This window comes from Nocardioides seonyuensis (genome assembly GCF_004683965.1).
Lineage (GTDB): Bacteria > Actinomycetota > Actinomycetes > Propionibacteriales > Nocardioidaceae > Nocardioides > Nocardioides seonyuensis.
The window spans coordinates 3616649-3841373 of the sequence record NZ_CP038436.1 but is presented as its reverse complement, the minus strand read 5'-3'; the positions used below and the strand labels follow the sequence as shown (position 1 = coordinate 3841373).

228 protein-coding genes, 1 tRNA gene and 1 pseudogene (2 of these 230 cut by a window edge) are annotated in these 224725 nt (G+C 70.0%); 150 read left to right on the top strand and 80 right to left on the bottom strand.

All coding sequences use genetic code 11. The annotated features are described in order from the left end of the window. The 5 genes in view from EXE58_RS18650 to EXE58_RS18630 are tightly spaced (at most 53 nt apart) and all read right to left on the bottom strand, a layout consistent with a single transcriptional unit that may run on beyond the window. Positions 1-42, bottom strand: partial view of a branched-chain amino acid ABC transporter permease gene (locus tag EXE58_RS18650; protein WP_135269230.1) — the beginning only. It extends 984 nt beyond the left edge of the window; the window shows 42 of its 1026 coding nt (coding positions 1-42); its start codon is at positions 40-42; its stop codon lies beyond the left edge, outside the window. Then, a complete protein-coding gene (locus tag EXE58_RS18645) occupies positions 39-899 on the bottom strand; it encodes a branched-chain amino acid ABC transporter permease (protein ID WP_135269229.1) in 861 nt (286 codons plus the stop codon). The genes EXE58_RS18650 and EXE58_RS18645 overlap by 4 nt, the downstream gene beginning before the upstream one ends. Before the next feature lie 6 nt (positions 900-905). Then, on the bottom strand, positions 906-2093 hold the full coding sequence (locus EXE58_RS18640) for an ABC transporter substrate-binding protein (RefSeq protein WP_135269228.1): 1188 nt from the start codon (positions 2091-2093) through the stop codon (positions 906-908). 53 nt (positions 2094-2146) lie between these two features. Continuing rightward, complete coding sequence (locus EXE58_RS18635) at positions 2147-3004, bottom strand: MaoC/PaaZ C-terminal domain-containing protein (protein ID WP_135269227.1); 858 nt, start codon at positions 3002-3004, stop codon at positions 2147-2149. Positions 3005-3007: 3 nt separating this feature from the next. Continuing rightward, on the bottom strand, positions 3008-4192 hold the full coding sequence (locus EXE58_RS18630; protein ID WP_135269226.1) for a CaiB/BaiF CoA transferase family protein: 1185 nt from the start codon (positions 4190-4192) through the stop codon (positions 3008-3010). A 118-nt stretch (positions 4193-4310) separates the two neighbouring features. Here EXE58_RS18630 and EXE58_RS18625 point away from each other — a divergent pair, with 118 nt between their 5' ends. Further along, positions 4311-5567 carry a PucR family transcriptional regulator gene (locus EXE58_RS18625; RefSeq protein ID WP_135269225.1) on the top strand — a complete coding sequence of 419 codons (1257 nt, stop codon included), beginning with the start codon at positions 4311-4313 and terminating at the stop codon, positions 5565-5567. Here EXE58_RS18625 and EXE58_RS18620 read toward each other — a convergent pair whose 3' ends face one another. Beyond that, positions 5568-6734 carry a serine hydrolase domain-containing protein gene (locus EXE58_RS18620; protein WP_135269224.1) on the bottom strand — a complete coding sequence of 389 codons (1167 nt, stop codon included), beginning with the start codon at positions 6732-6734 and terminating at the stop codon, positions 5568-5570. A gap of 37 nt (positions 6735-6771) precedes the next feature. On the opposite strand from EXE58_RS18620, the gene EXE58_RS18615 reads away from it, so the two are divergent. After that, the gene (locus EXE58_RS18615) at positions 6772-8556 is read left to right on the top strand and encodes an ABC transporter ATP-binding protein (protein ID WP_244242317.1); all 1785 of its coding nucleotides are present in this window, start codon (positions 6772-6774) and stop codon (positions 8554-8556) included. Positions 8557-8559: 3 nt separating this feature from the next. On the opposite strand, the gene EXE58_RS18610 is transcribed toward EXE58_RS18615, so the two are convergent. Continuing rightward, on the bottom strand, positions 8560-9132 hold the full coding sequence (locus tag EXE58_RS18610) for a 1-acyl-sn-glycerol-3-phosphate acyltransferase (RefSeq protein ID WP_135269222.1): 573 nt from the start codon (positions 9130-9132) through the stop codon (positions 8560-8562). Between the two features lie 71 nt (positions 9133-9203). Between EXE58_RS18610 and EXE58_RS18605 the strand changes: the two genes are divergently transcribed. The 7 genes from EXE58_RS18605 to EXE58_RS18575 all read left to right on the top strand — a co-directional run bounded on the left by EXE58_RS18605 (position 9204) and on the right by EXE58_RS18575 (position 16367). Next, positions 9204-9998 carry an inositol monophosphatase family protein gene (locus EXE58_RS18605; protein WP_135269221.1) on the top strand — a complete coding sequence of 265 codons (795 nt, stop codon included), beginning with the start codon at positions 9204-9206 and terminating at the stop codon, positions 9996-9998. Between the two features lie 105 nt (positions 9999-10103). Beyond that, positions 10104-12110, top strand: a complete 2007-nt coding sequence (thrS, locus tag EXE58_RS18600) for a threonine--tRNA ligase (protein ID WP_135269220.1) — start codon at positions 10104-10106, stop codon at positions 12108-12110. Between the two features lie 85 nt (positions 12111-12195). Then, entirely contained in the window at positions 12196-13170 is a 975-nt protein-coding gene (locus EXE58_RS18595) for an AurF N-oxygenase family protein (RefSeq protein WP_135269219.1), read from the top strand. 3 nt (positions 13171-13173) lie between these two features. Then, positions 13174-14772 (top strand): FAD-dependent oxidoreductase, encoded by a 1599-nt coding sequence (locus EXE58_RS18590; protein ID WP_135269218.1) that lies wholly within the window; start codon positions 13174-13176, stop codon positions 14770-14772. A gap of 18 nt (positions 14773-14790) precedes the next feature. Beyond that, the gene (locus EXE58_RS18585; protein WP_135269708.1) at positions 14791-15480 is read left to right on the top strand and encodes a TetR/AcrR family transcriptional regulator; all 690 of its coding nucleotides are present in this window, start codon (positions 14791-14793) and stop codon (positions 15478-15480) included. A gap of 10 nt (positions 15481-15490) precedes the next feature. Continuing rightward, entirely contained in the window at positions 15491-16003 is a 513-nt protein-coding gene (locus EXE58_RS18580) for an HIT family protein (protein WP_135269217.1), read from the top strand. A 1-nt stretch (position 16004) separates the two neighbouring features. Beyond that, a complete protein-coding gene (locus tag EXE58_RS18575) occupies positions 16005-16367 on the top strand; it encodes a DUF2568 domain-containing protein (RefSeq protein WP_135269216.1) in 363 nt (120 codons plus the stop codon). Here the strand turns inward: EXE58_RS18575 and EXE58_RS18570 are convergent. Both EXE58_RS18570 and EXE58_RS20365 read right to left on the bottom strand, forming a co-directional pair. Next, the gene (locus EXE58_RS18570; RefSeq protein ID WP_135269215.1) at positions 16345-17460 is read right to left on the bottom strand and encodes a N(5)-(carboxyethyl)ornithine synthase; all 1116 of its coding nucleotides are present in this window, start codon (positions 17458-17460) and stop codon (positions 16345-16347) included. The two genes, EXE58_RS18575 and EXE58_RS18570, sit on opposite strands and share 23 nt — an antisense overlap. Then, a complete protein-coding gene (locus EXE58_RS20365; RefSeq protein WP_279638253.1) occupies positions 17457-17591 on the bottom strand; it encodes a hypothetical protein in 135 nt (44 codons plus the stop codon). The genes EXE58_RS18570 and EXE58_RS20365 overlap by 4 nt, the downstream gene beginning before the upstream one ends. Positions 17592-17695: 104 nt before the next feature. Between EXE58_RS20365 and EXE58_RS18565 the strand changes: the two genes are divergently transcribed. The 3 genes from EXE58_RS18565 to pdxS all read left to right on the top strand — a co-directional run bounded on the left by EXE58_RS18565 (position 17696) and on the right by pdxS (position 20072). After that, positions 17696-18460, top strand: a complete 765-nt coding sequence (locus tag EXE58_RS18565) for an inositol monophosphatase family protein (RefSeq protein WP_135269214.1) — start codon at positions 17696-17698, stop codon at positions 18458-18460. Between the two features lie 95 nt (positions 18461-18555). After that, the gene (gene pgsA / locus EXE58_RS18560) at positions 18556-19176 is read left to right on the top strand and encodes a phosphatidylinositol phosphate synthase (RefSeq protein WP_135269213.1); all 621 of its coding nucleotides are present in this window, start codon (positions 18556-18558) and stop codon (positions 19174-19176) included. Continuing rightward, positions 19173-20072 (top strand): pyridoxal 5'-phosphate synthase lyase subunit PdxS, encoded by a 900-nt coding sequence (gene pdxS / locus EXE58_RS18555; RefSeq protein WP_135269212.1) that lies wholly within the window; start codon positions 19173-19175, stop codon positions 20070-20072. Before pgsA ends, pdxS begins: the two co-directional genes overlap by 4 nt. 1 nt (position 20073) lies before the next feature. Here pdxS and EXE58_RS18550 read toward each other — a convergent pair whose 3' ends face one another. Next, positions 20074-21090: a nitronate monooxygenase gene (locus EXE58_RS18550; RefSeq protein ID WP_135269211.1), complete on the bottom strand. Its 1017-nt coding sequence runs from the start codon at positions 21088-21090 to the stop codon at positions 20074-20076. A 67-nt stretch (positions 21091-21157) separates the two neighbouring features. On the opposite strand from EXE58_RS18550, the gene pdxT reads away from it, so the two are divergent. The 8 genes from pdxT (at position 21158) to EXE58_RS18510 (ending at position 28175) form a co-directional block, all read left to right on the top strand. Next, positions 21158-21763, top strand: a complete 606-nt coding sequence (gene pdxT, locus EXE58_RS18545) for a pyridoxal 5'-phosphate synthase glutaminase subunit PdxT (protein WP_135269210.1) — start codon at positions 21158-21160, stop codon at positions 21761-21763. Between the two features lie 48 nt (positions 21764-21811). Beyond that, positions 21812-22585: a YebC/PmpR family DNA-binding transcriptional regulator gene (locus tag EXE58_RS18540; RefSeq protein ID WP_135269209.1), complete on the top strand. Its 774-nt coding sequence runs from the start codon at positions 21812-21814 to the stop codon at positions 22583-22585. A gap of 129 nt (positions 22586-22714) precedes the next feature. After that, positions 22715-23266, top strand: a complete 552-nt coding sequence (ruvC, locus tag EXE58_RS18535; protein WP_135269707.1) for a crossover junction endodeoxyribonuclease RuvC — start codon at positions 22715-22717, stop codon at positions 23264-23266. Further along, positions 23263-23865, top strand: coding sequence for a Holliday junction branch migration protein RuvA (gene ruvA / locus EXE58_RS18530; protein WP_135269208.1), 603 nt, complete (start codon positions 23263-23265; stop codon positions 23863-23865). The genes ruvC and ruvA overlap by 4 nt, the downstream gene beginning before the upstream one ends. A gap of 75 nt (positions 23866-23940) precedes the next feature. Then, a complete protein-coding gene (gene ruvB, locus EXE58_RS18525; RefSeq protein ID WP_244242554.1) occupies positions 23941-24975 on the top strand; it encodes a Holliday junction branch migration DNA helicase RuvB in 1035 nt (344 codons plus the stop codon). A gap of 16 nt (positions 24976-24991) precedes the next feature. Further along, positions 24992-25306 (top strand): preprotein translocase subunit YajC, encoded by a 315-nt coding sequence (yajC, locus tag EXE58_RS18520; RefSeq protein WP_135269207.1) that lies wholly within the window; start codon positions 24992-24994, stop codon positions 25304-25306. Then, a complete protein-coding gene (locus EXE58_RS18515) occupies positions 25303-25851 on the top strand; it encodes an adenine phosphoribosyltransferase (protein WP_135269206.1) in 549 nt (182 codons plus the stop codon). Before yajC ends, EXE58_RS18515 begins: the two co-directional genes overlap by 4 nt. A gap of 92 nt (positions 25852-25943) precedes the next feature. Next, a complete protein-coding gene (locus EXE58_RS18510; protein WP_135269705.1) occupies positions 25944-28175 on the top strand; it encodes a RelA/SpoT family protein in 2232 nt (743 codons plus the stop codon). A gap of 26 nt (positions 28176-28201) precedes the next feature. Here the strand turns inward: EXE58_RS18510 and EXE58_RS18505 are convergent, their stop codons facing one another. Beyond that, positions 28202-29482 carry a DUF349 domain-containing protein gene (locus EXE58_RS18505; RefSeq protein WP_135269205.1) on the bottom strand — a complete coding sequence of 427 codons (1281 nt, stop codon included), beginning with the start codon at positions 29480-29482 and terminating at the stop codon, positions 28202-28204. 83 nt (positions 29483-29565) lie between these two features. On the opposite strand from EXE58_RS18505, the gene EXE58_RS18500 reads away from it, so the two are divergent. The 21 genes from EXE58_RS18500 to EXE58_RS18400 all read left to right on the top strand — a co-directional run bounded on the left by EXE58_RS18500 (position 29566) and on the right by EXE58_RS18400 (position 52962). Beyond that, complete coding sequence (locus EXE58_RS18500; RefSeq protein ID WP_135269204.1) at positions 29566-30246, top strand: MBL fold metallo-hydrolase; 681 nt, start codon at positions 29566-29568, stop codon at positions 30244-30246. Between the two features lies 1 nt (position 30247). Further along, positions 30248-31609 (top strand): histidine--tRNA ligase, encoded by a 1362-nt coding sequence (hisS, locus tag EXE58_RS18495; RefSeq protein WP_135269203.1) that lies wholly within the window; start codon positions 30248-30250, stop codon positions 31607-31609. Continuing rightward, the gene (gene aspS, locus EXE58_RS18490) at positions 31606-33399 is read left to right on the top strand and encodes an aspartate--tRNA ligase (protein WP_135269202.1); all 1794 of its coding nucleotides are present in this window, start codon (positions 31606-31608) and stop codon (positions 33397-33399) included. Before hisS ends, aspS begins: the two co-directional genes overlap by 4 nt. A 155-nt stretch (positions 33400-33554) precedes the next feature. Beyond that, positions 33555-34559 carry an ABC transporter permease gene (locus EXE58_RS18485; protein ID WP_135269201.1) on the top strand — a complete coding sequence of 335 codons (1005 nt, stop codon included), beginning with the start codon at positions 33555-33557 and terminating at the stop codon, positions 34557-34559. Between the two features lie 97 nt (positions 34560-34656). After that, a complete protein-coding gene (locus tag EXE58_RS18480; RefSeq protein ID WP_135269200.1) occupies positions 34657-36411 on the top strand; it encodes an ABC transporter substrate-binding protein in 1755 nt (584 codons plus the stop codon). Between the two features lie 160 nt (positions 36412-36571). Continuing rightward, positions 36572-37588, top strand: a complete 1017-nt coding sequence (locus EXE58_RS18475; RefSeq protein ID WP_135269199.1) for an ABC transporter permease — start codon at positions 36572-36574, stop codon at positions 37586-37588. 15 nt (positions 37589-37603) lie between these two features. After that, the gene (locus tag EXE58_RS18470) at positions 37604-38623 is read left to right on the top strand and encodes an ABC transporter ATP-binding protein (RefSeq protein ID WP_135269198.1); all 1020 of its coding nucleotides are present in this window, start codon (positions 37604-37606) and stop codon (positions 38621-38623) included. Further along, positions 38620-39816 (top strand): ABC transporter ATP-binding protein, encoded by a 1197-nt coding sequence (locus EXE58_RS18465; protein ID WP_135269197.1) that lies wholly within the window; start codon positions 38620-38622, stop codon positions 39814-39816. Before EXE58_RS18470 ends, EXE58_RS18465 begins: the two co-directional genes overlap by 4 nt. An 8-nt stretch (positions 39817-39824) precedes the next feature. Next, on the top strand, positions 39825-41612 hold the full coding sequence (locus EXE58_RS18460; RefSeq protein ID WP_135269196.1) for an ABC transporter substrate-binding protein: 1788 nt from the start codon (positions 39825-39827) through the stop codon (positions 41610-41612). A gap of 48 nt (positions 41613-41660) precedes the next feature. Continuing rightward, the gene (locus EXE58_RS18455) at positions 41661-43025 is read left to right on the top strand and encodes a replication-associated recombination protein A (protein ID WP_167289000.1); all 1365 of its coding nucleotides are present in this window, start codon (positions 41661-41663) and stop codon (positions 43023-43025) included. 10 nt (positions 43026-43035) lie between these two features. After that, on the top strand, positions 43036-43548 hold the full coding sequence (locus EXE58_RS18450; RefSeq protein WP_135269195.1) for a hypothetical protein: 513 nt from the start codon (positions 43036-43038) through the stop codon (positions 43546-43548). Further along, positions 43548-43856 carry a DUF6167 family protein gene (locus EXE58_RS18445; protein ID WP_135269194.1) on the top strand — a complete coding sequence of 103 codons (309 nt, stop codon included), beginning with the start codon at positions 43548-43550 and terminating at the stop codon, positions 43854-43856. The genes EXE58_RS18450 and EXE58_RS18445 overlap by 1 nt, the downstream gene beginning before the upstream one ends. Beyond that, positions 43843-46527 (top strand): alanine--tRNA ligase, encoded by a 2685-nt coding sequence (gene alaS, locus EXE58_RS18440; protein WP_135269193.1) that lies wholly within the window; start codon positions 43843-43845, stop codon positions 46525-46527. The genes EXE58_RS18445 and alaS overlap by 14 nt, the downstream gene beginning before the upstream one ends. Before the next feature lie 2 nt (positions 46528-46529). Beyond that, positions 46530-46994, top strand: coding sequence for a Holliday junction resolvase RuvX (ruvX, locus tag EXE58_RS18435; protein WP_135269192.1), 465 nt, complete (start codon positions 46530-46532; stop codon positions 46992-46994). After that, entirely contained in the window at positions 46987-48135 is a 1149-nt protein-coding gene (mltG, locus tag EXE58_RS18430) for an endolytic transglycosylase MltG (protein ID WP_135269191.1), read from the top strand. The genes ruvX and mltG overlap by 8 nt, the downstream gene beginning before the upstream one ends. A gap of 4 nt (positions 48136-48139) precedes the next feature. Beyond that, entirely contained in the window at positions 48140-48991 is an 852-nt protein-coding gene (locus tag EXE58_RS18425; protein ID WP_135269190.1) for a shikimate dehydrogenase, read from the top strand. Next, on the top strand, positions 48988-49746 hold the full coding sequence (locus EXE58_RS18420) for a prepilin peptidase (RefSeq protein ID WP_135269189.1): 759 nt from the start codon (positions 48988-48990) through the stop codon (positions 49744-49746). The genes EXE58_RS18425 and EXE58_RS18420 overlap by 4 nt, the downstream gene beginning before the upstream one ends. A gap of 12 nt (positions 49747-49758) precedes the next feature. Continuing rightward, on the top strand, positions 49759-50937 hold the full coding sequence (gene aroC, locus EXE58_RS18415) for a chorismate synthase (protein ID WP_135269188.1): 1179 nt from the start codon (positions 49759-49761) through the stop codon (positions 50935-50937). Beyond that, positions 50934-51437, top strand: coding sequence for a shikimate kinase (locus tag EXE58_RS18410; RefSeq protein ID WP_244242315.1), 504 nt, complete (start codon positions 50934-50936; stop codon positions 51435-51437). The genes aroC and EXE58_RS18410 overlap by 4 nt, the downstream gene beginning before the upstream one ends. Then, complete coding sequence (aroB, locus tag EXE58_RS18405; RefSeq protein ID WP_135269187.1) at positions 51434-52531, top strand: 3-dehydroquinate synthase; 1098 nt, start codon at positions 51434-51436, stop codon at positions 52529-52531. Before EXE58_RS18410 ends, aroB begins: the two co-directional genes overlap by 4 nt. Then, entirely contained in the window at positions 52528-52962 is a 435-nt protein-coding gene (locus EXE58_RS18400; RefSeq protein WP_135269186.1) for a type II 3-dehydroquinate dehydratase, read from the top strand. The genes aroB and EXE58_RS18400 overlap by 4 nt, the downstream gene beginning before the upstream one ends. Here the strand turns inward: EXE58_RS18400 and EXE58_RS18395 are convergent. The 7 genes from EXE58_RS18395 to EXE58_RS18365 all read right to left on the bottom strand — a co-directional run bounded on the left by EXE58_RS18395 (position 52926) and on the right by EXE58_RS18365 (position 59403). Next, complete coding sequence (locus EXE58_RS18395; RefSeq protein ID WP_135269702.1) at positions 52926-53708, bottom strand: helix-turn-helix domain-containing protein; 783 nt, start codon at positions 53706-53708, stop codon at positions 52926-52928. The two genes, EXE58_RS18400 and EXE58_RS18395, sit on opposite strands and share 37 nt — an antisense overlap. 13 nt (positions 53709-53721) lie before the next feature. Next, a complete protein-coding gene (locus EXE58_RS18390; protein ID WP_208544074.1) occupies positions 53722-54147 on the bottom strand; it encodes a hypothetical protein in 426 nt (141 codons plus the stop codon). A gap of 85 nt (positions 54148-54232) precedes the next feature. Beyond that, positions 54233-55450, bottom strand: coding sequence for a hypothetical protein (locus tag EXE58_RS18385; RefSeq protein WP_135269185.1), 1218 nt, complete (start codon positions 55448-55450; stop codon positions 54233-54235). Further along, the gene (locus EXE58_RS18380; RefSeq protein ID WP_341869519.1) at positions 55447-56028 is read right to left on the bottom strand and encodes a SigE family RNA polymerase sigma factor; all 582 of its coding nucleotides are present in this window, start codon (positions 56026-56028) and stop codon (positions 55447-55449) included. Before EXE58_RS18380 ends, EXE58_RS18385 begins: the two co-directional genes overlap by 4 nt. Before the next feature lie 58 nt (positions 56029-56086). After that, positions 56087-57070 carry an NAD-dependent epimerase/dehydratase family protein gene (locus EXE58_RS18375; RefSeq protein WP_135269184.1) on the bottom strand — a complete coding sequence of 328 codons (984 nt, stop codon included), beginning with the start codon at positions 57068-57070 and terminating at the stop codon, positions 56087-56089. 95 nt (positions 57071-57165) lie between these two features. Continuing rightward, positions 57166-58686 (bottom strand): hypothetical protein, encoded by a 1521-nt coding sequence (locus EXE58_RS18370; protein ID WP_135269183.1) that lies wholly within the window; start codon positions 58684-58686, stop codon positions 57166-57168. Positions 58687-58749: 63 nt separating this feature from the next. Next, entirely contained in the window at positions 58750-59403 is a 654-nt protein-coding gene (locus EXE58_RS18365) for an NAD(P)H-binding protein (protein WP_135269182.1), read from the bottom strand. Positions 59404-59535: 132 nt separating this feature from the next. On the opposite strand from EXE58_RS18365, the gene efp reads away from it, so the two are divergent. From efp to EXE58_RS18350, 3 genes are read left to right on the top strand one after another with little or no spacing between them, the layout of a single operon-like run. Next, the gene (gene efp / locus EXE58_RS18360; RefSeq protein WP_135269181.1) at positions 59536-60099 is read left to right on the top strand and encodes an elongation factor P; all 564 of its coding nucleotides are present in this window, start codon (positions 59536-59538) and stop codon (positions 60097-60099) included. A 10-nt stretch (positions 60100-60109) separates the two neighbouring features. Next, on the top strand, positions 60110-60520 hold the full coding sequence (nusB, locus tag EXE58_RS18355) for a transcription antitermination factor NusB (protein ID WP_135269180.1): 411 nt from the start codon (positions 60110-60112) through the stop codon (positions 60518-60520). Positions 60521-60550: 30 nt separating this feature from the next. Then, positions 60551-61360 carry a DUF1206 domain-containing protein gene (locus EXE58_RS18350; RefSeq protein ID WP_135269179.1) on the top strand — a complete coding sequence of 270 codons (810 nt, stop codon included), beginning with the start codon at positions 60551-60553 and terminating at the stop codon, positions 61358-61360. Between the two features lie 4 nt (positions 61361-61364). Here EXE58_RS18350 and EXE58_RS18345 read toward each other — a convergent pair whose 3' ends face one another. From EXE58_RS18345 to EXE58_RS18335, 3 genes are all read right to left on the bottom strand, one after another. Continuing rightward, positions 61365-62099, bottom strand: coding sequence for a TetR/AcrR family transcriptional regulator (locus EXE58_RS18345; protein WP_135269178.1), 735 nt, complete (start codon positions 62097-62099; stop codon positions 61365-61367). A 124-nt stretch (positions 62100-62223) separates the two neighbouring features. Beyond that, a complete protein-coding gene (locus EXE58_RS18340; protein ID WP_135269177.1) occupies positions 62224-63765 on the bottom strand; it encodes an ATP-dependent DNA ligase in 1542 nt (513 codons plus the stop codon). Then, the gene (locus tag EXE58_RS18335; protein ID WP_135269176.1) at positions 63762-64067 is read right to left on the bottom strand and encodes a DUF1905 domain-containing protein; all 306 of its coding nucleotides are present in this window, start codon (positions 64065-64067) and stop codon (positions 63762-63764) included. The genes EXE58_RS18340 and EXE58_RS18335 overlap by 4 nt, the downstream gene beginning before the upstream one ends. Positions 64068-64112: 45 nt before the next feature. Here EXE58_RS18335 and EXE58_RS18330 point away from each other — a divergent pair, with 45 nt between their 5' ends. Further along, the gene (locus EXE58_RS18330) at positions 64113-64727 is read left to right on the top strand and encodes an FMN-binding negative transcriptional regulator (RefSeq protein ID WP_135269175.1); all 615 of its coding nucleotides are present in this window, start codon (positions 64113-64115) and stop codon (positions 64725-64727) included. A gap of 10 nt (positions 64728-64737) precedes the next feature. On the opposite strand, the gene kynA is transcribed toward EXE58_RS18330, so the two are convergent. Continuing rightward, complete coding sequence (gene kynA, locus EXE58_RS18325; protein WP_135269174.1) at positions 64738-65592, bottom strand: tryptophan 2,3-dioxygenase; 855 nt, start codon at positions 65590-65592, stop codon at positions 64738-64740. 40 nt (positions 65593-65632) lie between these two features. Between kynA and EXE58_RS18320 the strand changes: the two genes are divergently transcribed. Beyond that, on the top strand, positions 65633-66556 hold the full coding sequence (locus EXE58_RS18320) for a DNA-3-methyladenine glycosylase family protein (protein ID WP_244242314.1): 924 nt from the start codon (positions 65633-65635) through the stop codon (positions 66554-66556). Between the two features lie 25 nt (positions 66557-66581). On the opposite strand, the gene EXE58_RS18315 is transcribed toward EXE58_RS18320, so the two are convergent. After that, complete coding sequence (locus EXE58_RS18315; protein WP_135269698.1) at positions 66582-67745, bottom strand: phospholipase D-like domain-containing protein; 1164 nt, start codon at positions 67743-67745, stop codon at positions 66582-66584. A gap of 149 nt (positions 67746-67894) precedes the next feature. Between EXE58_RS18315 and uvrB the strand changes: the two genes are divergently transcribed. Next, the gene (gene uvrB / locus EXE58_RS18310) at positions 67895-70021 is read left to right on the top strand and encodes an excinuclease ABC subunit UvrB (RefSeq protein WP_135269173.1); all 2127 of its coding nucleotides are present in this window, start codon (positions 67895-67897) and stop codon (positions 70019-70021) included. Positions 70022-70063: 42 nt separating this feature from the next. Here uvrB and EXE58_RS18305 read toward each other — a convergent pair whose 3' ends face one another. Together EXE58_RS18305 and EXE58_RS18300 are read right to left on the bottom strand one after the other, a co-directional pair. Next, positions 70064-70549 carry a hypothetical protein gene (locus EXE58_RS18305; RefSeq protein ID WP_135269172.1) on the bottom strand — a complete coding sequence of 162 codons (486 nt, stop codon included), beginning with the start codon at positions 70547-70549 and terminating at the stop codon, positions 70064-70066. 126 nt (positions 70550-70675) lie between these two features. Further along, positions 70676-71341: a potassium channel family protein gene (locus EXE58_RS18300; protein WP_135269171.1), complete on the bottom strand. Its 666-nt coding sequence runs from the start codon at positions 71339-71341 to the stop codon at positions 70676-70678. Positions 71342-71413: 72 nt separating this feature from the next. On the opposite strand from EXE58_RS18300, the gene EXE58_RS18295 reads away from it, so the two are divergent. From EXE58_RS18295 to EXE58_RS18280, 4 genes are all read left to right on the top strand, one after another. Further along, a complete protein-coding gene (locus EXE58_RS18295) occupies positions 71414-72385 on the top strand; it encodes an NAD(P)/FAD-dependent oxidoreductase (RefSeq protein ID WP_135269170.1) in 972 nt (323 codons plus the stop codon). A 139-nt stretch (positions 72386-72524) separates the two neighbouring features. Continuing rightward, positions 72525-73802, top strand: a complete 1278-nt coding sequence (locus tag EXE58_RS18290) for a glycosyltransferase family 4 protein (protein WP_135269169.1) — start codon at positions 72525-72527, stop codon at positions 73800-73802. Then, positions 73789-74550, top strand: a complete 762-nt coding sequence (locus tag EXE58_RS18285; RefSeq protein ID WP_135269168.1) for a class I SAM-dependent methyltransferase — start codon at positions 73789-73791, stop codon at positions 74548-74550. The genes EXE58_RS18290 and EXE58_RS18285 overlap by 14 nt, the downstream gene beginning before the upstream one ends. Beyond that, the gene (locus tag EXE58_RS18280; protein WP_135269167.1) at positions 74540-75661 is read left to right on the top strand and encodes a prenyltransferase; all 1122 of its coding nucleotides are present in this window, start codon (positions 74540-74542) and stop codon (positions 75659-75661) included. Before EXE58_RS18285 ends, EXE58_RS18280 begins: the two co-directional genes overlap by 11 nt. Here the strand turns inward: EXE58_RS18280 and EXE58_RS18275 are convergent. The 3 genes from EXE58_RS18275 to EXE58_RS18265 are packed head-to-tail and all read right to left on the bottom strand — an operon-like array spanning position 75620 to position 78291. After that, a complete protein-coding gene (locus tag EXE58_RS18275; RefSeq protein WP_135269697.1) occupies positions 75620-76267 on the bottom strand; it encodes a class I SAM-dependent methyltransferase in 648 nt (215 codons plus the stop codon). The genes EXE58_RS18280 and EXE58_RS18275 overlap by 42 nt on opposite strands. A 5-nt stretch (positions 76268-76272) precedes the next feature. Further along, a complete protein-coding gene (locus EXE58_RS18270) occupies positions 76273-77514 on the bottom strand; it encodes an alpha/beta hydrolase (RefSeq protein WP_135269166.1) in 1242 nt (413 codons plus the stop codon). 24 nt (positions 77515-77538) lie between these two features. Next, positions 77539-78291 carry a dienelactone hydrolase family protein gene (locus EXE58_RS18265; RefSeq protein ID WP_135269165.1) on the bottom strand — a complete coding sequence of 251 codons (753 nt, stop codon included), beginning with the start codon at positions 78289-78291 and terminating at the stop codon, positions 77539-77541. 50 nt (positions 78292-78341) lie between these two features. On the opposite strand from EXE58_RS18265, the gene EXE58_RS18260 reads away from it, so the two are divergent. Beyond that, a complete protein-coding gene (locus EXE58_RS18260) occupies positions 78342-78977 on the top strand; it encodes a hypothetical protein (RefSeq protein ID WP_135269164.1) in 636 nt (211 codons plus the stop codon). Here the strand turns inward: EXE58_RS18260 and EXE58_RS18255 are convergent. Next, entirely contained in the window at positions 78971-79621 is a 651-nt protein-coding gene (locus tag EXE58_RS18255; protein ID WP_135269163.1) for a sulfotransferase family 2 domain-containing protein, read from the bottom strand. The genes EXE58_RS18260 and EXE58_RS18255 overlap by 7 nt on opposite strands. Before the next feature lie 41 nt (positions 79622-79662). On the opposite strand from EXE58_RS18255, the gene EXE58_RS18250 reads away from it, so the two are divergent. Continuing rightward, positions 79663-80223: a PspA/IM30 family protein gene (locus EXE58_RS18250; RefSeq protein ID WP_135269162.1), complete on the top strand. Its 561-nt coding sequence runs from the start codon at positions 79663-79665 to the stop codon at positions 80221-80223. Between the two features lie 162 nt (positions 80224-80385). Beyond that, positions 80386-80943 carry a hypothetical protein gene (locus EXE58_RS18245; protein ID WP_135269161.1) on the top strand — a complete coding sequence of 186 codons (558 nt, stop codon included), beginning with the start codon at positions 80386-80388 and terminating at the stop codon, positions 80941-80943. A gap of 60 nt (positions 80944-81003) precedes the next feature. Here the strand turns inward: EXE58_RS18245 and EXE58_RS18240 are convergent, their stop codons facing one another. From EXE58_RS18240 to EXE58_RS18225, 4 genes are all read right to left on the bottom strand, one after another. Then, positions 81004-82362, bottom strand: a complete 1359-nt coding sequence (locus EXE58_RS18240) for an HNH endonuclease signature motif containing protein (RefSeq protein ID WP_135269160.1) — start codon at positions 82360-82362, stop codon at positions 81004-81006. A 169-nt stretch (positions 82363-82531) separates the two neighbouring features. Further along, positions 82532-83203, bottom strand: coding sequence for a thioredoxin (gene trxA / locus EXE58_RS20415; RefSeq protein WP_135269159.1), 672 nt, complete (start codon positions 83201-83203; stop codon positions 82532-82534). A gap of 25 nt (positions 83204-83228) precedes the next feature. Then, positions 83229-83900, bottom strand: a complete 672-nt coding sequence (locus EXE58_RS18230) for an MBL fold metallo-hydrolase (RefSeq protein ID WP_135269158.1) — start codon at positions 83898-83900, stop codon at positions 83229-83231. Continuing rightward, positions 83894-84616, bottom strand: coding sequence for a maleylpyruvate isomerase family mycothiol-dependent enzyme (locus EXE58_RS18225; protein ID WP_135269157.1), 723 nt, complete (start codon positions 84614-84616; stop codon positions 83894-83896). The genes EXE58_RS18230 and EXE58_RS18225 overlap by 7 nt, the downstream gene beginning before the upstream one ends. Positions 84617-84800: 184 nt before the next feature. On the opposite strand from EXE58_RS18225, the gene uvrA reads away from it, so the two are divergent. The 11 genes and pseudogenes from uvrA to EXE58_RS18170 all read left to right on the top strand — a co-directional run bounded on the left by uvrA (position 84801) and on the right by EXE58_RS18170 (position 96971). After that, a complete protein-coding gene (gene uvrA / locus EXE58_RS18220) occupies positions 84801-87800 on the top strand; it encodes an excinuclease ABC subunit UvrA (RefSeq protein ID WP_135269156.1) in 3000 nt (999 codons plus the stop codon). Between the two features lie 10 nt (positions 87801-87810). Then, positions 87811-88275, top strand: coding sequence for a Rieske (2Fe-2S) protein (locus EXE58_RS18215; RefSeq protein WP_135269155.1), 465 nt, complete (start codon positions 87811-87813; stop codon positions 88273-88275). Between the two features lie 44 nt (positions 88276-88319). Beyond that, positions 88320-90331 (top strand): annotated as a pseudogene (gene uvrC, locus EXE58_RS18210) (excinuclease ABC subunit UvrC). Next, positions 90331-91218, top strand: coding sequence for an RNase adapter RapZ (rapZ, locus tag EXE58_RS18205; protein WP_208544309.1), 888 nt, complete (start codon positions 90331-90333; stop codon positions 91216-91218). Before uvrC ends, rapZ begins: the two are co-directional and overlap by 1 nt. Before the next feature lies 1 nt (position 91219). After that, entirely contained in the window at positions 91220-92188 is a 969-nt protein-coding gene (locus tag EXE58_RS18200) for a gluconeogenesis factor YvcK family protein (protein ID WP_135269153.1), read from the top strand. A gap of 22 nt (positions 92189-92210) precedes the next feature. Then, on the top strand, positions 92211-93197 hold the full coding sequence (gene whiA, locus EXE58_RS18195; protein ID WP_135269152.1) for a DNA-binding protein WhiA: 987 nt from the start codon (positions 92211-92213) through the stop codon (positions 93195-93197). 56 nt (positions 93198-93253) lie between these two features. Continuing rightward, entirely contained in the window at positions 93254-94249 is a 996-nt protein-coding gene (gap, locus tag EXE58_RS18190; protein WP_135269151.1) for a type I glyceraldehyde-3-phosphate dehydrogenase, read from the top strand. Positions 94250-94254: 5 nt separating this feature from the next. Then, a complete protein-coding gene (locus EXE58_RS18185; protein ID WP_135269150.1) occupies positions 94255-95457 on the top strand; it encodes a phosphoglycerate kinase in 1203 nt (400 codons plus the stop codon). A 1-nt stretch (position 95458) separates the two neighbouring features. After that, positions 95459-96277, top strand: a complete 819-nt coding sequence (gene tpiA, locus EXE58_RS18180; protein WP_244242312.1) for a triose-phosphate isomerase — start codon at positions 95459-95461, stop codon at positions 96275-96277. A gap of 43 nt (positions 96278-96320) precedes the next feature. Further along, a complete protein-coding gene (gene secG, locus EXE58_RS18175; protein WP_135269149.1) occupies positions 96321-96557 on the top strand; it encodes a preprotein translocase subunit SecG in 237 nt (78 codons plus the stop codon). Between the two features lie 54 nt (positions 96558-96611). Then, positions 96612-96971, top strand: a complete 360-nt coding sequence (locus EXE58_RS18170; RefSeq protein ID WP_135269148.1) for an RNA polymerase-binding protein RbpA — start codon at positions 96612-96614, stop codon at positions 96969-96971. Positions 96972-96974: 3 nt separating this feature from the next. Here the strand turns inward: EXE58_RS18170 and EXE58_RS18165 are convergent, their stop codons facing one another. The 7 genes from EXE58_RS18165 to tkt form a co-directional block, all read right to left on the bottom strand. After that, complete coding sequence (locus EXE58_RS18165) at positions 96975-98477, bottom strand: glycoside hydrolase family 16 protein (protein WP_135269147.1); 1503 nt, start codon at positions 98475-98477, stop codon at positions 96975-96977. Positions 98478-98604: 127 nt separating this feature from the next. Continuing rightward, positions 98605-99348 carry a 6-phosphogluconolactonase gene (gene pgl / locus EXE58_RS18160; protein ID WP_135269146.1) on the bottom strand — a complete coding sequence of 248 codons (744 nt, stop codon included), beginning with the start codon at positions 99346-99348 and terminating at the stop codon, positions 98605-98607. Beyond that, positions 99345-100277: a glucose-6-phosphate dehydrogenase assembly protein OpcA gene (locus EXE58_RS18155; RefSeq protein ID WP_244242311.1), complete on the bottom strand. Its 933-nt coding sequence runs from the start codon at positions 100275-100277 to the stop codon at positions 99345-99347. The genes pgl and EXE58_RS18155 overlap by 4 nt, the downstream gene beginning before the upstream one ends. Continuing rightward, the gene (gene zwf / locus EXE58_RS18150; protein ID WP_135269145.1) at positions 100274-101800 is read right to left on the bottom strand and encodes a glucose-6-phosphate dehydrogenase; all 1527 of its coding nucleotides are present in this window, start codon (positions 101798-101800) and stop codon (positions 100274-100276) included. The genes EXE58_RS18155 and zwf overlap by 4 nt, the downstream gene beginning before the upstream one ends. Next, positions 101797-103455, bottom strand: a complete 1659-nt coding sequence (gene pgi, locus EXE58_RS18145) for a glucose-6-phosphate isomerase (protein ID WP_135269144.1) — start codon at positions 103453-103455, stop codon at positions 101797-101799. Before pgi ends, zwf begins: the two co-directional genes overlap by 4 nt. After that, positions 103452-104567: a transaldolase gene (tal, locus tag EXE58_RS18140; protein ID WP_135269143.1), complete on the bottom strand. Its 1116-nt coding sequence runs from the start codon at positions 104565-104567 to the stop codon at positions 103452-103454. Before tal ends, pgi begins: the two co-directional genes overlap by 4 nt. A gap of 68 nt (positions 104568-104635) precedes the next feature. Then, complete coding sequence (tkt, locus tag EXE58_RS18135; protein ID WP_244242552.1) at positions 104636-106663, bottom strand: transketolase; 2028 nt, start codon at positions 106661-106663, stop codon at positions 104636-104638. Between the two features lie 258 nt (positions 106664-106921). Here tkt and EXE58_RS18130 point away from each other — a divergent pair, with 258 nt between their 5' ends. Further along, complete coding sequence (locus EXE58_RS18130) at positions 106922-107899, top strand: heme o synthase (protein WP_135269141.1); 978 nt, start codon at positions 106922-106924, stop codon at positions 107897-107899. Here EXE58_RS18130 and EXE58_RS18125 read toward each other — a convergent pair. Genes EXE58_RS18125 through EXE58_RS18105 form a run of 5 tightly spaced genes read right to left on the bottom strand, consistent with a single transcriptional unit; the run spans position 107855 to position 111852 of the window. Continuing rightward, positions 107855-108421: a hypothetical protein gene (locus EXE58_RS18125; RefSeq protein ID WP_135269140.1), complete on the bottom strand. Its 567-nt coding sequence runs from the start codon at positions 108419-108421 to the stop codon at positions 107855-107857. The two genes, EXE58_RS18130 and EXE58_RS18125, sit on opposite strands and share 45 nt — an antisense overlap. A 20-nt stretch (positions 108422-108441) precedes the next feature. Next, on the bottom strand, positions 108442-109386 hold the full coding sequence (locus tag EXE58_RS18120) for a COX15/CtaA family protein (RefSeq protein WP_244242310.1): 945 nt from the start codon (positions 109384-109386) through the stop codon (positions 108442-108444). Continuing rightward, positions 109377-110174 (bottom strand): ABC transporter permease, encoded by a 798-nt coding sequence (locus EXE58_RS18115; protein WP_244242309.1) that lies wholly within the window; start codon positions 110172-110174, stop codon positions 109377-109379. The genes EXE58_RS18120 and EXE58_RS18115 overlap by 10 nt, the downstream gene beginning before the upstream one ends. Continuing rightward, on the bottom strand, positions 110171-111106 hold the full coding sequence (locus EXE58_RS18110) for an ABC transporter ATP-binding protein (RefSeq protein WP_244242308.1): 936 nt from the start codon (positions 111104-111106) through the stop codon (positions 110171-110173). Before EXE58_RS18110 ends, EXE58_RS18115 begins: the two co-directional genes overlap by 4 nt. 56 nt (positions 111107-111162) lie before the next feature. Continuing rightward, positions 111163-111852, bottom strand: a complete 690-nt coding sequence (locus EXE58_RS18105) for a hypothetical protein (RefSeq protein ID WP_135269138.1) — start codon at positions 111850-111852, stop codon at positions 111163-111165. 134 nt (positions 111853-111986) lie between these two features. Here EXE58_RS18105 and EXE58_RS18100 point away from each other — a divergent pair, with 134 nt between their 5' ends. From EXE58_RS18100 to EXE58_RS18060, 9 genes are all read left to right on the top strand, one after another. After that, positions 111987-112805 carry a DUF1707 SHOCT-like domain-containing protein gene (locus EXE58_RS18100; protein WP_135269137.1) on the top strand — a complete coding sequence of 273 codons (819 nt, stop codon included), beginning with the start codon at positions 111987-111989 and terminating at the stop codon, positions 112803-112805. Positions 112806-112876: 71 nt separating this feature from the next. Next, on the top strand, positions 112877-113548 hold the full coding sequence (locus EXE58_RS18095; protein WP_135269136.1) for a helix-turn-helix transcriptional regulator: 672 nt from the start codon (positions 112877-112879) through the stop codon (positions 113546-113548). Next, the gene (gene sufB / locus EXE58_RS18090) at positions 113545-114975 is read left to right on the top strand and encodes a Fe-S cluster assembly protein SufB (protein ID WP_135269135.1); all 1431 of its coding nucleotides are present in this window, start codon (positions 113545-113547) and stop codon (positions 114973-114975) included. Before EXE58_RS18095 ends, sufB begins: the two co-directional genes overlap by 4 nt. Before the next feature lie 110 nt (positions 114976-115085). Beyond that, positions 115086-116282, top strand: coding sequence for a Fe-S cluster assembly protein SufD (gene sufD, locus EXE58_RS18085; RefSeq protein WP_135269134.1), 1197 nt, complete (start codon positions 115086-115088; stop codon positions 116280-116282). Next, a complete protein-coding gene (locus EXE58_RS18080; protein ID WP_135269133.1) occupies positions 116279-116614 on the top strand; it encodes a non-heme iron oxygenase ferredoxin subunit in 336 nt (111 codons plus the stop codon). Before sufD ends, EXE58_RS18080 begins: the two co-directional genes overlap by 4 nt. After that, the gene (gene sufC / locus EXE58_RS18075) at positions 116611-117372 is read left to right on the top strand and encodes a Fe-S cluster assembly ATPase SufC (protein ID WP_135269132.1); all 762 of its coding nucleotides are present in this window, start codon (positions 116611-116613) and stop codon (positions 117370-117372) included. The genes EXE58_RS18080 and sufC overlap by 4 nt, the downstream gene beginning before the upstream one ends. Further along, complete coding sequence (locus EXE58_RS18070) at positions 117372-118613, top strand: cysteine desulfurase (protein ID WP_135269131.1); 1242 nt, start codon at positions 117372-117374, stop codon at positions 118611-118613. The genes sufC and EXE58_RS18070 overlap by 1 nt, the downstream gene beginning before the upstream one ends. A gap of 4 nt (positions 118614-118617) precedes the next feature. Beyond that, complete coding sequence (gene sufU / locus EXE58_RS18065) at positions 118618-119064, top strand: Fe-S cluster assembly sulfur transfer protein SufU (protein ID WP_135269130.1); 447 nt, start codon at positions 118618-118620, stop codon at positions 119062-119064. Next, positions 119061-119462, top strand: a complete 402-nt coding sequence (locus tag EXE58_RS18060) for a metal-sulfur cluster assembly factor (RefSeq protein ID WP_135269129.1) — start codon at positions 119061-119063, stop codon at positions 119460-119462. The genes sufU and EXE58_RS18060 overlap by 4 nt, the downstream gene beginning before the upstream one ends. A 17-nt stretch (positions 119463-119479) precedes the next feature. Here EXE58_RS18060 and EXE58_RS18055 read toward each other — a convergent pair whose 3' ends face one another. Further along, positions 119480-120784 (bottom strand): circularly permuted type 2 ATP-grasp protein, encoded by a 1305-nt coding sequence (locus tag EXE58_RS18055; protein ID WP_135269128.1) that lies wholly within the window; start codon positions 120782-120784, stop codon positions 119480-119482. 83 nt (positions 120785-120867) lie between these two features. Between EXE58_RS18055 and EXE58_RS18050 the strand changes: the two genes are divergently transcribed. From EXE58_RS18050 to EXE58_RS18035, 4 genes are read left to right on the top strand one after another with little or no spacing between them, the layout of a single operon-like run. Further along, complete coding sequence (locus EXE58_RS18050) at positions 120868-121236, top strand: ASCH domain-containing protein (RefSeq protein ID WP_135269127.1); 369 nt, start codon at positions 120868-120870, stop codon at positions 121234-121236. Between the two features lie 27 nt (positions 121237-121263). Then, on the top strand, positions 121264-121809 hold the full coding sequence (locus EXE58_RS18045) for an NYN domain-containing protein (protein WP_244242307.1): 546 nt from the start codon (positions 121264-121266) through the stop codon (positions 121807-121809). A gap of 3 nt (positions 121810-121812) precedes the next feature. Then, positions 121813-122424: an acVLRF1 family peptidyl-tRNA hydrolase gene (locus EXE58_RS18040; protein ID WP_135269126.1), complete on the top strand. Its 612-nt coding sequence runs from the start codon at positions 121813-121815 to the stop codon at positions 122422-122424. 10 nt (positions 122425-122434) lie between these two features. Next, a complete protein-coding gene (locus tag EXE58_RS18035; RefSeq protein WP_135269125.1) occupies positions 122435-123337 on the top strand; it encodes an aminoglycoside phosphotransferase family protein in 903 nt (300 codons plus the stop codon). On the opposite strand, the gene ypfJ is transcribed toward EXE58_RS18035, so the two are convergent. Further along, positions 123334-124281 (bottom strand): KPN_02809 family neutral zinc metallopeptidase, encoded by a 948-nt coding sequence (gene ypfJ, locus EXE58_RS18030; protein ID WP_135269124.1) that lies wholly within the window; start codon positions 124279-124281, stop codon positions 123334-123336. The two genes, EXE58_RS18035 and ypfJ, sit on opposite strands and share 4 nt — an antisense overlap. Before the next feature lie 113 nt (positions 124282-124394). Here ypfJ and EXE58_RS18025 point away from each other — a divergent pair, with 113 nt between their 5' ends. The 4 genes from EXE58_RS18025 (at position 124395) to EXE58_RS18010 (ending at position 129552) form a co-directional block, all read left to right on the top strand. After that, positions 124395-125993 (top strand): ABC-F family ATP-binding cassette domain-containing protein, encoded by a 1599-nt coding sequence (locus EXE58_RS18025; protein WP_135269123.1) that lies wholly within the window; start codon positions 124395-124397, stop codon positions 125991-125993. 22 nt (positions 125994-126015) lie between these two features. Beyond that, positions 126016-126795, top strand: coding sequence for an enoyl-CoA hydratase/isomerase family protein (locus EXE58_RS18020; protein WP_208544073.1), 780 nt, complete (start codon positions 126016-126018; stop codon positions 126793-126795). Between the two features lie 85 nt (positions 126796-126880). Next, positions 126881-128797, top strand: coding sequence for an ABC transporter ATP-binding protein (locus tag EXE58_RS18015; protein WP_135269691.1), 1917 nt, complete (start codon positions 126881-126883; stop codon positions 128795-128797). Continuing rightward, positions 128782-129552 (top strand): SDR family oxidoreductase, encoded by a 771-nt coding sequence (locus tag EXE58_RS18010; protein WP_135269121.1) that lies wholly within the window; start codon positions 128782-128784, stop codon positions 129550-129552. The genes EXE58_RS18015 and EXE58_RS18010 overlap by 16 nt, the downstream gene beginning before the upstream one ends. Here the strand turns inward: EXE58_RS18010 and EXE58_RS18005 are convergent. Next, entirely contained in the window at positions 129496-130308 is an 813-nt protein-coding gene (locus EXE58_RS18005; protein WP_135269120.1) for an SURF1 family cytochrome oxidase biogenesis protein, read from the bottom strand. The two genes, EXE58_RS18010 and EXE58_RS18005, sit on opposite strands and share 57 nt — an antisense overlap. Positions 130309-130363: 55 nt before the next feature. On the opposite strand from EXE58_RS18005, the gene moaA reads away from it, so the two are divergent. After that, entirely contained in the window at positions 130364-131371 is a 1008-nt protein-coding gene (moaA, locus tag EXE58_RS18000; protein ID WP_135269119.1) for a GTP 3',8-cyclase MoaA, read from the top strand. 31 nt (positions 131372-131402) lie between these two features. Here the strand turns inward: moaA and EXE58_RS17995 are convergent, their stop codons facing one another. Next, entirely contained in the window at positions 131403-131603 is a 201-nt protein-coding gene (locus tag EXE58_RS17995) for an acetone carboxylase (protein ID WP_425271663.1), read from the bottom strand. Between the two features lie 193 nt (positions 131604-131796). Further along, entirely contained in the window at positions 131797-132117 is a 321-nt protein-coding gene (locus tag EXE58_RS17990; RefSeq protein WP_135269118.1) for a DUF3099 domain-containing protein, read from the bottom strand. Between the two features lie 80 nt (positions 132118-132197). Between EXE58_RS17990 and EXE58_RS17985 the strand changes: the two genes are divergently transcribed. The 5 genes from EXE58_RS17985 (at position 132198) to EXE58_RS17965 (ending at position 135303) form a co-directional block, all read left to right on the top strand. Continuing rightward, complete coding sequence (locus EXE58_RS17985) at positions 132198-132410, top strand: dodecin (RefSeq protein ID WP_135269117.1); 213 nt, start codon at positions 132198-132200, stop codon at positions 132408-132410. A 42-nt stretch (positions 132411-132452) separates the two neighbouring features. Next, on the top strand, positions 132453-133166 hold the full coding sequence (locus tag EXE58_RS17980; RefSeq protein WP_135269116.1) for a beta-ketoacyl-ACP reductase: 714 nt from the start codon (positions 132453-132455) through the stop codon (positions 133164-133166). A gap of 2 nt (positions 133167-133168) precedes the next feature. Beyond that, complete coding sequence (gene fabI, locus EXE58_RS17975) at positions 133169-133939, top strand: enoyl-ACP reductase FabI (RefSeq protein WP_135269115.1); 771 nt, start codon at positions 133169-133171, stop codon at positions 133937-133939. Positions 133940-134002: 63 nt separating this feature from the next. Then, positions 134003-134533 carry a SixA phosphatase family protein gene (locus tag EXE58_RS17970; RefSeq protein WP_135269114.1) on the top strand — a complete coding sequence of 177 codons (531 nt, stop codon included), beginning with the start codon at positions 134003-134005 and terminating at the stop codon, positions 134531-134533. Then, positions 134473-135303, top strand: a complete 831-nt coding sequence (locus tag EXE58_RS17965; RefSeq protein ID WP_244242306.1) for a putative protein N(5)-glutamine methyltransferase — start codon at positions 134473-134475, stop codon at positions 135301-135303. The genes EXE58_RS17970 and EXE58_RS17965 overlap by 61 nt, the downstream gene beginning before the upstream one ends. A gap of 1 nt (position 135304) precedes the next feature. Here EXE58_RS17965 and EXE58_RS17960 read toward each other — a convergent pair whose 3' ends face one another. Next, positions 135305-136366, bottom strand: coding sequence for a phosphotransferase family protein (locus tag EXE58_RS17960; RefSeq protein ID WP_135269113.1), 1062 nt, complete (start codon positions 136364-136366; stop codon positions 135305-135307). 26 nt (positions 136367-136392) lie between these two features. Here EXE58_RS17960 and EXE58_RS17955 point away from each other — a divergent pair, with 26 nt between their 5' ends. After that, the gene (locus EXE58_RS17955; RefSeq protein WP_244242305.1) at positions 136393-137010 is read left to right on the top strand and encodes an HD domain-containing protein; all 618 of its coding nucleotides are present in this window, start codon (positions 136393-136395) and stop codon (positions 137008-137010) included. On the opposite strand, the gene EXE58_RS17950 is transcribed toward EXE58_RS17955, so the two are convergent. The 4 genes from EXE58_RS17950 to serB form a co-directional block, all read right to left on the bottom strand. Beyond that, positions 136967-137233 carry a DUF4031 domain-containing protein gene (locus tag EXE58_RS17950; protein ID WP_135269112.1) on the bottom strand — a complete coding sequence of 89 codons (267 nt, stop codon included), beginning with the start codon at positions 137231-137233 and terminating at the stop codon, positions 136967-136969. The genes EXE58_RS17955 and EXE58_RS17950 overlap by 44 nt on opposite strands. A 242-nt stretch (positions 137234-137475) precedes the next feature. Continuing rightward, the gene (locus EXE58_RS17945; protein WP_135269111.1) at positions 137476-138954 is read right to left on the bottom strand and encodes an HNH endonuclease signature motif containing protein; all 1479 of its coding nucleotides are present in this window, start codon (positions 138952-138954) and stop codon (positions 137476-137478) included. Positions 138955-139129: 175 nt separating this feature from the next. Continuing rightward, entirely contained in the window at positions 139130-139702 is a 573-nt protein-coding gene (locus tag EXE58_RS17940) for a putative immunity protein (RefSeq protein WP_135269110.1), read from the bottom strand. 69 nt (positions 139703-139771) lie between these two features. Continuing rightward, positions 139772-140983, bottom strand: coding sequence for a phosphoserine phosphatase SerB (gene serB / locus EXE58_RS17935; RefSeq protein ID WP_135269109.1), 1212 nt, complete (start codon positions 140981-140983; stop codon positions 139772-139774). A gap of 102 nt (positions 140984-141085) precedes the next feature. On the opposite strand from serB, the gene EXE58_RS17930 reads away from it, so the two are divergent. After that, a complete protein-coding gene (locus EXE58_RS17930) occupies positions 141086-141646 on the top strand; it encodes a protein-L-isoaspartate O-methyltransferase family protein (protein ID WP_135269108.1) in 561 nt (186 codons plus the stop codon). 1 nt (position 141647) lies between these two features. On the opposite strand, the gene EXE58_RS17925 is transcribed toward EXE58_RS17930, so the two are convergent. Continuing rightward, complete coding sequence (locus EXE58_RS17925) at positions 141648-142361, bottom strand: hypothetical protein (protein ID WP_135269107.1); 714 nt, start codon at positions 142359-142361, stop codon at positions 141648-141650. Between the two features lie 46 nt (positions 142362-142407). Between EXE58_RS17925 and EXE58_RS17920 the strand changes: the two genes are divergently transcribed. From EXE58_RS17920 to EXE58_RS17905, 4 genes are all read left to right on the top strand, one after another. Next, positions 142408-143208, top strand: coding sequence for an ABC transporter ATP-binding protein (locus EXE58_RS17920; protein ID WP_135269106.1), 801 nt, complete (start codon positions 142408-142410; stop codon positions 143206-143208). A 44-nt stretch (positions 143209-143252) separates the two neighbouring features. Continuing rightward, positions 143253-143714: an NfeD family protein gene (locus tag EXE58_RS17915; protein ID WP_135269105.1), complete on the top strand. Its 462-nt coding sequence runs from the start codon at positions 143253-143255 to the stop codon at positions 143712-143714. Positions 143715-143778: 64 nt separating this feature from the next. After that, positions 143779-144915, top strand: a complete 1137-nt coding sequence (locus tag EXE58_RS17910; protein WP_135269104.1) for an SPFH domain-containing protein — start codon at positions 143779-143781, stop codon at positions 144913-144915. After that, entirely contained in the window at positions 144912-145679 is a 768-nt protein-coding gene (locus tag EXE58_RS17905; RefSeq protein WP_135269103.1) for a sulfite exporter TauE/SafE family protein, read from the top strand. The genes EXE58_RS17910 and EXE58_RS17905 overlap by 4 nt, the downstream gene beginning before the upstream one ends. On the opposite strand, the gene EXE58_RS17900 is transcribed toward EXE58_RS17905, so the two are convergent. Further along, complete coding sequence (locus tag EXE58_RS17900) at positions 145623-146669, bottom strand: alpha/beta hydrolase (RefSeq protein ID WP_135269102.1); 1047 nt, start codon at positions 146667-146669, stop codon at positions 145623-145625. The genes EXE58_RS17905 and EXE58_RS17900 overlap by 57 nt on opposite strands. 112 nt (positions 146670-146781) lie before the next feature. Here EXE58_RS17900 and EXE58_RS17895 point away from each other — a divergent pair, with 112 nt between their 5' ends. After that, the gene (locus EXE58_RS17895; protein WP_135269101.1) at positions 146782-147888 is read left to right on the top strand and encodes a PP2C family protein-serine/threonine phosphatase; all 1107 of its coding nucleotides are present in this window, start codon (positions 146782-146784) and stop codon (positions 147886-147888) included. Between the two features lie 41 nt (positions 147889-147929). Here EXE58_RS17895 and EXE58_RS17890 read toward each other — a convergent pair whose 3' ends face one another. Then, complete coding sequence (locus EXE58_RS17890) at positions 147930-148433, bottom strand: CAP domain-containing protein (RefSeq protein WP_135269100.1); 504 nt, start codon at positions 148431-148433, stop codon at positions 147930-147932. 274 nt (positions 148434-148707) lie between these two features. Between EXE58_RS17890 and cobA the strand changes: the two genes are divergently transcribed. After that, positions 148708-149970, top strand: a complete 1263-nt coding sequence (cobA, locus tag EXE58_RS17885; RefSeq protein WP_135269099.1) for a uroporphyrinogen-III C-methyltransferase — start codon at positions 148708-148710, stop codon at positions 149968-149970. Further along, positions 149963-150766, top strand: a complete 804-nt coding sequence (locus EXE58_RS17880; protein ID WP_135269098.1) for a TrmH family RNA methyltransferase — start codon at positions 149963-149965, stop codon at positions 150764-150766. The genes cobA and EXE58_RS17880 overlap by 8 nt, the downstream gene beginning before the upstream one ends. Positions 150767-150772: 6 nt before the next feature. Here EXE58_RS17880 and def read toward each other — a convergent pair whose 3' ends face one another. After that, positions 150773-151378 (bottom strand): peptide deformylase, encoded by a 606-nt coding sequence (def, locus tag EXE58_RS17875; RefSeq protein ID WP_135269097.1) that lies wholly within the window; start codon positions 151376-151378, stop codon positions 150773-150775. A 72-nt stretch (positions 151379-151450) separates the two neighbouring features. Here def and EXE58_RS17870 point away from each other — a divergent pair, with 72 nt between their 5' ends. Together EXE58_RS17870 and EXE58_RS17865 are read left to right on the top strand one after the other, a co-directional pair. After that, positions 151451-152815, top strand: a complete 1365-nt coding sequence (locus EXE58_RS17870; protein ID WP_135269096.1) for an acyl-CoA dehydrogenase family protein — start codon at positions 151451-151453, stop codon at positions 152813-152815. 51 nt (positions 152816-152866) lie between these two features. After that, complete coding sequence (locus EXE58_RS17865) at positions 152867-154078, top strand: acyl-CoA dehydrogenase family protein (protein ID WP_135269095.1); 1212 nt, start codon at positions 152867-152869, stop codon at positions 154076-154078. Between the two features lie 67 nt (positions 154079-154145). On the opposite strand, the gene EXE58_RS17860 is transcribed toward EXE58_RS17865, so the two are convergent. Beyond that, on the bottom strand, positions 154146-154436 hold the full coding sequence (locus tag EXE58_RS17860) for a YiaA/YiaB family inner membrane protein (RefSeq protein WP_135269094.1): 291 nt from the start codon (positions 154434-154436) through the stop codon (positions 154146-154148). Positions 154437-154533: 97 nt separating this feature from the next. Between EXE58_RS17860 and EXE58_RS17855 the strand changes: the two genes are divergently transcribed. From EXE58_RS17855 to EXE58_RS17835, 5 genes are all read left to right on the top strand, one after another. After that, positions 154534-155958, top strand: a complete 1425-nt coding sequence (locus tag EXE58_RS17855) for a pyridoxal phosphate-dependent decarboxylase family protein (protein ID WP_208544072.1) — start codon at positions 154534-154536, stop codon at positions 155956-155958. Between the two features lie 9 nt (positions 155959-155967). Further along, entirely contained in the window at positions 155968-156585 is a 618-nt protein-coding gene (locus EXE58_RS17850) for a hypothetical protein (protein WP_135269093.1), read from the top strand. 263 nt (positions 156586-156848) lie between these two features. Beyond that, positions 156849-158285 (top strand): GuaB1 family IMP dehydrogenase-related protein, encoded by a 1437-nt coding sequence (locus EXE58_RS17845; protein WP_135269092.1) that lies wholly within the window; start codon positions 156849-156851, stop codon positions 158283-158285. Between the two features lie 5 nt (positions 158286-158290). Next, the gene (locus EXE58_RS17840; RefSeq protein WP_135269091.1) at positions 158291-158956 is read left to right on the top strand and encodes a sulfotransferase; all 666 of its coding nucleotides are present in this window, start codon (positions 158291-158293) and stop codon (positions 158954-158956) included. Beyond that, the gene (locus EXE58_RS17835) at positions 158953-159510 is read left to right on the top strand and encodes a nucleosidase (RefSeq protein WP_135269090.1); all 558 of its coding nucleotides are present in this window, start codon (positions 158953-158955) and stop codon (positions 159508-159510) included. The genes EXE58_RS17840 and EXE58_RS17835 overlap by 4 nt, the downstream gene beginning before the upstream one ends. Here EXE58_RS17835 and EXE58_RS17830 read toward each other — a convergent pair. The 3 genes from EXE58_RS17830 to EXE58_RS17820 form a co-directional block, all read right to left on the bottom strand. Further along, positions 159507-160088, bottom strand: a complete 582-nt coding sequence (locus EXE58_RS17830; protein WP_135269089.1) for a LysR substrate-binding domain-containing protein — start codon at positions 160086-160088, stop codon at positions 159507-159509. The two genes, EXE58_RS17835 and EXE58_RS17830, sit on opposite strands and share 4 nt — an antisense overlap. A gap of 10 nt (positions 160089-160098) precedes the next feature. Continuing rightward, positions 160099-161826, bottom strand: coding sequence for a BCCT family transporter (locus EXE58_RS17825; RefSeq protein ID WP_208544070.1), 1728 nt, complete (start codon positions 161824-161826; stop codon positions 160099-160101). A 96-nt stretch (positions 161827-161922) separates the two neighbouring features. Further along, positions 161923-162423, bottom strand: coding sequence for a flavodoxin family protein (locus tag EXE58_RS17820; RefSeq protein ID WP_135269087.1), 501 nt, complete (start codon positions 162421-162423; stop codon positions 161923-161925). A gap of 93 nt (positions 162424-162516) precedes the next feature. Between EXE58_RS17820 and EXE58_RS17815 the strand changes: the two genes are divergently transcribed. Continuing rightward, entirely contained in the window at positions 162517-163203 is a 687-nt protein-coding gene (locus EXE58_RS17815; protein WP_244242304.1) for a hypothetical protein, read from the top strand. Here the strand turns inward: EXE58_RS17815 and EXE58_RS17810 are convergent. From EXE58_RS17810 to EXE58_RS17800, 3 genes are all read right to left on the bottom strand, one after another. Further along, complete coding sequence (locus EXE58_RS17810) at positions 163189-163995, bottom strand: CPBP family intramembrane glutamic endopeptidase (RefSeq protein WP_135269085.1); 807 nt, start codon at positions 163993-163995, stop codon at positions 163189-163191. The two genes, EXE58_RS17815 and EXE58_RS17810, sit on opposite strands and share 15 nt — an antisense overlap. After that, positions 163992-165338, bottom strand: coding sequence for a hypothetical protein (locus EXE58_RS19805; RefSeq protein WP_208544069.1), 1347 nt, complete (start codon positions 165336-165338; stop codon positions 163992-163994). Before EXE58_RS19805 ends, EXE58_RS17810 begins: the two co-directional genes overlap by 4 nt. Positions 165339-165476: 138 nt before the next feature. Then, positions 165477-165565, bottom strand: a tRNA-Leu gene (locus EXE58_RS17800). 80 nt (positions 165566-165645) lie between these two features. On the opposite strand from EXE58_RS17800, the gene EXE58_RS20520 reads away from it, so the two are divergent. Both EXE58_RS20520 and EXE58_RS20515 read left to right on the top strand, forming a co-directional pair. Continuing rightward, positions 165646-166305: a M20/M25/M40 family metallo-hydrolase gene (locus EXE58_RS20520; protein ID WP_425271662.1), complete on the top strand. Its 660-nt coding sequence runs from the start codon at positions 165646-165648 to the stop codon at positions 166303-166305. Beyond that, on the top strand, positions 166233-166964 hold the full coding sequence (locus EXE58_RS20515; protein ID WP_425271680.1) for a M20/M25/M40 family metallo-hydrolase: 732 nt from the start codon (positions 166233-166235) through the stop codon (positions 166962-166964). Before EXE58_RS20520 ends, EXE58_RS20515 begins: the two co-directional genes overlap by 73 nt. 1 nt (position 166965) lies before the next feature. On the opposite strand, the gene EXE58_RS17790 is transcribed toward EXE58_RS20515, so the two are convergent. Together EXE58_RS17790 and EXE58_RS17785 are read right to left on the bottom strand one after the other, a co-directional pair. Next, positions 166966-167193, bottom strand: a complete 228-nt coding sequence (locus EXE58_RS17790; protein WP_425271661.1) for a DUF5703 family protein — start codon at positions 167191-167193, stop codon at positions 166966-166968. A gap of 3 nt (positions 167194-167196) precedes the next feature. Beyond that, positions 167197-168144, bottom strand: coding sequence for an aldo/keto reductase (locus EXE58_RS17785; protein WP_135269084.1), 948 nt, complete (start codon positions 168142-168144; stop codon positions 167197-167199). A gap of 62 nt (positions 168145-168206) precedes the next feature. Between EXE58_RS17785 and EXE58_RS17780 the strand changes: the two genes are divergently transcribed. Continuing rightward, positions 168207-169031 (top strand): undecaprenyl-diphosphate phosphatase, encoded by an 825-nt coding sequence (locus tag EXE58_RS17780; RefSeq protein WP_244242303.1) that lies wholly within the window; start codon positions 168207-168209, stop codon positions 169029-169031. 4 nt (positions 169032-169035) lie between these two features. Here the strand turns inward: EXE58_RS17780 and EXE58_RS17775 are convergent, their stop codons facing one another. After that, positions 169036-170013: a magnesium and cobalt transport protein CorA gene (locus EXE58_RS17775; RefSeq protein WP_135269083.1), complete on the bottom strand. Its 978-nt coding sequence runs from the start codon at positions 170011-170013 to the stop codon at positions 169036-169038. A gap of 32 nt (positions 170014-170045) precedes the next feature. Here EXE58_RS17775 and EXE58_RS17770 point away from each other — a divergent pair, with 32 nt between their 5' ends. The 4 genes from EXE58_RS17770 to mshC are packed head-to-tail and all read left to right on the top strand — an operon-like array spanning position 170046 to position 173346. Continuing rightward, a complete protein-coding gene (locus EXE58_RS17770; RefSeq protein ID WP_135269082.1) occupies positions 170046-170741 on the top strand; it encodes an MSMEG_4193 family putative phosphomutase in 696 nt (231 codons plus the stop codon). A 10-nt stretch (positions 170742-170751) separates the two neighbouring features. Next, entirely contained in the window at positions 170752-171336 is a 585-nt protein-coding gene (locus tag EXE58_RS17765) for a DUF3090 family protein (protein WP_135269081.1), read from the top strand. Between the two features lie 37 nt (positions 171337-171373). After that, the gene (locus tag EXE58_RS17760) at positions 171374-172090 is read left to right on the top strand and encodes an SCO1664 family protein (RefSeq protein WP_244242302.1); all 717 of its coding nucleotides are present in this window, start codon (positions 171374-171376) and stop codon (positions 172088-172090) included. A 17-nt stretch (positions 172091-172107) separates the two neighbouring features. Then, a complete protein-coding gene (gene mshC, locus EXE58_RS17755) occupies positions 172108-173346 on the top strand; it encodes a cysteine--1-D-myo-inosityl 2-amino-2-deoxy-alpha-D-glucopyranoside ligase (protein WP_135269079.1) in 1239 nt (412 codons plus the stop codon). A gap of 48 nt (positions 173347-173394) precedes the next feature. Here mshC and EXE58_RS17750 read toward each other — a convergent pair whose 3' ends face one another. After that, the gene (locus EXE58_RS17750) at positions 173395-174240 is read right to left on the bottom strand and encodes a PAC2 family protein (protein WP_135269078.1); all 846 of its coding nucleotides are present in this window, start codon (positions 174238-174240) and stop codon (positions 173395-173397) included. Between the two features lie 182 nt (positions 174241-174422). Between EXE58_RS17750 and metH the strand changes: the two genes are divergently transcribed. From metH to EXE58_RS17735, 3 genes are read left to right on the top strand one after another with little or no spacing between them, the layout of a single operon-like run. After that, complete coding sequence (gene metH / locus EXE58_RS17745) at positions 174423-178088, top strand: methionine synthase (RefSeq protein ID WP_135269077.1); 3666 nt, start codon at positions 174423-174425, stop codon at positions 178086-178088. 48 nt (positions 178089-178136) lie between these two features. Beyond that, positions 178137-179639, top strand: coding sequence for a hypothetical protein (locus tag EXE58_RS17740; RefSeq protein WP_135269076.1), 1503 nt, complete (start codon positions 178137-178139; stop codon positions 179637-179639). Positions 179640-179671: 32 nt separating this feature from the next. Then, positions 179672-180394: an HAD family hydrolase gene (locus EXE58_RS17735; RefSeq protein WP_244242301.1), complete on the top strand. Its 723-nt coding sequence runs from the start codon at positions 179672-179674 to the stop codon at positions 180392-180394. Here the strand turns inward: EXE58_RS17735 and EXE58_RS19600 are convergent. Then, positions 180353-182401, bottom strand: a complete 2049-nt coding sequence (locus EXE58_RS19600; RefSeq protein ID WP_167288998.1) for a PD-(D/E)XK nuclease family protein — start codon at positions 182399-182401, stop codon at positions 180353-180355. The two genes, EXE58_RS17735 and EXE58_RS19600, sit on opposite strands and share 42 nt — an antisense overlap. Before the next feature lie 61 nt (positions 182402-182462). On the opposite strand from EXE58_RS19600, the gene EXE58_RS17720 reads away from it, so the two are divergent. The 5 genes from EXE58_RS17720 to EXE58_RS17700 all read left to right on the top strand — a co-directional run bounded on the left by EXE58_RS17720 (position 182463) and on the right by EXE58_RS17700 (position 187120). Continuing rightward, the gene (locus EXE58_RS17720) at positions 182463-183620 is read left to right on the top strand and encodes a site-2 protease family protein (protein ID WP_244242300.1); all 1158 of its coding nucleotides are present in this window, start codon (positions 182463-182465) and stop codon (positions 183618-183620) included. 31 nt (positions 183621-183651) lie between these two features. Beyond that, complete coding sequence (locus EXE58_RS17715; protein WP_135269074.1) at positions 183652-184653, top strand: tRNA (adenine-N1)-methyltransferase; 1002 nt, start codon at positions 183652-183654, stop codon at positions 184651-184653. 59 nt (positions 184654-184712) lie between these two features. Continuing rightward, positions 184713-186446 carry a proteasome ATPase gene (gene arc, locus EXE58_RS17710; RefSeq protein WP_135269073.1) on the top strand — a complete coding sequence of 578 codons (1734 nt, stop codon included), beginning with the start codon at positions 184713-184715 and terminating at the stop codon, positions 186444-186446. Continuing rightward, on the top strand, positions 186443-186790 hold the full coding sequence (locus EXE58_RS17705) for a hypothetical protein (protein WP_135269072.1): 348 nt from the start codon (positions 186443-186445) through the stop codon (positions 186788-186790). Before arc ends, EXE58_RS17705 begins: the two co-directional genes overlap by 4 nt. Positions 186791-186937: 147 nt before the next feature. Next, positions 186938-187120 carry a hypothetical protein gene (locus EXE58_RS17700; protein ID WP_135269071.1) on the top strand — a complete coding sequence of 61 codons (183 nt, stop codon included), beginning with the start codon at positions 186938-186940 and terminating at the stop codon, positions 187118-187120. Here EXE58_RS17700 and EXE58_RS19595 read toward each other — a convergent pair whose 3' ends face one another. Then, positions 187121-187285, bottom strand: coding sequence for a hypothetical protein (locus EXE58_RS19595; protein ID WP_167288996.1), 165 nt, complete (start codon positions 187283-187285; stop codon positions 187121-187123). It lies immediately after the preceding gene. Positions 187286-187288: 3 nt separating this feature from the next. Here EXE58_RS19595 and dop point away from each other — a divergent pair, with 3 nt between their 5' ends. From dop to EXE58_RS17615, 17 genes are all read left to right on the top strand, one after another. Continuing rightward, the gene (gene dop / locus EXE58_RS17695) at positions 187289-188794 is read left to right on the top strand and encodes a depupylase/deamidase Dop (protein WP_135269070.1); all 1506 of its coding nucleotides are present in this window, start codon (positions 187289-187291) and stop codon (positions 188792-188794) included. 243 nt (positions 188795-189037) lie between these two features. Next, positions 189038-189343: a GIY-YIG nuclease family protein gene (locus EXE58_RS17690; RefSeq protein WP_135269069.1), complete on the top strand. Its 306-nt coding sequence runs from the start codon at positions 189038-189040 to the stop codon at positions 189341-189343. A 262-nt stretch (positions 189344-189605) separates the two neighbouring features. Beyond that, the gene (locus tag EXE58_RS17685) at positions 189606-189803 is read left to right on the top strand and encodes a ubiquitin-like protein Pup (protein ID WP_135269068.1); all 198 of its coding nucleotides are present in this window, start codon (positions 189606-189608) and stop codon (positions 189801-189803) included. A 4-nt stretch (positions 189804-189807) separates the two neighbouring features. Next, the gene (gene prcB / locus EXE58_RS17680; protein ID WP_135269067.1) at positions 189808-190638 is read left to right on the top strand and encodes a proteasome subunit beta; all 831 of its coding nucleotides are present in this window, start codon (positions 189808-189810) and stop codon (positions 190636-190638) included. A 19-nt stretch (positions 190639-190657) separates the two neighbouring features. Further along, entirely contained in the window at positions 190658-191620 is a 963-nt protein-coding gene (prcA, locus tag EXE58_RS20360; protein ID WP_135269066.1) for a proteasome subunit alpha, read from the top strand. A gap of 132 nt (positions 191621-191752) precedes the next feature. After that, positions 191753-192391 carry a hypothetical protein gene (locus tag EXE58_RS20355; RefSeq protein ID WP_279638250.1) on the top strand — a complete coding sequence of 213 codons (639 nt, stop codon included), beginning with the start codon at positions 191753-191755 and terminating at the stop codon, positions 192389-192391. A gap of 59 nt (positions 192392-192450) precedes the next feature. After that, positions 192451-193812 (top strand): Pup--protein ligase, encoded by a 1362-nt coding sequence (gene pafA, locus EXE58_RS17665; RefSeq protein WP_135269065.1) that lies wholly within the window; start codon positions 192451-192453, stop codon positions 193810-193812. A 97-nt stretch (positions 193813-193909) separates the two neighbouring features. Then, a complete protein-coding gene (locus tag EXE58_RS17660; protein WP_135269064.1) occupies positions 193910-194854 on the top strand; it encodes an FKBP-type peptidyl-prolyl cis-trans isomerase in 945 nt (314 codons plus the stop codon). Between the two features lie 39 nt (positions 194855-194893). Beyond that, positions 194894-195862, top strand: a complete 969-nt coding sequence (locus EXE58_RS17655; protein ID WP_135269063.1) for a helix-turn-helix transcriptional regulator — start codon at positions 194894-194896, stop codon at positions 195860-195862. Then, positions 195859-196857: a helix-turn-helix transcriptional regulator gene (locus EXE58_RS17650; protein ID WP_135269062.1), complete on the top strand. Its 999-nt coding sequence runs from the start codon at positions 195859-195861 to the stop codon at positions 196855-196857. The genes EXE58_RS17655 and EXE58_RS17650 overlap by 4 nt, the downstream gene beginning before the upstream one ends. A 38-nt stretch (positions 196858-196895) precedes the next feature. Continuing rightward, the gene (tatA, locus tag EXE58_RS17645) at positions 196896-197165 is read left to right on the top strand and encodes a Sec-independent protein translocase subunit TatA (protein ID WP_135269061.1); all 270 of its coding nucleotides are present in this window, start codon (positions 196896-196898) and stop codon (positions 197163-197165) included. 5 nt (positions 197166-197170) lie between these two features. Then, on the top strand, positions 197171-198007 hold the full coding sequence (gene tatC, locus EXE58_RS17640) for a twin-arginine translocase subunit TatC (RefSeq protein WP_244242299.1): 837 nt from the start codon (positions 197171-197173) through the stop codon (positions 198005-198007). 31 nt (positions 198008-198038) lie between these two features. Further along, complete coding sequence (locus EXE58_RS17635; protein WP_135269060.1) at positions 198039-198428, top strand: hypothetical protein; 390 nt, start codon at positions 198039-198041, stop codon at positions 198426-198428. Between the two features lie 39 nt (positions 198429-198467). Continuing rightward, the gene (locus EXE58_RS17630; RefSeq protein ID WP_135269059.1) at positions 198468-199358 is read left to right on the top strand and encodes a diacylglycerol/lipid kinase family protein; all 891 of its coding nucleotides are present in this window, start codon (positions 198468-198470) and stop codon (positions 199356-199358) included. Further along, a complete protein-coding gene (locus EXE58_RS17625; protein WP_135269058.1) occupies positions 199355-202105 on the top strand; it encodes a DEAD/DEAH box helicase in 2751 nt (916 codons plus the stop codon). Before EXE58_RS17630 ends, EXE58_RS17625 begins: the two co-directional genes overlap by 4 nt. Positions 202106-202140: 35 nt before the next feature. Then, entirely contained in the window at positions 202141-203088 is a 948-nt protein-coding gene (locus EXE58_RS17620; RefSeq protein WP_135269057.1) for a 5'-3' exonuclease, read from the top strand. Further along, positions 203085-203537, top strand: a complete 453-nt coding sequence (locus EXE58_RS17615; RefSeq protein WP_135269056.1) for an Lrp/AsnC family transcriptional regulator — start codon at positions 203085-203087, stop codon at positions 203535-203537. The genes EXE58_RS17620 and EXE58_RS17615 overlap by 4 nt, the downstream gene beginning before the upstream one ends. A gap of 13 nt (positions 203538-203550) precedes the next feature. Here the strand turns inward: EXE58_RS17615 and EXE58_RS17610 are convergent, their stop codons facing one another. Beyond that, complete coding sequence (locus EXE58_RS17610; RefSeq protein WP_135269055.1) at positions 203551-205020, bottom strand: KamA family radical SAM protein; 1470 nt, start codon at positions 205018-205020, stop codon at positions 203551-203553. A 150-nt stretch (positions 205021-205170) separates the two neighbouring features. Here EXE58_RS17610 and kdd point away from each other — a divergent pair, with 150 nt between their 5' ends. The 7 genes from kdd (at position 205171) to EXE58_RS17575 (ending at position 212143) form a co-directional block, all read left to right on the top strand. Beyond that, a complete protein-coding gene (gene kdd, locus EXE58_RS17605) occupies positions 205171-206214 on the top strand; it encodes an L-erythro-3,5-diaminohexanoate dehydrogenase (RefSeq protein WP_244242298.1) in 1044 nt (347 codons plus the stop codon). Then, positions 206214-207806: a lysine 5,6-aminomutase subunit alpha gene (gene kamD, locus EXE58_RS17600; protein ID WP_135269054.1), complete on the top strand. Its 1593-nt coding sequence runs from the start codon at positions 206214-206216 to the stop codon at positions 207804-207806. Before kdd ends, kamD begins: the two co-directional genes overlap by 1 nt. Continuing rightward, positions 207803-208546: a lysine 5,6-aminomutase subunit beta gene (kamE, locus tag EXE58_RS17595; RefSeq protein ID WP_135269053.1), complete on the top strand. Its 744-nt coding sequence runs from the start codon at positions 207803-207805 to the stop codon at positions 208544-208546. The genes kamD and kamE overlap by 4 nt, the downstream gene beginning before the upstream one ends. After that, on the top strand, positions 208543-208935 hold the full coding sequence (kal, locus tag EXE58_RS17590) for a 3-aminobutyryl-CoA ammonia lyase (RefSeq protein WP_135269052.1): 393 nt from the start codon (positions 208543-208545) through the stop codon (positions 208933-208935). Before kamE ends, kal begins: the two co-directional genes overlap by 4 nt. Positions 208936-209358: 423 nt before the next feature. Continuing rightward, positions 209359-210903 (top strand): apolipoprotein N-acyltransferase, encoded by a 1545-nt coding sequence (gene lnt / locus EXE58_RS17585; RefSeq protein WP_244242297.1) that lies wholly within the window; start codon positions 209359-209361, stop codon positions 210901-210903. Positions 210904-210959: 56 nt separating this feature from the next. After that, complete coding sequence (locus EXE58_RS17580) at positions 210960-211691, top strand: polyprenol monophosphomannose synthase (RefSeq protein WP_135269680.1); 732 nt, start codon at positions 210960-210962, stop codon at positions 211689-211691. Further along, the gene (locus tag EXE58_RS17575; protein ID WP_244242296.1) at positions 211688-212143 is read left to right on the top strand and encodes an FxsA family protein; all 456 of its coding nucleotides are present in this window, start codon (positions 211688-211690) and stop codon (positions 212141-212143) included. The genes EXE58_RS17580 and EXE58_RS17575 overlap by 4 nt, the downstream gene beginning before the upstream one ends. Positions 212144-212149: 6 nt before the next feature. Here the strand turns inward: EXE58_RS17575 and EXE58_RS17570 are convergent, their stop codons facing one another. The 3 genes from EXE58_RS17570 to EXE58_RS17560 all read right to left on the bottom strand — a co-directional run bounded on the left by EXE58_RS17570 (position 212150) and on the right by EXE58_RS17560 (position 215006). Next, entirely contained in the window at positions 212150-212533 is a 384-nt protein-coding gene (locus EXE58_RS17570) for an RNA polymerase-binding protein RbpA (protein WP_135269050.1), read from the bottom strand. A 323-nt stretch (positions 212534-212856) separates the two neighbouring features. After that, complete coding sequence (locus EXE58_RS17565) at positions 212857-214212, bottom strand: MFS transporter (protein ID WP_135269049.1); 1356 nt, start codon at positions 214210-214212, stop codon at positions 212857-212859. Continuing rightward, positions 214209-215006 carry a glycerophosphodiester phosphodiesterase family protein gene (locus tag EXE58_RS17560; RefSeq protein ID WP_135269048.1) on the bottom strand — a complete coding sequence of 266 codons (798 nt, stop codon included), beginning with the start codon at positions 215004-215006 and terminating at the stop codon, positions 214209-214211. Before EXE58_RS17560 ends, EXE58_RS17565 begins: the two co-directional genes overlap by 4 nt. Before the next feature lie 51 nt (positions 215007-215057). Between EXE58_RS17560 and EXE58_RS17555 the strand changes: the two genes are divergently transcribed. Further along, complete coding sequence (locus EXE58_RS17555; RefSeq protein ID WP_135269047.1) at positions 215058-215318, top strand: TFIIB-type zinc ribbon-containing protein; 261 nt, start codon at positions 215058-215060, stop codon at positions 215316-215318. A gap of 11 nt (positions 215319-215329) precedes the next feature. On the opposite strand, the gene EXE58_RS17550 is transcribed toward EXE58_RS17555, so the two are convergent. Continuing rightward, the gene (locus EXE58_RS17550; RefSeq protein WP_135269046.1) at positions 215330-216853 is read right to left on the bottom strand and encodes a helix-turn-helix domain-containing protein; all 1524 of its coding nucleotides are present in this window, start codon (positions 216851-216853) and stop codon (positions 215330-215332) included. 81 nt (positions 216854-216934) lie between these two features. Here EXE58_RS17550 and EXE58_RS17545 point away from each other — a divergent pair, with 81 nt between their 5' ends. From EXE58_RS17545 to EXE58_RS17535, 3 genes are read left to right on the top strand one after another with little or no spacing between them, the layout of a single operon-like run. Next, the gene (locus tag EXE58_RS17545; protein ID WP_135269045.1) at positions 216935-217951 is read left to right on the top strand and encodes a zinc-dependent alcohol dehydrogenase family protein; all 1017 of its coding nucleotides are present in this window, start codon (positions 216935-216937) and stop codon (positions 217949-217951) included. Then, positions 217948-219678, top strand: a complete 1731-nt coding sequence (locus EXE58_RS17540; protein ID WP_135269044.1) for an alkaline phosphatase D family protein — start codon at positions 217948-217950, stop codon at positions 219676-219678. Before EXE58_RS17545 ends, EXE58_RS17540 begins: the two co-directional genes overlap by 4 nt. 4 nt (positions 219679-219682) lie before the next feature. Then, positions 219683-220777 carry a DNA glycosylase AlkZ-like family protein gene (locus EXE58_RS17535; RefSeq protein ID WP_244242295.1) on the top strand — a complete coding sequence of 365 codons (1095 nt, stop codon included), beginning with the start codon at positions 219683-219685 and terminating at the stop codon, positions 220775-220777. Between the two features lie 238 nt (positions 220778-221015). Here the strand turns inward: EXE58_RS17535 and EXE58_RS17530 are convergent, their stop codons facing one another. The 3 genes from EXE58_RS17530 to EXE58_RS17520 form a co-directional block, all read right to left on the bottom strand. Continuing rightward, complete coding sequence (locus tag EXE58_RS17530; protein ID WP_135269042.1) at positions 221016-221843, bottom strand: SDR family oxidoreductase; 828 nt, start codon at positions 221841-221843, stop codon at positions 221016-221018. Then, the gene (locus EXE58_RS17525) at positions 221840-222970 is read right to left on the bottom strand and encodes an MBL fold metallo-hydrolase (protein WP_135269041.1); all 1131 of its coding nucleotides are present in this window, start codon (positions 222968-222970) and stop codon (positions 221840-221842) included. The genes EXE58_RS17530 and EXE58_RS17525 overlap by 4 nt, the downstream gene beginning before the upstream one ends. A gap of 62 nt (positions 222971-223032) precedes the next feature. Next, positions 223033-224049 carry an AraC family transcriptional regulator gene (locus EXE58_RS17520; protein WP_135269040.1) on the bottom strand — a complete coding sequence of 339 codons (1017 nt, stop codon included), beginning with the start codon at positions 224047-224049 and terminating at the stop codon, positions 223033-223035. Between the two features lie 39 nt (positions 224050-224088). Here EXE58_RS17520 and EXE58_RS17515 point away from each other — a divergent pair, with 39 nt between their 5' ends. Next, on the top strand, positions 224089-224725 hold the beginning of the coding sequence (locus EXE58_RS17515; RefSeq protein ID WP_135269039.1) for an ATP-binding cassette domain-containing protein. The gene runs 1721 nt beyond the window's last position; 637 of the gene's 2358 nt are visible here — the first part of the coding sequence; the start codon lies at positions 224089-224091; its stop codon lies beyond the right edge, outside the window.

Here is a 224725-nt window from a genome sequence, read left to right as displayed (position 1 = left end):
GGCTGCCAGCGCCATCAACGCCTTGGGATGCGACGACATCATGCGACCCTCTCAGCTCGACCGAAGATTCCCTGCGGGCGCACCACCAGGACGAGCACCAGCAGAAGCAGGGGGTAGACGTCGCGGTACTCCAGGGAGATGTACGCGGACCCGAAGGACTCGGCCAGCCCGACGACGAGTCCCCCGAACAGCGCGCCGTTGATGCTGCCCATGCCGGCGAGCACGATGATCACGAAGGCCTTGAGGATCATGCTGTCGCCCATCGTGGGATAGACCTGCGAGATGGGGGCGAGCAGTCCGCCCGCGAGACCCGCGAGAACGCTGCCGATCGCCATCGTGATGATCCCGATGCGTCGCGGCGAGAGACCCACGACGAGCGCCCCGGTTCGGCTCTGGCTTGACGCCCGGATACTGCGCCCCAGCGAGGTCGTGCGGAGGAACATGTTCAGGAACACCACGGCCAGCATGGCGACAGCGACGACGAGGATCCGGTGGTAGGTGATCTGCGCGCCCAGGATGGAGACGGTCCCCTCGAAGGGAGCCTTCACCGTCATGACCCGAGGGCCGAAGAAGATGAGGGCGAGTCCCTGGAGTACGGAGAGCAATCCGAAGGCCGCGATGAACAGCATGGCCGGGGGCGCGTTGCGCAGGGGATCGAAGACGAGCGCCTGCACCATCACGCCGAGCAGGGCCAGCACCACCATGCCGACCGCCAGACCGAGCCAGTAGTTGTCGCCGGCCAGCACGGCAGTGATGTACCCACCGATCATGGCGTGTGCCCCGAATGCGAACTGCGGGACGTCAAGCACTCCGAAGACCAGCGCCAGGGAGACCGCGACGAGGCCGTAGATGCAGCCCGCCATCACCCCGTTGGCGACGATCTGAGCGATCTGTTCCACGGCGGTTCACTCCCCGCGGAAGTCGTTGATCGACGTCGCGTCCGTGTAGAAGCGCGGGTGCACCGTCGTGGTCGTCTCACCCGACTCCTCTAGGTCACGGATCTCCAGGATGTTCCACTCCTGGTCCAGGACGTCATCCATGCTCGCGCGGAGCGCTTCGGGGTCGCTCGTCGACTCGGCCTCGTCGGCCGCGCTGATCGCCCACATGGCCTGCGCGTAGCCATCTGCGGAGATGACCACGGCGTCTCGGTCGAATTCCGACTTGAAGGCCTCACGGAACTCGGCGACGGGCTCCGATCCGAGGTCCCAGTTGCTGCCCTCGAAGATGGACCCCTTCAGCTCGGCGGGCTTGACCGACTGAGCCAGCTCGTCGGGCCCGCAGGAGATCTGGAAGATGAACTTGCCTTCGTAGCCGAGCTCCCGGGCCTGGTTGACGATCGGTGCGATCTGGGCGCAGACCCCGGGCACCGCCACGAAGTCCGGGTTGCTCTTCAGCAGCGCGGTGAGCTGGGGGTAGAAGTCGGTGGCGCCGAGGGCGAACGTGGCGTGACCGACGACCTCCTCACCCTGCGCCTCCCAACCCTCCTTGAACGTGGTGTACCAGGCGAGGCCGAACTCGTCCTCGCTCTGCATGATGGCCACCTTCTGAGAGGTGAGCCCCTCGGACTCGAGGCCCTCCTTCACGAGCTGGGTGAACTCCGGCATGTAGCTGTGGGTGTTGAACCAGTAGCGGGCCACGAGCTCGTTGCCCTCCGTGACCAGCTTGTTCGACGCCGAGGAGCTGATGACGAGGAACGGGTTTCTCGCGGACTCGTTGAAGGCCAGGACCGGGAAGGTCTCGGCGCTGGTCGAGATGAGCATGGCCGGTGTCCCGTCCTGCGACGCGAGGCGGCGTCCGCACGAAGCAGCCTTGGCCGTGTCGACCTGGGTGTCGCAGAAGACGGCCTCGACCTTCACCTTCTTCCCGTCGACGTCGATCCCGCCGTCGTCGTTGACCTGCTTGACGGCGAGGCGGACACCGTCGGAGAAGTTGGCGCCGTAGTCGGCGTAGCCGCCTGTCTGCGGGTAGGGGACGCCCAGCTTCAGGACGTCGTCGGCGCCGGACGCGCCGGACGCGCCGCAACCTGCGAGTGCCATCGCGGCGAGGGCTGCCACGGGAGCGCCGATGAGCTTGGAGGGGAGACGGTCGAACATGTGTGGACCTCGGTTCTGGTGAGCGTGCTGAGGATGGAGGAGGAGAGGAGCAATCAGGAGGTGGTGGCGTGCTCGACCAACCCGTTGGCGAGGGCGAGCCCACCTTCGGGCGTCGTGATCTCGAACGCTGTGGAGGTCGAGCCGGCGCTGGGAGCGGCGTACCCGATCGTGGGTGTGGACGGGACGACGACCATCGCCCGGAACTCGCCGTAGATCCGCGAGACCCGGGTGATGTCGCCGTCGAGCACGCCGTTGGCGATCTCGGAGAGACCCATGGCGAGCGTGGCGCTTCCGTGGAGGATGAGTCCCGGCAGCCCTGCCTTCTCCGCGACGGCGATGTCGGTGTGGAGGGCGTTGTAGATGCGCGAGCACTCCGAGTAGACGTGGCAGGCAGACACGGGGAGGTCGAGGGTGGCGGAGGCACGCTCTCCGTCCACGCGGGCGGCGGGGCCCGACGGACGCGGTACGCCCGCTGCTCCGTTCGTCTCCACGCCCCGGTAGACGACCCCGGTCACCGTGGTGACGACGAGCTCGCCGGCCACGGTGCTGGTGTCGGCCTGGAGGGTGAGCCACGCCCCCGCCTTGTGCTCACTGACCCCCACGACCCGCACGACCGTGTCGAGGGACTCCTGTGCCCACAGCGGGCGGTAGACACGGGTGTCGTGGGAGACCTCGACCGCTCGCCCCGCTTCCTCTGGGGTGAGACCCAGGTGGTCGTGCAGCAGCTTGGTCGCCTCCCACTCGGGAGACGCCAGGATCAGTGGGTGGACCGGGAGGAGGTCCCCTCGCGTGTCGTAGAGCCGCGGGTTGTTGTCTCCCACCGCGGCGGCGTAGTTCATCGTCCATCGCGGGTCGAGGAACAAGGGGACGGGCGCGGACTCGCGACCGACGACCTCAGTGTTGAGCGGCATGGTTCACCTCGTGGTGGTTGAAGTGGTGTCGCGGGACAGGTAGCGCTGGTTGTCGGAGCCGAGCGGAGGGGTGAGGGCGGGCCCGGCGTCGTACCCCGGCTCGAACCGGATCGGGGTGGCCGGGATCGGCCAGCTGTTGCCACGGCCGGGCGAGACCACGTGCTCCGCCATCCCGCGGGTTCGCGCCTGGTCGGTGGCAAGGGCCTCGCGCGAGGTCCACACCGGCGAGGCCGGCACGCTCGCGGCGGCCAGCTCCTTGGCCGCCTGCTCACGGGTGCGCTCAGCGAGCCAGGTGAGCATGGGTGGCTCGATCAGGTCCGTGAAGTGGGTGACTCGCCCGCTGCCGTCACGTAGGTCCTCGCGCTGGGCGAGCTCGCTCAGTCCCAGGGCCTGGCAGAACCCCAGCCACTGGGGTTCGGAGGCAACGGCGATGCACACGTGACCGTCGGCGGCGGGGAAGAGCCCGTACGGCGCGAGGTTGGGGTTGATCCGTCGGCCGTACTCGAAGTCCTCGTCGGCGATCTCCGCGTTGGCTATCGCGAGCTCGTTGAGCGAGAGACAGGAGTCGAGCATGGCAACGTCCACGTAACTGCCCTCGCCGGTCACGCCACGTCGCAGCAGGGCCATGAGGATGCCGGACAGTGCATGGAGCGCCGGGCCGAGATCTCCGATGGCGGGCCCCAGCGCCTGTGGCTCACCGGTCTCGGGACTCACCCGCACCAGACCCGCCATCGCCTCGGCCACGAGGTTGAAGGCCGGCCAGTCGCGTAGCTCGGAAGGTGTGTTGCCGAAGCCGCTGATTGAGCACATGACCAAGCGGGGGTTCGCGGCGGACAGTACGTCGTACCCGAGGTCCAGACGGTCCATCACTCCGGGGCGGAAGTTCTCCACCACCACGTCGGCGCCACGCACAAGGTCCAGGAAGTCCTCGCGGTCGTCAGGATGGCGCAGGTCAAGGGTCACGCTCTGCTTGCGCCGGTTCAACCGCAGGAAGTAGGCCGAGACCGTCTCGCCGTCTCCCGCCTCGATCACGGGGAAGAGCTGCCGGTTGATCTCACCCTCGGGCGGTTCGACCTTGATCACGGTCGCACCGGCATCGGCGAGCATCATCGTGCAGTAGGGGCCCGCGAGCCATCTCGTCAGGTCGAGGACCACCACATCCTGGAGTGGCGGGGCGGATGTCTTCACGTCGTTCTCCCAGTGACTCGAAACCGTTGCGACCTGCTGTCAGGCTCGAGTCTCGTGACCTGGGACACACAGTTCCTAGAGTGACCTGCACAACACTGGAGCGGAGTACGTTGTGCACATGCCCAACCAGCGCGCAGTGCGGCACTTGGCTGACGTCCTACGCGCCGAGACTGACTCGCTCGCCCTGCGTCTCGTCGGAGAGTCCGTGGAGCGCATTCCCGAGTACGCAGCGCTTTCGTCGGACGGCTACGACGAGACCTTCGTGACCAACGTGCGCAAGCACCTCGAGGTGTTCCACGACCTGCTGGTCGGCGGCGTCCTCGACGAGGCGCTCACGTCCTTCGCCTATCGCTCCGCGGCGGCGCGAGCGAGGCAGGGGCTGCCGCTGGCGGCCATTCTCCAGTCCTATCAAGTGGTGACCCGAGGTATCTGGCACTGGCTCACCACCCACGACGAGCTGAGGGACGACCCGGAGGTGGTCCGCCTCAGCTGGCCCCTGTGGCTGGACTACACCGACAGGGCGACGCGTGCGTCCGCCGACGCCTTCACCGTGGTCGCACGCGAGCGCAACCAGGCGGACGTCGACGCGCGTCGCACCTTCATCGACATGCTGCTGTCCGGAAGGGTGGTCGGCCTCGAGTGGATGCGCTGGCTCAGCTCGTTCGGCTACGACCGTGTCGAAGCGGGGTTTTGCCTCGTGGTCGTGCAGTGGTGGGACGAGGGCGGGTACCGCGTGATGGACGCGGTCGGCCGGACCGCCCGGTCTGTCGCAGAACGCCTCCGGGCAGCCACAGGGGTCGCGCCCATCGACGCCGTCAGGGACCGCGAGGTGGTGCTCCTGGTCTCCGCCGACGGCATCGCCCCCGAGCGCATTCGCGAGGAGGTGGAGCGCTCCTTGTCCGCACGTCCCGTGCCCGGCCTGGAGGTGAGCGGGGCGATCAGCCGGCCGGCCACCAGGCCGGAGGCGTTGGTCGACGCCTACAGCCACGTGCGCCGAGCGGTTGCGGTGACCAGGGGCACAGGAAAGGTCGCGCTCGTGGACCAGATCGGGTTGTTCGACCACGCGGTGGCGGCGCTCAGGTCTGATGTGCGCAGCGTGACGTCGCCACGCGTAGCGGGGTTCGTGGTCGACTCCGTGCGCGATCCCCGCGACTCCATGCTGGGGACGCTGCGGGCCTGGGTCGAGAGCAACATGAATGTCGGAGCGTGTGCTGCGGCCCTCCACGTGCACCGCAACACGGTCTACTACCGACTCCGGCAGGTCGAGGAGACCACGGGCCTGGACCCCCAGTCCGTGAGTGGTCTCACCGATCTCATGGTGGCCCTGCGGCTCGCTGACGAGCTCACCGGGACGACCGAGCAGCCGCGCGCCTAGTCAGCGCAGGGCCGTGGTCACGACGTTCGCGGCGTCGGAGAACCCGTAGTCCGGCTCGCCCCGCTGGGCCGGCTGGCCCAGTCGGACGACCACCGTCTCGGTCGTCGGGTCGACCAACAGCGTCTGGCCGCCCAGACCGAGGGCGGCGTAGACGGAGGGCGGGGCCGCCGGCGCGAGCTGTCCGGTGACCGGGTCGACGGGCTGGCCCCGGACGTCGACCTCGTCGGTCGCGCCGCGAAGGGGTCCTGGTCGGTTCAGCCACCAGAGCAGGCCGTAGGCGGCGTTGTGCACGGTGGAGGAGCGGCCGACCGAGCGGCGTACGTAGGAGTCGGACAGCAGTCGGGTGCCGTCCACCGTGCCGTCCTCGAGGTAGAGCAGCCCGAACCGGGCCAGGTCCAGGCACGTGCTCTGCAGGCCGAAGAAGACCATCGTGGAGCCTGCGGTGTCGGTGACGAGGCGGGAGTTGGACATTCCGAGTGGCTCGAAGAGCCGGTCGCGGGCGAAGTCGGCGACCGGCACCCCTGTCGCCTCCTCCAGCACCGGCTCGAGGACCTGGATCGCCGCGTTGTTGTAGGCCCAGGCGGTCCCGGGCGGGTGTTGCTGGTCCAGGCCGACCGCGTAGGCCGTGCGGTCCTCGGCGCCCACCAGGTCGCCGTAGTCGGAGGCGGGGGTCCAGTAACGACCACTGTCGTTGGCGAGGAGGTTGCGCACGGTGACGCCCTCCGACGGGGTGCCCCTCCATCGGGGGACGTACTGCGAGACCTTGTCGCCCAGACGCAGGTCGCCGTCGCGCACGGCGATCCCGACCAGGGCGCTGGCGACTGACTTGGTGATCGAGAAGACCTCTCGCGGGGTGTCCCTCGGAGTGCCCCAGCTCCAGTCCCTCGCGAGCTTGCCGTCGCGCACCACCGCGTAGCACGAGGAGTCCATCTCTCGCGCCTCGCGAGCCAGTCCTCGCAGCCGCCCGGGGCGCAGGCCGAGGGTCCACGGTGGCGCGGTGGTCCACCCGTCCGGCCCTGGCTCGATGCGCTGACCGGCCGCGGCTGAGCCGGTGGACTGCAGGGTGGCGGGGCGCTGGCTGGGCGTGGTGTCCGACGAGGCGCACCCGGCAGCCAGGGCCACGCTCACGAGCAGAGCGGTCAGTGCGGCTGGTCGGGGGGCTGCCATGCCAGTGAGGATAGGTCGCCACCTACGGTGCACCCTCGTGAGGACGAGAGAAGCAGACCACCCGCTGCGCGCGCTGTGGAGGCGGTACGACGCCTACCGGGGCCGTTTCGTCGCAGCGGTGGCGATGTCCACGCTCAACAAGGTGGCCGACGTGGTGCCGGAGCTGCTCATCGGAGCGGCCGTGGACGTCGTCGTTCGGGGGGACAACTCGTTCGTCGGTGAGGTGCTGGGCGTCGACTCGCGCTTCGCGCAGCTCGGCTGGCTGGCCGTCATCAACGTCGTCGTGTGGGTGGTCGAGTCGCTCTCGCAGTACGTCGCCGATGTCCTGTGGCGCGGTCTCGCTCAGGGCGTCGAGCACGACCTTCGCGTCGAGGCATACGACCACGTCCAGCACCTCGACCTCGGATGGCACGAGACACGGCCTGCTGGATCCACGCTGGCGACCCTCAACGACGACGTCAACCAGCTCGAGCGCTTCCTCGACGTCGGGGCTCCGGCGATCCTGCAGACCACGCTCAACGTGCTCCTGGTCGGTGGCGTGTTCGCCGCCGCGTCCGGCCAGCTCCTCGTGCTGGCGTTCCTGCCGATCCCGCTGATCGTCGTGGGCTCGCTGGTCTTCCAGCGGCGGCTGGAGCCGCTCTACGCCAGGGTTCGCACCGCGGTGGCCGACCTGTCCGGAACCCTCAGCGCCAACCTCTCGGGGATCGCCACGATCAAGGCGTTCACCGCCGAGGACCGCGAGCGTGATCGGGTCAGCGCCGTGTCGCAGGCCTACCGCGAGGCCAACACGGCGGCGATCCGCTCGTCGGCGGCGTTCGTTCCCCTCGTGCGGATGGCGATCCTGGGGGGCTTCACCTGCACGCTGCTGCTCGGAGGCTGGGCGACGCTGCGCGGCGAGCTGGAGGTCGGCCTCTACTCGGTGCTCGTGTTCATGACCCAGCGGCTCCTGTGGCCGCTGACCGACGTCGCGGAGGTGCTCGATCTCTACCAGCGCGGTCGCGCCTCTGCGAGCCGCATCCTGGGGCTGCTGGAGATCCCGGTCACCGTCCCGGCCGGGACGGCCACGCTGGCGCGCCCGGTGCGCGGCCGGATCGAGCTGCGCGACGTCCGAGCGGGGTACGGCGACGGTCCCGACGTGCTGCACGGCCTCGACCTGGTCGTGCCCGCGGGGGAGACGCACGCGATCGTCGGAGCCACCGGCTCGGGCAAGTCGTCACTGCTGCGCCTGGTGCTGCGGTTCGACGACCCGCGCTCGGGACAGGTGCTGTTCGACGGCGAGGACGTGCGCAGCCTCGACTGGGACTCCCTGCGGGGGTCGATGGGCTACGTCGCCCAGGACGTCTTCATGTTCGCCGGCTCCATTGCTGACAACATCGCCTACGGCCGGCCAGGTGCGACCCGGGAGCAGGTCCGGGCGGCCGCCGAGGCAGCCGCGGCGCTCGACTTCATCGAGGCACTCCCCGACGGGCTCGACACGTGGGTGGGGGAGCGGGGGGTCACCCTGTCCGGCGGACAGCGTCAGCGGCTCGCGCTCGCCAGGGCGCTGCTCCGCGACCCGGCGGTGCTCGTCCTGGACGAGGCGACCTCCGCCGTGGACAACGAGACCGAGGCCGCGATCCAGCGTTCCCTGAAGCAGGCCACCGCGCGGTGCTCGGCGATCGTCGTGGCACACCGGCTCTCCACGGTCCGGCACGCGCACCGGATCTGGGTGCTGGACGCCGGCCGGATCGTCGAGAGCGGCACGCACGACGAGCTCGTCGCTCGTGACGGCGCCTACGCCGCGCTCTGGCGGGTGCAGACGGGGGAGCCTGTGGGCCGTTGAGGCTCAGCCCTCGTTGCGCAGGCGCGGCTCGGTGCGCTTCTCGGGATGGACGCCGCGCTTGTCGGCGTAGAACGCGCGGATCATGTCCATGTCCGCCTTGACGTCGCCGGTCGGCATGAAGGTCGGACCGCAGCCAACGGTGCGTGACGGGCCGTCCATGTAGGCGAGGCAGATCGGCAGGCCGGTCTGCTGGGACAGGCGGTAGAACCCGGACTTCCAGTACTCCACCTTGCTGCGCGTGCCCTCGGCCGCGACGGCGAGCAGGAACTCCTCGCCGGACTCGATCATCGAGACCAGCGCCTTGATGTCCTCGGTCGGGTTGGCGCGATCGACCTTGACCGCTCCGGTGGCACGCATGACGGGCGCGAAGGGGCCGCTGAAGAACTCCTTCTTCACCATGATGCGCGGGTGGTGCCCCTGGCTCCATGCGAAGAGCAGGGAGAAGACCCAGTCCCAGTTGGAGGTGTGGGGGGCGCCCACCACGATCGCCTGGCGGGGCAGCGTCCCGTCGGTGCGCCAGCGGATGAGGCGGAGGACGATGCGGGCCAGCCGGGGGCGGATCACCATGCGCGACATGGCGGCAGGCTACTCGTGCGCGGCGCGTTCGAGTCGCTCGGTGCTCCGCACGGGCGGGTAGGTTCGGGACCGTGGAGACCGAGGCCGTCCTGGAGCTGTTGACGAGGGTCTCCGCGGAGGTCGTCGAACCACGGTTCCGTGCCCTCTCCGACGACGAGGTGCACGAGAAGCGTCCGGGTGACCCGGTGACGGTCGCGGACCGCGAGGCGGAGGTGCTGCTCACGCGGGCGCTGCGATCCGCCTGGCCGGACGCGGTGGTGCTGGGCGAGGAGGCCTACGCCGGCGACCCCTCGCTGATGCAGCAGTACGCCACGGCCGAGCACGCCTTCACCGTCGACCCCGTCGACGGCACCAACAACTTCATCCGTGGCTCGGCCGACCACGCGATGATGCTGGCTGAGGTGCTCCGCGGAGAGGTGGTGCGCAGCTGGACCTGGCACCCCCAGCACCGGGTGTCGTACGTCGCCGAGCGGGGCGCTGGCGCGTGGCGCAACGGTGAGCGCCTCGAACGTGCTCCCGCGACGACGCAGCCGGTGGGACGGACCTCCAACCGCGCGTGGGCGAAGCTGCCGTGGGGCGAGCTCTCTCCGCTGCAGAGGACGTGGTTCTCGTGCGGGGTGGACTATCCGAGGCTCGTCGAGGGTGAGGCTGACTTCCTCCTCTACCGAGGCCAGACCAGCACGTCGCACCGCGGCATGCCGTGGGACCACGCGCCGGGGTCGCTGCTCGTCACCGAGACCGGGGGAGTGGTGTGTGCCTTCGACGGGGAGCCCTACCACCCGCAGCGGCTGCCGACGCGAGGGCTTCTCGTCGCCGCCGACCCCGCCACGGCGGACCTGGTGCTGGGCCAGCTGGGCGACCTGTGATCGGCACGTCCAAACTGGGGTGAGCGTCGCCAAGGCGGGCCGATAGCATCGGCCGGGTCCAGGCCCGGGCCGTATCCGGGCCGAACCCAACCTGCAGGAGAGCCCGTGTCCGAGATCAAGGTCGTCCGCATCCACGCTGGTCAGCGTGAGGAGCAGACACTGACCGCGGGCACCAAGGCCTGGGAGCTCTTCAAGGACGACGCCGACATCATCGCCGCCCGGGTGGGCTCGGGCGGGCAGCAGGCCCTGAGGGACCTCGCCCACGAGCTCGGCGACGGCGACGAGGTGGAGGGCGTCGCCATCGACAGCGCCGACGGTCGCGACATCCTGCGCCACTCGACCGCCCACGTGCTGGCCCAGGCGGTCCAGCAGCTCTTCCCCGAGGCCAAGCTGGGCATCGGCCCGCCGATCACCGACGGGTTCTACTACGACTTCGACGTCGAGACCCCGTTCGTTCCCGAGGACCTGGTCAGGATCGAGTCGGCGATGCGCAAGATCATCAAGGATAACCAGCGCTTCGAGCGGCGCGTCACCACCGACGCCGCCGCGATCGACGAGCTCAAGGACGAGCCCTACAAGATCGAGCTGATCGGGCTGAAGGGCTCGGGCAACGCCGAGGGTGCTGCCGAGGGCGCGAGCGTCGAGGTCGGGGGCGTCGAGCTCACGATCTACGACAACATCGGCCGCAACGGCGAGGCCAAGTGGTCCGACCTGTGCCGTGGGCCCCACCTGCCGACCACCAAGCGGATCCCCGCCTTCAAGCTGATGCGCAGCGCCGCGGCCTACTGGCGCGGTGACGAGAAGAACAAGCAGCTCCAGCGCATCTACGGCACCGCCTGGGAGACCAAGGAGGCGCTCGAGGAGCACCTCCACCGCATCGAGGAGGCCGAGCGGCGCGACCACCGCAAGCTGGGCCGCGACCTCGACCTGTTCAGCTTCCCCGACGAGATCGGCTCCGGGCTGCCGGTGTTCCACCCCAAGGGCGGGGTGATCAAGCGGGCCATGGAGGACTACGTCCGGCAGCGGCACATCGAGGAGGGCTTCGAGTACGTCGGCACCCCCCACATCGCCAAGGAGGGCCTCTTCTACACCTCCGGTCACCTGCCCTACTACGGCGACGGGATGTTCCCGGCGCTCGACGTGGACGAGATGCCCTACCGCCTCAAGGCGATGAACTGCCCCATGCACAACCTCATCTACCGCTCGCGGCAGCGTTCCTACCGTGAGCTGCCGCTGCGGCTCTTCGAGTTCGGGTCGGTTTACCGTCACGAGAAGTCCGGCGTCGTGCACGGGCTGACGCGCGTGCGCGGCTTCGCCCAGGACGACTCGCACTCCTACGTCACCCCCGAGCAGGCGCCCGACGAGATCCGCCACCTCCTCGACTTCTGCCTCGGGCTCTTCCGCGACTTCGGGCTCGACGACTTCTACCTCGAGCTGTCCACCCGCGACGACTCCAAGCCCGACAAGTTCATCGGGTCCGACGAGGACTGGGAGATGGCGACCGAGGTGCTGCGGAGCGTCTGCGAGGAGTCGGGCCTCGAGCTCGTGCCCGACCCCGGAGGCGCGGCCTACTACGGTCCCAAGGTCTCGGTGCAGGCGCGCGACGCGATCGGCCGGACGTGGCAGATGTCGACCATCCAGTACGACTTCAACCAGCCCTCGGCCGACCGCTTCAACCTCGAGTACGTCGCCGCGGACGGCTCGCGGAAGCAGCCGGTCATGATCCACTCGGCGAAGTTCGGCTCGATCGAGCGGTTCATCGGGGTCCTGGTCGAGCACTACGCCGGTGCCTTCCCGCCCTGGCTCGCACCCGTGCAGATCCAGGGCATCCCGATCGCGGAGCGCCACAACGACTACCTGTACGACGTCGCCAGGCGGATGAAGACGCAGGGCCTGCGCGTGGAGGTGGACGACTCCGACGACCGGATGCAGAAGAAGATCCGCAACGCCCAGCTCCAGAAGGTGCCCTTCATGATGATCGCCGGCGACGACGACGTCGAGAAGGGCGCGGTGTCCTTCCGCTACCGCGACGGCCGCCAGGACAACGGCGTACCCCTCGAGGAGGCCATCGCCCGCGTCGCCAGTGCTGTGGCGAGCCGCGAGCAGGTCTGAGCAGGTCTGGGCCCCGACATTAACTGCGACACACTGTCGCGTGCATCTCTTTACAGCGACACCGTGTCACGGTAATTTTGCGGCCATGACCATCCAGCAGCAGACCACGCAGCAGGAGTTCCACGACAACCTCCGCACGCTCTCTGAGGCCTCGGTCGACCAGCACTTCGACGCCTTCGCGGACATCGACTGGGACAACCCCGACTACGCGGTGGACCCCACGGACCCGCGGTGGAAGCTCCCGCGCGAGCACGTGCTCGGCTCCCACCCGTGGTACCTCGGGCTCCCCGAGGACGAGCAGGTCCGCATCGGGCTCTACCTCCAGGCCAACACCACCAAGGTCGGTCTCCAGTTCGAGCAGATCCTCATCAGCGGTCTGATGAACTTCGCGCGCACCCTCCCGAACAGCTCGCCCGAGTTCCGCTACGCCACGCACGAGGCGACCGAGGAGTGCCACCACACCCAGATGTTCCAGGAGTTCGTCAACCGCACCGGCGCCGACGTCGCCGGTGGCTCGGTCTTCTTCCGCCGGGTCTCCCCGGTCCTGCCGTTGTTCGCAGGGTGGCTTCCCTTCGGATTCTTCATCGGGGTGCTGGCCGGCGAGGAGCCCATCGACCACATGCAGAAGGCGGTCCTCCGCGCCGGCGACGACATGCACCCGCTGCTCAAGCGCATCATGCAGATCCACGTCGCCGAGGAAGCCCGCCACATCGGCTTCGCCCACCAGTACCTCGAGCACACCGCGCCGCACCTCGGCACCGCCCAGCGTCACGTCGTGGCCGCGCTCACGCCGGTCATCATGCGCTGGCTCTGCGACGAGATCCTCAAGCCGAGCAAGCGGGCCAGGCGCGACATCGGTCTGCCCGACGACGTGTACCGCGAGGTCTACTGGGAGCACCCCGCCTCGCAGAAGGTGCTGCGCGACCTGTTCGGCGACGTCCGGATGCTCGCGGAGAAGTGCGGGCTGATGAACCCCTTCTCCCGCTGGGTGTGGCGCCGGTGCAAGATCGACGGGCGGCCGTCCCGCTTCCGCAGCGAGCCGGCCTCCGCCGCCGCCTGACCCATGGCCTACGTCGTCACACAAGCGTGCTGCGCCGACGCCTCCTGCGTCGTCGCCTGCCCGGTCAACTGCATCCACCCCACGCCTGGCGAGCCCGGCTTCGCCGAGGCAGAGATGCTCTACATCGACCCGAAGTCCTGCGTGGGCTGCGGCGCCTGCGTCACGGCCTGTCCGGTGGGTGCGATCAAGCCCGAGTCGCGCCTGACGCCCGAGGAGCAGCCGTTCTCCGTCCTCAACGCCGCCTACTACGACGAGTACTCCCACGCCGACCGGACGCCGCTGGCCCTGGTGCCGCCCCAGCGACGCCTGGTCGACCCGCGTCCTGTCCGGGTCGCGGTCGTCGGGGCCGGGCCGGCGGGTCTCTACGCCGCCGACGAGCTGCTCCGGCACCCCGAGGTGAGCGTCGACGTCCTCGATCGTCTCCCCACCCCTTACGGCCTCCTGCGCGCCGGAGTCGCTCCTGACCACCACCACACCAAGGGCGCCGAGAAGCTGTTCCGTGCCATCGAGGAGCAGCCCGGCTTCCGCTACCTGCTGGGCGTCGAGGTCGGTCGCGACCTCACCCACGCCGAGCTGGCCGAGCACTACGACGCGGTGATCACATGCGTGGGCGCTGCTGCCGACAAGCGCCTCGGCGTCGACGGCGAGACCCTGCCCGGCTCCCTCTCCGCCACCGAGCTGGTCGCCTGGTACAACGGCCACCCCGAGCGGCAGGACCTCGACGTGCCGCTCGACCACGAACGCGCCGTCGTCATCGGGACCGGCAACGTCGCCCTCGACGTGGCCAGGATCCTCACCGCCGACCCGGAGGCGCTCGCCCGCACCGACATCGCGTCCGGTCCCCTGGACGCGCTCGCGGCGAGCGACGTGCGGGAGGTCGTCGTGCTCGGTCGTCGGGGTCCGGACGACGCGGCCTTCACCCTGCCCGAGCTCGTCGGGCTCGCCGGTCTGCCCGACGTCGACGTGCTCCTCGACCCCGGGGGCGCCGACATCACGGCGACGGGGGAGAGGGGCCGGCTGCTCCGCGACCTGGCGAGCCGCGAGCGCCGTCCGGGCCGCCGCGCGATCATCCTTCGCTTCCACACCCAGCCCGTCGCCGTGCTGGGGGAGACCCGCGTGGAAGGGCTCGCCGTCCGGGGCACCCACCCGACGCTGACCGGGGCCGAGACGCTCGACACCGGGCTGGTCCTGCGTGCCATCGGCTACCACGGCAAGCCCGTGCCGGGGCTGCCGTACGACGACGTGGCCGGCACCGTCCCCAACGACCGTGGCCGGGTCGAGCCGGGAAGCTATGTCGCGGGGTGGATCAAGCGCGGTCCGACGGGCTTCATCGGCACCAACAAGTCCTGCGCCCAGGAGACGGTCACCCAGCTCCTCGACGACCTCGACGCCGGGCTGGTCCCGGTGCCGCCTCGACGTGGGGAGGACCTTCGCGAGCGTCTCGCTGACCGAGGCGTCGACCCCATCGACCTGGCCGGCTGGCGTGCGATCGACCGCCAGGAGAAGCACAGGGGCGCGATCTCGGGGCGGAGTCGTGCCAAGATCGTGGCGCTCGACGAGCTTCGAGCCGCGGCGACCAGTAGTCTCCGCGAGACCGTGTAGCCGAACGTGCGGAGGGTGATGAGCGTCGACGGCCGCCAGGCCCGCTGGGAGCAGCACAACCTGGAGCGACGTCGCGTGATCCTGACTGCCGCCATCGAGGTCATCGAGGAGACGGCGCCGGGCCACGAGGTCAACGTGGCCGCCATCGCGGAGCGGGCCGGGGTCGGCCGCACGGTGATCTACCGCCACTTCACCGACCGCTCCGAGCTCGACCGCGAGATCCGGGTCGCGATCCTCGACGACGTGTGGGCGCGGCTGCTCCCGGCGCTCTCGCTCGAGGGCAGCATCCTGCAGATCATCGAGCGGGTGGTCGCCGAGTACGTCGGCTGGGCAGCCGAGCACCCTGCGCTGCACCGCGTCGCGGGCGCCGCCGAGGCCGACGACGACAACCCCCTCGAGCAGGGGCTCTCCATGATCGCCGGCCGGGTCGCCGAGCTCATCGAGACCGCTGTCGACCTCCTGCGCCTCGACCTGACCGGCGAGCAGCGAGCGGCCCTGGACCCCTTGGCGCACGGCCTCGTGGGTGCGGTGTTCGGAGCGGTCCGACGCTGGCTCTCCCGCCCCGTGCCGGAGCCGAGCGCCGAGGTGCTGGTCCAGCTGACGACCGCCTCGGTGTGGTACCTCCTGCACGGCCACGCGCGAGCCCTCGGCGTTGACCTGAAGGCCGGCCAGCCCATCGAGGAGCTGCTGGCCAGCGCCCTCCAGTAGCGTCTCTCCCATGACCGAGCAGCGGGGCGTGGGGGGCGGCGACAGCCTCGAGCGGATCTGGACGCCCCACCGGATGGCCTACGTCCGCACCGCCTTCGGCGACGAGGGCTGCCCCTTCTGCGCGATCCCGGACCATCCCGACGAGGAGTCCCTCGTGGTCGCCCGTGGCAGGTGCACCTACGCCGTGCTCAACCTCCACCCCTACAACCCCGGGCACCTGATGGTCCTGCCCTACCGTCACGTCGCCGACCTCGCGGACCTCACTCCCGAGGAGTCGGCGGAGCTGATGGCCATGACCCAGCAGGCGCTGCGTGCGATCCGCTCGGTGGCCGAGCCGCACGCCTTCAACGTGGGCCTCAACCTCGGACGCTCCGCAGGCGGGTCGTTGGCCGACCACCTGCACCAGCACGTCGTGCCCCGCTGGACCGGCGACGCCAACTTCATCACCGTCGTCGGCGGCACCAAGACGCTGCCCCAGCTGCTCAGCGACACGCGCGACCTCCTCGCGGACGCCTGGCGCTGACGTGCCTGCTGCCCTCGGCTGGACCGTGCTGGCGCTCGTCTTCGTGGACGAGGTGCTGGCGGTGTGGGCGCTCGCCCACGTCGGGGGTCACCTGGGTGGCTGGCCGGTCGGGCTCCTCCTGGCGGTGTCCGCGGTCGCCGTGTGGTGGATGTTCGCCTCGCCCAAGGCGCCGTGGGGCGGGCCGATCGTGAGGCCGGTGGTCAAGGTCGTGGTGTTCGGCTCGGCGGTCGTCGGGCTGTTCTGGACAGGGCACCAGGCGGTCGGCGTGGCCCTGCTGGTCTTCTCGGTGGTGGTCAACGCCCTTGCCATGCTCCCGTCGGTGGCGCAGCTCGCGGAGTCCGCTAGCGACCCTGGAAGGCCGTGATGGCCGGATTGACGATCCGGCCGTCCCGGATCTCGATCGCCCTCGAGATGGTCTCGTTGCCCGCCCACGCTCCTGGGCCCGCCATGACCGTCTCGACGAACGGCATGAGCGCCTCGCTGTTCTCCCACGTCGCGGAGTTCCACAGGTAGGACGGGCTGTGGTCCACCGCGTAGTAGTGGACGCGGTCCTCGACGGTGAACATCGGGTCGTCGAAGGATGTCGGCACGGCCCACTCGAAGCCCATGCCCTCGTCGCACGACACGTCCACGATGAGGCTGCCCTGGCGGAACGACGCGACGTCGGCGGTCTGGAGGTAGGTCAGGGGGGCCGAGGGGTCCTGCAGCGTGCAGTTCACGACGATGTCGTTCTCGGCGAGGTACGGCGCCAGCGGCACGCGGCCGCGCTCGGTGACGACGTGGCTGACACCGGGATCGTCGGGGTCGTGGTCGAACTGGCGGATCCGCACCGAGTGGATCGGTGAGCCCACGGCCGCCACCCCGCGGTTCGTGAGCACGGCGACCTCGCTGACCCCGTGGGCGTTCAACGCCGTGACGGCGCCGCGGGCGGTGGCCCCGAAGCCGATCACCACCGCGCTCAACCGACGTCCGTAGTCGCCGGTGATGCCGACGAGCTCCATGGCCTGCAGCACCGAGCAGTAGCCCGCGAGCTCGTTGTTCTTGTGGAAGACGTGGAGGCCCACGTGGCCGTCGGTGGTCCAGTGGTTCATGACCTCGAAGGCGATCAACGTCAGCTTCCGGTCGATCGCCAGCTGGGTCATCTCCCGGTCCTGCACGCAGTGCGGCCACCCCCACAGGACCTGCCCGGCGTGCATGCGCGCGACGTCCTCGTGCTGCGGCTTGGGCAGCACCACCACGTCGGACCCGGAGATGATCTCCTCCCGGGAGGCGAACCCGGCCACGTGCGGAGCGAGATCGGCATCGCTGCGGCCGAACCGCTCGCCGTACCCGTGCTCGAGCGTGACCCGTGACGCGACTGCCGGATCGAGCCGGTCCAGGTGGTCGGGGTGGAGCGGCAGCCGGTGCTCGTTCTCCTTGGTGGACGTGCCGACGATGCCGAGACTGAGGAGGGTCACTTCTTCTTGCTGCCCAAGGTCTCCGCGGTGGAGCTGGTTCCGGCCGCCTTCGCGTGCTTCTCGGCCCGCTTCTCCTTGATGGACTTTGCGGACTTCTTGGTCATGCTCTGGCGCGGCGACTTGTCGCTCATGATGCTCCCTGCTCGAGAGCCTGAATGGCTCTGTTGTTCCACGGTACGCCGCCCGTCCACCCGCGCTTCGTCGGCGCGAGCGTCGGCATCGCTAGGGTTCGCTCGTGGACGACGCCCTGCTGGCCCGGGAACTGGTGCGCGAGGCGGGCGCCCTGGCGGCCCGGATCCGGGCGGAGGGCCTCGACGTGACGCGGAAGACCAGTGGCTCCGACATCGTCACCCAGGCCGACACCGCCGCCGAGCGTCTGATCGTCGAGAGGCTGGCCGCCGAGCGGCCCGACGACGCGGTCGTAGGGGAGGAGGGGGCCGCCAAGGACGGCACCAGCGGCCGTACCTGGGTGATCGACCCGGTCGACGGCACCTACAACTTCTCCCGGGGCAGTGACTGGTGGTGCAGTGCCCTCGCTCTCCGGGACGAGGACGACGTGCTGCTCGGGGCGGTCTACCACCCGGCCTCCCAGCGCACCTGGGTCGGCGGTCCCGACCTGCCCAGCACGTGCGACGGCGAGCCAGTCGCGCCGTTGCCCGACACCCCGCGCGAGGAGCGCTGTGCCGCCACCTACCTCCACCCGCCGTTCTTCGAGGGGGAGGTGGGCAGGGTGTTCAGCCTGGCGCTGCGCGAGGTCGGGACACTGCGGATGCTCGGCTCCGGCACCATGGACGCGATGGCGATCGCCATGGGCCAGGGCGACGTGCTGTTCCAGCACTCGGTCGCCGACTGGGACAGGCTGCCCGGGGCCGCGATCATCCGTGGCGCCGGCGGCGACTCGGTCGTCGTACCCGCGGCCGGCGTGGAGTGGACCGTGTCGGGAGCCTTGCGCGCCGTGGCCGACGTCTCCCGGGCCTTCGCCGAGTCGGCGCAAAGCTGACGCCGAGTCGGCGCAAGCCTGACGCCGAGTCGGCGCAAGCCTGACGCCGAGTCGGCGCGAACCTGATGCCGATTCGGCGGTAGCCTGCGGCCACCATGCTGGAACACATCCGCGGCCTCGTCACCGCGATCATCTCGCCCCTGGCCCGACTTCTCCTGCGCATCGGGGTGAGTCCCGATGCAGTCACCGTCCTCGGCACCGTCGCCACCTGCTCAGCGGCGCTCTGGTTCGCCCCGCGAGGACAGCTCATCGCTGCGGCCCTGGTGGTGACGGTCTTCGCGCTCTTCGACCTCCTCGACGGCACGATGGCGCGGTTGAGCAACCGTGTCAGCCCGTTCGGCGCGTTCCTCGACTCCACGCTCGACCGCATCGCCGACGCCGTCGTGTTCGGTGCGGTGGTCCTCTACTTCGGGGGCGAGGGCGACTCCACCTTCGGCGCCGCGATGGCGCTGCTGTGCCTGGTGACGGGGGTGACGACGTCCTACGCACGGGCTCGCGCGGAGTCCCTGGGGTTCAACGCCCGGGTCGGATTGATGGAGCGGGCCGACCGGCTCGTGGTCCTGGGCATCGCCGCGATCGCGGCCGAGCTGAGCGACGAACCGTTGGTCCTCGCGTGGGGCCTGGCCCTCCTCGGCGCACTGAGCGCCGTGACGCTCGTCCAGCGCATCTGGGCGGTGCGTGAGCAGGCCGCTGCGCGGAATACGATGGGTGCATGAGCGAGAACGCAGCACCGACCACCGGCACCTCCCGCGTCAAGCGCGGCATGGCAGAGATGCTGAAGGGCGGTGTGATCATGGACGTCGTCACCGCCGAGCAGGCCAAGATCGCCGAGGACGCCGGCGCTGTCGCGGTGATGGCTCTCGAGCGCGTCCCGGCAGACATCCGCGCCCAGGGCGGCGTCTCGCGGATGAGCGACCCCGACATGATCGACGGCATCATCGAGGCCGTCTCGATCCCGGTGATGGCCAAGGCCCGCATCGGTCACTTCGCCGAGGCGCAGGTCCTCCAGAGCCTGGGTGTCGACTACATCGACGAGTCCGAGGTCCTCACCCCGGCCGACTACGCCCACCACATCGACAAGTGGCAGTTCACCGTCCCGTTCGTGTGCGGGGCGACCAACCTCGGCGAGGCGCTGCGTCGCATCACCGAGGGCGCGGCCATGATCCGCAGCAAGGGCGAGGCCGGCACCGGTGACGTGTCCAACGCCGTCACCCACATGCGCACCATCCGGGGCGAGCTCAACCGTCTCCACGGCCTCGCGGAGGACGAGCTCTACGTCGCTGCCAAGGAGCTCCAGGCGCCCTACGACCTGGTCAAGGAGGTCGCGGCGAGCGGCAAGCTCCCCGTGGTCCTCTTCACCGCGGGCGGCATCGCAACGCCCGCCGACGCGGCGATGATGATGCAGCTCGGTGCCGAGGGCGTCTTCGTCGGCTCCGGGATCTTCAAGTCCGGCAACCCGGCCCAGCGGGCCGAGGCGATCGTCAAGGCCACCACGTTCTTCGACGATCCCGACATGGTCGCCAAGGTCAGCCGTGGGCTGGGCGAGGCGATGGTCGGCATCAACGTCGACGACATCCCGCAGCCGCACCGCCTCTCCGAGCGCGGCTGGTAGCTCACGGCCAGAGAGCCGCGACGACGTCCCTGGCCGGCCGACGTGCTGCCGCGGCGTGACCGCTCCCTGCCCACAGGGCCATGGCGTCGGGGTCGCCGGCCGTTGCCGCCGCTTGCCTGACGGGCTGGGTCGTGTGCTGCACGTGGGGGTACGCCGACGGCGCGTGACCATCGTGGTCGGCGACGAAGGCGTTGCGCAGGGCTCGAGCGGGGCGCCCCGTGAAGGCCCGGGTGACGACCGTCCCGGGGAAGCGGCCTGAGGTGAGGGCGTCCCGGTGTGCGGTGCTCGAGCCGGCCTCGTCCGCCGCGACGAAGAGGGTCCCGACCGCGACTGCCGCGGCGCCGGCGTCCAGCAGTCGTCGTACGTCGTCGCGCCCGGCGACGCCCCCGGCGGCGATCACCGGGAGTCCCGTCGTCGACACGGCCGAGAGGACGTCGTCGGTGGAGTCCTCGTTGGGCTCGTCGGAGACGTGCCAGGTGCCTCGGTGCCCGCCCGCCGACGCTCCCTGGGCGACGAGGAAGTCAGCCCCGAGGGCGACCGCCTGGTGGGCCTCGTGGAGGCTGGTGACAGTGAATCCGACGGCGGTGCCGACCCCCTGCAGGTCGCGCACCACCGTCTCCGGCACGGGTCCGAAGGTGAACGTGACAGCATCGACAGGCTCGGCGACGAGGTACGCCACCTTGGCGTCGAAGTGGAATTCGTCGTGGCGGGGATCACCCGGCTCCACGCCGTGCTTCCGGGCCGTCGCGGCGATCTCGGCGGCGTAGGCGACCAGCTGGCTCGCCAGCTCGGCGGAGCGGTCGGGCTGGGGGCTGAACAGGTTGAGCGCCACGGGGGCATCGACGAGCGTGCGGTAGGCCGCCACCTCGGCCCGGAGCGAGGCCGGGGCGAGGAAGGCCGCGGCTAGGAAGCCGATACCCCCGCTCGCGGAGGCCGCCGCCGCGAGCTCGGGCGTGCTGACACCGGCCATCGGGGCGGCGACGACGGGGTTGGGGCGGGAGAGGATCGACAGCGCCATCCAGCCAGACTAGGGGCCTCTCCGGGGCAGGCGAGAGGCCGGCGGTCGAGGCCCCTACGATGCGGGCATGCCTTCGCCCGTCATCGGGGTGCTCGCCCTCCAGGGTGACGTCCGCGAGCACCTCGGGGCGCTCACTTCCCTCGGCGTCGAGGCGGTCGGCGTACGACGTCGCGCAGAGCTGGCGCGATGCGATGGGCTGGTCGTGCCGGGCGGGGAGTCCACGACCATGGTGAAGCTGGCGAAGATCTTCGAGCTGTTCGAGCCGGTCCGCGAGCGGATCGCCGAGGGGATGCCGGCCTTCGGCACGTGCGCGGGGATGATCATGCTTGCCGACCGGATCGAGGACGGCGCCGCGGGGCAGGAGACGTTCGGTGGGCTCGACATCACCGTCCGGAGGAACGCCTTCGGGCGCCAGGTCGACTCCTTCGAGGAGGACCTGCACGTCGCCGGGCTCGAGGAGCCGGTGCGTGCCGTCTTCATCCGGGCGCCCTGGGTGGAGTCGGTCGGGCCGGACGTCGAGACACTGGCTCGCGTCGAGGGCGGCGCGGCCGACGGTAGGATCGTGGCCGTGCGCCAGGGTGCCCTGATGGCGACCTCGTTCCACCCGGAGGTCGGTGGTGACACCCGGATCCACCGCCTGTTCGTGGACCTTGTCCGCGGGGCCCGACCCTGACGTCGTACTGAAACCACCAGACCAGCCGCCAGCACGGAAGAGGGACGCATGTCAGGCCACTCCAAGTGGGCGACCACGAAGCACAAGAAGGCCGCGATCGACGCCAAGCGCGGCAAGCTCTTCGCCAAGCTCATCAAGAACATCGAGGTCGCGGCGAAGCAGGGCGGTGGCGACCCCGCCGGCAACCCGACGCTCTTCGACGCCATCCAGAAGGCGAAGAAGTCCTCGGTCCCCAACAAGAACATCGACTCGGCGGTCAAGCGAGGCTCCGGGGCGGAGTCCGGCGGCGTCGACTACGAGACGATCTCCTACGAGGTCTACGGACCGCAGGGAGTGGCCATCCTCATCGAGTGCCTGACGGACAACCGCAACCGGGCCGCCATGGAGGTCCGGACCGCTGTCACCCGCAACGGCGGCACGATGGCCGATCCCGGTTCGGTCTCCCGTCTGTTCGACCGCAAGGGCATCGTCGTGGTCACCAAGGCACAGGAGTCACGCGAGGTGACCGAGGACGACCTGCTCGAGGCCACCCTCGACGCGGGGGCCGAGGAGGTCACCGATCTCGACGAGGCGTTCCAGGTCCAGTCCGAGGCGACTGACGTCGTCGCCGTCCGCACGGCGCTTCAGGAGGCCGGCATCGACTACGACTCCGCCGACGTCGAGTTCGTGGCCAGCATGGAGATCCCGGTCGACGCCGACGCCGCCGCCAAGGTGCTTCGCCTGGTCGACGCCCTCGAGGACCTCGACGACGTGCAGGACGTCTTCACCAACGTCGACATCCCCGCCGAGGTCATGGCCGAGCTCGAGGCCGCGGACGCCTGAGGTCTGGCATCGGGCGCACGAGAGGTGCGCCGCCCGCGTGTCGTACGACGACGCGGCGGCCGTCCGGTTAGCCTACGAACAGATGTTCGGACGACGGCGTTCGGATGCGCCATGCCGGGAGGTCAGCAGATGCGGGTGCTCGGGATCGATCCCGGCCTGACGCGCTGCGGGGTCGGGGTGGTGGAGGGCTCGGTCGGTCGGCCCCTCACCATGATCGACGTGGGCGTGATCCGCACCAGCGCGCACCTCCCGATCGCCGAACGACTCGTGACCATCGAGCGCGGCATCGACGCGTGGCTCGACGAGCACCAGCCCGAGGCGGTGGCGGTGGAGCGCGTGTTCGCGCGGTCCGACTCCAGCACGATCATGGGCACCGCCCAGGCCAGCGGGATCGCCCTGGTCGCGGCGGCACGTCGTGGCCTGCCGATCGCCATGCACACCCCGAGCGAGGTCAAGGCCGCCGTCACGGGGAGCGGTCGCGCCGACAAGGCGCAGGTGGGTGCGATGGTCACCCGGATCCTGCGGCTCGACGCGCCCCCCAAGCCGGCGGATGCCGCCGACGCCCTCGCCCTGGCGATCACGCACGTGTGGCGCGGCGGAGCGGCAGCCCGGATCGAAGCAGCACGTGCCGACGCCGCTGTGCGGAGCGCCGGCCAGAGGAAGGTGGTGAGGACCCGATGATCGCGTTCGTGCGTGGCGAGGTCGCTGCGTTGACCCTCTCCAGCGCCGTCCTGGAGGTGGGTGGAGTCGGCCTGGAGCTGATGTGCACCCCCGGGACGCTCGCGACCCTGCGCCCCGGCCAGCAGGCGACGCTCCCCACCAGCATGGTGGTGCGCGAGGACTCCCTGACGATCTTCGGCTTCCTCGACGAAGACGAGAAGCAGGTGTTCGAGATCGTCCAGACCGCCTCGGGTGTCGGTCCCAAGGTCGCCCAGGCGATCGTCGCCGTGATGACCCCCGACGACGTGCGCCGAGCCATCACCACCGAGGACGTCAAGGCCCTGACCAGGGTCCCGGGCATCGGTCAGAAGGGTGCCCAGCGCATCATCCTCGAGCTCAAGGACCGGATCGGTCCGCCCGTCGGCGTGGCCGCCGGCGCTCCGGCCGTCCATGCCGGCGGTGCACCGTGGCGCGACCAGGTCCACCAGGGCCTGGTTGGCCTGGGATGGTCGACCAAGGAGGCCGAGAAGGCCGTCGAGGCGGTGGCCCCAGAAGCAGGGGAGAGCCCCGATGTCGGTGCCCTGCTCCGCAGCGCCCTCCGAGCCCTCAGCAAGGCCTGATCCGTGAACTGGGACGACGACGCCCCCGACACGGACGTGACGGACGCCCGCCTCGACGACGCCGAGGAGGCGCACCTGCGGCGGCTGACAGACGCCGAGGCCGACGGCGACGAGCGTGCCGTCGAGGCTGCGCTGCGCCCCAAACGCCTCGACGAGGTGGTGGGACAGGCACGCGTGCGCGACCAGCTCGGGCTCGTGCTCGAGGCCGCCCGCAGGCGTGAGCGGGCCCCCGACCACGTGCTGCTGTCGGGTCCGCCCGGGCTCGGCAAGACCACCCTGGCCATGATCATCGCCGCCGAGATGAGCACCCCGTTGCGGCTGACCAGCGGTCCGGCGATCACGCACGCCGGTGACCTTGCCGCCATCCTCTCCGGCCTCAACGACGGCGACGTCCTCTTCGTCGACGAGATCCACCGGATGTCACGGCCGGCGGAGGAGATGCTCTACATGGCGATGGAGGACTTCCGGGTCGACGTCATCATCGGCAAGGGGCCCGGCGCCACCGCCATCCCGTTGGAGATCCCGCCGTTCACCCTCGTCGGCGCCACCACCCGGGCGGGTCTGCTGCCGGGCCCGCTGCGCGACAGGTTCGGGTTCACCGCCCACCTTGAGTTCTATGAGCCCGCCGACCTCGACCTGATCGTGCACCGCTCGGCGGGGCTCCTCGGCGTCGAGCTCACCCCAGAGGGCTCGGCCGAGATCGCGTCGCGCTCCCGCGGCACGCCGCGGATCGCCAACCGGTTGCTGCGCCGGGTCCGCGACTACGCCCAGGTGCGTGCCGGCGGCGTGGTGACGTTGCCGGTGGCCCAGGCTGCGCTCGACATGTTCGAGGTCGACGAGTCCGGACTCGACCGGCTCGACCGTGCCGTCCTCGACGTGCTCTGCCGTCGGTTCGGGGGTGGACCGGTGGGCGCCTCCACGCTGGCGGTCGCCGTGGGGGAGGAGCGCGAGACGGTCGAGGAGGTGGCCGAGCCCTTCCTCGTGCGTCAGGGCATGCTCGCGCGCACTCCGCGCGGGCGGGTCGCGACGCCCGCGGCGTGGCTGCACCTGGGGTTGTCCGTCCCGTCGGCACCCGCTGCCGGGGACTCCACGCTGTTCGACGAGGCCTGACCCCTATCCTCGACCCATGGGTGACCTCGCTGCCTTCCTGCCGTTGCTGGCCATCGCCGTCCTGTTCTGGTTGATCGTGATCCGCCCTGCCTCCCGAAGGCAGAAGGAGACCCTGCGCATGCAGGCCGACCTCCAGGTGGGCCAGCGGGTCATGCTGGCCTCGGGCATCTTCGGGACGATCGTGTCCCTCACCGACGACCGCGCCACGCTCTCGATCGCCTCAGGGGTGGAGGTCGAGGTGGTGCGGGCTGCCATCTCGGGTGTCGAGGCAGAGCTCAGCGAGGAATCCTCCGCCGACCACCACGGCGGCCGGCCGGACGACCCGGCATGAGCGACCGTCGTACTGCCCGGGAGGCGCTCGAGAGGCTCATCGTCGACGTGCCGGAGTGGCCGCAGCCGGGCGTCGTCTTCAAGGACATCACTCCCGTGCTGGCCGACCACGACGCGTTCACCGCAGTCGTCCAGGCGCTGGCAGCGCCAGGTCGTGACGCCTCCGGTGCAGTGGTCGTCGACAAGGTCGTGGGGATGGAGGCCCGTGGCTTCATCCTCGCTGCGCCCGTGGCGCTGACCCTGGGCGTCGGGTTCGTCCCCGTCCGCAAGGCCGGCAAGCTGCCGCGGGAGACGCACTCGGTCACCTACTCCCTCGAGTACGGCGAGGCCACCCTCGAGCTCCACCGTGATGCCGTCGAGCCGGGCGAGCGTGTGCTCCTCGTCGATGACGTGCTCGCCACCGGCGGCACCGTGGCGGCCACTCGCCAGCTCGTCGAGGCGTCGGGCGCGGAGTGCGTCGGCGTGTCGGTGCTGATGGAGCTCGGCTTCCTCGACCCGCGGTCCACGACGGCTGACCTGCCGGTGTCGACGTTGCTGACTCTCTGAGCGGGGCCGCTCACTACACTGGGTCAATGCCACAGGAGCACGTTCCCGCCACCGAAGGCGGTCGTCCGGACGTCCCCCTGTCTGCCCGCAGCATGAGAGCGCGGCTGGCGCGCATCGGCACCAAGCCGCCGTCGTCCAACCCGGTGCTCGAGCCGCTGTTCCGTGCGGTGCGCGCCAACCACCCGAAGGCCGACCTGGCCCTCCTGGCACGCGCCTACGAGGTCGCCGACCGCTTCCACGCGTCCCAGATGCGCAAGAGCGGTGACCCCTACATCACCCACCCGCTCGCGGTGACGACGATCCTGGCCGACATCGGCATGACCGAGCCGACCCTGGTCGCGGCCCTCCTCCACGACACCGTCGAGGACACGCCCTACTCCCTCGAGGAGCTGCGCGCCGACTTCGGCGACGAGGTGGCCGAGCTGGTCGACGGCGTCACCAAGCTCGACAAGGTGCAGTATGGCGACTCGGCCCAGGCCGAGACCATCCGCAAGATGATCGTGGCGATGTCGCGCGACATCCGGGTCCTGGTCATCAAGCTCGCCGACCGACTCCACAACATGCGCACGCTGCGCTACCTCAAGGCGGAGACCCAGGAGCGCAAGGCCCGCGAGACCCTCGACATCTACGCACCGCTGGCCCACCGGCTCGGCATGAACACCCTGAAGTGGGAGCTGGAGGACCTCGCGTTCGCGACCCTCCATCCCAAGATCTACGACGAGATCGTGCGGATGGTGGCCGAGCGGGCGCCCTCGCGCGACCAGTTCCTCGCGGAGGTGATCGCCGAGGTCGAGCAGGACCTCAAGGGTGCGCGCCTCAAGGCCAAGGTCACCGGGCGACCCAAGCACTACTACTCGATCTACCAGAAGATGATCGTGGGCGGCCGCGAGTTCAGCGACATCTACGACCTCGTGGCGATCCGCATCCTGGTCGAGGAGGACCGCGAGTGCTACAGCGCGCTCGGCGTGATCCACGCGCGGTGGAACCCCGTGCTGGGGCGGTTCAAGGACTACGTCGCCATGCCGAAGTTCAACATGTACCAGTCGCTCCACACCACCGTCATCGGGCCACAGGGCAAGGCCGTCGAGGTCCAGATCCGCACCTTCGCCATGCACCGCCGTGCCGAGTACGGCGTCGCCGCCCACTGGAAGTACAAGGAGGCCGCCAAGGCCGGCGACGACACTGACCGGCTCGGTGACAGGGACGACCTCACGTGGCTGCGCCAGCTGCTCGAATGGCAGAGCGAGGTCGAGGACCCGGGAGAGTTCCTCGAGTCACTGCGCTTCGAGATGAACCAGGCGCAGGTCTACGTGTTCACCCCGGCGGGCGACGTGATCGGGCTGCCGGTGGGCGCCACCCCGGTCGACTTCGCCTACGCCGTCCACACCGAGGTCGGCCACCACACGATCGGCGCCCGCGTCAACGGACGCCTCGTGCCCCTGGAGTCGACGCTCGACAACAGCGACGTCGTCGAGGTCTTCACGTCCAAGGCGCCGACGGCCGGTCCCTCCCGCGACTGGCTCAACTTCGTGCAGTCCCCGCGCGCCCGCTCCAAGATCCGCCAGTGGTTCACCAAGGAGCGGCGTGAGGAGGCCATTGAGCGCGGCAAGGACCAGATCGCCAAGCTCATGCGCAAGGAGGGGCTGCCGCTCAAGCGCCTGATGAACCACGAGGTGCTCTCGCTCGTCGCGGCCCACTTCCACCACGCCGACGTCTCGGCCCTCTACGCAGCGGTGGGCGAGGGCAACCTCAGCGCCCAGGCCGTCGTACGCCGCGTGCTCGCTGTCCACGGCGGGGAGCACGGAGCCGCCGAGGACCTCGCCGAGGGCGTCACCATCACGGGCCGCAAGCGCGAGTCGAAGCGCGCCTCCACCTCCGACAGCGGCGTCATCGTCAAGGGTGTCGACGACGTGTGGGTCAAGGTCGCCAAGTGCTGCACCCCGGTGCCGCCCGATGCGATCCTGGGTTTCGTCACCAAGGGCGGCGGCGTCTCGGTCCACCGACAGACCTGCACCAACGCCGAGAGCCTCCGCAACCAGCCTGAGCGCCTCGTGCACGTCGAGTGGGCCCCCACCTCGCAGTCCACCTTCCTGGTCAACATCCAGGTCGAGGCGCTCGACCGCGCCCGGCTCCTCTCGGACATCACCATGGCGCTCTCCGACGCCCACGTGAACATCCTGAGCGCGACCCTCTCCACGACTCGTGACCGGGTCGCCAAGAGCCGGTTCACGTTCGAGATGGCCGATGCCGCCCACCTCGACGGCGTGCTGGCCTCGGTGCGCAACGTGCCGGGCGTCTTCGACGCCTATCGGGTCACGAGCTAGCCGCGTCGCGAGCCAGCCCCACCGGCTCAGCCTGAGAACTCCTGGGCAGCCTGACGGGCCATCTCCAGGAAGGCCTGCTTGCTGGCCAGCGACTCCTCGAGCTGCTTGACGCGCTTGTCGTCGCCGGCGGCGCGCGCCTTGTCGAGCTTGGCCTGCTCGTCGGCGATGCCGTCCTCGAGCTTGCCGACCAGGTCGTCGGCGCGCGCGGACTTCTCGGGGTCGGTACGGCGCCACTTCTCGTCCTCGAGCCCGCGGATCGCCTGCTCGACCTTGCGCATGCGGCCCTCGAGCTCCTTCATGCGGTCGCGCGGGACCTTGCCGGCTGCGTCCCACTTGTCGGCGAGCTCGCGGTAGCGCTTCTTGACTCCGTCGAGGTCAGGGTCGGGACCCTCGAGCCGGGGGAGGAGCGCCTCCGCCTCGACGAGGATGGCCTCCTTGGCCTCGGCGTTGGCGCTGAACTCTCGGTCGAGCTCGGCGTTGGCGGTGTCGCGAGCACCGAAGAAGGTGTCCTGGGCGGCGCGGAAGCGCTGCCAGAGCAGCTCGTCGACGTCTCGCGGCGCGGGGCCGGCTGCCTTCCACTCACGCATCAGGTCGCGGTAGCGACCCGCGGTCGGGCCCCACTCGGTGGAGGTGGAGAGAGCCTCGGCGTCCTTGACCAGCCGCTCCTTGATCGCGCGGGCGCTGTCGCGACGCTCGTGCTCGTCGGCGAAGTGGGCCTTGCGACGGCGCGTGTAGGCGGTCCGAGCGGTGGAGAAGCGCCTCCACAGCGCGTCGTCGGTGGACTTGTCGAGACGGGGCAGCGCCTTCCACCGGTCGAGCAGGTCACGCAGGCGGTTTGCGCCGTTGCGCCAGTCGTTGCTCTCGGCGAGCTTCTCGGCCTCGGCGACCAGCTTCTCCTTCTCGCCCTTGGACTCCGCGGCCCGCTGGGCGCGTTCCTCCTTGCGCGCCGAGCGCTGGACCGCGATCACGGGGGTGAGTGCGTCGAGGCGTGCGGCGAGCGCCGTGAGGTCGCCGACGGCGTGCGCCTCGACGACCTCCTGGCGCAACGACTTGACCGAGGACAGTGCCTCGTCAGGGTTGAGCTTGCCCGTGGAGATGCGCTGCTCGAGCAGGTGGACCTTGCCCTCGAGGTCGTCGTAGCGCTTGGAGAAGAACGCGAGCGCCTCTTCAGGGCTGCCCTCGGGATACTGGCCCACGGCACGCTCGCCGTCGTGGGTGCGGACATAGACGGTGCCGTCCTCGGCCACGCGTCCCCAAGGGGTCACCTCGGGGGTCGTGGAGTCGTCGGACTGCTTGTCGGCGCTCATGGTCGCCCATCGTAGTCATGGCCCGCTGCAGGCCTCGGTAGGCTGCACCTGCCCCACACTCACGATCCGAGGACTGACGCCACGTGTTCATTGCCGGCTTCCCCGCTGGACCCTGGGGGACCAACTGCTACGTCGTGGCCACGGGCGCCGGGAGCGAGTGCGTCGTCATCGACCCGGGCAAGGACGCGGCGGCCGGGGTCGACCAGGTGGTGCGTGAGCACAGGCTCAAGCCGGTGAGCGTGCTGGTGACGCACGGCCACGTCGACCACATGTGGTGCGTGGCGCCCGTCGCCGGCACCTACGACGCGACTGCCTGGATCCATCCGGCCGACCGCCACCTGCTGAGCGACCCCATGGCCGGGATGAGTCGTGAGACCACCGCGATGCTCCTCGGGGGCGACTACGAGTGGGCCGAGCCGGATGACGTGCAGGAGCTGAAGGACCTCCAGGAGATCGAACTGGCCGGGCTGCGCTTCGTCGTCGACCACACCCCGGGGCACACCGAGGGATCGGTCACCTTCCGCTCGCCCTACGAGGAGCAGGGGGTCTCCGAGCTGATGTTCTCGGGCGACCTGCTGTTCGCGGGCTCCATCGGCCGGACCGACCTGCCGGGCGGCGACCACCCGACGATGCTGCGCAGCCTGCGTGACAAGGTGCTGCCGCTCGCCGACGACATCGTGGTGCTGCCCGGCCACGGTGACCAGACCTCGATCGGTCGCGAACGCGCCACCAACCCCTACCTGCTCGACCTGATGGACTCCTGACATGTCACGAATCGCCCCGCTGAGCGGGTTTCCCGAGCTGCTGCCTGCGCAGCGGGTCGTCGAGCGCGAGATCATCGCGTCGTTGTCGCGCACCTTCGAGCTGCACGGCTTCGCCAACATCGAGACGCGGGTGGTCGAGCCGATCGATCGGCTCGCCAAGGGCGGCGAGGTCGACAAGGAGATCTACGTCCTCCAGCGCCTCCACGCGGAGTCCGGCGCCACGCCGGAGCTCGGCATGCACTTCGACCTCACCGTCCCCTTCGCGCGCTACGTCCTCGAGCACGCCGGGAAGCTGGAGTTCCCGTTCCGGCGCTTCCAGATCCAGCCGGCCTGGCGTGGCGAGCGACCCCAGGAGGGCCGCTACCGGCAGTTCACCCAGGCCGACATCGACATCGTCGGCAACGGCGAGCTGGCGTTCCACCACGACGTCGAGGTCATGCGCGTCATGGTCGAGGCCCTCGACGCCCTCCCGCTCCCGCCGGTGTCGTTCCAGTTCAACAACCGCAAGCTGATCCAGGGGTTCTACCGTGGCCTGGGCATCGCCGACGTCACGACGGCCATCCGGATGATCGACAAGCTCGACAAGCTGCCGCCGGGCGACGTGGCCGAGCTCCTGGTCGAGCAGGCGGGGGCGACCCCCGAGCAGGCAGCGACCTGCCTGGAGCTCGCGACGATCCGTGTCGCGGACACCTCGTTCGTCGAGCGAGTGCGCGCCCTCGGAGTGCGCGACGACCTGCTCGAGACGGGCCTGGCCGAGCTGGCCGCGGTGATCGAGGGATGTGCCTCGGCGACCAGCGACCGGGTCAGCGTCGAGGCCAACCTGCGCATCGCCCGCGGCCTCGACTACTACACCGGCACCGTCGTCGAGATCTTCATGTCCGGCTACGAGCGGCTGAAGTCCGTGGGCGGCGGCGGCCGGTACGACGCGCTCGCCTCCGACGGCAAGACCACCTACCCCGGCGTCGGCGTGTCCTTCGGCGTCTCCCGCACGCTCATTCCGCTGATCGCAGACGGCCTCCTCACCGGGAGCCGGCCCGTCCCCAGCGCCGTGCTGGTGGCGGTGGGCGACGAGGAGTCGCGGTCCGCCAGCGTCGAGGTCGCAACTGCGTTGCGCCGACGCGGCATCCCCTGTGAACTGTCCGCCAACGCCGCGAAGTTCGGCAAGCAGATCCGCTACGCCGAGCGGCGCGGGATCCCGTTCGTCTGGTTCGGACGGCCCGACGACGAGACCGGCGAGATCCGGCACCAGGTCAAGGACATCCGCACCGGCGAGCAGGTGGACGCAGACCCGACCACCTGGACCCCGCCGCAGGAAGACCTGCGGCCCCGCACCCTCACCACCACCCACGAGGAGAACCAGTGATCCGCACCCATGACGCCGGCGCCCTGCGCGCCGAGCACGTCGGCCAGACCGTCACCCTCGCCGGGTGGGTGGCGCGGCGTCGCGATCACGGGGGAGTGGCCTTCCTCGACCTGCGCGAGGCCAGCGGCGTCGTCCAGGTCGTGGTTCGCGACGAGGAGGTGGCCCACACCCTGCGCAGCGAGTACTGCCTCAAGATCACCGGAGAGGTCGTCGCTCGCAAGGCCGGCAACGAGAACCCCAACCTCGACACCGGCGAGATCGAGGTCGTGGCGAACTCCGTGGAGGTCCTCAGTGCATCTGCACCGCTGCCGTTCCCGATCGACGACGCCGCCGGTCACAAGGGTGGCGACGTGGGGGAGGAGGCTCGGCTCAAGCACCGCTACCTCGACCTGCGCCGCAGCGGCCCCAACGCCGCCCTGCGGCTGCGCAGCCGGATCAACAAGGCGGCCCGCGACGTGCTGGACGCGCAGGGCTTCGTCGAGGTCGAGACACCGACGCTGACCCGCTCCACGCCCGAGGGTGCGCGCGACTTCCTGGTCCCGGCTCGGCTGGCACCCGGGAGCTGGTACGCCCTTCCCCAGAGCCCCCAGCTCTTCAAGCAGCTGCTCATGGTCGCTGGGATGGAGCGCTACTACCAGATCGCGCGGTGCTACCGCGACGAGGACTTCCGAGCCGACCGCCAGCCCGAGTTCACCCAGCTCGACATCGAGATGAGCTTCGTGGACCAGGAGGACGTCATCGCCCTCATGGAGGACGTCCTGGCAGCCATGTGGGCGCAGATCGGTCACGAGATCCCTCGCCCCATCCCGCGGATGACCTACGCCGAGGCGATGGCGAGGTACGGCTCCGACAAGCCTGACCTGCGCATGGGCCTCGAGCTCGTCGAGTGCACCGACTACTTCAAGGACACCCCCTTCCGCGTCTTCCAGGCGCCCTACGTCGGAGCCGTCGTGATGCCCGGCGGCGGCAGCCAGCCGCGCCGCCAGTTCGACGCCTGGCAGGAGTGGGCCAAGCAGCGCGGCGCCAAGGGCCTGGCCTACGTGACGATCGGCGAGGACGGCGAGCTCGGCGGTCCGGTCGCCAAGAACCTCACCGACGACGAGCGCGCGGGACTCGCGGCCCACGTCGGTGCGGCGCCCGGGGACTGCGTGTTCTTCGCGGCCGGCGCGCCCAAGAGCAGTCGTGCCCTCCTGGGCTCTGCTCGGCTCGAGATCGGACGACGGGGTGACATGCTCGACGACTCGGTCTTCGCGTTCACCTGGGTCGTCGACGCGCCCCTCTTCGAGCCGAGCTCGGATGCTGTGGCCAGCGGCGACGTCGCCGTGGGTGCCGGCGCATGGACGGCCGTGCACCACGCCTTCACCAGCCCCAAGCCCGAGTTCCTCGACACCTTCGACACCGACCCCGGCAGCGCCCTGGCCTTCGCCTACGACATCGTCTGCAACGGCAACGAGCTCGGGGGTGGATCGATCCGAATCCATCGCGAGGACGTCCAGAAGCGGGTCTTCGCCGTGATGGGCCTCAGCGAGGCGGAGGCCGAGGAGAAGTTCGGCTTCCTGCTCGAGGCGTTCAAGTACGGCGCCCCGCCGCACGGGGGCATCGCGGTCGGCATGGACCGCATCGTCGCGCTGCTGGCCGGCACCGACTCGATCCGCGACGTGATCGCCTTCCCGAAGTCCGGAGGGGGCTACGACCCGCTCACCGCGGCGCCCGCCCCGATCACCGCTCAGCAGCGCAAGGAAGCCGGGGTCGACGCGCCTGCGGCGAAAGATCTCACGGCGTCGGACTGAGGCGCCCGCACGATTGTCGGACACTTCGGGGCTTCGCCGTGTCCAGATCGTTACCCGTCGGTGATCGTTCATGAGGTGCGGGTCACATAGAGTCGCACCGGCGCTGGCCTTGGGGCAGCAGCTGATCGGACCGACAGGAAGCGTGAGACAGATACATGACTGCGGGCACAGAACTCGAGAGCCACTTCGCCGCCGGCGGCGAGGAGCCTGTCGCCGCTGACGACAACAAGGTCGTGAGCAAGTCTCCGGGCCAGCTGGCCCGGGCCCGCTTCTTGAAGGACAAGCTCTCCATGTTCTCGCTGATCGTGGTGACGCTGTTCTTCCTCGCGGCGATCGCTGCGCCGATCCTGGTGAAGGTCGGCTTCCTAGACCCACGCACGCCCAACCAGGACCTCCTCAACGAGTTCCAGCTCCCCATCGGCAAGTGGGGAGGCATCTCCAGCGACCACTGGCTCGGCGTCGAGCCGGGCATCGGTCGCGATGTCCTCTCCCGTGTCTGGTACGGCCTCTCCTTCTCCCTGGCGATCGCCATCACCGCGACCCTGATCGCGGTGTTCATCGGCGTGACGCTCGGCATCATCTCCGGCGCGTCCGGCGGTTGGGTCGACGCCATCATCGGTCGCGTGATCGACCTGACCCTCGCCTTCCCGCAGACGCTGATGCTGCTCGCCCTGTCGGCCGTGGCGTTCGCCTTCATCTCCGAGGTGCTGGGCGTCCCGGAGGGTGATCCGACCAGAGCGTTCTACGTCGTGGCCGTGCTGGGTCTCTTCGGCTGGACCGGTGTCGCCCGCATCGTGCGAGGCCAGGTCCTCACGCTGCGCGAGCGGGAGTTCGTGGCCGCGTCCAAGATGATGGGCGCCTCGAAGTTCCGCCTCTACTTCCGCGAGATCCTTCCCAACCTGTGGGCCCCGATCCTGGTGACCTTCACCCTGATCATGCCGGCCTTCGTCTCGGCGGAGGCGGCGCTCGCCTACCTCGGCGTGAGCATCAACCCGCCGACCCCCACCCTCGGCAACGTGCTCTTCAACTCGCTCACCTATGCCGACACCGACTTCGTCTTCTTCTTCGTCCCCGCGCTGTTGATCGCCACGATCGTGGTCTGCTTCAACCTGCTGGGCGACGGAATCCGCGACGCTCTGGACCCGAAGGGTCACTCGTGAGCCGAGTCGCTCCTGCTTCCCACCATCCACACAAGATCTCGTCGGCATCAGCGCCGACGAAGGTGCCGCCCCCGCGGCACATCCAAGGAGGAAACAAATGGGTATGAAACTGAGGAGGACTGTCGCCGCTGGTGCGGCCTCGGTCCTGGGGCTTGGCCTCCTGGCTGCCTGTGGCGGCGACGGCGGCGACGACGGCGGCAACGACTCGCCGGGCAGCTCCGCTGAGGCGACCGCGGGCGGCACCCTGAAGGTGCTGCAGCACTTCCCCTACGAGGCATCCGACCCACAGCGCATCTACTACGGTGTGCAGCTCGCGTGGTACCGCCGCCTGCTCTACCGCGGCCTCCTCGCGTTCCCGATGTCGGAGGACGCCACCGAGGCCACCACCCCGGTGCCTGACCTCGCGACCGACACCGGCACCTCCTCCGAGGGCGGCAAGGTCTGGGAGTTCACCCTCAAGGACGGCGTCAAGTGGGAGGACGGCAGCGACATCACGTGTGAGGACGTCCAGTACGGCACCTCGCGCGTGTTCGCCAACGACCTGATCACCGGTGGCCCCAACTACACGCTCAGCTACATCGACGTGAAGGACTACCCGGGTCCCTACAAGGCGACCCCCGAGCAGCAGTCGGCCTTCGAGGAGGCTGTGAGCTGTGACGGCAAGACCATCACGTTCCGCTTCAACAAGCCGTGGGCCGACTTCCCGCAGGCCGTGGCCGGCATGATGATGACCGACCCCTACAAGGAGTCCTTCGACGAGGGCGCCAAGAGCCAGTGGAAGGTCCTGTCCAACGGTCCTTACAAGGTCGAGGGCGGCAAGTGGGACAAGAACAAGGGCGCGACCCTGGTTCGCAACGAGAGCTACGACCCCGCGACGGACGACCCGGAGACCCTGCGTCTGGCCCTGCCTGACCAGATCGACTACCAGATCGACCCGTCCGAGACCGCTGGCGAGCTGTTCAACGACCGCCTGATCCAGGACGCTGGCGACGTGCAGAACGCGATCACCACTGCTCGCGTCGCGCCTGCCCAGTTCCCGAAGATCACCGGGCCGGTCGAGGAGCGCTACGTCAACGTCGAGTCGCCCTACACCCAGTACCTCTCGCCCAACTTCAACAGTGACGTCATGAAGGACGTCGCTGTGCGTCGGGCACTGGCCAAGGCGCTCAACCTCAACGGTTACGTCAAGGCGCTCGGCGGCGAGACCGCTGCTGCTCCGGCCGAGTCGATCGTCAACCCGGGTGTCTCGGGCTACACGCCCAACCCGGCGTTCGCCGACGACAACGACAACGACGGCGACCCCGCCGCCGCCAAGGCGATCCTCGACGAGGCCGGCGTCAAGCAGCCGGTCCCGATCAAGCTCGCCTACCCGTCCTCCCCGACCGCTGACAAGGCCATGGCCGTGATCCAGCAGGGCTGGGACGAGGCTGGCTTCAAGGTCTCGCTCGAGCCGCAGGGTGACACCTACTACGACGTCATCTCGCGTCCCGACGACGAGTTCGACATCACGTGGGGTGGCTGGGGTGCTGACTGGCCGTCGATGATGACGGTGATCCCGCCGCTCTACGACAGCCGCCCGAACTTCTCGCCCACCACGTGTGGCCAGAACTACGGCTGCTACCAGAGCGACGAGTTCGAGGCGCTGGTCGACGAGGCTGCCAATGCCTCCGACCTCGACGCCCAGGTCGACGCGCTGGTCGAGGCTGACGCCAAGCTGGGTGAGGACGTTGCCTACATCCCGCTCGACACCTCGAAGTTCAACTGGCTCTACGGCTCCAAGGTCACCGGGTTCACCACGACGGCTGCGTCGTCGTCCTACCCGGAGATCGGTCTCATCGGCGTCACCGAGTGACGTCAGCCTGATCCGGACCCGGATCCTCGGGTCTACGCAGTAAGCGTGCTGGGTGGGCACTTCGGTGCCCACCCAGCACCCTGCCGGGCATCCCTCCGGCACCAGCTCGTCGTGCCCTCACCGGGGTCACCAAGTTCTTCGAGGAAGTGAGACCGACCAAATGTGGGCCTACATCGTGCGCAGGGTGGCGGTGGGTCTGGCGCTGATGCTCGCGCTGACCCTCGTGACCTTCGCGCTCTTCTTCGCCTCACCTGTGGACCCCGCGCGCTTCGCCTGCGGCAAGAACTGCAGCGAGCAGCAGCGAGACCAGGCGCGCAAGGCGCTCGGCTACGACAAGCCCGTCTACGAGCAGTGGGCGAACTTCATGAAGGGCATCGCTGTCGGGCGCGACTTCCCGGCCGACCCTGAGCTGCGCGCGGCCGCCCCCGAGGTGGTGACCCACTGCGAGGCTCCTTGCCTGGGCTACTCCCACCTCAACTCCGCCACCGTCAACGACCTGGTCAAGGGTGCAGCGCCGGTGTCGATCTCGCTGGCGCTCGTGGCGCTGGTCATGTGGCTCACCGGCGGAGTGCTCTTCGGCATCCTCGCGGCCGTCTTCAAGGGGTCGTTCATCGACCGCGGCATCGTCGGCCTGACCCTCATCGCCTTCGCGTTCCCCACCTTCTTCATCGCGGTCTTCTTCCTGAAGTACCTCGCCGTGAAGTGGCAGCTGTTCGACTATCCGTCCTACGTCTCGATCGCCGACGGTGGAGTTGCCAGCTGGCTCGTCAACCTGATGATGCCCGGCTTCACGCTGGCGCTGGTGTTCATGGCCGGCTACGTCCGCATGACGCGCGCCTTCGTGCTGGAGTCGATGACCGAGGACTACATCCGCACCGCCAAGGCCAAGGGACTTCCCGGGCGCGTCGTGCTCTTCAAGCACGGGCTCCGGGCCGCACTCACGCCGCTGGTGACCATGACCGGTCTCGACTTCGCAACCCTTCTCGGTGGTGCGATCATCACCGAGTCAGTCTTCGCCTATCCCGGCCTGGGCCTCCTGACCGTCCAGGCGAGCAGCGCCTACGACCTGCCGACCATCATCGGCGTGGTCGTCCTGGCAGGCGCGTTCGTGATCGTCGCCAACATCCTCGTCGACATCTCGTACGCGTTCATCGATCCCCGAGTCCGGCTCGGTTAGAAAGTGGTAGCAGCGATGGAGAAGTTCCTCACTGTCGACGACCTCAAGGTGCACTTCCCGACCCAGGACGGCGTCGTCAAGGCCACCGACGGGCTGTCGTTCGGGCTCGAGCGTGGCCAGACCCTCGGAATCGTGGGTGAGTCGGGCTCAGGCAAGTCCGTGTCCAGCTCGGCGATCCTCGGGCTGCACCGGGGCACCAGCGCCCGGGTGACCGGCGAGATCCGGCTCGACGGCACCGACCTGCTCACCCTCACCGAGGACGAGATGCGGGCCATGCGCGGCAAGGACGTCGCGATGATCTTCCAGGACCCCCTCTCGGCGATGCACCCCTACTACTCCGTGGGCAACCAGATCGCCGAGGCCTACCGGGTCCATCACGACGCCGGCAAGAAGGAGACCCGCAAGCGGGTGATCGAGATGCTCGAGCTGGTGGGCATTCCCCAGCCCGATCGCCGCATCGACGACTATCCCCACCAGTTCTCCGGCGGAATGCGGCAGCGGGCCATGATCGCCATGGCGCTCATCAACGACCCGAAGCTCGTCATTGCCGACGAGCCGACGACGGCGCTCGACGTGACCGTGCAGGCGCAGATCCTCGACCTGCTCCAGAAGCTGCAGCGCGAGTTCAACACCGCGATCATCCTCATCACCCACGACCTCGGCGTGGTGGCCGAGATGGCCGACGACGTGCTCGTGATGTACGCCGGTCGCGCAGTGGAGTACGGCCCGACCAAGGACATCCTCACGCACCCGCAGATGCCCTACACCTGGGGCCTGCTCTCGAGCGTCCCCAGCCTGGTGGCCGACGTCGACCAGAAGCTGGTGCCGATCCCCGGTGCCCCGCCCAGCCTTCTCAACCCGCCTCCGGGGTGTCCCTTCCACCCGCGGTGCGCCCACAAGGACAAGGTCCCCGGTGACCTGTGCTTCACGGTGCTGCCCGAGCTCCTGCCGGGTGACCGTGGCGAGGGCCACCTCAAGCGGTGCCACCTGACCGAGCCCGAAGCGATCTACCAGGAGGAGGTGGTCAAGTCATGACCGCGACCGATGCCTTGCCCGCCGAGACCCCGGCCACGGGTGACTCCACGCCGCTGCTCGACGTCCGCGACCTGAAGATGTACTTCCCCGTGAAGTCCTCAGGGGTCATCCGCCGCACGGTCGGCCACGTCCAGGCCGTCGACGGCGTCAACTTCCAGGTCCGCGCCGGCGAGTCGCTCGGTCTGGTGGGGGAGTCGGGCTGTGGCAAGTCCACGACCGGACGCCTCGTCACCCGCCTGGAGAAGCCCACCGACGGATCGGTCATGTTCGAGGGGCGCGACATCTCGCAGATCGGAGCGCGGGAGCTCAAGCCCCTGCGCCGCGAGATCCAGATGATCTTCCAGGACCCCTACGGCTCGCTCAACCCGCGCCACACGGTCGGGACGATCATCGGCACGCCGCTGGCGATCCACGACATCCTCCCGAGGAAGCAGATCCTCCCTCGGGTCCAGGAGCTGCTGGAGATCGTCGGCCTGAACCCCGAGCACTACAACCGCTACCCGCACGAGTTCTCCGGCGGTCAGCGCCAGCGCATCGGCATCGCGCGTGCGCTGACGCTGCAGCCCAAGCTGCTCGTGGCCGACGAGCCGGTCTCGGCCCTCGACGTCTCGATCCAGGCCCAGGTCATCAACCTGCTCCAGGACATCCAGCGCGAGTTCAACATCGGGTTCCTCTTCATCGCCCACGACCTCGCGGTGGTGCGCCACTTCTGCCCCGAGATCGCGGTGATGTACCTCGGGAAGATCGTCGAGATCGGTGAGCGCGACCGGATCTACGAGCACGCCAACCACCCCTACACCCAGGCGCTGCTGTCGGCTGTGCCCGACGTCGGGCAGGCGGCGATCGGCGGACGCCGTGAGCGCATCCAGCTGACCGGGGACGTTCCGAGCCCCATCAACCCCCCGTCGGGGTGCCGGTTCCGCACCCGCTGCCAGTTCGCCCAGGAGATCTGCGCGAAGGTCGAGCCGCCGCTGCTGCAGATCGGCGCCCGCCACAAGGTCGCCTGCCACTTCGCAGGCGAGCTGGGCCACCACCCGGCCGAGCCCGTGACGGCGCCACTCCTCGGAGTCGACAGGCACGGCGACCCCGCGCCGGGCGCGACCCCTGAGGAGCTGCCGGGCACCGACTCCTCCTACTCCGACAGCTGGTACGACTTCCCGGGCCGGCGGATCGTCCGAGCGGACGAGGTGTAGCCGCGACCGTGCCCAGGCACCTCGTGAGGTCGCGGCGCGCCCTGCGTACCGCTTCCGCGGGAGTCGCATTCCTGGCGTTGGCGGTCGGCGGCTGCTCCACGACGGACGGTGGGCCTGGCCGCGCGCCGAGCCCGAAGCAGGAGCCCGTCACCGCGGTCACGAAGGCCCACGACCTCCGGGGCCCGGCCCCCGAGGTCGACGGCGCGGTCGAGGGTGGCACGATCACCGTGCACCTGCCAGGTGACTCGAGTCCCGAGACGATCGACCCGACCGCTGGCTGGGCTCGCGCCGGGAACTCCATACTCCAGGCCCTCACGAGCCGGTCGTTGACGCAGTACTCCCGTGACGAGGAGGGGCGACCGGTGCTGGTCCCGGACCTCGCCGTGGACCTCGGGCGACCCAACACGGACTTCACCGAGTGGACCTTCACCATCCGCGACGACGCGACGTGGGAGGACGGGCGGCCCGTCACCGCCGAGGAGGTCGCGTTCGGCATCTGCCGGTCCCTCGACAGCACAGCGTTCCCCTCCGGGCCGGGAGCCGTCTACTCCCGGCGGTTCTTCGCCGGCGCCGACGACTACGCAGGTCCTTACACCGGCAAGGACCCCAGGTGTGAGAGCTGGGACGGGATCTCCGTCGAGGGACAGGAGATCACCATCACGATGTCCACGCCGTTCCCCGACATGGACTACTTCGGTGCCTTCATGGCGATGGGTCCGGCACCGCTCGACCGCACGTCGAGACCCCCTCGCTACGGGCGGACGCCTCTCTCCACCGGTCCCTACAAGGTCGCGCGCTTCGAGGCAGGCGAGGAGCTCAGGCTGGTCCGCAACGACCAGTGGGATCCTGCCTCCGACCCGGCGCGCCACCAGCACGTCGACGAGTGGGTGTTCAAGTTCGACCAGGACGGCGCGCAGGTGGACGACCTGATGTTGTCGGACAGCCCTGAGAGCAGGGCGGCCATCGCGACAGGGCTGGGCGCCGAGAGGTTCGACGAGGCCACCGAGAAGCTGGGCGACCGGCTGGTGCAGCAGAGCACGCTGTGCGTCTCGACCCTGATGCCCGACTACGACAAGATCGACGACATCCGGGTCCGCAAGGCGTTGGCCTACGCCTACCCCTACGACGACGTGTGGTCCGCGGCCGGCGAGGTGCCCCAGGTGACGCGGCGCCTTGCGAGCTCCCTGCTGCCGCCGGGGATGCCGGGCAGGGAGGAGTTCTTCGTCGACGAGGCCCAGATCACCTTCGACCCGGAGAGGTCCAGGGAGCTCCTGGCCGAGGCTGGCCACGCCGACAAGCCCTATCCCATCACGATGATCTACTACGAGCTGGACCCCGACATGCGGGCGGCCCAGGAGAGGATCAAGCAGGGGTTCGAGGCTGGCGGCTTCTCGGTGAAGGACATACCCGTCCAGAGCTCGCCCTACAACGTGTGGCTCGACCCGGACAGCAAGGTCGACAGGCGGCTCAACCTCCGCGGCTTCAACTGGTGCGCCGACTGGCCCGCCGGATCCAGCATGCTGCCTCCGCTGCTCGAGTCGGGCGCCGAGTACAACCTGGCGGACTTCGAGGAGACATCGGTGGACGAGGAGATGCGCAAGATCTCCGTCCTGCCCCAGGCCGACCAGGCCGACGCGTGGGGCGCCCTGGACGAGAGGATCATGCGGGAGTACTTCCCGATCATCCCGACCGCCGTCAGGAACGAGCTGCTGGTCTTCGGCGAGGACATCGGCAACCCCTCCGGCGAGGTCGTCTGGGGTTCCCCCAACTACAAGGACCTCTACGTCGCGAAGTGAGCGAGCGCCGGCGGCATCAGCCGTCCCGGTGCCACGTATCCTGCGCATGTGACGGACGGGCTGTTCGACCTCGGGCACACCGGTGGCGCCTCTCGAGGCGCGGGTCCGGGCGCGGGTTCGCTGGCTTCCAACACCCATGCCTCGGCCCCGCTCGCCGTGCGGATGCGGCCCCGCACCCTCGACGAGCTCGTCGGCCAGGCTCAGCTGCGGGCGCCCGGCTCGCCGTTGCGCCAGCTGATCGAGGGTGACCAGTCGATGTCGCTGCTGCTGTGGGGACCGCCCGGCACGGGAAAGACCACGATCGCCTCGATCGTCAGCCAGCAGACCGAGCGTCGCTTCGTGGAGGTCTCGGCCGTGGCAGCGGGGGTCAAGGAAGTTCGCGCAGCCATCGACGGCGCGCGCGCCGAGCTGGCGCGAGGTGGCAGCGAGACGGTGCTCTTCGTCGACGAGGTGCACCGGTTCACCAAGGCCCAGCAGGACGCGCTGCTGCCGGGAGTGGAGAACCGTTGGGTCACCCTCGTCGCGGCCACCACCGAGAACCCGTTCTTCTCGGTGATCTCGCCGTTGCTGTCGCGCAGCCTCCTGCTGCGGCTCGAGTCCCTCACCGACGACGACGTCGGGGCTGTCCTCGACCAGGCCATGGTGGACGAGCGAGGTCTGGCCGGCAGGCTCACGATCGACGCTGATGCGAGGTCCCACCTCGTGCGGCTGGCGGGCGGCGACGCGCGGCGGGTGCTGACCTACCTCGAGGCTGCGTCCCGGGCCGCCGAGGACACCGTGATCGACCTGGCCACCGCCGAGACCGCCGTCGACCAGGCTGCCGTGCGCTACGACCGGCAGGGTGACCAGCACTACGACGTCATCAGCGCGTTCATCAAGTCGATCCGTGGCTCCGATGCCGACGCTGCCCTTCACTACCTCGCCAGGATGATCGAGGCCGGGGAGGACCCGCGGTTCATCGCCCGCCGACTGGTCATCCTGGCCAGTGAGGACGTCGGCCTGGCGGATCCGACCGCTCTCACGACGGCGGTCGCCGCGGCGCAGGCGGTGCAGCTCATCGGCATGCCCGAGGCCCGCCTCAACCTCGCCCAGGCCGTGATCGCGCTCGCCGTCGCTCCCAAGTCCAACGCCGTGATCAAGGCGATCGACGCAGCGAGCGCCGATGTGCGCGCCGGCAAGATCGGTCATGTCCCCCCTCACCTGCGAGACGCGCACTACTCCGGCGCCAAGAAGATCGGCCACGGCAAGCAGTACAAGTACAGCCACGACGAGCCCTTCGGCGTCGCCGAGCAGCAGTACGCCCCGGACGTCGTCGCCGACGCCCGCTACTACGAGCCGACGGCCCTGGGAGCCGAGGCCGCGCTCAAGGAGCGGTGGGAACGGATCCGCAGGATCATCAGGGGTGAACGGTAGGGTTTCGCGGGTGAGTCGCGAAGAGATCCTGATCGCCACGGGCGGCGCAGTCGCGCTGGCCCTGGTTGCGCTGGTGGTCCTCGCGCTCCTGCGGACGGCGAGGCTCCGCCGCGAGCTGGACGCCCTGCGTTCCGAGCTGGATCGTCGTACGACGACCACGGCTGCCGAGCAGCCTGCGCCCGCTGAGGCCACCTACGTCATCACCGGCTTCTCCGAGGACGGACTTCCTCACGGGGCCACCCCTCAGCACGAGGTCGCCTCCGGCCGCGTCGCCGAGCCCATCGACGGTCGCCTGTTCGCAGACATCGTCGCCCGCGAGACGGTTGTCAGGGCCGGCGGGCTGGTCCACGGGCTACGACGTGCTCTCGACCCCGAGACGCGCAACCGGATCCGGTTCGAGATGCGGCGCGAGCTCAGGCGCTCGCGCAAGCAGCGCCGCGCCGACCTCAAGGCGGCGATGCGGGACTTCCGCGATCGGGAGCGCGCCGCCCAGCCGGCGGGCGACGAGGAGGACGCTGCCTGATGGCGAGGTCGTTCTGGTTCGTGGCCGGAGCGGGTGCGGGCGTCTACGCGATGTCCCGTGCCCGGCGGCTCGCCGAGGTGGCGACGGTCGAGGGCGTCCGTGACCGCCTGGAGGCAATGCGTGTGGGTGCGCGGATCTTCCGCGACGAGGTCGCGGCCGGGCAGGCCGAGAAGGAAACCGAATTGCGCCAGCGGCTCGGGCTGGTGCCTCATGGAGTGCCCGAGCTGACGAGCAGTGGTCCGAGACGGTCGCAGGACGACCTCCTCGACCAGCGAACGAAGAGAGAGACACCTGATGGACACCAGTGAGATCCGGAACCGCTTCCTCGCGCACTTCGAGGCGGCCGGCCACACCGTGGTGCCCTCGGCATCCCTGCTCGTCGACGACCCGAACCTGTTGTTCGTCAACGCTGGCATGGTGCCTTTCAAGCCGTTCTTCCTGGGGCAGGAGACGCCGCCCTACGACCGGGCCACGAGCGTGCAGAAGTGCGTGCGCACTCCTGACATCGAGGACGTCGGCAAGACCACCCGCCACGGCACGTTCTTCGAGATGTGCGGCAACTTCTCCTTCGGCGACTACTTCAAGGAGCGCGCCATCGAGCTGGCGTGGGAGCTGGTGACCAAGCCGGTGGCCGACGGTGGCTGGGGCTTCCCCGAGGACAAGCTCTACCCGAGCGTCTACGTCGACGATGCCGAGGCCGTGGCGTTGTGGAAGAAGGTCACGGGTCTTCCCGACGACCGGATCGCGCGACTGGGGAAGTCCGAGAACTACTGGTCCATGGGTGTGCCGGGGCCTGGCGGACCGTGCTCGGAGATCCTCATCGACAGGGGGCCGGCCTACGGCGCCGACGGAGACTTCTCCGCCGAGGACCGCTACCTCGAGTTCTGGAACCTCGTCTTCATGCAGGACGAGCTCAGCGCAGTCCGCAGCAAGGAGGACTTCGACGTCGCCGGCTCCTTGCCCAAGAAGAACATCGACACCGGGATGGGTCTCGAGCGCGTCGCGTTCATGACCCAGGGCGTCGAGAACATGTACGAGATCGACGTGATGTACCCCGTCATCGCGCGCGCCGAGGAGCTCACCGGCCGACGCTACGGCGTGAGCCACGAGGACGACGTCAGGTTCCGCGTGGTCGCCGACCACGTCCGCTCGTCGATGATGCTGATCGGTGACGGCGTCACCCCGGGCAACGAGGGCCGCGGCTACGTCCTGCGACGTCTGCTGCGCCGCGCCGTACGCTCCGTCCGCCTGCTGGGCTACGAGGACCCCGCACTGCCTGAGCTGATGCCGATCAGCCGGGACAAGATGGGGGAGACCTACACCGACCTCATCACCGACTGGGACCGCATCGCGCGGGTCGCGTTCGCCGAGGAGGACGCGTTCCGCAAGACCCTCCAGGCAGGCACCCAGATCTTCGACCTGGCAGCCCGGGAGGTGAAGTCCAGCGGCGCGACCACGCTCGGCGGCGACCAGGCCTTCGCGCTGCACGACACCTACGGCTTCCCCATCGACCTGACCCTGGAGATGGCTGCGGAGCAGGGCCTCTCCGTCGACGAGCAGGGCTTCCGCGGGTTGATGGCCGAGCAGCGCGAGCGTGCGAAGGCCGATGCGCGGGCCAAGAAGGGCCAGCACGCCGACACGGGCGTCTACCGCGGAATCCTCGACGAGCACGGTCCCACCGACTGGCAGGCCTACGACACGCTCGAGACCGAGTCCCGGGTCCTCGCCGTGCTCCGCGGCGGGGCGCCCGTGCCGGTCCTCGCCCCGGGTGAGGTGGGCGAGATCGTGCTGGACCGGACGCCCTTCTACGCCGAGTCCGGCGGGCAGGCGGCCGACGCCGGCGTCATCGACTGGGACGGCGGCAGCCTCGAGGTGCTCGACGTCCAGCGTCCCGTGCGTGGCCTGGTCGTCCACCAGGTCCGCGTCGTCGACGGCGAGCTCACCGCCGCGGCCGCTCGCCATCTCCTCCACGCGCGCGTCGACCCCGAGTGGCGGACCGGCGCCCGGCAGGCCCACTCGGGCACCCACGTGGTGCACGCGGCGTTGCGCGAGGTCCTCGGGCCCACCGCGCTTCAGTCGGGGTCCTTCAACCGTCCCGGCTACCTGCGCCTCGACTTCGGCTGGACCCAGGCGCTGACCCCCGACCAGGTCCGCGACATCGAGCAGGTCTCCCAGCAGGCGCTGCGCGCCGATCTTCCGGTCGGCTGGCAGTACATGACGCTGGAGGAGGCCAAGGAGTGGGGCGCGATCGCGCTCTTCGGCGAGACCTACGACAACACCAAGGTCCGCGTCGTCGAGATCGGTGGCCCCTGGTCGCGTGAGCTGTGCGGCGGCACCCACGTGGACCACTCGTCCCAGATCGGGACGATCGTGGTCACCGGCGAGGCGTCGGTCGGCTCAGGGAGCCGGCGCATCGAGGCCCTCACGGGCGTGGAGGGCTTCGGCTACCTCGCGCGGGAGCGCGACGTGGTCGCGCAGCTCTCCACCATGCTCAAGGCCCAGCCCGACGACCTGGTCGCCCGGGTCCAGGACATGGCCGAGCGGCTCAAGGCGACCGAGAAGGAGATGGAGCGCATCCGGCTGGCCCAGCTGCTCGGAGCCGGTGCCGCGCTGGCTGCGAGTGCCACCCAGGTGGGTCCGGTGAAGGTCGTCGCCCACCGGGCCGACGGTGCCTCGGGAGGCGATGCGCGGCAGCTCGCGGTCGACGTGCGCGGCCGCCTGCCCCAGGGCGAGGCCGGCGTGGTCGTCGTGATCGGCGTGGCTGACGGCAAGGTCAGCGTCGTCGCAGCCGTCAACGACGAGGCCCGCAGCCGCGGCATCTCCGCCAACGAGCTCGTGCGGGCCGTCGGACCACTCGTAGGCGGCAAGGGCGGTGGCAAGGACGACCTCGCCCAGGGCGGCGGGACCGACGCGGGCGGGGTCGACGAAGCACTGCGCCTGGTGACCCACGAGGTCGGCAAGCGCGCGGTCCAGGGTTGATCTTGCGCGCTGGAGTGAGGGTCGGCATCGATCCGGGCGACGCCCGGATCGGGGTCGCCCGCAGCGACCCGTCCGGGTTCCTGGCCACCCCGGTCGAGACGGTGCGGCGCGGCAGGGGTGACGTGCGCCGGATCGGTCAGATCGTGGCCGAGTGCGAGGCGCTCGAGGTCGTCGTCGGGCTGCCCCGCTCCCTGAAGGGCGGTGAAGGGCCGGCCGCCGCCAAGGTGCGTGAGTTCGCCGGCTCGCTGGCGCGCCGGATTGCGCCGGTGCCCGTGAGGCTGTGTGATGAACGCCTGACCACGGTCTCGGCCGAGTCGATCCTGCGCGACAGCGGGCGCCACGGCGCCAAGCGTCGAGCGGTGGTCGACCAGGCGGCCGCGGTCCTGATCCTGCAGACTGCGCTGGACACGGAGCGGGCGAGCGGTCGCGCGCCCGGAGAGATCGTCGAGGTGGACCCCCATGAGTGAGCAGCAGGATGAGCGCGACTACGAGTACATCCCCGGGGGCGCTCGTCGCAAGAGCCGGGGCTACAAGGGCTGTCTTGCCGTGCTGGTCGCCCTGGCCGTGCTCGCGGGCGGGTTCTGGCTTGCCCTCGACCGGGGCAAGGCGTGGGTCGAGGACCGGTTCTCCGGGGCCGAGGACTTCCCCGGCCCGGGCTCGGGCCAGGTGGCCTTCGAGGTGGAGCAGGGTGACACGACCGCGCAGATCGGCCGCAACCTGAAGGCCGAGGGCGTGACGGCATCTGTCGAGGCCTTTACCGAGGCGGCGGCCTCCGAACCCAAGATCAGCGGCGTGCAGGTCGGCGTCTACCCGCTCCGCAAGGAGATGAAGGCCTCCGACGTGGTCGAGGTCCTCATCGACCCCGCCAACCTCCAGCGCTACCCCACCGTGACCATTCCCGAGGGTCTGCGGGTCACTGACATCGTCGCCCGCCTGGCCGAGGAGACCGAGTTCTCGGAGGACCAGTGGAACAAGGCGCTGGACAGTCCCAAGATCGGTCTGCCCGACTACGCCCAGGGCAACCCCGAGGGCTACCTCTTCCCCGCGACCTACGAGATCAAGCCGGGGATGAAGCCCGTCGACGTCCTCAAGGCGATGGTCGACAGGTGGCGGCAGGCCGCCGAGGACGCCGGGCTCGAGGAGCGTGCCGCCGAGCTGGGCAGGACGCCGGCCGAGGTGATGATCATCGCCTCGCTCGTGGAGGCCGAGGGGCGCGGGGACGACATGCCCAAGATCGCACGGGTCATCTACAACCGGCTAGACGGTCCCGGTGACAAGGGCGGCACGAACGGCCTGCTCCAGATCGATGCCACGGTCAACTACGCACTCGACCGGCAGGGAATCATCGCGGTCACCACCGACGAGATCGAGTCGGTCGCGGACTCTCCCTACAACACCTACAAGAACGTCGGGCTGCCCCCGACGCCGATCGAGGCGCCCGGTGAGGACGCGATCGAGGCTGCCGCCAACCCGGCCGAGGGACCTTGGTACTACTACGTCACCGTCGACCTGAAGACCGGCGAGACCAAGTTCGCCGAGACCTACGACGAGTTCCTGCAGTACAAGGCCGAGTACCAGGCCTACTGCGAGACCTCCGACGCCTGCTGACCACGTGGGCACCCGTTGCGGCGTGCTGGGCGACCCCGTTGCGCACTCGCTGTCCCCGACGCTGCACCGAGCCGGCTATGCCGCGCTCGGGCTCGACGACTGGGAGTACGACGCCGCGCAGGTGCCGAGCGGCAGGCTGGCGCCGTACCTTGCCGGGCTCGGCCCCGAGTGGCGCGGACTGTCCCTGACGATGCCGCTCAAGCGTGAGGCGGTCGCGCTGCTCGACGTCGCGAGTGACGACGTGCGCCGCTCGGGTGCGGCCAACACGCTCGTGCTCCAGGACGCCCGGGTCCACGGTCACAACACCGACGTCCCGGGAGCGGCGGCTGCGATCCGGGAGCGGTACGACGCCCCGCTGCGGTCGGCGCTGATCCTCGGCGGGGGAGCCACCGCGACCTCCACCGGACTGGCACTGCTCGACCTCGGCGTGAGGACGGTCCACGTGGCCGTCCGAGACGCGGCAAGGGCAGCCGAGACCGCGGCGGCGTTGCGGAGTCACCCGGCAGGGCCCGAGGTGCTGATCGAGTCGCTGACCGGCGGACAGTGGAGCGAAGGGCCGGACCTACCGGCCCCGGACTCCACCGTCGACATCGTCGTCTCCACCATCCCGGCCGGTGCACAGACGGCCGAGCTGGTCGCCAGGTGCGCCCACGTGCCGGTGGTGTTCGAGGTGCTCTACGACCCCTGGCCGACCCCGTTGGCGGCCTCGGCGGCCGACCGCGTGCTCGTCTCGGGTCTCGACCTGCTCGTCCACCAGGCCGCGCTCCAGTTCGGGCTCTTCACCGGCCGTCCCGCGCCTCTCGAGGCGATGCGGGAGGCGGGGGAGAAGGCCCTGGCGGAGAGGTCGGGCCCATGAACGACCAGGTCGTCGCCACGCTGCTCGGTCTCATCCTGTGCGGGGCGCTCGGGCTCTTGGTGCCGAGGCTCATCAGCCGGGTGCCGGAGCCGGCTGAGAAGGAGCCTGCAGAGGCTGAGGACGAGCCGGAACAGCCGGAGGCTCCTGGGGAGCCAGAGCCCCCCAAGCGCGCCTACGCCGACATCGGCGCCGACTCCGGGCGGGCCCTGCGCAGCGCCGCGCTCTCGGCCCTGAGCGGGGCGCTTCTGGGGTGGGCGACCGGCCTGGAGTGGCCGCTGGTCTGGTTGCTGCCACTGGTCCCCGTCGCCGTGGCGTTGTCGGTGATCGACTGGCACACCCGATTGCTGCCGCGCGTGCTCGTCATACCGGCCACCCTCGCGGCGATCGTCGCGGTCGTGGTCGTGGGGCTCGCCACTGGAGAGCGCGACCTGCTGGTGCGCGCCCTGGTCGCCATGCTCGCCGTACGCTCCTTCTTCTGGCTGCTGTGGTTCGTCCGTTCCGCCGGCATGGGGTTCGGCGACGTCCGCCTCGCGGCGCCCGTCGGGCTGGTGCTCGGCTGGACCGGATGGGGCGCGCTGGCGGTCGGCGTGTGGCTCGGGTTCGTGATCTTCGCCCTGCCCGGCCTGGCGCTGGCCATCGCCAAGCGCGACCGGAGCCTGCTCAGGAAGCCCTACCCCTACGGCCCGTTCATGGTCATCGGTGCCCTCGTCGGTCTCGTCTGGGGGCCGACGATCGCCGCAGCGCTCTGGGGCTGAGAGACTTCTCCCATGCTCCGATGGCTCACTGCTGGCGAGTCCCACGGCCCTTCGCTGGTCGCGATCCTCGAGGGACTGCCGGCCCACGTCCGCGTCACCACCGACGACCTCGCCGACTCGCTGGCCAGGCGGCGCCTCGGCCACGGTCGCGGGGCGCGGATGAAGTTCGAGCAGGACCAGGTCCGCATCGTCGGAGGCGTGCGCCACGGGGAGACCCAAGGCGGCCCGGTGGCGGTCGAGGTCGGCAACACCGAGTGGCCCAAGTGGGAGCAGGTGATGTCGGCCGACCCCGTCGACCAGGAGGTCCTCGACGACCTTGCCCGCAACGCGCCCCTGACGCGCCCCCGTCCCGGGCACGCCGACCTCGCGGGGATGCAGAAGTACGACTTCGCCGAGGCGCGCCCCATCCTCGAGCGGGCGTCTGCGCGCGAGACCGCCGCCCGGGTGGCCCTGGGCCGGGTCGCGAGCAACTTCCTCGAGCAGGCCGTCGGTGCCCGCATCGTCTCCCACGTGGTGGCGCTGGGCGGGGTGCACGCTCCCGCCGGGCTGGTGCCCGAGGCCGACGACGTCTCCCGGCTCGACGCCGACGAGGTGCGCTGCCTCGACCCCGAGACCAGCGCCGCGATGGTGGCCCGCATCGACCAGGCCCACAAGGACGGTGACACGCTCGGAGGTGTCGTCGAGGTGGTCGTGCACGGCCTGCCGCCGGGCCTGGGCTCCCACGTCCACTGGGACCGTCGTCTCGACTCCCGCCTGGCCGGTGCGCTGATGGGCATCCAGGCGATCAAGGGCGTCGAGATCGGCGACGGGTTCGAGCTCGCCGACACCCCCGGGTCGCTGGCCCACGACGAGATCGTGCCGACCGAGGAGGGTCTGCGCCGCACCACCCACCGTGCCGGCGGCACCGAGGGCGGCATGACGACCGGCGAGGTCCTGCGGGTGCGCGCAGCCATGAAGCCGATCGCGACAGTCCCCAGGGCGCTACGCACCGTGGACGTGTCGACGGGCGAGGAGGCCGTGGCCCACCACCAGCGCTCCGACGTGTGTGCGGTCCCCGCGGCCGGGATCGTCGCGGAGGCGATGGTCGCCCTCGTCCTCGCCGACGCGGTGGTGGAGAAGTTCGGCGGCGACTCGGTGGGCGAGACGCGCCGCAACGCGGAGTCCTACCTCGCCAACCTGAGGTACTCGTGACCAAGCCGCGAGTCGTGCTGGTCGGGCCCATGGGAGCTGGCAAGACGACCGTCGCGAGCCTCCTCGGCGAGGCGTGGGGCGTGCCTGTCCGTGACACCGACCACGACATCGAGGCCACCGAGGGTCGCACGATCTCCGACATCTTCGTCGAGTCCGGCGAGGACCACTTCCGCGAGCTCGAGGTGACTGCTGTGGCCCGCGCCGTCACCGAGCACACCGGGGTGCTCGCCCTGGGTGGGGGAGCCGTGATGCGGGCAGAGACCCGAGAGCTGCTCGACGACGTGCCCGTCGTCTTCCTGCGGGTCGGGCTCTCCGACGCCGTCAAGCGCGTCGACCTCGGCATCGGCCGACCCCTCCTGCTCGGCAACGTGCGGGCCCGCATCAAGGCGCTGCTCGACGAGCGCACGCCGGTCTACGAGTCGGTCGCCACCCACGTGGTCGACACCGACGGCCGCAGCCCCGACGAGGTCGCCGCCGAGATCCAGGAGCTGTTGCGATGAGTGACACCACGCTGCACGTGCCGGGAGCCGCTCCCTACGACGTCATCGTGGGCCACGGGCTCGCGGGCCGGCTCCCGGGGATCCTCGGCGAGTCCGTCGAGCGCGTCGCCGTGCTCTTCGGCGGTGACCTCGGAGCGCTCGCCGACGGCGTCGTCGAGGTGCTCGTCGAGCACTACGACGTGCTGGCGCTCGGGCTGCCCATCGGTGAGCGAGCCAAGACTGCTGCGGTGGCTGCCGACTGCTGGGAGGCGTTGGGGGAGGCGGGGTTCACCCGCTCGGACGCCGTCGTCACGATCGGCGGGGGTGCGACCACCGACCTGGGCGGGTTCGTCGCCGCCACCTGGCTGCGCGGCGTGCGCGTCGTACACCTCCCCACGACCGTGCTCGGCATGGTCGACGCGGCGGTCGGTGGCAAGACGGGCATCAACACCGGCGCCGGCAAGAACCTCGTGGGCGCCTTCCACGAGCCGACCGGAGTGCTGTGCGACCTGTCGCTGCTGGAGTCGCTGCCCCGCGAAGAGCTCGTCTCCGGGCTCGGTGAGGTGGTCAAGTGCGGGTTCATCGCCGACCCCGCCATCCTCGACCTCGTCGAGACCCACGACCCCGCCTCCCTGACGCCGTCCTCCGCCGTCCTGCGCGAGCTCATCGAGCGTTCGATCCAGGTCAAGATCGACGTCGTGGTCGGTGACCTCAAGGAGAGGGGTGGAGCAGACGGGCACCCCGGCCGCGAGGTGCTCAACTACGGCCACACGCTGGCCCACGCCATCGAGCGCACGAGCGACTACTCCGTGCGCCACGGCGAGGCCGTGGCCATCGGGTGCGTCTACGTCGCCGAGGTCGCTGCGCGGGCCGGCCTGCTCGACCCCTCCGTCGTCGAGCGACACCGCTCCGCCTTCGCTCGCGTCGGGCTGCCGACCTCCTACTCCGCCGCCTCGTTCGACGACCTGCACGCGGCGATGAAGATGGACAAGAAGGCGCGCGGCTCCCAGATCCGCCTCCTCGTGCTCGAGGACGTCGGTCGACCGCGCGTCCTCGCCGGGCCCGCCGAGGGCGACCTGCGAGCCGCCTACTCGGCCATCGGAGGTGCCGCGTGAAGGTCCTGGTGCTCAACGGCCCCAACCTCGGCCGCCTGGGGCGTCGTCAACCCGAGATCTACGGCACCACGACACACGCCGAGCTCGCCCACCTGTGTGTCTCGTGGGGAGCCGAGCTGGGCATGGACGTCGAGGTGCGCCAGACCAACCACGAGGGCGAGCTTCTCGACTGGCTCAACGTCGCTGCCGACGACGGCACCGCGGTGGTGCTCAACGCGGGAGCCTGGACCCACTACTCGCTGGCGCTCCACGACGCCTGCGCCCAGCTCACGGCGCCGCTCGTGGAGGTGCACATCTCCGACCCCAAGCAACGGCCCGAGGAGTTCCGGCACACCTCGGTCGTCGAGCCCCACGCCGCGATGACGATCGCGGGCGAGGGCGTTGACGGCTACCGTCAGGCGTTGTCGTTCCTGGCGAGCTCTGCGAGCTGATCGCGGGTCGCGGCGTCTGCGGGGTAGAGCGCCTCGATCGCGAGCTCTGCCACGGTCACGTCGCCCGGTGTGCCGAAGACCGTGGTCGTGGTGAGGAACGACAGCACGCCGTCGCCCGCCCGCAGCTTCAGGGTCAGCACGATCTCAGGCTGTGCAGCCGATGCGGGAACGCCGTAGTCGTCGAGCAGCGCGCCCAGTCGCGGGTCGCCCGTGGTGTCGTGCTCGTGCCGGATCCGGGTCATGATCGCGGCCTGCCAGGCACCCGGGTCGACGATCCGCGAGGCGAGTCCGCGCGGGTCGAGGCTGAGGCGTACGACGTTCACCGGCGGCTCCAGCAGGTCGGCCGGCAGGTCCGCCAGGAGGCGGTAGGCCGCCTCGTTGGCCGCGACGAGGTCCCAGCCCCCGTCGATCACCAGCGCCGGGTAGGGCTCGTGCCCCGCGAGGATCAGCTCGAGCGCCTCGTTGACCTGCGCCAGGGCGGGGGAGTGGAGCGGTAGCTCGGTGGTCGTGGGCACGAACCCGGCCGCGGTGTAGAGCCGGCGCTGCTCCCGGAGCGGGACGTCCAGCGCGGCCGCGAGCTGCCCGATCATCGTGGGACTGGGCGATGCCTTGCCGGTCTCGATGAAGGACAGGTGGCGGGTGGAGACACCGCACCGGTCGGACAGGGCCTGCTGCGAGAGTCGGCGACGCTGGCGCCAGTGGCGGACCAGGTCGCCGACCTCCTCGCGGACGAGCTCGAGGGTCATGGCTCCCACGATGTCAGCCTCGGCGGGCGAACCAGAGCTGCCCCGCGGCGAAGGCCGCGACGATGAAAGCCTGGAGCACCACCCAGCCCCTGCCCAGGGCAGTCAGGTCGCCCATCGCGGCATAGGCCAGGCTCGCGACGACCCATGCTTCGTTGAGCACGACCAGCGCGAGGACGCCGCGTCGCGGGACGGGTCGGCGGACTGCCAGGAGCGCGACACCGACGCCGAAGGCCAGGAGGAACGCGCCCAGGCCGCGTTGCAGGTCGGCGGGGGCTCCGAACCAGTCGGCGAGCCATGCCGCGCCGACGACGTAGGCCAGCCCGTTGACGGCTGTGGTCGCCGCGTCAGTGAGGAGGAAGGGCCGCACGAGCGAGTGGCGGATGCCGGCGTCGCGGGTCGTGGTGGACGAGGTGCTGAGGGAGGTGGTTGTCGTGGTCATGCGACCACCTTCGGGCTCGACCGGTAGCGGGCGCCATGACCTCGGAGGTCATGACGCCCGCTTGCTCGAGCGTGGCGGCGGCCGCTCAGAGGGGTCGCCGGTCGGCACTGAGGAAGAACGGCGTGTCGCCGTAGTCCGAGCCGTTCCGCGGCTCCGTGGTCTCCTCGACCCGACCGTCCACACCGAAACGGAGGACGGTCCACGAGTTGACCTCGTTGGCCACCGCGATGATGGTGTCGGCCGTCTCCCACACCACGCCGGAGAGCGGGATCATCGTGCCCCGCTCGGACTGGAAGTTCGTCACCAGGGCCCCGGTGCGGGCGTCGAGGATCGACAGTGAGTCCAGGCCCGACCCCGACTGGTAGGGGCCGCTCGCCAGGACGTAGCGACCGTCCGGGCTGAACGTTCCTAGGGAGTATCCGCACGTGTCCCACAGTGTCTTCGAGGTGCTCGCCGACGGGTCGACGACGCCGAAGCAGCCGGACATGTCCGGATTGGACCTCGTCTGGACGGCGACCAGCCCGTTCGCCGGGCTGGCCGAGATCGCGCCCAGCCAGTCGTCCTCGAACGCAGACGTCGTCCCGTCCTCGTGAGCGATGCCGATCTCGGCGACACCCTGCGCGTCGGTCGACTGGTAGACCAGGCTGGCGTCGCTCACGAAGCCGACGGGCTGCACCGCAGGGCCGGGAGGAAGCTCCCACGCGGAGCCGCTCGACGGGTCCGCCGTCGGTCGCAGCACCAACGTCTGGGAGTCGGCGCCCGGCACGGTCCAGGCGAGCAGGGACCGGTCCGGGTTGCTCACCAGCACCTGACCGCCCGGCTGCTCGGAGACGCGCTCGAAGTCCTCGGAGAGCACCACGACGTCGTCCTTGCTGGGGCTGAGCGCCACCCAGCCGCCGTCCGGTCCGCCGGGGACCAGGGCCTGCCAGTTCTCCTCCAAGGGCTGCACGCCCTGCTCCGGAAGCACGACGCCCTCCTCGGTGAAGTACTCCACCGCCGGCGCCGCGCCACGGTCGAGACCGGCCGTGCTGAACGTCGTGCGGACCACCTCCTGCTGGTCAGGGACCGCCGGGTCGATCCGTTCGGTGGAGTCGAGGGACCCGCCCCCGCTGAGGCCGAGCGGGACGGCGATCGCCAGGGCGGCCGCCACGGCCACGCCGGCTCCTGCCTGACGGCGACGGCGGATCCTCCGAGCGCGGCCGCGCACGTCTGTGAAGGTCAGCCGGGCGCCGTCGACGTCGCCGGCCCGGTCGCGCAGCTCGGTGCCCACGAGGGTCTCGAGCTCGTCGTACTGCGTGTTCATCGCTCCTCCTCGCGGTTCCGGGGATTGAGGTGGTCGGGGGTGCGTTCGCGGAGGGCGGCCAGGGCGCGGCTCGACTGGGACTTCACGGTGCCGACCGAGATGCCGAGGAGCTCGGCGGTCTCGGCCTCGGAGAGCTGCTCGTAGTAGCGCAGGACGACCACTGCCCGTGCCTTGCGAGGGAGGGTCTGTACGACGTCCCACACCGCGCTGCTCAGGCCGTCGTCGTAGGCATCGGTGTGCTCGCGCTCCGGCAGCTCACCGGTGGAGTGCTCGCGACGCTTCCAGGCGCGGCGCCACAACGAGTTGTGCTCGTTGACCAGGATCCGCCGGACGTAGCCGTCGAGCGACCCACGCTGCTGGACCTTGTCCCATGACAGGTAGAGCTTGGCCAGCGAGGTCTGGACGAGGTCCTCGGCAGTGTGCTGGTCGCCGGTCAGGAGGTAGGCGGTGCGGAGCAGGCTCGGCTGGCGCGCTGCCATGTAGTCGGAGAACTCGGCGTCGCGCGAGGGCGCCCTGCTGCCCATGGCCACCCCCGGTCCTGGTCCGCTGGATCCCGCCAGCGTGCTGTTCGTGTGCACCGTGCACCTCCCATCCAATCGCTCCCAAGACGCGAACGGGTGGAGGAAGGTTGCAAAATCACCCGGCGCCGTCGAGGGCGGCCCTCAGACGGATCTCCTCGTCGTCGGAGAGACCGGCGCGACGCGGTGTCTCCCGCACCTCCTCGTAGGCGAGGGCTGATGCGAGGGTCTCCTCGATGGAGCGGGTCCGCAGCCCCGCAGCCTGGGCGCGAGCTGCGTCCATCTTGCCGAAGAAGCGGTCGGCCGGGTCGTCGATCCACAGGGGTAGCGAAGCCGGGCCCATCCACCCCGAGATGCCGGCCTCGGCCAGCACCTCGGCGGGCACCGCCCGGGGTGGCGGTGCGCCGGGACCGGCCACCCGCCGCGCTGCAGCCAGGATCTCGGTGAGCGGGATCGACGGCCCGCACGCGTTGAACGCGCCGTCCATGCGTTCCTCCGCCGACAGCACGATCCACTCGGCGAGGTCGGCCACGTCGACGATCCCGCAGGTCGCCTCCGGGGCGTCGGGCGCGAGGACGTCGGGGCCGGTCGGGTGGGCGAAGCGCCACGGGTAGTAGCCGCTGCGCCCCGAGTCGTCGCCGTAGCCTCCGATCAGGCCGGCCCGCACGATCGTCGCGGTGCCCTCCGCTGCCCGGAAGGCGTCCTCGCAGGCGACCTTGGCGGGGCCGTACTGCTCCATGTCGGCCATCACGTCGCCGGCGAGCGGCTCGTGCAGCGGCGCCGACTCGGGCAGGTCGGGCGAGTCGAACGAACGGTAGGCGTTGGCGCTGGAGACGAACACCCAGTGGTCGGTCCTCAGGTCGCGTACGGCGCGGCGCGCCTGGCCGGGCTGGCGGGTGACGTCCACGACCGCGTCCCAACGCCGGTCTGCCACTGCCGCCAACCCGTCATCGTCGTCCCGGTCTGCAACGACGAAGTCCACCCCCTCGGCCGGGGGCGTCGTACCGCGGGCCAGGCAGGTGACGGCATGTCCGCGCTCGCGAGCGTGCTCGGCGATCGCCCTGCCCAGGAACGCGGTGCCACCCAGCACGAGGAGGTCCATGGTCCCACGCTGCCAGCCAGGCCGTTGCGCGTCGATCCGCTGTCAGCGAACGAGTCCGAGCAGGGTCGGTGAGCCGGCGGCGCAACGCGTACAGGTCATGGGCGCCCGCAGCGTCTCGTCACCTCGGCGTAGCAACGGTCGTGTCGCCCTCTGTGCCCGTCTGCCCTGTCCTTGCCGGGTCCGCCGACGAGACGGTCAGGTGGGTCGTACGGCGACCCGAGGAGGACGTCGTTGCCCGGGCCGCCGCGGGCAAGGTTCTGGTGCCGGGCGCCGGAGGGCTGTTCGAAGCCGGCAGAGCCGAGCAGCCGGAGCCTGTCGCGACCGCCCTGTCCGAGCAGTACGACATCGTCGCCACTCACGGCCGCTCGGTCGCGTCCCGCACCCGCGCGGACGCGCGCAGACCAGCTGTCGTCAACCATGATCTCGTCATGGCCGGCGCCGGCGCGCACCACGACGGCGTGGCCACTGGCGAGCAGCCGCTCGCTGCGGGGGGTGCCGACCAGGGTGACGGCGCCGCCGGGCGACCAGCTCCCGTCGAGGGTCACGTCGCGAAAGCTCGTGAACGATCCGGAACGGCCGTCGCAGGCGGCGGAGACGTCGAGGCGCACCTCGAGGTCGCGGCAGGTCGAGTCGATGGAGGCCGTGTCACGTCCGCCCCCACCGTCGGCCGACCGCGGCACGAACGGGTTGTTCCAGGACTGGACGTCGAGCGCGTCCGCGCCGCCGCCCATCGCCACGTCACCGACCGGGATGTCGGCGAACGTCACGGACTCATCCGCATCGGTTCCGGTGAACGACACTGCAGGCTGCTCGGTGACGCGGCGGGGCGTCCCGAAGAGGAATGCGGAGAACTCTCCTGACCACGTGATGACCGGCAGTCCCGCAGCGATCGTGCGCGACCGGTTGTCGACCACGACGTCACCGCCGGGTGGAGGCCCGAGACGGCGGGGAGAACGCACCTCGAGGACAGGGGAGTCGGCGGCGGAGACGTCGAGGAGGCCGGCCGGGGCGAGTGGACCCTCCATGACCACACGCGCTCCCTGCGCTCCCAGTGAGATGCGGTCGGTGTTGGGACCGTCGTGGGGGGCTGCGCTGAAGACGGTCGAGGCGTTCGTGACCACGTCCCGCTGCTGCCCGATCAGCTCCGGGTCGACCAGGTCGGGGTCGGAGAAGTCGGCGACATCCTTCTCGGCGAACACCTTCTCGCCGACGTCCGCGCCCTGGAAGCTGTCGTTGCCGAGCCCGAGGACGACGGTCGTGGCGACCCCGGTGGTGCCTGTCGGCATCAGGTTGACGACCACATCGTCACCGGGCCCCGCGTCCAGCCAGCCGGAGGGCGGCATGGGGTCGCGATCGTTGGAGATCCCCGCAGCAGCGGCGAGGCAGATGGTGTCGTTGCCGCCCAACGCGTCGAACATCCTCCAGCCACCGGGTTCCATGGCAACCACGTCCTCGCCCTCGGTCCCGCGGGTGACAGTCGTGGAGGCGACGATGGTGACGGCCTTGCCCTGGCAGGTGGTGGGGGCGGCCGAGGCCGGCGACGACGTCGCCACCGCCGAGGTGGACCCGGCAGCCAGTGCCAGGACAGTCAGTGCAGCGGACCTGCGGAGCTTCATCTCTTTTCCCCGATTGCGTAGAACGTGTTGCTCGATGTGACGCGCGGCGGGTGAAGAAGGTTGTCACCCCATCGACCCGAGCCACTCGTCGATCGGCACGTCTCCCTCACCCACCACCAGCGTGCGGCGAGAGGCGCGAGCATCGTCGATCACGGCCGCGGCGACCTGTGCCACGAGCTCTCGTGGCGCGGTGTCGCCCTCACCCCGAGCAGCCGAGGGGTTGACGGTGCCGTGCCCCGGGTCGAACGTCAGCGGCCCGGGAGCGAGGATCGTCCAGTCCAGGCCGCTGGCCCGCAGGTGCTCGTCGGCGGCGATCTTCGCGTCCATGTAGGGCCGGAAGGGGTCGTCGGCGCCGACGAGGAACTCCGGGAACGCCCCGGAGAAGGACACCATGACGTAACGCAGCACTCCGGCGGCCTCGGCCGCCTCCATCGAGCGGATCGCGCCGTCGCGGTCGACCGCCATGGTCCGGGTTGGGTCGCCGCCACCCGCCCCGGCCGACCACACCACGGCATCCTGGACCTCCAGGAGCGAGGTCAGCTCCGGGGTGCCCGCCGACTCGACAGACGACACCACCGGGGTGGCGCCGGTGGCGGCCACGTCGTCCACGTGGTCGGGGTTGCGAATCACCGACTGGACGTCGTGGCCGGCCTCGACGAGCAGGGGAGCGAGCAGGAGGGCCACGTGGCCGTGGCCGCCGAAGATCGTCACGCGCATGTCCACGACCGTACCCGCCGGACCGGCGGCTGCCCACAGGTTGGGCGCCACCTCGGCCGCCCCCTAGACTGGCTCGTCGGCCCCGCAGGCGCCGTACCCCTGACCAGCGACAAGAAGGCAGACCCCACGCGCATGGCAACCACCAACGACCTCAAGAACGGCATGGTCCTCAACATCGAGGGCCAGCTCTGGACCGTCGTCGACTTCCAGCACGTCAAGCCCGGCAAGGGCCCGGCCTTCGTGCGCACGAAGCTCAAGAACGTCGAGTCGGGCAAGAACGTCGACAAGACCTTCAACGCCGGCACCAAGGTCGAGACGGCCAACGTGGACAAGCGCACGATGCAGTACCTCTACAACGACGGCACGTCCTACGTCTTCATGGACACCAGCACCTACGACCAGATCGAGGTGTCGCCCGAGGTCGTCGGTGACGCCAAGAACTTCATGCTCGAGAACCAGGACGCGATCGTCGCGACCAACGAGGGTCGGGTGCTCTTCGTCGAGCTCCCCGCCTCGGTGGAGCTGGTCATCTCCGAGACCGAGCCCGGCCTCCAGGGAGACCGCTCGACCGGCGGCACCAAGCCCGCCACGCTCGAGACCGGCCACCAGATCCAGGTCCCGCTGTTCATCACCTCCGGCGAGAAGGTCAAGGTCGACACGCGCGACTCGTCCTACCTCGGCCGTGTGAAGGGCTGACCCGAGCGACGTGGCTGCACGCTCCAAGGCCCGCAAGCGGGCGCTCGACATCCTCTTCGCCTCCGAGCAGCGCTCGGAGGAGCCCGCTCTGGCCCTCGAGCGCGCGATCGAGGCCGGGGTCGGCCCGACCAACGACTACACGACCACCCTCGTGCACGGCGTCGTCGAGCACCGAGACCGCATCGACGAGGTGCTCACCACCTACAGCCGTGACTGGACCCTGGCGCGGATGCCGGCGGTCGACCGGAACGTCCTCCGGATAGCGGTCTACGAGCTGCTGTGGGGTGAGGACGACGTGCCCGGCGAGGTGGCCATGAGCGAGGCCGTCCACCTCGTGCAGGAGCTCTCGACCGACGACTCGCCGACGTTCGTCAACGGCATCCTCGGCTCGGTCCTGCGCGACCGCGCTGCCCTCGTCTGACGTAGGCCGGCGACGGGTTAGGTTGAGCCCATGAACGCCGCCTCCTCCGCAGCAGAGTCCGTCCACCACAGCGAGTGGCTCGACCACGCGGTGCGGATCGGGCTCGTGGCCTACGGCGTGGTGCACCTGATGGTCGGTTGGCTGGCCCTTCAGCTGGCCCTGGGCGAGAAGGAGGAGAGCGCCTCCAACACCGGTGCCCTCCATGCGCTTGCCGAGCAGCCCCTCGGGGCCGCGCTGGTGTGGGGTGTCGCGGTCGGCATGCTGCTCCTGGTCGTGTGGCGCCTGCTCGAGTTCTCCTTCGGGTTCACCGAGGAGACCGACACCAAGAAGCGGTGGAGGAAGCGCTTGACCTCCCTCGGCAAGGCGGCGGTCTACGGCGCGCTCGGGTGGAGCGCCGCCAAGACAGCGCTGGGAGACGGCTCCAAGGGAGGCACGGACTCCACGACGGCCAAGGTGATGGACCTCCCCGGGGGGCAGGTCATCGTGGGTGCTGTCGGCCTCGCGATCATGGCCTACGGCGGGGTCCTGGTCGTCCGCGGCTGGACCGAGAAGTTCACCGAGCACCTCGATGCCCAGGGCCAGTCCGGCAAGGAGGGGTCGGCCTACGTGCTCCTCGGCAAGGTCGGCTACATCGCCAAGGGGATCGCGATCATCCTCGTGGGAGGCCTCTTCGTCTACGCCGCGGTGGAGCACCGGGCCAAGAAGTCCGGCGGACTCGACCAGGCGCTGCAGACCGTGCTCGGCTATCCGTTCGGCCAGGTCCTGCTCGTCGCGATCGGCGTGGGCATCGCCTGCTACGGGCTCTTCTGCTTCGCCCGCGCCAGGCACCTGAGCCGCTGAAGGCTCAGGACTGCTTCGACTCGGGGTCCTTCAGCGCGTCGATGGCCCTGGGGCCGGAGACCAGCGCCAGGGCGGAGATGACCATGTGCTCGCGCACGTCGTCGGTGGTGACGTTGCTGACCTGGGGGATGCCCGGAGCAGCCTCCGCCACGAGGAGACCGACGCGCGCCAGCTGCAGGGTGCCGAGCCCGCTGGCGTAGAGCAGGTTGGCGAGGAGATAGGGCTTCTCGACATGGAAGTCGCCTGCCTCCACCCCTGCCTCGATCGCGCCCGTCAGCAGCGCCAGGCAGCCGCCGATGCTGCGCCCGAGGCGGAACATGGCGCTCTCGCTGACCTCGGCCATCAGGTCGGGCCCACGCCGACGCATCAGGGCGAGCGCGTTGTCCACGAACGCCGGATGCTCGAGGCCGTAGTCGGCGAACGCGGTCACCAGGGCGGTCAGCTGGGCGCGCGGAGACTCCGACGCCGTGTCGGCGGTGACCTCGTAGAGCTTGACGCGCAGCTCGTCGAGGTACTGCACCAGGGTGAGGGCGAAGAGCTCCTCCTTGCCGGTGAAGTGCCGGTAGACGATGGCGCGGTTGATGCCCACCGCCTTGGCGATGTCCTCGATCTGGGCGTCACGGACGCCGCGCTCGTCGAAGAGCTGTCGTGTCGCGTCGATGATCTCGCGCTCGCGCTGACGCCGGCGGGTGGCGGCGTTGCTGCGACGATCCGCAGGGGCGGCTGAAGGTGTGGCCATGAGCGCAAGTGTACGTCGCGCACGACAGTCGTCGGACACCTGACGTGCGGGTGTTTCGCAACTGGATCGCATGTGTCGAACACCACAGTGACGCAGAGTTCTACACGGTGTGACGCGCCGTGTGCTAGGGACGGCCGAGCGCGAGGCGTCGTACGTCGTCGAGCGTGTCGGCACCCTCCGCCCGCTTGTCGTCGCGGTAGCGGACCACCCGGGCGAAGCGCAGCGCGACTCCGCCGGGGTAGCGGGTGGATCGCTGGAGCCCGTCGAAGGCGATCTCGACGACCTGCTCAGGACGCACGTGGACGACGTGTCCTTCACGCTGCGTCTCAAGCTCGAGGAAGCGCTGGGTCTGCCACGCGAGCATCTCGTCGGTCATGCCCTTGAACGTCTTGCCGAGCATCACGAATCCGCTCGGCGAGGAGGGGTCGCGCGCGCCCAGGTGGATGTTGGAGAGCCAGCCCTGGCGCCTGCCGCTGCCCCACTCGACGGCGAGCACCACCAGGTCGAGGGTGTGCACGGGCTTGACCTTGACCCAGGCGGAGCCGCGGCGCCCGGCGGCGTAGGGAGCGGAGAGGTCCTTGACGACGACTCCTTCGTGGCCGGCAGCCAGCACCTCGGCCGTGAAGGACTCGGCCTCGGCCGGATCGTCGGTGACGAGGCGCCGCACGCGATGGGCCTCGGGCACCAGCGAGTCGAGAGCCGCGAGCCGCTCGTGGCCGGGGGAGTCGAGCAGGTCACGACCATCGAGGTGGAGCAGGTCGAAGAAGTAGGGGGTCACCTCGACGCCGCCGGCCTGGGCGGTGCGCGACGCGGTGTCCTGGAAGGCCTGGGGGCGCCCCAGGTCGTCCAACGCGAGGGCCTCCCCGTCCAGCACGAACCGATCGGCCGGCATCGAGCGCGCGACGGCCACCACCTCGGGCAGGCGACTGGTGATGTCGTCGAGGCTCCGGGTGACGACCAGAACGTCCTCGCCGTCGCGGTGCACCTGGATGCGGATGCCGTCGAGCTTGGCGTCGATCGCGACCTGCTCGCCGCCAGCCGCCTTGGCCAGGGCGGCAGTCACGTCGGGAGCGCTCGAGGCGAGCATCGGCTGGACGGGTCGGCCGACCTCGAGCCCGATCTCGTCGAGGCCGGGCTCGCCCTGGGCGAACGCGGCCGCGGCGGCGGCGAGGGTGCTGCCGGAGAGCATCGCTGCGCGTCGCACGGCCGCCAGCGGCACCTGCGCGACCTGGGCGACGGCCTCCTGGATGCTGGAGTCGAGGGCGCCCTGACGGACGTTGCCCGTCACCACGGCACGCAGCCAGGCCTGCTCGGGGGCGGTCGCCCGGGCGAACAGCTCGGCCACGGCCGTCTTGCGAGCGGCCTGGGACCCGGCGCCGCGCAGCTGGGAGAGCGTCTCGAACGCCCTGTGCACCTCATGCACGCCGAGGGTGGACTCCGTCGCAGGCGGTGGGACCTCGCTCACGCCGCGCCAGCCGAGCCCGGTGCGTCTCTGGCGCAGCGTGCCGGAGAGGTAGGCCACGACGGTGGCCAGGTCGTCGGCGTCGGCGCCTTCGGCGAGAGCGCGCTGGAGCAGGGCAGCCAGGGCCTCGGTCTTCGCCTTGCGTGAACGGGTGGCTCCGACCGTCTCGGAGGTGGCGACGACGTCGGCGAGCAGGACGCTCATGCCAGCACCACCAGGGCGAGATCGAGTGAGTCGCCCTCGTCGACGTCGTGGGCCTTGCGCACCGCGGCCTTCACCGGCAGCAGGAAACGGCCGCTCTGCTTGTCAGGGAACACCGAGGTGCGCCAGGTGGTCTCGCCCGCCTCGGAGGTGAGCGTCACCTCGACCTTGACGGAGCCGAAGCCCCGCGGCGGGACGGGGTGTTCGCGCACCGCTGCTGTGGCCTCCTCCGTCAGCGTCACGAAGAACCACGCCTCCTGCGCGTCCCACCGGAAAAGGTCACCCGTGAACCGGCACTCGTCCATGGGACCAGTCTGCCGCGAGCCACCGACAGTGGGCAGGATGGGCGCATGGACGACACCCGGCTCTACGTCCCGGCAGCCAACGCCATGCCCGCGGCCGAGGTCCGGGGGTTCGTCACCTCGGTCGGGACGGCCCAGCTCGTGACCGTGGACGTGGATGGGAGTCCCGACGTCACCTTCCTGCCCGTGCTCTGGGAGGGAGAGCGCCTGGTGGGCCATCTCGCGCGGGCCAACGGGCACTGGCGTCGCATCGTCCAGGACAGCGCGGCCCTGGCCGTCGTCACCGGGCGGGACGCGTACGTGAGCCCCGGGTGGTACGCGTCCAAGGCCGAGCACGGCAGGGTCGTCCCGACGTGGAACTACTCCACGGTGCACCTGCGCGGAAGGATCCGCGTCCACGACGACCCGGACTGGGTCGAGGACCTGGTCACCCGGCTGACCGACCGGCACGAGGAGGACCGTGCCGATCGCTGGCACGTGACCGACGCCCCCAGCGACTACGTCCGCAAGAACCTCCGACCGATCGTCGGGGTCGAGCTCCTCGTGGAGTCCGTCGAGGCCAAGGCCAAGCTCAGCCAGAACCGCTCCGACGCGGACCGGGCCGGCGTCGCCCGGGGCCTGCGGGCCGAGGGCATCGACCCGGAAGGACTCGTCGCCCCGTGACACGGTCGGCTCACTGGGGGATCTGGGTGCGGACCTCGTAGAGCTCGGGGAAGAACGTCAGGTCGAGCGCGCGGCGCAGGAAGTCGACTCCGGAGGAGCCTCCGGTCCCGGTCTTGTGACCGATCGTGCGCTGCACGACCTGGAGGTGTCGGAAGCGCCACTGCTGGAAGGCGTCCTCGACGTCGACCAGCTCCTCACAGGTCTCGTAGACCCCCCAGTGCTCCGCGGGGGACGCGTAGACCTCGGCGAAGACGGTGACCAGCGCAGGGTCCAGCCGGTAGGGCTGCGACCAGTCGCGTTCGAGCAGCGCGGGCGGGACGGCGTACCCGCGGCGGGCCAGGAAGGCCAGGAACTCGTCGTAGAGCGAGGGCTCGCCCAGCAGCGTCCCGAGCTCGTCGTGGGCGGCCGGGTCGTGGGCGAACACCTTGACCATGTCGGCGTTCTTGTTGCCGAGGAGGAACTCGACCTCGCGGTACTGGGCTGACTGGAACCCCGAGGAGGTGGCCAGGAACGGCCGGATCTGGGCGTACTCGCTCGGCGTCAGCGTCGCCAGCACGGACCACTGGTCGGTGAGGGTGTGCTGGATGTGCTTGACGCGGGCGAGCCGTTTGAGTGCGGGAGCCAGGTCGTCGCCGCGCAGCAGGTCACGGGCTGACCGGAGCTCGTGCACCATCAGCTTGAGCCAGAGCTCGGAGGTCTGGTGCTGGACGATGAAGAGCAGCTCGTCGTGCTGCGGCGGGTCCGACTGCGGCTGCTGGGCCGACAGCAGCAGGTCGAGCCGGAGGTAGTCGCCGTAGGACATGTCCTTGCTGAAGTCGCGCTTGATCCCGTCCTCGAGATCGCGGCGGTTCCCGGTGTCGCGCATGCCTCCAACGTAGTCGGCCGCGTCGGCTAGCGTCGCCATCGTGGATCCCGGACTGATGCGCACGTGGCGGCCTGCCTGGCCGTGCGACGTGCGTCAGGTGCTCGGACCGCAGCGACGCGGCGCGGGCGACCCCACGCAACGGGTGGACGAGGTCGGCCGCGTCTGGCGTGCCGCCCGCACCCCCGTCGGACCGGCGACGCTGCGCGTGGAGAGCCGCGCGAGCGAGGGAGTCGTCCTCGGTACGGCGTGGGGCGCGGGCGCCGAGTGGCTGCTCGACTCGATGCCCGCGCTGCTGGGCGCCCACGACGACCCGACGGGCTTCGAGCCGCTCCACCCCCAGGTGGCCGAGGGGCGGCGCCGTCGCCCTCACTGGCGCATCGGCCGCACGGGCCTGGTGATGGAGTCGCTGATCCCGTCGATCCTGGAGCAGAAGGTCACCGGCAAGCAGGCCTTCGGCTCCTTCCGCGAGCTGGTGCGCCGCCACGGCGAGCCGGCGCCCGGCCCGGTCACCGACCTTCGGCTGTTCGTGCAACCGAGTCCGGCGGACGTGGCCCGGATCCCGTCCTGGGAGTGGCTCCGGCTCGGGGTCGACCCGGCGCGGTCGCGCACGGTCGTGACGGCCTGTCGGTCGACAGCCGCCCTCGAGCGGGTCGTCGGCCTGGACGTCGAGGAGGCCGACCGCAGGCTCAGGTCACTGCCGGGGATCGGGGTGTGGACCAGTGCCGAGGTGCGCCAGCGCGCTCTCGGTGACGCCGACGCGGTGAGCTTCGGTGACTACCACGTGGCCAACCAGCTCGGCTGGGCGCTCTTCGGCCACGACATCAGCGACGACGAGATGGCCGAGGTGCTCGAGCCCTACCGCCCCCATCGTGGGCGTGCTGTCGCAATGGCGATGACCGGTGGACAGTCGCGACCGCGGCGCGGTCCCCGGATGAGCGTCCCCACCCACCTCCCGACGAGGTGAGGCTAAGCGCGGGTGGGGGCGTCTCTCAGAGCAACGGTCGCAGGGGAGCCAGGACGGCCTCGGTGAACTTGCGGTGCAGGTCGCGTGCCTCCCACTCGCCGAGGGTCAGCTCGAGGGTGTTGGTCTCGTCGGTGGCGAAGACCTCCTCCATGGCCACGGCGAACTCCTCGTCGTGGACCTCGAGGTTGATCTCGTAGTTGCCCGTGAGGCTGAGACGATCGATGTTCGCGGTCCCCACCGTCGCCCAGCTGCCGTCGATGGTGGCCGTCTTGGCGTGCACCATCGCGTCGCGGTAGCGCAGGATGCGTACACCCGCACCCAGAAGCTGGGAGTAGTAGCCGCGTGAGAGCCAGTCGGCCACGATGTGGTTGGACTTGTGGGGCACCAGGAGGCGCACGTCGACCCCGCGGCGGGCTGCGTCGCACACGGCGTCGACGAAGTCGGCGTCCGGGATGAAGTAGGCCGCGGTGAGCCAGACGTTGTGCGTCGCGCGGCTGATGGCCTCGAGGTACATGTTGCGGATGGGGAACATCCACAGCCGGGGGACGTTGCGGTGGATCCGGACGCGGGGGTCCCACTCGGCCGGTGTCTCCAGGAGCAGCGGGCGCTCGCTCCGGCCCAGCCGGCGGCGCCGGTTGAGGTTCCAGAAGTCGGCGAAGGCGCGCTTGAGGTCCCACACCTCGGGCCCCGTGACCCGGACGTGCGTGTCACGCCACTCGGTGGCGAAGGCGGTGCCGATGTTGTAGCCGCCGACGAAGCCGACCTCCTCGTCCACGACGAGGAGCTTGCGGTGGTCACGGCCGTAGCGGCTGAGGCTCCAGAACTTCACGCCGGCGGGGTAGACGGGGTAGCGCAGCACCTTCAGGGACGGCGGGAACTTCTTGAAGCGGGGGGACACCACCAGGTTGGCGAAGCCGTCGTAGATGCAGTAGACGTCGACACCCCGCTCGGCGGCCGCGGTCAGGGCGGCCTTGAACTGCTCGCCGACCTCGTCGCCCTTCCAGATGTAGGTCTCGAACAGGATCTGCTTCCTGGCTCCCTCGATCGCGGCCAGCATGTCGGCGTAGAGGTCGCGACCGAAGGTGTACGTCGTGAGCTCGCCCGGGCCCACCTGGACGGTGTGCGGGGGCGTGACGGGGAAGGGCTTGGGCTTCTTGCCCCGCCGACGGTAGGAGTCGACCAGGGACATGACGACGGCCAGGACGAACGGGACGCCGAAGAAGGCCAGCAGTGCGCGCCGGGCGGCGGTCAGCACTCGGGCGGCGGTCACGTCGCACAATGTAGCGACCCCGTCCCGGGGGAGGGGCGAGTGTCGGTGGCGGGTCGTACTCTCGGAGCATGCGCCCAGTGACCGATCTCGAGCGCCGCGTCGCGCCCTTCAAGGTGGTCTCCGACTACCAGCCGTCCGGTGACCAGCCGACCGCCATCCAGGAGATCACCGAGCGGCTCGGCGACGGTGAGCAGGACGTGGTGCTGCTCGGCGCCACCGGCACGGGCAAGACCGCGACCGTGGCCTGGGTGGCCGAGCAGGTGCAGCGCCCGATGCTGGTGCTCCAGCCCAACAAGACGCTGGCGGCCCAGTTCGCCAACGAGCTGCGCCAGCTCTTCCCCGACAACGCCGTGGAGTACTTCGTCTCCTACTACGACTACTACCAGCCCGAGGCCTACGTCCCCCAGACCGACACCTACATCGAGAAGGACTCCTCCATCAACGAGGAGGTCGAGCGGTTGCGGCACTCGGCCACCAACAGCCTGCTCACCCGGCGCGACACGATCGTGGTCTCGACGGTCTCGTGCATCTACGGCCTCGGCACCCCCCAGGAGTACGTCGACCGGATGCTGCGACTCAAGGTGGGGCAGGAGCATGACCGCGACTCGGTGCTGCGCCGTCTCGTCGAGATCCAGTACACCCGCAACGACATGGCCTTCACGCGCGGCACCTTCCGCGTGCGGGGTGACACGCTCGAGATCTTCCCCGTCTACGAGGAGCTCGCGGTGCGGGTGGAGTTCTTCGGCGACGAGATCGAGCGCCTGATGACCCTCCACCCGATCACCGGCGAGGTCGTCTCCGAGGACGCCGAGCTCCACGTCTTCCCCGCCACCCACTACGTCGCCGGTCCCGAGCGCATGGAGCGCGCGATCAAGGGGATCGAGCTCGAGCTGGAGGACCAGCTCGCCGCCTTCGAGAAGCAGGGCAAGCTCCTCGAGGCGCAGCGGCTGCGCATGCGCACGACCTACGACGTCGAGATGATGCGCCAGGTGGGCTCCTGCTCCGGCATCGAGAACTACTCGATGCACATCGACGGCCGCCGGCCGGGCAGCGCCCCCAACTGCCTCCTCGACTACTTCCCCGAGGACTTCGTCCTCGTCGTCGACGAGTCCCATGTCGCGGTGCCGCAGATCGGCGGCATGTATGAGGGCGACATGTCGCGCAAGCGCAACCTGGTCGACCACGGCTTCCGCCTCCCCAGCGCGATGGACAACCGACCGCTGAAGTGGGAGGAGTTCCTCGAGCGCATCGGCCAGACGATCTACCTCTCCGCCACCCCGGGCAACTACGAGCTCGACAAGGTCGGCGGCGTGGACAACGCCGTCCAGCAGATCATCCGTCCGACCGGCCTCGTCGACCCCGAGGTCGTCGTCAAGCCCACCAAGGGCCAGATCGACGACCTGATCCACGAGATCCGCGAGCGCACCGACAAGAACGAGCGCGTCCTCGTCACGACCCTCACCAAGAAGATGTCCGAGGACCTCACCGACTACCTCCTCGACGCCGGCATCCGCACCCGCTACCTCCACTCCGAGGTCGACACGCTCAAGCGCATCGAGCTGCTTCGCGACCTCCGCCTCGGCGAGTACGACGTGCTGGTCGGCATCAACCTCCTGCGCGAGGGCCTGGACCTGCCCGAGGTCTCCCTGGTCGCGATCCTCGACGCGGACAAGGAGGGGTTCCTGCGCTCCGACAAGTCCCTGATCCAGACGATCGGGCGCGCAGCCCGCAACGTGTCCGGCCAGGTCCACATGTATGCCGACAAGATCACCCCGTCGATGGAGGCCGCGATCGGCGAGACCAACCGCCGGCGCGCCATCCAGGTGGCCTACAACACCGCGCACGGTGTCGACCCGCAGCCGCTGCGCAAGAAGATCGCCGACATCACCGAGATGCTCGCCCGCGAGGACGAGACGACGCAGGCGCTCCTGCAGACCTGGGCCGACGTGGGCCAGAAGGGCCGGGCCGGGGGAGTCAAGGCGAAGTCCCCGACCCCGTCTCTCTCCCGCCTCCACAACGACCTCCCGGACACCGCGGGCATCCCGAGCAGCGACCTGGCCGAGCTCATCCAGGGGCTCACCGACCAGATGAAGAACGCCGCTGCCGAGCTCCAGTTCGAGGTCGCCGCCAGGCTCCGCGACGAGATCTCAGAGCTCAAGAAGGAGCTCCGCCAGATGATGGAGGCGACGAAGTGAGGAGTGGTGCGCGCGAGCCGAGGGACGAGCTCTGACCGAGGTCTACTTCGGGGGCCAGGGCCTGGCGTGCACGCCCCTGGCCGGGTTGTAGTCCGCCGAGATCACGGCCGAGACCCCGGCCATGGTGAGCTCCTGCACGAGGATGAACTTCATCGTCTCGGCCATCCGGTGGCTCAGCCAGTCGTCGGTGTCGGCCGAGATGTAGGCCGCTTCCTCGTCGATGGTCACGCGCGTGATGCTCGGGCCGCGGTCGTCCTCGTCCCAGTCCTCCTCGGACTCGGCGTGCTCAGAGCCGCTGTCGCCGACCCGCATGAACCTCTCCGCAGCGATGAGCAGGGCGTCAGCGGCGAGCTCGACTGTGTCGGTGATGACGCGGAACTGCGGGGTCGCCTCCCAGCCGCCCTCGCCGGCACCCGTCGCCTCGACGGGGAACCTGGCGTCGTACTCCTCGTCGTCCATCGCGTCCCAGTCGGGCTCGTCGACGGCTTCCGCGGGGTCGAAGCAACCAGGGGCGAGCGTCACGGACACGGTTCACACCCTAGGGGCGCGAGAGGATGGTCCGATGGATGTCGAGACGATGCGGTCCAGGAGTCCTACCGACTCGTCGTCTCCAAGCTGCCCAAGAAACACCGCCCTGAGGGCTGGGACGCCTGATCAGTCTCGCTGCATCGATCGCCGGATCGTCAAGCCGACCATCCGCGCGACCACGAGCGCGATGTAGAAGACTCCGGCGACCATCTCGAGCATGACGAGCGAGCGCGCGTGCGGCTCGACCGGCACGACGTCCGAGAGACCCACGCTGGTCAAGGTGGTGAAGGAGAGGTAGAGCAGGGTGAACCACCCCTGGTGGTCGGCCGTGGGGCTGACGAACGACCCCGGCCACAGCACCTGGGATGCCGAGTAGAGATAGGCGAAGCCCCAGGCCACGACGGTGAAGGCGGCTGCCGTGGCGAACAGCTCGTCACGGGTGACCTTGTCGTCGTGGAAGAGGTAGCGCAGCATCGCGTAGGAGACGTAGAGGTAGAACGGGCCGTGCAGCAGGCCCGAGGTGAGCACGATCCAGTTCACCTCGGGACGCATGGCCTCCATCACGGTGAACACCATGGCGGGCAGGCCGAGCACCACCACGACCCACACGAGCGCCGGGGTCCGGCGTACGGCGTAGACGGCTGCGGCGACGGCGAGCATGCCGATGGCACCGAGGACGGCACGACCGGGCTTGGAGAACTCCAGGAACGGCCAGAGCACGACGGCAGCGAGCTGGATCACCAGGAGGATCGCGGAGGGATGCTCCTTTACCTGCTCCAGACGCCGGCCCATGGGCGGTGAGTCTAGGGCGGTGTCCGAGGGTGACCCTTGAGGACTGGCCCGAGTCAGGCAAGGATCGCCCCCGTGACCGACGCGACGACGGACCTCCTCATCATCGGAGCCGGCCCGACCGGCCTCTTCTCCGCCTACTACGGAGGGTTCCGGGGGCTGCGGGTCGCGGTCGTGGACTCGCTCCCGGAGCTCGGTGGGCAGATCACCGCGATGTATCCCGAGAAGGCGATCCTCGACGTCGCCGGGTTCCCGAGTGTCAAGGGCCGTGACCTGGTCGAGGGGCTCGTCACCCAGGCCGCGTCGGCCGACCCGGCGTACTTCCTCGATCGTACGGCGCTCACGCTCGAGCACCGCGACGACGACGTGGTGGTCACCCTCGACGACGACACCCGTATCGAGGCCAGGGCCGTGCTGATCACCGCCGGCATCGGCAAGTTCACGCCTCGCCCGCTCCCTGCCGGCGAGGGGTGGCTCGGACGCGGCATGGAGTTCTTCGTGCCGAGCTTCGCACCCTATGCAGGGAAGGACGTGGTGATCGTGGGCGGCGGCGACAGCGCCTTCGACTGGGCTCAGCACCTCGAGCCCGTCGCGCGCTCGGTCACCCTCGTGCACCGTCGCGATGCCTTTCGGGCGCACGAGCGCACCGTGGCTGCGGTGAAGGCATCGAGCGTCGACATCGTGACCAAGGCGCAGGTGACCGCGTTGCGCGGGGAGACCACCCTTGAGGAGGTCGAGATCACCGTCGACGGGCAGGAGCCGCAGACCCGCCCCGCGCAGGCCGTCGTCGCGGCGCTCGGCTTCGTGGCCGACCTCGGCACGATCCAGGAGTGGGGGCTCGAGACCAACAAGCGCCACGTGTGCGTCGACGGGTCCATGCGCACCAACCTCCCTCGCGTGTTCGCCGCCGGTGACATCACCGACTACCCCGGCAAGGTCCGGCTCATCGCGGTCGGGTTCGGGGAGGCGGCCACGGCGGTCAACAACGCCGCCGTGGTCATCGACCCGGCGGCACACGTGTTCCCCGGCCATTCCAGCGAGGCCTGAGCCGGCAGTGTGACCCACGGAACGCCGGAGACCGGAACACCGCTCCGACGGGAGCCGTTTGAGAGGCAATCGGTACGGTTACGACGCGTGGAACGGGAGACCGACTCTCGTTCGACGTCTCATCGAAAGGTCGCGACACGTGCGCATTGCCATGCTCTCCTACCGGAGCAAGCCACACTGCGGCGGCCAGGGCATCTACGTCCGTCACCTCAGCCGTGAGCTGGTCCGGCTGGGTCACGAGGTCGAGGTCTTCTCCGGCCAGCCCTATCCCGACCTCGACGAGGGCGTGAAGCTCACCAAGGTCCCCAGCCTCGACCTCTACCGCGAGCCCGACCCGTTCCGAGTGCCCCGGCTCCGCGAGTTCCGCGACCTGGTCGACGTCGAGGAGTTCGCGACGATGTGCACCGCGGGCTTTCCCGAGCCCAAGACGTTCAGCACGCGCGTCGCCCGGCTCATGCGCGAACGTGCCGCCGACTTCGACATCGCCCACGACAACCAGGTCCTGGGCACCGGCATCCTGGAGCTGGAGAAGCTCGGGCTCCCCGTCATCGCCACCATCCACCACCCCATCACCGTCGACCGCCGTATCGACCTGGAGACGGCTCCGAGCTGGCGCAAGCGCCTCACCCTGCGCCGGTGGTACGGCTTCCTCCGCATGCAGGGCCAGGTGGCCCGCCGCATGCGCAAGATCCTGACGCCCTCGGAGTCCTCACGACGTGACATCGCACGCGACTTCGGCGTCGACCCCCAGCGCATGGAGACCATCCTCCTCGGCGTCGACGACGTCTTCGCGCCGCCGACCCGCCCCCGGGTGTCCGGCCGGATCCTCGCCATGGCGAGCGCGGACGCTCCGATGAAGGGCATCGCGACCCTGTTGGAGGCCTTCGCCAAGCTCCGCACGGAGCGGGACGTCTCCCTGGTCCTCGTCACCCGACCCGAGCCCGGCGGTCGTACCGAGCAGCTGATCGACAACCTCGGGATCGCCGAGCACGTCAGCTTCGTCAACGGTGTCTCCGACGCCGAGCTCGTCGACGTGATGGGCTCGGCCGAGCTGGCGTGCGTGCCGTCGCTCTACGAGGGGTTCTCGCTCCCGACGGCCGAGCTGATGGCGTGCGAGACACCTCTCGTGGTCTCGCGCGCCGGAGCGATCCCCGAGGTGGTCGGCCCCGACGGCGAGTGTGCCGACCTGGTGACCCCCGGCGACGTCGGAGAGCTCGAGGCAGCGATCGCCGCCCTGCTCGACGACCCCGAGCGACGTGCCCGCATGGGCAAGGCGGGCCGTCAGCGGGTCCAGGAGATGTTCAGCTGGCGGGCGGTCGCTGCCGCGACTGCCGCTGCCTACGAAGAGACCATCGCCGGCTTCCACAGTGAGCAGGGCCGGCGCGAGCAGGAGGAGAGCCGTCGTGCTGACCGTTGACTTCGACCGGCTCGGGCTGCGCCCGGGTGACCGCGTCCTCGACATGGGCTGCGGTGCCGGACGCCACGCCTTCGAGATGTACAAGCGGGGCGCCGACGTCGTCGCCTTCGACCAGGACGCCGACGAGCTCGCCACGGTGCGTGAGTGGTTCGCGGCGATGAAGGACGCCGGCGAGGTGCCGGCGGGCGCCGAGGCCGACGTCAAGGAGGGTGACGCGCTCGCCCTGCCCTTCGCCGACGGCGAGTTCGACCGGATCGTCTGTTCCGAGGTGCTCGAGCACATCCACGCCGACGTCGAGGCGATCAAGGAGCTCGTCCGGGTGCTGCGTCCCGGTGGCACCCTGGCCGTCACGGTGCCGCGATGGCTTCCCGAGATCGTCAACTGGAAGCTCTCCGACGACTACCACAACGCCGAGGGCGGCCACATCCGCATCTACACGGCCGAGGAGCTCGTCGACAAGGTCACCAAGGCGGGCCGCTCCAACGACGGGACTCCCGGCGACACGATGGTCTACACCGGCAAGGACTACGCCCACGGCCTGCACACGCCCTACTGGTGGATCAAGTGCGCGGTGGGTGTGGAGAACGACGACCACCCGCTCGCGAAGGGCTACCACAAGCTCCTGGTGTGGGAGATCATGAAGAACCCCAAGGCCCTCCGGGTCGCCGGCAAGGTGCTCGACCCGCTCATCGGCAAGAGCCTGGTGCTCTACTTCGTCAAGCCCGAGTCCGACTCCGATGCAGGCTGAGAGCCCTCGGCCCGCCAGCGTCCTGACTCGCGCCGAGGTCGAGCAGACGGCGGCCTCGATCGCGGCGATGCAGGAGCCCTCAGGCGCCGTCCCGTGGACGGTGGGGGAGCACACCGACGTGTGGAACCACGTCGAGTCCGCGATGGCGCTGCTGGTGGGAGGCGAGGTCGAGGCGGCGGAGCGTGCCTACGACTGGGTCCGCGAGACCCAGCGCCCCGACGGGTCCTGGCCGATGAAGATCGTCGCCGGTGAGGTCGAGGACCACTCCGGCGAGACCAACATGTCCGCCTACATCGCCGTGGGCACCTGGCACCACTGGCTGGTGCGTCGCGACGACACCTTCGTACGACGCCTGTGGCCCACCGTGCGTCGCGCCCTCGACTGGGTGGTCGGGATGCAGCTGCCCTGGGGCGGGATCGCCTGGTCCCAGGAGTGGCACGACGGCCGACCGGCCGGGATCAACGACGACGCCCTGCTGGCGGGGTCCTCCAGCATCTACCAGAGCCTGCGCGCGGGCGTGGCCCTCGCCGAGCTCCTCGACGACCCCCAGCCCGACTGGGAGCTGGCCGGTGGGCGCCTCGGACACGCCCTGCGCGAGCACCGCGACCAGTTCCTGGACAAGTCCGAGTTCTCGATGGACTGGTACTACCCCGTCCTGGGCGGTGCTGTGCGCGGCCACGCGGCGCACGACCTGCTCGCTGCGTCGTGGGACCGGTTCGTCGTACCCGGCCTCGGGATCAGGTGCGTCGAGCCGAACGACTGGGTCACCGGGGCAGAGACGTGCGAGCTGGTGCTGGCGCTCGAGGCGATCGGCGACCGGGAGCGGGCGGTCCAGCTGCTCGGCGACATGCAGCACCTGCGCGCCGAAGGCGGGAAGTACTGGACCGGCTACGTCTTCTCCGACGGCGTCCACTGGCCGGGGGAGCACACCACCTACACAGCCGCCGCGGTGATCCTCGCCGTCGACGCGCTCGACGAGCTGACACCCGGGTCGGACATCATGCGCGGGACGACCCTGGCCCCGCACTTCGCAGAGCTGGGCCTGGAGTGCGGCTGCACCCCGGAGTCCTCAGCCGAGGGGGTCTCCAGCGGCTCCCGCCGCCCGGCGTAGCACTCGAACCGACCCCAGCGCCTCGACCTCGACGAACGCCCCGCTCGCCAGCGCCGGGAGGTAGATGTCCTCGTAGGGCGGTCGACCGCCCGCGGCGGGGTCGGGGAACACGTCGTGGATCACGAGCACGCCGCCGGGCATCACCCACGGGGCCCAGCCCCGGTAGTCCAGGCGGGCGGGCTCCTGACCGTGGCCGCCGTCGATGAAGAGCATGGACAACGGGGTGCGCCATGCGCGGCTCACCACGTCCGAGCGGCCCACGACTGCGACGACGTGCTCCTCCAGACCGGCCCGTTCGAGCGTGCGACGGAAGACCGGCAGGGTGTCCATGAGGCCCGACCGCGGGTCGACCAGGTCGGGGTCGTGGTGCTCCCATCCCGCCTGGTTCTCCTCCGACCCACGGTGGTGGTCGACGGTGAACACGGTGCCGCCGACCTCGCGGGCCGCGGCGCCGAGCCAGACGGCGGACTTCCCGCAGTAGGTCCCGACCTCGAGCACCGGCCCGTGGGGGAGCCGCTCGCGGGCCCACTGGTGCAGGAGTGCGCCCTCGTCCTCGGGCATGAAGCCCTTGGCTGCCCTCGCGTGCTCGAGGAGGTCGGAGGGCATCTCGTTCACCCGAGCGCTCCGGCCCGCTCGCGGCGCCACACGGTCCAGTGACGGTTGAGGTAGCGGTCCACCGCGCGCACGGTGTGAGCCCCTCGGATCGAGTGGAAGATGTCGAAGGCGTGCTGGGCACCGGGCAGCTCGGCGTAGACGACCGAGCTCTTGGAGACCTGGCGGAGCCGCTCGACGAACATCCGTGCCTGGTCGACCGAGACGAGCGAGTCGAGCTCGCCGTGGATGACGAAGAAGTCGGGAGCGTCCGGGGTGATCCGCAGGATCGGCGAGGCGGCCTCGTAGGCGTCGGGAGAGTCCGCCCAGCTCGACTTCATGACCCGCGGTCCGAGGAACGCGTCACGCATCCCGATCGCGTTCTTCAGGCCCGTCGAGCCGGCGAAGTCGTAGACGCCGTAGAACGGCACGGCCGCCTGCACCGAGGTGTCGGCGTCCTCGAAGCCGGGCTGGAAGGCAGGGTCGCCGGGTGTGAGGGCGGCCAGCGCCGCGAGGTGGCCGCCCGCCGACCCGCCGGTGATCGCGAGGTATTCGGGGTCACCGCCGTACTCGGCGATGTTGTCCTTGATCCAGGCGATCGCACGCTTGACGTCGACGATGTGTGCCGGCCATGCGTCGCGGGGGGACAGTCGGTAGTTGATCGCGACGCAGATCCATCCCTTCCCCGCCATGTGAGTCATCAGCGGACGGCCCTGCGTCTCCTTCTCGCCGACGCTCCATGCGCCGCCGTGCACCTGGAGCAGGACCGGGGCGTTCTCGAGCTGGTCCTCACGGGCAGGCAGGTAGAGGTCGAGCAGCCCTCGCCGGCCGGCCTCGCTGTAGGGCAGGTCCTTGATCACCCGCACCGCGTCGTCGCGGAAGTTGAACGGCGTGGCGATCCGGCGCCAGGGAGTGGCCAGGTCGGCCGGAGTGGGGGCCGCGTCCAGCTCGGAGACGTACTCCATGCCCAGTCCCTCGACGAGGGCGTCCTCGAGCTGGTCCTTGGCCCCTTGCTGCTGGCGGATCAGCCGGGTCAGGCCGAGCGCGCTCAGGCCGGCCAGGGTGAGACCCAGCCCGCTGCGCCTGCCCGGCTTGAGGTGGCGGGCCGCGTCGAGCGTGGTGAGGGCCAGCATCTGGGGTGCCAGCTCGCCGAAGACCCAGCCGGCGGCGAAGGCTGGGAGCCCGGCCCGGGCTCCCTTCGGAGGACGCAGTGCATTGGCGGTGAGGGCGGCGATCACGCCTTGGCGCAGGAGGAAGCTCACACAGCCAAATTACCGTGCGGTAGGTCAGGCCCGGTCACCGTGTGGAGCGGTACGCAGGTTGGCGGCGAGGAAGTCGAGGATGGCGTCGACGCCCTCCTGCCGACGGTGCTCCGTGACGGTCGAGTGGCCTCTCCCCTCGAGCTCCACCCGGATGAAGGCCTGACCCAGCTCACGCGTGAGCGTGTCGAAGCGCTTGCCCGTCAGCGGGTCCATGCTGAACTGCAGGCCGAGCACCTGCTGACCGGCCGCGCACCTGCCCTTGACGACCTCGAGATCGGCGGGGGAGAGGTTGAGGTCCCTGGACCTCTTCCCACCGAGGGGGAGCGGCGTGCTCGGCTGGCACAGGACCGGCGCAGCAACGGGCGCGTCCACCATCATCGCGAGCGCGAAGCCACCGGCGAAGCACATGCCGAGCGCGCCGACCCCCGGACCACCGAGCTCCTCGTGGAGCTCTCTGGCAAGGGACCGGAGCCAGCCGGCGACAGGAGAGGTCACGCCGGTGCGCAGCTTGGTGAACTCGCGGCTCACGCACACCTTGCGCAGCGCCCCGGCGATGGTCACTGGGGTCATGCCGGCGCCGTCGCGACCGAACAGGCTCGGCATCACGACCGTGTAGCCCGCGTCGACGAGCTCCTGGCCGAAGGCTGCGACCGCGGGCGTGATGCCCGGGATCTCGTGGATCACGATCACTCCCGGGCCCGCCCCACGGCGGTAGGTCGGGTGCGTCGTGCCGTCGTGGGTGTGCGAGCCCTGCACCCAGGAGTCCGGGAACGTCATGGGCGACAGTGTGGCGCAGCGGGGCACCTGCCCGTGGCATCATCGCGGCCGTGATGACGTTCCTGCAGCACGGGTTCGTGCTGCTGGCGCTGCCCAAGACCGCGAGCACGACGCTGGAGGGCGCGCTGGCGCCGTACGCATCCCTCGTGGTCAGCAGCCCTCCGGGCCGCAAGCACCTGCCTGCCCGGGGCTTCCTCCACGAGCTCGCGCCGCAGCTGGAGGAGCAGGGGTTCCCGCGAGACTCCTACGAGCTGGTGACGATGTTCCGTGAGCCGGTCGAGTGGTTGGAGTCCTGGTGGCGCTACCGGGCCCGCGAGGACGCGCGCCCCGGCAGGTCCACGGCCGAGATGTCCTTCGAGGCCTTCGCGTCCAGCTACATCAGCGGCGACGACGCGGCACCGACCCCGCGGGGCCGGCCGGCCCGGTTCATCAGTGCAGGCGGCTTGGTGGCGGTCGACCGGGTCTTCGCCGTCGACCGGCCCGACGTGTGGGGCCGCTGGTTCAGCGAGCGAGTAGGGAGCCCCCTGGAGTTCGGGCGCCGCAACACCTCTGACAGTCGGCCCGCCGAGCTCAGCGCCGACCTGCGTGCCGACCTCCTCGAGCACTTCGCCCCTGAGTACGACGTCTGGCGCCGGCTCCAGGACACCGGCGAGTGGGCGGGTGCTCGCGGCACCCGGCTTCAGTAGGTGTAGCCGAAGGCCTCGAGGTCCGCGGCGTAGACCTCGGCCACCTTCTTGCGGGAGGCCTCGGTGAAGTAGTCGTGGTAGGTGCCGTGGCGCGACTTGTTGCGGTGGGGCGGGGGAGTCGGCTCGAGCCCGAGCTTTCGCTGCACGACCGCCATGTCGTCCGCGAGGCGCTCCGTGCGACCCACGAAGTCGGCCTCGCGGCCCAGGGAGGGCGCGCGGAGGTAGTCGACCTGGGGCGTTCCCAGCCGGGGGAGCTCCTCGGTGCCGCGGAGCACGAACTCCTCGAAGCCGGAGTAGGCGGCGGCCGCCCGCCACATCTCGTTGCCGTCGCGCATCAGGCCGTAGCTGACGTCCTGCGGCTTGCCGCTCGCGGGACCCCACCGCTTGTTCCACTGGTCGATCATGGAGTACCACGAGACCATCCGCGCCCACGGGTTGCGCACGAATCCGAACGTCCAGTAGTCGACCGCCTGCGGCTCCTTCTCGAGGATCCGCTCCAGCGTGAGGTGCCGGCCCTCGGGCGGGTCGTCGGCGCGCTTCTTGCGGGCGTCGGGACAGCCCTCGCGGAAGACGTCCTCGATCGACACGCCACCGGTCTTGGGGACGTGCACGAAGAGGACTCGCCGCGAGTCGGAGATCAGCACGGTGGAGAGGGTAACCGAGGCTGATCGGCTAGCGTCCGTCCATGCTGCGCAACGGCCCGCACGGCTACGGACCGGTCACCAAGGTGCTGCACTGGGCCACGGTGGCGGCGGTCGCCGCCCAGTTCGTCGTGGGATACCGGCTCGACCTGGACGATGCCTGCGACCCACCGGGCGAGGAGCTCAGCGGCGGCGACACCAGCGACGCCTTCGAGGACCGGCTGGACCGTCTCGAGGAGCAGTGCGAGGCCCGTGCCGACGCCTATGACCTGCTCGGCGGCGCATTCGACCTGGCCGAGCTGCACCTCCTGCTGGGTGCCACGGTCCTGGCGCTGGGGATCGCGCGCATGCTGTGGCGCCGGACGAGCGGCCTGCCGCCGTGGTCGGAGCACCTGTCCCAGCGAGAGCGCTGGCTCGTGCACGTGACCGAGCGGGTGCTGCTCGCCCTGCTGGTCGTCGTACCCCTCACCGGGCTCGTGCTCGTGACGACGGGCTACGACGCCTGGTTGCCGCTGCACGTCGCCGCGCACGTGGCGTTCTTCGTCGCGCTCGCTGCGCACCTCTTCACCAACCTGCGGCCGCGGATCCTGCGCAGGATGCTCTGACTTCGACGCGCGTGCACTGCCCGCTCACTGCGTACCGAGCGGCGGCCCCAAGACACGGACGCCGTATCGATCGCCCATCTCGCGGATCCTGTCGGGGTCCGGTGGTCCTTGCATGCCGGCGAATGAGTGCGTGGGGTGCGGCGCTCGGTCAGACTGAGGACCATGACGGTGCGACCAGCCGAGTCTGCGGACTCCGCGCAATGGCTGCTTCAACCGGACGTCGATTGGTGGGACCTCGTTCGCTACGGCCCACCAGGCTTCGACGTCTATGTGCGGATCGCCTTCGCCGACGGTGCCCACCGCGACGGCGAAGAGCCCGCTCTCCGCGCGGCACTGGCGACGTTGGTCGATCACACGACCACTCCGATGACTGGATACGCCGCCATCTGGGAGGGCTGGACGAGCAGGGCGTCGGTCCCAGAGGCACCCCGCCTGCCAATCCCGGAACGAGAGATGGTGCTCTTCGCTGGGCGCGTCGATGAACTCAGGGACGCCCCAGCGTTGGCCTGGTACGGATCTTCGCAGGGCATCCACCAAGAGCCTCACCTCGTCTGGCCAGAGGATCACGCCTGGTGCGTGGCCTGCGAGGTCGACGAGGAGATCGAGTTCACCGTGGGGTGTTCTGCTGACGCGTTCCGGGCTCTCGCGAGCGCGCTCCCCGGCGCTGTCCGACAGGTGCCGTACGGCGAGGCGGCGCCGCTGTACCGCGACTCTCCCTGACGCGGCGAGGCTCGCACATCGGCAGTTCGGGTCGCGGAGGTCCCCACGCCGCACGTCCCGTCAGAGGTCGATGACGGTGTCGGGGGTGAGGAGGGTGGTGAGTCCGGCGGGGCCGGTCCACAGGTAGGTGCCGGTTGCGAGGCGTTGGTAGGACCAGGCGCCGGAGGTCTTGGCCCGGTGGTGGCGCCGGCACAGGGGAGCGAGGTTGGCGGCGGTCGTGCCGCCTGACTCGGTGGGCGGTCCGGTGTCTGGTGGTCCGGTGTAGTAGGGGGTGATGTGGTCGAGGTCGCAGCCTCGGGCGTGGCGGCCGCAGCGGGGAAAGACGCAGGTCTCGTCGCGCAGGCGGACCGTCTCGGCCATCCGGGGTGGCGGGTCGTGCCGGTCGATGGTCCAGGTGTCGTCGGTGGCGACGTGGAGGACGGGGGTGATGGTGACGCGGGAGTGGCCGACCCACTCCTTGATCTTGGTGAGGGTGGTGGGGCCGAGGGTGTCGGCGGTGCCGACCAGGTCGTCGTGTCCGCGGGTCAGGAGATCGGTGAGGGAGGCGTGGAGGAAGAGCTTGACCTTGGCGTTGGCCCGGGCGAGCGCCTTGTCCCTCGCCGTGCTCTGCTCCGCAGCGCCAGCGGGGGAGAGGAGGCCGGTGAGGTCGAGGGCGGCCTGCTGGGCGGCGATCACGCCGAGGGCCTTGGCCTGCCGCTGGCCGAGGGGGTCGGTGTCACCGAGTGCGGCGAGGGTGTCGGCCTCGGCGTTGACGACGTCGTGGAACCGGGCCAGGTCGAGTGAGTCGCCGCGGGCGGTCAGCGTGGAGGTGCCGGCGAAGTCACCCGGCGCCGGGTGGTGCAGGTCGACGCCCCAGGTCTCGCGTGCGCGGTCCTGGCGGGTCTTGAGGGCGTCGGGGTCGAACTGGGCGGTGGCGTGGGCGACGATCCGGTCGAGCTGAGCCGAGGACACTCGCCCGGAGGCGGCGGCGACCTGACGGTCCACCCATGCGGCGCCCTCGGCCGAGAGGTCGCGGGTGGCGGCCGCGACTCTGCGGGCCCGGGCGGCGGGGATCCTCAGCTCACGGGTGAGGTCCCACAGCAGGGGGAGGCGGAACGACAGGTCGAGCGCGTCGGCGACCAGCCGGGAGGAGGCGGCGGGAGCGATGCCCATGGCGACGGCGAGGGTGTCGGTCGCGAACGCGGCCACCTCCGGTGTGCCCGCCCCGCCGGGGTGGTCGGGGGCTTCCAGGACTGAGGACGACTTCTCGACCACTGGGTGGGTGATCGCCCACTCCAGCGCGACCTCGAGGCGGGCGACCTCGACCTGGCGGGCGAGCTGCTCGACCTCGGCGGCGTGAGCCATCAGCTGGGTGCTGCTGAGCCCGTCCAGCACCGGTCGCGCGGGCACCGGGCCGGCGATGGTGGTGGAGGAGGTCATGTCTCAATACAACCGGAGACCACCGACAACCAGCCCCCGAAAACCCGGGGTCCCGCCACGATGTGGACAACGACTTTCAAGACCTCGGACGGCTGGTCCGAAGCCGATCACTTCCGCGTCCACCGAGCCGTGCGGGTCGCCCGGGCGAGGCGCCCACGAAACCCGGGCCCTACCGGTCGAGCGGCCAGCCGCGCTGGGCCCACCCCTGGGTGCCCTCGGTGACGTTGCGCGCGTCCACGCCCTGGGCGCGCAGGAAGTCGGCGACCTGGCGCGACCGCCCGCCGGAGGCGCAGACCACGTAGACCGGCTGGTCCTTCGGCAGCTCGGCGAGGTGGTCAGGCACGCTGTTCATGGGCACGTGCACGGCGCCCGGGACCTTGCCGGAGCTGACTTCCTCGGCCTCGCGCACGTCGAGGACGTAGGCGCCCTCGCTGTGGGCGGCAGCGAAGTCGTCGAGCGCGACCTCCCCCTCGGCGGCAGCGGCCTGAGCGGCGGCGGCCTCCTCGCGCACGGCGTCCATGTCGAGGTCGCGCGCCTGCTGGATCACGCCCTCGAGGGCCTGCGGGGGCAGCGCGCCGGCCTGGTTGAAGAGCAGCAGGCCGTCGCGGAAGAGCATCAGCGTCGGGATCGAGGTGATGCCCGCCATCCCGGCGAGCTGCTGCTCGGCCTCGGTGTCGACCTTGGCGAAGGTGATGTCGGGGTGCTTCTCCGAGGCGGCCTCGAAGATCGGCCCGAACTGCTTGCAGGGACCGCACCATTCGGCCCAGAAGTCCACGAGGACGATGCCCTCGCCGGTCACGGCCTGCTCGAAGTCGTTGAGGGTCAGCTCGCGCGTACTCATGGCTTCGAGGGTACGCGGGCCGTGATCACCAGCCGCGCTCGCGCCACTCGTCGAGGTGCGGCCGCTCCGCGCCGAGCGTGGAGTCCCCGCCGTGGCCGGGGTAGAACCACACAGCGTCGCCATAGGTGTCGAAGACCTTCGTGGAGACCTCCTCGACCAGGGTCCTGAAGGCCTCGGCGTCGCCGAACGTGTTGCCGACGCCGCCGGGGAAGAGTGAGTCGCCGGTGAGGAGGTGGCCGTCACCGCCACTCCAGTGGAGCGCGATCGACCCCGGGGTGTGTCCTTCGAGGGCGATGACCCTCAGCTTGCAAGAGCCGACCTCGACCAGGTCGCCGTGGGCCACCCGACGATCGACCTCGACCCCGGTCTGCTCCGTGATGTCGTCGGCGTCCGGCTCGCCGGCGACCACCAGGGCCCTCGGATGCGCAGCCTTCACCTCGGCGAGGGCGCGGTGGTGGTCCCAGTGCTGGTGCGTGGTCACGATCGCGGTGAGCTCCCGGTCGCCGATCAGCGCGAGCAGGCGCTCCGGCTCCGCTGCGGCGTCGACCAGCACGCACTCGCCGGTCTCCTGGCACTCCAGGAGGTAGCAGTTGTTGGACATCTCCGGGTCGACCGCGACCTTGGTCAGCGTGAGGCCGTCAAGGTCCCGGGTCTGGGGCTCGCCGCCCGGGGTCACGTCACCGTCGTAGGTCACCATCCCTCGATGGTAGGCAAGGCCCCGGTGTCGCACGAGAGGCCCTCGCCGGTCCCGCGCCCGGTGATCCACCAGGCGAGAGCGGTTGCGTCGCCCACGACGACCGGCCGGTCGTCGCCCTCGCCGAAGCCCCACTCCAGGTCGAGGTCAGGCGCACGGGCCACGAACGGCTCGGGGGTCGAACGTCCCGCCACGGAGTCGAGCAGCTGCACCGCGAACTCCGGGGACCAGTCGGCGTGGGAGTAGCCGCTGCCGAGGTCGGCGTGGTGGATCTCCACCTCGCGCAGGCGCATGACGGGCACGGCGACGACAGGGACGAGCTGCCCTCCTGGCGTGCGCTCGAACGTGCCCTCCCAGGCCGTGGTCGCGCGGACCGCCTCCGAGAAGCGGTGGGTCGCGGCGAACAGTCGGTCGCGCAGCTCCCGGGCGTCCCCACCGGCGAGGGTCTCGATGTCGGCGTCTCGTGCCTGCTGAGAGTCGTACATGGTCGTGGGGCGCCCCTGGCGCCGACCCGTGAGGACCCGCTCCAGCGCCTCGCCGTTGAGTGCGACATGGGCAACGACGTGGGCACGACTCCATCCGGGCAGATCGGTCGGCTTCGCCAGCTCCTCGGGGGAGAGGGCGTCGACGGTGCGGAGCAGGGCCTCGTCGGCGTTGCTGAGGAGCGTGAGGGTCGTGCCGGCAGGGCTGGGAGACGGGGTGTCCGAGGGAGTGGCCATGAGGACGATTCAACACATCCGGAGGCTTGTGCGCAGCCCGTAACATCTGTGAGGGCCGCGCGTGGCGGCTTGCGGTGCGCGCCCCCGCTGGGCGAACATGTGTTCGAAGTGTCGAGCGCGACGCCGTACCCCCGACGCCGGCTCGAGCCGACCGTGGCGTCACCGAATCCCCAGGAAGGGCCCTGTGGCCGACCAGCTGATCATTCGCGGAGCCCGCGAGCACAACCTCAAGGACGTCTCGGTCGACCTGCCGCGAGACTCCCTGATCGTCTTCACGGGCCTGTCCGGCTCCGGCAAGTCGAGCCTCGCCTTCGACACGATCTTCGCCGAGGGCCAGCGTCGCTACGTCGAGTCGCTGTCGGCCTACGCGCGTCAGTTCCTCGGCCAGATGGACAAGCCCGACGTCGACTTCATCGAGGGCCTGAGCCCTGCGGTCAGCATCGACCAGAAGTCCACGTCCAAGAACCCGCGGTCCACGGTCGGCACGATCACCGAGGTCTACGACTACCTCCGACTGCTCTACGCCCGCGCCGGTCGCGCCCACTGCCCGACGTGCGGTGCGCCGATCGAGCGCCAGACCCCCCAGCAGATCGTCGACCGCGTCCTCGCGCTCGAGGAGGGCCGCCGCTTCCAGGTCCTCGCGCCGGTCATCCGCGGTCGCAAGGGCGAGTACGTCGAGCTCTTCCGCCAGCTCCAGCAGCAGGGGTTCAGCCGTGCGCGCGTGGACGGCGAGACACACTCCCTCGATGCGCCGCCGACCCTCGACAAGAAGCTCAAGCACACGATCGAGGTCGTCGTCGACCGTCTCGCGGTCAAGGAGTCCAGCAAGCGCCGCCTGACCGACTCGGTCGAGACCGCCCTCGGGCTGGCCTCGGGCCTGGTCGTCTTCGACTTCGTCGACCTCGATGCCGGCGACCCGGGCCGGGAGATGAAGTTCTCCGAGAAGATGGCGTGCCCCAACGACCATCCCATCGAGACAGACGACCTCGAGCCTCGCTCGTTCTCGTTCAACTCTCCGTTCGGGGCGTGCGCCGAGTGCCACGGCATCGGCACCCGCATGGAGGTCGACCCCGAGCTCGTCGTCCCCGACCCGGGTGCGACGCTCGGCGAGGGCGCGATCGCCCCCTGGAGCGGCGCGCACGTGGCCGACTACTTCATGCGGTTGATGGGTGCGCTGGGTGATGAGCTGGGCTTCGACCTCAACACCCCGTGGCGTGACCTGTCGGCCAAGGCTCGTGCCTCCGTGCTCGAGGGCCACAGCACCAAGGTCCACGTCGTCACCAAGAACCGCTATGGCCGCCAGCGCGCCTACTACGCCGCCTTCGAGGGCGTGCGCCCCTACATCGAGCGCCGTCACCGTGAGGCCGAGAGCGACACCAGCCGCGACCGGTTCGAGGGCTTCATGCGCGAGGTGCCGTGCCCGGCCTGCAAGGGCTCACGCCTCAAGCCGGTGTCGGTCTCGGTGACCCTCGGGCCCAAGGACGCCGGCGGCAAGAACATCGCCGAGGTCTGTGCGCTGCCGATCAACGAGGCTGCCGACTACCTCAACAGCCTGGACCTGTCCGTGCGTGAGCGGCAGATCGGCGAGCGGGTCCTCAAGGAGATCCAGGAGCGGCTGCGCTTCCTCCTCGACGTCGGCCTCGACTACCTCTCCCTCGACCGGCCCAGCGGTTCGCTCTCGGGGGGCGAGGCCCAGCGCATCCGGCTGGCCACCCAGATCGGCGCGGGGCTCGTGGGCGTGCTCTACGTGCTCGACGAGCCCTCGATCGGGCTGCACCAACGCGACAACCAGCGCCTGATCGACACGCTGCGCCGCCTCAAGGAGCTCGGCAACACCCTCATCGTCGTCGAGCACGACGAGGACACCATCCGCACCGCCGACTGGGTCGTCGACGTCGGCCCGGGGGCCGGTGAGCACGGCGGTCAAGTGGTGCACTCCGGAACCGTCCAGGGCCTGCTCGACCACCCCGACTCCCTCACCGGCGCCTACCTCAGCGGCCGCCGCGAGATCCCCGTGCCCGACGTACGACGACCGCTCACCGCGGGCCGCGAGCTCAAGGTCCACGGCGCGCGGGAGCACAACCTCCGCAACGTCGACGTGAGCTTCCCGCTGGGCGTGTTCTGTGCGGTCACGGGCGTCTCGGGCTCCGGGAAGTCGACGCTGGTCAACGACATCCTCTACACCTCGCTGGCCAAGGAGATCTACAACGCCCGCGCGGTCCCGGGGCGGCACACCAAGATCACCGGCCTCGACCACGTGGACAAGGTGATCCACGTCGACCAGTCGCCGATCGGCCGCACGCCGCGCTCCAACCCGGCGACCTACACCGGTGTCTTCGACCACGTCCGCAAGCTCTTCGCCTCCACCCCGGAGGCCAAGATGCGCGGCTACCTCCAGGGACGCTTCTCGTTCAACGTCAAGGGAGGCCGCTGCGAGGCGTGCTCCGGCGACGGAACCATCAAGATCGAGATGAACTTCCTCCCCGACGTCTACGTCCCCTGCGAGGTGTGCCACGGCGCGCGCTACAACCGCGAGACGCTCGAGGTCCACTACAAGGGCAAGACGATCGCCGAGGTCCTCGACATGCCGATCGAGGAGGCCGCCGAGTTCTTCGCTGCGGTCCCGGCGATCTCGCGCCACATGAAGACGCTGTGCGAGGTCGGGCTCGGCTACGTCCGCCTGGGCCAGCCCGCCACCACCCTCTCCGGTGGCGAGGCGCAGCGCGTGAAGCTCGCCAGCGAGCTCCAGAAGCGCTCCACCGGCCGCACCGTCTACGTGCTCGACGAGCCCACGACCGGTCTCCACTTCGAGGACATCCGCAAGCTCCTCCACGTCCTCTCGGGCCTGGTCGACAAGGGCAACACGGTCCTGGTGATCGAGCACAACCTCGACGTCATCAAGACCGCCGACTGGATCATCGACATGGGTCCCGAGGGCGGCTCCCGTGGCGGGATGGTCGTCGCCGAGGGCACTCCCGAGCAGATCGCCGAGGTCGCCGAGAGCCACACCGGGACCTTCCTCAAGCCGATCCTCGCGGGCCGGGCCGCGCAACAGCCCCGGGCCCCGCGCCGCGGTGCCGCCAAGAAGGCGGTGAAGGCCCCGGCCAGCAAGCCGGCGGCGAAGACGTCCGTGCCCAAGAAATCGGCGGCCAAGAAGGCGCCTGCGCGCCGCAAGGCTGGCTAGGCTCCTTCCCATGACCGCCGAGCTCAACCGTCGCCATGCCCTCGCGGGCGCCGCTGCCCTCGCCGTGGGTGTCCCGGTCCTCGCCGCCTGCGGTGACTCGACCGACTCGGCCACCGACCCGTCCGCGGAACCCCAGCCCACCTCCTCTGACTCCGAGGAGTCCGGCTCCGGGTCCGGGTCCGGTTCGCCGGAGCCCCTGGCCTCGACGAGCGAGGTGCCCGTCGGAGGGTGCTTCGTCGTGTCGGCCGCCCAGGTCGTCCTGACCCAGCCCAGCGAGGGCGACTTCAAGGCGTTCTCGGCCACCTGCACCCATCAGGGCTGCACGGTCAGCCCGAGCTCGGACGGGGTCATCCCGTGCCGGTGCCACGGCAGCGAGTTCTCCCTCGAGGACGGTTCGGTGCTCCAGGGGCCCGCGACGAGTCCGCTCAGCAGCGTGAACATCTCGGTCGAGGGCGACACCATCACCCGCGCCTGACGGGCTGGACGGGCGCTGTGGGTGGCGCCTCGTAGGGTTGTCGGGTGCCCGCGCCCAGCTCATATCGACCCGCTCCCGGGTCGATTCCCACCGGTCCCGGGGTCTATCGCTTCCGCGACGTCAAGGGTCGTGTGATCTACGTCGGCAAGGCCAAGAACCTCCGCAGCCGGCTCTCCTCCTACTTCCAGGACGTCGGCGGCCTCCACCCCGCACCGCCTCGATGGTCAGCACCGGTGCGAGCGTCGAGTGGACGGTGGTCGCGACCGAGGTCGAGGCGCTCCAGCTGGAGTACTCCTGGATCAAGGAGTTCGACCCGCGCTTCAACGTGAAGTACCGCGACGACAAGTCCTACCCCTGGCTCGCGGTGACGGTCGGTGAGGAGTTCCCGCGGGTCATGGTCGGCCGCGGCGCCAAGCGGCGAGGCACCCGCTACTACGGCCCCTACAGCCACGCCTGGGCGATCCGCGAGACCGTCGACCTGCTGCTCCGAGTGTTCCCCATGCGGTCGTGCAGCAACGGCGTCTTCAAGCGTTCCAGCCAGATCGGCCGGCCCTGCCTGCTCGGCTACATCGACAAGTGCGTGGCTCCGTGCGTCGGCAACGTCACCGCGGAGGAGCACCGGGCGGTCGTCGACGACTTCTGCGACTTCATGGCCGGCAACACCCGCCCGTTCGTGAGGCGTCTGGAGCAGCAGATGTACGCCGCCTCCGAGGCGCTCGACTTCGAGAAGGCCGCCCGGCTGCGCGACGACCTGGGGGCGTTGCACAAGGCGCTGGAGAAGCAGGTCGTCGTGCTCGCCGACGACACCGACGCCGACGTCATCGCCCTCGCCGAGGACCCGCTCGAGGTCGCCGTGCAGATCTTCCACGTGCGCGGTGGCCGGATCCGCGGTCAGCGGGGCTGGGTCGCCGACCGCACCGACGAGGGCAGCACTCCCGACCTGGTCCAGGACTTCGTGCTCCAGCTCTACGGCGGGGTGGACGCCGACGAGGCGGCCCACTCGATCCCGCGCGAGATCCTCGTCCCGGCGCGGCCCCCTGACGCCGACGTGCTGGAGCAGATGCTGTCGGAGCAGCGGGGGAGCCGCGTGGCGATCCGGGTGCCCCAGCGCGGTGACAAGCGCGCCTTGCAGGAGACGGTGGCGAAGAACGCCGCCCAGGCGCTGGTGCTCCACAAGACCAAGCGGGCCAGCGACCTCACCACCCGCAACCGCGCCCTGGAGGAGATCCAGCAGGCCCTCGGCCTCGACGACGTCCCCCTGCGCATCGAGTGCTACGACGTCTCCAACCTCCAGGGCACCGAGGTCGTGGCGTCCATGGTCGTCTTCGAGGACGGCCTGGCCCGCAAGAGCGAGTACCGCCGCTTCGTGATCAAGGCGCTGCCGGGCGAGGACGCCGTCACCCAGAACGACGTCGCGCACATGCACCAGGTGATCACCAGGCGGTTCCGGCGACTGCTCGACGAGCAGGCTCGCAGCGAGTCGGTCACGACCGAGAGCGGACCGATGCTGGTCGATCCCGACACAGGTCGGCCCCGCAAGTTCGCCTACGCCCCGGGGCTGGTGGTCGTCGACGGAGGGCCACCCCAGGTCGCCGCGGCACAGCAGGCCCTCGCCGAGCTCGGCATCAACGACATCCCGGTCTGCGGACTGGCCAAGCGTCTCGAGGAGGTCTGGGTCCCGGGGGAGGAGGACCCCGTCATCCTGCCGCGCACCTCCGAGGGCCTCTACCTCCTCCAGCGCGTCCGTGACGAGGCCCACCGTTTCGCCATCACACACCACCGGGGTCGCCGCTCGCGCACGATGGTCGAGTCCCTCCTCGACGACGTGCCGGGCCTGGGGGAGGTCCGACGCAAGTCCCTTCTCAAGCACTTCGGGTCGCTGAAGAAGCTCCGCGCGGCCGAGCCCACCGAGATCGCCCAGGTGCCGGGCATCGGGCCCTCCACCGCGGCCGCGATCAAGCGCGCGCTCGCCCAGTCGGACGCCAGCCGCAAGACTGCAGCCGAGACACCGGTCCGGATCAACACCGCCACCGGCGAGATCCTCGAGGAGGAATGATGGTGGAGACACCGCCCACGGCCACCCCGGCACCGGGCGACCTGGTGATCGTCACAGGCATGACAGGGGCCGGCCGCAGCACCGCCGCCAAGGAGCTCGAGGACCTCGGCTTCTTCGTCGTGGACAACCTGCCGCCTACCCTGGTCCGTGACGTCGTGCGCCTCGTCGACGACAGCCGAGGCATCCAGCAGCCCATCGCAGCCGTGGTGGACGTCCGCTCCGGCGCGTTCTTCGACTCGCTCCAGGCCAACCGCCACCAGCAGGTCACCGGCCGCCCGACCACCCTGCTGTTCCTCGAGGCCGCCGACGACGTGCTGGTGCGCCGCCAGGAAGCGGCCCGGCGCCCTCACCCGCTCCAGGGCAGCGGCAGGCTCCTCGACGGGCTCAGGCGCGAGCGTAACGCGCTGGCCGACCTCCGGGGCGACGCCGACATCGTCCTCGACACCTCCGCCTTCAACGTCAACCAGCTCAAGGACCGCGTCTCCCAGATGTTCGGGACACAGTCGACGACCGAGCTGAAGGTGACGGTGATCAGCTTCGGCTTCAAGTACGGCATCCCCGTGGATGCCGACTGGGTCGCCGACATGCGTTTCCTGCCCAATCCCCACTGGGTCCCCGAGCTGCGACCCGGCAACGGTCGTGATCCCGACGTGGCGGAGTACGTCCTCTCCCAGCCCGGCGCGGTGCAGTTCCTCGAGCAGTACCTCCCCGTCCTGCAGACAGCCACCCAGGGCTACCAGACCGAGGGCAAGCGGTTCGTCCAGGTCGCCATCGGCTGCACCGGTGGCAAGCACCGCAGCGTGGCCATGACCGAGGTCATCGCCAAGCGACTGCGTGAGCTCGGCTACGACGCACGGCCCAGTCATCGAGACCTCGGCAGGGAGTGAGATGCGCGAGACTGCCCAGTCGGTGGTCGCCCTCGGCGGGGGGCACGGGCTGGCCGCGACCCTGACCGCCCTGCGGCGGCTCCACGACGACCTCACGATCGACCAGCTCACCGCGGTGGTGACGGTCGCCGACAACGGCGGCTCGTCGGGACGGCTCCGCGGCGAGTTCGGCGTCCTGCCACCCGGCGACCTGCGGATGGCGCTGGCGGCGCTGTGCGGTGACGACGAGTGGGGCCAGACCTGGGCCGACGTCGTGCAGCACCGCTTCGCCGGCGACGGCGAGATGAGGGGACACGTCGTCGGGAACCTCCTCATCGTCTCCCTCTGGGAGCTCATGGGGGACCACGTCCGTGGCCTCGACCTCGTCGGGCGCCTCCTGGGGGCGCACGGACGCGTCCTGCCGATGGCGACGACCCCGATGGACATCACCGCGCGCGTGCGCGGGCTCCGGGCTGACGACCACGCCGCGGTCGACGTCGTACGCGGCCAGGTCGAGGTGGCCACGACTCCGGGGACCATCGAGTCGGTGGCTCTCGAGCCGCACGACCCCGAGGCGTGCCCCGAGGCGGTCGACGCGATCCGGACCGCCGACTGGGTCGTGCTGGGGCCCGGGTCGTGGTTCACGTCGGTGATCCCGCACCTCATGGTGCCGGGGCTCCGACGTGCGCTCACCGAGTCGGAGGGGCGGCTCGTGGTCGTGCTCAACCTCGAGGCGCAGACGGGGGAGACCAGCGGCTACGGGCCCCAGGACCACCTGGCCGCGCTGTTCGAGCACGCACCCGACCTCCCGGTCCACACGGTTCTCGCCGACCGCGCGTGCGTGGCAGCCGAGGTGGACGAGCTCGAGAAGGTCGTCACCGAGCGGGGTGCGCGGCTCGTCGTCGAGGACCTCGCGGTCAGTGGCGAGCCACGCCACGACCCCGACCTGCTCGCGGCAGCGTTCGTGCGGATAGTGGACGAGGGTCGTTGACTCTCGTGGGAGGATGCCGCTCATGGCGATGACCGGGCAGGTGAAGGCGGAGCTCGCCGCCACCCAGATCACGAAGACGTGCTGCCGCAAGGCCGAGGTGGCCTCGATGTTGCGCTTCGCGGGTGGGCTGCACATCGTGAGCGGCAAGATCGTGGTGGAGGCCGAGCTCGACACCGGCGCGTCCGCCCGGCGGCTGCGCAAGGACATCGCGGAGGTCTACGGCCACCAGTCCGACGTCGTGATGGTGCAGGGCAGCGGCATCCGCAAGGGCAGCCGCTACCTCGTCCGCGTCGTCAAGGACGGAGAGGCGCTCGCCCGCCAGACCGGGCTGCTCGACCAGCGCGGCCGTCCGGTGCGCGGACTGCCGCCCGCCGTCGTCTCCGGCGGCGGTTGCGACGCCGTCGCGGCCTGGCGCGGAGCCTTCCTGGCCCACGGGTCGTTGACCGAGCCTGGTCGCTCCTCGGCGCTCGAGATCACCTGCCCAGGTCCCGAGGCGGCGCTGGCGATCGTCGGTGTCGCCCGACGACTGGGCATCTCGGCCAAGGCGCGTGAGGTCCGAGGGGTCGACCGAGTGGTCATCCGCGACGGTGACGCCATCGGAGCGTTGCTGACCAGGCTGGGCGCCCACGAGTCGCTCATGGCCTGGGAGGAGCGCCGGATGCGCCGGGAGGTCCGTGCCACGGCCAACCGCCTGGCCAACTTCGACGACGCCAACCTGCGCCGCTCGGCGCGGGCAGCGGTCGCTGCCGGCGCCAGGGTGGAGCGCGCCCTCGAGATCCTCGGGGAGGACGTCCCCGACCACCTCAGGCAGGCCGGACACCTCCGGCTCGAGCACAAGCAGGCCTCCCTCGAGGAGCTTGGCCAGCTCCACGAGCCCGTCCTCACCAAGGACGCCATCGCCGGCCGCATCCGGCGACTGCTGGCCATGGCGGACAAGCGCGCCGAGGATCTCGGCATCGCCGACACCGAGGCCTCGCTCACGCCTGAGATGCTGGCCGAGGAAGGCTGAGCGGGTCGCGATATGGTCGGGGCGAAGGCACCCAACCACCTCAGGAGTGACACGTCGTGACCGTTCGCGTAGGCATCAACGGGTTTGGCCGCATCGGCCGCAACTTCTTCCGCGCCGTACGCGCCTCTGGCGCCGACATCGAGATCGTCGGAGTCAACGACCTCACCGACAACGCTTCCTTGGCCCACCTGCTGAAGTACGACTCGATCCTCGGGCGGCTCGACGGCGAGGTGAGCTCCGACGAGAGCTCGATCAAGGTCGACGACCAGACCATCGCTGCGTTCGCCGAGCGCGACCCCGCCGCCCTGAAGTGGGGTGACCTCGGGGTCGACGTGGTGGTCGAGTCGACCGGTTTCTTCACCGACGCCACCAAGGCGAAGGCCCACGTCGACGCCGGCGCCAAGAAGGTCATCATCTCCGCGCCCGCGTCCAACGAGGACATCACCATCGTGATGGGCGTCAACCACGACCTCTACGACCCGGCCGCACACACGGTCATCTCCAACGCCTCGTGCACCACCAACTGCCTCGCCCCCATGGCGAAGGCCCTCCACGACGGCCTCGGCATCAACAAGGGCCTGATGACGACGATCCACGCCTACACCGCAGACCAGAACCTCCAGGACAACATCCACAAGGACCCGCGCCGGGCCCGCGCAGCCGCGCTCAACATGGTCCCGACCTCCACCGGGGCTGCCAAGGCGATCGGCCTGGTGCTTCCCGAGCTCAAGGGCAAGCTCGACGGCTACGCCATGCGCGTCCCGGTGCCCACCGGTTCTGCGACCGACCTCACCTTCGAGGCCTCGCGCGAGACCTCCGTCGACGAGGTCAACGAGATCGTCAAGGCGGCCGCCGACGGACGATTCCTGAAGTACTCCACCGACCCGATCGTCTCCACCGACATCGTCACCGACCCGGCGTCCTGCATCTTCGACGCCCCGCTGACCAAGGTGCTCGGCAACCAGGTCAAGGTCCTCGGCTGGTACGACAACGAGTGGGGCTACTCCAACCGCCTCGCAGACCTGATCGTCCACGTCGGCGCGACGCTCTGACTCGGGTGAGCGGCATCAAGTCCCTGGGTGACCTGACCGGCAAGCGGGTGCTGGTCCGTTCGGACCTCAACGTCCCGCTCGACGGGTCCACCATCACCGACGACGGCCGGATCCGGGCGAGCGTGCCCACGATCCGGCAGCTGTCCGAGGCAGGCGCCCGGGTGGTCGTGGTCGCCCATCTGGGGCGCCCCAAGGGTGAGCCCGACCCCGCCTACAGCCTCGCCCCGGTCGCCGGCCGGCTCGGCGAGCTGCTGGGCCGAGAGGTCGCCTTCGCTCACGACACCGTCGGCGCGAGCGCCACGGAGGTCGTCTCCGGGCTGGGCGACGGTGACGTCGCCGTCCTGGAGAACGTCCGCTTCAACGCGGGCGAGACGAGCAAGGACGACGACGTGCGCGGCGCGTTCGCCGACCAGCTCGCGCAGCTCGCCGACGCCTTCGTGTCCGACGGCTTCGGTGTGGTGCACCGCAAGCAGGCCAGCGTCTACGACGTTGCCCTGCGCCTGCCGTCGGCGATGGGCGGCCTGGTGGCGACCGAGATCGACGTGCTGCGACGGCTCACGGTCGACCCCGAGCGGCCCTACGTCGTCGTGCTTGGCGGTTCGAAGGTCTCCGACAAGCTGGGCGTGATCGACAACCTCATCGACAAGGCGGACAAGATCCTCATCGGTGGAGGCATGGTGTTCACCTTCCTCAAGGCCCAGGGCCACGAGGTCGGCACGAGCCTGCTCGAGGAGGACCAGCTCGACACCTGCCGCCGCTACCTCCAGGAGGCAGCCGACCGCGAGGTCGAGATCGTGCTGCCGACCGACATCGTCGTGGACACGGCGTTCCCCGGGGGCGACCGCGAGCCGCAGCCCGTCGTCGTACCCTCCTCCGAGATCCCCGCTGACAGCCTGGGCCTCGACATCGGGCCAGAGTCTGGCCAGAGGTTCGCCGACGAGCTGTCGGACGCAAGGACCGTCTTCTGGAACGGCCCCATGGGCGTGTTCGAGGTCGACGCCTTCGCCGGCGGCACCAAGACGGTGGCAGAGGCGCTCACGCGCGTCGAAGGGCTCTCCGTCGTCGGTGGCGGTGACTCCGCCGCTGCGGTGCGTCAGCTCGGCTTCGACGAGTCCGCCTTCGGGCACATCTCCACCGGGGGTGGCGCCTCGCTGGAGTTCCTGGAGGGCAAGGAGCTCCCGGGCATCGCCGTTCTCGAGAGGGGCTGACATGGCCAAGGCACCGCAGGGTCGCACGCCGTTGATGGCGGGCAACTGGAAGATGAACCTCAACCACCAAGAAGCCGTGGTGCTGGTCCAGAAGCTGGCCTGGACGCTGTCGGACAAGAAGCACGACCACGGCCTGGCCGAGGTCGTGGTGATCCCGCCCTTCACCGACCTCCGCTCGGTGCAGACCATGGTGGACGGTGACCGCCTGTCCCTCCGCTACGGAGCACAGGACGTGTCGGCCCACGACAACGGCGCCTACACGGGCGAGGTCTCCGCCTCCATGCTCGCCAAGCTGGGCTGCTCCTACGTGGTCGTGGGCCACTCCGAGCGACGGATGTACCACCAGGAGAGCGACGAGCTGGTCAACGCGAAGGCCCACAAGGCGCTGGCGGCAGGCATGACGCCGATCGTGTGCGTCGGGGAGGGTCTCGACGTCCGGCAGGCCGGCGAGCACGTCGCGTTCACGCTCTCCCAGGTCGACGGGTCCCTCGACGGCTTCTCCGCCGAGCAGGTGGCCGGCCTCGTCGTGGCCTACGAGCCCGTCTGGGCCATCGGCACCGGTGAGGTCGCCACGCCCGACGACGCCCAGGAGGTCTGCGCGGCCATCCGCGAACGGGTCCGCGAGGTCCATGGCGACAGCGCGGCCGACGCGGTGCGAGTCCTCTACGGCGGCTCGGTGAAGGCCGCCAACGTCGGCGCCCTCATGGAGCGCGCGGACGTCGATGGCGCGCTGGTGGGCGGGGCGAGCCTGGACGCCGAGGAGTTCGGTGGGATCTGCCGTTTCTACTCCATGCCGAACCTCTCGGGTTCCGGGCTGTGAGGCGCCGCGACTCCAGGACCGGTCGTGACGTAGGCTGCAGCACGTGATTCTGCTCTTCACCATCCTGCTCGTGATCACGAGCTCGCTCATGATCCTGCTCGTCCTCCTCCACAAGGGCCGTGGAGGCGGCCTCTCCGACATGTTCGGGGGTGGGGTGTCAAGCAGCTTGGGCGGATCGTCGGTGGCGGAGCGCAACCTCGATCGGTTCACGGTCGGTGTGGGCATCATCTGGGCGGCGTGCATCATCGCCCTTGGCCTGCTGATGGCTTACCAGGGGTAGCTGGTCCGCCTCAGCTTCTTCGGCACCTGAAATCTCCACAGGGAGGGGACGTTCATGGCTGGTAGTGGAAACGCGATCCGAGGAAGTCGGGTCGGCGCAGGACCGATGGGAGAGGCCGAGCGCGGCGAGGCCGCGCCACGGCAGGCAGTGACCTACTTCTGCTCGCACGAGCACCGGTCGGTGGTCACCTTCTCGATCGAGGCGGTCGTCCCGGAGTCGTGGGACTGCCCCAAGTGCGGGCTTCCCGCATCGGTCGACTCGGACAACCCCCCTCCGGCGCCCAAGATCGAGCCCTACAAGACCCACCTGGCCTACGTGAAGGAGCGCCGCTCCGATGCCGAGGCCAAGGAGATCCTCGAAGAGGCGGTCGCGCTGCTGCGCTCGCGGCGCAAGTCCGGCGACATCATCTTCTGAGGTTCACCTCCAGACGCGGACCCAGTCGACGTCGGTGTGCTGGGTGCCGAGTGCTGCCTCTCCTTCGACCCCGGCGTTCGCGATGGCGTAGTCACTGGAGAGCAGCGACAAGATGATGAATTGACGCTGCTGGCTGACGCCGACGCTGGAGCGCCACGACTCCTTGCCGTCGATGCGGAAGATGTACTCGTTCGGAGTCCACTGCACGGAGAAGACGTGGTAGCGGTCGAACCACGTGTCGCTCTTGTCCGCGAGGAACCGATCGACGTCCTCGAGCACGTCGCCGGTCTTGACGCGGTTGCCGCTCGGGTCGTTGTGGTAGGTGAACTGCGCCAGGCCGGAGGAGTTCTTCTTCGTGCCGAAGTACTCCACCACGTCGATCTCGGCGCCCTGGTGCTCGGGTCCGACGCCCCCGCCGGAGGACGAGGCGGGCAGCAGCCAGAAGGATGAGTGCTGACCCTCGGAGGCCTGCTGGAACTTCATCCGAGCCGCCACGACGCCGTAGGTGAAGGAGTAGGACTTCTCGGTCGAGACGTGTCCGTTGAGCCGGTAGGAGAACGGGCCCTCGTGGACACCCTTGCGCAGGGCCGGGCACAGGTCGGTCCGGTCAGGGTCGCGGAGCACCGACAGGTGCAGCGTCGCGCCCGTCACCTGCACGGCCCGCGGGTCGCCCTTGGAGCAGGCGCGGTTGGACTCGGGGCTGTGCTCCTGCATCCGGTGGTACCAGCCGGGGCCGAGCTCGCCACGGGTGAACTCGTCGGAGAAGTCCAGGCCGTACGCCACGGTGTCGGCAGCGGACGCCTTCTCCTTGGCGACGGCGCGGTAGGCAGCGTGCTGCGGGACGGGGACCACGACCTGGCCGCTGGCATCGGTCTGCGCCTTCGCGACCGACTTCCAGGTGGCGCCCACGCGAGCCTCCACGACCACGGGGATGTAGGGAATCCTCGGGGAGACCGCGGCGGTCACCACGTTGGAGGCAGCGTCAGCGGAGAGGGGCGTCCCTCCGGGCTGGTGGATCGCGGGCAGCGCCTCGATGCTCACGGACTTCACGTCCACGGCCTGGGCGGTCTTCTTCTCGGCGACCGTCTGCTTCTTCTCCGCGATGCGGGTGGCCTTCTCCGCCTTCTTCGTCGCCTTCTTCTCCGCCTTCTTGGCGCTCTTGAACGCGGCCCAGGCGGCGAAGTTCTTCTTCCGAGCCTCGGGGGTCCCACTCTTCACGGCCCGGTCGCGCATCTTCTGGGCCTTCTCGAGCGCCTTCTCCACAGCCTTGGTCGCGGCGTCGGCCGCCTTCTCTGCCTTCGTAGCCGCCTTGGCGGCCTGCTTTGCTTCCTGGCGTGCCTTGGCGGCCTGCGCGTCGGGGGCCTTGGCCCGCCGCGGCTGTGACTGGGAGGTCTCGGCTGTCGCGGAGGCGGTCGTGGTGGGGGCGGTCGCCACCACGACGCCCAGCGACATCACGGCAGCCGTGACGGCCAGGGCGAGGCGACGGAAGTCGCGCTGTTCGGTCATGGTGTCCGCGCTTTCTCATGGGGCAGGGTCAGCCGGCCATCCGGGGAGGGCTACCAGATGGTTCGGCATCTCCGGCGCGGACCTGAGAGGTGCGGCCACGGTCGCTTCCGTGAGTGCCCCCGGGACGTCAGAGGCGCGCGGCCGCAGCCTCGTCCAGCCACCACACGGTCTCGACCTGGCCGCGCACCCCACGGGCCGGCACGGCACGGATCTCCTCGGGGGTCGGGAGCCGGTCGCTGACCTCCAACGCCGCGGCGACGGCGTCGGCCTTGCCCTCACCGGAGACCATGAACCACACAGCTCGCGCGCGATCCATCGCCTCGAAGGTCAGCGAGACCCGATCGGGCGGAGGCTTGGGGGAGTCGTGCACGGCGACGGCGATCTCGTCGACAGCATCCACGGCCGGGTGGCCCGGGAAGAGCGAGGCGATGTGGCCGTCCGGACCCATGCCGAGCATCAGCACCTCGAAGAACCCAGCACCCTGGCTGCGCATCGTCTCGGAGTACGACGCTGCCGCGTCCTCGGCGCTGGCCACAGCGTCCGATGCGGGGACCTCGTGCACGTTCGCCGGATCGACGGGAAGGTGGTCCAGGAGTGCCTGGCGGGCCTGCAGGGCGTTGCGGTCGGGGGAGTCGGCCGGGAGGAACCGTTCGTCGCCCCACCAGAAGACCACCTGCGACCAGTCGACCGCCGACTCCGTCGCACGCCGCGCGACCTCCCGGTGCACGTCCTCGGAGATGGAGCCCCCGGTGAGGCCGACGTGGGGGACCTCGCCACGTGCCTGCGCCTCTTCCAGCCGTGCGAGGAGTGCCGAGGCCAGGTCACCGGCCAGGGTGCCGGTGTCGCCGTGACGGCGGATGTCTAGATTCATTGGTTCTTCTCCAGGTGCAGGAGGCGCTTGGTGACTGCGGCGTAGATGTCGTCCTCGTCGAGGTGGCGCAGCTCCTCGGCGAGGAGCTCCGGGAGCCCGCGACGCTTGAGCGCGACTGGCCGGTCGGGGCGCCCGGGTGAGGAGAACGTGGCGAGCTTGCCGTCGCTGCGCGAGATGGTGATCGGGCCCTTGCGGGTCTCCATCATGACCTCGGTGATCCCGGGACCCTCGGAGGTGTGCCGCTCCACCGGCACGCGCAGCCGGTCGTTGAGCCAGGCGACCAGGAGCTCGGCGCTCGGGCTGACGCGTTCGGCGGACACCGAGGCGCGGGTGACCTTCAGAGGGTGCTGGTCCAGCGCCGCGGCCAGCAGGGCGCGCCAGGCGGTCAGCCGGGTCCAGCTGAGGTCGGTGTCGCCTGGCGAGTAGGCCGAGCAGAGGTCGATCATCTTGGTGGTCTTCCCTCGGTTGACCGCCGAGGCGTCGGTGATCCGGCGCTTGGCCAGCGCTCCGAGCGGGTCCTCGGAGGGGTGCTCGGGAGGATCCGTGGGCCACCACACGACCACGGGGGAGTCCGGGAGCAGGAGCGGGAGGACGACCGACTCGGCGTACTTGACCACCTGTCCCCGCAGGCGGATCAGCGCCGTCTCGCCGCCCCAGCCGTCACCGGTGCCCACCCGGGCGTCGACGGAGCCGGTGCCCCGGCCGTCCCCGAGGATCACGCCCAGGACACGTGCCGGGTGCTCGTGGGAGGCCTGCTGCGCGACGGCCATGGCGGCGTCGGCGTCGTCGTCGGGCACCACGATGATGAGCGTCATCACCATGCCCATCGCGGGGCTACCGGCACGCTCGCGCGCCTGGACGAAGGCGGCCGCGATCGCGGAGGCCGTGGTGTTCTCCAGCTCGATCATGCCGCTCCATCGGGTCGTCATGGCCGCCTCCAGGTGCGTCCGTCGCGGGCGAGCATCTTGTCGGCGGACTCGGGCCCCCAGGTGCCGGCGGGGTAGGCCTCGGGCTTGCCCTTGCGGGCCCAGTGCTCGAGGACCGGGTCGAGGATCTTCCACGACAGCTCGACCTCCTCGTGACGGGGGAAGAGCGGTGGATCACCGAGCAGCACGTCGAGGATGAGCCGCTCGTAGGCTTCGGCGCTGGCCTCGGTGAAAGAGCCGCCGTAGGCGAAGTCCATGCTGACGTCGCGGATCTCCATCGCCGTGCCGGGCACCTTGGACCCGAACCGGATGGTCATGCCCTCGTCTGGCTGCACCCGGATCACCAGGGCGTTCTGGGTGAGCTCCTCGGTCGCCGTCTCGTGGAACGGCAGGTGCGGGGCACGCTTGAAGACGACCGCGACCTCGGTGACGCGCCGGCCCAGCCGCTTGCCGGCCCGGAGGTAGAACGGGACGCCGGCCCACCTCCGCGTGTCGACGTGAAGGGTGATCGCGGCATAGGTCTCGGTCTTCGACGTGCGGCGGATGCCCTCCTCCTCGAGGAAGCCGATGACCTTCTCCCCGCCCTGCCAGCCGGCGGCGTACTGGCCCCGGGCCGTGGTGAGGTCGAGCCGTGAGGGAAGCACGACGCTGGCCAGGAGCTTCTGCTTCTCCATGCGCAGCGCCTCGGCCTCGAAGGAGATCGGCTCCTCCATGCCGACGAGTGCCATGAGCTGCAGGAGATGGTTCTGGATGACGTCGCGTGCCGCGCCGATGCCGTCGTAGTAGCCCGCACGACCGCCGATGCCGATGTCCTCGGCCATCGTGATCTGGACGTGGTCGACGTAGTTGGAGTTCCAGATCGGCTCGAACATGTTGTTGGCGAACCGCATCGCCAGGATGTTCTGGACCGTCTCCTTGCCGAGGTAGTGGTCGATCCGGAACACCGAGTCGGCCGGGAACACCGACTCGAGCACCTCGTTGAGCTCGCGCGCGGACTCGAGGTCGTGCCCGAACGGCTTCTCGACGACCACGCGGCGCCACGAGTCGGCCTCGGGGTCGGCGAGGCCGTGCTCCTTGAGCTGTCCCACGACCGCGCCGAAGAAGGCCGGCGGGATGGCGAGGTAGAAGGCCATGTTGCCCGCGGTGCCGCGAAGCTCGTCGAGCTCCTCGACGGTACGACGCAGCTGCTCGAACGCCACGTCGTCGTCGAACTCGCCGGGCACGAAGCGGAATCCCTCGGACAGCTGGTTCCACACCTCCTCGCGAAAGGGGGTCCGGGCGTGCTCGCGGACGGCGTCGCGGACGATCTGGGCGAAGTCCTGGTCGGCCCAGTCGCGGCGCGCGAAGCCGACGAGGCTGAAGCCCGGTGGCAGCAGGCCGCGGTTGGCGAGGTCGTAGATCGCGGGCATGACCTTCTTGCGCGAGAGGTCGCCCGTCACCCCGAACAGCACGAGCCCGCAGGGTCCGGCGATCCTCGGGAGCCTGCGGTCCTCGATGTCGCGCAGCGGGTTGGAGTGGTCGCTCACTGGCGCGTCCTTCGGTAGTAGGCGATCAGGGAGCGGGTGGAGGCGTCCTGCTCGGCGGCGACGGTCTCGTCGCCGGCGACGGCTGGCGCGAGCCCCCGGGCGAGCTGCTTGCCGAGCTCGACGCCCCACTGGTCGAAGCTGTCGATGCCCCACACGGCACCTTGGACGAAGGTGATGTGCTCGTAGAGGGCGATCAGCTGGCCCAGGACCGACGGGGTGAGCGAGGGCGCCATGATCGAGGTCGTGGGCCGGTTGCCGGGGAACGTCCGCGCGGGGACGAGCGCGTCGTCGACGCCTTCGGCGCGGACCTCCTCGGCGGTCCTCCCGAGGGCGAGCGCCTGCGTCTGAGCCAGGAAGTTGGTCAGGAGCAGCTCGTGGACGTCGACGCTGGTCCCGTCCCCGGCGTCGTCGGTCAGCGGGTAGGACGGGTTGGCGAAAGCGATGAAGTCGGCCGGAACCAGGCGGGTCCCTTGGTGGATCAGCTGGTAGAACGCGTGCTGTCCGTTGGTCCCGGGCTCGCCCCAGAAGATCTCACCGGTCTCGGTGGTCACCGCTGCTCCGTCCCACCGCACGCCCTTGCCGTTGGACTCCATCGTCAGCTGCTGGAGGTAGGCGGGGAATCGGTGCAGGAGCTGGGCGTAGGGGAGCACGGCGTGCGTGGCAGCGCCGAGGAAGTTGACGTACCAGACGTTCAGCAGGCCCATCAGCAGGGGGACGTTGGACTCGGGCGGTGCGGTGCGGAAGTGCTCGTCGACGGCGTGGAAGCCTGCGAGGAGCTCACGGAACCGCTCGGGACCGATCCCGACGGCCAAGGAGGTGCCGATGGCGGAGTCCACGGAGTAGCGACCGCCCACCCAGTCCCAGAAGCCGAAGGCGTTCGCCGGGTCGATCCCGAACTCGGCGACCTTGTCCAGGGCGGTCGACACCGCGACGAAGTGTCGAGCCACGGCATCCTGGTGCTCACCCAGCGCGTCCAGCAGCCACGCCCGGCAGAGACGGGCGTTGGTGAGGGTCTCCTGCGTGCTGAACGTCTTGCTCGCGACGATGAACAGGGTCGTCTCGGGATCGAGCCCGTCGAGCGTCGTGGCGGCGTCGGTCGGGTCGATGTTGCTGATGAAGCGGCAGGTCAGCCCTGGCCGCCGGTAGGGCGCGAGCGCCTCGTAGGCCATCACCGGCCCGAGGTCGGAGCCGCCGATCCCGATGTTGACCACGGTCTCGATGCGCCGGCCGGTGGCGCCGGTCCACGCCCCGGAGCCGACCTGCTCGGCGAAGGTGCACACCCGGTCGAGCTCCTCGTGGACGTCGGCCACGACGTCCTGGCCGTCCACGACGAGGGTTGCGTCGCGGGGGAGGCGGAGGGCGGTGTGCAGGACCGCGCGGTCCTCAGTGACGTTGATGTGCTCACCGGTCAGCATCGCGTCACGCCGCTCGAGGACGCCCAGCTCGGCGGCCAGGTCGAGGAGGGCTCCGAGGACGTCGTCGTCGACCAGGTTCTTCGACAGGTCGACGTGGAGATCCGCAGCCTCCAGCGTCAGCCGTCCGACCCGGCCATCGTCGGCGAGCAGCCGGCGCAGGTCCGGGCGCGGACGCTCCGCGAGCTCGGCCAGCCTCGGCCAGGCCCGGGTCGTCGACGGGTCGACCGACGCCGACGTCATGACCGGCTCCTGGCCGCCTCCAGCTGGTCGCCGACGGTCTCCAGCAGCTCGGCCCACGACTTCTCGAACTTCTCGACGCCCTCCTGCTCGAGGGTGGCGATGACGTCGTCGTAGTCGACGCCGACCTCGGACAGCTGGTCCATGACCTGTTGCGCCCGGTCGTAGCTGCCCGAAACCATGTCGCCGGTGACCTCACCGTGGTCGGCGAACGCCTCCATCGTCTTGCCCGGCATGGTGTTGACGGAGTTGGGGACGACCAGGTCGCTGACGTACATCGTGTCGGGGTAGTCGGGATTCTTGACGCCCGTGGAGGCCCAGAGCGGGCGCTGGGTGTTGGCACCGGCCTCTGCGAGCGCCTCCCAGCGGTCGCCGGCGAAGAATTCGCTGTAGGCCTTGTGGGCCAGCACGGCGTTGGCGACACCAGCCTTGCCGCGCAGGGCGAGCGCCTCGGCCGAGCCGATGTTCTCGAGCCGCTTGTCTATCTCCGTGTCGACGCGCGAGACGAAGAAGGAGGCCACCGAGTGGATGCTCGAGAGGTCCTGGCCTGCGTCCCTGGCCTTCTCCAGACCTGTCACGTAGGCCTCCATCACGCCCTGGTAGCGCTCGAGGCCGAAGATCAGCGTCACGTTGATGCTGATGCCGTCGCCTAGGGCGTCGGTGATCGCCGGCGCTCCTTCGGTCGTGGCCGGGATCTTGATGAACAGGTTGGGGCGATCGACCTCGTTCCACAGGGCGCGCGCCGACTCGAGGGTCGCGGTGGTGTCGAAGGCCAGCGTCGGCGCCACCTCGATCGAGACCCGCCCGTCGACACCGTCGGAGGCGTCGTAGGCGGGCCGCATGATGTCGCAGGCGTTCCGGACGTCGGTCGTGGTGAGCTCGAAGACCACCGTGTCGACGTCAGCACCCTCGGCCGCGAGGTCGCGCACCTGGTCGTCGTAGCGCTCGCCCTCCGCCAGGGCCGCGGCGAAGATCGACGGGTTGGTGGTCACCCCGACGACGGAGCGCTCCTTCATCAGGTCTGCGAGGCGCCCGGTCTCGATGAGCTCGCGGGACAGGTCGTCGAGCCAGATCGACACCCCCGCGTCCGCCAGGGCCTTCATACGGTCAGACATGTGGTTCCTCCAGTTCGATGGTGGACATGCTTCGTGTGTGCCCTGGGCGGCGCCCGGGATACGCCGGGTCAGGCCTCCGTGGCGGCGATGCTGTCGCGGGCAGCCTGCGCGACCGCCTCGGCCGTGACGCCGAACTCGGAGTAGATGCGCTGGTAGTCGGCCGATGCGCCGTAGTGCTCGATCGAGACGATGCGGCCGTGGTCGCCGACGACCTCGCGCCACCCCTGGGCAATGCCGGCCTCGACGCTGACGCGCGCCTTCACGGTCGGCGGGATGACCATCTCCTGGTAGGACGTCTCCTGCTCGTCGTACCACTCGCGGCACGGCATCGACACCACGCGGGCTGCGATGCCCTCGGCGGCGAGGAGCTCGCGCGCCCGGACGGCGAGCTGCACCTCCGAGCCGGTGCCGATGAGCACGACGTCGGGGATCCCGTCGGTGTCGAGCAGGACGTAGGCGCCACGGTGGACCTTGCTGGTGTCGGTGTAGCCGTCCGCGCCCCGCGGGAACGTGGGGACGTTCTGGCGGCTCAGGCACAGGCCGGCCGGCCGGTCGTTGCGCTCGAGCACGGCCTTCCAGGCGGCGACGGTCTCGTTGGCGTCCGCGGGGCGTACGACGTCGAGCCCGGGGATGGCACGCAGAGCCGCGAGGTGCTCGATGGGCTGGTGGGTCGGACCGTCCTCACCGAGACCGATCGAGTCGTGGGTCCACACGTAGGTCACCGGCAGCTGCATGAGCGCCGCGAGTCGCACCGCCGGGCGCATGTAGTCGGAGAACGTGAGGAACGTGCCGCCGAAGACGCGGGTGCCTCCGTGGGAGGCGATGCCGTTCATGATCGCGCCCATCGCGTGCTCGCGGATGCCGAAGTGGAGCACCCGGCCGGCGTAGGGGTCGCCCTGGAACATCTTGGTGGAGCGGTCCTTGGGCAGGAACGAGGGGACACCGTCGATGGTGGTGTTGTTGGAACCGGCCAGGTCGGCGGAGCCGCCCCACAGCTCGGGCATCACCGGGGCGACGGCGTTGATCGTCTTGCCCGAGGCCACGCGCGTCGCCACGCCCTTCTCGTCGGCCTCGAACACCGGCAGGTCGGCGTCCCATCCCTGGGGCAGGCTGCGGGTCTGCATGCGGGTGTAGAGCTCGGGATCTGCTGAGGGCTTGGCGGCCCAGCGGGTGAACTGCTCGTCCCACGCGGACTGCGCGGCCTTCCCGCGCACCACCGCCTGTCGGGTGTGCTCGATGACCTCGGGGGAGACCTCGAAGGTCTTCGTCGGGTCGAAGCCGAGGATCTCCTTGGTGGCTGCGACCTCCTCCTCGCCGAGCGCCGAGCCGTGGCTCTTGCCGGTGTTCTGCAGGGTGGGTGCCGGCCAGGCGATGATCGTGCGCAAGACGATGAAGCTGGGCCGGTCGGTGACGGCGTGTGCCTTGCGGATCGCCTCGTAGAGCGCGGGGACGTCCTCGACGTAGCCCGACTCGTCGCGGGTCCAGTCGACGGTCTGCACGTGCCAGCCGTAGGCCTCGTAGCGGGCGCCGACGTCCTCGCCGAGCGCGATGTCGGTGTCGTCCTCGATGGAGATGCGGTTGGCGTCGTAGATGACCGTGAGGTTGCCCAGCTGCTGGACGCCGGCGATGGCAGAGGCCTCGGCGCTCACGCCCTCCTCGATGTCGCCGTCGCTGCAGAGGGCGTAGATCTGGTGGTCGAACACCGACTCGCCCTCGACGGGGTTGGGGTCGAGCATCCCGCGCTCGCGCCTGGCAGCCATGGCCATGCCGACGGCGTTGCCGATGCCCTGCCCCAGCGGCCCGGTGGTGGTCTCGACACCGGCCGTGTGGCCGTACTCCGGGTGGCCGGGCGTCTTGGAGCCCCACGTGCGGAGCGCCTTGATGTCGTCGAGCTCGAGGCCCCAGCCGCCGAGGTAGAGCTGGATGTAGAGAGTCAGGCTGGAGTGCCCACAGGAGAGGACGAAGCGGTCACGCCCGCTCCAGTCGGGATCGGCGGGGTTGTGTCGCATCACCTTCTGGAAGAGCAGGTAGGCCGCGGGTGCCAGGCTCATGGCGGTGCCGGGGTGACCGTTTCCGACCTTCTGGACCGCGTCCATGGCGAGCACCCTGACGGTGTCGACCGCGCGCTCGTCGAGCTCTGTCCACTCGAGCTTGGCGGGAAGGGCGATCTTGCTGGGTGTCACGGGGGTCCTCTCGTCATGGCGGACTGAGTCGGTGAAGTCAGGATCACAAGGTCCGGCGCAGGGCACCGATGCGAGCCTATCCCCGTGCCGGGCTAGACTCGACCCCGCCCGAGGGTGGTCCTCCTGCCCCTCGTCCGACTCCCGCTCAGGTCCCACCCGTGAGGTTCCACCGTGTCTCATGCCGGCCGACAGGCTTCCGCCGCTGCGCGGACGCCACCCGGCGACGGCTCAGCTCCGGAAGCTCCCGTCGACGCGGGTCGCAAGTCGTGGCGCGACGTCATCGGCGCCTACGTCGGCCTCACCAAGCCGAGGGTGATCGAGCTCCTGCTGCTCACCACCGTCCCGGTGATGTTCTACGCCGCGCGCGGTGTCCCCGAGCTGGGCACCGTCGTCTGGACGGTCCTGGGAGGAACCCTCTCGGCGGGCTCGGCGTCGGTGTTCAACTGCGTCTACGACCGCGACATCGACGAGCAGATGCGCCGCACCCGGCGACGGGCCCTGCCACGGCACATCGTCTCCCCGCTCGCGGCGCTGGTCTTCGGCTTCGTCCTGGGGATCGGCTCGACCATCGTGCTCTACCTCGGCGTCAACGGGCTCTCCGCGCTGCTGTCCGTGACGGCGATCGCGTTCTACGTGTTCGTCTACACGATGCTCCTCAAGCGCCGTACGACGCAGAACATCGTCTGGGGCGGGATCGCGGGCTGCTTCCCGACGCTGATCGGCTGGACCGCCGTCACCGGTGAGCTGGCCTGGACACCGGTCGTGCTGTTCATGGTGGTCTTCTTCTGGACGCCTCCCCACACGTGGGCGCTGGCGCTGCGCTACCGGGAGGACTACGCCAACGTCGACGTGCCCATGCTTCCGGTGGTCAAGCCCGCCGGGGAGGTGGGTCGTCAGATCGTGCTCTACAGCTGGGTCATGGTGGTGACGTCGCTGCTCCTGTGGCCGGTGGCGGGCACCAGCCTCGTCTACCCCGTGGCCGCCGCCGTGCTGGGTGCGGTCTTCCTGGTCGAGGCCCACAAGATGTGGTCGCGAGCCCGTTCCTCCGACGCACTGGCCGAGATCAACCCGATGCGCCTGTTCCACGCATCCAACCTCTACCTCTCACTGCTCTTCGTCGCGGTCGCCCTCGACCCGCTGCTCGGCTGACCGAATCCTGCGGGGAAGCGGGCCTCCCGTGAGCCGGGCCAGGTCCTCGTCCGGGAACAGCGCCCGCGGCCACACCGTGATGATCGCGGAGGCCCGCTGGCGCATGAGGACCCAGTCGCCGCGCGGCTGGACCGACGCAATCCACTCACGTGCCAGGCGGTGCTCTCCGGAGGGCCCCACGAGCAGGACGGCGTCCTCGCCGAAGCCGCTGGCCAGCTCGACGCCTGCCCTCAGTCGTTGACGGAAGCTCGTGCTGGTCTGGAGGTACAGGATCGTCAACACCGCGACATAGACGAAGGCGGTGGGAACGAGCGCGTAGACCGGGCCCCACATCAGGCGTGCGGCCAAGGTGGGGTGCCCGGCGAAGGAGGCGCCGAAGAGGACCGAGAACGGGAGCCACGTCAACCCCACGATGACCAGGAGGCGTCGGTTGCGCGCTGCGAAGCCGATGTAGGAGGCCGTGGCGCTGCGGGCTGAGCCAGCCGACGCGACCCATCGGTTGGTCAGTGGGATCTCGTCCATGCGGCCATCCAACTCCGCGCTCAGCCCTCGTCGGTGGACGCGCGGGTCGCCGGCGTGGTCTGGACGGTGTCGTCGGCCCGCGGCTCGTGATCGGTCCGGTGGGGCAGAACGGCCAGCGCGATCCGTGCGAGGCCGGCCGCGAGCAGGCCGGCTCCGAGCATGTGCAACGCGACCAGGCCGACCGGGAGGTCCAGGAGGTACTGGACCCAGCCGAGGACTCCTTGGAGCAGCTCGATGCCGAGGACCAGCCCGGTGACGAGGGCCAGCCACCGGTCGCCTGCACGGAGCGCTACGACGAGGAGGACGACGGTCAGGGCCACCAGGACGTAGACCGCGAAGGCGTGGGACTGCGAGGCAGCCGCGGGATCCAGCCCGTTGCGGCGTGCGTGGGCGTCACCGGCGTGCGGTCCTGCGCCGGTGACGACGGTGCCGAGGTAGAGCACGACCCAGCCCATCCCCAGCGTGGCGAACGCGAGGGCTCGCTGCGGGCGGGACGCCAGCCCGCGCTCGGGGCTGCGCAGCTCGTCGAGGAGCGCGACGCACACCATGATGATGAACATCGAGGCCATGAAATGCCCTGCGACGACCCACGGGTTGAGGTCGGTGAGCACGGTGACCCCGCCGATGAGGGCCTGCAGCGGGATGCCGAGCCCGATCACGAGCGACAGGCGCGTGGCTCGCCGGTGCCGGGCGCCGACCGCGGCGAGGAAGCAGAGGATGGCCACGGCCGCGAGGGCGAAGGTCAGCAGCCGGTTGCCGAACTCGATGGCGCCGTTGATCCCCAGCTCGCCGTGGGCGACGTAGGACTCCTCCGTGCATCGCGGCCACGTGGGGCAGCCGAGCCCAGATCCGGTGAGCCGCACGGCGGCGCCCGTGACGACGATGCCGATGTTGGCGAGCAGGTTGGCGATCGCGAGTGGCCAGAGCCAGCGGGCCAGGGGCGCGAGGCGTTCGGTCACTCCCACGAGAAGGTCCTCGCGGTGAGCAGGGTCCCCAGGACGGCCCATGCCAGGAGGATGACGACCGCGCGTCCGTCGACCGAGGCGTCGAGCAGGGCGGCACGCATGGCATCGCCCAGCGCGGCCGAGGGGAGCCACTGGATGAACACGGCCGCCTGTCCGTAGGAGGACGTGGGGAGGACCACGCCCCCGCCGGCCATCATCAGGAGGTAGACGAGGTTGGCGAGGGCGAGCGTCGCCTCGGCGCGCATCACACCGGCCACGAAGAGTCCCAACGAGGCGAACGCCCAGGTGCCGGTGGCGACGGCGAGCGCCGTTGCACCCACCGAGATCGCAGGGCTCAGTGAGGACGGCTCCCACCCGAGGGTGAGGCCGACGACCACCAGGAGCACGAGCTGTAGCGCCACGACGTTGAGGAGGGCGACCACCTTGCCGAGCAGCAGCCCGTGCCGGGGGAGGGGCGAGGCACCGAGCCGCTTGATCACGCCGTAGCGCCTCTCGAAGCCGGTCGCGATGGCGATCGAGGTGAAGGCGGTCGACATCACGGCGAGGGCGAGCACGCCCGGGGTGAGGACGTCGACCGGCCGGTGGCCGTCGAGGTCGATCCCGAGGCGTTCGGCGCCGGCGACGCCTCCGACGAGTGCCATGACCGGGATGACGAGGGCGAGCAGCAGCTGCTCGCCGTTGCGCAGCATGAGCCGCGCCTCCATGGTGGCCTGGGCGCGGACCTGGGACGCCAGGGGCGCGCCACCGGGATGCGGCGCGAAGGTGCCCTCGGCCGTGCGGGTGGTCACGAGAGCCCTCGCCCGGTCAGCTCGAGGAAGACGTCCTCGAGGTTGCGCTGCCCCAGGGTCAGCGTCTGCGGGAGCACGTCGTGGGCCTCGCACCAGCGTGACACCCGGCCCAGGGTGGTGGGATCCGCAGGGCCGCTGATGAGCATGCTCACCGCGTCGAGCTGGCGGATCTCCGTGCCGGGCCCGAGCTCGGTGCGCAGCGACTCGGGTGCTGACTCCGGGAACGGCCGGTTGACCACGAGGCGGATGGTGGCAGTGCTCCCGCCACGAGTCAGCTCGGAAGGGGTGCCAGTGGCTATCAGTCGACCGTGGTCGATGATGTGGATGTGGTCTGCGAGGTGCTCGGCCTCGTCCATGTGATGGGTGGTGAGCACGACGGTCACCCCGTCGGCGCGCACCTCCTCGAGGAGGTCCCAGGTGGTGCGTCGTGCCTGGGGGTCCATGCCGGCCGTCGGCTCGTCCACGAAGACCAGCTCGGGCCGCCCGACCAGTGCCATCGCCAGCCCGAGCCGCTGCTGCTGGCCCCCGGAGAGTCGCCGGTAGGGAGTCTTGCCGCAGTCACCGAGCCCGAGGCGCTCCACGAGGACGGGGGTGGGGAGCGGGTGTGCATGCATGGCAGCGACGTGGTCGAGCATCTCGACCGCCCGCACCCCGGACCAGGCGCCGCCCGACTGGAGCATCACGCCGATCCGCGGGAGGAGGGCGCCGCGCTGTCGCTGAGGGTCGAGGCCGAGCACGCGTACGACGCCCGCCTGCGGCCGACGGTAGCCTTCGCACGTCTCCAGGGTGGTGGTCTTGCCGGCACCGTTCGGGCCGAGGACGGCGGTGACCGTGCCGCGCTCGACTCGGAGGGAGAGGCCGTCGACGGCCGTCTTGGCGCCGTAGGCCATCACCAGGCCGTCGATCTCGACGGCGGGGGAGTCGGCAGGCACGCCCGGAGTCTACGGAGCCGGGCGTGCCAGGGGTCCGGGTGGACCCGCTTGCCGCGTCAGGGGGTGATCGAGGCCACCTGGACGGCCGTGATCCGGGCGTGCTCGGAGTGTCCGGCGGCACCGAAGTTGTAGCACCTGAGCAGAGCCTCCCCGGCGGACTCGAAGGTGTGCGTGAGCGTCATCGGCAGCGTCTCGACATTGCCTCCGGCAGCGGTGGGGGTGGTGAGGCTTGCCCTGGCCACGTCCTCGCTCGCGCCCGCGACGAGACGGCACCGGGTCAGCACCTCGCCGGTGTAGCTGTTGGTGATGGTGGCCTTCGCGTTGAGGACGTAGGACCCGGCCGGCAACGACAACGTCACCACGTTGGTCTCGCTCTGGATGCTCGTCGGGGCGGCGTTCGCAGCCGTGAACGCGGCGGAGGGTCCCCGGGGGCCGGTTGCCCCCGCGGGTCCGGTCGCTCCCGCTGGGCCCGTCGCTCCGGCGGGCCCAGCAGGTCCGGCCGGTCCGGCGGCGCCAGGAGCCCCGGCCGGCAGCTCGCCCGACTTGAAGTCCTTGGCCTTGAGCGACCCGTTGCGGACCTTGCCCGAGTTGACCGAGTTGCGGGCGAGGTCCTTGCCCGTCACCGAGCCGTTCTTGATGTCCTTGCCTGTGATGTTCGCTACGGCGTACGAGGTGCCGCCCAAGGCAAGCAGGAGTGCGAGCGTGGAGACGATGTTGGCGTAGAGCCCTTGGCGCAGACGTGGCATGGGTGCCTCCCGGGAGAATGGTCTTGTCAGGATCACACCGCGCGACGGCCACGTCATCGTGGGCTAGACCTCTGGCGACACCTCTGGGGACGCAGTGCCTCAGGCGCCGCGTCGCCCGGGGCTAGGGTTCCGCCATGTCCCGCCACCAGCGGAAGCGCGCCCGCTCGGCAGACCGAGACCGCGTGGTCGAGGCGCTGACCACCGCCTACGTGGAGGGTCAGCTCGACGACGCCGAGCGCGAGGAACGCGTGTCCCGGGCACTCACCGCCGAGGGGCTCGACGACCTCAGGCCCCTTGTCTCGGACCTGCAGCTGCCGCCGGGCCTGCGCCTGGCTGAGCCGGATGTGGGTGGCTCGACCCCGGGGAGCGTCGTCCTCACCGGACGGCCGCGGAGCTGGAGGGAGTCCAAGCAGCGGTGGGACGCGACTCCGCGCTGGATGAAGCTGCTCCTGGGGCTGCTCACGGTGACCGTTCCAGCCGCAGTCGTGATGGGCATCGTGACGGGTCCCGACGACCCGGGACCGATCCTTGCACCGGAGGGGATCGAGCGTCTGGTCGACGAGGTCGACGACACCTTCGGGACCACCGAGGTCGTCGAGGCCGAGATCACCGACGAACGGGCGCTGGTGACCGTGCCGACCGATGACGGCATGCACTCGGAGACCTTTGGCTGGGACGGGAAGGAGTTCTCGCTCTGGTACCGCGGCGGCGTCCCCCAGGGGCAGCTGGTGGACCTCGCCGACGTCGACGCCGCAGCGCTGGTGGAGACGGCGGAGGCGGCGCGCACGACGCTGGGCGTCGAGGACGTGAGCCACGTGTCGGTGGACGTCGGGGATCCGCCCGCCGGACCGGCGCGCCTTCGGTTCGAGGTCGCCAACGAGTTCCGGGAGAAGGCCAGCCTCGAGACCGATCTCTCCGGCGACGAGGTGCTCAACCGCAGTCCGCGCTCGTGACCCACGCCATGTTAGGGGAGCCTTCCTTGAAGCGGGGGAAGCATTAACGACACACTGGCGTTGTGGAATTCATGAGGACGACGACGGCGCCCCCTGAGGGGGACGCTCCCACGCGTGAGCGCGTGGCTCGGTCGATCCTCGAGAACGGCCCTTCCACCGCCGCCGACCTGGCCGGTCGGCTCGCCCTCACGCCGGCCGCTGTGCGCCGCCACCTCGACCACCTGGTCGAGGAGGGCATCGTCGAGTCGCGCGAGAAGAAGGTCTACGGCAGCCGCACCCGCGGACGGCCCGCCCGGGTCTTCGCCCTCACCGAGAGCGGGCGCGACCAGTTCGACCAGCAGTACGACGACCTCGCTGTGCAGGCCCTCCGCTTCCTCGCCGAGACCGGCGGGGAGCAGGCCGTGGTCGAGTTCGCGCGCAGGCGCGTCGCCTTCGTGGGGCGCGACTACGCCGACGTGATCGCCCAGGACCCGACCCTGAGTCCTGCCGAGGCCCTGGCGAGGGTCTTCAGTGCGGAGGGCTACGCCGCCAGCGTGCGGGAGCTGCCCGTCGGCGACCAGCTCTGCCAGCAGCACTGCCCCGTGTCCCACGTCGCCCATGAGTTCCCGCAGCTGTGCGAGGCCGAGACCGAGGCGATCGGCCTCGTGCTCGGCACCCACGTCCAGCGGCTCGCCACCATCGCCCACGGCGACGGCGTGTGCACGACCTGCATCCCCCAGACCCCGAAGAAGGAGAAGGCATGACTGCCCAGAACCTCAGCATCGAAGAGCTGAACCCCGAGCTGAAGGGCATCGGCCGCTACGAGTTCGGCTGGGCCGACTCCGACGAGGCCGGTTCCGCAGCCACCCGGGGCCTCAGCGAGGAGGTCGTCCGAGACATCTCGGCGAAGAAGAGCGAGCCGCAGTGGATGCTCGACCTGCGCCTCAAGGGGCTCAAGCTCTTCGACCGCAAGCCGCTTCCGACGTGGGGCTCCGACCTCTCCACGATCGACTTCGACAACATCAAGTACTTCGTCCGCTCCAGCGAGAAGCAGGCCACCTCGTGGGAGGACCTCCCCGAGGACATCAAGAACACCTACGACAAGCTCGGCATCCCCGAGGCCGAGAAGCAGCGCCTGGTCTCCGGCGTCGCCGCCCAGTACGAGTCCGAGGTCGTCTACCACTCGATCCGTGAGGACCTCGAGGAGCAGGGCGTCATCTTCGTCGACACCGACACGGCGCTTCGGGAGCACGAGGAGCTCTTCAAGGAGTACTTCACGACCGTCATCCCGGTCGGTGACAACAAGTTCTCCGCGCTCAACACCAGCGTGTGGTCGGGCGGCTCTTTCATCTACGTCCCGCCGGGCGTCCACGTGGACATCCCGCTGCAGGCCTACTTCCGGATCAACACCGAGAACATGGGGCAGTTCGAGCGGACGCTGATCATCGTCGACGAGGGCGCCTACGTGCACTACGTCGAGGGCTGCACCGCGCCGATCTACTCCTCCGACTCGCTGCACTCCGCGGTCGTGGAGATCATCGTGAAGAAGGGTGGCCGCTGCCGCTACACGACCATCCAGAACTGGTCCAACAACGTCTACAACCTCGTCACCAAGCGCGCCACCTGCGAGGAGGGCGCCACGATGGAGTGGGTCGACGGCAACATCGGCTCCAAGATCACGATGAAGTACCCCGCGATCTACCTGATGGGTGAGCACGCCAAGGGCGAGACGCTCTCGATCGCGTTCGCCGGCGAGGGCCAGCACCAGGACGCCGGCGCCAAGATGGTGCACGCGGCACCGAACACCTCGAGCTCCATCCTGAGCAAGTCGGTGGCCCGCGGCGGTGGTCGCACGTCCTACCGCGGCCTCATCCAGGTCAACGAGGGCGCTCACGGCTCCAAGTCCAACGTCCTGTGCGACGCGCTGCTGGTCGACCAGATCAGCCGGTCCGACACCTATCCCTACGTCGACATCCGCGAGGACGACGTGTCGATGGGTCACGAGGCCAGCGTCTCCAAGGTCTCCGACGACCAGCTCTTCTACCTCATGTCGCGTGGCATGGAGCAGGACGAGGCGATGGCGATGATCGTGCGCGGCTTCGTCGAGCCCATCGCCAAGGAGCTCCCCATGGAGTACGCCCTCGAGCTCAACCGCCTGATCGAGCTGCAGATGGAAGGGGCCGTCGGCTGAGGACCGAGGAGTGAGCCGGAGCCGGGCCGAGCAACGAGGTCCGGCGGAGGCGAGCCCCGCAGCGTCCGAAGCAAGACAAGCACAGCGCCGTACCCGTAGAAAGAGATGTAGTGACAGTCACCACTGATTCGGTCCGCTCCGCCCTGGAGCAGGACAAGGTCGAGAGCCACCTCAACCCGGTGGGCTCCTTCGAGGTCGCCGACAACCCCGTGCCGACCGGTCGCGAGGAGATCTGGCGGTTCACCCCGCTCAAGCGGCTCAAGCAGCTCCACGCCGACGCTCCCCTCGACGGTCGCAACACCAGGACCTCGTGGACCGCACCCGACGGCGTCCACGTGGGGCCGGTGACGGGTGAGGAAGCCCGGGCACTGCGCGGGGTGAGCGGCTGGGCGCCCAACACCCGCTTCGCCGCGCGTGTCCTGGCCGAGGTTCCCGCCACGCTGCTCGTCGACGTCCCGGCCGAGCTTGAGGCCACCGAGCCCATCGTCCTCGAGGTCGACGGCACCGACGCCACGGTGACCAGCGGTGGTCACGTCGTGCTCCGCTTCGGTCGTCACAGCAAGGCGGTGGTCGTGGTCAACCACACCGGCTCCGCCGCTGTGGCGGCGGTCGTCGAGATCGTGGTCGGCGAGGGCGCCGACGTCACAGTCGTCTCGATCCAGGACTGGGCCGACGACGCGGTGCACCTCTCCCACCACCAGGCGCTGGTCGGTCGCGACGCGTCCTACAAGCACGCCGCGATCTCCTTCGGCGGGGACGTGGTGCGGATGGACGCCAACGTCACCTATGACGGGCCCGGCGGCTCCGCCGAGCTCCTCGGCCTCTACTTCGCCGACGCCGGCCAGCACATCGAGCACCGGATCTTCGCCGACCACAACGCCCCGCGGACCAAGAGCCACGCGGTCTACAAGGGGGCCTTGCAGGGGGAGAAGGCCCACACGGTGTGGGTCGGCAACGTCCTCATCCGCAAGATCGCCGAAGGGATCGAGACCTACGAGGAGAACCGCAACCTCGTGCTCACCGACGGCTGCCAGGCCGACTCGATCCCCAACCTGGAGATCGAGACGGGCGAGATCGAGGGCGCCGGGCACGCCAGCGCCACCGCTCGTTTCGACGACAACCAGCTCTTCTACCTCCAGTCGCGCGGCGTGTCCGAGCAGGAGGCCCAGCGTCTGGTCGTCCACGGGTTCTTCAACGACCTGATCCGCAAGGTCGGCGTCCCCTCGATCGAGGACCGCCTGCTGACCACGGTCGAGGCCGAGCTCGCCAAGAACGTCCTCAAGGAGATCGCGGGGGCCGGTTCATGACGTTCGTGCGCGCCTGCTCCCTCGACGAGGTCCCGGCCGACCAGGCTCTCGCCGTGACGATCGGCGACCTCGAGGTCGCGGTCGCCCGCAACGGCGAGGAGGTCTTCGCGCTGCAGGACCTCTGCTCGCACGCCGAGGTGGCGCTGAGCGAGGGCGAGGTCGCCGACTGCCAGATCGAGTGCTGGCTGCACGGGTCGATGTTCGACCTGCGCACCGGCAAGCCCACCAACCTCCCGGCCACCGAGCCGGTCTCCACCTTCCCTGTCGACGTGCGCTCTGGAGACGTGTACGTCGACGTCGACACCACCCTGAACGGAGTCACCCCCTCATGACCACCTTGGACATCAAGGACCTGCACGTCACCGTCGAGACCGAGGACGGCCCGAAGGAGATCCTCAAGGGCGTCACGCTCACCATCAAGGACGGCGAGACCCACGCGATCATGGGTCCCAACGGCTCGGGCAAGTCGACGCTGGCCTACTCCATCGCCGGGCACCCCAAGTACACCGTGACCGGTGGCTCGGTGACGCTCGACGGCGCCGACGTGCTGGCCATGTCGGTCGACGAGCGGGCCCGGGCGGGTCTCTTCCTCGCCATGCAGTACCCCGTCGAGGTGCCCGGCGTCTCCGTGTCGAACTTCCTGCGCACCGCGAAGACCGCGATCGACGGCGAGGCCCCCAAGCTCCGCACCTGGGTCAAGGACGTCAACACCGCGCTCCAGGCGCTCGACCTGGACCCCACCTTCGGCACGCGCTCGGTCAACGAGGGCTTCTCCGGTGGTGAGAAGAAGCGCCACGAGATCGCCCAGCTGGAGCTCCTCGACCCCAAGGTCGCCGTCCTCGACGAGACCGACTCCGGCCTCGACATCGACGCGCTCAAGGTCGTCGCCGAGGGCGTCAACCGCTTCCGCGCGCGCGAGGGCAAGGGCGTCCTGCTGATCACGCACTACACCCGGATCCTGCGCTACATCGAGCCGACCTTCGTCCACGTCTTCGTCGACGGCAAGGTCGCGGAGTCCGGGGGCCGCGAGCTGGCCGACCAGCTCGAGGCAGAGGGCTACGACAAGTACGTCAGGACTGCGGCGGTCTGATGACCCTGCCCGGCCTCCTCCCCGAGCTGGAAGTCATCCGCAAGGACTTCCCGATCCTCGAGCGCACGCTCGCGGGTGGGTTCCCGCTGGTCTACCTCGACAGCGCGAACACCTCCCAGAAGCCGCAGGTCGTCATCGACACGATGGTCGACCACCTCGAGAGGCACAACGCCAACATCGCCCGCGCCATGCACCAGCTCGGGGCGGAGTCCACGGAGGCCTTCGAGGACGCGCGCGACAAGGTCGCGTCGTTCCTCAACGCCGCCTCGCGCAACGAGGTGGTCTTCACCAAGAACGCCACCGAGGCGTTGAACCTCCTCGCTCGCACCATCGAGCTCGGTCCGGGCGACAACGTCGTGATCACGGAGATGGAGCACCACTCCAACATCGTGTCGTGGCAGCTCGCCTGCGAGCGCTCAGGCGCAGAGCTCCGGTGGTTCGGGATCACTGACGACGGTCACCTCGACCTCACCAACGCCGACCAGCTGGTCGACGAGCACACCAAGGTGGTCGCGTTCACCTGGGTGTCCAACATGCTGGGCACGATCAACCCCGTCGTCGACCTCGTCGTGCGTGCCCGGGCACACGGTGCACTCTCGGTGATCGACGCCTCGCAGGCAGCGCCCCAGCTGCCCGTGGACGTCCAGGAGGTCGGCTGCGACTTCCTGGTGTTCACCGGGCACAAGGTGTGCGGCCCGACCGGCATCGGCGTCCTCTGGGGTCGCGAGGCGCTCCTCAACGAGCTGCCGCCCTTCCACGGCGGGGGCGAGATGATCGAGACCGTCACCATGGCGCGCTCGACCTATGCCAAGGCCCCGCACCGGTTCGAGGCCGGCACCCCGCCGATCGTCGAGGCCGTCGGCCTCGGAGCCGCAGTCGACTACCTCGCGCACATCGGGCTGGACGCCGTCCACGCCCACGAGCAGGCGGTCACCGCCTACGCGCTCGAGGGCCTGCAGACGGTCCCGGGCCTGACCGTGCTGGGGCCGCTGACGGCCTCCGAGCGCGGGGGCGCGATCGCGTTCGAGCTGGAGGAGGTCCACCCCCACGACATCGCCCAGGTGCTCGACTCACGCGGGATCGCGGTGCGCGCCGGCCACCACTGTGCCAAGCCGGCACACGCACGTTTCGGCGTGCAGGCCTCGACGCGGATGTCGTCCTACCTCTACACGACGCCGGCCGAGATCGACGCACTCGTCGAGGGACTCCACCACACACGTTCCTACTTCAAGGTGGGTTGACCTGATGGACCTTGACACGCTCTACCAGGAGATCATCCTGGACCACTACAAGAACCCCCACCACGCAGGGCTCCGAGAGCCCTTCGAGGCCGAGGTGCACCACGTCAACCCCACCTGTGGTGACGAGGTCACGTTGCGGGTGCACGTCGAGGACGGTGTCGTCGACGACGTGTCGTACGACGCCCAGGGGTGCTCCATCTCGCAGGCTTCGGCGTCGGTGATGGCCGACCTGGTCATCGGCAAGCCGGTCGATGAAGCGATGCGGATCCACGAGTCGTTCCTCACGCTCATGCAGGGCAAGGGCCAGGTGGAGCCCGACGAGGACGTCCTCGAGGACGGCATCGCGTTCGCCGGCGTCGCGAAGTTCCCCGCACGCGTCAAGTGCGCCCTGCTCGGCTGGATGGCCTGGAAGGACGCCACGTCCCAGACTCTTTCGAAGGAGAGCTCATGACTGACAGCAGCCCGATCGACCACACTCCCGTCGACCACGGCGACCTGCCCGAGGTGCCCCAGGCGGTCAGCGCCGCCGGAGGTGTCTCCACCGTGACCAAGGACGACGTCACCGAGGCGATGAAGGACGTCGTCGACCCTGAGCTGGGCATCAACGTCGTCGACCTCGGCCTCGTCTACGACGTCCACCTCGACGAGGGCTCCAACGTCGTGCTCGACATGACGCTCACCTCGGCTGCGTGCCCCCTCACCGACGTCATCACCGACCAGACCGAGTCGGCGCTCGAGGGGCTGGTCAACGACGTCGCCATCAACTGGGTGTGGATGCCGCCGTGGGGCCCGGACAAGATCACCGACGACGGCCGTGAGCAGCTGCGCGCCCTCGGCTTCAACGTCTGAGAGCGGCCAGCGCCTCCTCAGACCACCCAGGTGGCCTTCGCCCCGCCGTCCTGCGAGGAGTTGACCACCATCTCGCCCTCCTCGAGGGCGACCCGGGTGAGACCGCCGGTGGGCACCGTCACCTGCTCGCCGTCGTAGAACGCGAACGGCCGCAGGTCGACGTGTCGCGGTTGCACCTTCCCGTCGATCACCGTCGGCTGGGTCGACAGGCTCACCACGTGCTGCACGATCCAGTTCTCCGGGTGGGCCCGCAGGGCTGACCTCGTCGACTCCAGCTCCTCGGGTGATGCGGCAGGTCCGATCAGGACGTCCGCGCCGCCGGCGCCGTCGCGCGGCTTGGCGACCAGCTGCTCGAGGCGGTCGAGTGCCTCCTCGAGACGGGCGGGGTCGAGCAGGTCGTAGGTCGGCACCGAACCGATCCGGGGCTCCTCGTCGAGGTAGTAGCGGACCATGTCCTCGACGTAGGCGTAGACCGACTTGTCGTCTGCCACGCCCGTGCCGTAGCAGTTCACCATCCCGACGGCCCCTGCGCGCCAGGGCTCGAGGAGCAGCTCCGCGATCGGCGTCCGCTCGCCGCCGGCGTTGATGCTGTCCTGCTCGGTCCGCCGGTAGGCCGCGCGCACGGGGCTGCCGTCGGCGAGCGTCAGGCTGGTGCCGGTACGACGGAGGTCGCCCGGGGTGACGAGCAGGAGGCCCGCCTCCTCGGCCAGGCGCTGGTGCTCGTAGTAGGCGGTGTTGACCGGACCGTCGGTCAGCAGGACCAGCGCTCCCTCGGACCCGGGGTTGCTGCTCTCCAGGCACCGTCGCAGGGCGTGGGTCGCCTCCTCCAGCCCGGTGGGCGGCTCGAGCCCCCGCACCGCCGCGACCGTCTCCGACACCGCCATCGCGTAGGCGATCCCCGACGGCGTGCGGAGGTTGTCCTCGAGGACCAGCAGCGTGCCGTCGTCGTCGCGGACGATGTCGAAGCCGCCGATCGAGACCCAGGCGCCGCCCCGCGGTGCCTGGCCCTGCAGGTCCGGCTCGAGGTAGGGAGTGCCCTGGAGCACCCGCTCGGGGACCACGCCGTCGGCCACGCACGTGCGGGCGCCGTACACGTCCGAGACGAACGCGTCGAGGGCACGGATGCGCTGGGCCAGTGCGTCGGAGAGGCGCCGCCATTCCTCCTTGTCGAGGAGGCGGGGGAGCGGGTCGGCGCGGAACGGGTGACCGTCCTCGCCCCCGAACCGCACGCCGCGTTCGGCCAGCACCTCGTTGACCTGCTGGGTGAGCGCCTCGCGCTCGTGCCGGCGGTCCTGGTCGGTCTGCGCGTCGTCGTCCCTCATGGCGTGGGGGTACCCGGGTGCGGCCGGAGCATGTCCCGGAGCGTCCCAACAGCTGCTGCGGTCCGGGCCTCTATCCTCTGGACATGAGCGCACCGGACGAGCCCCAGGACGACGTCGACGCCTTCTGGAACCTCGCCCGGTTCCACGCCAAGCTCAATCCTGCGCCCGGCTACTTCGGCCAGACGGCGATGGAGAGCGTCCCGCCTCCCACCTGGTCGTTCGACGCCTCCAGCGGTGAGGCGGACGACGAGCTGGAGGCCCTGCTCATCACGGGGAAGGCCTCGTTGTCGGCGCCGGCGGAGGACTACGGCGACGAGCTCCCCGAGGTCGGCACCCTGGCGATCGTGCTCGACTCCGACGGCCGACCGCGCGCCCTCGTGCAGACCACCGAGGTGACCCGCGCCGGCGACGCACTCGTGGAGTCGTTCCGGGTGGTCTACCAACCAGCCTGACACCGCGAGGTGTGGGAGAGTCGTCGCGTGGCGGAGCGGATGACCTACGTGCTGGTCGACGGCGAGAACATCGACGCGACCCTGGGCAACTCGATCCTCGGACGGCGCCCCCGACCCGATGAGCGACCTCGCTGGGACCGCGTCCTGGAGTGGGCGGAGCGATCCTTCGACCAGTCCGCGAGCGGCCTGTTCTTCCTGGCCGCCGGGACGGAGCTGCCGATCAGCTTCGTGCAGGCGCTGAACGCGATCGGGTTCCGGCCCATCCCGCTCAGCGGTGAGGGCAAGGTCGTCGACATCGCGATCCAGCGCACCGCCGAGGCCCTCGTGGACCGCGAGGCCGACGTGCTCCTCGTCAGCCACGACGGCGACTTCGTCGACCAGGTGGCGCGCTTGTGCGACGGCACCCGACAGGTCGGCGTGGTGGGTTTCGGCGAGTTCGTGAACTCCGCGTTCCGCGGGCTGCCGGGCGTGCGGCTGATCGACCTCGAGTACGACATCGGCGCCTTCAACACCCCGCTGCCCCGCGTGAAGATCATCCCGATCGACGAGTTCGACCCGCTCGACTTCCTCTAGGCCATGCCACTCGTCCTCGTGCCGCCCCAGCGCCTGGCTCGCTGGGTCGCCAACTTCGAAGACCGTCACGGACCTGCGTCGTTGTCGGTGTCCGACGGAGGGTTGCGGGGCGCCGCCCCCGACGGGTCGCGCTTCGTCGCACGCCTCCCGTTCGAGGTGTCGTACGACGACGCGCCCGACGTCGACTCCTTCCTCGCCCGGGTCGTCCCGCCGGGCTCCTGGGGCGTGCTTCTGGTGCGCAAGGGCGGCTTCGCCGTGGCCCGGCTCGAGGAGGAACGCCTGGCGGAGCACAAGATCGGGCGACGGCACGTCCAGGGACGCACCAAGGCGGGCGGCCAGAGCCAGCAGCGTTTCGCACGCCGCCGGGACAACCAGGCCCGGCAGGCCTACGAGGCTGCCGCGGACCACGCAGCCAGGATCCTGCAGCCCGGCCCTGTCGTGGCCGGGGGCGACAGGGGCGCGGTCGAGGAGGTGCTCGCCGACCCCCGGCTGCGCGGCGTGGTCGTCGTCGGTCCCTGGCTGGCGGTGCCCGATCCTCGCCGCAGCGTCCTGGACGCGGCGATCCTCGACGCGCAGGCGCTCCAGGTCGAGGTCGACAACGCCGAGGTGCGCTAGGTTCGCCGCCATGTGGCAACCCGAGCCCGGGTGGCAGCGGCTGCCGGGTGCCGGCCCGGCGTCCGCGGGCGTGTGGTCAGCGACCGAGCACGGCGTCGACGTGGTGGTCAAGCGGCTCGCCAGGCCCGAGCCCCACGACCACCCGGGGCTCTTCGACCCTGCCGACGTGAACTACTGGCGTCGCGCCGCGGACGTCGCGCTCAGTGGTGTCGTCGAGGACGCACCCGGGATGCGCGAGGCCCCGGTGGTGCGCGTGGACGAGGACGACGCGGGCGTGACGCTGGTGCACCGTCGGGTGCGACGTCAGGAGACCTCCGGTCTGTGGCTCGCCGCCAGCCTGGGGCGGTTCGCAGAGGTCTCCCTGGGCGGTCACCCGTGGCTCGCACGTGGCCAGCTGCGTGCCCGGTTGGCGCTGGTGGAGCGGCGGGGCGGCTGGCGCACACTGGCCCGCACCCCGGTCGCGGACGTGGCCGAGCACCTGTGGGAGCGCCGCTCGACCTGGCTCGACCGCGCCGATCGCCTGCCCCAGGTCGCCCAGCACGGTGACGTCTCCCCGGCCAACGTGCCCGGACGGGACGGCGACCACGCCGTGGCGATCGACTGGGCCCACCTGGGCACGGGCCCGGTGGGATCCGACCTCGGCTACCTCTCGCTCTCGACCCGCGAGGAGCTCGAACCGCTCGCCGAGGCCTACGTGGCCGCGCTGCCCGGGGGCCTGGCCGACCCCTCCCAGGTGCTCACGGGAGCGCGGGTGACGGCCGTCTACACCGCCTTCACCCGGTTGGACTGGGCGCTCGCCCGGGTCGCCGAGGGCGAGGGCGCCCTGCTCGGGAAGTTCCGCCACCCGAGCGTGGCGCCCTACATCCGTTCGATGCAGCGCCAGGTCAACCAGATCGAGGCGCTGCTCGGCTAGAGCTGGCTGGCCGCGAACGTGTCGCAGGCCTCCAGGGAGCCCTGCTCCAGGCCGGTGGTGAACCACCGCATGCGCTGCTCGGACGAGCCGTGGGTCCAGCCCTCGGGGTCGACGCCCTGGCCGGACTTCTGTTGGATGCGGTCGTCGCCGACGGTCTTGGCGGCGTCGAGCGCCTCGGTGATGTCCTGGTCGGTCAGCCCGACGAAGATCCCGTCACCGTCGCTGGCGTCCTTCGTCCACATGCCGGCGTAGCAGTCGGCCTGGAGCTCGAGCCGTACGGCATCGGACTCGGGGCCCTTCTGCGTGCGGACGCGGCCCATCGTGCCCATGAGGTTCTGGATGTGGTGGCCATACTCGTGGGCGAGCACGTAGGGCTCGACGAACGCGCCGCCCTCACCGCCCAGCTGGCCCTCCAGCACGTCGCGGAAGAACGTGGTGTCGAGGTAGATCTGCTGGTCTGCGGGGCAGTAGAACGGTCCCACCTGGGACGACGCCTGGCCGCACCCGGTGCCGACCCCGCCGCTGAAGGTGTTGACCTGGGACGGCTGGAACTGCGTGCCCTGCTCCGGAAGTGTCGTGGCCCAGTACTGCTCCAGTGAGGCCACGACGGCCACCCGGGCACAGTCGACGTCCTCCTGGGCGTCCGCCCCCGACTTGCAGTTGGCGTAGCGCTCGTCGCCGCTGTCGATGCCCTGCGCCTGGCCGTTCTGCCCCTGTGGGTCGATCCCCGTGCCGCCCGGGGTGGGCAGTCCGCCGCCCCCGCCGCCGACGCACTGGGTGAGCACGACGAACAGCACGATGATCAGCAGGCCGCCGAGCCCTCCGCCGGCCTTGCTGCCGCCAGGAATGGGCAGTCGCATGCCTCCGCCACCGAGGCCGCCCCCGCCGCCTCCGACGTCGCGAACCCGACCTCCGCTGATGTCTGCCTTGGGGTTGAACCGCATGAGGGAGTGCCTTTCGACGGGGCTGCTGCGTGTGGCTAGCAGGTTAGCCCCTGCTGTACCCAGCATCGTCGATGCCAGCACGGGGGGCGGACCTCCGTAGGATGGGACCCCTGATGATCACCGCCCAGAAGCTCGAGGTCCGAGCGGGCGCACGGCTCCTCATGGAGGACGTCACCTTTCGGATCGCCGCTGGCGACAAGGTGGGTCTCGTGGGGCGCAACGGCGCCGGCAAGACGACCCTGACCAAGATCCTCGCCGGAGAGGCGCTCCCTGCCTCCGGCAAGGTCATCACCAACGGCGACGTCGGCTACCTCCCGCAGGACCCGCGGATCGGCGACCCCGAGGTCCTGGCACGCGACCGGATCCTTTCCGCACGCGGGCTCGACGACGTCGTACGTCGCATGCGCGAGGCCGAGGACGAGATGGCCTCCGAGGACCCCGTGGTCCACGAGCGCGGGATGAAGCGCTGGACCCGGGCCGATGCTGAGCTCCACGCGGGCGGTGGCTACGCGGCTGAGTCCGAGGCGGCCCAGATCGCGAGCAGCCTCGGCATCGAGAAGCGCATCCTCGACCAGCAGCTCAAGACGCTCTCGGGCGGTCAGCGGCGCCGTGTCGAGCTCGCGCGCATCCTGTTCTCAGGCGCCGAGACGCTGCTGCTCGACGAGCCCACCAACCACCTCGACGCCGACTCGATCGTGTGGCTTCGCGACTTCCTGAAGTCCCACCGCGGCGGGCTGATCGTGATCAGCCACGACAACGCCCTGCTCGAGGCGACCGTCAACAAGGTGATGCACCTCGACGCCAACCGCGGCGAGATCGACGTCTACAACATGGGCTGGAAGAACTACCTCACCCAGCGGGAGACCGACGAGCGTCGCCGCAAGCGCGAACGGGCCAACGCCGAGAGCAAGGCGAAGACGCTCACCGACCAGGCCAACCGGATGCGCGCCAAGGCCAGCAAGGCCACCGCGGCCCAGTCGATGCTGAAGCGCGCCGAGAAGATGGTGGCCGGGCTCGAGAGCGAGCGCGCCGCCGACAAGGTCGCCCGTATCAAGTTCCCGGCCCCGGCGCCCTGCGGCAAGACCCCGATCACCGCCGAGGAGCTCTCCAAGTCCTACGGCTCGCTCGAGGTCTTCACCGACGTCGACCTCGCCATCGACCGCGGCTCGCGCGTGGTGATCCTGGGCCTCAACGGCGCCGGCAAGACCACGATGCTGCGCATCCTCGCCGGCGTCGACCAGCCCGACACAGGCCGCGTCGTCCCCGGCCACGGCCTCAAGCTCGGCTACTACGCCCAGGAGCACGAGACCCTCGACACCGGCCGCACCGTCCTGGAGAACATGCAGTCCGCCGCACCGCAGCTGACCGACAGCGAGGCACGCTCGGTGCTCGGGTCGTTCCTCTTCTCGGGCGATGACGCGCACAAGTCGGCCGCGGTCCTGTCCGGCGGCGAGAAGACCCGGCTGGCCCTGGCGTCCCTCGTGGTCTCCAGCGCCAACGTGCTGCTGCTCGACGAGCCGACCAACAACCTCGACCCTGCGTCGCGCGAGGAGGTGCTTGCCGCGATCCGCACCTACGAGGGCGCGATCATCCTGGTCACCCACGACGAGGGCGCGGTCCGTGCGCTCGAGCCCGACCGTGTGCTGCTCCTGCCCGACGGCGACGAGGACCTGTGGAGCGAGGACTACGCGGACCTCGTGTCACTGGCCTGACGGGGCTGGGATGATGTCCGCCATGACTTCTCCTGACCTCGCCTCCGTCGGCCTGCGCTTCGAGGTGGACGGCCCCGTCGCGACCCTCACCCTCGATCGTCCGAGCGTGCGCAACGCGCAGACCCCGGCCATGTGGCAGGCGATGGCCGAGCTGGGCCGCTCGATCCCCGACGAGGTGCGGGTCGTGGTCCTCACCGGGGCCGGCGACACCTTCTCCGCCGGGCTCGACCGAGCCATGCTCGACCCCTCCACGCCCGACGGCGTCGCTGCCCGGGTCGCTCTCGGCGACGCCGAGCTGGCCGACTGGATCGGCGGGCTGCAGGAGGGCTTCACGTGGCTCCGGGACCCCCGGTTCGTCTCGATCGCGGGCGTGCGCGGCTACGCGATCGGCGCGGGCTTCCAGCTGGCGCTTTCGTGCGACCTGCGTGTCGTGGCCGACGACGTCAGGTTCTCCATGAAGGAGTCGGCGCTGGGCCTGGTGCCCGACCTCACCGGCACCAAGCCCTTGGTCGAGCACGTCGGCTACGCGCGCGCCCTGGAGATCTGTGCGACGGCTCGCTTCGTCGAGGCGGAGGAGGCCCTCGCCATCGGCCTGGCCAACAGTGTCGTGCCGGCGGACGGCCTGGACGCTGCCGTGGCAGAGCTGGCGAGCGCCCTGTGCGCCCCCATGCCCGGCGTCGTACCCGCCACCAAGGCGCTGCTGCAGGGAGCCGACAGCCGCAGCCTCGACGACCAGTGCCGCCTGGAGCGGGAGGCGCAGGTGCAGCGCTTCCGCGCCCTGGTCGCGGCGTTCGCGGGCTAGGACCGGGGAACAAACCAGCGCCGGCGGCGGTTCACCCCGCGGTTCGGCGAGAGGTCGACGACCGGAGGGAGAGCGCTTGTCCGGGATGCACGGCATGGGACCGGCGTTCCGCCACATGAGGGCGGACCGCTCTGTCGCGCAGCATCCACTGGGGCGCGAGACCGTCCGTCGGGTGCTCGGCTTCGCCCGCCCCCTGCGTGCCCAGATCACGGTCTTCATGGTCCTGACCGTCATCGACGCCGGGCTCGTGGTCATCCCGCCCCTGCTGGTCAAGAAGCTCCTCGACGACGGCATCGCCGAGGGCGACCGCGGGCTCGTCACCCTGCTCGCAGTCCTGATGGCCGTCGTGGCCGTGGTCGGTGCCTTGTTCAGCGTCGCCACCGGATACCTCTCCTCGCGCATCGGCGAGGGGCTGATCTTCGACCTGCGAGCCCAGGTGTTCGCGCACGTCCAGCGTCAGTCGCTGGCGTTCTTCACGCGCACCCAGACCGGCGCCCTGGTCTCCCGCCTCAACAACGACGTCATCGGCGCGCAGCGCGCCTTCACCTCGACCCTGTCGGGCACGGTCTCCAACGCCATCTCGGTGGTCGTGGTCGGCATCGCCATGCTGGCCCTCAGCTGGCGGGTCACGCTGCTGTGCCTGGCGCTCTTCCCGGTCCTCCTGGTCGCGTCGCGTTGGGTGGGCAGCCGCCTCGCCGGCCTGACGCGCAGGCAGATGGACGGCAACGCCGACCTCGGCAACACGATGACCGAGCGGTTCAACGTCGGCGGCGCCATGCTGCTGAAGCTGTTCGGTCGGCGCGAGGAGGAGGACCGCAACTTCCAGGCCAAGGCGGCGGTGGTGCGCGACCTGGGCGTGCGGATCTCGCTCGTCCAGCGGGTCTTCGTCGCGGCCATGCTCCTCGTGCCAGCCCTGGCGACTGCCCTCGTGTTCGGCGTCGGCGGCAACCTCGTGATGAGCGGCACGATCACGGTCGGGACCCTGGTGGCCCTCTCGACGCTGCTGGTGAGGCTCCTCGGACCGTTGCAGGGCCTCTCCAACGTGCGCATCGACGTGATGACCGCGCTCGTCAGCTTCGAGCGGGTCTTCGAGCTCCTGGACCTCCCCAGCATGGTCCAGGAGAAGCCCGGCGCCGTCTCCCTGCCGGCAGACGCCCAGCGGCTCGAGTTCGACGACGTGTCGTTCCGCTACCCGCGGGCCGACGAGATCTCGCTGGCGTCGCTGGAAGTGGTGGCGCGAGCCGAGCAGCGAGACAACGTCGAGGTGCTCCGCGGCCTGTCGTTCGTCGCCGAGCCCGGGCAGATGATCGCGCTCGTGGGTCCCTCCGGTGCCGGCAAGACCACCGTGACCAACCTCGTGGCCAGGCTGTACGACGTCGGCTCGGGTGCGGTGCGCGTCGGCAACCGTGATCGCATGTGGGACGTCCGCGACGTCGCCCTCCAGTCACTGGAGGACACCGTCGGCTACGTCACCCAGGACGCCCACATGTTCCACGACACCATTCGGGCCAACCTGCTCTACGCACGACCCGGCGCGAGCGACGCCGACATCTGGGCCGCGCTGGAGGCCGCGCAGATCGCCTTCCTGGTGCGATCGCTGCCCGACGGCCTCGACACGGTGGTCGGTGATCGCGGCTACCGCCTCAGCGGCGGTGAGCGACAGCGGCTCGCGATCGCGAGGCTGCTGCTGAAGGCACCGCCGATCGTCGTCCTCGACGAGGCCACCGCCCACCTCGACAGCGAGTCGGAGATGGCCGTCCAGCATGCCCTCGACGCTGCTCTCGCCGGTCGGACGTCCCTGGTGATCGCCCACCGCCTCTCCACGGTGCGAGAGGCAGACCTGATCCTCGTCCTCGACGAGGGCAGGGTCGTCCAGTCGGGCACCCACGACGAGCTGCTCCAAGCAGGGGGCTCTACGCCACGCTCCACGCGACGCAGTTCCGGGCGACCCACTCCGGCGCCGCGCAGAAGTAGTAGTTTCGGGGCGTGGACCTCGACCTAGCAGAGCGCGTCTTCATCGTGACCGGCGGTGCGCGAGGACTCGGCCGCGCGACGGCCGACGCACTCGTCGCGGAGGGCGCCCGGGTGGTGATCTCCGGGCGGTCGCGGAAGTCGCTCGACGCCGCCGTCGCCGAGCTGTCGGAGGGCAGTGGCGGCAACACCGCCGTCGCGGTGGAGGCGGACAACGCGGACGCACGCACCCCCTCGCGGTTGCTCAAGGCGGCCGAGCAGGCCTGGGGTCGCGTCGACGGCGCACTCATCAGCGTGGGCGGGCCCCCGAAGGGGCCGGTCACCGAGATCACCGACGAGCAGTGGACAGCCTCGTTCGAGGCGGTGTTCCTCGGTGCGATCCGCCTCTCCCGTGACATCGGCACGGCCCTGCCGTCCGGCGGCTCGTTGGCCCTCGTCCTCTCCTCCAGCGTCCGGTCGCCCCTGCCGGAGATGGCGATCTCCAACGGACTCCGGCCCGGTCTGGCGATGGTGGCGAAGACGCTCAGCGACGAGCTCGGCCCGCGAGGCGTGAGGGTCAACGGCCTCATGCCCGGTCGCATCAGCACCGAGCGGGTCACCGAGCTCGACGCCTCGACGGGCGACGCCGCCGCGGCACGGGCCGCGGCGGAGTCCCAGATCCCCCTGGGTCGCTACGGGGAGCCCGAGGAGTTCGGCCGGGCGGCGGCGTTCCTGCTGTCGCCGGCAGCCTCATTCGTCAACGGCGTGATGCTCCCGGTCGACGGGGGCCTGCTGCGGACGCTCTGACGTCTCCCGCGGCCGACGGCCGGCGGGTCCACGCCCGCCGCGCATCTCGTCGTACAACAGGTAGAAGAAGCCGAAGACGGCCAGCGCCCCGAAGAACCACCACTGCAGCCCGTAGAAGAAGTGCGGGCCGTCGTCGAGCTCAGGTGCCTCAAGCGGCTCGAGGGGGCGCTCCGCCTCGGGTGTCTCCGACGACGCCGCGACGAACCCTCCGACGAGGTCGCGGTCGAGCGCCTCGCCGATCTGCTTGCTGCTGATCGCGCGGGTGGACTGGTCGGTCACCACGGTGCTGTCGCCGGTGGCGTCCTGCCTGGCCCAGCCCGTCACCGTCACCTCTCCCGGCGGCGGCTCGGGTACGTCGTCCGGGGTCGCGCCGCGGTTCTCCGTCGCGAACCAGCCCCGGTCGACCAGGACGCTCGTGCCGTTGTCGAGCTCGAGCGGGACCACGACGTCGACCCCTGCAGCTCCGTCGCGGGTGCGGTAGCGCACCACCACCGTGTCCTCGACGGCGTAGGTGCCGGTCGCCTCGACGACGCGCCACTCGTCGGACCCGGCCAGTGGCCGGCCGGCGGCCATCACGTCCGTCAGGGGGACCGGGCCCGCGATCTCGTTGCGCTCGATGGCGGCGTTGCGGTCCTGGCGCTCCTCCAGGCGGTGGAACTGCCACTCACCGAGGCGCCATGCGACCCACGCGAGGCCGACCACGACGACTGCGAAGACCAACCACCGTCGAGTGAGCAGGAACCGCAGTCTTCGCACGTCACGAGGCTATCCGTCGGGCGGATGCGCCCGGCACCGGCCTAGACTGGCGAGCGTGACCGCATCCCAGCAGCCCCGGCTCCAGCTGTCGGACCGCTTCGGCAGGGTGGCCACCGACCTGCGGGTGTCCCTCACCGACCGGTGCAACCTCCGGTGCAGCTACTGCATGCCCGCCGAGGGCCTGGACTGGATGCCGACCGAGCAGACCCTCACCGACGACGAGGTCGTGCGCCTGATCACCGTGGGGGTCGAGCGGCTGGGCATCACCGAGGTGCGGTTCACCGGGGGAGAGCCGCTCCTGCGCCGTGGCCTCGTCGACATCGTCGGCCGCACTCACGCCCTCGGGGTCGAGACGGCACTCACGACCAATGCCCTGGGCCTCGTCCGCACCGCCGAGGCACTGGCCCGATCCGGCCTCGATCGCCTCAACGTCAGCATCGACAGCATCCGCCCCGACACCTTCGCGACGATCACGCGTCGCGACCGCCTGGCTGACGTGGTGGCAGGGCTGGAGGCTGCGGCCGCCGCCGGGCTCGGGCCGCTCAAGCTCAACGCGGTCCTGCTGCGCGGCGTCAACGACGACCAGGCCGGCGAGCTCCTGGCGTGGGCGATCGAGCGCGGCTACCACCTGCGATTCATCGAGCAGATGCCGCTGGACGCCCAGCACGACTGGAGCCGTGCCGAGATGGTCACCGCGGACGAGATCCATGAGCGCCTCTCGGCCGACTTCGCGCTCACTCCCAGTGGCACCCCGCGTGGCAGCGCACCTGCCGAGCTGTTCGACGTCGACGGAGGCCCGGCGACCGTCGGGATCATCGCTTCGGTCACCAGGCCGTTCTGCGGCGACTGCGACCGCGTGCGCCTCACCGCAGACGGACAGGTCCGCAACTGTCTGTTCGCGCGCGAGGAGTCGGACCTGCGCTCGGCCATGCGGGCCGGTGCGAGCGATGACGAGCTGGCGGAGCGCTGGGTCATCGCCATGCGTGGCAAGCGCGCCGGCCACGGCATCGACGACGAGTCGTTCCTGCAGCCCGACCGGCCGATGTCGGCCATCGGAGGGTGAGGGCGGCCGTAGCCGCCACCGGGGCACGCCCTCAGTCGTCCTCGACGGGCTCGGTCCCGCGCAGGAACCCTCGCGCGCCCAGGAAGTCCGAGAGCGACCCACGGTGCTCCTCGCAGGCCAGCCAGGTCTTGCGCCGTTCGGGAGCGTGGATCTTGGGGTTGTTCCACAGCAGCTGCCACCTGGCCGCAGCCTGACACCCCTTGGCGGAGCAGGTCATCGTCTCTGGCGACAAGACCGCTCACCCTCTCTGCGCACCGACAGGAGACGTCCTGGCCGGAGATGGGGAGGTGCCGGACAGCCACGGGGGGAGCCATCCGGCACCTCAGGCGAGCACAGACGGGGGATGCCGTGCTCGCGCAGTTGATTCTTGCACGACTCACAGGCAAAACCAACGCGACGAATCGGTGAAGTTGGAGTGTCGTGGGTCAGTGCTCGGGGTCCTTCTGCGTGCGGCCCAGCTCCTGCTGCTCCCGCCCCTCCAGCTCGTGCGCGGCGCCGGTGCCCGGCACGTCGAAGGGGTCGTCCCGGGTGTCACCGGCGTTGGCCAGCACGACGGCCACGTAGGGGAGGAACACCGCGCCGGCGATGAGGACCCAGCGAAGCCAGCCGGGCCCCACGAGCACCGCCGCGATGAAGCACACGGTGCGCAGCGTCATCGAGATCGCATAGCGGCGCTGACGTGCCGCGAGGTCATCGGAGCGATTCGCGGCCGCGCTGGTGATGCGGATGGCATCGCGGTCGGCCATGGGTCAATCGTACGTCGCTACCCTCGAGGCAACACCCGACCGGTCGCGCGAGACCGGGATCCCATCCCCCAGGAGTCGCCATGTCCAGCCGCACCTACCGAGTCACCGAGATCGTCGGCACCTCGCCCGACGGGATCGACCAGGCCATCCGCAACGGCATCCAGCGCGCGGGCCAGACGCTGCGCCACATCGACTGGTTCGAGGTCACCCAGGTGAGGGGGCACGCCAAGGACGGCGAGGTCGAGCACTTCCAGGTCGGGCTGAAGGTGGGGTTCCGACTCGAGGACGAGTGAGGCATTTCGGCGTACCCCGGAGTAATCACTAGCGTCGGCGGGGTGGGTCACACTCCTCGTTCAGTCCTGGTCACCGGTGGCAACCGCGGCATCGGCCGAGCCATCGCCGAGGCGTTCGTCGCGCTCGGCGACGACGTCGCGGTGACGACGCGCAGCGGCGGCGCTCCCGAGGGAGCCCTCGACGTCCGCTGCGACATTACCGACGCCGACGCCGTCGAGTCCGCCTTCGCGCAGGTCGAGGCGGCCCACGGGCCGGTCGAGATCCTCGTCGCCAATGCCGGCGTCACGCACGACACCCTGATCCTGCGCATGTCCCAGGAGGCCTGGGACACCGTCATCGACACCAACCTCACCGGCTCGTTCCGGCTGGCCAAGCGAGCGGCGAAGGGGATGCTCAGGCTCAAGCGTGGGCGGATCATCCTCATCTCCTCCGTCGTGGGCCTGCTCGGGTCCGCCGGCCAGGTCAACTACGCCGCGTCCAAGGCCGGTCTCGTGGGGCTGGCCAGGTCCTTGGCCCGCGAGCTCGGGAGCCGGTCGATCACGGCCAACGTCGTGTCGCCCGGCTTCGTCGAGACCGACATGACCGACGTTCTCACCGACGAGCAGAAGCAGACGATCAAGGCGCAGGTGCCGTTGGGACGCTACGCAAGTCCGGCCGAGGTCGCCTCGGCCGTCGTGTGGCTCGCGTCCGACGGCGCGGCATACGTCACCGGGGCTGTCATCCCGGTCGACGGCGGACTCGGAATGGGGCACTGACGATGGGAATTCTCGAGGGCAAGCGCATCCTCGTCGCCGGCGTGACGATGGAGTCCTCCATCGGCTTCGCCACGGCGAAGGTCGCCCAGGAGCAGGGCGCCACGGTCCTGATCTCCAACTTCGGCCGAGCACTCGGCATCACCAGACGGATCGCGAGGCGGCTACCCGTCGAGCCGCCCGTGCTCGAGCTCGACGTGACCGACGACGGACACCTGGCCGGCCTGGCCGACCAGGTGCGCGAGCACGTCGACGGTCTCGATGGGGTGGTCCACTCGATCGCCTACGGCAACCCCGAGACGCTCCTGGGGGGCAAGTTCCTGGATGGCCCCTGGGAGGACGTGGCGCAGGCCGTGCAGGTCTCGGCCTTCTCGTTGAAGTCCCTCGCCGTGGCCACCCGTCCGCTCCTGGGCCGCGGCGGGTCGATCGTGGGGCTCACCTTCGACGCCACGACAGCCTGGCCCGCCTACGACTGGATGGGTGTGGCGAAGGCGGCGCTCGAGAACACCTCGCGCTACGTCGCGCGCGACCTCGGGTCGGAGGGGATCCGGTGCAACCTGGTGTCCGCCGGACCTCTGAAGACGCTCGCCGCCAAGGCGATCCCCGGCTTCGAGGACCTCGAGTCGGCCTGGAAGGACCGAGCCCCGCTCGGGTGGGACGAGAGCGACCACGAGCCGACGGCGCGCGCGGTGTGTGCGCTGCTCAGCGACTTCTTCCCGGCTACCACCGGCGAGATCGTGCACGTCGACGGCGGCTTCCATGCCATGGGACTGTGATCATCGCAAGTCCGTCTTCAACCCGACATGACAGACGGGCCGTCCGGCTGGGAGGCTGTGCGGATGCAGGAGACTGGGGCGGTGCGGGCGCGCACGCTCGTGCTGATGCGACATGCGAAGGCGGAGAACGCTGCGGCCAGCGACCACGCGCGTGACCTGACACCACAGGGCAGGGCGTCTGCGGCCGAGGCCGGCCGTTGGCTGGCCGAGCAGGTCTCGGTGCCAGACCTCGTGCTGGCCTCCGACGCCGTCCGCACCCTGGCCACGTGGCGTGAGGCTGCGCTGGCGGCCGGGTGGGACGTCGAGCCCCGGGCCAGCGCCGCGATGTACGCCGCGGGACCGGAGAGTGCCCTCGACCTGATCCGGGAGGTCCCCTCCGACGTCGCCACCCTGGTGGTGGTGGGCCACAACCCGACCGTCGCCTACCTGGCCGAGCTCCTCGACGACGGGACCGGCGACGACGACGCGATCACCCGGCTCGTGAGCATGGGCTACCCGCCGGGGGCGGCCACGCTGTTCTCCTTCTCGGGGGAGTGGGAAGGGCTCGCCGAGTCGTCGGCCACCGTGGTCGCCTTCCACGTAGGACAGTCCTGAACCTCCTCGAAGCCGCTGCTCGGCTCCGAGCTGCCGGATGTGTCTTCGCCGAGGACGAGGCGCGGCTCATCCTCGACTCGTCCACCGACGACACCGAGGTGGAGACGCGCCTGCGCCGTCGCATCGCTGGGGAGCCCCTGGAGACGATCCTCGGCTGGGTTGCGTTCGCCGGTCGTCGGCTCGTCGTGGCGCAGGGCGTGTTCGTGCCCCGTCGTCGTACCCAGCTGCTCGTCGAGCTCGCCAGGGCCCGTGCGAGTGGGTCAGCCGTGCTCGTCGAGCTGTGCTGTGGTGTCGCTCCGGTCGCGGCGACGGTGGACGCGGGGGAGGTCCACGCGAGCGACCTGAGTGCCGTGGCGCTCGAGTGTGCGCGACTCAACGCTCCGCACGCCGAGCTCCACCAGGGCGACCTGTACGACGCCCTCCCGGCGTCGCTGCGGGGACGTGTCGACGTGCTGGCGGCCAACGCGCCGTACGTCCCCACCGACGCCATCGCCCTGATGCCGCCGGAGGCCCGTGACCACGAGCCCACCGTCACGTTGGACGGCGGGCCGGACGGCGTCGACCTGCACCGCCGAATCGCTGCAGGGGCGAGGGAGTGGCTCGCGCCGGGGGGAGTGCTGCTCATCGAGACCAGCCCCGCGCAGGGGCTGCTCACGACCGGTGCCATGTCCTCCGCAGGGCTTGACGCGCACGTCGTGCAGGACGAGGAGATCGGTGGGTGCGTCGCTGTGGGCGAGATGACGTCTCACCCCCCAGCCACCGGAGCCTGAGTCAGAGCCGGAAGGACGGCGCCTGGTCGAGCCGCAGGTCTCCCCAGCGCTCACGCAGCGCGCCGTGCAGGTCACCTGCCAATGTCGTCAATGCGTTCGACGGGCTCGTGCACGCGGCTTGGCCGAGGCGGTGCAGGACGAAGGCGCGGCGGCTCGGACGGTCGGTCCGGGCGTTGTCGTCGTCGGTCAGTGCCCCAGGGATGAAGTGCGCCGACGTCATGACCTGCCAGCCCATGGTCGCCAGGTCGATAGCCTCCTGGAAGTCGGATTCCTGCGCTGCCGCCCCGCGGACCGAGCAGTAGCGCGCCACCGCTTCGTCCGCCACGTCATCCGGCAGCCGCCAGGCGCACCAGCAGCTCGGCCACGGAACGCGGAGGTAGGCCACGTCCCACGCGGCATGCCGCAGCTCTGCGAACTCGAAGTCGAGCAGGCGCATCCCGTCGGCATCGAGGAGGTTGTTGTCGGGGCAGGCGTCGGCTGGGCTGAGGACCTCCCACTCCTCGCCGGCGAGGCGTGCCGGCAGGTCTTGGAGGACACTAAGGGCCGCCTCGTGGCCAGGGAGCGACAGCTCGTCCAGGAGGCGAGGGAGCTTCGCCGCCGCGTCCGTGAAGTCCTTGGGGAGGGACCGAGCGTCCAGGTGCGGTGCTCGTCCCTCGAGGGCGGTCCGGAACGCCGCGCGGACCTGTGGAGTGCCTGCCTCGTGCAGGCGCGCCAGCGCCTCCGCCCAGGACAAGAGCGCACCGCGCGCCGCCTCCGGGTCCGAGCCCAGCAACGCGTCCGCCAGGCTCCCCGTGCCGGCGAGCCGGGACATCAGCACCCACGACGGATCGACCCCTTCGGCCAGGCTGCGCGGTGTCCCGCTGGCACCGTCCAGGGCGTGCAGCGCCGACTGTTCGCGTGCGCCTGCGGAGGGCCCGGCCGGGTCGTAGGCCTTGAGGACGAAGTGCTGGTCACGCTTCCACACGACGACCGTCTGGCTCCGTCCTCCGGTCAGCTCGTCCTGGCCGTCCCATGCCTGGAAGCCCATCTGACGAGCCGATGCCTGTAGAACGTCCGGGTCCATGGCCCTGAGCCTGTCACGATGGGTGGATGAGCAATCTCGTGGCTCGCTGGCCGCTCGGCGACGAGCTCGCCGACACCCGCGACGCGCTGGTGGCGGCGTACTCCACCGGGCGTGGGTACCACGACGGCCGCCACCTGGCCGAGGTCCTGGACCGCCTCGACGAGCTGCGCAAGGGCGGTGAGGAGTTTGACGACGTACCGGTCCGCCTGGCCGCGTGGTTCCACGACGCCGTCTACGACGGTGCGCCCGGCGACGAGGAACGCTCTGCACAGTGGGCCGACTCCGCACTCTCGGGGGTCCCCTGCGCTGCCGAGGTGAGTCGTCTGGTCCGCCTCACCGAGCACCACCGACCGGCCGACGGTGACGCCAACGGGTGTGCGCTCTCCGACGCCGACCTGGCGATCCTCGCCGCTGGCCGCGAGCGGTATGCGGAGTACGCCGCGGACGTGCGACGAGAGCACGACCATGTCCCCGACGAAGAGTTCAGGACCGGCCGGTCCGCTGTCCTGCGCGACCTGCTCGCCAAGCCGGCGCTGTTCCACACGACCTACGCCCGCGAGCACTGGGAGGCGGTGGCGCGGGGAAACGTCGCGGCTGAGCTCAGCCGGCTGGACGGTGCTTGCGGCGACGCAGTCCCGCGTTGACCAGCATCGTGACCAGCTCGCGGGACGAGACCGGGAGTGCGCCCGCGGCGACTGCTGCGTCGTAGTACTCCGACGGCAGGTCGTAGTGGTCGCGGTGGAACCCCCGCGGCGGGATCCCGAGGCTTGCCGCGAAGGCGTGGAGCTCGTCGTACGACGTGTCGCTCGCCAGGTGCGACCACGTCCGCCCGTAGCGGGGCACGGCGGGCGGGTCGACCACGATCATCAGGCCACCTTCGCACATGCCTGTGTCCCCGCCGTGGCCGTCGTTGGTTGAGGTGCGAGCGGAGCGAGCCTCGAAACCATGGTGGTTCGCTGGTGCCGTCGACGGGTCCCTCTGGTAGCAGGCTCGGCTGTGGCCGTCTCGATCTCGGCGCTTGCTCGACCGGAGCGGCGTGGTCACGCTTCCATGGCCTCGACGTGCCGATGGCCCCGCCGGATGCTGCAGCGGCGGGGTGCGGGGCGCGGTCAATGTCGTAGGTCGTCGGTGGTTGAGGAAGGACGGAGTCCTGTCTCGAAACCAGGTGACGCCAGTGGCGTCGTGCCGTCGTGGTCGCGGAGGTAGCGGTGGCCGTGGGGGCTGGTCCACTCGAAGACCGCTGGTTCGACCATGGTGTAGCGCCAGCCGGTGTGGGTCTTGAGGCGGTGGTGGAAGGTGCACAGGGCGGCGAGGTTCGCTGTCTCGGTTGGCCCGGGTTGGGGTCTACGCCCTGCTTCGGCGTCGTGGTCGTAGGGCTCGATGTGGTCGACCTGGCAGCGCCGGGCCGGTCGGGTGCAGTGGGGGAACACGCAGGTCCGGTCCCGGAGAACGACGCGTTCGCGGATCCGGTCGGGGATGGCGTAGCCGTTGGCTCGCAACGGCTGGTTGAGGTCGATGACTGGCTTGAGGACGACCTTGGTGTGAGAGTCACCGCACCAGGACCTGACCTGGTCGAGGAGGGTGAGTCGCATGCCTTCCTCCATCCGACCGAGGTGATCGAAGACGATCCCGCCGCCGACTGCGGCGGCGGTGAGGTGGATGTGGAGGACGAGCTGACGGGCGGCGGGGAGCCGCGGGGTGGGGGTTGTCGGGGTTTCGTGACGGGCCTGGCGGCCCTCCTCAACCACCGAAGGTGGCTGGCCGTCGTCAGCCGCTGAGGACTCGTGGCCGAGGAGGCCGGCGAGGTCGAGGCTGGTCTGGGTGCGGGCGAGGTGACCGAGAGCGGTGGCGCGGCGGGCGTCCAATGACTCGGTGGAGCCGAGCGCCTTCAACGCGGCAGCACGCTGAGCGAGGGTGTGGTCGAGGTCGAGAGCGTCGATCAGGTCGAGGGAGGCGTTGACCGAGATGGTGCCGCACCGGGAGACGATGTCCTTCTCGATGGTGACGTGCCGGGTCTCGCCCGGTGACCTCTCGTCGTCGGGGTCGGTGGTGTCGAGCTGGAACCGGGCGATGGCCTCGGTGACAAGCCGGTCGAGCTGGGCGGCGCCGACCTTGCCGGCCACGGCGGCGACCTGGGCGTCGATCCAGCCGGCGGCTTCGAGGGTCAGGGCGGGGGAGGCGTGGGCCGTGGCCTCTGCCACCAGCCGGGCCCGCCACGCCGGCACCTGACCGGACTGGACGGCCGCCCAGAGCCTGGGGAGGCGGTGCCTGAGTTCGAGGGCGTTGCCGATCAGCCGCTTCGCCGCCGTGGACGAGACGCCCAGGACGGCGCCGAGCTCGGCGCAGCAGAACTCCGCCACCAGCGGCGTGCCCGGACCGGCGAAGGGTTCCTCGTGCTCACACCCCGGGATCGAGAACCCGGCGGCGTGGTGGATGGACTCAGGTGGGTGCAGGTCAGCCCACTCGGCAGCCAGGGTCAGGACATCCGCGGCGGCCCTGTTCTCGATCGCTCGTCGCTCCTTCACCGCCGCCAGCACCGCAGCCGCAGAACCCGGCTGCGTCATGGTGGTGGCGGTGGTGGAGGACATGACTCAATCCAACAGGAGACCACTGACAGTCGGAGGCCTCGGAAAGCCCCACTCCACAGGGGTTTCGAGACAGGACTCCGTCCTTCCTCAACCACCGAGGTGGCGTGGTTTTGAGACAGGACTCCGTCCTTCCTCAACCGGCGAGCCTGACTGCTGGTTTCCAGGCAGGACCCTTCTAGACAGCTCCTGGCGTGCCTCGTCTGGGGAGCGCTTCGTCCGTTCGGAGCTCATCGTCCAGGGACTTCATCAGGATGCCAACCCGACGACTGCCCGCCGGTGCACGTGGGTATCGCCGAAGAACCTCGACCAGCCGCGGAGTCGCCCGCGAGACGGCGCAGGCGATGCGGTGCGCTGCCAGCGCCGGATCACCGGTCCTGAGCTCCTCGCTGTACGCAGCGTGCGCATCCGCGCCAAGGATGTGGCGGAGCTGGTCCGCCTTGGCGAATGGATGGAGATAGGCGGCTGACGCGGCATCACCGGCCGCGTTCGCGGCGTGCTTCGCTGCCTCGGTGGGGGCGTTCCTGGCGGCACGGTGGGCATCGACGGCCCTCGCGCGCTGCAGGTTGGACCTCGCAGCACCGTTGGCGAATTCCCACGCAGCCTCGACAGCAGCCCTCGGGCGCCGGTCGCCGGGACACACGGACTCGAAGGTGCCAAGAACCTCCTGAGCGCCCTGGACGGCGAAGCGCGCTACCTCGCGCAGCTCACCCATGCTGAGCTCGAAGTAGTCACTCGGCTCGACCGCCACGACCGCATCCTCTCGTCTCCGTGGACCGGATGGGAACGACGCGCGCCTGTGGCAACAGGGCAGGTCTTTTCAGACCGGGGGAGCGGGGGTGACGAAACCGGCTTCCGCGTCGGCGGCCTCGATCTCCTCGCGGCTGATCCCGAGCAGGTAGAGGATCGTGTCGAGGTAAGGCACGTTGACGGCGGTGTCCGCGGCGTCACGCACGAGCGGCTTGGCGTTGTAGGCGATGCCCAGGCCGGCGGCGTTGAGCATGTCCAGGTCGTTGGCGCCGTCACCGACGGCGATGACGGCCTCGATCGGCACGCCCACCTCGGCAGCGAACTCGCGCAGGGCCTCGGCCTTGCCCGCCCGGTCGATGACCTTGCCGACGATCTGGCCGGTGAGCCGGCCGTCGACGATCTCGAGCTCGTTGGCTCGGGCGAAGTGGATTCCGAGCTCGGCGGCGAGCCGGTCTGTGATCTGGGTGAAGCCTCCCGACACGATGGCGAAGCGGTAGCCGAGCCGACGCAGGGTCCGCACCATCGTGCGGGCGCCGGGAGCGAGCATGATGGCGTCGTAGACCTCGTCGAGGGCGGTGGCAGGCACGCCCTTCAGCAGGGCGACGCGCTGCCGCAGCGACTGCTCGAAGTCCAGCTCGCCTCGCATGGCGGCCTCGGTGACACGGGCGACCTCGCCCTCGCAGCCGGCGTGGGCGGCCAGCATCTCGATCACCTCGCCCTGGATGAGGGTGGAGTCGACGTCCATCACGATCAGGCGGACGCCGCGGCGGTGGAGCGACTCGCGTTGCACCGCCAGGTCGATGCCCTGGATGGCCGCCTCTGCCGCGAGCAGGGGGCGGAGCACGTCGGCGTCGGCGCCGGAGACGCTGAGCTCGAGCGCGGTCACCGGATAGCGAGCCATCCGCTCGATCCGGTCGATGTTGGCGCCGCAGTCGGCGATGCGACCGGCGATCGCCGAGACGGCCGTGGCCTTGAGTGGACTTCCGAGCAGGGTGATGTGGGAGCGATCCCCGGTGCGGCTGCGGTTGTCGCCGGCGCCGCGCTCGACCTCGACGCTCATCCCCAGCTCGGCCGCGGTGCGCTCCACCGCCTCGCGCAGCCGCTTCCAGTCGCGCGGCGCGGTGACCAGGATCCCCAGGACCAGGCGGCGTCGCAGGACGATCTGCTCGATGTCGAGCACCTCGACACCGGCCGAGGCGAAGACGGCGAACATGGCGGAGGTGACGCCGGGCCGGTCCTTGCCGGTCAGGGTCACCAGCAGGGTCTTGGGCTGCTCGTCCATGGTGGGGCGAGGCTATCCCGGACGTGCGCACGCGGCGGTGGCTGGTCACACCTCGGGCGATGGATGGTGACGGGGGACACGAGTGGGTACACCCCAGGGACGATGGACACCACGGATCGTGTGGCGGAGGCCATGGCGGCGCACCCCCGAGCGGGGTTCCTGCGCCGCGCCGAACGCCGGAGGGCGGGCTACGACGGACCCCTTGCGATCGGTCACGGGCAGACCAGCTCGCAGCCCCGGACGGTGGCCGACATGCTGCGCCTGCTCGACGTCCAGCCAGGTCACCACGTGCTCGATGTCGGCTCGGGGTCCGGTTGGACCACTGCGCTCCTGGCGCACCTGGTCGGTCGGTCCGGCTCCGTGCTCGGGCTCGAGCTCGAGCCGGACCTCGTGAGGTTCGGCGCCGACAACCTCGCGAGGACGCGGCAACCCTGGGCGCGCATCGAGGCCGCGACACCGGGGGAGTACGGCGACCCGGGCCGGGCGCCGTACGACCGCATCCTCGTCTCGGCCATGGCCACCGACCTCCCCGCCTCGCTGGTGGACCAGCTCGCCGACCACGGGGTGATGGTGATACCCGTCGACGGCGTCATGCTGCGGGTGGTGGATCCGGGTCCCGTCGTGACGGAGCACGGGTACTACCGGTTCGTGCCGTTGCGCTGAGCTAACCCGGCCACACCTCGGCCGAGCAGGCCGCCACGACAGCCCGCCGCCCGGCCTGCTCGAGCGGCTGGAGGAGGCCACGTCGTGCCTCCACCTCGTACGACGAGAGTGCCCCGCCGTCGTCCTCGAGCGCGAGATCGACGATCGCGCGGGCCTGGAGTCCCCGGGCCGCCAGGTCCACGCAGCGCGCCGGCGTGCCGGCGGGCGCGTCGAGCCGCGGGGTGTGGTGGAGGTTCATCAGCTGGTCGGCAACCTCCGGCCGCCAGCGCGCCACGTCGAGGGCTGCCAGGTCGCCCGCCGCTGCCAGCAGCGCTGCCCGCAAGGAACGGTCGGCCTCTCCCACGTCGACCAGCTGCCGGCGATCGGCGCGATGGGCGTGCCAGGTGATGACCTCCCCGTCGTCCTCGGGGACCAGCCCCAGTGCTCCGACGATGACGGCCTCACCGGCCTCGAGCGCCGCGTCGTTGAGCTCGCGCGGGCCGGCGAGACCGACCGGGTCGCCCTCTCGTGGCAGCGCCAGCCCCGCCGCCGCGTCGCCGTTGCGCCGCAGGAGCAGGAGGAGGTCGAGCATCCCCCCATCCCCGTCCTCCAGGCCGGCGACCACGTGACCGCGGTCGCCGAACGCGTCCAGCAGGTGGTCGGTCGGCTCGTTCCCGCGCAGCCACGCTGTCAGCCACCAGGCGAGGTCGGCCGAGACGGGGAGCGAGAGGGACACGGCGTGGGAGGCTACCCCGGACGCCGGCGTCGATAGGGTGAACACCATGTCCGCCGTCATCGAGTTCGCCGGTGTCACGGTGCGTCGCGGCCGGTCGGTCCTGCTCGACGAGATCGACTGGGAGGTCGAGGAGGACGAGCGCTGGGTCGTGCTGGGTCCCAACGGAGCGGGCAAGACCACGCTCCTCCAGGTCGCCGGTGCGCAGCTCCACCCGAGCGCAGGGGTGGCGGGCATCCTGGGGGACGTCCTCGGCACGACCGACGTCTTCGACCTCAGACCCCGCATCGGGCTCACCAGCGCGGCCCTCGCCGATCGCATCCCACGTGACGAGCTGGTGCGCGACGTCGTCGTGTCCGCCTCCTACGGCGTCCTGGGGCGGTGGCGCGAGCACTACGACGAGCTCGACCACGACCGTGCCGCAGGGTTGCTCGCCGAGGTCGGCGCGACCTCGCTGGCCGACCGCACCTTCGGCACCCTGAGCGAGGGGGAGCGCAAGCGCGTGCAGATCGCGCGAGCGCTGATGACGGACCCCGAGATGCTGCTCCTCGACGAGCCTGCGGCCGGTCTCGACCTCGGTGGCCGCGAGGACCTCGTGGCCACCCTCTCGGTGCTCGCCCTCGACCCCGACTCACCGGCGACGGTCCTCGTGTCGCACCACGTGGAGGAGATCCCGCCGGGGTTCACCCATGCGCTGCTGCTGCGCGCAGGAGTGGTCGTCGACTCCGGGCCCCTCGACGAGGTGATCACCGAGGCGTCGCTCTCGTCGACGTTCGGGATGCCGCTGACGCTGACCCGGTCCGAGGGCCGCTTCGCCGCCCGGAGACGGGCGACCCACCGCGCCCTGTGACGCGAGGAGAGTGTGCGGTCCACCGGGGTGACTAGGCTGGTTGCATGGACTGGATCGGGGACCACCTCTGGGAGGCGTGGCTGGGGCTCGCCATCGTGCTCGGCGTCGCCGAGATGTTCAGCCTCGACCTGATCCTGATCATGCTCGCCGCGGGCGCAGTGGTGGGCATGCTCGCCGCTCTGCTGGGGCTTCCGCTCATCGCCCAGGCGCTGCTGGCCCTGGGTGCCTCCGTGGCGATGATCGCCCTCGTCCGTCCCGCGTTCGCCAAGCGCCTCCACGGAGGTCCCGAGCTCGCGCTCGGGCACGGAAAGCTCGTCGGCACCCAGGCGCTCGTCACCGAGGACATCTCCGCGCTCACCACGGGCCGCATCAAGGCCGCGGGCGAGACCTGGTCGGCCCTGCCCTACGACGAGACGTTGACGATCACGGCCGGCGAGACGGTCGAGATCCTCCAGATCAAGGGCGCGACCGCCTACGTCCACCCGGTCGCCCGACTCGAGCCCTAGTCTCGACCCGTCGATCCACACCACCTCAGAACACCCACCGCACCACCCACCCGGGGGAGAATCCATGACACCGCTCGTCCTGCTGGCGCTCTTCGCGCTGTTCATCGTCGTCCTGCTGTCCAAGACGGTGCGCATCGTGCCGCAGGCCCGTGCCGGCATCGTGGAGCGCTTCGGGAAGTACAAGACCTCGCTGCCCGCCGGCCTCAACATCCTGGTGCCCTTCATCGACAAGGTGCGCTACATGATCGACCTGCGCGAGCAGGTCGTGAGCTTCCCCCCACAGCCGGTCATCACCGAGGACAACCTCGTCGTCTCGATCGACACGGTCATCTACTTCCAGGTCACCGACCCCGTCGCCGCGACCTACGAGATCGCCAACTACATCCAGGCCGTCGAGCAGCTGACGATGACGACGCTGCGCAACATCGTCGGTGGCATGGACCTCGAGGAGACGCTGACCAGCCGCGACGCGATCAACAGCCGGCTGCGGGGCGTCCTCGACGAGGCGACCGGCAAGTGGGGGATCCGCGTCAACCGTGTCGAGCTGAAGGGCATCGACCCGCCCCCCTCCATCAAGGACTCGATGGAGAAGCAGATGCGTGCCGACCGCGACAAGCGTGCGGCGATCCTGACGGCCGAGGGCCAGCGCCAGTCGGCCATCCTGACCGCTGAGGGGGCCAAGCAGTCCGCCATCCTCAACGCCGAGGGTGACCGCGAGTCGCAGATCCTGCGCGCACAGGCCGAGCGCGAGGCACAGATCCTGCGCGCCCAGGGTGAGGGGCAGGCCATCCAGACCGTCTTCCAGGCGATCCACGACGGCCAGCCCGATCAGTCGCTGCTCGCCTACCAGTACCTCCAGATGATGCCCAAGATCGCCGAGGGCGACGCCAACAAGGTGTGGGTCATCCCTTCCGAGATCACCAAGGCCCTCGAGGGCCTGGGCTCCTCGATCCACGAGGTCGCCGGAATCCCGCGGGACGCCACTCCGCGCACCCGTGTGGACATGGGCAGCACGGAACCGCTGCTCCCCGCCTCGCAGGACCCCGAGCTCGCCTCGACCTCCAAGGCCGTGGAGGACGCCATCGCCGAGGCGCGCAACGCCGCCAACCCGGGCAAGTCGATCCCGGGTGAAGCTGGCACTGCAGACTCGGGCACTGCTGACCCGGGCATCTCCGACCCGGGGGCCCCCACCGGGCAGTGAGCCTGCTCGAGGCCGGCCTGGTCGTCCTGGCGGGCATCGCAGCCGGCACCATCAACACCGTCGTGGGGTCGGGGACGCTCATCACGTTCCCGACCCTCCTCGCGTTCGGCGTGCCGCCGGTGACGGCCAACGTCTCCAACGCGATCGGTCTCGTGCCGGGATCGGTCTCCGGGGCCGTGGGCTACCGGCGCGAGCTGGGGGGCCAACGCGCGCGCGTCCTCCGCCTGGCGAGCGGCACGTTCCTGGGAGCGCTGGCAGGTGCGGTGCTCCTCCTGGTGCTGCCGGCGAGTGCGTTCGAGGCGATCGTGCCGGCGCTGATCCTGCTGGGCCTGGTCCTGGTGGTCTGTCAGCCCCGGCTCTCGGCCTGGGTGGCCGCGCGGCACGCCCACCTCGGCGGCGTGCCCGAGAACGGCGCCCCCTGGGTGTGGCCGGCTGTGCTTCTGGTCGGCGTCTACTGCGGCTACTTCGGTGCCGCCCAGGGTGTGCTGATGATGGCCGTCCTCGGGATCGGTGTGGACGACACGCTCCAGCGGCTCAACGGGGTGAAGAACGTGCTCGCTGCCCTCGGCAACGGGGTGGCGGGGCTGGTGTTCGTGCTGGCCGCCTTCGACACCGTCGACTGGACCGTCGTGGCCCTCATCGCCGCAGGTTCGGTCATCGGTGGGCAGCTGGGCGCGGGAGTCGGCCGCCGACTGCCTCCCTGGCTGCTACGGACGGTGATCGTGATGGTGGGCGCCGTCGCCCTCGTCGTGCTGCTCGCGTGACGCGTCAGGTGGGGTCGACTCCGTCGTGGCCTCGGTCTCGACCCAGGCCCGAAGCCAGCCGTCGATCCGCTCATAGGCTTCGGCTCTCACCGCCGGGCGGGACAGCACGACGTCGTGCATGGCCCCATCGATGGCGATCGAGGTGACGTGCGCTCCCACCGAGGAAGCCCAGCGTCGGATGTGCTCGACGTCGAGGACGATGTCGGTGGAGTAGACCTCCTCCGACATCTCGGTGGGCTCGTGGCTGCGACTCGAGGACAGCACCAGGATCGGCCCGTCGAGGTCCAGGCCGGCGTGCAGCTCGGCGTGACCCCGGCGGATGGCGCTGAGCCAGCCCACCCGGATGGGCCGGGAGTCGACGGGCTTCCAGGTCAGGTCGTAGTCCCACTCGCCCTCGAGCTGATGGTGGAGCGAACGACCGTAGAAGCCGCTCACCGTACGTGGGATCACCCGCTTCGGCGCGCGGGATCCGACGCGCGCCAGAGTCACCCGCGCGGCCGAGCCACGGAGCCACGCCGGCCCCTTGAGGTCGAACCAGGGCGAGTTGAGCACGGTAGCGGTCAAGCTGGAGGGTCGCCGCTCGTTCGCCCAGAGCGCGACGGTCAGCCCTCCGGTCGAGTGTCCTGACAGCACCACGGAGTCGTGCTCGTCGCGCTCGGTGACCCGCCACCACGCCAGGTCCAGCTCGGCGAAGTACTCACGCAGGTCGGTCACGAAGTTCGGCGTCTGGTGCGCGAGCAGGGACCGGCCGTACTTGCGAAGGTCGAGGGCGTAGAAGTCGTACCCGCGGGCGGCCCACCACTCGGCGTACTCGGTGTGGAAGAAGTAGTCGGCGAAGCCGTGCACGTGGAGCACGGCGCCGCGGGCGGGCGTTCCGGTGGCGGGGAGCCTGACCAGGGTCGCCACGACCGGACCCTCGTCGTCGGGGGGAAGCACGATCGTCTCCGACGTGTAGGGCTCACCCAGCACGTCGGTCCTAGTCGGCGTCATGGCACACATCGTGGCAGCCGAGGATCGGCCGGCGTGACGGTACGCCACAGGACGTGCACACGATTCCGCGATATGGCATCGGCAGGGTCCATTGCGAACTAGACTTTCGCACGTGCCGACTGTCCTCGGGACATCGCGGCAACGCCTCAACGCCCATGTCCAGCAACGCATCGAGGGCTGGCGTACCGGCTCGCGCGGGAGCCAGCTGTTCGTCCTGTTCCTGCTGATGGCGCTCGCCGGACTCACCCTGCTCCTCGCGCGGTCCACGACGGACCTGGTGCCCCTGACGGTCTGGTCCCTGTGGCTGCTGGTGGGGATGATGACGCTGCGCTTCGGCCCGCTGCTGGTGCTCTGCGCGGTGGTGATGGTGTGCTCCACCTACGCCGCGCAGATGGTCGGCCTGGACGGGCAGCGCGTCGTCATGAGCCTGCTCACGCTGGCCTTGGCGAGCATCCTCGTGTTGTTCCAGTCGAGCCGGCAGCGGTCCGGCCTGCCGGTGGCTCTGAGCGAGGCCGTGCTGACACAGCTGCGTGACCGGCTCCAGGCCCAGGGCGTCATGCCTGAGCTGCCGCACGGATGGGTCGCCGAGTCCGCCACCCTCACCGCTCACGGCACGAGCTATGCGGGGGACTTCTTCCTGGCCGAGGTGGCCGACGGGCGTCACCTGGAGATGGTCCTGGTCGATGTCTGCGGCAAGGGAATGTCGGTGGGACCGCAGGCACTGCAGTTCTCCGGCGCCCTGGGCGGACTCCTGGGAGTCATGCCGCCGGCGGACCTGATGCGGGCCGCCAACACGTTCCTGATCCGGCAGAATGCCGAGGAGTCGTTCGCGACCGCGGTGCACCTCCTGATCGACCTGCAGAGCGGCACCTACGCGATCACCAGCGCCGGCCACCCGCCTGCGCTGCACTGGCGCCGAAACCCCGGCGGCTGGTTCGTCGACAACGCACGCGGCATGGCGCTCGGAGTCATCGACGACGTGGACCACGAGCCCAGCTGGGGACAGATCGCCCCGGGCGAGGCCTTGATGTTCTACACCGACGGGGTCGTGGAGAAGCGTGACGCCGATCTCGACGTCGGTATCGAGTGGCTGCGGCAGACCGCCATGCTCGCGGTGGACTCCCACGGCTTCCCGGGCCTGCCGCGCCGCATCCTCCGCAAGGTGCGTGGCGGCAACGACGACCGCGCGGTGCTGGTGCTGAGGCGCCTCGAGAACTGACTGCTCCGACCTGGCGTCCTAGGACGCAGAGCGCTCGGGAGTCAGCGAGTACGGACGACGTTCAGGACGCCGACCAGTCGGCCCTGTGCGTCGCTGGCCACGGCGACGCCCGCGAGCTCGGCGCGCTTGCTCAGCAGGATGACGCGGTGACCGGGGGAGTTGAGCCAGGCGGTGACCATCGACTGCGGAGACAGCCCAGCGCCACGGATGAGGGTCTCGCCCGCCCAGGATGTGCGGCAGCGACGGATGACCTGGTGCTGGTCGCGGTGCTCGAAGGCTCCGGTCCGCACGATGCGGCGCCCCCAGCTCTCTGCCATCCGGTCGGTGCACCCGTCGAACCGGGCGATCCGAGGCAGGCCGTTCGCCTTGCGCGCCTGGTTGATCTCGACCATGAGCTGGGTCTCGAACTCCTCGAGGGAGGTCGGCGCGCTGGTGGCGGTCGTCTTCGGCACCGCCCACGTGCGGGCCTGGGCTGCCGTGGGCGTGAAGGCCATCATGAACAGGCAGGCCAGCGCGACGGTCAGCGAAGCGCGAAGTAGGCGCATGGGACGAACTCCAGTGAGGTTTTCGAGCGACTCCGGCGGTCAAAAGCACTTGATGAGATCTATAAGGAGTCTGGAGCAAGTCTAAGATTTTGTCTCTAGAATCCCCGAATCCTCGGGAGGCAGCCCCAAGATTTGGTCAAGTACCTCTAGGAACGACTGTGAATGCCATGCATGACGGTGGAACCCCGAAGATCTGAGGCGGTCTGGACCAGTCGGAGTGTCAGGGACCGAACACCCGGGGCCGACTGACGGTCGGTGCCACGAGAATGGACGCATGAGCGATGACTCCGGCACCGGGCCCGGGCCCTATCTGGCTGGCCTGGTGCTGGCGGGTCGCCGCGTCGTGGTCGTCGGTGGCGGACACGTGGCCCAGCGCCGCATCCCCACCCTCATTGCTGCTGGTGCGCAGGTCGTGGTCGTGAGCCCAGAGGTGACGCCCGCCATCGAGGGGATGTCGGCGGAGACGACCCTGCTGCTGAGGGAGTTCCGCGAGAGTGACGTCGATGACTGCTGGTACGTCGTGGCTGCCACCGACGACCCGGTCGTCAATGCTCGCGTGGCTGCTGCTGCCGAGGCACGAAGGATCTTCTGCGTCCGCAGCGACGACGCCACGGGTGGTACGGCGTGGACGCCCGCGGTGGGCAACCACGGGAGCCTCACGGTGGGCGTGCTCGGCAACCGGGACCCCCGTCGGTCCGCCGCCGTGCGCGACGACATCGTCACGGCCTTGCGCGAGGGCCTCCTGGCCGCGCCGGATGCCCACGACCGGCAACCGGGGGTCGTCCTGGTCGGTGGTGGCCCCGGCGACCCTGACCTGGTCACCGTGGCGGCTCGGCACGCACTGGCGTCCGCCGACGTGGTCGTCGCCGACCGGCTCGCGCCCCGCGAGCTGCTGGACGGCCTCGGTCCGGACGTGGAGCTGATCGACGTGGCGAAGCTCCCGCGTGGACGGTATGCCTCCCAGGACTTCATCAACGAGGTCATCGTCGACCGCGCGCGCCAGGGCAAGCGAGTCGTGCGCTTCAAGGGTGGCGACAACTTCGTCTTCGGTCGCGGGTTCGAGGAGGTCCTGGCGTGCCGTGAGGCAGGCGTGCCCGTGTCGATCGTCCCGGGGCTGTCCTCGGCGATCGCCGTGCCTGCGCGTGCCGGCATCCCGGTGACCCACCGAGGGGTGGCCCACGACTTCACGGTGGTGTCCGGACATCTTGCTCCCGGTCATCCGGACTCCCTCGTCTCCTGGGAGGGCCTCTCCCGCATGCAAGGCACCCTCGTCCTGCTGATGGCGGTCGAGAACGCCGCAGCCATCGCGCATGCCCTCGTCGAGGGCGGCCGCGACGCAGCAACACCCGTCGCCGTCGTGGCAGACGGCACGATGCCCGCGGAGCGGACGGTGCTGACGTCGCTCGGCTCCCTCGGCGAGGACCTGGCTCGCCACGCGGTCCGCCCGCCAGCCATCATCGTCGTCGGCGACGTGGTTGCGGTCGCTCACCCCGACCACTTCGCCCCGGGCCCGCACAGCGGGGAGACCGATGGCTGAGCTCGTCGAGCTCGATGACCCGAACGACCCGCGGCTCGGCGACTACCGCGACCTGCGTGACGTCGAGCTGCGCAAGCACCTCGAGGCCGAGCACGGGCTCTTCCTCGCCGAGGGCGAGAAGGTCGTGCGCAGGGCGGTCGGCGCGGGCTACGCGCCTCGCTCGTTCCTCATGGCTCCGCGCTGGGTCAAGGGCCTCTCGGACGTCCTCGAGGAGTGCGACGTGCCCTGCTTCGTGCTCCCCGAGGCTCTGGTCGAGCAGGTGACCGGGTTCCACGTCCACCGCGGCGCGCTCGCCTCCATGGAACGCGCTGCACTTCCGAGCGTCGAACAGGTCCTCACCGGCGCGCGGTCGGTGCTGGTCCTGGAGGACATCGTCGACCACACCAACGTCGGTGCCATCTTCCGCAGCGGCGCCGCGCTGGGGTTCGACGCAGTGCTGCTCGCCCCGCGGTGTGCCGACCCTCTCTACCGCCGCTCGGTGAAGGTCGGGATGGGCGCGGTGTTCTCCACCCCGTGGACGCGCCTGCCCGAGTGGTACGACGCCCTGCCGACGCTGTCCGCTGCCGGCTTCACGACCGTGGCGCTGACCCTGGCGCCGGACGCCGTGCCCATCGAGGACGCCGTCTCCGGCGTCGACCGGCTCGCACTCGTCCTCGGCTCCGAGGGCCACGGCCTCTCGAGCCGGTGGGAGGCGAGCGCCGACCGCAGGGCGATCATCCCGATGAGGGCGGGGATCGACTCGCTCAACGTCGCGGCGGCCAGTGCGGTCGCGTGCTACATCGCCGCCCGTCGCTGAGGGCCCTCAGGTCGGTGACGTCGCCGCCGGCCAGGTGAGCGGGTAGTCGTCCGCGACCTTGTCGTGCTGCTTGGTGAGCCGCTTGCGTGACTTGGTGGACAGGCGGTCGCCGAAGACCGTGCCGAGCGTGTGGTCGGTCTCGTGCTGAAGGCAACGCGCGAGCAGGCCGTCACCCTCGAACGCCACGGGAGTCCCGTCGAGACCCGTGCCCTCCACCCGCGCCCAGTCGGGCCGCGGGCACTCCACGAACGCCCCGGGGAACGACAGGCACCCCTCGTCGCCGTCGTCCAGCTTCCGCTCCCGGCCCTCCGGCAGGGTGAGCACCGGGTTGCACACGACGCCCACGGTGTGGGCGCCGGACTCGTCGGGGCAGTCGAAGACGAACATCGCCACGTCCTCACCGATCTGGCAGGCGGCCAGGCCGACCCCGTCGGCGGCGCGCATCGTGGCCACCATGTCGGCGGCGAGCTGGGTGAGCGAGGCGTCGTACGACGTCACCGGCTTCTGCGGGCGGTGCATGACTTCGGTGCCCCAGCGCGTGATCGGGCGTACGGTGCCACCCTCGGGGAGAGGGCCGTGCGGAGCGTGCGGTGTGGAGTCCGGGGCTGCCATGGCGCGATCGTAGTGAGACGCGACACGGGCGAATGAGTGGTGGATGTTGTAACTCCAAGTTACAGTGAGGTCATGTTGCTGATCAAGAGTTTCCGACCTGGCGGGAAGCATGGCGTCTCGCACCGGGAGAACCGCGACCCCATCGGCTACGCCGTCGCGGGGCTGAGCCGTCTCGCCCAGAGCGAGGTGCTCGACCGGTTCGGTCTGCGCAAGCAGGTGGAGCAGCTCGTCTTCACCACGACGCGCAACGGCTTCAAGACTGCGACCGCGGCGAGCCGCACGTTCGCCAAGCGGGGCAAGCAGGGAGCAGCCGGGGTGCGGGTGCCGGCCGAACGCGCCAGCGGCGTCTTCGACCTCACTCCCACCGAGGACGAGCAGATGCTCGTCGACGTCGTGAGCGAGCTCGCGGCCGAGCTCGTCCGCCCGGTTGCGGCAGACGCCGACGACGCCTGCGAGACACCTGCCGACGTCCTCAAGGCGAGCATCGAGGTCGGGCTCCCGATCCTCGGTGTCCCCGAGTCGCTCGGCGGGATCTCCGAGCAGCGCTCGGCCATGGCCGGGACCCTCGTGGCCGAGGCCCTTGCCCAGGGCGACATGGGCATCGCGGTCGGCACTCTCTCCTCCGGCGCCGTGGCGACTGCGATCGGCCTGTGGGGCACCCAGCAGCAGCAGGAGACCTATCTCCCCGCCTTCACCGGCGACGAGGTGCCGGTCGCCGCGCTGGCGCTGAGCGAGCCGGCCGTCCTCTTCGACGTGCTCACGCCGACGACGACGGCGGTCCGCGACGGCGACGGCTTCGTCCTCAACGGCGTGAAGTCGGCCGTCGCCCGTGGTCACCAGGCCGAGCTGTTCGTCGTGGGCGCCTCGCTCGACGGCAAGCCGGCCCTGTTCCTGCTCGAGTCCGGCGCGGAGGGGATGCTGGTCGAGGCCGACCCGTCCATGGGGGTCCGCGCTGCGAGCCTGAGCCGCCTGACGCTGAGCGACGTCCGTGTCCCGGCGGACGCTCTGCTGGGCGAGCTCGACGGCACGACCTACACGGAGTGCGTCCGACTGTCCCGCCTCGCCTGGTGCGCCCTGGCGGTCGGCACCGGGCAGGCGGTCCTCGACTACGTGACGAAGTACGTCAACGAGCGTGAGGCCTTCGGCGAGCCGATCAGCCACCGCCAGTCGGTGGCCTTCATGGTCGCCAACATCGCCATCGAGCTGCAGTCCATGCGCCTGGTCACCTACAAGGCCGCCTCCCGGGCGGCGCAGGGCAAGGACTTCAGCCGAGAGGTCGCCCTCGCCCGCAAGCTGTGCACCGACAAGGGCATGCAGATCGGCCTCGACGGGGTCCAGCTGCTCGGCGGCCACGGATTCGTCAAGGAGCACCCGGTCGAGCGGTGGTACCGCGACCTGCGTGCCATCGGAGTGATGGAAGGAGTGGTCCTCGTCTGAGTTCGACGCTGACTGCGCTCGCGACTCCACCACCGACGAGGAGAACACACCATGATCAACCTTGAAGTCCCGAAGAAGCACCGCGTGCTCATCGACCAGGCCCACCAGGTCGCGATGAACATGCTGCGCCCGATCTCCCGAAAGTACGACCAGGCCGAGCATGCCTACCCCAAGGAGCTCGACATGCTCGCCGCCATGATCGACGGGCTGTCCGACTCCGGTGCAGCCGAGGGCGCAGGAGCCTCCGGCGTGCGACGTGAGGAGAAGGCCGACGAAGGCGGCGTCAAGAACGGCTCCAACATGGCCTCGGCCATGTCCATCGCGGAGATGTGCTGGGGCGACACCGGCCTGCTGCTCTCCATGCCGCGTCAAGGACTCGGCAACTCCGCCATCGCCTCCGTGGCCAACGACGAGCAGCTCGAGCGGTTCGCGGGCACGTGGGCCGCCATGGCCATCACCGAGCCCGGCACCGGCTCCGACTCGGCCAACATCAAGACCACGGCCGTCCTCGACGGCGACGAGTACGTCCTCAACGGCGAGAAGATCTTCGTCACCTCCGGTGAGCGGGCCGACAGCGTCGTCGTGTGGGCGACCCTCGACAAGTCGCTGGGCCGCGCGGCCATCAAGTCGTTCGTGGTCCGCCGCGACAACCCCGGCATGAAGGTCGAGCGCCTCGAGCACAAGCTCGGCATCCGCGCCTCCGACACCGCGGTGATCACGTTCACCGACTGCCGGGTGCCGGCGTCCGACCTTCTCGGCTCGCCCGAGATCGACGTCAAGCAGGGGTTCGCGGGCGCCATGGCGACCTTCGACAACACCCGCCCCCTGGTGGCCGCCATGGCCGTCGGCTGCGCTCGGGCGGCCCTCGACCTGACTCGCGACCTTCTCGAGCGAGCTGGTGTCGTCGTCGACTACGACCGTCCCGCCACCCTGCAGAGCGCCGCGGCGGCCAGGTTCCTCCAGCTCGAGGCCGACTGGGAGGCTGCGCACCTGCTCACCCTCCAGGCGGCGTGGATGGCCGACAACCGCAAGCCCAACTCCACCGAGGCGTCCATGGCCAAGGCCAAGGCGGGCCGCATGGGCTCCGACGTGACGCTGTCGTGCGTCGAGCTGTGCGGCACGCTCGGCTACAGCGAGACCGAGCTGCTCGAGAAGTGGTCGCGCGACTCCAAGATCCTCGACATCTTCGAGGGCACCCAGCAGATCCAGCAGCTCATCGTGGCCCGTCGGATCCTGGGGCTCAGCAGCGCCGAGCTCAAGTGAGCGCCTGATCAACAGCACGAAGCCCCTCCCGGCTGGCCGGGAGGGGCTTCGTGCTGCGTGGCGTGGGTCAGGCGGACTTGTAGGGGTCGTGCTGAGCGAGCATCTTGTCCAGGCGAGCCTGGTCGAGGCGGTGGACGACCGTGCTGTCCTCCTGCATGTCACGCACGACCTTGGCGAGAGTGAAGGTCGACGTCGTCAGGTAGAGCGTGCCGAGGGCGAGAAAGCCCTTGATCCACGGGTCCGCCTCCATGAAGTAGATGGCGACCAGCATGGCGAAGAGAGCGGCACCGAAGGAGATGGCGGCCTGGGCGGCGAAGGCGGTGGTGTTCTTGGCGGTGGAGGCGAGGGTCGAGTTCATGGCACAAGCCTCGCCGTGGGGAGCGTCGGCCGGATCCGACCGGCTACCCGATCTGCTCTGAGTACTCCCACCCATCCGGGAGGGGTACCTTCAGGCCATGTCAGGGCACATGTCCCCCGAGGAGTTCCGTCAGCACGGTCACGCGGCCATCGACTGGATCGCCGACTACTGGGCCTCGCTCGAGGAGCTGCCCGTGCGCTCGCCCGCACAGCCCGGTGACGTACGACGTGCGCTGCCGCCGACGGCGCCCGACGCAGGTGAGCCGTTCGACGCGCTGCTCGACGATCTCGACGCCATCGTCGTGCCGGGCCTGACGCACTGGCAGCACCCGCGCTTCTTCGCATACTTCCCGGCCAACTCCTCGCCCGTGGCCATCCTGGGTGACCTCCTCTCCAGCGGGATCGGTGCGCAGGGGATGCTCTGGGCGACCAGCCCGGCACTCACAGAGGTCGAGCAGGTGGTGCTCGACTGGCTGGTCCGCGCGCTGGACCTGCCGGAGACGTTCCTCTCCGACGGCCCGGGCGGTGGGGTCATCCAGGACACGGCCTCCACGGCCACGTTCACCGCGCTCGTCGCGGCCCTCCATCGAGCCAGTGGTGGCGAGGCACGGATCACCGGCGTGAGCGCAGGGGAGTGGCGGGTGTACGGCTCCTCGCAGGCCCACTCCTCGCTGGTGAAGGCGGCCATCATGGCGGGGCTCGGTGAGGAGGCGGTGCGCCTCGTGGGGGTCGACCCCCACACCCAGTCGATGGACGTGGACGCGCTGCGTGACGTCGTGGCCCAAGACGTGGCGGCCGGGCTACGGCCGCTGATGGTGCACGCCTGCGCGGGCAGCACCTCGACCGGGGCGATGGACGACATCGTGGCGCTGGGAGAGGTGGCGCGGGAGCACGGCGCGTGGCTCCACGTCGACGCGGCCTGGGCTGGCGTGGCCGCAGTCTGCCCAGAGCATCGTCAGCACCTCGCCGGGGTGGAACTGGCCGACTCGTTCGTCACCAACCCGCACAAGTGGCTCCTGACCACCTTCGACTGCAGCACGCTGTGGGTGCGCGACCGGACCCCGCTCGTCGGCGCCCTGTCGATCCTGCCGGAGTACCTCCGCAATCGAGCCAGCGACTCGGACGAGGTGGTGGACTACCGCGACTGGCACCCCCAGCTGGGCCGTCGCTTCCGGGCTCTCAAGCTGTGGGCCGTCCTGCGCACCTACGGCCTCGACGGGCTGCGCGCGCACATCCGCGACGGTGTCGAGCTGGCGTCGTACGCCGCCGACCTGGTGCGCGCCGACGACCGCTTCGAGCTGCTCACCGAACCCGTGCTCTCGCTCGTGGTCTTCCGGCTCCGGGCCGGCGACGAAGCGACCATGGCTGCGATGGAGGCCGTCAACGACTCGGGGGTGGCCTACCTGAGCCACACGACCGTCGAGGGCCGCATGGCGATGCGGATAGCGGTCGGCGGCTGGCGCACTTCTCGGAGCGACGTCGAGCGCACGTGGCGAGCGTTGCAGGAGGCAGCGGAGCCCTAGGTTGTCGGGATGAAGCTCTACGCCGACCTCCCTGCCCGCCGGTTCCGTCAGGTCGTGGCGGACGCCCTCGTCCTCTGCTGGTTGGTGCTCTGGGTGTGGGCGGGCGCGGCGGTCCACGACGGCACGATGGCGTTGGCGGGTCCCGCGCGGCAGACCGACACCTCGGCCTCGGCGATGGCTGAGCAGCTGAGGGACGCGGGTGGGAGGGTCTCCGACGCGCCCCTGGTCGGCGACGAGCTCGCGGCGCCGTTCGACCGGGCCGCCGACGCCTCGGAGGGGATCGCTGAGGCAGGACGCGGCACGGTGCGCGCGGTGGAGCGGCTCGCGCTGATGCTCGGGCTCTCCGTGGCGCTGATCCCGATCCTGATCGTCGGGGCCTTCTGGGGACCGTTGCGGTGGCGGTTCGTCCGGGAGGCGACCGCGGGGGCGCGCTTCATCGACGCGCACGAGGACCTCGACCTCTTCGCCCTCCGGGCGCTGGCCAACCAGCCGATGCGCGTCCTGGCCAGGATCAGCGACGATCCGGCCGGCGCGTGGCGCAGCCGGGACCCCGAGGTCGTACGACGCCTCGCCGAGCTGGAGCTGGCCGACGTCGGCCTGCGCCCGAAGCGGATGCCGGCTGCGTGATGCTCAAGCTGGAGGCACCTACATGCCACCAGCCGAGCGACGCATGCTCATGGAGTCCTCGACGCCACGGGTGGCACGAGAGCCCATGTGCGTCACCGGGTGGGATCGCTCGGCATGCAACCGCCGGTCTGTCCGACCGCGTCGGACGAGCCAGGCTCCGAGCGCGCCCGACACTCCTGCCCCCAGTGCGACCATCATCCATTCCATGAGTCATGGTCCCGTGGGCCCCGCAGGTGGTCAAGGGCCGCGTAGAGTCCGCCGTCGTGCACTTCCTCCACGACCAGAAGCCGCCGCATGACCTGACCTATGACGACGTGTTCATGGTGCCGGGCCGCTCCGCCGTGGCGAGCCGGTACGACGTCGACCTCGCCACGAGCGACGGCACCGGCGCCACGATCCCGCTCGTCGTGGCCAACATGACCGCCATCGCGGGCAGGCGGATGGCCGAGACCGTCGCTCGGCGCGGCGGCATCACCGTCATCCCCCAGGACATCCCTCTGCCGGTCGTGGCCGACGTGGTGCGCTGGGTGAAGGGGCGTCACCTGGTGTTCGACACCCCCATCGAGCTGCACCCCACCCAGACCGTCGCCGAGGCGCTGTCGCTGATCCCCAAGCGAGCTCACCGAGCAGCGGTGGTCGTGTCCGAGGGCAGGCCGCTCGGCGTCGTGTCCGCGGAGCACTGCGAGGAGGTGGACAGGTTCGCCCAGGTCGGGAGCGTGATGAGCACCGAGCTGGTCACGGTGTCCGCCGACGCCGACCCGCGCGAGGTCTACGACGCCATCGAACGGGCCCGCGCCCAGCTCGCCGTGGGTGTCACGGGGTCCGGGGAGCTCGTGGGCGTGCTGACCCGCCTGGGCGCCCTGCGCGCGACGCTCTACGACCCGGCCGTCGACGCACAGCACCGCCTTCGGGTGGCGGCCGCAGTCGGGGTCAACGGCGACGTCGCGGAGAAGGCCGCCGCCCTCCTCGACGCGGGCGTCGACTGCCTGGTCGTCGACACCGCGCACGGCCACCAGGACCGCATGCTCGAGGCGCTGGCCGCCGTCCGCGCCCTCGGCCCGCAGGTCCCGGTGGCAGGAGGCAACGTGGTGGACGCCGCCGGCACGCGCGCACTCATCGAGGCCGGTGCCGACATCGTCAAGGTGGGAGTCGGGCCGGGCGCCATGTGCACCACCCGGATGATGACCGGCGTCGGCCGCCCGCAGTTCTCCGCGGTGCTGGAGTGCGCGACGGCAGCGCGCGAGCTCGGCAAGCACGTGTGGGCCGACGGGGGAGTGCGGCACCCCCGCGACGTCGCGCTCGCGCTCGCGGCCGGCGCGTCCTCGGTCATGATCGGCTCCTGGTTCGCCGGCACCAACGAGTCCCCGGGCGACCTGATGGAGGACGCCCAGGGGAGGTCGTTCAAGGTCTCCTTCGGCATGGCTTCGGCACGAGCAGTGGCCAACCGCACCTCGACCGAGTCGTCGTACGACCGGGCACGCAAGGGTCTCTACGAGGAGGGCATCTCCTCCTCGCGGATGTACCTCGACCCGCAGCGTCCGGGAGTCGAGGACCTCATCGACCAGATCTGCTCGGGCGTCCGCTCCTCGTGCACCTATGCAGGAGCCAGCAGCCTCGCCGAGCTCCACGACCGGGCGGTCGTCGGGGTCCAGTCCGCTGCCGGGTTCCACGAGGGCCGTCCCCTCGCGCAGTCGTGGTGACCGGGATGCAGCACGTCTTCGTGATGACCTACGGGCGGTCGGGTTCCACGCTCCTGATGGGCATCCTCAACTCGATCCCGGGCTGGTTGCTGCGCGGGGAGAACCGCCACGCCATGCGGCACCTCTACGAGTTCCACGCCAGCGGCCTGCGTGAGCGAGCGCGGGTGAACCCCGCGAGGGCCGCCGAGCCCACCCACCCATGGTTCGGCATCGAGTCGTTCCCCGAGCAGGTCTCGCTGGAGCACATCCGGGCCCTCGCCGAGGCGACGCTCATGCGGCCGGAGCCCGGCACGCGGGTGACGGGCTACAAGGAGATCCGCTGGTACGACGACGACCTGCCCGACTACCTCGCCTTCCTGCAGCAGGTGTTTCCGGGCTGCCGCTTCGTGGTGAACACCCGCCACCTGCCCGACGTCGCCGCCAGCAACTACTGGACCCACAAGGACGACGCGCTCACCAAGGTCCGGGCGATCGAGGAGCACATGCTCGCAGCTGCCGCTGACCTCGGCGACGCGGCCCACCGGGTCCACTACGACGACTACGCCGGCAATCCCGCAGCCCTGCGAGGCCTGTTCGAGTGGCTCGGTGAGGACTTCGACGAGGAGCGGGTCCGGGCGGTCATGTCGACACCACACTCCCGTCGCGGCAAGCACCGCACGGACGACCTGTGAGCGCCTCCCGCGACGACGTGCTGGTCGTGGCAGCGACCCGTGCCGAGGCCGCACACGTGCCGCCGGGTCTGCCGCTCGTCATCACCGGCCTGGGCAAGACCCACGCGGCTGCGGCCACCGCCCGGGCGTTGGCGTCGTACGACGACCCGTCACACGTGACGGTGGTCAACATCGGCACCGCGGGCGCGCTGCGCCCGGGGCTCACCGGGATGCACGAGCCCGGGGTCGTCCTCAACCACGACATCAGCGCAGACGTCATCCGTGCGCTCGGCTACGACCCCCGCGAGCGGCTCGAGATCGGTGGCTCCGAGATCGTCCTGGCCACGGGCGACGTGTTCGTCACTGACCCGGCCGTCCGCGACCTCCTGGCCCAGCGGGCCCACTTGGTCGACATGGAGGGCTACGCGGTGGCGTGGGCGGCACTGGCCGCCGGCGCCCGGGTGCGGCTCGTCAAGCACGTCTCCGACGCTGCCGATGCTGGCGCCATGGACTGGCCGACCCTGGTCGAGGCGAGCGCCGTCGAGCTGGGGACCTGGCTCGAGAGCTCGCTCTAGCGGGACGAGTTGGCGCCACGCCCCCGAGTGATCCCGACGAAGGCCTGGGTCGTCTCGTCGTCGCGCTCGACCCGCCAGGCGAGGGCGATGGTGGACGGCTCGAGGTCGGCGACGACCCGGGTGACCACGTCCTTGCGCTGGAAGAGCCGTGCCACCGACATCGGTACGACGACCACGCCGGTACCGGCCGCGACGGTCTCGATCGCCTCCCGCGGGGTCATCTCCGGCCAGTCGAGCTGTTCGACGTCGGGGCGCCAGCCACTCGCATGGGGCATGACGAGCTGCTCGTCGGCGAGGTCGGCCGTGGTGACCTCGGGGTCGGCCGCGGCGAGGAGGTGCTCCCGGCCGGCGACCACGACGGGCACCTCGTCGTAGAGCCTCACGCAGTGCATCCCGTCCCGGTCGATCGGAAGGCGGACCAGGCACATGTCGAGGCTGCCGCCGCGCAGCAGGTGCTCCTGCTCGGACTCCGTGACCGGCACGAGCTCCAGCGGCTCACGGTGGCGCTCGCGCCAGTGCCGTGCCCACTTGTCCGGGGTCGCGCCGGTGACGAATCCGACGCGCAGCGGGGTGATCATGCGCGCGAGACTATGCCTTGCGCGCCTTTGCGTCGGAGTTCTCGGCCGCTGCGGGGTCCTTGCCGACGGTCAGGACGAAGTCGTCGCCGTGCTCGGTCACACCGGCGATGACGGCCTGCTGGACGGCTTCGACGGCGCGCTTGCGACGCACCACGAGCGGGTCGCGGCTGAGGTCCTTCACCAGCGCCACGGCCAGGCCGATCATGATGACCACGAACGGCAGCGCCGCGATCACCGTGATGGTTTGCAGTCCGCTGAGCGCGTCGGCCCCGCCCACCAGCAGCATCACGGCTGCGGCGGCTCCCGTGGCGACGCCCCAGAAGATCACCGTCGGGCGGCTGGGGTGGATGGTGCCCCGCTCAGACAGCGAGCCCATCACGATCGACGCGGCGTCGGCGCCGGAGACGAAGAAGATGGCCACGAGCACCATCACGACCACGCTCGCCGCAGTGGCCAGCGGGTAGGCGTCGAGGGTGGCGAAGAGCTGGGCCTCGAGGCCGCCGGCCCCGGCGATGTCGGTGCCTTGCTTCTGCAGGTGCATGGCGGTTCCGCCGAAGATGGCGAACCACACGAGGCTCACGAGGCTGGGGACCAGCAGCACACCTGTCACGAACTGCCTGATCGTCCTGCCGCGCGAGATCCGGGCGATGAACATGCCGACGAACGGGGTCCACGACAGCCACCACGCCCAGTAGAAGATGGTCCACCCCTGCAGCCAGGTCGCGGTGTCCTCGCCGGCGATCCCGGTGCGGGCCGACATCATCGGCAGGTCCGCGACGTAGCCGCCGACCGTGTTGGGGATCAGGTTGAGGATGAAGACCGTGGGTCCGACGACGAAGACGAACAGTGCGAGCACCACTGCGAGGACCATGTTGATGTTGGACAGCCACTGGATCCCCTTGGAGACCCCGGACACTGCCGACAGGACGAACGCGGCGGTCAGCACGGCGATGATGCCGACGAGGAGCCCGTTTCCGGTGGTCCCCAGGTCAGCCACGATCTCCAGTCCGGACCGGATCTGCAGTGCGCCGAGACCGAGCGAGGTGGCCGATCCGAAGAGCGTGGCGAAGATCGCGAAGATGTCGATCGCCTTCCCCCCGAAGCCATGGGCGTGGCGGCCCAGGAGCGGCTCGAACGCGGAGCTGATCAGCTGCAGGCGGCCCTTGCGGTAGACGCCGTACGCCACGGCGAGGCCGACGACCGCGTAGATCGCCCATGGGTGGAGCGACCAGTGGAACATGGTCGTGGCCATCGCGTTCTGCGCTGCTTCCGCGTTGCCCGGTTCACCCGTGCCGGGGGGAGGCGTCACGAAGTGGGTGATCGGCTCGCTGACCCCGTAGAACATCAGGCCGATTCCCATGCCCGCGCTGAACATCATCGCGATCCACGAGACCGTCCGGAACTCCGGCTCCTCGTCGTCGCGTCCGAGCGGGATGTTGCCGAACTTGCCGAGCGCGAGCCAGATCACGAAGACCACGAAGGCGCTGGAAGCCAGGACGAAGAGCCATCCGGTGTTGACCATGACCCAGGACAGACCGGTGCCGGACGCGTCGGCGAGGCTGGCCGTGCTGATGAAGCCCCAGGCGAGGAACGCCAGGCTGACTGCGGCAGCGATGCCGAAGACCACCTTGTCGAGGCCCCCGGTCTGAGGGCGGTCGAGTGCCTCCGCGGGGACGTCGAGCGCGGGGTGCAGGTCGTCGTTGGCGGGGAGTTCGTGGGGGTGCTCGAGCTTGGCCATCCCTCGACCACACCAAGGTTGTCCCGACATGGCAAACCGGGGCGGGGGGTCCCCGCCTGAGGTGTTAGCGAGGACACAGCCTCGGTCGTGCTCGGCCTACGAGGTGAGGTCGGCGCTCGCCAGTGAGCGCGCCCACTCGCGGGCCTTCTCGAGCTCACCCTCCAGCAGCGGTCCGGCCATGTCCGCGACGTAGAAGCTCGCGGTGGCGACGACGGGTCCGACGTGTCGGTGCTTGGCGAGCTTGGCTGCAGACTTCGCAGCCGATCCCGGCAGGTGTCGCATGCTTCCGACGCGGGTGTCGAAGGTGGCGATCTCGACCCGGGAGCCTTCCGGCAGCTGTTCGAGCCACTCCCGGACGCCGATGGCCTCATGGCCGCTCGTGGCACCCTTGGTGACGGCGTCGCGTCGCGTCGTCGCCCTGCTCATCGAGAAGGCGTGTGTCGGGCCGCCGACGACGAGGAGGTCGAAACCGTCGAGGTTGGGCGGCGCAGCTGCCACGGAGGTGCACTGCACGTCGCCCGGCAGCGCTGAAGCGATGGCCTCTGCGACTGCACTTGTGTTGCCCCACATGGACTCATGGACGACAAGGGTTCTCATCGAGGGCTCCTCTCCACGCCGGACCTGGTCGGGCCCGGGTGCCCAAGACCAGTCCTTGCGCTCTGTCCTCACGATCAGCATCGTCCTGATTCCGTGAGCAGGACAGAGGCCAAGGTCCCCTTCGGGACCTTCAGCCCTGCCGTCGTACACGGTGATGCGATGAACTGGAGTCCGGGAGGACGTGGCATGGTCGAGAGGGCGGAAAGGACCAGCCGGAACAGCGTCGACCTGTACTGGCTCCCGCTTGGTGCCGGCGGCCACTTCGTGCGCCTGAACGGTCGAGCGTTCGAGGCCCTGGTCGCCCACCGCGAGCGACGTCGCGCCTGCGACCTCTACCACTCGGCGCTCGAGGTGAGGCTCGACGCGGACCGCTGGGTGATCGAGATGGGGCCGGTGTGGAACACGGCGGATGCTGGACGCGGGGTGGTCGCTGTCGGCCCTGTCGGGCACCCGTGGCTGGGTCGCACCCGCGCGTTCCGCTATGAGGTCCGCAGGTGGCGTGAGGGCCGCATCCCCGATCTCGCCGAGGCCGTGGACAGTCCTCGTCGGCTCAGCGCAGACCACGCGCACGCCGCCAGGGTGCTGGAGCTGGTGGCGCAGTTCCGTACAGCGACGTGGGGGCGGGATGAGCAGGGCACCGGCGAGATGTGGAACTCCAACTCGCTGACGTCCTGGCTCCTGTCGCGCAGCGGGCACGACCTGTCCACAGTCACTCCACCACGCGGCGGTCGGGCGCCCGGATGGACCGCAGGACTGGTCGCGGCTTCACGCGAGCGCTGACTCCTCGATCGCGTACTCGGGAGCATGGGGCTGGTTAGCTGGCCGGCCGAGACGGCCCCGGGTGAGCAACAAGAGGGCGGCGGCGCCTGCTGCGTAGGCGCCGAGGATGACTGCATCGACAGTCAGTGAGTCGGTGGTGAGAAGCAACCCGTCCTGCGCCGCAGTGAAGCTGCCGTGGAGGAGCACACACAGGAGGATGCTGCCGGTGCGGTTGTACAGCCAGGTGTAGTAGAAGGCCAGCACGAGGGGTACGACGAACCCGGCGGGGCCGTAGAGCGGGACGTGCCACACGCCCCAAGCGAGCCCAAGCAGGACCGTGGCCACGAAGGGCGTGTGCCGCTCCTGCAGGCGGGGGAGCGCGAAGCCGCGCCACCCGGGTTCCTCCAAGCCGCCGAAGAGAACGGCCGTAAGCGCCACTGAGACCAGGTAGCCCGGGACGCGGCCGGGTAGGAGCGACCAGTCCACGTCGGCACCCACCGCCTGAAGGGCCAGGTTCACCGCTCCGTACAACGCCGCTGGAAGCAGCAGGGCGTAGGCGTAGAAGCGCGCAGACACCCGCCACGCCATCAGCGCCATGACCCAAGGCCGTATCGGTTGCCCGGTGAGGCGAAGCGCCACGGCCGCTGCTAGAGCGGGACCGAACCCGCCCAGGACCAGGAGAGCGAACGACCCGGTGAGGTGCGTGAGCACCCACATCGGCCAGGAGATCGCATAGGCGAGCAGGAAGAACCCGAGCACGGGATGGGCGGCGAGCCACTGGCGGAGAGCGAGGGCGGGGTGGTGCGTGCTCATCCCGCACCTCTTGGGTGAGGTCGTGCGACCGGAGTGCTTGCCGGCGCCTCGAGGGTCCGGACCCACCGGGTGACCATCCAGGTGCTCGCAGCGAGGAGCAACAGGCTCGGGCCGGCGTCAGAGCCGAGGTGGACGGCCTCGCTGGTGGCCAGCGCGACCACGGGCCCGGCCCAGAGGGCCGTGAAGAGTGTGACGATCTTGACGAGCGCCACCACGGCAAGGGGCGGCCCGAGTGGGCGATCCCGCACGAGGAGCACACCGACCCCGGCGATCGCCGGCAGGACGACAGCGAGGTCCAGCCAGAAGACTGGGTAGGGCGTGCCCCCGACGCCTTGAGGATCTGCCTGTCCCGTGCCGAGTGCCACCGGCAGCAGGGCCGAGAGCCACAGCCCGGCGAACAGCACGGCCGTCACGACGAGCATCCACCCGGTGCCGCGGCGAAGCCTGGAGGAAGCAGTGCTGGCAGGGGTGCGCTTGACGAGGTCGACGAGACCCGAGGCGAGGCCCGCGCCGGACAGCGTGACGATCACGACATAGGCAAGGAACATCCTGTTCATCGGTACGCCGGTGATGTAGATCAGGTAGCTGTACAGCAGGTAGCCAAGCAGGCCCAGTCGCACCAGGCGCCCGCCCGTGCCGAGCCCTGGGCGCAGCACGAGCGCCCCCAGCAGGACGGCGACGACGATGCTGCACGCGTCCTGCGCCTTGGCGGCCAGGACCGTCGCATCCGGGAGCGACCTGTACGGCGACTCCGCGAGGAGGCCGTACAGGGAGGCGGCCAGCACCGCGACGGCGAGCACCACGTCGTTCCACCTGGCGTGGATGCCGGTCGAGGTTTCCGCCACGGGCGTGCTGGGGACAGCACGACGAACGACAGGGACCGCGACGCCCGATGACGGACCGGCCCCCAGGAGCGGCCAGTCACGTCGTACGACCGGGAGGAGGAGCGCCAGCACGGGCAGGCTCCACAGCCACACCCAGAAGCCGAAGGACATGAGCAGGACGTGGAACACCAGGACGCCCACCCAGCCTGCGCGTGCGGCCCGGCCCCCGCGCAGGAGCACGGTTCCTAGAAGCATCTCCCCGAAGGCCAGCGCCAACAGCCACGCGGCCGGGTGGTCCATGACCACGTCGCGCCAGGTGTTCGCGACGAACGGCCAGAACGAGCCGTCGGCGAACGTGCGGTAGGTCTGAGGGTCGGCCGCCACGATACCGGCGTTGATGCCAGCCATGACGAGGTAGAAACCGCCGACGAATCGCCGGATGACGATGGTTCTCGGCGGGTGCGTGCCTGCGACCTGCACTGGCTGGTACCGATGGTCCGGGCGGGTGATGGTGCTCATGACAGCCTCCTCCGTCTGCCCACACCACCAGCATCGTCCTGCGTGGAGGGCCGCGACAGAGGCGAAGGTCCGTCATTCCCGAACGTCTCGCCCAGGCTCGAGAATGGCTGAAGGCCCCGCGGATCGCGAGGCCTTCGATGGTGTCCGAGGGGGGACTTGAACCCCCACGCCCTAATACGGGCACTAGCACCTCAAGCTAGCGCGTCTGCCAATTCCGCCACCCGGACGAGTGCTGGAGAACAGTAGCAAAGCGGGCGCTCGGAATCGGAATCGGGGCGCGTGCGACATCTGGGGCAGGATGGGCGACATGGACACCGTGTCGGAGCAGGCGTCGTACGACCCCGCGGCGGAGGTCGTCGAGCTCTGCCGCGAGCTGATCCGGATGGACACCTCGAACTACGGCGGCGACGACGGACCGGGGGAGCGCAAGGCGGCCGAGTGGGTGGCGACCCAGCTGGACGGCGTCGGCATCGAGTCGCAGATCATCGAGACCGCGCCCGGCCGGGCCAACGTCATCGCACGGTGGGGCGGGGGCGACGGACGCGCGCCTCTGCTGCTCCACGGCCACCTCGACGTGGTGCCCGCCGAGGCCGCCGACTGGCAGGTCCACCCGTTCTCGGGCGAGGTCCGTGACGGGATGGTGTGGGGCCGCGGCGCCGTCGACATGAAGGACTTCGACGCGATGCTCCTCAGCGTCGTGCGCGCTCGTGCTGCGGCCGGCCGGGCTCCTGAGCGGGAGGTGGTGCTCTGCTTCACCGCCGACGAGGAGGCCGGGGGCCACCACGGGGCTGGGCTCCTCGTCGACGAGCACCCCGACCTGCTGGCCGACTGCACCGAGGCGGTCGGCGAGGTGGGGGATTCAGCGCGACCGTTCGTGGGCGGCGCGTCTACCTCATCGAGGCAGCCGAGAAGGGCATGGCCTGGATGCGGCTCAGCGCCCGCGGTCGCGCCGGCCACGGCTCGATGATCAACGGCGAAAACGCAGTCACGCGCCTGGCGGGAGCCGTGGCGAGGATCGGCACCCACGACTGGCCGGTGCGGTTGACACCGACGATGGAGGTGCTGCTGGCGAGCGTCGGTGAGCTGGCGGGCACCGACGCGACGCCCGAGAACGCCGAGTCGCTCATCGAGGAGTTCGGCAGCGCCGCCCGAATGCTCGGCGCCGTCATCCGCAACACGGCCAACCCGACGATGCTGGAGGCCGGCTACAAGGTCAACGTCATCCCGACCGACGCCCACGCCTACGTCGACGGACGCTTCCTGCCCGGTTATGAGGACGAGTTCTTCGACACCCTGCGCGAGCTGTGCGGAGAGGGGATCGACATCGACTTCGTGTCGCACCAGCAGCCCTGGGAGACGCCGTACGACGGCGACCTCGTCGCTGCGATGACCCGCAGCCTCCTCGCGGAAGACCCTGACGGTCTCGTGGCCCCCTACCTGATGAGCGGCGGCACCGACGCCAAGCACTTCCGGAAGCTGGGGATGCGCTCCTACGGTTTCGCGCCGCTGCGCCTGCCGGACGACCTCGACTTCACCTCGCTCTTCCACGGTGTGGACGAGCGGGTCCCGGTGGACGCGCTGGAGTTCGGGGCGCGGGTCATGGACCGCTTCCTCGACGGGATCTGAGTCAGCCCGAGAACAACGTCAGCCGCTGCCGGATGATCTTGCGGCGCAGCACCACGCGTCGTACGCCGTCGTTGCCGATCCGCAGGCGGTCGAGCTCCCAGCCGCCGTGCTCGGCTCGGTCGACGAGCAGCCGCGTCACGACGTTGCGCGAGAAGTCAGGGGGGAGCGACAAGGTCTCGAACTGCCACTCCACCCCCGGTCGGGGTGCACGGCGCTGGTCGCGTCCCACGCGTCAGTCCCCGGACACGTCGTCGAGTGCGGCCGTGATCTCGGGCGGGAGGGAGAGCTCCTCGATGCCGAGGGCCCCCTTGAGCTGCGCCGCAGTGCGGGCGCCGACGATGGGGGCGGTCACGCCGGGACGATCCCGCACCCAGACGAGAGCGACCTCGAGGGGCGACCAGCCAAGGCCCTCCGCGGCCCTCACGACGGCCTCCACGATGCCTCGGCCACGCTCGTCGAGGTAGGCACCCACGAAGGCTCCGAAGTGGTCGGTCGCGCCTCGCGAGTCCGAGGGGATGCCGGTGCGGTACTTGCCGGTGAGGACGCCGCGACCCAGTGGCGACCACGGCAGGACGCCGAGGCCGAGTGCCCTGGCGGCGGGGAGGACCTCGTGCTCGATCGCGCGGTTGACCAGGGAGTACTCCACCTGGGTGGAGGCCAGCGTGGCCCGCCCGGGGACCGCGCGCTGCCAGGTCGCCGCCTGGGCCGTCTGCCAGCCGTTGTAGTTGGAGATGCCGACATAGGAGGCGCGCCCCGACGACACGGCGAGGTCGAGCGCGGTGAGGGTCTCCTCGAGAGGCGTCTCGTCGGTCCAGACGTGCACCTGCCACAGGTCCACGTGATCCATCCGGAGCCTCTTCAACGAGGCGTCCAGGGCGGGAAGGAGATGGCCTCGCGAGGTGTTGGTGACGCGCTCCCCGGTGCGGCGGGAGATGCCGGCCTTGGTGGCGAGGACCACCTCTTCGCGACTGACGACGTCACCGATGAGGGTGCCGATGAGCTCTTCGCTCGCCCCGTCGCCGTAGCCGGCAGCGGTGTCGAGCAGCGTGCCTCCGGCTTCCGCGAAAGCGACGAGCTGATCACGCGCCTCGTGCTCGTCGGTGTCGCGTCCCCACGTCATGGTCCCGAGCCCGAGACGGGAGACCCTGAGTCCGGTGGCACCGAGTGCGCGCTGCTGCATGGCAGGAGGGTAGCCACGGGTCGGGCAGGTCCCCGTCGTGGCACGCCGTAGGCTCCTGCGTCGTGATCGACCTCCTGAAGGCCGTGGTCCTGGGCATCATCCAGGGCCTCACCGAGTTCCTGCCCATCTCGAGCAGTGCGCACCTGCGCATCTTCCCAGAGCTCTTCGGCTGGGGCGACCCCGGAGCCGCGTTCACGGCCGTCATCCAGATCGGCACCGAGCTCGCGGTGCTGATCTACTTCCGCAAGGACATCTGGCGCATCGCCAACGCCTGGGTGCGCGCGCTGTTCCAGCCCGAGTGGCGCGGCACCCTCGATGCACGCATGGGCTGGTTCATCATCATCGGCTCCCTGCCGATCGTCGTCCTGGGCGTGCTGCTCAAGGACGTCATCGAGCGTGACTTCCGCAACCTGTGGATCATCGGCACGATGCTCATCGTCATGGGGATCGTGCTCGGCATCGCCGACCGCACCAGCAGGGCGGACCGGCCGATCGGCAAGATCACCCTGCGCGACGCCGTCCTGATGGGTGCCGCACAGGCGCTGGCCCTGATCCCCGGGGTCTCGCGCAGCGGCGCCACCATCTCGATGGGCCGGCTGCTCGGGTTCGAGCGCGAGGCGGCCACCCGCTACGCGTTCCTCCTCGCGATCCCGGCCGTGGTCGGCGCCGGCCTCTTCGAGCTCAAGGAGATCCCCCACGGCCACAACGACTTCGGCTGGGGGCCGACGATCACCGCGACCGTGGTCTCCTTCGTCGTGGGCTACGCCGCCATCGCCTGGCTGCTGCGCTACGTCTCGACGAAGTCCTACACGCCGTTCGTCGTCTACCGGGTGCTGCTCGGAGCCGGGACCCTGGCGCTGCTCGGAGCAGGCGTCCTCACCGCCTAGGCCTCTAGAACCAGCCCGCTCGCTTGAAGAACACCCACAACCCGCCCGCCGAGGCAAGCATCAGGGCCAGCGCGAACCAGAAGCCGCCCGCCCAGCTGTTGGAGGGCCACAGCTCGTAGTTCATGCCGTAGACGCCCGCGATCAGGGTCGGTACGACGACCAGTGCGGCGCCGGCGGAGATCTTGCGCATGTCCTCGTTCTGCTGCACCTGGATGCGCGCGAGATAGGCCTCGAAGGCCGTGGAGAGAAGTGCGTCGAGGTTGTCGATGACCTCGGAGACCCGCTGCAGGTGGTCGGCCACGTCCCTGAAGTAGGTGGCTGCGTCGGGGTCCAGGCCGGGATGGTCACCGGCCGCGAACCGGCGCATCGGCTCGCGCAGCGGCATCACGGCTCGTCGTACCTCCGCAAGCTCGCGCTTGAGGGTGTAGATCCGCGCACTCACGGGGGCGGGGCCGGGAGAGAAGACCGCCTCCTCGACCTCGTCGACATCGACCTCGAGCTCGGCGCCCACCCGCTCGTACTCGTCGACCACGTGGTCGCAGACCGCGTAGAGCACGGCAGACGGGCCGTGGGAAAGCACCTGCGCGCGCTGCTCGAGGTCTCGTCGAGACTCCTGGAGCTGGGAGCCGTCGCCGTGGCGGATCGTGATCACGTAGTCGGGGCCGATGAAGATGTTGATCTCGCCGGTCTCGACCGCATCGTCCGCATCGACGTACCAGAGTGTCTTGAGCACGACGAAGACGTGGTCGCCGTAGGCCTCGAGCTTGGGCCGTTGGTGGGACTCTCCGGAGTCCTCCACCGCGAGCGGGTGGAGGTCGAACTCGCGGGCGAGCGCCTCGAGCTCACGGGCGTCGGGGTTGAAGATCCCCAGCCACTGGAAGTCGCCGGGCTCGTGGGAAAGCCTCCGCACCTCCAGCTCGGCATCGTCGCGATCCGGCGCGACGCGCTTGCCGGCTCGGTAGAGCGCGTTGTCCACGATCACGCGGTCAGGCTAGTCCCACTAGGGTCGGCGCCATGGCAACCGTGATCCTCGTGCGACACGGCCGCACCACCGCCAATGCGACCGCCGTGCTCGCAGGGAGGGCTGAGGGGGTGGTCCTCGACGACGTCGGCCGCGAGCAGGTCGCGCGCGCCGGGGACAGGCTGGCAACGCTGCGGCTCGCGCGCCTCGTCACCAGCCCTCTCGAGCGCACCTGCGAGACCGCCGACGCCATCGCCGCCGGCCAGGCCGCGGACATCCAGCCCCTCGTGGACGAGGGCGTCGTCGAGGTCGACTACGGCGAGTGGCAGGGCCGCAGCTTGAAGGAGCTCGCCGGGGACGAGCTGTGGAAGGTCGTGCAGCGCCAGCCGTCCGCGGTCACATTCCCGGGTGGAGAGTCCCTGGTGGCTGCCGCGGCCCGCGCGGTCAGCGCCGTGCGGAGGCATGATGCCGAGGTGTCGAGCCAGCACGGCGACGACGCCGTGTGGGCGCTGGTCAGCCACGGGGACATCCTCAAGGCCGTGCTCGCCGACGCGCTCGGCTCCCATCTCGACCAGTTCCAGCGGATCGTCGTCGACCCAGGTTCGATCAGCGTGGTCCGCTACACCGCCGACCGGCCGTACGTCCTCGCGGTCAACACGCACCAGGGCCCCGTGGCACTTCCGCCGGTCAGCGCCGACGCCGTCCCCGGTGGAGGCGCCGGGCCGAGCCGGTCTGGGACGGAGACCTAGGGTGGGGCACATGCCAGTGGTCCACGCCTTCGACCCGCCCGAGCGCTTCGTCGTCGGAACGGTTGGGCAGCCCGGGATGCGCACCTTCTTCCTGCAGGCGCGCGAAGGCGTCCGGCTGGTGAGCGTCGCGCTGGAGAAGCAGCAGGTGGAGGCGCTGGCCGAGCGTGTCGACGAGCTCCTCGACGAGCTCATGGCCGCCACCGACGACTCCGTGCTGATCCCCGCCGTGGCCCCGTTCGACCTGGTCGACAACGAGGCGCTCGAGCTGCCGATCGAGGAGGAGTTCCGCGCCGGCACCATGACCCTGTCGTGGGACGGCGCCGACCAGCGCGTCGTCGTGGAGGTGTTCCCCTTCAGCGAAGCAGCCGTGGTCTCGCTCGAGCAGCTCGACGACGACCTCACCGAGCTCCAGGAGCCAGAGCCCGACGAGGTGCTGCTGGTGAGGATGCCGGCCGCCGTGGCCCGCGCCTTCGTCGCCCGCGCCCGCAACGTGCTCGGCGCGGGGCGACCCGACTGCCCGTTCTGCGGCAACCCCGTCGACCCGGACGGCCACCTCTGCGTGCGGGCCAACGGCTTCCGGCGCCGTGATCCCTGAGCACGTCAGGACGGGGCGGCTCACCCTCCACGGCCGCGTGCTGCCTGCGTCGAACGCCACGTTCGTCGGGGACGTCGACGGCGTGCGGGTCGTCTACAAGCCGGTCGCGGGGGAGCGGCCCCTGTGGGACTTCCCCGACGGCACGCTCGCGGCGCGCGAGGTGGCGTCGTACCTCCTCTCGGAGCTGACCGGCTGGAGCATCGTGCCGCCCACGATCCTGCGCGACGGCCCGCACGGTGTCGGCATGGTGCAGCTGTGGCAGGACATCGACGAGGCGCAGACGCCGGTCGACATCGTCCCGGCGGGCCGCACGCCGGCCGGCTACCGCCACGTGTTCGACGGCCTCGACGCACAGGACCAGCCGGTCTCGCTCGTCCACGAGGACACGTCGGCGCTGCGTCGCATGGCCGTCCTGGACATCGTGCTCAACAACGCCGACCGCAAGGGAGGCCACGTCCTGCCCATGCCTGGTGGTCACCGGCACGGGGTCGACCACGGGCTCACGTTCCATGTCGACCACAAGCTGCGCACGGTGCTGTGGGGATGGCTGGGGGAGTCGCTCGATCCCGAGGAGCTGGAGGGAGTGCGCCGGGTCGTGGAGGCGCTCTCCTCCGGCGCCGGCGAGCTGGCGGAGCTGTTGCTGCCGGAGGAGATCGACGCGACGCTCACCAGGGCTCGCACCCTGCTGTCAGCGGCTGCGTTCCCGGCGCCCGAGGCGGCGGGCTACCCCGTCATCCCGTGGCCTCCCATCTGATCGCCTAGGCTGCGCGCATGCGTGCCTGGTCGTCGCCCGAGGTCCCTCCGCTGCCGGAGGCGGGTCCGCCCGTGCGCATCCACGACACCGCGACCGGCACCCTGGTGGACACCGCGTCCGAGGGCGCTGCGCGGCTCTACGTCTGTGGCATCACGCCCTACGACGCCACCCACATCGGCCACGCTGCGACCTACGTCGCGTTCGACCTCCTCAACCGTGCCTGGCGCAACCACGGCCGCGCGGTGACCTACGTCCAGAACGTCACCGACGTCGACGACCCGCTGCTCGAGCGTGCCCACAAGGTGAAGGTGGCGTGGCGCGAGCTGGCAGAGCGCGAGACGCAGCTGTTCCGTGACGACATGGAGAGCCTGCGCGTCCTCGCCCCCGATCACTACGTCGGCGCCGTCGAGTCGATCCCCGAGGTGATCACGCTGATCGAGCGGCTGCGCGAGGCGGGCGCGGTCTACCAGGTCGACCAGGACCTCTACTTCTCCGTCACCGCCGACGAGGCCTTCGGCAGCGTGTCCGGTCTCGACCGGGACGCCATGCTCGAGATCTTCCCCGAGCGCGGCGGTGACCCGGACCGGTCCGGCAAGAAGGACCCGCTCGACTGCCTGCTCTGGCGGGCCGAGCGACCGGGCGAGCCGTCGTGGCCGAGCCCCTTCGGGCCGGGCCGTCCGGGCTGGCACATCGAGTGTGCGGCCATCGCCCTCGACCACCTCGGCACGTCCTTCGACGTCCAGGGGGGTGGCAGCGACCTCGTCTTCCCCCACCACGAGATGTCGGCGGGGGAGGCCCAGGTCGCACATCCCGGCCACCTGTTCGCACGTGCCTACGCCCACGCCGGGATGGTCGCCTACGACGGCGAGAAGATGTCGAAGTCCAAGGGCAACCTCGTCTTCGTTTCGGCGCTGCGCTTCAGCGAGGTCGACCCGATGGCCATCAGGCTGGTGCTCCTGCGCCACCACTACCGCAGTGACTGGGAGTGGACCGACGACCAGCTCTGGGACGCCGTCGACACACTCACCCAGTGGCGTCGCGCGCTGGCACTCGGCGCGGGCGCGCCCACGCAGCCGGTGGTCGAGCAGGTCCTCGCTGCCTTGGCGGACGACCTGGACGCCCCGGCTGCAGTGGACGTCGTCCAGCGGTGGGTGGACGCCACCTTGGGCACCGACAAGCTGGCCGACACGAGTGAGGAGTCGGCCGCCGGCGAGATCCACCGGCTGCTCGACGCCGCCCTCGGGATGTCGCTCTGACGGACGCCTCCACCCGGCTGTCGTACGACGACGTGGACGTGGCCCTGCTCAGTCCTCGCCGCGCCGCTTGAGGTAGCGCTCGAACTCCCGGGCGATGGCCTCGCCGCTGGCCTCGGGCAGCTCGGTGGTGTCACGGGTCTCCTCGAGCGCGCGCACGTAGTCGGCGACGTCCTCGTCCTCGCTGGCCAGCTCGTCGACGCCCCGCTCCCAGGCTTCGGAGTCCTCGACCAGGTCACCCAGCGGCATGGGGCACTCGAAGAGCTCCTCGAGCTGACCGAGCAGCGCGAGGGTCGCCTTGGGACACGGCGGCTGGGCCACGTAGTGGGGTACGGCGGCCCAGTAGGCGACCGAGGGGATGTCGAGCTGGATGCAGGCGTCGTTGAACACACCGACGATGCCGGTCGGGCCCTCGTAGCTCGACTGCTCGATCCGCAGCCGGTCGACGAGCTCTGGCTCGGAGGCGGACCCGGTCACCGGGATCGGACGGGTGTGGGGAGTGTCGGCCAGCAGGGCGCCCAGGGTGACGACGAGCTCGGCGCCCAGGTCGTCGCACGCAGCAAGGAGCTCCGCGCAGAACTGGCGCCAGCGCATGTTGGGCTCGATGCCTCGGATCAGGATGACGTCGCGATCGAGCGCCGCGGGCCGCGCCACGGCGATCCGGCTCGTGGGCCACGTGAGCCGTCGGTGCCCGTTGGCGTCGGTGCCGATGATCGGGCGGTTGACCTGGAAGTCGTAGAACTCCTCGGGGTCGATCGCGCCGATGACCTCGGCCTTCCACTCGTGCATCAGGTGGTCGACCAGCCCCGACGCCGCCTCGGCTGCGTCGTTCCATCCCTCGAACGCAGCGATCACGACGGGGGAGGTGAGGTCCTGCAGGTCGTCGAACTCGATCACTCCTCCAGCCTAGTCACGGCGCCCCTCGCGTCCCGACAATTTCGCCACGGGCACGCACGGTGCCACGATGTGGACCCGGAGTCCGAGGAGTGGACGGGTTCCTACGCTGGATCCGACGAGAGGAGCCCGGACACGTGACCCACGACCATCGTCCAGATGCCACCGCAACGCTCAGCGAGCTGATGCGAGAGCGAATCATGGTCATCGACGGTGCGATGGGCACGGCGATCCAACGGGACAGGCCGGACGAGGCGGGCTACCGCGGAGACAGGTTCGCCGACTGGCCGCAGGACCTCCAGGGCAACAACGACCTGTTGAGCCTCACCCAGCCGCACATCATCCGGGAGATCCACGAGGAGTACCTCCGGGCCGGTGCGGACATCATCGAGACCAACACGTTCAACGCCAACGCCATCTCGCTCAGCGACTACGGAATGGCAGACCTCGCCTACGAGATCAACCGTGAGTCGGCGCGGCTCGCCCGAGCGGCGGTCGAAGCGGTGGCGACCCCTGAGCGTCCCCGCTACGTGGCCGGCGCCCTCGGCCCGACCACCCGCACTGGCTCGATCTCTCCTGACGTCAACGACCCGGGTGCACGCAACGTCCTCTACGACGACCTGGTGTCGGCCTACCTCGAGGCCGCTCGTGGCCTGGTCGACGGCGGGGCCGACCTGCTCGTGATCGAGACGGTATTCGACACCCTCAACGCAAAGGCCGCGGTGTTCGCGGTCGAGACGCTCTTCGAGGAGCAGGGGCGTCGCTGGCCGGTCATCGTCTCGGGCACCATCACCGACGCATCCGGCCGGACGCTCTCGGGCCAGGTGACCGAGGCCTTCTGGAACTCCGTGCGCCACGCCCGCCCGCTGGCGGTCGGCCTCAACTGCGCCCTGGGTGCCAAGGAGATGCGGCCCTACCTGGCCGAGCTGGCCCGGCTGGCCGACACGTTCGTCTCGTGCTACCCCAACGCGGGCCTGCCCAACGCCTTCGGTGAGTACGACGAGGCTGCCGAGGAGACCGCCGCGATCCTCGCCGAGTTCGGCGAGGCCGGCCTGCTCAACCTCGTCGGTGGATGCTGCGGCACCACCCCGGCCCACATCGCCGCCATCGCCGCGGCGGTCGAGGGCCAGCAGGTGCGCGTCGTGCCCGAGGTCCGGTCGGCGATGCGCCTGGCAGGCCTCGAACCGCTCACCATCACCGAGGAGAGCCTCTTCGTCAACGTCGGTGAGCGCACCAACATCACCGGCTCGGCACGGTTCCGCAACCTCATCAAGGACGGCGACTACGACACCGCCCTGTCGGTCGCCGCGCAGCAGGTAGAGAACGGCGCCCAGGTCATCGACGTCAACATGGACGAGGGGATGATCGACGGCGTCGCTGCGATGGACCGGTTCCTCAAGCTGGTCGCGTCCGAGCCCGACATCAGCCGCGTCCCGGTCATGATCGACTCCTCCAAGTGGGAGGTCATCGAGACCGGGTTGAAGTGCGTGCAGGGCAAGCCGATCGTCAACTCGATCTCCATGAAGGAGGGCGAGGACAAGTTCCGCGCCGAGGCTCGCCTGTGCCGCAAGTACGGCGCTGCGGTGGTCGTGATGGCCTTCGACGAGCAGGGCCAGGCCGACAACCTCGAGCGACGCATCGAGATCTGCGAGCGCGCCTACCGGATCCTGGTCGACGAGGTCGGCTTCCCGGCCGAGGACATCATCTTCGACCCCAATTGCTTCGCCCTGGCGACCGGCATCGAGGAGCACGCCACCTACGGCGTCGACTTCATCGAGGCCACGCGCTGGATCAAGCAGAACCTTCCGGGAGCGCAGATCTCCGGGGGCATCTCCAACGTCTCGTTCTCCTTCCGGGGCAACAACCCGGTGCGCGAGGCCATCCACGCGGTCTTCCTGTTCCACGCGATCCAGGCAGGCCTCTCCATGGGGATCGTCAACGCCGGCGCCCTGGTGGTCTACGACGAGATCGACCCCGAGCTCCGCGAGCGCATCGAGGACGTCGTGCTCAACCGGCGCCCGGATGCCGCCGAGCGGCTGCTCGAGATCGCGGAGGCCCACAAGGGCACGGGGGAGGCCGCCGAGGAGAAGACCGAGGAGTGGCGCGAGCTGCCTGTCGGTGAGCGGATCACGCACGCCCTGGTCAAGGGACTGGACGCGTTCGTCGAGGAGGACACCGAGGAGCTCCGCGCTCTCATCTCCGAGCGCGGCGGTCGCCCGATCGAGGTCATCGAGGGTCCGCTGATGGACGGCATGAACGTCGTCGGCGACCTCTTCGGCGCGGGCAAGATGTTCCTCCCGCAGGTGGTGAAGAGCGCTCGGGTGATGAAGAAGGCAGTGGCCTACCTCATCCCGTTCATCGAGGCCGAGAAGAAGCCCGGCGACGTCGATCGGGCCAAGGGCACGATCGTGATGGCCACGGTCAAGGGCGACGTGCACGACATCGGCAAGAACATCGTGGGCGTCGTGCTCCAGTGCAACAACTACGAGGTCATCGACCTCGGCGTGATGGTGCCGGCGCAGAAGATCCTCGACACCGCTCGCGAGGTGGGTGCCGACATGATCGGACTCTCCGGGCTGATCACGCCGTCGCTGGACGAGATGGTCAACGTGGCGGCCGAGATGAAGCGCCAGGAGTTCACCATCCCGCTGCTGATCGGTGGAGCGACGACCTCTCGCGCCCACACGGCCGTCAAGGTCGACAAGCAGTACGACGGTCCGGTCGTCTGGGTCAAGGACGCCTCCCGGTCGGTGCCCACCGCCGCTGCGCTCCTCAGCGACGAGCAGCGCCCGCGGCTGATGGCCGACATCAAGGCCGACTACGACGCCCTGCGGACGCGCCACGCCACCAAGCAGGACCGCCCGATGGTGACGCTGGCGAAGGCACGCGCCAACCGCACGCCGATCGAGTGGGAGGGCTACGTCCCGCCGCTTCCGCGCGAGCCCGGCCTCCACGTGCTGAACGACTACGACCTCGGCGAGCTGCGCGAGTTCATCGACTGGCAGCCGTTCTTCAACGCGTGGGAGATGAAGGGCAAGTTCCCCGACATCCTCAACAGCCCCACCCACGGCGAGGAGGCGCGCAAGCTCTACGACGACGCGCAGAAGATGCTCGACCTCGTCGTGCAGGAGAAGTGGCTGACCGCCAACGCGGTGTTCGGGCTCTTCCCGGCCAACGCCGTGGGTGACGACATCGAGGTCTACGACGACGACAGCCGTTCGGCGGTGAGAGCCGTGCTCCACAACCTGCGCCAGCAGGGCGACCACCGCGAGGGCGTCCCGAATCGCTCCCTCGGCGACTTCGTGGCGCCCAAGGAGACCGGGCTCGCCGACCACGTCGGCGCCTTCGCGGTCACGGCCGGCCTCGGCGCGACCGAGCGCATCATGAAGTTCAAGGAGGCCCTCGACGACTACTCCGCGATCATGCTCGAGGCCATCGCCGATCGGCTTGCCGAGGCGTTCGCCGAGCGGTTGCACCAGCGCGTTCGCACCGAGTTCTGGGGGTACGACGACGGAGAGACGCTCTCCAACGAGGACCTGATCGCCGAGAAGTACCGCGGCATCCGTCCCGCGCCGGGCTACCCCGCCTGTCCAGAGCACACCGAGAAGCGCACCCTGTGGGAGCTGCTCGACGTCACGGCCAACACGGGCATCGAGCTCACCGAGGGGATGGCCATGTGGCCGGGCGCTGCGGTGTCGGGGTGGTACTTCTCCCACCCGCAGTCGCAGTACTTCGTGGTGGGCAGGCTGCAGCGCGACCAGGTCGCCGACTACGCGGTCCGCAAGGGCTGGACGCAGGCCGAGGCCGAGCGCTGGCTCTCCTCCAACCTCGCCTACGAGCCTGAGGACTGATCCACGCTCCGGTGGGGTGTGCGACGTCCCGGGAACTAGGATCCGCGCGTGCGTCTGATCACGGCTGTCCTCGGCTTCGTGCTGAGGAAGCTGGGTCTGCTCTGCGCGCTGGTGCTGTCGCTCTTCCTCGGCTACCTGCTGGTTCAAGCTCTTGTTCCCACGCTCCGGGAAGCCGTTGCAGAACGAGATCGCCTGCAGCAGGTGGCTCAGGAGCGGGCAGCCCTGGAAGCGGATCTCGATCAGCTGAGGAGCGTCGCTGCGGAAGAGCGCCGAGAGGTGGTCGCGTCGCTGGAGAGCACGATCGACGCCGAGATCGAGCAGGGGCGCCTCAACGTCACCGAGAAGCGAGCAGAGGTCGAGCGTCTGCGTGACGACCAGGAGGAAGTCTGCGACTTCGTTCGCGATCTCATCGACCTGCTGACGCCTGGCAGCGCGTGCAAGACCGCTGAGGTGGCGGTCGAGAAGGCGGGCGAGGCGTTGGACACCCTCGAACGAAGTCTCAGCCAGGCTGAGCAGGACGCCGCCGTCCTTCGCGACCCCACGCTGACAACTGAGCAGAAGCTCGATCGGCTCGGCAGGGGCGGCGACCAGTCCCTCGTCGACAGACAGATCGCCAACAAGGAGTCTGAGCTCGGCCAGAAGAAGGCAGAAGAGCGAAGCCTGGAGGACGCCCAGGCTTCCGGGGTGGGGTGGGTGGTGAACCAGTGGGCCCAGTCGTGGAGGTGGTTGGCCGCCATCGCGGTGCTTGTTCTCGTCCTGCCCGTAGCCATGCGCGTGGTCGGCTACTTCCTGCTGATGCCGATCGTGAGTCGGGTGCACAAGCCGATCCACCTGGCGGCGGGCTCTGAGAGCTCAGCCGCCGGCCTTCGCACCACCGCTGCTCAGCGAACCCTGACGATCCAGCTCGGCGACGGTGAGGTGCTGTCCGCGCGGTCGGAGCACGTCCGTCCCGTGCAGGGAAGGGCTCGCAGCCGAGTGCTCTACGACTGGTCGTCACCGTTCATCAGCTTCGCGGCCGGGCTCTACGGACTGAGTCGGATCACTGGCGACGAGGACGTCACCTCGGCGACGCTGTCGACGCCCGCCGACCCCGACTCGTACCTGATGCGCATCGACTTCACCGACCACCCCGGCCTGGTGATGCACCCGAAGCACGTCGTCGGCGTCATCGGGACGCCCGAGCTGGAGACGCGCTGGCGTTGGGGCATCCAGTCCTTCGCGACGTGGCAGGTGCGGTACATCATGTTCGCTGGCAGTGGCAGCCTGATCGTCCAGGGCAGTGGCGACGTCGTGGCGGAGAACCCCGGAGACAGGTCCATGAGGATCGAGCAGAGCCTGGTCATGGGCTTCGACTCCCGCCTGAGTGTGGGTGTCAATCGGACCGAGGTGTTCCTGCCGTACTTGTGGGGGCGGACGCCCCTGGTCGACGACGAGTTCACCGGCCCTCATCCGTTCTTCTGGCAGAAGTCCAGTGCCGACGGCCCCACCAACCCCGCCGTCAAGGCCTTCAACGCGGTGTTCTCGGCGTTCGGCAAGCTGTTGGGCTTCTGAGCCCTGCCCTAGGGTGGCGCATCCCAGCGAAGATGCACGAGCCGTCTTGGAGGAACGTCCTGAACACCGGATCGCCCGGCACGCCCGCGGGTCAGCTCCACGGTGAGCGACTGCGACGACCGGCGGCCGTCCTGTGGGACATGGACGGCACGCTGGTCGACACCGAGCCCTACTGGATCGCGACGGAGTATGAGCTCGCCGACAGGTACGGCGGCACGTGGAGCGAGGAGCACGCGCTGAGCCTGGTCGGCAACGACCTCCTGGTCAGCGGTGCCTACATCCGCGAGCACATGGGGATCGACCGCACCCCTGAGGAGATCGTGGACGAGCTGCTCGACGGCGTCGTCTCGCGGGTGCGCCAGGCGATCCCCTGGCGACCGGGCGCCCGCGAGCTGTTGGAGGAGCTGCGAGCCCGCCGGGTGCCTTGCGCCCTGGTCACCATGTCGTGGATGCGGTTCGTGACTCCCATCGTCGAGCAGCTCGCGCCCGACACCTTCCACGCCCTCGTCACCGGCGACCGCGTGGAGTTCGGCAAGCCGCATCCCGAGCCCTACCTCGCGGCTGCGGCGCTGCTGGGCGTCGAGCCGTCGGACTGCCTGGCGGTCGAGGACTCCAACACCGGCGCCAAGTCTGCCGAGGCAGCGGGGTGCACGGTCCTCTGCGTGCCCAACCACGTGCCGATCCTGGAGGGAGAGCGCAGGGTCTTCAGGGAATCACTGGCGGGGCTGGGCGTCGACGACCTCTGGCTGCTCTGACCTGCTGAGCGGCGGCAACGGGGGAGGGGTGCCGCCGAACTCGGGGCACAGGTCCTGGAAGGAGCACCAGTCACACAGTCGTGAGCGGCGCGGCAGCCACGTGGAGGTCTCCTCGGCGAGCTTGATCGCCCGCCAGATGGCCTCGACCTTGCGCTCGGTCGCGCGCAGGTCGGCCTCGTCGGGCTCGTAGCGCAGGATCTCGCCGTTGCCGAGGTAGACCAGCTGCAGCATCGAGGGCACCACGCCGCGCGTGCGCCAGATGACCAACGCGTAGAACCTCATCTGGAACAGCGCCTTGGCCTCGAAGCCCGGGCCGGGGGCACGTCCGGTGTTGTGCGTCGGGATGAAGCCTTTCCCGCACAGGTACATGGAATCGCGGGCATCGACCTGTACGCACTGAGTGGGAACCGAATCGACCGGCACCACGCTGGCGACGATGCGACGCTTGGCCAAGGACGATTGAACCTTGGTGGCTCTGCTGGTCTCACAGGCGATCGCCTTGCGAGGAAGGCTGAAAGGGTTGAACCACGTCGGGGTGAACTCAATGACGTGCCAGGTTCGGCCCGGTCTAACGGCGTTCCGGTACGGCTTGGTGAAGTGACAGGGGTTGACCCCCAACGATCGCATGAGCTCGATGACATCGCCGGCCAATCGGTCATCGGTGGTCGTGAATCCCGCCCTGCGCCGTGTCGGGTTCCACCACCCATCGGTGTCCATCAGGCCACGCAACAAAGAAACACGTTGATCGCTGCTCGCCCTGAGGTAGGGCGAAGGGATGTGCTTGTTGTGAAGCAGATTCGACTCCCGCAGGAGACGACTCAAGGACAGGTTGGAAGGTGTGCTCCCTCTGTGCTGATCCTCCCTCGCGCAGCGCCGAGTCGCGTGCCCAGCGGTTGGTGGCCGAAACTCGGTGTGACCGTAGGTGCACCGATCGGGATGCCGGGACGGCGTCAGTGAGAAGGCTGTCGACTCGGCACGAACGAGCACGACACCGCCCCAGTGCTCCTTGACGAGTGCGCGCATGTCGTCGACGTCATCGCGACCCACCGTGAGCCTTCCACCGCGAGAGTCACCGTCTCCAAGCCAGGCGCCCAGCAGCCATGGTGAGATCGGTAGGTCCAGCACATGCGCACCGTCCAAGGGCGCCGCGGCCTCGATCCACATCGAGTTGGGGCGGCCCTGGCGCCTCAGCTCGGCGAGCTGATGTCGAAGTGACTCCGTGTCCAGGACTTGTTCCGTGTGGCGCTGGCGATAGGACGTCACCACCTTCCACAGGTGGACGTTGTCGGCCACAACGGAGCTGCCGTCCCTGAAGGTCACCCGATAGCACGGTCGCTCGTGGGTCGCGGACTTCAATGTCACGACCACGGGTCGTCCGTCGCTGCCCACCAGCTCGTCGCCGACCTGCACGGCCCCCATCGTTGTCCAGCCGGAAGGCGTAGGCAGCGGAGTGTCGACGGCGAGCCCCTTGTAGTCCACCACGCGGATGCGCCCGTCGGGGGCGATGTCGAGCCGGTCGACGAACCCGCGGAGCAGCAGCTTGGAGTCGAGGAGCGCCTCGACGTAGAGCTCGCGCTCGGCCGGTTCGAGACGACGTGGGTCCTCGAGGTCGAAGTAACGGTCGAGGACCTGGCGGCACGACGTGAGCCACGACGCCACCTCAGGCCCTTCACCGCCGAACATCTCGGCGACCTCGGGAGAGACCTGCAGGAGTGACTCCCACGAAGGCACGAGCATGTCGGCGGCGCGTCCCGGCGTGCGCTCGGCGGCCGGCAGGTCGAAGAGGTCCTCAAGCACTTTGTGCACCAAGGTGCCGCGGACGGCGTCCGCCGACGGCGCCTCGGGCAGCCTGTCGATGCTGCGGAACCGGTAGAGCAGCGGACACGTCAGGAAGTCGCCTGCGCGACTGGGCGAGAGCGCGCCCAGCACCTCGATCCCGTCCACGGGGGTCGACACCACGTCGGCGGGCGAGCCGGCTGCGGAGGTGCGCGGAGGTGTGGTCGTCATGTCGCGAGAAACCCTAGGCGAGCCCACCGACAGACGTGGCGGAGTTGGCTACGCTTCGAGAGTGCCCGACGACGATCCGTCCGACCAGGGGGTGACCCGCCCCGCCAGGCCCCGGGGGACCCTGCGCATCGGCACCATCGCGGGCATCGACGTCCTGATCACCTCGTCCTGGTTCCTCGTCGCCGTGCTCATCGCCGTGGCGATCGGTCCCCGCATCGAGCAGGTCCAGCCCGGAATGGGCGTGTGGAAGTACGTCGCCGGCCTCGTGTTCGCGGTCCTTCTCTACCTGTCCGTGCTGCTTCACGAGGCGTCGCACGCCGTGGTGGCCCAGCGCTTCGGCTACGGGGTCACCTCCATCACGCTCCACTTCCTCGGCGGCATGACCGAGATCGACCGCGGGTCGCGCCGGCCCCGACACGAGTTCTGGATCGCCGTGGTCGGGCCGCTGACCTCGATCGCCTTCGGCGTCGCTGCGATCGGACTGTGGTTCGTGACGCCTGACGGCCTCGTCCGCGTTGCCGTGGAGGGCCTTGCCGGCGCCAACCTGGTGATCGGGGTGCTCAATCTCGTTCCGGGGCTGCCCCTCGATGGTGGTCGTGTGCTCAAGGCACTGGTGTGGGGCGCCTCCGGCGACCAGCACCGCGCCACCCTCGTCGCCGGGTGGGGCGGCCGCCTCGCGGCGCTCGCGCTGCTCTCCTGGCCCCTCGTCCAGGAGCAGGCCACCGGCGTCGAGACCACCCTCTTCGACCTCGTCCTGGTCATGGTCCTCGCACTGTTTCTGTGGACCGGGGCCACCGCGGCCATGGCCCACGCCCGACTGCGGCGCAGGCTGCCCGCACTCGAGGCGCGGCCACTCGCACGCCGTACCCTCACCGTCCCCGAGGACCTGCCGCTCGCCGAGGCGGTGCGTCGGGCGCAGGACGCACACGCCGGGAGCATCGTGACCGTCACCGGGTCAGGCGCACCGCTCGGCATCGTCAACGAGTCGTCGGTGAACGCCATGCCAGTCGAGCGCCGCCCCTGGGTCGCCGTCTCGGCCGTCACCCGCACTCTCGAGGAGGGGCTCACCCTCCCGGCCGCGCTGTCCGGGGAGGAGCTGGTCCTCGCGATCAGCCGGCGGCCTTCGGAGGAGTACCTCCTGGTCGAGGACGACGGGAGCATCTACGGCGTGCTCTCCACCGCCGACGTGGACCGTGCCTTCCGCGAGGCCGCCCACTAGCCGGCGGCGCCCTCACCCCTAGGGTTCTCCCATGCCCGACAGCAGTACGACGAACGTGCCCGACGTCCCCGCCGAAGCCTGGTCCGGCGTCCACCGAGGCCCGTTGCGCGTCGGTGAGTGGGTTCGCCTCACGGACCAGAAGGGCCGCCGCCACAACTTCGAGCTGACGGCGGGCAAGCGCTTCTTCTCGAACAAGGGCCACCTCGAGCACGACGAGCTGATCGGGCGGGAGGAGGGGTTCACCGTCACCTCCTCTGCGGGCGGCCAGTACCTCGTCTTCCGTCCCCTGCTGAGCGAGTTCGTCGTGTCGATGCCCCGCGGTGCTGCCGTGGTCTATCCCAAGGACGCGGCCCAGATCGTGGCGCTTGCCGACATCTTCCCCGGCGCCCGCGTCGTCGAGGCCGGCGCAGGCTCGGGTGCACTCACCTGCTCGCTGCTCCGCGCGGTGGGCCCCTGGGGGCGCCTCACGTCCTACGAGCTCCGTGAGGAGTTCGCCGAGGTCGCCAAGCGCAACGTCGACCAGTTCTTCAACGCGCCCGAGGGTGCGACCCACCCTGCGTGGGACCTGCGCCTGGGTGACCTGAAGGTCGAGCTGCCCGCGATGGACGGGCAGGTCGACCGGGTGATCCTCGACATGCTCGACCCGTGGAACTGCGTCGACGCCGTCGCCGAGAAGCTCGTCCCCGGCGGGATCGTCTGCGCCTACGTGGCCACCACCACCCAGCTCTCCCGCGTCGTGGAGACCCTGCGTGCGCACGGCGGCTTCACCGAGCCGCAACCGTGGGAGTCGATGGTGCGCGACTGGCACGTCGAGGGCCTGGCGGTGCGCCCCGGGCACAAGATGATCGGCCACACCGCCTTCCTCGTGACCGCGCGACGCATGGCACCGGGGGAGACGCCACCGCGCAAGACCCGACGCCCCGCCCCCGGGGCCTACGGTCCCGACTACACCGGACCCCGTCCCGCCGACATCCCGCCGCTCCCGGTCGAGGCCGGCGACGGCACCGAAAACGGGACGAACACGGAGGGGTAAACCCCGCAAGACCTTGGTTTGGTGGGTAATGTCCCCAGAACCGACCGAGGAGGTGCCCGATGTCCGAACCGACACGAGAGCAGCTGGCCACACAGGTGCGCTTCCTCGAGGCCGAGGTTGCCGACCTGCGCCGCCGACTCGACGAGACCCCCGGCCACGCGCGTGGCCTCGAGACGCGTCTGGCAGACACGCAGCGCTCCCTCGCCGCCGTGTCCAGCCAGAACGAGCGCCTGGCGCAGACACTGCGTGACGCCCGCGACCAGATCACCTCGCTGAAGGAGGAGGTCGACCGCCTCGCGCAGCCTCCTGCCGGCTTCGGGACCCTGATCTCGCGCAACGACGACGACACCGTCGACGTGTTCACCGGTGGTCGCAAGCTGCGCGTCCGGGTGAGCCCCGCTGTCGACCTCGACGCCCTGGTCAAGGGTCAGGAGGTCATGCTCAACGAGGCACTCAACGTCGTGGAGGCGCTGTCGTTCGAGCAGGTCGGCGAAGTCGTGATGCTCAAGGAGCTGCTCGCCGACGGCGAGCGCGCCCTGGTGATCGCGAACGCCGACGAGGAGCGCGTCGTGCGCCTGGCCGAGCCGCTGCGCGCCGAGGACGTGACGTTGCGGGCGGGGGACTCCCTCCTGCTCGACACGCGCGCGGGCTACGCATACGAGCGGGTGCCCAAGTCCGAGGTCGAGGAGCTGGTGCTCGAAGAGGTCCCCGACATCGACTACGACCGGATCGGTGGACTGGTGGCCCAGATCGACGCCATCCGCGACGCCGTCGAGCTGCCATACCTCCACCCCGACCTCTTCAAGGACCACCAGCTCAAGCCGCCCAAGGGAGTGCTGCTCTACGGCCCGCCCGGGTGCGGCAAGACGCTGATCGCCAAGGCGGTCGCCAACTCCCTGGCCAAGAAGGTCGCCGAGAAGACTGGGGCGTCGGGCAAGTCCTACTTCCTCAACATCAAGGGCCCCGAGCTCCTCAACAAGTACGTCGGCGAGACCGAGCGCCACATCCGGCTGGTGTTCCAGCGGGCCCGCGAGAAGGCCTCGATGGGCACTCCGGTCATCGTCTTCTTCGACGAGATGGACTCGCTGTTCCGCACGCGCGGCTCGGGAGTCTCCTCCGACGTCGAGAACACCATCGTCCCCCAGCTGCTGAGCGAGATCGACGGTGTCGAGGCCCTCGAGAACGTCCTGGTCATCGGTGCCTCCAACCGCGAGGACATGATCGACCCCGCGATCCTGCGGCCGGGGCGCCTCGACGTGAAGATCAAGATCGAGCGACCCGACGCCGAGTCGGCCCGCGACATCTTCACCAAGTACCTCACCGCCGACCTGCCGCTGCACGCCCACGACCTCGCAGAGTTCGGTGACGACCGCGACGCGACCGTGGCCGCGATGATCCGGGCGACCGTCGAGCGGATGTACACCGAGTCCGAGGAGAACCGCTTCCTCGAGGTCACCTACGCCAACGGCGACAAGGAGGTCCTCTACTTCAAGGACTTCAACTCCGGCGCCATGATCCAGAACATCGTCGACCGCGCCAAGAAGATGGCGATCAAGGACTTCCTCGACCACGACCAGCGGGGCATCCGGGTCCAGCACCTGCTGCAGGCGTGCGTCGACGAGTTCAAGGAGAACGAGGACCTCCCCAACACCACCAACCCCGACGACTGGGCGCGGATCTCCGGCAAGAAGGGGGAGCGGATCGTCTTCATCCGCACGCTCATCACCGGCAAGCAGGGCACCGAGCCCGGCCGCTCCATCGACACCGTGTCCAACACCGGCCAGTACCTGTGACCGACGACGACCTCGAGCACCGCGACATCGAGGCGGCGCTCGAGACCAGGCGCGAGCTCGGGGCCAGGTACGACGCCGAGCTGGTCGAAGGGTTCGCCGAGCGCATCGAGCGTGCCGTCGACCGACGCGTGGCCGAGCGGGTGGGCCTCGAGCAGTACCGCGCGGCGACCGTCGCCGGGGCGGGGCCACGCCAGCTCGCGTTGGGCATCGTCTCGCTCGTGGCGTTCATCCCGATCAGCATCGCGCTCGGGGTCAACGGCCAGTTCCTTGCGCTGCTGGTGACCCTCGCCGGCATCGTCGCCATCAACGTCGCCCACGCCTGGCAGTCGCGCCGGCCCGGCTGACCCGTGCCATTCGCGACGTGAGCGGCTAGGTTGGACCGATGAGGACCATCATCATCATCGTTGTCATCGTCGTCGTCGTGCTGTTCCTGCTGAACTTCCTGCGCGGTCGCCGCTGACAGAGCACGCCTCGGGCGATAGGTTCCGCGCATGATCTTCTGGGGCACGGTGGGTGGCATCTTCCTGGCACTGTTCGGCGCTGCCAAGTGGTTCGACCGGAAACGACGCGGAGCATCCTTCGGTCGAGCCGGCGCCGATCACCACGCCGCTGTCAGTCGTGCCCATCTGCAGTCGTGGAGCTCTCACAGGGGCGACGGCTCGGGCAAGATCTGATCAGCTGGCGGCGACGCCCCGCGCGAGGTAGGTGAACGGCCGGCTGACCGACGGCCCAGGCAGGTAGCCGCACGTCTTCTCGCGCAGTTCTCCGATCTCGTGACCGCGCTGCGACACGTCGGTCAGTCGCGGGACCACCTGTTCGTCCCACAGCCGTAGGCTCATGGCATGAGCGTACGTCGAGTGATGGGCACCGAGATCGAGTACGGCATCTCGGTACAGGGCCAGCCGGGGGCCAACCCGATGGTCGCGTCCTCCCAGGTCGTCAACGCCTACGCCTCGGCCACCACGACCGCGCGACGCGCACGCTGGGACTTCGAGGAGGAGTCGCCGCTGCGTGACGCGCGCGGCTTCGACATGTCCAGGCAGGTCGCCGACGCCAGTCAGCTCACCGACGAGGACCTCGGGCTGGCCAACGTCATCCTGACCAACGGTGCCCGGCTCTACGTCGACCACGCCCACCCGGAGTACTCCTCGCCGGAGGTCACCACCCCGCTGGACGTCGTGCGCTGGGAGAAGGCGGGCGAGCAGGTCATGCTCGACGCCTCGCGGATGGCCTCGCAGGCCCAGGCGGCGCCGATCCTGCTCTACAAGAACAACACCGACAACAAGGGCGCCTCCTACGGCGCCCACGAGAACTACCTGATGCGTCGGTCGACCCCATTCGCGGAGATCGTGCGCCACCTGACGCCGTTCTTCGTCTCCCGGCAGGTCGTGTGCGGGGCGGGTCGCGTCGGCATCGGGCAGGACGGCCGCGAGCACGGCTTCCAGGTCAGCCAGCGCGCCGACTACTTCGAGGTGGAGGTGGGGTTGGAGACGACGCTCAAGCGACCCATCATCAACACCCGCGACGAGCCGCACGCCGACCCGGAGGTCTACCGGCGGCTGCACGTGATCATCGGGGACGCCAACCTCTCCGAGATCTCGACCTACCTCAAGGTCGGGACGACCGCGCTCGTCCTCGCCATGATCGAGGACGGGTTCCTCGGCAGCGACCTTGCCGTCGACGGGCCCGTCAGCGCGTTGCGCGCGGTGTCGCACGACCCGACCCTCAAGCACCTTCTCACCCTGCGTGACGGGCGCCGGATGACCGCCGTCCAGCTCCAGCTCGAGTACCTCGACCTCGCCCGCAAGCACGTCGAGGACCGGCTCGGGTCCGATGCCGACGACCAGACCGTCGACGTGCTCGAGCGGTGGGAGTCCGTGCTGACCCGCCTGGAGCGGGACCCGATGGAGTGTGCCCGCGAGCTCGACTGGGTGGCCAAGCTCAAACTGCTGACGCAGTACCGCGACCGTGACGGCCTGGACTGGGACGACGCCAAGCTGCACCTCATCGACCTGCAGTACGCCGACCTGCGCCCCGACAAGGGGCTCTACCAGCGGCTGGTCGCCTCGGGCCGCGTGGATCGCCTGCTCGACGACGCCACGGTCGAGGCAGCGATGCACGAGCCCCCGACAGACACGCGTGCCTACTTCCGCGGCCGTTGCCTCGAGAAGTACGCCGACTCCGTCGCCGCGGCCTCGTGGGACTCAGTGATCTTCGACCTGCCCGGCCAGACCTCCCTGCAGCGAGTGCCCACCGTGGATCCGCTGCGCGGCAGCAGGGCCCACGTGGGTGAGCTCATGGATCGCTGCGACACGGCCGAGCAGCTCGTCGCCGCGCTGACCCGCTGACACGCGCGCAGCAGCCGCCGGTCGAGGAGGGACGCAGTCGCGTCACGCGACCGACCTCGCTGGTCGAGGAGGGACGAAGTCCCGTCACGAGACCTACCTCGCTGGTCGAGGAGGGACGAAGTCCCGTCACGAGACCGACCTCGCTGGTCGAGGAGGGACGGAGTCCCGTCACGAGACCATCCTTCATCCACAGATCTTTTCCGCGGCCTGTCGGCGGCGGTCGACGCGAGTCATGCTCACTGCATGCCGCACGTCTACATCGTCAGGTGCTCGGACTCCAGCTACTACGTCGGCAGCACCTGGGACCTCGAGCGACGGATGAGCGAGCACAACCAAGGCGTCGGGGCGGCCTACACCCGGCATCGCCGTCCGGTCGAACTGGTCTGGCATGCCGACTACGACCGGGTGGACGAGGCCTATGCGATGGAGAAGCGGATCCAGGGATGGTCGCGTGCCAAGCGCGAGGCACTGATCTCAGGTGACACAGACTTGTTGAGCTCCCTCGCCAGCCGAAGCTGGCACGACCGACGGGCGCGGCGAGTGACGTGACCCGTGGTCTCGTGACAGGACTTCGTCCTTCCTCGACCAGCGGGGCTACGCGTGGTCTCGTGACAGGACTTCGTCCTTCCTCGACCAGCGGGGCTACGCGTGGTCTCGTGACAGGACTTCGTCCTTCCTCGACCAGCGGGGCTTCGCGTGGTCTCGTGACAGGACTTCGTCCTTCCTCGACCAGCGGGCTTCGCGTGGTCTCGTGACAGGACTTCGTCCTTCCTCGACCATCGGGTGGGGGCTGGGGCTATAGGGTCGTGGCATGGCCCAGGAACAGAAGCAGCCGCGGAAGTCGTCGCAGTCCGAGGAGGTGACCGAGGAGGTCACCGAGAGCGACGTGGCCGAGCGCAAGGAACTCCTCGACGACGACGTCGACGCGATCCTCGACGAGATCGACGACGTGCTCGAGACCAATGCGGAGGACTTCGTGAAGTCCTTCATCCAGAAGGGCGGCCAGTAGTCGCATGGTCGAACCCAGACTCCCTGCTGCCTACCTGATGCCCGGCTCGACGTCGTTCAGCGAGTTCCTCGGCGCCCAGGCGCCCGAGCTCCTGCCGTCGCGGCGTGCGCTGCCCCCCGGACATGCCGGCGACCTGGCCCCGCATGCCACGACCATCGTCGCGGCGACGTTCGACGGGGGAGTGGTGATGGCGGGTGACCGCCGCGCCACGATGGGCAACATCATCGCCCAACGCGACATCGAGAAGGTCTTCCCGGCCGACGAGTTCTCCGTCGTCGGCATCGCCGGCACCGCGGGCCTGGCCGTCGAGATGGTGCGGCTGTTCCAGACCGAGCTCGAGCACTACGAGAAGATCGAGGGCACGACGCTCTCGATGGACGGCAAGTCCAACCGTCTCGCTGCCCTGATCCGTGCCAACCTCGGCCTGGCCATGCAGGGCCTCTCGGTGGTGCCCCTGTTCGCGGGCTTCGACCACAACGCCGGCCTGGGGCGGATCTTCAGCTACGACGTGACCGGCGGCCGCTACGAGGAGACTGCGTTCCACTCCGTGGGCTCCGGCTCGCTGTTCGCACGAGGCTCGCTGAAGAAGCTCTACCGCGACGACCTCTCCTCGCGCGAGTGCGTGACCGCCGTGATCCAGGCGCTCTACGACGCTGCCGACGACGACTCCGCGACCGGTGGCCCCGACCTGACCAGGCGCATCTTCCCGGTGGTGCACGTGATCACCGCCGACGGTGGCACCCGCATGCCCGAGCAGGAGGTCGCGGCCATCGCCGACGACGTCATCGCCGGCCGCATGCAGCGGCCCGACGGCCCTGCCGCCGCCCTCACCTGATCTCGAAGAGAGTTCCCACATGAGCATGCCGTTCTACGTCTCGCCCGAGCAGCTGATGAAGGACCGGGCCGACTTCGCCCGCAAGGGCATCGCCCGCGGCCGGTCCGTGGTGGCGCTGCAGTACGCCGATGGCGTGCTCTTCGTCTCCGAGAACCCCTCGCAGGCGCTGCACAAGGTCTCCGAGATCTACGACCGGATCGCCTTCGCGGCGGTGGGTCGCTACAACGAGTTCGAGAACCTCCGCATCGCCGGGGTCCGGCTGGCCGACATGCGCGGCTACGCCTACGACCGACGAGACGTCACCGGCCGTGGCCTGGCCAATGCCTACGCCCAGACGCTCGGGACGATCTTCTCCTCGGGCGGCGAGAAGCCCTACGAGGTCGAGATCTTCGTCGCCGAGGTCGGTGACTCGGCCGAGGACGACCAGATCTACCGCCTCACCTATGACGGCCAGGTCGCCGACGAGCACGGCTTCGCCGTGATGGGCGGTGCCGCCGACGTGGTCTCGGCCCACCTCAAGGAGCACTACTCGCCCGACGCCTCTCTCGAGGACGCACTCCACGTGGCAGTGGCTGCCCTGGGCCACAGCGAGCAGGACGACCGCGTGATCCCGGTCGCCGATCTGGAGGTCGCTGCTCTCGACCGCACCCGGTCCCAGCCGCGCAAGTTCGTGAGACTGCGCGCGGCGCGGCTCACCGAGATCCTCTCCGACCGTGGCCCTGCCGAGCCCGCGCCGCCCTCGCCGGAGGACACCCGACCTGGCAAGGGCACGACCGCGGCCAGCGGAACGGACGACCCGGCCGACCCGACCGACACGGTGAGCGGCGCCGTACCCCCCCTCGAGGACCCGGTGACCGGCGAGCCGCCCGTGGCGCCGCCGCCCGCGCCGGAGCCCCAGCCGGAGCCTGAGCAGCCGACCCCGCCCGGACCGCCGGACCCCCAGCCCGGCACTCCGCACCCCGGGGAGCCCGGTCAGATCTGACCAGGCGGCAAGGGCTCGACGGGCTCACAGGTCCAGACCACCGCAATTCTGCGGATGCGCGAGCGCCGGGGTGCGAGCAGGGTGGGACGGCCCTGTGAAAGCCATGGGGCTTTCGAAAAGGTGGTCAACGCCATGCGCGATCCCAGCAATTCACGTCTACGCCCCAGCCCGGCCCTGATGGTGGCGCTCCTCGCCCTGGTGGTGGCGATGGGTGGCACGTCCTACGCGGCCGTCTCGCTGTCGAAGAACAGCGTGATGTCCAAGCACATCAAGAACGGCCAGGTGAAGGGCGCCGATCTCAAGAACAACGCGGTCTCTGGCGCCAAGGTGAAGGACGGGTCGCTCTCGGCTGCGGACTTCGGGTCGGCGCTACCGGCTGGCGCGACCGGTCCGGCTGGTCCGGCTGGTCCGAAGGGTGACACGGGCGCCAAGGGGGAGACGGGCGCGACCGGGCCCGCCGGGCCCCAGGGAATCCCGGGCCCGGTCGACACGATCACGATCGTCGACAGCTCAGGACTCATCACCCCCGGAAGCTTCGGATCCGCCTCTGTCGACTGCCCTGCGGGCATGGAGGCCATCGCCGGCGGGGTGGACCTCGCCAACGTCCTGACCATGGCGGTGACGGGGTCCGCCCCGATCATCGAGGGCAACCGCACCCTGCTCACGTCGAACGGTCAGCACCCGGCCGCCACCGGCTGGCGAGCATCCGCGCGCAACGACTCGGCCGGGACCAACTACACCTTCAAGGTCGCCGTGGTCTGCGCCGGCTGATGGTCGGCGAGTCCATGCGCCTCCCGGCAGGGCTGGGCCCACGGGCCTAGTGTGGGCGCATGGACCGCCGAATCTTCGGGATCGAGAACGAGTACGGCGTCACCTGCACGTTCAAGGGGCAACGACGGCTGAGCCCCGACGAGGTCGCCCGCTACCTCTTCCGCAAGGTGGTGAGCTGGGGTCGCTCGAGCAACGTGTTCCTGCGCAACGGCGCGCGCCTCTACCTCGACGTCGGCAGCCACCCTGAGTACGCCACGCCCGAGTGCGACGACCTCGTCGAGCTGGTCACCCACGACAAGGCAGGGGAGAGGATCCTCGAGGGCCTGCTCCTGGACGCCGAGCAACGGCTCCACGACGAGGGCATCGCCGGCGACATCTACCTGTTCAAGAACAACACCGACTCGGCCGGCAACTCCTACGGCTGCCACGAGAACTACCTCGTCGGTCGCGCCGGGGAGTTCAGTCGCCTTGCTGACATCCTCATCCCGTTCCTGGTCACCAGGCAGATCGTGGTGGGCGCAGGCAAGATCGTGAACACCCCCCGGGGTGCCTCCTACAGCGTGAGCCAGCGCGCTGAGCACATCTGGGAGGGCGTCAGCAGCGCGACCACCCGCAGCCGTCCGATCATCAACACCCGGGACGAGCCGCACGCCGACGCCGAGCGCTTCCGCAGGCTCCACGTGATCGTCGGCGACTCGAACATGAGCGAGACCACCACGCTGCTCAAGCTCGCGTCCTGCGACCTGGTGCTGCGGATGATCGAGGAGGGCGTGGTGATGCGCGACCTCACCATGGAGAACCCCATCCGCGCCATCCGCGAGATCAGCAACGACCCCAGCGGTCAGCGCAAGGTCCGCCTGGCCAACGGCAGGGAGGCCAGCGCGCTGGAGATCCAGGGCGAGTACCTCGCCAAGGCGCGCGACTTCGTCGACAGGCGCCAGATCTCCACCCCGACGATCGAGCGCGCGCTCGACCTGTGGGAGCGCGGCCTCAAGGCAGTCGAGTCCGACGACCTGGGCCTGGTGGACCGCGAGATCGACTGGGTGATCAAGCTCAAGCTGATCGAGGCCTACCGCGCCAAGCACGGCCTCCCGCTGGGACACGCCCGCCTGGCGCAGCTCGACCTCGCCTACCACGACATCCACCGCGACCGCGGCCTCTACTACCTTCTGGAGAAGCGTGGAGCGGTCGAGCGGGTCACCACCGACCTCAAGGTCTTCGAGGCCAAGAGCGTCCCGCCGCAGAACACCCGTGCTCGGTTGCGCGGAGAGTTCATCCGCAAGGCACAGGAGCGCCGGCGCGACTTCACCGTCGACTGGGTGCACCTCAAGCTCAACGACCAGGCTCAACGGACGGTCCTCTGCAAGGATCCCTTCAAGGCCTACGACGAGCGGGTCCAGCGACTCATCGACGGGATGTGACCGCGCACGGGCCGACGGCGTGGAGCCGGTGGGTAGGGTGTGCGCGCAAGTCGACCGACCGCCGGAACGGCGGCCTCCGAACTGATTGGTGACCCACGTGCTCCGTCCTCGCGCCCGCTCCGCTGCTACGAGTGGCCTCCTCGTCCTCAGCCTGCTCGGCCTGGCGGCCTGCGGCACTGACGAGGCGCCGGGGTCCCAGCCCAGCGCGGACCTCGACTCGGTCAAGATCGAGGGGCCCCAGGGCAAGAAGCCCAAGGTGACCTTCGACGGTCGGCTGGGCGCGCCCGAGGACCTCGAGGTCGAGGTGCTCGAGGAGGGCGACGGACCGGTCGTCGAGGGCACCAACGCGCTGGTGCACTGGTGGATCGGCAACGGCTACACCGAGCAGGAGGCCCAGAGCACCTACAGCGGCGCCCCGCAGTCCGTCCCCGACTCCGAGGACATCCTCAAGCCGCTCCGCGAGGGGATCTTCGGCCACCCGGTCGGGTCTCGGGTCGCGGTCCTCGCCTCGGCGGAGGACGCGTTCGGTGAGAGGGGCAACGCCCAGATCGGCATCGGCAACCAGGACACGGTCCTCTTCGTCATCGACGTCGTCGGCCAGCTGCTCGGCGGCCCCACCGGCGAGGACCGCGAGCCGGCTGGTTGGGCGCCGGAGCTCGTCGAGAAGGACGGCGACGTCACCGGCCTCGACTTCACCGGGACCAAGGCCCCCAGCGGCGGGCTGCTCTCCACGACCCTGGTCCGTGGCGATGGCCCCGTGGTCGAGAAGGGCCAGACCATCTACGCCAACTACCTGGGACAGGTCTACGAGGGCAAGAAGCCCTTCGACGAGTCCTACTCCAAGGACCCGGCATCGTTCGAGATCGGCGTCGGTGCCGTGGTCGACGGGTGGGACGAGACCCTCGTCGGGCGCAACGTCGGGTCGAGGCTCATCCTCCAGATCCCCCCGAGCAAGGGATACGGCAAGGAGGGCCAGCCGTCGGCCGGCATCAAGGGCACGGACACCCTCTACTTCGTGGTCGACATCCTCGGCGCGGTCTGAGGTCAGGCGCAGCGAGCGCTGACAGGAGGTGATCAGCTGATGGCACAGCCACGGGCCGAGCGCCTGATGAACCTCCACATCATGCTGCTCGGCGCGCGACGCTTCGCGACGAAGGACGCGATCCGTCGCGCCTGCTATCCCGACCACCCCTACACCGAGGCAGGCAACGAGGCCTTCGAGCGCGCCTTCGAGCGTGACAAGGACTCCCTCCGTGCCCTCGGCGCCTACATCGAGGTCGGCAGCTCCGACCCGCTGTTCGACGACGAGGTCGGCTACCGCATCCCCACCGAGCAGACGTCACTGCCCGAGCTGCGGTTCGAGGCCGACGAGGCCGCCGCGCTCGGGATCGCAGCGCAGGTGTGGGAGCAGGCGACCCTGGCCCGCGCCACCACGCGCGCCCTGGCCAAGCTCAAGGCCGACGGCGTCGACATCGACCCGTCGCGTCTCGACGTGCTCGCCCCTGCCATCCGCGCGGACGAGCCGGCCTTCGAGCCGCTGTGGGACGCCATCGAGAAGCGCCGCCTGGTCACCTTCGACTACCAGCGCACGACGGAGGCCGCGCCCACGCGGCGTCGTCTCCAACCCTGGGGCATGGTCCGTTCGTCCGGCCGCTGGTACGTCGTGGGCCACGACCTCGACAGGGGAGAGGAGCGGGTCTTCCGCCTCACCCGCATCCAGGGCGCGGTCAGAGCCTCGGGACGTCCGGGTGCCTACGTCGTCCCGCCCGGCACCGACGTGCGTGCGGTGGCGGCGCGTCTGGCACCGGCCTCACCATCGCTGCGCGCCGAGCTGCTGGTCCGACGTGGGACGGCCGTCGAGCTGCGCCGGCGAGCTGAGACGGTCGGTTCACACGACGACGAGTGGGACCGCCTCGTGGTCGAGGCGTCCGAGCACTCGCTCGCCGACGAGGTGCTCGGGCACGGCGACAACGTCGTCGTACTCTCTCCTGAGTCTCTGCGGGAGCGCGTGCTGTCCCGGCTGCGTGCACTGCTCGGGGAGACCGCATGAATGCGCGTACGACGCCGGCCGACTCCGCGCCGGACCAGGTGGCCCGCCTGTTGGCGCTGGTGCCCTACCTCCTGGCCCGGGGGGAGGTGCGTCTCGACGAGGCCGCAGCCCATTTCGGCACCGACGCAGCCCAGATCGAGCGCGACCTCCGCGTCCTCTTCATGACCGGGCTCTCGCCCGGTCTGCCGGGGGACCTCATCGAGGTCGACATCGAGGCACTCGAGGGCGAGCGCGTCATCAGGGTGGACAACGCCGACTACCTCGCGCGCCCGGTGCGCTTCGCACCGTCGGAGGCCACTGCCCTGGTCGTTGCCCTGCACACGATGCTCGACGTGGCCGCCCCCGAGGCGGCAGAGGTGGTCGAGCGCACGCTGGCCAAGCTCGAGGGGGCCATCGGGAGCGACGAGTCACCCCGCCAGCTCCACGTCCAGTCACAGCCCAGTCGCGGGGCGGAGATCGTCCCGGTCATCGAGAGTGCGATCGCGCGAGGCCACCAGCTCGAGCTGACCTACCACGTCGCCTCCCGGGACGAGGAGAGCACGCGTGTGGTCGATCCGCGCGCCATCGCCAGCGTGGAGGACGCCCTCTACCTCGACGCCTGGTGCCACCGCGCCGGCGATGAGCGCGTCTTCAGGCTCGACCGCGTCGTGGCGGTCACCGAGCTGGACACGCCGGTGGCCGACCCCGGAGCGCGTGCGCGGGACCTCACGCAGGGATGGTTCACCGACGCCGACACGACTCGGGTGACGCTCAGGCTCGAGCCTGCGGCCCGGTGGATGACGGAGTACTACCCCGTCGAGGGGGTCCGCCCAGGACCGGGCGGGACCCTCGACGTCGACCTCCAGGTGAGCAGCGAGGCATGGCTGCAGCACCTGGTGCTGCGGCTCGCCCCCCATGCTCGGGTCGTGGACCCACCGGAGCTTGCCGAGGCGGTGCTCCGCTCGGCACGCGCCACCGTGGACACGTACGAGCGCTGGTCGGGAACGTCGGCGTAGGATGCGGATGTCCACTTCATGATTGACAGGGAGACCCGATGACTTCCGCTCTGCTCGGCATGCCTCAGGGGATGGAATGGCTCGTCATCCTCCTGATCGTGGTGCTCGTCTTCGGCGCCGCCAAGCTGCCTGACCTCGCCCGCAGCTCGGGCCAGGCGCTGCGGATCTTCAAGACCGAGACCAAGGGCCTGCGTGACGAGGACGAGGACTCGAAGGACAAGACCCCCGAGCAGCGCGAGCTCGAGGCCCGCGAGGCGATCTCCTCCGACGACATCGTCCGCGAGCAGCGCGACGACACCACCGCCTGACCTAGGTGAAGCTCCGGAGCATCGTCGGCCTCTTCCGGGGCCGGCCGCACCATCCTGTCGGACCGGACGGTCGCATGGCCCTGTCCGACCACTTCCGGGAGTTCCGCGCGCGCCTGATGCGGTGCGTGCTCGCGCTTGCGCTCGCATTCGTCGTGGCGATCGTCTTCCGGCACGCACTCTACGACGCGGTCTACGACCCCTACATGCAGGCGCAGTCCAAGCTCCCCAAGGGCTCGACGGAGGCCACCACCTCCGGCGCTGGCGCTGGCCTCACCATGTGGCTCACCCTGGGCGGCTTCGCGGCGCTCGTGGCCACCGCGCCCTACTGGCTCTACCAGATCTGGGCCTTCATCGTCCCCGGCCTCTACGCGCGAGAGCGCAAGATGAGCCGGGTCTTCGCGACCATCGCCGGACCGCTCTTCATCCTCGGGGTGGGCCTGGGCTACGTCACCCTGCCGCTGGGCCTTGAGGTGCTGATCGGGTTCAACCCCGACGGCATCACCAACCTCATCGACTTCAACGACTACCTGCAGTTCTTCACCCGCACGCTGTTCGTCTTCGGGCTGGCCTTCAACATCCCGGTCTTCGTGGTGCTGCTCAACGCCGCGGGGATCGTCAAGGGCAAGGCGCTCGCCGCCTACCGCCCGTGGATCGTGATCGGGACGTTCGTGTTCTCCGCAGTCGCGACCCCGTCGGCGGACCCCTTCACGATGACGCTGATGGCCGTCCCGATGCTCGTCCTCTTCCTCCTGTCCGAGGTGATCGCCCGGGTGAACGACCGCCGGCGGGCATCCCGCAGCCCCAACGCCGGGCTCTCGCCCGAGGAGCTCTCCCCGCTCTGACCGGTGGTCGAGGGTCTGCAAGGCTGGGGTCATGCAGCCGCCGATCGTCGACGTCGACCCGTTCGACCTGCCCGAGTGGCTCGGCACCTCCGACGTCGTCTGGAGCTCGGAGGGCGATCAGCACGCCGCGCACCTCCTGGCCGGTCGTCTCAGGGCTGGCGAGGAAGAGCTCGACTGCGACCTGATGAGCGTCGACGAGGCCTACCCCGAGGCCGTCGCCGACGACGCGACCCGCGTGCGGGTGCACCACGCCTGGCGCCACGGCCAGGTCTTCATCGGCGAGCGATCCGAGCGCCTCACCCTCGCGGTGCCAGGCTCGCGGATCGACCCGGTCGTCGCCATGGACGCGCTCGGCCGCCTGTCCCGGGCGGTCGGATCCAGGCCCGAGCGCTATTCCGTGCTCCTCAGGGCCGGCGACTAGGCCCTCGCGCCGCGCAGGCGCCGGATAGGGTCGGTGACCATGCAGGTCCCTTCCGGGCGAGGGCGTGAGATCGCCCTGCTCACCAACCCCACGGCCGGCCGGGGGCGTGGCGTGCGCCACCGCGACGCGGCCCTGGGCCGGCTGCGCGACAGTGGCTTCGTCGTGCGCAACCTGCAGGGCCGCGACACCGACGAGGCGCTCGACCTCGCACGTGCCTGCGTGGCCGACGGCGTGGAGTCGCTCGTCGTCTGCGGAGGTGACGGAATGGTCCATCTGGGGCTGCAGGCGGTGGCACACACCGAGGTGAGCCTCGGGATCATCCCCAGCGGCAGCGGGAACGACGTGGCCCGCTACCTCGGTCTTCCCCGCCGCGACCCCCTTGCGGCGGCCGACCGCGTGATCGCGTCACGCACCCGCCGGATCGACCTCGCCGTGAGCGGCGGCCGCTACTACGCCACCGTGCTGGCTGCCGGGTTCGACGCGTTCGTCAACGAGCGCGCGAACGCGATGAGGTGGCCGCGCGGACAGATGCGCTACAACCTTGCCACCCTCGGCGCCTTGCGCACCTTCGCGCCCGTGTCCTACTCCCTCGACCTCGACGGGGTGTCCGCGCGCTATGACGCGGTAGTCGTCGCGGTCGGGAACGGCCCCTCCTACGGCGGTGGACTGCGCATCACCGAGGGCGCCGCGCTCGACGACGGGCTCCTTGACGTCGTCGTCATCCAGGCGATGACCAGGCGAGGTCTGGTGCGTTCCTACCCTCGTCTCTTCGCCGGCACCGTCGACGAGGTCGAGCAGTACGTCCACCACCGGGTCCGTTCGGTGACCGTGGCGGCGCCCGGTGTGGTGACGTACGCCGACGGGGAGCGCTTCGGTCCGCTGCCCCTGACGATCGAGTGTGCGCCTCGGGCGCTGGAGGTCATCACATGAGCGACGCCCATCCCCACACCCGGACGTTCGAGGCCCTCTACGAGTTTCCCCTCGACGACTTCCAGCTGAGGGCGTGCCGAGAGATCGAGGACGGCCGCGGCGTCCTCGTCGCCGCTCCGACCGGCTCCGGGAAGACGGTCGTCGGTGAGTTCGCGATCCACCTCGCGCTCGAGACCGGCCGCAAGGCGTTCTACACCACCCCGATCAAGGCGCTGTCCAACCAGAAGTTCCACGACCTGGTGCGGCGCTACGGCGCGGAGCGGGTCGGCCTGCTCACCGGCGACCACGTCGTCAACGGTGAGGCGCCGATCGTGGTGATGACCACCGAGGTGCTGCGGAACATGCTCTACGCCGGCTCCAGCACGCTGCTCGGGCTGGGCTTCGTGGTGATGGACGAGGTGCACTACCTGGCCGACCGCATGCGAGGTGCCGTGTGGGAGGAGGTGATCATCCACCTGCCCGAGTCGGTGACCTTGGTGTCGTTGTCCGCGACCGTCTCCAACGCAGAGGAGTTCGGTGAGTGGCTGGAGACCGTGCGCGGTGAGACGACCACGATCGTGGAGGAGCGTCGCCCTGTGCCGCTCTTCCAGCACGTGATGCTCGGTCGTCGCCTGCTCGACCTGTTCGCGTCCTCGGACGTCGACGCGAGCGCGGGCTTCGTCAAGGAGGGCGCCCCCGTCAACGCCGAGCTGATGCGCGTGGCCCGGGACGACTGGGCCTCACAGCGGCTCATGCGCGACCGGCGGTCGCCTCGCAAGGGCAAGCCCGGATCGTCGAAGAACCCGCGCAGCGTCGGCAACGGTCGGCGCGTGTGGATCCCGAGCCGTGTCGACGTGGTGGACCGGCTCGAGCGTGAAGGTCTCCTGCCCGCCATCGTGTTCATCTTCAGCCGGGCCGGCTGTGACGCCGCGGTCACGCAGCTCGTCAGCGCCAACACCCGGCTGACCACCCCCGAGGAACGCGACGAGATCTACGCCCGCGTCCAGGAGGCATCACGCAGCCTGCCCGAGGAAGACCTCCAGGTGCTCGGCTACCACGAGTTCCTCGACGGGATGACCCGCGGCATCGCCGCCCACCACGCGGGGCTCCTGCCTGCGTTCAAGCTGGTCGTGGAGGAGCTGTTCCAGCGCGGGCTGGTCAAGGTCGTCTTCGCCACCGAGACGCTGGCCCTCGGCATCAACATGCCGGCGCGCACGGTGGTCATCGAGAAGCTCTCGAAGTGGAACGGCGAGACCCACGCCGACCTCACGCCGGGGGAGTACACCCAGCTGACCGGGCGCGCCGGTCGCCGCGGCCTGGACGTGGAGGGACACGCCGTCGTGCTCTGGCAGCCCGGGATGAACCCCCGCGAGGTCGCGGGGCTCGCCTCCACCCGCACCTACCCGTTGCGCTCGTCGTTCCGGCCCTCCTACAACATGGCCGTCAACCTCGTGCACCAGTTCGGCCGCGAGCGCTCGCGCGAGCTCCTCGAGCAGTCCTTCGCCCAGTTCCAGGCCGACAAGGCCGTCGTGGGCCTCGCGCGACAGCTGCACAAGGCCGAGGAGGCCCTGACCGGCTACCGCGAGGCCGCCACGTGCCACCTCGGCGACTTCATGGAGTACGCCGACCTCCGCCGGCGCATCTCCGAGGTTGAGAAGGGTGCCGTCCGCGAGCGACGCGCAGACCGACGGAGCGAGGCGATGGACTCGCTGGCGAAGCTGCGGCCGGGCGACATCATCAACGTGCCGACGGGCAAGTTCCGCGGCTTCGCCGTCGTCATCGACCCCGGGCTCTCGGGTGAGGAGCCACGCCCGCAGGTCGTCACCCTCGACCGCCAGGCGCGGCGGCTGGCGCCGATGGACTTCCCGGAGCCCGTGGAGTCCTTGGCCCGCATGCGGCTCCCGAAGACCTTCAACCCGCGCAATCCCGCCCAGCGCCGCGACCTGGCTGCCGCACTGCGGAACAAGACCCATGCGCTGGACCCGGCGACCACGCGTCGTACCCCCGCACGCGACTCGTTCGGCGACTCCTCGGTCGACCGACAGGTGGCCGACCTCCGGGCCCAGCTCAAGTCCCATCCCTGCCACCAGTGCCCGGAGCGCGAGGACCACGCACGCTGGGCCGAACGCTGGTTCAAGCTCACGCGCGACGCCGAGACGCTCAAGCGCCGCGTCGAGAACCGCACCAACACCGTCGCCCGCACCTTCGACCGGGTGTGCGACGTGCTCAGCTCGCTGGGCTACCTCGAGGGCGAGCACGTGACCGATCGGGGGCGCCATCTCCGCCGCATCTACACCGACATGGACCTGGTCGCTGCCGAGGCGATGCGCGAAGGGCTCTTCGACGACCTCACGCCGTCCGAGCTGGCCGCCGTCCTCTCGGCCCTCGTGTTCGAGGCAAGGAGGGCCGACGACGCCTCGTCTCCGAAGCTCCCGGGGCAGCGGGTGCGCGACGTGCTCGGTGAGCTGGTGCGGCTCTGGGGACACCTCGATGCTCTGGAGCGACAGCACAAGCTCGACTTCCTGCGCGAGCCCGACGTGGGCTTCGTGTGGGCCGCCTGGCGATGGGCCGAGGGCGACGAGCTCGACGACGTGCTCATGGTGACCGGCCTCGCCGCCGGCGACTTCGTCCGCTGGATGAAGCAGCTGCTCGACCTCGCCGGTCAGGTGGCCGACGCCGCCGCCGATGCTCCGCTGCGCAAGAACGCGCGTGAGACGGTCAAGCTGCTCAAGCGGGGCGTCGTGGCCTACTCGGTGCTCGCGGAGTAGGTGCCCCGGCCCAGCGGCTGTGGAAGGCTTCCACCATGTCCTCCGGCCACCGCCTGCTGCTGCTCGACACCGCATCGCTCTACTTCCGTGCGTTCTTCGGTGTCCCCGACTCCGTCAAGGCTCCGGACGGCACCCCCGTCAACGCCGTACGGGGATTGATGGACTTCATCAGCCGGCTCGTGGGGGAGTACGACCCGTCCCACCTGGCCTGCTGCTGGGACGAGGACTGGCGGCCCCAGTGGCGTGTCGACCTCATTCCCTCCTACAAGGCCCACCGGGTCGAGGCGGTCGTGCCCGGCCCGGCCCCTGACGTCGAGGAGGTCCCCGACCCGCTCGAGACCCAGATCCCGATCATCATCGACGTGCTGACGGCCTTCGGCATCCCGATCGTCGGGCACCCCGAGATGGAGGCGGACGACGTGATCGGGACGCTGGCGACCGATGCCGGGATGCCGGTCGACATCGTCACCGGTGACCGTGACCTCTTCCAGCTCGTCGACGACGGGCAGGCGGTCCGAGTGCTCTACACCGCCCGTGGCGTCGGGAAGCACGAGCGCGTCGACAACGCGTGGGTGCGCGCCAAGTACGACATCGACGCCCGGCAGTACGCCGACTTCGCCACGCTGCGAGGAGACAGCTCCGACGGGCTCCCGGGAGTGTCAGGAGTGGGGGACAAGACCGCAGCCACGCTCCTCAACCGCTTCGGCGACATGGCCGGCATCCTGGCGGCGGCCCAGGACCCTGATGCCGACCTCGCGCCGGGTCCGCGGTCGAAGATCAAGGCGGCGGCCGACTACCTGGCCGTCGCACCTCGCGTCGTCGCCGTACGCCGCGACCTCGACCTCGGTTCGCCGGACCTCACCCGCCCCCGGACGCCGCAGGACCACGACGCCGTCATCGCGCTCGACCAGCGGTGGGGTCTTGGTTCATCTGCCGTACGCCTCGTGGAGGCACTCGCCGGGAGCGCTACTCTCGCGCGATGAGCGCACCAGAGGTGGAGGCCAAGGACCGCAAGATCCTTTCACTCCTCGCCGTCGACGGCCGCATGTCCTACACCGACCTCGGCAAGGCGACCGAGCTGTCGACCTCGGCGGTGCACCAGCGCGTCAAGCGCCTCGAGCAGCGGGGCCTGATCAAGGGCTACGGCGCCACCGTCGACCACGAGCAGCTCGGGCGTCCGCTGACGGCATTCATCTCCGTGACGCCCATCGACGCCTCCCAGCCCGACGACTATCCCGAGCGGTTGCAGGACATCGCCGAGATCGAGTCCTGCTGGTCGGTGGCTGGTGACGAGTCCTACATCCTCAAGATCCGGGTAGGCACCCCCGGCGACCTCGAGGAGCTCCTCGGTCGCATCCGGTCGGTCGCCAACGTCTCGACCAGGACGACGATCGTGCTGTCCACGCCGTACGAGAACCGCCCGATCGACTGACCCGCCCCGGACGTCACCAGGCCTGGAGCGCCGCCGTACGACGGGAGGCCTCGGCCATCTCGGCGGCCTTGAGCGATGCCTCGTCGAGGCGGCCGTGCTGCTCCCACCACTGCTGGCCCGACTCGGGCAGCGTGTGGATCGGGTCGTAGTACTCGTAGTGGCGCGAGAGCGCCTCGGAGTCGTCGGCCTCGATGGAGGTGCGGTAGTTCTTCGTCCAGTAGGAGATGCCGCGCTCGGTGTCGTAGTCGGCCAGCTGGTGCACCCAGCGCTTGCCGACGAAGGGCACGTCACAGACGATGCGAGGCGTGGCGAACCCGGGGAGGTAGCCCATCATGTGGTGCTGGAGCCGCTGTGCCTCGGCGACCGAGACCCGCCAGTGCTCCGAGAACGGGATCATGTCGCACATGTAGAAGTAGTAGGGCATGATCTGCGCGCCGTCGAGCAGGCGGAAGCAGAGGTCGAGCAGGTCGTCGGGCTCGGCGTTGACGCCGTTCATCAGGACGCCCTGGTTGCGCACGTCGCGGATGCCGGTCGCCAGCATGGTCTGGGCCGCCTTCGCGACCAGCGGGGTGACCGAGTTGGCGTGGTTGACATGGGTGTGGATGGCCACGGAAACCCCACGCGCGCGAGCCGTCTCGGCGACGCGGGTCATGCCGGCCACCACGTCGTCCTGCAGCCAGTGCTGGGGCAGCCCCATCAGGGCCTTGGTCGCGAGGCGGATGTCGCGGATGTTCTCGACCTCCAGGACCTTCATGAGGAAGTCCTCGAGACGGGGCCACGGCATGTTGGCCACGTCGCCGCCCGACACCACGACGTCGCGCACACCGGGGGAGCGGCGCAGGTAGTCGATCATGTCGCCCAGCCTGTCGGCGGGCTTGCCGGCGAACTTGAGCTTGTCGATGACCGGCGTCGAGTTGCCGACCAGGTCCATGCGGGTGCAGTGGCCGCAGTACTGCGGGCAGGTGGGAAGGAGCTCGGCCAGGACCTTGGTGGGGTAGCGGTGGGTGAGGCCCTCGGTCGCCCACATGTCGTGCTCGTGGAGGGAGTCGCGCGTGGCGTGGGGGTGGGATGGCCAGTCGGTGCGTCGGTCGCTGAAGACCGGGATCATGTAGTGCCGGATCGGGTCGGCGTAGAACGCGTCCGTGAGAGACCCGGGGCCGCCGACGGGCACGTGCGGCACCATCGTGTTCATCATCTGCGGCGGGACGAGCATGGACATGGTGGCGCGCTCGGCCTGGTCGCGCTCGAGGTCGGCGTAGAACCGGTCGTCGAGGAGGTCGCCCATCAGCTCACGGAGCTGCTTGACGTTCTTGATGCAGTGGGCACGCTGCCACTGCACCGACTCCCAATCGGCCGCTGTGACGTCGGACCATCCCGGGAACCGGGTCCAGTCGGGCTCGACGAGCTCGGTGAGGCGGTAGGGATAGGGCTGGCCGGCGGAGCCCTGCTGGAGGGCTTGCGCGGCAGAGGTGTCGAGGCTCAAGGGACGTCTCCTGTGGGGGACCGGGGTGCGGGCGCGTCGGTTGTGTGTGTCGCGCCACATCTGAAAGACTACGTGGAGATAATGCGGTGCGTCCAATGCCACGCCGCAAGATCTTTCGTGAAAGATGCAATGGGCAGGAAGGCTCGACCAGTGGACGTGTCAACGACTCTGCAAGCAGGAGACCCGACCGGGTTGCACCGGGTGCTGGCTCCGCACGGGGTGCTGCCCCAGACCGCCGAGCGCCTCGACACCCGGCACGAGCTGTGGCCCGACGAGGTGCGCGTGCGCGTCGAGCGCCTCAACCTCGACGCGGCGTCGTTCCGCCAGCTGGAGCGCAAGCACCACGGCGATGGGGCCGCCGTGCGGTCCGAGGTGCTCGACATCGTCTCCGCCCGCGGCAAGATGCAGAACCCCGAGACCGGTTCGGGCGGCATGCTGGTGGGCGTCGTCGAGGAGGTCGGGCCCGAGTCGCCGCTGGGCCTCGCGGTCGGTGACCGGATCGCGACCCTGGTCAGCCTCACCCTGACGCCGCTCGTCATCACCGACGACCTCGCCGGCTGGGACGGACGCGGCGAGCAGGTGCCGTGCGAGGGCTACGCGGTGCTCTTCGGGCGGTCGATCGCCGCGGTGGTCCCCGACGACCTGGACCCCGCACTCTCGCTCAGCGTGATGGACGTCTGCGGAGCCCCCGCACTGACCGCTCGACACGTGGCGGCGTACGACGCCCCGGTCGTCGCGGTCATCGGGGCGGCCGGCAAGTCCGGCTCCCTGTGCCTGGCCGCCGCGAGGCGGGCCGGTGCCCGCCGCACGATCGGTGTGGTGCCGCACGACGCGGAGGCAGCCCTGCTTCGCGGGGCAGACATCGCCGACGAGGTGGTGATCGCCGACGCCACCGACCCGGTCGCGCTCCGCGACGCGGTCACCACAGCCGGTGGCCCGGCGGACATCACGGTGGTCTGCGTGGACGTGCCGGGGTGCGAGGGCGGTGCCATCCTGGCGACCGCCGACGGCGGCACGGTGATCTTCTTCTCGATGGCGACGTCGTTCTCGGCAGCGGCGTTGGGGGCAGAGGGGCTCGCCGCCGACGTCACGATGCTGGTCGGGAACGGCTACGTGCCGGGCCACGCCCAGGCAGCGCTCGACCTCCTGCGCGCCGAGCCCGGCGTCCGGTCGCTCTTCGAGAGGCGGCTGTGATGGCGACTCGTCCTCCCAGTGCGCTGGGCCTCGACCCGGCCGACGTACGACAGGCACGCACGCTGGCGCGACAGGTCGGCAAGCCGATCGTCGACCTGGCCAAGCGGCACACCACCGTGTCCGTGGAGCGGGCGGCTCTCAGGCTCGCCGGGCTCGGGGGAGCCGACCCCGACGGAACCCCGTGGGTCAACAGGCTGGCCGACGTGGTGCGCGCCGACGTGGGGCTCGAGCACGGCGTCGCACTGCCCGTGTGGGACGCCCTCCTCCGCGGGGAGGCCGACGACCTGCTGGTGCTGGCCCAGAAGGCGGCCGCGGGCTCGGTGACCTTCCGGCTGCCGGAGGGCAGGGACCTCACCCGCGCGCGCAGCGCCTCCCGCAAGGCAGTGGGGGCCGGGATCAGGTCGATCGACCGGCAGCGCGTCGCTCGTGAACGGATGATCCGCAAGGTCGGAGACGCCCCGCGAAAGCCGTGGATCTACCTCATCGTGGCCACCGGCGACATCCACGAGGACATCCCCCAGGCCCAGGCGGCAGCGCGCGAGGGTGCCGACGTCATCGCCGTCATCCGCTCCACAGGTCAGTCGCTGCTCGACTTCGTGCCGGAGGGCGCGACCCGCGAGGGCTTCGCGGGGACCTATGCCACGCAGGAGAACTTCCGCCTGATGCGGGCAGCACTCGACGAGACGTCGCGCGAGCTGGGTCGCTACGTCCGGCTCACCAACTACGCGTCCGGGCTGTGCATGCCCGAGATCGCGACGCTGGCGGGGCTCGAGCGCCTCGACATGATGCTCAACGACTCGATGTACGGCATCTTGTTCCGCGACATCAACCCGATCCGTACCTTCGTCGACCAGCGCTTCAGCCGACAGGTCCATGCACGGGCCGGGATCATCATCAACACCGGCGAGGACAACTACCTGACGACCGCCGACGCGGTCGAGGCGGCCCACACGGTGACGACCAGCCAGCTCCTCAACGAGTACTTCGCCAAGGAAGCCGGCCTCGAGGACTGGCAGCTGGGGCTGGGCCATGCGTTCGAGATCGACCCCGAGGTCCCGGACTCGTTCCGCCTCGAGCTGGCTCACGCGATGCTCGCACGCGAGCTCTTCCCGGACGCCCCCCTGAAGTGGATGCCGCCGACGCGGCACATGACCGGCGACATCTTCCGCGGCTACCTGCTCGACGGTTTCTTCAACCTGGTGGGGGCCCTGACCGGGCAGGGCATCCTCCTGGTCGGGATGATGACCGAGGCGGTGGTGACCCCCTGGATCTCCGACCGTGACCTGGCCCTGCAGAACGTCCGCTACGTCATGAACGCCGCCGGCAACCTGCACGAGGACTTCCGGCCGTCGCCGGACGGCTTCATCGCCGGTCGGGCCAGGCAGGTGCTCGGGGAGGCCATCGACCTCCTCGGCGAGATCAAGGACGAGCCGGGCGACCGGGCGAACCCGCCGCTTCTCAGGGCGATCGCCGACGGCACGTTCGGGCTCATGAAGCGCCCCGCCGACAAGGGCAAGGGCCTGGACGGCGTGGCGAGGAAGGCGGCCGGCTACTACAACCCGGCCACGGAGATCCTGGAGGAGGAGCGATGACCATCATCCGCCCCTACGGCGACACCACCGGAGACGGCATGGTGCAGCTCTCCTTCACCCTCCCGATGGAGCACTCGAAGGTCGCCGACGGCGCCGCGGTCCAGCTGGCCAACAAGATGGGGATGGACCCGGCCCTGGTCGTCCACTCCAAGCCCATGGGGGAGGGGTTCACCTTCTTCGTGGTCTACGGCCGGGTCAACCACCTGGTCGACACCAGCCTTGTCGAGGTCGTCGAGCGCGACTACCCGCTGCTGACACCCAAGGAGGCGAACGCCTCGATCAAGGCCTCGCTGCGCCGGCGACTGGTGGTGGTCGGCGGGTGCATCGGCACCGACGCGCACACCGTGGGGATCGACGCGATCCTCAACATCAAGGGATTCGCGGGGGAGAAGGGGCTGGAGTACTACCGCGAGCTCAAGGTCGTGAACCTCGGCGCACAGGTCTCGGTGCCCCAGCTAGTGGAGGCTGCGCGCGCCGAGAAGGCCGACGCCGTGCTCGTGTCCCAGGTCGTCACCCAGCGCGACGCCCACCTCCTCAACACACGAGAGATGTCGGCTGCCTTCCGGGAGGCCTACCCCGCGGACGCGAGACCGCTGCTCGTCGTCGGTGGTCCCCGTTTCGACGAGAGCATGGCCTCCGAGCTCGGTGTCGACCGCGTCTTCAGCCGGGGTACGACACCCGGCGAGGTCGCGTCCTTCCTCGTCCACCGCATCACCACCCCGCGCCAGGAGGCGTCATGACCGAGATCGTCGGGACCCGTGTCGTCCACCGGCGCTACGTGCCCTACTCGCACGCCCACTACGCCGGCAACCTCGTGGACGGTGCCTACAGCCTGGGGCTCTTCGGAGACGTCGCCACCGAGATGTGCATCCGCACCGATGGCGACGAAGGGTTGTTCGCCTCCTACTCGGACGTGCAGTTCCGGGCCCCCGTGCGCGCCGGGGACGTCCTGGAGATCACCTGCGAGGTCGTCAAGGCAGGCACCCGCAGTCGTGTCATGGAGTTCGCCGTCCACGTGGTCGCGCGTGGCGAGGCCACGCCCGAGTCGCCGGGCGCGGCGGCGGTGCTCGTGGAGCCCGTCCTCGCCACGACAGCGACGGGGACTGTCGTCGTACCTCCACGCAGCTGAGCCGGCCGCGCCGTCTCCGGCGTGTCGAGCTGCGACACGCCGGTCTCGTCAAAGGTTTTTCGCTCTTCTTCGGGCGACCCATAGGCCTCTGACCTGCGAGAACGCGCGTCTTCGCAGGTCAGGGCCGAGTTGACAGGGTGCTGCCGATGGACGGATGGTGCCCTGTCCGCCCGTGCAGCCCGTGGGTGGCGAGACCGTCGGTGGGGAGGTCGGGGATGGAGAGCGTGAAGCCAGCGCCCTTCCGTCTCGTCGTTCCTGTCGGTCGCGCCTCACGGGGGCAGGATGCGGGGGGAGCCGCGACGCCGTAGACAACTTCGCACGGCCGGCCGCCAGCCGGTCCTGCGTTGGTCCGAAGCGCCGCCGCTCCCTCCGCACCGCTGCTGGGGTTCCCGGGCATTCCAGGTCGTCGGCTACCGTCTCCCCGTGCTGCTCCGCTGCTTCACTGCCGTCGGTGGGGGCCTGGCACTCGCAGCAGCGTTCGAGCCCGTGGGCCTGGCCTGGCTGATGCCGCCGGCCGTGGCCGTCCTCGTGCTGGCGGTGCGGGACCTCCCCCTGCGACGCGCCTGGGTCGTCTCGCTGCTCTTCGGGGTGGCTTTCTGCTTCGCGGTGATGGTCTGGATGCGAGCCGTCGGGACCGATGCGTGGATCGCGATGTGCAGCGTCGAGGCAGCCTTCTTCGTCCCTCTCGGGCTTGGGCTCGCCCTCGCGGTGCGACACCGCTGGTGGCCCCTGTGGACAGCGTTGTGGTGGGTGGCGATCGAGACGTGGCGCGGTGACTGGCCCTTCTCAGGCATGCCCTTCGGGCGTCTCGCCTACGCCACCGCCGACACGGTCTGGGCTCCGGCGTTGCCGTGGGTGGGGATGACCGGCGTCAGCCTGCTGGTCGCCCTCAGCGGTACGACGCTGGCGTGGCTCGTCGTCGCCGGACGCCGGCGGCCTGTCGCGGCCGTCGCCGGGCTGGCGGCCCTGGCCGTCGTGATCGCCGGACCCTGGGTGTGGCGCTACTCCACTGACACCGACGGTGAGCTGACGGTCGCGGCCGTCCAGGGGGACGTCCCCGGCAGCGGCACGGACGTGGCGGCCGTCCACCGCGGCGTCACCGCCAACCACGTCGCCGCCACCGAGGAGCTCGCCCGTGCGGTGCGAGCTGGCGAGCGACCGGCCCCGGACCTCGTCGTGTGGCCCGAGAACTCCACGGCTGTCGACCCCTTCAGGGACAGCGAGATCAACGCCGCGGTCCAGCGGGCGGTCGACGCGGTGGGTGTCCCGATCCTCGTGGGTGCCATGGTGGACGCACCGCGGGAGACCCAGGTCCTCAACCAGGGGATCGTGTGGCGGCCCGGGGCCGGGGGAGGCGACCGCTACACCAAGCGTCATCCGGTGCCCTACGGCGAGTACATCCCCTTCCGTGGTTCGTTGTTCCCCTCCGACTACGGCAAGCTGCGCATGATCCCTCGCGACATGGTCCGTGGCACGCGCCTGGAGCCGCTGCGCGCTGCGGGGACCCGCGTGGCGGACGCGATCTGCTTCGACGTCGCCTACGACGACGGCATCGCCGACCAGCTGCAGCGAGGCGGAGAGCTCATCACGGTGCAGACGAGCAACGCGATGTTCATCAACACCGGCCAGATCGACCAGCAGTTCGAGATCAGCCGACTGCGTGCGATCGAGGGTGGCCGGTGGGTCGTGGTGGCGGCGATCAACGGCGTGTCCGGGATCATCGCCCCCGACGGCGAGGTCGTTGCCAGCGCCGCGCCCCGCACCCAGGAGGTGCTCGTCGAGACAGTTGGCCTCAGCTCCCAGGTGACTCCCGCCTCGCGGGCGGGCGTCTGGACCGGGCGACTCATCGTGCTGCTGGTCCTCGCCCACGCCGTGTCGTGCGTGGCCGCCAGCCGACGAGAGCGTCGGCATGGCACGCTGTCTCCGCCCGGTTCGGCGCGTGTCGAGCGGACCGCGGCAGTCCAGTGACCCCGAAGGAACAAGAAGGTGCCTGCGTGAGTATCGACCCGTCCTGGCGCACCGTGATGGTGATCCCGACCTACAACGAGGCCGACAACCTCGAGTGGATCGTGGGTCGGCTTCGCAGTGCACAACCGCAGGTCGACGTGCTCGTCGTCGACGACGGCAGCCCCGACGGCACCGGCGAGATCGCCGACCGCCTCGCCGCGGAGGACCCCGGCGTCAAGGTGCTCCACCGGACCGAGAAGGCGGGGTTGGGCGCGGCCTACCTCGCTGGCTTCCGGCTCGCGCTCGACGCCGGCTACGACGTGATCGGCGAGATGGACGCCGACGGCTCCCACCAACCCGAGCAGCTCGGGCGGCTCCTCGACGCGCTCGGGTCGGCCGACCTCGTGATCGGCTCGCGCTACGTGCCCGGAGGCTCGGTCGTCAACTGGCCCCGGCGCAGGCTGGTGCTCTCGCGAGGCGGCAACCTCTACGTGCGGCTGCTGCTGGGCATCCACGTCAGGGACGCCACGGCCGGTTTCCGGGTGTTCCGTCGCACGGCGCTGGAGACCATCGACCTCGACCAGGTCCGGTCGACGGGATACGTCTTCCAGACCGACCTCGCCTACCGCGCGGTGTCCCACGGCTTGCGGGTCGCGGAGGTCCCGATCGAGTTCATCGAGCGCGTGCGGGGCGACTCGAAGATGAGCCCCGACGTGGCCAAGGAGTCGCTGCGCCTGATCACGGTCTGGGGGCTGCAACAGCGCCGGGCCCAGATGCGCGATGCGTTCGGGCGGCGGTCCTCGGTGTGAAGTCGCGTCGCGCCGGCTTCTGGTGGGTCCTGGTCGTCGTCTTCGTGGCGATGCCCCTCATCGAGATCTGGACGATCATCCAGGTCGGGCAGGTGATCGGGGCCTGGTGGACCGTCGGTCTGCTGGTCCTCGACAGCATCCTGGGGAGCTGGCTGATCAAGCGGGAGGGCGGTCGAGCCTGGCAGGCTCTCCGCCGAGCGCTCGAGAGCGGACGCATGCCTGCGCGCGAGCTGGCGGACGGCGCATTGATCCTCGTGGGCGGCACGCTCATGGTTTCACCCGGCTTCGTCACCGACGCCTTCGGCGTGCTGGTGATCCTGCCCTTCACGCGTCCGATCGCCCGCCGGTTCCTGGCGCGGCTGGTGGAGCGTCGACTCCTCGGACCGCGAAATGACGATCGCCCCGGACCGTCCGGCTCGGGGCCGGTGATCCGGGGCGACGTGGTGGACTGACGTGAGTCAGGACACCTTGCGCTTCTTGGCGTTTGCCCGGTGCAGGTGAGCGGGGCCGATCGCCCCGCCACGCAACAGCTCCAGGCGCTCCTTGAGGATGTCCTCGAGCTCCTTCTCCGAGCGACGCTCCAGCAGCATGTCCCAGTGCGTGCGAGCAGGCTTCTCAGCCTTCTCCTCGGCAACGATCCCGTCGGTGCTGAGGCTCTCGGCACCGCAACGTGGACACTCCCACGCCGCGGGCACCTCTGCCTCGACCGACATCGTGATCTCGAACTCGTGACCGTGCTTGCACCGATATCCGGCCTGCTGACGAGCCGCGAACTCGATGCCGCGCTCGTCCTCGAAACTCTGGCCGCCCAGCCTCGCGCCACGCAGTGTGCGCTCCGCCACAGTGCCCACCTCCAAGTTGAGTTTGCTCTTTGCGACGTACCCGAAATGAAACGTCGTACACGGGGTTTCATGACGCAGCTTTGCCGGGTTACGTGAGTTTTCAACGGTAGAGGGGGTGTCCAAGATTCCCGCATCGGGAGCCGTTCGCGTCACACGCCTCGGTCGCCGTCCGGTGTCGTACCTGCCTCGCCGCTGCCGACCCTGGCGGCGTACGACATCGCCACTGCCGACCCTGGCGGCGCACGACATCGAGATCGGGCGCGAGGATGACAGGTGCCGCCACCCTGACGGCGGCGGTCAAGAACTGCTTCGAACCCGGGCGATCAGATGACGCGCGGGGTCGCGTTCCCGGCGTCGCGGATGCCCCGGGCGGTGTCCACCCGCATGAGCAGCAGTCCGCCGAGGATGAAGAACACGATGAGCGCGAAGATCGCCGGGCGGTAGGAGTCGGTCATCTGGTAGACGACGCCGAAGACCAGCGTCCCGAACCAGGAGGTGCCTCGCTCCATCGAGTGGTAGAAGCTGAAGTACTCCGCCTCCTTGCCACGGGGGATCAGCAGCGAGTAGTAGGAGCGGGCCAGGGCCTGGGTGCCCCCGAGGACGAGGCCGATCGAGGCCCCCAGGAGCAGGAGCGGCACGAGTGACTTCTCAGGGATGAAGAGCCCCGCGGTCACGATCAGCATCCAGATGACCAGGCCCCCGAGGATCGTCCTCTTGGCTCCCCTGGCCGCGGCGATCCGGCCGAAGAGCAACGCGCCCCCTACGGCGACGAACTGCACCAGCAGGTAGACACCCAGCATGGTCCCCTGCTCGAAGCCGAGCTCTTCCACGCCGTAGACCGAAGCCTGGCTGATGACTGTCTGGATCCCGTCGTTGAAGAACAGGTAGGCCAGCAGGAACGTCAGGGTGACGGGATACTGGCGCATCTCCTTGAGGGTGATCCAGAGCTGGCCGAAGCTGCGCTGCAGCACGCCTCCCTCGACGTGCTCGACGTCGGCGGGGGGATGGTTGGTGAGACCTCGCCACGGGATGAACGCGAACGCTGCCCACCAGAGCGCCGCCGAGAGGAGCGAGATCCGCACCGCCATTCCCTGGGACATCCCGAAGCTGTCGTGGAAGCTGACGAGCACGAAGTTCACGGCCAGCAGCAGGCCGCCGCCGGCGTAGCCGTAGGCCCAGCCCCGGGAGGAGACCCGGTCGCGGTCGGCCTCGGTCGAGATGAGGGGGAGGATGGAGTCGTTGACCACCGCCGACGCGCCGAAGCACAGATTGGCGGCGATGAACATCAGAGCCCCGAACTGCCAGTTGTCTCCCGTCAGGAAGAACAGCAGCGCGGCGAAGAACGCGCCGGCCCACGCGAACCCGGCGAGGAGGTCCTTCTTGCGGGCGGTGCGGTCGGCCACTGCTCCCAGGAGGGGCAGGATGAGGGCGGAGAGGATCGTCGAGAAGGTCACGACGTAGGCCGGCAGGGCCCCCGGTGCCAGCGACAGACCCAGGACGGAGACCCGGTCGTCGACGGCGGCCTCCTCGGCGATGGCGATGAGGTAGGGACCGAACAGGACACCCGCCACCGTGGTCGCGAAGGCACTGTTGGCCCAGTCGTACCAGTACCAGGCCTTCTGCTCCCTGGCCTGCGCCAGCGGCTTCAGGTTGGCGATCCCGCCCTGGACCTCGCTCATGCCTCGCCCTCCCGGGGGACGTTCCACTGCCCGCGGTCGCGGAGCACGGCCTTGAGTATGTCGGTGCGGTCGGTGATCAGGCCGTCAACGCCCCGGTCGAGCAGCAGCTGCATCTCGTCGGGGTCGTCGATCGTCCACACGTGGACCTGCAGCCCCGCCACGTGCGCTCGTCGTACGAGCCCCCGGGAGACCACCAGCAGACGTCCCTGCCGGTGGGGGACCTGGAGTGCGACCGGCCGACCTCGGGTCAGCCACCTTGCCAGCCGGCCGGACGGCACCAGCACGTAGGCAGCGACCTCAAAGGGGTGCGCGGACGTGGCGACGCGCCCGCGCGTGAGACGACGGAAGCGCTCCAGTCGCCTGCGGGAGAAGGAGCCGACCAGGATGCGGTCCCAGGCGTCGCGCTCGGCGATGAACTCCGCGAGCCGGTCCACCGCCCCGTCCGACTTCACGTCGATGTTGAACCGTGCGTCGGGGAACGCGTCGAAGAGCTCGGCCAACGACGGCACCCGCTCCCGGCCACCGATCAGCGCTGCCTGCACCTCGGCGTACGACGTCTCCGACAGCGGACCGGTGCGATCGGTCACCCGGTCGAGCACCTCGTCGTGGAACGCCAGGAGCACGTCGTCACTGGTCACGTGGACATCGGTCTCGAGGTAGCGGTAACCGAGGTCCACCGCGTGACGGAACGCCGCCATGGTGTTCTCGAGCCCCTCGATCTCCGGGTGGAAGGCGCCGCCGCGGTGGGCGAAGGCGAGTGGCGGGGCGGCGTCGAGGAACGCTGGTCGGGTCACGGCAGCAGTATGTGCCCTGGGACCTCACATCCGGGGGAGTAACGTCGGGGCATGGAGAGCATGAACTGTCCGCGTTGCGACGCCGAGATGCAGGAACGCATGGTCGGCCCGGCGACCATCATGCAGTGTCCCGAGGGGCACGGCGTCTTCCTCGATCGGGTCGAGCTGGGCGTGCTGATCGAGGCCGAGACCGACTGGCACGCGGGTGCCGGGCACCACACCACGCCGATCCCGCGCATAACCCCTGACATGACGGCGCCGCCTGCTCCGGCTCGTCAGTCCCGTGCCTGGGTGGAGACGCTCTTCAGCTAGAGCGGTCTTCCCTAGATGTCGCGGAAGGTCTCGATGCTCGCACCCAGCTGGTTCAGCCGCTCCGCGAGGTCCTCGTAGCCGCGGTGGATGACGTAGGTCGAGCGCAGCACCGAGGTGCCCTTCGACGCCAGCATCGCCAGCAGGATCACCACGGCCGGACGCAGCGCAGGGGGACAGACGACCTCGGCACCGGAGAAGCGGGTCGGCCCCTCGATCATCACGCGGTGCGGGTCGAGCAGCTTGACCTGGGCTCCGAGCTTGTTGAGCTCGGTGAGGTAGATGGCACGGTTCTCGTAGACCCAGTCGTGCAGCAGCGTCTGCCCCTCCGCCACGGCGGCGATCACGGCGAAGAAGGGGAGGTTGTCGATGTTGAGCCCGGGGAACGGCATCGGATGGATCTTGTCGAGCGGGGCGTGCAGCTCGGACGGGTGGGTCGTGAGGTCCACCAGCCGGGTCTCGCCGTTGAGTGCTCGGTACTCCTCGGAGCGCTCGTAGCGGAAGCCCATCTCCTCGAGGATCGCCAGCTCCAGCTCGAGGAACTCGATCGGCACGCGCGTGATGGTGATGGAGGACTTGGTGACGATGGCGGCCGCCAGCAGCGACATCGCCTCGATCGGGTCCTCCGACGGCGCGTAGTCGACATCGACGTCGATCGAAGCCACCCCGGTGACGGAGAGCGTCGTCGTGCCGATGCCGTCCACGCGGACGCCCAGCTTCTGCAGGTAGAAGCACAGGTCCTGGACCATGTAGTTCGACGATGCGTTGCGGATGACGGTGGTGCCCGTGTGCAGGGCGGCGGCCATCAGGGCGTTCTCGGTCACGGAGTCGCCGCGCTCGGTGAGCACGATCGGACGCCCCGGCTCGACGGCCCTGTTGACGCTGGCGTGGTAGGCGCCGTCGGTGGCCTTCACCTCGAGCCCGAACGGACGCAGCGCGGACATGTGTGGCTCGATGGTGCGCGTGCCCAGGTTGCAGCCACCCGCGTAGGGAAGCTCGAAGCTGTCGCTGCGGTGCAGCAGCGGCCCCAGGAACATGATCACCGAGCGGGTACGGCGCGCGGCCTCCTCGTTGATGTGGGCGAGGTCCAGGTCGGCCGGCGGGATGATCTCGAGGTCGTTCTGGTCGTTGAGCCAGCGGGTCTGGACACCGAGTGACGTCAGGACCTCAAGCAGGCGGTTGACCTCCTCGATGCGGGCGACCTTGCGCAGGGTGGTCCGTCCGCGGTTGAGCAGCGAGGCGCACAGCAGGGCGACACCGGCGTTCTTGGAGGTCTTGACCTCGATGGAGCCCGAGAGCGTGGTGGGGCCGTTGACCCTCAGGTGCGTGGGTCCGGCGCCCAGCGCCACGATCTCGGAGTCGAGCGCAGAGCCGATCCGGGCGAGCATCTCGAGGGAGAGGTTCTGGTGCCCCTTCTCGATCCGGTTGATCGCACTCTGGCTGGTGCCGAGGAGCTCGGCCAGCTGACTCTGGGTCAGGCCGCGGTGCTTGCGCGCGTCGCGGATCAGGTTGCCGATCCGGCCCTTGTAGTCACTCATGCGACGACGGTATCTCAGATATGAGATAGGACAACATCGACCGCTCGGGCGCGCGTGGCGGCCGCGTGGCAGGATCGCGCCATGCGAGCCACGACCATTCACGCCCCTGGTGACATCCGCTTCGAGGAAGTGGCCGATCCCCGCATCGAGGAGCCGACCGATGCCGTCGTGCGCGTCTCGGCGGGCTGCATCTGCGGATCCGACCTGTGGCCCTACCGGGGCTTCAACGACGTCACCGCGGGCGACACCATCGGCCACGAGTGCGTCGGGGTCGTGGAGGAGGTCGGCTCGGAGGTGACGTCCGTGGCCCCCGGCGACTTCGTGATCGTGCCGTTCTGCCACAGCGACAACACGTGCGTGCACTGCCGAGCGGGTGTGCAGTCGGCCTGCGTCAACGGCGGCTTCACCGCCAGCGGGCAGGGCGAGCTTGCCCGGGTCGTCCAGGCTGACGGGACCCTCGTCGGCACCGGGGCGACCCCCGACCCGCCCTTGATCCCGTCGCTGCTCGCGCTCTCCGACGTGATGCCGACAGGTTGGCACGCCGCGATCAGCGCAGGTGTCCGGTCGGGGAGCACCGTGGTCGTGGTCGGCGACGGTGCGGTCGGGCTCTGCGGCGTGCTCGCCGCCGTACAGCTGGGGGCCGAGCGCGTGGTGGCCATGTCGCGCCACGAGTCGCGCCAGGCCATCGCCCGCCAGTTCGGTGCCACCGACGTGATCGCCGAGCGCGGCAAGGAGGGTGCTGCGCTGGTGAAGGAGCTGACCGGGGGAGTGGGGGCCGATGCCGTGCTCGAGTGCGTAGGCACCGACGACTCGATGCGTCTGGCGTTCTCGGTCGCTCGCCCCGGCGCGACCGTCGGCTTCGTCGGCGTGCCGCACGGCGTGGAGCTGCCGGTGGGCCGGATGTTCGCAAAGAACGTCGGGCTCCGCGGCGGCGTGGCTCCGGTGCGGAAGTACCTGCCCGACCTCCTCGAGCGCGTGCTCTCCGGGTCCCTCGACCCGGGCCCGGTCTTCGACCTGACCCTGCCGATGGAGCAGGCCGCCGAGGGCTACCGCGCGATGGACGAGCGCCGTGCCGTGAAGGTGCTGCTGCAACCATGACCACGCTGGCAGGCGACGAGGGGCCGCTGCTGGTGGGTCCGCTGCTCCGGCACGTCGACTCGACCTCGGCCACCATCTGGGTCGAGACGAAGGACGCTGCGGAGGTGGAGATCCGGGCGTTCGGCATCTCCGAGCGCGCGCGCACGTTCGCCGTGCACGGACACCACTACGCCCTCATCGAGGTCGGCAACCTCGCTCCCGGCACGCATCACCGCTACGAGGTGGTCGTCGACGGGGTGGTGGCCTGGCCGCCCGCCGGCTCCGAGCTGCCGCAGTCGCGCATCCCCACGCTGCGTCCGGGCAAGCCCCTGCGGCTGGCCTTCGGCTCCTGCCGCACGTCGGTGGCGCACGACGCCGACGGCCACGCCTCGCACGGGGTCGACGCCTTGCGCTCCTATGCGTTGCGCATGGCCGGGAAGGCGGCTCCACATCCGGACTCGGTGGGGGACGACGACGTCGAAGAGCCCCGGTGGCCCGACCTGGTCGTCTTCCTGGGCGACCAGGTCTACGCCGACGAGACCACCGACGAGATGCGCGAGTTCATCGCCTCTCGCCGCGACATCGAGCAGCCCCCCGGGCCTGAGCTGAAGGACTACGAGGAGTACGCCCACCTCTACCGCCTGGCCTGGACCGACCCCATCAACCGCTGGCTGCTCTCCACCGTCCCGACCGCGATGATCTTCGACGACCACGACGTCCGCGACGACTGGAACACCTCGTGGACGTGGCGCCAGCAGATGGAGCAGACCCCGTGGTGGCACGGCCGGATCGTCGCCGGCCTGGCGTCCTACTGGGTCTACCAGCACCTGGGCAACCTCTCGGCTGCAGAGCGGGCCGAGGACGAGATCTGGCAGCGGGTGGTGGCCCACGAGGGACCGGAGGAGCTCGACCTCAGCGAGGTCCTCGACCGGTTCGCCGACCGTGTCGACCAGCACCCGGAGACCTATCGGTGGAGCTACTGCCGTGACTTCGACACCCAGGCGCGCCTCGTGGTGATCGACTCGCGTGCTGCCCGGGACCTGGGTCCCGACCGGCGTGCACTGCTCGACCAGACCGAGCTCGACTGGGTCAACAGCCAGCTGGAGGGCGGGTTCGAGCACCTGCTGATCGGCACGTCGCTGCCGTTCATGCTGGCACGGGGGCTCCACCACCTGGAGGCCTTCGGCGAGGCCGTGGCAGGAGGCGCGTGGGGGGGACACGCGGCGGCAGCGGGGGAGAAGCTCCGTCAGGCCGTGGACCTCGAGCACTGGGCCGCGTTCCAGGACACCTTCCACGCGGTCGGCAAGATGGTCACCGAGGTGGCCTCCGGCGCTCGCGGTCCCGCACCCTCAAGCGTGACGTTCCTGTCCGGCGACGTCCACCACAGCTACGTCAGCGAGGCCCGGCCGAGCCGGGGCTCGGCGTTGCCGCCACTGAGGTCGAGGTTGGTCCAGGCCGTCTGCTCGCCCATCCGCAACCCGCTGTCGCCCAGGATGCGCTTCGCGACGGCGGTGCTGTCGTACGGCGTCGCGGGACCTGTCGGCCGACTCGCGTCGCTCTCCACCAAGGTGCCCGACTCACCGTTGACGTGGCGCTACCGGCGTGGTCCGTGGTTCGACAACAACGTCGCCACCCTCGAGCTGCGCGGGCGGGGCCTGCGCATGTGGTGGCTCAGTGGCGTGGTGGTCGATGGCGACCACGAGCGTCCCCGGCTCCGCAAGGTGGCCGACTACGAGCTGGAGGCGTGATCGGGTGGTCCATCGGCTCTCGCGCACCGAGGCCCGACGGATGGCGGTGCAGGCGCAGCTGCTGGCTGTCCCGTGCCCGGCCAGTGCCCTGGACGTCGTACGACACCTCGGGTTCCTCCAGGTCGACCTGACGACAGTCGTCGCCCCGCACGCGGACCTGGTGCTGTGGTCGCGCATGGGCGCGGCCTACGAGGAGGGAGGCGTGGACGCGCTCATCGGCGACGGTGCCGTCCTGGAGCACCAGTCGATGCTGCGACCGGCAGAGGACATCGCGCTCCTGCAGGCGGACATGGACGCCTGGCCGGGTGTGCCTCCCCTCCGCCAGTGGCAGGTGGAGATCGCCGAGTGGGTCGCTGCGAACGACGGCTGCCGGCAGGAGATCCTCGCAACCCTGCGCGCAGAGGCGCCGCTCCCTGCCCGGGCCCTTCCCGACACCTGTGAGGTGCCCTGGCGCTCGTCGGGGTGGACGCACCACAAGAGCGTCATGAAGCTCCTGGAGTGCATGGAGGCCCGGGGCGAGGTCGCAGTCGCCGGACGGAAGGGCAAGGAGCGCACCTGGGATCTCTCCTCCCGCATCCATCCCGGTGATGCTGCGGTAGCGGGGCCGGAAGCGCACCGCACCATGGCCGAGCGCCGCCTGAGGGCGCTGGGGATCGCCCGGCCCCGCGCCCTGGAGAACTGGCACGAGCCCTACGACGTTCGCGACGTCGGGGAGGAAGCGGTCGTGGAGGGCGTCAGGGGGAGGTGGCGGGTGGACCCGACCCTGCTGGAGCGTGACTTCGACGGGCGCACGACCCTGCTCTCCCCGCTGGACCGGCTGGTCTTCGACCGCAAGCGGATGCAGGAGCTCTTCGAGTTCGACTACCAGCTGGAGATGTACAAGCCGGCGGCCAAGAGGCGATGGGGCTACTGGGCGATGCCGATCCTGAGCGGCGACAGGCTGGTGGGCAAGGTCGACGCCACGGCAGTGCGCGAGTCGGGTGTCCTGCTCGTCGACGCGGTGCACGAGGACGGCGAGTGGAGCACGGAGACCAGGGAAGAGGTTGCTGTCGCGATCTCCCGCCTCGGCGGGTGGCTGGGCCTCGAGGTCGTCAGCTGACGAGGCTGCGAGCGCAGGTGCAGGTGTCCGAGCACGGCAGGTAGCTGTGCGCCGAGTGCGAACACTCGGGGCAAGGCATGTCGTGCGAGAGGTGCGTGCCCTTGGCTTCGACGGTGTCCCACATGGTGCTTCTCCAGGTGCTTGAATGTCAGATCACCAAGGTGACACGCAACACGCGGCGCTGTGACGCGATCACTTGTGAAGTAACCCGTCGGGGGTAAAAGATGGCCCGCTCGGACTAGGCCTGCGGGCCCCCTCGGGCGAGGAGCCGCTTCTGGGTGCGACGTCCCTGGGCGATCACCAGGGGAATGGCCGCGAGCCCGAAGGAGGGCACGACGTCGCCGAGTCGTGCGAGGGCTCCCCGCCACCCCGGAACGGCCGTCACGAGCCGCGGCTTGTCCAGGACCTTGGCCACCGCCTCGACGACCTCTCGTGGTTGGAGGAGCTTGCCGGAGAAGGACAGGGCCGACGCCGGGTCGTCGAGCTTGTCGTGGAGCATCGGGGTCCAGATCCCGTCGGGACAGATGCAGGAGATGTCGATGCCCTTCTCCCCGGCCGCTCGCAGGTCAGCCGCGGTGCTGAGGCTGAACCCGATGGCGGCGTGCTTGGAGGCGGCGTAGACCGCTTCGCCGGCGACCGCGCTGAGCCCGGCCAGCGACACCACGTTGACGACGTGCCCACCCCGCTGCCGGCGCATCGCCTCGAGAGCCGCGACCGTGCCGTGGATGGTGCCGAGGGCGTTCACCTCGAGCATCAGCCGCCACGTGCTCTCGTCCTGCTCCCAGGCCGGCCCGGTGACCAGCACCCCGGCGTTGTTGACCCAGACGTCGAGGCGCCCGGCCAGTTCGACGATCTCGTCCCGGGCGTCCTCGACCTGGTAGAGGTCGCGCACGTCCACGACCCGCGGCACGGCGCGCTCGCCGAGCTCCTCGGCGGCTGCTCGCGCGCCGGCCTCGTCGACGTCGGTGACGAGGACCATGTGTCCGCGCTGCACCAGGAGCCGGGCGATCTCCTTGCCGAGGCCGCGTCCCGCTCCGGTGACGACGGCACCTCCCGGGGCCGTCATCGCAGGCCTGCCCGGATGACGCCGTACTCGATGCCCCCGTGGAGGTAGGTCGGCACGACGGGCCAGAAGCGCTTCCACGGCGCGAGCTCGGTGGAGGGGAGGATCTGGAGCCAGCGCGGGTCGTCCTTGCAGGGGTCTGCCAGGACCTTCTCCTTGATCATGGAGTCGTACTGGTCGAGGGAGTCCTCGAGGGTGTTGGCGTTGGGGCAGATCTCTCGCCCGAGCTGCTCGTGGTACTTGCGCACGCCGGGGATCTTCGACAGCTCCGGCTGCCAGTTGTCCAGCGAGATGCCGTTCTCCGAGGACACCCAGACGCCGTCCGGGGTGTTCATCACCAGCGAGTGGTTGCCGTCGGTGTGTCCGGGGGTCCACAGCAGCGCGATGCCCGGACCCAGCTCGATGTCGCCGTCGAAGGTGACGAGCTTGTCGGGGTCGACGCCGCCCAGGCCCCCGTCGACGTACCACGCCCACTGCATCGGGTGCAGCGACTGCAGCGTGGCCAGCTCGCGCGAGTGCACCAGCATCTTCGCGTCCCCGAAGAGCGGTTGACGTGCCGTGCTCTCGCCGGGCACCACCTCGGTCGACCCCAGGATCATCCGCGGGTCCTGCACGTGGAGGTGGTCGAAGGTGCAGAAGTCGATGTCGTCCGGCGCCAGTCCGAGCTTCTCGAGCACGTCGCCCGGCTCGTTGTAGTAGCGCAGGATCGCCTTCTCGAGGATCTTGCTGCCGGGGATCTTCTCCATGAGCGACTGGAGGTTGCGGTAGAACGGCGCCTCCGCCGAGCCGTCCGGAACGGTCGGCTCGAAGACCAGCGTGCGGGGCACGCCGTTCCAGTCGTCGTACTGCACCACGATCATCCGGTTGATCATCGAGATCAGCGGAAGGGTGGGAACGCTCACGGCGTCGTGGAAGGCGTAGTTCACCGGGTAGGGGGCCGCCGCGATGTCGACGGACTTGACCGCGCGGACCTGCCCTTGTGACTTGAAGCGGATCTTGTAGGCGGCCGCTGCCTCACGGACCGCCTGCAGGCGCTCGCCTCGTGGCCAGACGTCGTGGACGCCATCGAACTCAGGGATGGACCGCGCGCCGATGTCGGACAGCACGGAAGTGGGGGTCTGGATCGCCATCCGACCAGCGTGGAGCGTCACGAACCACGAAACTTGTTCCGAGACGACAGATTCGGCCCTGCTCACCTCTGGGACGACTGGGCGCGCAGCTCGCGTGGGTTCATCCCGAACCAGCGCCGCACTGCATGGCTGAGCGTGGACTGCTCGCCGAAACCGACCAGGGCAGCGACCTGGGTGAGCGGGAGCGCGGTCGTCGTCAGGTAGCGACGGGCGGCGTCCCGGCGCACGTCGTCGAGGACCTGCTCGAACGTGGTGCTCTCGGCCGCCAGTCGGCGCTGCAGGGTGCGCGGGTGGATCGAGTGGAGGCGGGCGACGTGCTCCAGCGACGGCGAGACCACCCCCAGTCCCTGGACGAGGGCGCGCCGCACCTGCACCGCCATGCGCGTGGTGGGCTCCGGGTAGTGGCGGGCGAGGTGGTCCAGCGCCAGCGCCCGGATGACCTCGTCGGCGCCGTCGAACTGGGCGTCGAGGACCGCTCGCTCGACCCGCAGGGCGCCCACGGGCGCACCGAACCTCACGTCCGCCCCGAAGAACTGCGTGTAGCGGTCGACGGGGGAGAGGGGCTCGTGCGGGATCTCCACCGACCTCAGGCCGGTCAGGCCGCCCAGCATCCTCTCGGCGGCATGGTGGAAGAGGCCCAGCCCGAGCTCAGTCGCCTGGGGGGAGTACGGCGACTCGTGGAGGTCCTTGCGATAGGTGAGCGCGACGACCCCCCGGGCACCTCGGGGGTCGACGTCCACCCCGACGCTCAGCGCCGGGCTGTGCACGAACAGGTAGCGGGAGGCGCACTCGACCGCCTCGGCCACGGTCGAGGAGGCCTCGATGGCGAGCGCGAGCGGGCCGAGGATGGTGAGGTCCTGCGAGGCAGCCAGCCGCAGGCCGAGGTCCGGACACCTGAGCTCGGCTGCGACGGCGTCGAGCATGCGGTCGTGCTCGGTGATGGGGATCAGCCCGTCGTCGGACTCGAGGACCCCCGGCGGTATGCCGAAGCGCCTCAGGAACTCCTCGGGGTCACCGCCCAGATCGACGACCAGCGGTGCGAAGCCACGCAGGCTCGCAGCTCGGATCATCGGGGCCATGGCTGACAGCGTAGGCAGGGCTCGTGTTGGATCGTGGGCATGGGAGAGCACCGCGCAGACAGCCATGACCTCATCCGCGTGCAGGGCGCGCGCGAGAACAACCTCAAGGACGTCAGCATCGACCTGCCGAAACGCCGGCTGACGGTCTTCACCGGCGTCTCAGGCTCGGGGAAGAGCTCGCTGGTGTTCGCCACGATCGCAGCCGAGTCCCAACGGATGATCAACGAGACCTACAGCGCTTTCGTCCAGGGCTTCATGCCGACGCTCGCCCGGCCCGACGTCGACCACATGGAGGGCCTGACCACGGCCATCATCGTCGACCAGGAGCGGATGGGCGCCAACCCTCGCTCGACCGTCGGCACCGCCACCGACGCCAACGCCATGCTGCGGATCCTCTTCAGCCGGCTGGGGGATCCCTACCTCGGCCCACCGACTGCCTACTCCTTCAACGTCCCGACCCGCAAGGCCAGCGGCATGATGACCACCGAGAAGGGTGGTCGGGTCGAGAAGCGCGTCGCGCGCCAGGAGGTCTACCTCGGCGGCATGTGCCCGCGTTGCGAGGGAATGGGCAAGGTCAACGACATCGACCTGACCGCGCTGTACGACGACTCCAAGTCGCTCGCCGACGGTGCCCTCACGGTGCCCGGCTACTCGATGGACGGGTGGTACGGCCGCC

Coding starts and splice junctions, on each gene's coding strand:
- EXE58_RS18640 (WP_135269228.1), bottom strand. CDS start 2,093: ATGTTCGACCGTCTCCCCTCCAAGCTCATCGGCGCTCCCGTGGCAGCC.
- EXE58_RS18635 (WP_135269227.1), bottom strand. CDS start 3,004: ATGCCGCTCAACACTGAGGTCGTCGGTCGCGAGTCCGCGCCCGTCCCC.
- EXE58_RS18625 (WP_135269225.1), top strand. CDS start 4,311: ATGCCCAACCAGCGCGCAGTGCGGCACTTGGCTGACGTCCTACGCGCC.
- EXE58_RS18620 (WP_135269224.1), bottom strand. CDS start 6,734: ATGGCAGCCCCCCGACCAGCCGCACTGACCGCTCTGCTCGTGAGCGTG.
- EXE58_RS18610 (WP_135269222.1), bottom strand. CDS start 9,132: ATGTCGCGCATGGTGATCCGCCCCCGGCTGGCCCGCATCGTCCTCCGC.
- EXE58_RS18595 (WP_135269219.1), top strand. CDS start 12,196: ATGACCATCCAGCAGCAGACCACGCAGCAGGAGTTCCACGACAACCTC.
- EXE58_RS18590 (WP_135269218.1), top strand. CDS start 13,174: ATGGCCTACGTCGTCACACAAGCGTGCTGCGCCGACGCCTCCTGCGTC.
- EXE58_RS18585 (WP_135269708.1), top strand. CDS start 14,791: ATGAGCGTCGACGGCCGCCAGGCCCGCTGGGAGCAGCACAACCTGGAG.
- EXE58_RS18580 (WP_135269217.1), top strand. CDS start 15,491: ATGACCGAGCAGCGGGGCGTGGGGGGCGGCGACAGCCTCGAGCGGATC.
- EXE58_RS20365 (WP_279638253.1), bottom strand. CDS start 17,591: ATGAGCGACAAGTCGCCGCGCCAGAGCATGACCAAGAAGTCCGCAAAG.
- pgsA (WP_135269213.1), top strand. CDS start 18,556: ATGCTGGAACACATCCGCGGCCTCGTCACCGCGATCATCTCGCCCCTG.
- pdxS (WP_135269212.1), top strand. CDS start 19,173: ATGAGCGAGAACGCAGCACCGACCACCGGCACCTCCCGCGTCAAGCGC.
- EXE58_RS18550 (WP_135269211.1), bottom strand. CDS start 21,090: ATGGCGCTGTCGATCCTCTCCCGCCCCAACCCCGTCGTCGCCGCCCCG.
- pdxT (WP_135269210.1), top strand. CDS start 21,158: ATGCCTTCGCCCGTCATCGGGGTGCTCGCCCTCCAGGGTGACGTCCGC.
- EXE58_RS18540 (WP_135269209.1), top strand. CDS start 21,812: ATGTCAGGCCACTCCAAGTGGGCGACCACGAAGCACAAGAAGGCCGCG.
- ruvC (WP_135269707.1), top strand. CDS start 22,715: ATGCGGGTGCTCGGGATCGATCCCGGCCTGACGCGCTGCGGGGTCGGG.
- ruvA (WP_135269208.1), top strand. CDS start 23,263: ATGATCGCGTTCGTGCGTGGCGAGGTCGCTGCGTTGACCCTCTCCAGC.
- yajC (WP_135269207.1), top strand. CDS start 24,992: ATGGGTGACCTCGCTGCCTTCCTGCCGTTGCTGGCCATCGCCGTCCTG.
- EXE58_RS18515 (WP_135269206.1), top strand. CDS start 25,303: ATGAGCGACCGTCGTACTGCCCGGGAGGCGCTCGAGAGGCTCATCGTC.
- EXE58_RS18510 (WP_135269705.1), top strand. CDS start 25,944: ATGAGAGCGCGGCTGGCGCGCATCGGCACCAAGCCGCCGTCGTCCAAC.
- EXE58_RS18505 (WP_135269205.1), bottom strand. CDS start 29,482: ATGAGCGCCGACAAGCAGTCCGACGACTCCACGACCCCCGAGGTGACC.
- hisS (WP_135269203.1), top strand. CDS start 30,248: ATGTCACGAATCGCCCCGCTGAGCGGGTTTCCCGAGCTGCTGCCTGCG.
- EXE58_RS18485 (WP_135269201.1), top strand. CDS start 33,555: ATGACTGCGGGCACAGAACTCGAGAGCCACTTCGCCGCCGGCGGCGAG.
- EXE58_RS18480 (WP_135269200.1), top strand. CDS start 34,657: ATGGGTATGAAACTGAGGAGGACTGTCGCCGCTGGTGCGGCCTCGGTC.
- EXE58_RS18475 (WP_135269199.1), top strand. CDS start 36,572: ATGTGGGCCTACATCGTGCGCAGGGTGGCGGTGGGTCTGGCGCTGATG.
- EXE58_RS18470 (WP_135269198.1), top strand. CDS start 37,604: ATGGAGAAGTTCCTCACTGTCGACGACCTCAAGGTGCACTTCCCGACC.
- EXE58_RS18465 (WP_135269197.1), top strand. CDS start 38,620: ATGACCGCGACCGATGCCTTGCCCGCCGAGACCCCGGCCACGGGTGAC.
- EXE58_RS18445 (WP_135269194.1), top strand. CDS start 43,548: ATGGCGAGGTCGTTCTGGTTCGTGGCCGGAGCGGGTGCGGGCGTCTAC.
- alaS (WP_135269193.1), top strand. CDS start 43,843: ATGGACACCAGTGAGATCCGGAACCGCTTCCTCGCGCACTTCGAGGCG.
- mltG (WP_135269191.1), top strand. CDS start 46,987: ATGAGTGAGCAGCAGGATGAGCGCGACTACGAGTACATCCCCGGGGGC.
- EXE58_RS18420 (WP_135269189.1), top strand. CDS start 48,988: ATGAACGACCAGGTCGTCGCCACGCTGCTCGGTCTCATCCTGTGCGGG.
- aroC (WP_135269188.1), top strand. CDS start 49,759: ATGCTCCGATGGCTCACTGCTGGCGAGTCCCACGGCCCTTCGCTGGTC.
- aroB (WP_135269187.1), top strand. CDS start 51,434: ATGAGTGACACCACGCTGCACGTGCCGGGAGCCGCTCCCTACGACGTC.
- EXE58_RS18395 (WP_135269702.1), bottom strand. CDS start 53,708: ATGACCCTCGAGCTCGTCCGCGAGGAGGTCGGCGACCTGGTCCGCCAC.
- EXE58_RS18390 (WP_208544074.1), bottom strand. CDS start 54,147: ATGACCACGACAACCACCTCCCTCAGCACCTCGTCCACCACGACCCGC.
- EXE58_RS18385 (WP_135269185.1), bottom strand. CDS start 55,450: ATGAACACGCAGTACGACGAGCTCGAGACCCTCGTGGGCACCGAGCTG.
- EXE58_RS18375 (WP_135269184.1), bottom strand. CDS start 57,070: ATGGACCTCCTCGTGCTGGGTGGCACCGCGTTCCTGGGCAGGGCGATC.
- EXE58_RS18370 (WP_135269183.1), bottom strand. CDS start 58,686: ATGAAGCTCCGCAGGTCCGCTGCACTGACTGTCCTGGCACTGGCTGCC.
- EXE58_RS18365 (WP_135269182.1), bottom strand. CDS start 59,403: ATGCGCGTGACGATCTTCGGCGGCCACGGCCACGTGGCCCTCCTGCTC.
- efp (WP_135269181.1), top strand. CDS start 59,536: ATGGCAACCACCAACGACCTCAAGAACGGCATGGTCCTCAACATCGAG.
- EXE58_RS18350 (WP_135269179.1), top strand. CDS start 60,551: ATGAACGCCGCCTCCTCCGCAGCAGAGTCCGTCCACCACAGCGAGTGG.
- EXE58_RS18345 (WP_135269178.1), bottom strand. CDS start 62,099: ATGGCCACACCTTCAGCCGCCCCTGCGGATCGTCGCAGCAACGCCGCC.
- EXE58_RS18340 (WP_135269177.1), bottom strand. CDS start 63,765: ATGAGCGTCCTGCTCGCCGACGTCGTCGCCACCTCCGAGACGGTCGGA.
- EXE58_RS18335 (WP_135269176.1), bottom strand. CDS start 64,067: ATGGACGAGTGCCGGTTCACGGGTGACCTTTTCCGGTGGGACGCGCAG.
- EXE58_RS18330 (WP_135269175.1), top strand. CDS start 64,113: ATGGACGACACCCGGCTCTACGTCCCGGCAGCCAACGCCATGCCCGCG.
- kynA (WP_135269174.1), bottom strand. CDS start 65,592: ATGCGCGACACCGGGAACCGCCGCGATCTCGAGGACGGGATCAAGCGC.
- EXE58_RS18315 (WP_135269698.1), bottom strand. CDS start 67,745: ATGTCCCTGGTCGACTCCTACCGTCGGCGGGGCAAGAAGCCCAAGCCC.
- uvrB (WP_135269173.1), top strand. CDS start 67,895: ATGCGCCCAGTGACCGATCTCGAGCGCCGCGTCGCGCCCTTCAAGGTG.
- EXE58_RS18300 (WP_135269171.1), bottom strand. CDS start 71,341: ATGGGCCGGCGTCTGGAGCAGGTAAAGGAGCATCCCTCCGCGATCCTC.
- EXE58_RS18280 (WP_135269167.1), top strand. CDS start 74,540: ATGCAGGCTGAGAGCCCTCGGCCCGCCAGCGTCCTGACTCGCGCCGAG.
- EXE58_RS18275 (WP_135269697.1), bottom strand. CDS start 76,267: ATGCCCTCCGACCTCCTCGAGCACGCGAGGGCAGCCAAGGGCTTCATG.
- EXE58_RS18265 (WP_135269165.1), bottom strand. CDS start 78,291: ATGACGTTCCCGGACTCCTGGGTGCAGGGCTCGCACACCCACGACGGC.
- EXE58_RS18250 (WP_135269162.1), top strand. CDS start 79,663: ATGCTGCGCAACGGCCCGCACGGCTACGGACCGGTCACCAAGGTGCTG.
- EXE58_RS18245 (WP_135269161.1), top strand. CDS start 80,386: ATGACGGTGCGACCAGCCGAGTCTGCGGACTCCGCGCAATGGCTGCTT.
- EXE58_RS18240 (WP_135269160.1), bottom strand. CDS start 82,362: ATGACCTCCTCCACCACCATCGCCGGCCCGGTGCCCGCGCGACCGGTG.
- trxA (WP_135269159.1), bottom strand. CDS start 83,203: ATGAGTACGCGCGAGCTGACCCTCAACGACTTCGAGCAGGCCGTGACC.
- EXE58_RS18230 (WP_135269158.1), bottom strand. CDS start 83,900: ATGGTGACCTACGACGGTGACGTGACCCCGGGCGGCGAGCCCCAGACC.
- EXE58_RS18225 (WP_135269157.1), bottom strand. CDS start 84,616: ATGGCCACTCCCTCGGACACCCCGTCTCCCAGCCCTGCCGGCACGACC.
- EXE58_RS18215 (WP_135269155.1), top strand. CDS start 87,811: ATGACCGCCGAGCTCAACCGTCGCCATGCCCTCGCGGGCGCCGCTGCC.
- rapZ (WP_208544309.1), top strand. CDS start 90,331: ATGGTGGAGACACCGCCCACGGCCACCCCGGCACCGGGCGACCTGGTG.
- EXE58_RS18200 (WP_135269153.1), top strand. CDS start 91,220: ATGCGCGAGACTGCCCAGTCGGTGGTCGCCCTCGGCGGGGGGCACGGG.
- whiA (WP_135269152.1), top strand. CDS start 92,211: ATGGCGATGACCGGGCAGGTGAAGGCGGAGCTCGCCGCCACCCAGATC.
- tpiA (WP_244242312.1), top strand. CDS start 95,459: ATGGCCAAGGCACCGCAGGGTCGCACGCCGTTGATGGCGGGCAACTGG.
- EXE58_RS18170 (WP_135269148.1), top strand. CDS start 96,612: ATGGCTGGTAGTGGAAACGCGATCCGAGGAAGTCGGGTCGGCGCAGGA.
- EXE58_RS18165 (WP_135269147.1), bottom strand. CDS start 98,477: ATGACCGAACAGCGCGACTTCCGTCGCCTCGCCCTGGCCGTCACGGCT.
- pgl (WP_135269146.1), bottom strand. CDS start 99,348: ATGAATCTAGACATCCGCCGTCACGGCGACACCGGCACCCTGGCCGGT.
- EXE58_RS18155 (WP_244242311.1), bottom strand. CDS start 100,277: ATGACGACCCGATGGAGCGGCATGATCGAGCTGGAGAACACCACGGCC.
- pgi (WP_135269144.1), bottom strand. CDS start 103,455: ATGACGTCGGCGTCGGTCGACCCGTCGACGACCCGGGCCTGGCCGAGG.
- tal (WP_135269143.1), bottom strand. CDS start 104,567: ATGTCTGACCGTATGAAGGCCCTGGCGGACGCGGGGGTGTCGATCTGG.
- tkt (WP_244242552.1), bottom strand. CDS start 106,663: ATGGACGCGGTCCAGAAGGTCGGAAACGGTCACCCCGGCACCGCCATG.
- EXE58_RS18125 (WP_135269140.1), bottom strand. CDS start 108,421: ATGGACGAGATCCCACTGACCAACCGATGGGTCGCGTCGGCTGGCTCA.
- EXE58_RS18105 (WP_135269138.1), bottom strand. CDS start 111,852: ATGCCACGTCTGCGCCAAGGGCTCTACGCCAACATCGTCTCCACGCTC.
- EXE58_RS18100 (WP_135269137.1), top strand. CDS start 111,987: ATGTCCCGCCACCAGCGGAAGCGCGCCCGCTCGGCAGACCGAGACCGC.
- EXE58_RS18095 (WP_135269136.1), top strand. CDS start 112,877: ATGAGGACGACGACGGCGCCCCCTGAGGGGGACGCTCCCACGCGTGAG.
- sufB (WP_135269135.1), top strand. CDS start 113,545: ATGACTGCCCAGAACCTCAGCATCGAAGAGCTGAACCCCGAGCTGAAG.
- EXE58_RS18080 (WP_135269133.1), top strand. CDS start 116,279: ATGACGTTCGTGCGCGCCTGCTCCCTCGACGAGGTCCCGGCCGACCAG.
- sufC (WP_135269132.1), top strand. CDS start 116,611: ATGACCACCTTGGACATCAAGGACCTGCACGTCACCGTCGAGACCGAG.
- EXE58_RS18070 (WP_135269131.1), top strand. CDS start 117,372: ATGACCCTGCCCGGCCTCCTCCCCGAGCTGGAAGTCATCCGCAAGGAC.
- sufU (WP_135269130.1), top strand. CDS start 118,618: ATGGACCTTGACACGCTCTACCAGGAGATCATCCTGGACCACTACAAG.
- EXE58_RS18060 (WP_135269129.1), top strand. CDS start 119,061: ATGACTGACAGCAGCCCGATCGACCACACTCCCGTCGACCACGGCGAC.
- EXE58_RS18055 (WP_135269128.1), bottom strand. CDS start 120,784: ATGAGGGACGACGACGCGCAGACCGACCAGGACCGCCGGCACGAGCGC.
- EXE58_RS18050 (WP_135269127.1), top strand. CDS start 120,868: ATGAGCGCACCGGACGAGCCCCAGGACGACGTCGACGCCTTCTGGAAC.
- EXE58_RS18040 (WP_135269126.1), top strand. CDS start 121,813: ATGCCACTCGTCCTCGTGCCGCCCCAGCGCCTGGCTCGCTGGGTCGCC.
- EXE58_RS18035 (WP_135269125.1), top strand. CDS start 122,435: ATGTGGCAACCCGAGCCCGGGTGGCAGCGGCTGCCGGGTGCCGGCCCG.
- ypfJ (WP_135269124.1), bottom strand. CDS start 124,281: ATGCGGTTCAACCCCAAGGCAGACATCAGCGGAGGTCGGGTTCGCGAC.
- EXE58_RS18025 (WP_135269123.1), top strand. CDS start 124,395: ATGATCACCGCCCAGAAGCTCGAGGTCCGAGCGGGCGCACGGCTCCTC.
- EXE58_RS18020 (WP_208544073.1), top strand. CDS start 126,016: ATGACTTCTCCTGACCTCGCCTCCGTCGGCCTGCGCTTCGAGGTGGAC.
- EXE58_RS18015 (WP_135269691.1), top strand. CDS start 126,881: ATGCACGGCATGGGACCGGCGTTCCGCCACATGAGGGCGGACCGCTCT.
- EXE58_RS17990 (WP_135269118.1), bottom strand. CDS start 132,117: ATGGCCGACCGCGATGCCATCCGCATCACCAGCGCGGCCGCGAATCGC.
- EXE58_RS17985 (WP_135269117.1), top strand. CDS start 132,198: ATGTCCAGCCGCACCTACCGAGTCACCGAGATCGTCGGCACCTCGCCC.
- fabI (WP_135269115.1), top strand. CDS start 133,169: ATGGGAATTCTCGAGGGCAAGCGCATCCTCGTCGCCGGCGTGACGATG.
- EXE58_RS17970 (WP_135269114.1), top strand. CDS start 134,003: ATGCAGGAGACTGGGGCGGTGCGGGCGCGCACGCTCGTGCTGATGCGA.
- EXE58_RS17960 (WP_135269113.1), bottom strand. CDS start 136,366: ATGGACCCGGACGTTCTACAGGCATCGGCTCGTCAGATGGGCTTCCAG.
- EXE58_RS17955 (WP_244242305.1), top strand. CDS start 136,393: ATGAGCAATCTCGTGGCTCGCTGGCCGCTCGGCGACGAGCTCGCCGAC.
- EXE58_RS17950 (WP_135269112.1), bottom strand. CDS start 137,233: ATGATCGTGGTCGACCCGCCCGCCGTGCCCCGCTACGGGCGGACGTGG.
- EXE58_RS17945 (WP_135269111.1), bottom strand. CDS start 138,954: ATGTCCTCCACCACCGCCACCACCATGACGCAGCCGGGTTCTGCGGCT.
- serB (WP_135269109.1), bottom strand. CDS start 140,983: ATGGACGAGCAGCCCAAGACCCTGCTGGTGACCCTGACCGGCAAGGAC.
- EXE58_RS17930 (WP_135269108.1), top strand. CDS start 141,086: ATGGACACCACGGATCGTGTGGCGGAGGCCATGGCGGCGCACCCCCGA.
- EXE58_RS17920 (WP_135269106.1), top strand. CDS start 142,408: ATGTCCGCCGTCATCGAGTTCGCCGGTGTCACGGTGCGTCGCGGCCGG.
- EXE58_RS17915 (WP_135269105.1), top strand. CDS start 143,253: ATGGACTGGATCGGGGACCACCTCTGGGAGGCGTGGCTGGGGCTCGCC.
- EXE58_RS17910 (WP_135269104.1), top strand. CDS start 143,779: ATGACACCGCTCGTCCTGCTGGCGCTCTTCGCGCTGTTCATCGTCGTC.
- EXE58_RS17900 (WP_135269102.1), bottom strand. CDS start 146,669: ATGACGCCGACTAGGACCGACGTGCTGGGTGAGCCCTACACGTCGGAG.
- EXE58_RS17890 (WP_135269100.1), bottom strand. CDS start 148,433: ATGCGCCTACTTCGCGCTTCGCTGACCGTCGCGCTGGCCTGCCTGTTC.
- cobA (WP_135269099.1), top strand. CDS start 148,708: ATGAGCGATGACTCCGGCACCGGGCCCGGGCCCTATCTGGCTGGCCTG.
- EXE58_RS17880 (WP_135269098.1), top strand. CDS start 149,963: ATGGCTGAGCTCGTCGAGCTCGATGACCCGAACGACCCGCGGCTCGGC.
- def (WP_135269097.1), bottom strand. CDS start 151,378: ATGGCAGCCCCGGACTCCACACCGCACGCTCCGCACGGCCCTCTCCCC.
- EXE58_RS17870 (WP_135269096.1), top strand. CDS start 151,451: ATGTTGCTGATCAAGAGTTTCCGACCTGGCGGGAAGCATGGCGTCTCG.
- EXE58_RS17865 (WP_135269095.1), top strand. CDS start 152,867: ATGATCAACCTTGAAGTCCCGAAGAAGCACCGCGTGCTCATCGACCAG.
- EXE58_RS17860 (WP_135269094.1), bottom strand. CDS start 154,436: ATGAACTCGACCCTCGCCTCCACCGCCAAGAACACCACCGCCTTCGCC.
- EXE58_RS17855 (WP_208544072.1), top strand. CDS start 154,534: ATGTCAGGGCACATGTCCCCCGAGGAGTTCCGTCAGCACGGTCACGCG.
- EXE58_RS17850 (WP_135269093.1), top strand. CDS start 155,968: ATGAAGCTCTACGCCGACCTCCCTGCCCGCCGGTTCCGTCAGGTCGTG.
- EXE58_RS17840 (WP_135269091.1), top strand. CDS start 158,291: ATGCAGCACGTCTTCGTGATGACCTACGGGCGGTCGGGTTCCACGCTC.
- EXE58_RS17830 (WP_135269089.1), bottom strand. CDS start 160,088: ATGATCACCCCGCTGCGCGTCGGATTCGTCACCGGCGCGACCCCGGAC.
- EXE58_RS17825 (WP_208544070.1), bottom strand. CDS start 161,826: ATGGCCAAGCTCGAGCACCCCCACGAACTCCCCGCCAACGACGACCTG.
- EXE58_RS17820 (WP_135269087.1), bottom strand. CDS start 162,423: ATGAGAACCCTTGTCGTCCATGAGTCCATGTGGGGCAACACAAGTGCA.
- EXE58_RS17810 (WP_135269085.1), bottom strand. CDS start 163,995: ATGAGCACGCACCACCCCGCCCTCGCTCTCCGCCAGTGGCTCGCCGCC.
- EXE58_RS19805 (WP_208544069.1), bottom strand. CDS start 165,338: ATGAGCACCATCACCCGCCCGGACCATCGGTACCAGCCAGTGCAGGTC.
- EXE58_RS20520 (WP_425271662.1), top strand. CDS start 165,646: ATGGACACCGTGTCGGAGCAGGCGTCGTACGACCCCGCGGCGGAGGTC.
- EXE58_RS17785 (WP_135269084.1), bottom strand. CDS start 168,144: ATGCAGCAGCGCGCACTCGGTGCCACCGGACTCAGGGTCTCCCGTCTC.
- EXE58_RS17770 (WP_135269082.1), top strand. CDS start 170,046: ATGGCAACCGTGATCCTCGTGCGACACGGCCGCACCACCGCCAATGCG.
- EXE58_RS17765 (WP_135269081.1), top strand. CDS start 170,752: ATGCCAGTGGTCCACGCCTTCGACCCGCCCGAGCGCTTCGTCGTCGGA.
- mshC (WP_135269079.1), top strand. CDS start 172,108: ATGCGTGCCTGGTCGTCGCCCGAGGTCCCTCCGCTGCCGGAGGCGGGT.
- metH (WP_135269077.1), top strand. CDS start 174,423: ATGCGAGAGCGAATCATGGTCATCGACGGTGCGATGGGCACGGCGATC.
- EXE58_RS17735 (WP_244242301.1), top strand. CDS start 179,672: ATGCACGAGCCGTCTTGGAGGAACGTCCTGAACACCGGATCGCCCGGC.
- EXE58_RS19600 (WP_167288998.1), bottom strand. CDS start 182,401: ATGACGACCACACCTCCGCGCACCTCCGCAGCCGGCTCGCCCGCCGAC.
- EXE58_RS17715 (WP_135269074.1), top strand. CDS start 183,652: ATGCCCGACAGCAGTACGACGAACGTGCCCGACGTCCCCGCCGAAGCC.
- arc (WP_135269073.1), top strand. CDS start 184,713: ATGTCCGAACCGACACGAGAGCAGCTGGCCACACAGGTGCGCTTCCTC.
- EXE58_RS17700 (WP_135269071.1), top strand. CDS start 186,938: ATGATCTTCTGGGGCACGGTGGGTGGCATCTTCCTGGCACTGTTCGGC.
- EXE58_RS19595 (WP_167288996.1), bottom strand. CDS start 187,285: ATGAGCCTACGGCTGTGGGACGAACAGGTGGTCCCGCGACTGACCGAC.
- dop (WP_135269070.1), top strand. CDS start 187,289: ATGAGCGTACGTCGAGTGATGGGCACCGAGATCGAGTACGGCATCTCG.
- EXE58_RS17690 (WP_135269069.1), top strand. CDS start 189,038: ATGCCGCACGTCTACATCGTCAGGTGCTCGGACTCCAGCTACTACGTC.
- EXE58_RS17685 (WP_135269068.1), top strand. CDS start 189,606: ATGGCCCAGGAACAGAAGCAGCCGCGGAAGTCGTCGCAGTCCGAGGAG.
- prcB (WP_135269067.1), top strand. CDS start 189,808: ATGGTCGAACCCAGACTCCCTGCTGCCTACCTGATGCCCGGCTCGACG.
- prcA (WP_135269066.1), top strand. CDS start 190,658: ATGAGCATGCCGTTCTACGTCTCGCCCGAGCAGCTGATGAAGGACCGG.
- EXE58_RS20355 (WP_279638250.1), top strand. CDS start 191,753: ATGCGCGATCCCAGCAATTCACGTCTACGCCCCAGCCCGGCCCTGATG.
- pafA (WP_135269065.1), top strand. CDS start 192,451: ATGGACCGCCGAATCTTCGGGATCGAGAACGAGTACGGCGTCACCTGC.
- EXE58_RS17655 (WP_135269063.1), top strand. CDS start 194,894: ATGGCACAGCCACGGGCCGAGCGCCTGATGAACCTCCACATCATGCTG.
- EXE58_RS17650 (WP_135269062.1), top strand. CDS start 195,859: ATGAATGCGCGTACGACGCCGGCCGACTCCGCGCCGGACCAGGTGGCC.
- tatA (WP_135269061.1), top strand. CDS start 196,896: ATGACTTCCGCTCTGCTCGGCATGCCTCAGGGGATGGAATGGCTCGTC.
- EXE58_RS17635 (WP_135269060.1), top strand. CDS start 198,039: ATGCAGCCGCCGATCGTCGACGTCGACCCGTTCGACCTGCCCGAGTGG.
- EXE58_RS17630 (WP_135269059.1), top strand. CDS start 198,468: ATGCAGGTCCCTTCCGGGCGAGGGCGTGAGATCGCCCTGCTCACCAAC.
- EXE58_RS17625 (WP_135269058.1), top strand. CDS start 199,355: ATGAGCGACGCCCATCCCCACACCCGGACGTTCGAGGCCCTCTACGAG.
- EXE58_RS17620 (WP_135269057.1), top strand. CDS start 202,141: ATGTCCTCCGGCCACCGCCTGCTGCTGCTCGACACCGCATCGCTCTAC.
- EXE58_RS17615 (WP_135269056.1), top strand. CDS start 203,085: ATGAGCGCACCAGAGGTGGAGGCCAAGGACCGCAAGATCCTTTCACTC.
- kamD (WP_135269054.1), top strand. CDS start 206,214: ATGGCGACTCGTCCTCCCAGTGCGCTGGGCCTCGACCCGGCCGACGTA.
- kamE (WP_135269053.1), top strand. CDS start 207,803: ATGACCATCATCCGCCCCTACGGCGACACCACCGGAGACGGCATGGTG.
- kal (WP_135269052.1), top strand. CDS start 208,543: ATGACCGAGATCGTCGGGACCCGTGTCGTCCACCGGCGCTACGTGCCC.
- EXE58_RS17580 (WP_135269680.1), top strand. CDS start 210,960: ATGGTGATCCCGACCTACAACGAGGCCGACAACCTCGAGTGGATCGTG.
- EXE58_RS17565 (WP_135269049.1), bottom strand. CDS start 214,212: ATGAGCGAGGTCCAGGGCGGGATCGCCAACCTGAAGCCGCTGGCGCAG.
- EXE58_RS17555 (WP_135269047.1), top strand. CDS start 215,058: ATGGAGAGCATGAACTGTCCGCGTTGCGACGCCGAGATGCAGGAACGC.
- EXE58_RS17550 (WP_135269046.1), bottom strand. CDS start 216,853: ATGAGTGACTACAAGGGCCGGATCGGCAACCTGATCCGCGACGCGCGC.
- EXE58_RS17545 (WP_135269045.1), top strand. CDS start 216,935: ATGCGAGCCACGACCATTCACGCCCCTGGTGACATCCGCTTCGAGGAA.
- EXE58_RS17540 (WP_135269044.1), top strand. CDS start 217,948: ATGACCACGCTGGCAGGCGACGAGGGGCCGCTGCTGGTGGGTCCGCTG.
- EXE58_RS17530 (WP_135269042.1), bottom strand. CDS start 221,843: ATGACGGCCCCGGGAGGTGCCGTCGTCACCGGAGCGGGACGCGGCCTC.
- EXE58_RS17525 (WP_135269041.1), bottom strand. CDS start 222,970: ATGGCGATCCAGACCCCCACTTCCGTGCTGTCCGACATCGGCGCGCGG.
- EXE58_RS17520 (WP_135269040.1), bottom strand. CDS start 224,049: ATGGCCCCGATGATCCGAGCTGCGAGCCTGCGTGGCTTCGCACCGCTG.